This window comes from Serratia sp. 4542 (assembly GCF_016805595.1).
In the GTDB taxonomy this organism is placed as follows: domain Bacteria; phylum Pseudomonadota; class Gammaproteobacteria; order Enterobacterales; family Enterobacteriaceae; genus Serratia; species Serratia nevei.
Map to the genome: position 1 here is coordinate 1 of NZ_RXKV01000005.1, position 206870 is coordinate 206870.

At 60.1% G+C, this 206870-nt stretch carries 208 protein-coding genes; 128 read left to right on the forward strand and 80 right to left on the reverse strand.

The window, feature by feature from the left end:
• Together EKL15_RS06000 and EKL15_RS06005 are read left to right on the forward strand one after the other, a co-directional pair.
• A partial coding sequence (locus EKL15_RS06000) for an autotransporter outer membrane beta-barrel domain-containing protein (protein ID WP_203089109.1) occupies positions 1-535 on the forward strand: 535 nt, incomplete at its 5' end.
• Positions 536-991: 456 nt separating this feature from the next.
• A complete protein-coding gene (locus EKL15_RS06005; RefSeq protein ID WP_060441429.1) occupies positions 992-1843 on the forward strand; it encodes a helix-turn-helix domain-containing protein in 852 nt (283 codons plus the stop codon).
• Here EKL15_RS06005 and EKL15_RS06010 read toward each other — a convergent pair.
• From EKL15_RS06010 to EKL15_RS06025, 4 genes are all read right to left on the reverse strand, one after another.
• On the reverse strand, positions 1833-3617 hold the full coding sequence (locus tag EKL15_RS06010) for an ATP-binding protein (RefSeq protein WP_060441428.1): 1785 nt from the start codon (positions 3615-3617) through the stop codon (positions 1833-1835). The two genes, EKL15_RS06005 and EKL15_RS06010, sit on opposite strands and share 11 nt — an antisense overlap.
• Complete coding sequence (locus tag EKL15_RS06015; protein ID WP_033636391.1) at positions 3614-4108, reverse strand: molybdopterin-dependent oxidoreductase; 495 nt, start codon at positions 4106-4108, stop codon at positions 3614-3616. The genes EKL15_RS06010 and EKL15_RS06015 overlap by 4 nt, the downstream gene beginning before the upstream one ends.
• 156 nt (positions 4109-4264) lie before the next feature.
• Positions 4265-5617: a glutathione-disulfide reductase gene (gorA, locus tag EKL15_RS06020; RefSeq protein WP_100396789.1), complete on the reverse strand. Its 1353-nt coding sequence runs from the start codon at positions 5615-5617 to the stop codon at positions 4265-4267.
• 130 nt (positions 5618-5747) lie between these two features.
• On the reverse strand, positions 5748-6590 hold the full coding sequence (locus EKL15_RS06025) for a 23S rRNA (adenine(2030)-N(6))-methyltransferase RlmJ (RefSeq protein ID WP_004931012.1): 843 nt from the start codon (positions 6588-6590) through the stop codon (positions 5748-5750).
• A 135-nt stretch (positions 6591-6725) separates the two neighbouring features.
• Here EKL15_RS06025 and EKL15_RS06030 point away from each other — a divergent pair, with 135 nt between their 5' ends.
• The 4 genes from EKL15_RS06030 to rsmJ all read left to right on the forward strand — a co-directional run bounded on the left by EKL15_RS06030 (position 6726) and on the right by rsmJ (position 10524).
• A complete protein-coding gene (locus EKL15_RS06030) occupies positions 6726-7130 on the forward strand; it encodes an ASCH domain-containing protein (protein WP_060424412.1) in 405 nt (134 codons plus the stop codon).
• Between the two features lie 16 nt (positions 7131-7146).
• Positions 7147-7608, forward strand: coding sequence for an HIT family protein (locus EKL15_RS06035; RefSeq protein WP_038873854.1), 462 nt, complete (start codon positions 7147-7149; stop codon positions 7606-7608).
• Between the two features lie 118 nt (positions 7609-7726).
• Complete coding sequence (gene prlC / locus EKL15_RS06040; protein ID WP_049202892.1) at positions 7727-9769, forward strand: oligopeptidase A; 2043 nt, start codon at positions 7727-7729, stop codon at positions 9767-9769.
• Positions 9770-9777: 8 nt separating this feature from the next.
• Complete coding sequence (rsmJ, locus tag EKL15_RS06045) at positions 9778-10524, forward strand: 16S rRNA (guanine(1516)-N(2))-methyltransferase RsmJ (protein ID WP_060441426.1); 747 nt, start codon at positions 9778-9780, stop codon at positions 10522-10524.
• Positions 10525-10552: 28 nt separating this feature from the next.
• On the opposite strand, the gene EKL15_RS06050 is transcribed toward rsmJ, so the two are convergent.
• The 10 genes from EKL15_RS06050 to EKL15_RS06095 form a co-directional block, all read right to left on the reverse strand.
• Positions 10553-11152 carry an SIS domain-containing protein gene (locus EKL15_RS06050; RefSeq protein ID WP_203089110.1) on the reverse strand — a complete coding sequence of 200 codons (600 nt, stop codon included), beginning with the start codon at positions 11150-11152 and terminating at the stop codon, positions 10553-10555.
• Positions 11152-12789: an FGGY-family carbohydrate kinase gene (locus tag EKL15_RS06055; RefSeq protein ID WP_087762443.1), complete on the reverse strand. Its 1638-nt coding sequence runs from the start codon at positions 12787-12789 to the stop codon at positions 11152-11154. Before EKL15_RS06055 ends, EKL15_RS06050 begins: the two co-directional genes overlap by 1 nt.
• A gap of 10 nt (positions 12790-12799) precedes the next feature.
• The gene (locus tag EKL15_RS06060) at positions 12800-13753 is read right to left on the reverse strand and encodes an ABC transporter permease (protein WP_060424425.1); all 954 of its coding nucleotides are present in this window, start codon (positions 13751-13753) and stop codon (positions 12800-12802) included.
• Between the two features lies 1 nt (position 13754).
• A complete protein-coding gene (locus tag EKL15_RS06065; protein WP_047729644.1) occupies positions 13755-14744 on the reverse strand; it encodes an ABC transporter permease in 990 nt (329 codons plus the stop codon).
• Positions 14737-16236, reverse strand: a complete 1500-nt coding sequence (locus EKL15_RS06070) for a sugar ABC transporter ATP-binding protein (protein ID WP_060441425.1) — start codon at positions 16234-16236, stop codon at positions 14737-14739. Before EKL15_RS06070 ends, EKL15_RS06065 begins: the two co-directional genes overlap by 8 nt.
• A gap of 105 nt (positions 16237-16341) precedes the next feature.
• On the reverse strand, positions 16342-17328 hold the full coding sequence (locus tag EKL15_RS06075) for an autoinducer 2 ABC transporter substrate-binding protein (protein ID WP_033636379.1): 987 nt from the start codon (positions 17326-17328) through the stop codon (positions 16342-16344).
• Positions 17329-17657: 329 nt separating this feature from the next.
• Positions 17658-19001 (reverse strand): NADP-specific glutamate dehydrogenase, encoded by a 1344-nt coding sequence (gdhA, locus tag EKL15_RS06080; protein WP_033649380.1) that lies wholly within the window; start codon positions 18999-19001, stop codon positions 17658-17660.
• Between the two features lie 199 nt (positions 19002-19200).
• Positions 19201-19638: a universal stress protein UspA gene (gene uspA / locus EKL15_RS06085; protein WP_004930988.1), complete on the reverse strand. Its 438-nt coding sequence runs from the start codon at positions 19636-19638 to the stop codon at positions 19201-19203.
• A gap of 267 nt (positions 19639-19905) precedes the next feature.
• The gene (locus EKL15_RS06090; protein WP_197779545.1) at positions 19906-20814 is read right to left on the reverse strand and encodes a LysR family transcriptional regulator; all 909 of its coding nucleotides are present in this window, start codon (positions 20812-20814) and stop codon (positions 19906-19908) included.
• A gap of 103 nt (positions 20815-20917) precedes the next feature.
• Positions 20918-21691 carry an SDR family oxidoreductase gene (locus EKL15_RS06095; RefSeq protein WP_049202881.1) on the reverse strand — a complete coding sequence of 258 codons (774 nt, stop codon included), beginning with the start codon at positions 21689-21691 and terminating at the stop codon, positions 20918-20920.
• Between the two features lie 421 nt (positions 21692-22112).
• On the opposite strand from EKL15_RS06095, the gene uspB reads away from it, so the two are divergent.
• Positions 22113-22448 carry a universal stress protein UspB gene (gene uspB / locus EKL15_RS06100; protein WP_016930435.1) on the forward strand — a complete coding sequence of 112 codons (336 nt, stop codon included), beginning with the start codon at positions 22113-22115 and terminating at the stop codon, positions 22446-22448.
• A 72-nt stretch (positions 22449-22520) separates the two neighbouring features.
• Here uspB and pitA read toward each other — a convergent pair whose 3' ends face one another.
• Entirely contained in the window at positions 22521-24023 is a 1503-nt protein-coding gene (gene pitA / locus EKL15_RS06105; RefSeq protein ID WP_033636373.1) for an inorganic phosphate transporter PitA, read from the reverse strand.
• 300 nt (positions 24024-24323) lie between these two features.
• Here pitA and EKL15_RS06110 point away from each other — a divergent pair, with 300 nt between their 5' ends.
• Positions 24324-25523, forward strand: a complete 1200-nt coding sequence (locus EKL15_RS06110) for an NAD(P)/FAD-dependent oxidoreductase (protein WP_060441423.1) — start codon at positions 24324-24326, stop codon at positions 25521-25523.
• Positions 25524-25551: 28 nt separating this feature from the next.
• Here EKL15_RS06110 and add read toward each other — a convergent pair whose 3' ends face one another.
• Together add and EKL15_RS06120 are read right to left on the reverse strand one after the other, a co-directional pair.
• Complete coding sequence (gene add, locus EKL15_RS06115; protein ID WP_197847983.1) at positions 25552-26544, reverse strand: adenosine deaminase; 993 nt, start codon at positions 26542-26544, stop codon at positions 25552-25554.
• A 9-nt stretch (positions 26545-26553) separates the two neighbouring features.
• Entirely contained in the window at positions 26554-27495 is a 942-nt protein-coding gene (locus tag EKL15_RS06120; RefSeq protein ID WP_197847984.1) for a nucleoside hydrolase, read from the reverse strand.
• A 161-nt stretch (positions 27496-27656) separates the two neighbouring features.
• Between EKL15_RS06120 and EKL15_RS06125 the strand changes: the two genes are divergently transcribed.
• Positions 27657-28340 carry a Crp/Fnr family transcriptional regulator gene (locus tag EKL15_RS06125; protein ID WP_203089111.1) on the forward strand — a complete coding sequence of 228 codons (684 nt, stop codon included), beginning with the start codon at positions 27657-27659 and terminating at the stop codon, positions 28338-28340.
• Here EKL15_RS06125 and EKL15_RS06130 read toward each other — a convergent pair.
• The 4 genes from EKL15_RS06130 to EKL15_RS06145 all read right to left on the reverse strand — a co-directional run bounded on the left by EKL15_RS06130 (position 28337) and on the right by EKL15_RS06145 (position 35214).
• On the reverse strand, positions 28337-28750 hold the full coding sequence (locus EKL15_RS06130; protein ID WP_060424441.1) for a VOC family protein: 414 nt from the start codon (positions 28748-28750) through the stop codon (positions 28337-28339). The genes EKL15_RS06125 and EKL15_RS06130 overlap by 4 nt on opposite strands.
• 94 nt (positions 28751-28844) lie before the next feature.
• Positions 28845-31025 (reverse strand): virulence factor SrfC family protein, encoded by a 2181-nt coding sequence (locus EKL15_RS06135; protein WP_203089112.1) that lies wholly within the window; start codon positions 31023-31025, stop codon positions 28845-28847.
• Positions 31022-33967, reverse strand: coding sequence for a virulence factor SrfB (locus tag EKL15_RS06140; RefSeq protein WP_203089113.1), 2946 nt, complete (start codon positions 33965-33967; stop codon positions 31022-31024). The genes EKL15_RS06135 and EKL15_RS06140 overlap by 4 nt, the downstream gene beginning before the upstream one ends.
• Positions 33967-35214, reverse strand: coding sequence for an SrfA family protein (locus EKL15_RS06145; protein ID WP_100396778.1), 1248 nt, complete (start codon positions 35212-35214; stop codon positions 33967-33969). Before EKL15_RS06145 ends, EKL15_RS06140 begins: the two co-directional genes overlap by 1 nt.
• A 297-nt stretch (positions 35215-35511) precedes the next feature.
• On the opposite strand from EKL15_RS06145, the gene EKL15_RS06150 reads away from it, so the two are divergent.
• A complete protein-coding gene (locus tag EKL15_RS06150) occupies positions 35512-36426 on the forward strand; it encodes a DMT family transporter (RefSeq protein ID WP_089186908.1) in 915 nt (304 codons plus the stop codon).
• Here the strand turns inward: EKL15_RS06150 and EKL15_RS06155 are convergent.
• The 9 genes from EKL15_RS06155 to EKL15_RS06195 form a co-directional block, all read right to left on the reverse strand.
• Positions 36423-37916, reverse strand: coding sequence for a PLP-dependent aminotransferase family protein (locus EKL15_RS06155; protein WP_203089122.1), 1494 nt, complete (start codon positions 37914-37916; stop codon positions 36423-36425). The genes EKL15_RS06150 and EKL15_RS06155 overlap by 4 nt on opposite strands.
• A gap of 79 nt (positions 37917-37995) precedes the next feature.
• On the reverse strand, positions 37996-38619 hold the full coding sequence (locus EKL15_RS06160) for a LuxR family transcriptional regulator (protein ID WP_060424452.1): 624 nt from the start codon (positions 38617-38619) through the stop codon (positions 37996-37998).
• Positions 38620-38727: 108 nt separating this feature from the next.
• Positions 38728-39267 carry a fimbrial protein gene (locus tag EKL15_RS06165; RefSeq protein WP_038871490.1) on the reverse strand — a complete coding sequence of 180 codons (540 nt, stop codon included), beginning with the start codon at positions 39265-39267 and terminating at the stop codon, positions 38728-38730.
• Positions 39268-39284: 17 nt separating this feature from the next.
• Positions 39285-40289 (reverse strand): fimbrial protein, encoded by a 1005-nt coding sequence (locus EKL15_RS06170; RefSeq protein ID WP_033651772.1) that lies wholly within the window; start codon positions 40287-40289, stop codon positions 39285-39287.
• A gap of 14 nt (positions 40290-40303) precedes the next feature.
• On the reverse strand, positions 40304-40915 hold the full coding sequence (locus EKL15_RS06175; protein WP_047729654.1) for a fimbrial protein: 612 nt from the start codon (positions 40913-40915) through the stop codon (positions 40304-40306).
• Between the two features lie 11 nt (positions 40916-40926).
• The gene (locus EKL15_RS06180) at positions 40927-41673 is read right to left on the reverse strand and encodes a molecular chaperone (protein ID WP_070913855.1); all 747 of its coding nucleotides are present in this window, start codon (positions 41671-41673) and stop codon (positions 40927-40929) included.
• A 24-nt stretch (positions 41674-41697) separates the two neighbouring features.
• Complete coding sequence (locus EKL15_RS06185; RefSeq protein WP_038871477.1) at positions 41698-44199, reverse strand: fimbria/pilus outer membrane usher protein; 2502 nt, start codon at positions 44197-44199, stop codon at positions 41698-41700.
• 71 nt (positions 44200-44270) lie between these two features.
• Positions 44271-44822: a fimbrial protein gene (locus tag EKL15_RS06190; protein ID WP_203089124.1), complete on the reverse strand. Its 552-nt coding sequence runs from the start codon at positions 44820-44822 to the stop codon at positions 44271-44273.
• A gap of 91 nt (positions 44823-44913) precedes the next feature.
• Positions 44914-45444 carry a fimbrial protein gene (locus EKL15_RS06195; protein ID WP_147840522.1) on the reverse strand — a complete coding sequence of 177 codons (531 nt, stop codon included), beginning with the start codon at positions 45442-45444 and terminating at the stop codon, positions 44914-44916.
• A 757-nt stretch (positions 45445-46201) separates the two neighbouring features.
• Here EKL15_RS06195 and EKL15_RS06200 point away from each other — a divergent pair.
• The 5 genes from EKL15_RS06200 to fetB all read left to right on the forward strand — a co-directional run bounded on the left by EKL15_RS06200 (position 46202) and on the right by fetB (position 49705).
• Positions 46202-46615, forward strand: a complete 414-nt coding sequence (locus EKL15_RS06200; protein ID WP_038871468.1) for a hypothetical protein — start codon at positions 46202-46204, stop codon at positions 46613-46615.
• A 29-nt stretch (positions 46616-46644) separates the two neighbouring features.
• Entirely contained in the window at positions 46645-47751 is a 1107-nt protein-coding gene (locus EKL15_RS06205; protein ID WP_172906352.1) for an FKBP-type peptidyl-prolyl cis-trans isomerase N-terminal domain-containing protein, read from the forward strand.
• Positions 47752-47789: 38 nt separating this feature from the next.
• Positions 47790-48077: a FaeA/PapI family transcriptional regulator gene (locus EKL15_RS06210; protein ID WP_070913853.1), complete on the forward strand. Its 288-nt coding sequence runs from the start codon at positions 47790-47792 to the stop codon at positions 48075-48077.
• A 190-nt stretch (positions 48078-48267) separates the two neighbouring features.
• Positions 48268-48945: an iron ABC transporter ATP-binding protein FetA gene (fetA, locus tag EKL15_RS06215; protein WP_047729658.1), complete on the forward strand. Its 678-nt coding sequence runs from the start codon at positions 48268-48270 to the stop codon at positions 48943-48945.
• Positions 48932-49705: an iron export ABC transporter permease subunit FetB gene (gene fetB, locus EKL15_RS06220; protein WP_060441406.1), complete on the forward strand. Its 774-nt coding sequence runs from the start codon at positions 48932-48934 to the stop codon at positions 49703-49705. The genes fetA and fetB overlap by 14 nt, the downstream gene beginning before the upstream one ends.
• Before the next feature lie 36 nt (positions 49706-49741).
• Here fetB and EKL15_RS06225 read toward each other — a convergent pair whose 3' ends face one another.
• Together EKL15_RS06225 and EKL15_RS06230 are read right to left on the reverse strand one after the other, a co-directional pair.
• On the reverse strand, positions 49742-50578 hold the full coding sequence (locus EKL15_RS06225) for a TIM barrel protein (protein ID WP_060424467.1): 837 nt from the start codon (positions 50576-50578) through the stop codon (positions 49742-49744).
• Between the two features lie 32 nt (positions 50579-50610).
• On the reverse strand, positions 50611-52053 hold the full coding sequence (locus tag EKL15_RS06230) for a sugar porter family MFS transporter (protein ID WP_102985400.1): 1443 nt from the start codon (positions 52051-52053) through the stop codon (positions 50611-50613).
• A 555-nt stretch (positions 52054-52608) separates the two neighbouring features.
• Between EKL15_RS06230 and EKL15_RS06235 the strand changes: the two genes are divergently transcribed.
• The 4 genes from EKL15_RS06235 to EKL15_RS06250 all read left to right on the forward strand — a co-directional run bounded on the left by EKL15_RS06235 (position 52609) and on the right by EKL15_RS06250 (position 55810).
• A complete protein-coding gene (locus tag EKL15_RS06235) occupies positions 52609-54114 on the forward strand; it encodes a CoA-acylating methylmalonate-semialdehyde dehydrogenase (RefSeq protein ID WP_049202852.1) in 1506 nt (501 codons plus the stop codon).
• A gap of 77 nt (positions 54115-54191) precedes the next feature.
• Positions 54192-55013: a 5-deoxy-glucuronate isomerase gene (iolB, locus tag EKL15_RS06240; protein ID WP_089186549.1), complete on the forward strand. Its 822-nt coding sequence runs from the start codon at positions 54192-54194 to the stop codon at positions 55011-55013.
• 174 nt (positions 55014-55187) lie between these two features.
• Complete coding sequence (locus EKL15_RS06245; RefSeq protein ID WP_004930864.1) at positions 55188-55457, forward strand: hypothetical protein; 270 nt, start codon at positions 55188-55190, stop codon at positions 55455-55457.
• Positions 55458-55471: 14 nt separating this feature from the next.
• Positions 55472-55810: a type II toxin-antitoxin system RelE/ParE family toxin gene (locus tag EKL15_RS06250; protein ID WP_049202849.1), complete on the forward strand. Its 339-nt coding sequence runs from the start codon at positions 55472-55474 to the stop codon at positions 55808-55810.
• A gap of 41 nt (positions 55811-55851) precedes the next feature.
• Here the strand turns inward: EKL15_RS06250 and EKL15_RS06255 are convergent, their stop codons facing one another.
• Positions 55852-56688, reverse strand: a complete 837-nt coding sequence (locus EKL15_RS06255) for a MurR/RpiR family transcriptional regulator (RefSeq protein ID WP_004930856.1) — start codon at positions 56686-56688, stop codon at positions 55852-55854.
• 203 nt (positions 56689-56891) lie between these two features.
• Positions 56892-58823, reverse strand: a complete 1932-nt coding sequence (iolC, locus tag EKL15_RS06260; protein ID WP_100396770.1) for a 5-dehydro-2-deoxygluconokinase — start codon at positions 58821-58823, stop codon at positions 56892-56894.
• A gap of 545 nt (positions 58824-59368) precedes the next feature.
• On the opposite strand from iolC, the gene iolD reads away from it, so the two are divergent.
• Genes iolD through iolE form a run of 4 tightly spaced genes read left to right on the forward strand, consistent with a single transcriptional unit; the run spans position 59369 to position 64239 of the window.
• Positions 59369-61309: a 3D-(3,5/4)-trihydroxycyclohexane-1,2-dione acylhydrolase (decyclizing) gene (gene iolD, locus EKL15_RS06265; RefSeq protein WP_203089134.1), complete on the forward strand. Its 1941-nt coding sequence runs from the start codon at positions 59369-59371 to the stop codon at positions 61307-61309.
• A 35-nt stretch (positions 61310-61344) separates the two neighbouring features.
• Positions 61345-62358, forward strand: a complete 1014-nt coding sequence (locus EKL15_RS06270; RefSeq protein WP_038871433.1) for a Gfo/Idh/MocA family protein — start codon at positions 61345-61347, stop codon at positions 62356-62358.
• 40 nt (positions 62359-62398) lie between these two features.
• Positions 62399-63283 (forward strand): sugar phosphate isomerase/epimerase family protein, encoded by an 885-nt coding sequence (locus EKL15_RS06275; RefSeq protein ID WP_004930845.1) that lies wholly within the window; start codon positions 62399-62401, stop codon positions 63281-63283.
• A 59-nt stretch (positions 63284-63342) separates the two neighbouring features.
• Positions 63343-64239, forward strand: coding sequence for a myo-inosose-2 dehydratase (gene iolE / locus EKL15_RS06280; protein WP_019455194.1), 897 nt, complete (start codon positions 63343-63345; stop codon positions 64237-64239).
• A 58-nt stretch (positions 64240-64297) separates the two neighbouring features.
• On the opposite strand, the gene EKL15_RS06285 is transcribed toward iolE, so the two are convergent.
• Positions 64298-65479, reverse strand: coding sequence for a P1 family peptidase (locus tag EKL15_RS06285; RefSeq protein ID WP_100396767.1), 1182 nt, complete (start codon positions 65477-65479; stop codon positions 64298-64300).
• A complete protein-coding gene (locus EKL15_RS06290; RefSeq protein WP_100396766.1) occupies positions 65472-65987 on the reverse strand; it encodes a GNAT family N-acetyltransferase in 516 nt (171 codons plus the stop codon). Before EKL15_RS06290 ends, EKL15_RS06285 begins: the two co-directional genes overlap by 8 nt.
• A gap of 389 nt (positions 65988-66376) precedes the next feature.
• Between EKL15_RS06290 and EKL15_RS06295 the strand changes: the two genes are divergently transcribed.
• The 4 genes from EKL15_RS06295 to gntK all read left to right on the forward strand — a co-directional run bounded on the left by EKL15_RS06295 (position 66377) and on the right by gntK (position 70644).
• Positions 66377-67072 (forward strand): pirin family protein, encoded by a 696-nt coding sequence (locus EKL15_RS06295; RefSeq protein WP_100396765.1) that lies wholly within the window; start codon positions 66377-66379, stop codon positions 67070-67072.
• A gap of 290 nt (positions 67073-67362) precedes the next feature.
• A complete protein-coding gene (gntR, locus tag EKL15_RS06300) occupies positions 67363-68358 on the forward strand; it encodes a gluconate operon transcriptional repressor GntR (protein WP_060424481.1) in 996 nt (331 codons plus the stop codon).
• 340 nt (positions 68359-68698) lie between these two features.
• Positions 68699-70015 (forward strand): gluconate transporter, encoded by a 1317-nt coding sequence (gntT, locus tag EKL15_RS06305; protein ID WP_033636339.1) that lies wholly within the window; start codon positions 68699-68701, stop codon positions 70013-70015.
• A gap of 101 nt (positions 70016-70116) precedes the next feature.
• The gene (gene gntK / locus EKL15_RS06310) at positions 70117-70644 is read left to right on the forward strand and encodes a gluconokinase (RefSeq protein WP_033649350.1); all 528 of its coding nucleotides are present in this window, start codon (positions 70117-70119) and stop codon (positions 70642-70644) included.
• Positions 70645-70674: 30 nt separating this feature from the next.
• On the opposite strand, the gene EKL15_RS06315 is transcribed toward gntK, so the two are convergent.
• Complete coding sequence (locus EKL15_RS06315) at positions 70675-71268, reverse strand: YhgN family NAAT transporter (RefSeq protein ID WP_025159894.1); 594 nt, start codon at positions 71266-71268, stop codon at positions 70675-70677.
• A gap of 192 nt (positions 71269-71460) precedes the next feature.
• On the opposite strand from EKL15_RS06315, the gene asd reads away from it, so the two are divergent.
• The 6 genes from asd (at position 71461) to glgP (ending at position 82622) form a co-directional block, all read left to right on the forward strand.
• Positions 71461-72564: an aspartate-semialdehyde dehydrogenase gene (gene asd, locus EKL15_RS06320; RefSeq protein WP_016930397.1), complete on the forward strand. Its 1104-nt coding sequence runs from the start codon at positions 71461-71463 to the stop codon at positions 72562-72564.
• A gap of 444 nt (positions 72565-73008) precedes the next feature.
• The gene (gene glgB / locus EKL15_RS06325; RefSeq protein WP_060441400.1) at positions 73009-75195 is read left to right on the forward strand and encodes a 1,4-alpha-glucan branching protein GlgB; all 2187 of its coding nucleotides are present in this window, start codon (positions 73009-73011) and stop codon (positions 75193-75195) included.
• Positions 75192-77174: a glycogen debranching protein GlgX gene (gene glgX, locus EKL15_RS06330; RefSeq protein WP_100396764.1), complete on the forward strand. Its 1983-nt coding sequence runs from the start codon at positions 75192-75194 to the stop codon at positions 77172-77174. Before glgB ends, glgX begins: the two co-directional genes overlap by 4 nt.
• Before the next feature lie 15 nt (positions 77175-77189).
• The gene (glgC, locus tag EKL15_RS06335) at positions 77190-78467 is read left to right on the forward strand and encodes a glucose-1-phosphate adenylyltransferase (protein ID WP_004930810.1); all 1278 of its coding nucleotides are present in this window, start codon (positions 77190-77192) and stop codon (positions 78465-78467) included.
• 135 nt (positions 78468-78602) lie between these two features.
• Positions 78603-80033 (forward strand): glycogen synthase GlgA, encoded by a 1431-nt coding sequence (gene glgA, locus EKL15_RS06340; RefSeq protein ID WP_049202834.1) that lies wholly within the window; start codon positions 78603-78605, stop codon positions 80031-80033.
• A 141-nt stretch (positions 80034-80174) separates the two neighbouring features.
• Positions 80175-82622 carry a glycogen phosphorylase gene (glgP, locus tag EKL15_RS06345; protein ID WP_055311829.1) on the forward strand — a complete coding sequence of 816 codons (2448 nt, stop codon included), beginning with the start codon at positions 80175-80177 and terminating at the stop codon, positions 82620-82622.
• Between the two features lie 62 nt (positions 82623-82684).
• On the opposite strand, the gene glpD is transcribed toward glgP, so the two are convergent.
• The 6 genes from glpD to ulaG all read right to left on the reverse strand — a co-directional run bounded on the left by glpD (position 82685) and on the right by ulaG (position 88598).
• Complete coding sequence (gene glpD, locus EKL15_RS06350; protein WP_100396763.1) at positions 82685-84193, reverse strand: glycerol-3-phosphate dehydrogenase; 1509 nt, start codon at positions 84191-84193, stop codon at positions 82685-82687.
• A 246-nt stretch (positions 84194-84439) separates the two neighbouring features.
• Positions 84440-85198: a DeoR/GlpR family transcriptional regulator gene (locus tag EKL15_RS06355; protein WP_004930797.1), complete on the reverse strand. Its 759-nt coding sequence runs from the start codon at positions 85196-85198 to the stop codon at positions 84440-84442.
• Between the two features lie 50 nt (positions 85199-85248).
• Positions 85249-86085, reverse strand: coding sequence for a rhomboid family intramembrane serine protease GlpG (gene glpG / locus EKL15_RS06360; protein ID WP_100396762.1), 837 nt, complete (start codon positions 86083-86085; stop codon positions 85249-85251).
• Between the two features lie 171 nt (positions 86086-86256).
• Positions 86257-86583 carry a thiosulfate sulfurtransferase GlpE gene (gene glpE, locus EKL15_RS06365; protein ID WP_004930790.1) on the reverse strand — a complete coding sequence of 109 codons (327 nt, stop codon included), beginning with the start codon at positions 86581-86583 and terminating at the stop codon, positions 86257-86259.
• Between the two features lie 84 nt (positions 86584-86667).
• Positions 86668-87423 (reverse strand): HTH-type transcriptional regulator UlaR, encoded by a 756-nt coding sequence (ulaR, locus tag EKL15_RS06370; RefSeq protein ID WP_060424494.1) that lies wholly within the window; start codon positions 87421-87423, stop codon positions 86668-86670.
• A gap of 110 nt (positions 87424-87533) precedes the next feature.
• Entirely contained in the window at positions 87534-88598 is a 1065-nt protein-coding gene (gene ulaG / locus EKL15_RS06375) for an L-ascorbate 6-phosphate lactonase (RefSeq protein WP_060424495.1), read from the reverse strand.
• 354 nt (positions 88599-88952) lie between these two features.
• Between ulaG and ulaA the strand changes: the two genes are divergently transcribed.
• Genes ulaA through EKL15_RS06405 form a run of 6 tightly spaced genes read left to right on the forward strand, consistent with a single transcriptional unit; the run spans position 88953 to position 93378 of the window.
• Positions 88953-90350 (forward strand): PTS ascorbate transporter subunit IIC, encoded by a 1398-nt coding sequence (gene ulaA, locus EKL15_RS06380; RefSeq protein WP_060424498.1) that lies wholly within the window; start codon positions 88953-88955, stop codon positions 90348-90350.
• Between the two features lie 14 nt (positions 90351-90364).
• Entirely contained in the window at positions 90365-90673 is a 309-nt protein-coding gene (gene ulaB, locus EKL15_RS06385) for a PTS ascorbate transporter subunit IIB (protein ID WP_060441396.1), read from the forward strand.
• Positions 90674-90683: 10 nt separating this feature from the next.
• Positions 90684-91154, forward strand: a complete 471-nt coding sequence (ulaC, locus tag EKL15_RS06390) for a PTS ascorbate transporter subunit IIA (RefSeq protein WP_047729674.1) — start codon at positions 90684-90686, stop codon at positions 91152-91154.
• Positions 91155-91166: 12 nt separating this feature from the next.
• Positions 91167-91823, forward strand: coding sequence for a 3-keto-L-gulonate-6-phosphate decarboxylase UlaD (locus EKL15_RS06395; protein ID WP_060441395.1), 657 nt, complete (start codon positions 91167-91169; stop codon positions 91821-91823).
• 9 nt (positions 91824-91832) lie between these two features.
• Positions 91833-92687, forward strand: coding sequence for an L-ribulose-5-phosphate 3-epimerase (locus EKL15_RS06400; protein WP_100396761.1), 855 nt, complete (start codon positions 91833-91835; stop codon positions 92685-92687).
• Positions 92688-92691: 4 nt separating this feature from the next.
• Entirely contained in the window at positions 92692-93378 is a 687-nt protein-coding gene (locus EKL15_RS06405; RefSeq protein WP_100396800.1) for an L-ribulose-5-phosphate 4-epimerase, read from the forward strand.
• Positions 93379-93381: 3 nt separating this feature from the next.
• Here EKL15_RS06405 and malT read toward each other — a convergent pair whose 3' ends face one another.
• Entirely contained in the window at positions 93382-96096 is a 2715-nt protein-coding gene (gene malT, locus EKL15_RS06410; protein ID WP_060424501.1) for an HTH-type transcriptional regulator MalT, read from the reverse strand.
• Between the two features lie 460 nt (positions 96097-96556).
• On the opposite strand from malT, the gene malP reads away from it, so the two are divergent.
• A complete protein-coding gene (gene malP / locus EKL15_RS06415; RefSeq protein ID WP_055311831.1) occupies positions 96557-98962 on the forward strand; it encodes a maltodextrin phosphorylase in 2406 nt (801 codons plus the stop codon).
• 9 nt (positions 98963-98971) lie between these two features.
• Complete coding sequence (gene malQ, locus EKL15_RS06420; protein ID WP_100396760.1) at positions 98972-101062, forward strand: 4-alpha-glucanotransferase; 2091 nt, start codon at positions 98972-98974, stop codon at positions 101060-101062.
• Between the two features lie 69 nt (positions 101063-101131).
• On the opposite strand, the gene nfuA is transcribed toward malQ, so the two are convergent.
• Together nfuA and gntX are read right to left on the reverse strand one after the other, a co-directional pair.
• Positions 101132-101707, reverse strand: coding sequence for a Fe-S biogenesis protein NfuA (nfuA, locus tag EKL15_RS06425; RefSeq protein ID WP_033631902.1), 576 nt, complete (start codon positions 101705-101707; stop codon positions 101132-101134).
• A 58-nt stretch (positions 101708-101765) separates the two neighbouring features.
• Positions 101766-102449 (reverse strand): DNA utilization protein GntX, encoded by a 684-nt coding sequence (gntX, locus tag EKL15_RS06430; protein WP_100396759.1) that lies wholly within the window; start codon positions 102447-102449, stop codon positions 101766-101768.
• Between the two features lie 40 nt (positions 102450-102489).
• On the opposite strand from gntX, the gene bioH reads away from it, so the two are divergent.
• Both bioH and EKL15_RS06440 read left to right on the forward strand, forming a co-directional pair.
• Positions 102490-103260: a pimeloyl-ACP methyl ester esterase BioH gene (gene bioH, locus EKL15_RS06435; protein WP_064290858.1), complete on the forward strand. Its 771-nt coding sequence runs from the start codon at positions 102490-102492 to the stop codon at positions 103258-103260.
• Positions 103261-103530: 270 nt separating this feature from the next.
• Entirely contained in the window at positions 103531-103815 is a 285-nt protein-coding gene (locus tag EKL15_RS06440; protein ID WP_049202818.1) for a YdgH/BhsA/McbA-like domain containing protein, read from the forward strand.
• Between the two features lie 41 nt (positions 103816-103856).
• On the opposite strand, the gene EKL15_RS06445 is transcribed toward EKL15_RS06440, so the two are convergent.
• The 5 genes from EKL15_RS06445 to greB form a co-directional block, all read right to left on the reverse strand.
• On the reverse strand, positions 103857-104096 hold the full coding sequence (locus EKL15_RS06445; RefSeq protein WP_048232091.1) for a FeoC-like transcriptional regulator: 240 nt from the start codon (positions 104094-104096) through the stop codon (positions 103857-103859).
• Positions 104096-106411: a Fe(2+) transporter permease subunit FeoB gene (feoB, locus tag EKL15_RS06450; RefSeq protein ID WP_100396757.1), complete on the reverse strand. Its 2316-nt coding sequence runs from the start codon at positions 106409-106411 to the stop codon at positions 104096-104098. The genes EKL15_RS06445 and feoB overlap by 1 nt, the downstream gene beginning before the upstream one ends.
• A gap of 72 nt (positions 106412-106483) precedes the next feature.
• Positions 106484-106708 carry a ferrous iron transporter A gene (gene feoA, locus EKL15_RS06455; protein WP_038878234.1) on the reverse strand — a complete coding sequence of 75 codons (225 nt, stop codon included), beginning with the start codon at positions 106706-106708 and terminating at the stop codon, positions 106484-106486.
• A gap of 606 nt (positions 106709-107314) precedes the next feature.
• Complete coding sequence (locus tag EKL15_RS06460; RefSeq protein WP_060424511.1) at positions 107315-109648, reverse strand: Tex family protein; 2334 nt, start codon at positions 109646-109648, stop codon at positions 107315-107317.
• A 157-nt stretch (positions 109649-109805) separates the two neighbouring features.
• Positions 109806-110279 carry a transcription elongation factor GreB gene (gene greB / locus EKL15_RS06465; RefSeq protein ID WP_038878177.1) on the reverse strand — a complete coding sequence of 158 codons (474 nt, stop codon included), beginning with the start codon at positions 110277-110279 and terminating at the stop codon, positions 109806-109808.
• Between the two features lie 230 nt (positions 110280-110509).
• Here greB and cbpA point away from each other — a divergent pair, with 230 nt between their 5' ends.
• The 4 genes from cbpA (at position 110510) to envZ (ending at position 114127) form a co-directional block, all read left to right on the forward strand.
• Entirely contained in the window at positions 110510-111472 is a 963-nt protein-coding gene (cbpA, locus tag EKL15_RS06470; RefSeq protein ID WP_033636314.1) for a curved DNA-binding protein, read from the forward strand.
• A gap of 5 nt (positions 111473-111477) precedes the next feature.
• The gene (locus tag EKL15_RS06475) at positions 111478-111783 is read left to right on the forward strand and encodes a chaperone modulator CbpM (RefSeq protein WP_049202813.1); all 306 of its coding nucleotides are present in this window, start codon (positions 111478-111480) and stop codon (positions 111781-111783) included.
• 257 nt (positions 111784-112040) lie between these two features.
• Positions 112041-112760 carry a two-component system response regulator OmpR gene (ompR, locus tag EKL15_RS06480; protein WP_004709363.1) on the forward strand — a complete coding sequence of 240 codons (720 nt, stop codon included), beginning with the start codon at positions 112041-112043 and terminating at the stop codon, positions 112758-112760.
• The gene (gene envZ, locus EKL15_RS06485; RefSeq protein WP_038881686.1) at positions 112757-114127 is read left to right on the forward strand and encodes a two-component system sensor histidine kinase EnvZ; all 1371 of its coding nucleotides are present in this window, start codon (positions 112757-112759) and stop codon (positions 114125-114127) included. Before ompR ends, envZ begins: the two co-directional genes overlap by 4 nt.
• 34 nt (positions 114128-114161) lie before the next feature.
• On the opposite strand, the gene EKL15_RS06490 is transcribed toward envZ, so the two are convergent.
• From EKL15_RS06490 to EKL15_RS06520, 7 genes are all read right to left on the reverse strand, one after another.
• Entirely contained in the window at positions 114162-114641 is a 480-nt protein-coding gene (locus EKL15_RS06490) for a type II toxin-antitoxin system VapC family toxin (protein ID WP_015379310.1), read from the reverse strand.
• Positions 114638-114898, reverse strand: coding sequence for a plasmid stability-like protein (locus tag EKL15_RS06495; protein WP_015379309.1), 261 nt, complete (start codon positions 114896-114898; stop codon positions 114638-114640). The genes EKL15_RS06490 and EKL15_RS06495 overlap by 4 nt, the downstream gene beginning before the upstream one ends.
• A 126-nt stretch (positions 114899-115024) precedes the next feature.
• A complete protein-coding gene (gene pckA / locus EKL15_RS06500; RefSeq protein WP_015379308.1) occupies positions 115025-116644 on the reverse strand; it encodes a phosphoenolpyruvate carboxykinase (ATP) in 1620 nt (539 codons plus the stop codon).
• A gap of 194 nt (positions 116645-116838) precedes the next feature.
• On the reverse strand, positions 116839-117717 hold the full coding sequence (gene hslO / locus EKL15_RS06505) for an Hsp33 family molecular chaperone HslO (RefSeq protein WP_015379307.1): 879 nt from the start codon (positions 117715-117717) through the stop codon (positions 116839-116841).
• A 25-nt stretch (positions 117718-117742) separates the two neighbouring features.
• Entirely contained in the window at positions 117743-118150 is a 408-nt protein-coding gene (hslR, locus tag EKL15_RS06510) for a ribosome-associated heat shock protein Hsp15 (RefSeq protein ID WP_015379306.1), read from the reverse strand.
• On the reverse strand, positions 118147-118827 hold the full coding sequence (gene yrfG, locus EKL15_RS06515; RefSeq protein ID WP_025304546.1) for a GMP/IMP nucleotidase: 681 nt from the start codon (positions 118825-118827) through the stop codon (positions 118147-118149). The genes hslR and yrfG overlap by 4 nt, the downstream gene beginning before the upstream one ends.
• Before the next feature lie 98 nt (positions 118828-118925).
• On the reverse strand, positions 118926-121061 hold the full coding sequence (locus EKL15_RS06520; RefSeq protein WP_070913841.1) for an intracellular growth attenuator family protein: 2136 nt from the start codon (positions 121059-121061) through the stop codon (positions 118926-118928).
• 445 nt (positions 121062-121506) lie between these two features.
• On the opposite strand from EKL15_RS06520, the gene nudE reads away from it, so the two are divergent.
• Positions 121507-122061 carry an ADP compounds hydrolase NudE gene (gene nudE, locus EKL15_RS06525; protein WP_038878156.1) on the forward strand — a complete coding sequence of 185 codons (555 nt, stop codon included), beginning with the start codon at positions 121507-121509 and terminating at the stop codon, positions 122059-122061.
• 51 nt (positions 122062-122112) lie between these two features.
• On the opposite strand, the gene mrcA is transcribed toward nudE, so the two are convergent.
• Entirely contained in the window at positions 122113-124671 is a 2559-nt protein-coding gene (mrcA, locus tag EKL15_RS06530; RefSeq protein WP_100396755.1) for a peptidoglycan glycosyltransferase/peptidoglycan DD-transpeptidase MrcA, read from the reverse strand.
• A gap of 121 nt (positions 124672-124792) precedes the next feature.
• Between mrcA and pilM the strand changes: the two genes are divergently transcribed.
• The 12 genes from pilM (at position 124793) to trpS (ending at position 134825) form a co-directional block, all read left to right on the forward strand.
• On the forward strand, positions 124793-125626 hold the full coding sequence (gene pilM, locus EKL15_RS06535) for a pilus assembly protein PilM (protein ID WP_060424519.1): 834 nt from the start codon (positions 124793-124795) through the stop codon (positions 125624-125626).
• Positions 125626-126165, forward strand: a complete 540-nt coding sequence (locus EKL15_RS06540; RefSeq protein ID WP_203089136.1) for a PilN domain-containing protein — start codon at positions 125626-125628, stop codon at positions 126163-126165. Before pilM ends, EKL15_RS06540 begins: the two co-directional genes overlap by 1 nt.
• On the forward strand, positions 126158-126652 hold the full coding sequence (locus tag EKL15_RS06545; protein WP_060424523.1) for a hypothetical protein: 495 nt from the start codon (positions 126158-126160) through the stop codon (positions 126650-126652). The genes EKL15_RS06540 and EKL15_RS06545 overlap by 8 nt, the downstream gene beginning before the upstream one ends.
• Positions 126645-127007, forward strand: coding sequence for a HofP DNA utilization family protein (locus EKL15_RS06550; protein ID WP_203089138.1), 363 nt, complete (start codon positions 126645-126647; stop codon positions 127005-127007). Before EKL15_RS06545 ends, EKL15_RS06550 begins: the two co-directional genes overlap by 8 nt.
• Positions 127004-128248: a DNA uptake porin HofQ gene (hofQ, locus tag EKL15_RS06555; protein WP_203089140.1), complete on the forward strand. Its 1245-nt coding sequence runs from the start codon at positions 127004-127006 to the stop codon at positions 128246-128248. Before EKL15_RS06550 ends, hofQ begins: the two co-directional genes overlap by 4 nt.
• A 349-nt stretch (positions 128249-128597) precedes the next feature.
• Complete coding sequence (gene aroK / locus EKL15_RS06560) at positions 128598-129119, forward strand: shikimate kinase AroK (protein WP_004391482.1); 522 nt, start codon at positions 128598-128600, stop codon at positions 129117-129119.
• Between the two features lie 106 nt (positions 129120-129225).
• Positions 129226-130326, forward strand: a complete 1101-nt coding sequence (aroB, locus tag EKL15_RS06565) for a 3-dehydroquinate synthase (RefSeq protein WP_149571537.1) — start codon at positions 129226-129228, stop codon at positions 130324-130326.
• A gap of 156 nt (positions 130327-130482) precedes the next feature.
• A complete protein-coding gene (locus EKL15_RS06570) occupies positions 130483-131499 on the forward strand; it encodes an SPOR domain-containing protein (protein WP_149571536.1) in 1017 nt (338 codons plus the stop codon).
• An 84-nt stretch (positions 131500-131583) separates the two neighbouring features.
• A complete protein-coding gene (gene dam / locus EKL15_RS06575) occupies positions 131584-132396 on the forward strand; it encodes an adenine-specific DNA-methyltransferase (RefSeq protein ID WP_038878140.1) in 813 nt (270 codons plus the stop codon).
• Between the two features lie 50 nt (positions 132397-132446).
• On the forward strand, positions 132447-133124 hold the full coding sequence (gene rpe / locus EKL15_RS06580; RefSeq protein ID WP_019456160.1) for a ribulose-phosphate 3-epimerase: 678 nt from the start codon (positions 132447-132449) through the stop codon (positions 133122-133124).
• A complete protein-coding gene (locus tag EKL15_RS06585) occupies positions 133117-133815 on the forward strand; it encodes a phosphoglycolate phosphatase (RefSeq protein ID WP_038878137.1) in 699 nt (232 codons plus the stop codon). The genes rpe and EKL15_RS06585 overlap by 8 nt, the downstream gene beginning before the upstream one ends.
• Positions 133816-133817: 2 nt before the next feature.
• Positions 133818-134825 (forward strand): tryptophan--tRNA ligase, encoded by a 1008-nt coding sequence (gene trpS / locus EKL15_RS06590; RefSeq protein WP_025304534.1) that lies wholly within the window; start codon positions 133818-133820, stop codon positions 134823-134825.
• 51 nt (positions 134826-134876) lie between these two features.
• On the opposite strand, the gene cysG is transcribed toward trpS, so the two are convergent.
• The 4 genes from cysG to nirB are packed head-to-tail and all read right to left on the reverse strand — an operon-like array spanning position 134877 to position 140020.
• A complete protein-coding gene (gene cysG / locus EKL15_RS06595) occupies positions 134877-136280 on the reverse strand; it encodes a siroheme synthase CysG (protein WP_203089142.1) in 1404 nt (467 codons plus the stop codon).
• A gap of 50 nt (positions 136281-136330) precedes the next feature.
• Positions 136331-137131, reverse strand: coding sequence for a nitrite transporter NirC (gene nirC / locus EKL15_RS06600; protein ID WP_087762469.1), 801 nt, complete (start codon positions 137129-137131; stop codon positions 136331-136333).
• Between the two features lie 16 nt (positions 137132-137147).
• A complete protein-coding gene (nirD, locus tag EKL15_RS06605; RefSeq protein ID WP_038878129.1) occupies positions 137148-137474 on the reverse strand; it encodes a nitrite reductase small subunit NirD in 327 nt (108 codons plus the stop codon).
• Entirely contained in the window at positions 137471-140020 is a 2550-nt protein-coding gene (gene nirB, locus EKL15_RS06610; RefSeq protein WP_147840504.1) for a nitrite reductase large subunit NirB, read from the reverse strand. The genes nirD and nirB overlap by 4 nt, the downstream gene beginning before the upstream one ends.
• Before the next feature lie 303 nt (positions 140021-140323).
• On the opposite strand from nirB, the gene EKL15_RS06615 reads away from it, so the two are divergent.
• The gene (locus EKL15_RS06615) at positions 140324-141592 is read left to right on the forward strand and encodes a cytosine deaminase (protein ID WP_207188402.1); all 1269 of its coding nucleotides are present in this window, start codon (positions 140324-140326) and stop codon (positions 141590-141592) included.
• Positions 141593-141646: 54 nt separating this feature from the next.
• Here the strand turns inward: EKL15_RS06615 and tsgA are convergent, their stop codons facing one another.
• The 4 genes from tsgA to EKL15_RS06635 form a co-directional block, all read right to left on the reverse strand.
• A complete protein-coding gene (gene tsgA / locus EKL15_RS06620) occupies positions 141647-142831 on the reverse strand; it encodes an MFS transporter TsgA (RefSeq protein WP_033636290.1) in 1185 nt (394 codons plus the stop codon).
• Positions 142832-143022: 191 nt separating this feature from the next.
• On the reverse strand, positions 143023-144003 hold the full coding sequence (locus EKL15_RS06625) for a LacI family DNA-binding transcriptional regulator (RefSeq protein WP_070914492.1): 981 nt from the start codon (positions 144001-144003) through the stop codon (positions 143023-143025).
• 73 nt (positions 144004-144076) lie between these two features.
• Entirely contained in the window at positions 144077-145384 is a 1308-nt protein-coding gene (locus EKL15_RS06630; protein WP_203089144.1) for a 6-phospho-beta-glucosidase, read from the reverse strand.
• Entirely contained in the window at positions 145381-145719 is a 339-nt protein-coding gene (locus EKL15_RS06635; RefSeq protein ID WP_038878111.1) for a PTS lactose/cellobiose transporter subunit IIA, read from the reverse strand. The genes EKL15_RS06630 and EKL15_RS06635 overlap by 4 nt, the downstream gene beginning before the upstream one ends.
• 353 nt (positions 145720-146072) lie before the next feature.
• On the opposite strand from EKL15_RS06635, the gene ppiA reads away from it, so the two are divergent.
• From ppiA to EKL15_RS06665, 6 genes are all read left to right on the forward strand, one after another.
• Positions 146073-146642 carry a peptidylprolyl isomerase A gene (gene ppiA, locus EKL15_RS06640; RefSeq protein WP_038878108.1) on the forward strand — a complete coding sequence of 190 codons (570 nt, stop codon included), beginning with the start codon at positions 146073-146075 and terminating at the stop codon, positions 146640-146642.
• 156 nt (positions 146643-146798) lie between these two features.
• Entirely contained in the window at positions 146799-148484 is a 1686-nt protein-coding gene (locus tag EKL15_RS06645; RefSeq protein ID WP_033636285.1) for a sensor histidine kinase, read from the forward strand.
• Positions 148484-149209, forward strand: a complete 726-nt coding sequence (btsR, locus tag EKL15_RS06650) for a two-component system response regulator BtsR (protein ID WP_100396747.1) — start codon at positions 148484-148486, stop codon at positions 149207-149209. The genes EKL15_RS06645 and btsR overlap by 1 nt, the downstream gene beginning before the upstream one ends.
• A gap of 151 nt (positions 149210-149360) precedes the next feature.
• Positions 149361-150887 carry a helicase HerA-like domain-containing protein gene (locus EKL15_RS06655; protein ID WP_033649312.1) on the forward strand — a complete coding sequence of 509 codons (1527 nt, stop codon included), beginning with the start codon at positions 149361-149363 and terminating at the stop codon, positions 150885-150887.
• A 72-nt stretch (positions 150888-150959) separates the two neighbouring features.
• Positions 150960-151535 (forward strand): aminodeoxychorismate synthase component II, encoded by a 576-nt coding sequence (locus tag EKL15_RS06660; protein WP_049198366.1) that lies wholly within the window; start codon positions 150960-150962, stop codon positions 151533-151535.
• Positions 151536-151666: 131 nt separating this feature from the next.
• Positions 151667-152884: an aspartate aminotransferase family protein gene (locus EKL15_RS06665; RefSeq protein ID WP_033649310.1), complete on the forward strand. Its 1218-nt coding sequence runs from the start codon at positions 151667-151669 to the stop codon at positions 152882-152884.
• Between the two features lie 40 nt (positions 152885-152924).
• On the opposite strand, the gene EKL15_RS06670 is transcribed toward EKL15_RS06665, so the two are convergent.
• Together EKL15_RS06670 and crp are read right to left on the reverse strand one after the other, a co-directional pair.
• Positions 152925-155000, reverse strand: coding sequence for a YccS/YhfK family putative transporter (locus tag EKL15_RS06670; protein WP_203089146.1), 2076 nt, complete (start codon positions 154998-155000; stop codon positions 152925-152927).
• A 50-nt stretch (positions 155001-155050) separates the two neighbouring features.
• Positions 155051-155683, reverse strand: coding sequence for a cAMP-activated global transcriptional regulator CRP (crp, locus tag EKL15_RS06675; RefSeq protein ID WP_004090925.1), 633 nt, complete (start codon positions 155681-155683; stop codon positions 155051-155053).
• A 382-nt stretch (positions 155684-156065) separates the two neighbouring features.
• On the opposite strand from crp, the gene EKL15_RS06680 reads away from it, so the two are divergent.
• Positions 156066-156473, forward strand: coding sequence for an OsmC family protein (locus tag EKL15_RS06680; protein ID WP_004930372.1), 408 nt, complete (start codon positions 156066-156068; stop codon positions 156471-156473).
• Positions 156474-156511: 38 nt separating this feature from the next.
• Here EKL15_RS06680 and EKL15_RS06685 read toward each other — a convergent pair whose 3' ends face one another.
• The 3 genes from EKL15_RS06685 to EKL15_RS06695 form a co-directional block, all read right to left on the reverse strand.
• Positions 156512-157381, reverse strand: coding sequence for a phosphoribulokinase (locus EKL15_RS06685; RefSeq protein ID WP_004930374.1), 870 nt, complete (start codon positions 157379-157381; stop codon positions 156512-156514).
• Between the two features lie 151 nt (positions 157382-157532).
• Positions 157533-157766, reverse strand: a complete 234-nt coding sequence (locus EKL15_RS06690) for a YheU family protein (RefSeq protein WP_004930376.1) — start codon at positions 157764-157766, stop codon at positions 157533-157535.
• Positions 157763-158743 (reverse strand): hydrolase, encoded by a 981-nt coding sequence (locus EKL15_RS06695; RefSeq protein ID WP_047729705.1) that lies wholly within the window; start codon positions 158741-158743, stop codon positions 157763-157765. Before EKL15_RS06695 ends, EKL15_RS06690 begins: the two co-directional genes overlap by 4 nt.
• Positions 158744-158862: 119 nt before the next feature.
• On the opposite strand from EKL15_RS06695, the gene EKL15_RS06700 reads away from it, so the two are divergent.
• From EKL15_RS06700 to tauD, 6 genes are all read left to right on the forward strand, one after another.
• Positions 158863-159465, forward strand: a complete 603-nt coding sequence (locus EKL15_RS06700) for a LysE family translocator (RefSeq protein WP_100396743.1) — start codon at positions 158863-158865, stop codon at positions 159463-159465.
• Positions 159466-159475: 10 nt separating this feature from the next.
• Positions 159476-160258, forward strand: a complete 783-nt coding sequence (locus tag EKL15_RS06705) for a PhzF family phenazine biosynthesis protein (protein WP_100396742.1) — start codon at positions 159476-159478, stop codon at positions 160256-160258.
• A gap of 114 nt (positions 160259-160372) precedes the next feature.
• Complete coding sequence (tauA, locus tag EKL15_RS06710; protein ID WP_060424564.1) at positions 160373-161368, forward strand: taurine ABC transporter substrate-binding protein; 996 nt, start codon at positions 160373-160375, stop codon at positions 161366-161368.
• 9 nt (positions 161369-161377) lie between these two features.
• Positions 161378-162145, forward strand: coding sequence for a taurine ABC transporter ATP-binding subunit (gene tauB / locus EKL15_RS06715; RefSeq protein ID WP_038878069.1), 768 nt, complete (start codon positions 161378-161380; stop codon positions 162143-162145).
• The gene (gene tauC, locus EKL15_RS06720) at positions 162142-162978 is read left to right on the forward strand and encodes a taurine ABC transporter permease TauC (RefSeq protein ID WP_100396741.1); all 837 of its coding nucleotides are present in this window, start codon (positions 162142-162144) and stop codon (positions 162976-162978) included. Before tauB ends, tauC begins: the two co-directional genes overlap by 4 nt.
• The gene (gene tauD, locus EKL15_RS06725; protein WP_203089153.1) at positions 162975-163823 is read left to right on the forward strand and encodes a taurine dioxygenase; all 849 of its coding nucleotides are present in this window, start codon (positions 162975-162977) and stop codon (positions 163821-163823) included. The genes tauC and tauD overlap by 4 nt, the downstream gene beginning before the upstream one ends.
• Positions 163824-163826: 3 nt before the next feature.
• Here tauD and EKL15_RS06730 read toward each other — a convergent pair whose 3' ends face one another.
• Entirely contained in the window at positions 163827-165740 is a 1914-nt protein-coding gene (locus EKL15_RS06730) for an ABC transporter ATP-binding protein (protein ID WP_100396740.1), read from the reverse strand.
• 129 nt (positions 165741-165869) lie between these two features.
• On the opposite strand from EKL15_RS06730, the gene kefG reads away from it, so the two are divergent.
• The 7 genes from kefG to EKL15_RS06765 all read left to right on the forward strand — a co-directional run bounded on the left by kefG (position 165870) and on the right by EKL15_RS06765 (position 173007).
• Complete coding sequence (gene kefG / locus EKL15_RS06735; protein ID WP_033645385.1) at positions 165870-166421, forward strand: glutathione-regulated potassium-efflux system ancillary protein KefG; 552 nt, start codon at positions 165870-165872, stop codon at positions 166419-166421.
• Positions 166422-166423: 2 nt separating this feature from the next.
• Complete coding sequence (kefB, locus tag EKL15_RS06740) at positions 166424-168232, forward strand: glutathione-regulated potassium-efflux system protein KefB (protein ID WP_100396739.1); 1809 nt, start codon at positions 166424-166426, stop codon at positions 168230-168232.
• A gap of 14 nt (positions 168233-168246) precedes the next feature.
• Positions 168247-168450 carry a YheV family putative zinc ribbon protein gene (locus EKL15_RS06745; RefSeq protein ID WP_015379274.1) on the forward strand — a complete coding sequence of 68 codons (204 nt, stop codon included), beginning with the start codon at positions 168247-168249 and terminating at the stop codon, positions 168448-168450.
• Positions 168451-168562: 112 nt separating this feature from the next.
• Positions 168563-169150 (forward strand): peptidylprolyl isomerase, encoded by a 588-nt coding sequence (gene slyD / locus EKL15_RS06750; RefSeq protein ID WP_038878063.1) that lies wholly within the window; start codon positions 168563-168565, stop codon positions 169148-169150.
• A 92-nt stretch (positions 169151-169242) separates the two neighbouring features.
• Positions 169243-170271, forward strand: coding sequence for a LacI family DNA-binding transcriptional regulator (locus tag EKL15_RS06755; RefSeq protein WP_203089155.1), 1029 nt, complete (start codon positions 169243-169245; stop codon positions 170269-170271).
• A gap of 122 nt (positions 170272-170393) precedes the next feature.
• A complete protein-coding gene (gene nhaC / locus EKL15_RS06760) occupies positions 170394-171833 on the forward strand; it encodes a Na+/H+ antiporter NhaC (protein ID WP_070914498.1) in 1440 nt (479 codons plus the stop codon).
• A gap of 1 nt (position 171834) precedes the next feature.
• A complete protein-coding gene (locus EKL15_RS06765) occupies positions 171835-173007 on the forward strand; it encodes a MalY/PatB family protein (RefSeq protein ID WP_203089157.1) in 1173 nt (390 codons plus the stop codon).
• Positions 173008-173022: 15 nt separating this feature from the next.
• Here EKL15_RS06765 and EKL15_RS06770 read toward each other — a convergent pair whose 3' ends face one another.
• Positions 173023-173250 carry a SlyX family protein gene (locus EKL15_RS06770; protein WP_033649297.1) on the reverse strand — a complete coding sequence of 76 codons (228 nt, stop codon included), beginning with the start codon at positions 173248-173250 and terminating at the stop codon, positions 173023-173025.
• Between the two features lie 356 nt (positions 173251-173606).
• Between EKL15_RS06770 and fkpA the strand changes: the two genes are divergently transcribed.
• The 42 genes from fkpA (at position 173607) to EKL15_RS06980 (ending at position 197303) form a co-directional block, all read left to right on the forward strand.
• Complete coding sequence (gene fkpA, locus EKL15_RS06775) at positions 173607-174446, forward strand: FKBP-type peptidyl-prolyl cis-trans isomerase (protein ID WP_038878056.1); 840 nt, start codon at positions 173607-173609, stop codon at positions 174444-174446.
• A 373-nt stretch (positions 174447-174819) separates the two neighbouring features.
• Positions 174820-175542, forward strand: a complete 723-nt coding sequence (locus EKL15_RS06780) for a transcriptional regulator (RefSeq protein ID WP_004930418.1) — start codon at positions 174820-174822, stop codon at positions 175540-175542.
• A complete protein-coding gene (tusD, locus tag EKL15_RS06785; protein ID WP_015379269.1) occupies positions 175542-175931 on the forward strand; it encodes a sulfurtransferase complex subunit TusD in 390 nt (129 codons plus the stop codon). Before EKL15_RS06780 ends, tusD begins: the two co-directional genes overlap by 1 nt.
• A gap of 7 nt (positions 175932-175938) precedes the next feature.
• On the forward strand, positions 175939-176298 hold the full coding sequence (gene tusC, locus EKL15_RS06790; RefSeq protein ID WP_033636258.1) for a sulfurtransferase complex subunit TusC: 360 nt from the start codon (positions 175939-175941) through the stop codon (positions 176296-176298).
• A 9-nt stretch (positions 176299-176307) separates the two neighbouring features.
• The gene (gene tusB / locus EKL15_RS06795; protein ID WP_019456119.1) at positions 176308-176595 is read left to right on the forward strand and encodes a sulfurtransferase complex subunit TusB; all 288 of its coding nucleotides are present in this window, start codon (positions 176308-176310) and stop codon (positions 176593-176595) included.
• A gap of 143 nt (positions 176596-176738) precedes the next feature.
• Positions 176739-177113, forward strand: coding sequence for a 30S ribosomal protein S12 (gene rpsL, locus EKL15_RS06800; RefSeq protein ID WP_004930426.1), 375 nt, complete (start codon positions 176739-176741; stop codon positions 177111-177113).
• 96 nt (positions 177114-177209) lie between these two features.
• Positions 177210-177680, forward strand: coding sequence for a 30S ribosomal protein S7 (gene rpsG / locus EKL15_RS06805; RefSeq protein ID WP_004956203.1), 471 nt, complete (start codon positions 177210-177212; stop codon positions 177678-177680).
• Positions 177681-177773: 93 nt separating this feature from the next.
• Positions 177774-179888 (forward strand): elongation factor G, encoded by a 2115-nt coding sequence (fusA, locus tag EKL15_RS06810; RefSeq protein WP_060428649.1) that lies wholly within the window; start codon positions 177774-177776, stop codon positions 179886-179888.
• Between the two features lie 70 nt (positions 179889-179958).
• A complete protein-coding gene (gene tuf, locus EKL15_RS06815) occupies positions 179959-181143 on the forward strand; it encodes an elongation factor Tu (RefSeq protein WP_015376315.1) in 1185 nt (394 codons plus the stop codon).
• Between the two features lie 130 nt (positions 181144-181273).
• Positions 181274-181468, forward strand: a complete 195-nt coding sequence (gene bfd / locus EKL15_RS06820) for a bacterioferritin-associated ferredoxin (RefSeq protein WP_015379266.1) — start codon at positions 181274-181276, stop codon at positions 181466-181468.
• Positions 181469-181541: 73 nt separating this feature from the next.
• On the forward strand, positions 181542-182021 hold the full coding sequence (gene bfr, locus EKL15_RS06825; protein WP_060424586.1) for a bacterioferritin: 480 nt from the start codon (positions 181542-181544) through the stop codon (positions 182019-182021).
• A gap of 379 nt (positions 182022-182400) precedes the next feature.
• Complete coding sequence (gene rpsJ / locus EKL15_RS06830; RefSeq protein WP_001181005.1) at positions 182401-182712, forward strand: 30S ribosomal protein S10; 312 nt, start codon at positions 182401-182403, stop codon at positions 182710-182712.
• Between the two features lie 32 nt (positions 182713-182744).
• On the forward strand, positions 182745-183374 hold the full coding sequence (rplC, locus tag EKL15_RS06835; protein WP_015379265.1) for a 50S ribosomal protein L3: 630 nt from the start codon (positions 182745-182747) through the stop codon (positions 183372-183374).
• Positions 183375-183384: 10 nt separating this feature from the next.
• Entirely contained in the window at positions 183385-183990 is a 606-nt protein-coding gene (rplD, locus tag EKL15_RS06840) for a 50S ribosomal protein L4 (protein ID WP_004929779.1), read from the forward strand.
• Complete coding sequence (gene rplW / locus EKL15_RS06845; RefSeq protein ID WP_004929776.1) at positions 183987-184289, forward strand: 50S ribosomal protein L23; 303 nt, start codon at positions 183987-183989, stop codon at positions 184287-184289. The genes rplD and rplW overlap by 4 nt, the downstream gene beginning before the upstream one ends.
• 18 nt (positions 184290-184307) lie before the next feature.
• Entirely contained in the window at positions 184308-185132 is an 825-nt protein-coding gene (gene rplB / locus EKL15_RS06850) for a 50S ribosomal protein L2 (protein WP_004929775.1), read from the forward strand.
• A 14-nt stretch (positions 185133-185146) separates the two neighbouring features.
• Positions 185147-185425: a 30S ribosomal protein S19 gene (rpsS, locus tag EKL15_RS06855; RefSeq protein ID WP_004929772.1), complete on the forward strand. Its 279-nt coding sequence runs from the start codon at positions 185147-185149 to the stop codon at positions 185423-185425.
• Positions 185426-185439: 14 nt separating this feature from the next.
• Positions 185440-185772 carry a 50S ribosomal protein L22 gene (gene rplV / locus EKL15_RS06860; protein WP_002223844.1) on the forward strand — a complete coding sequence of 111 codons (333 nt, stop codon included), beginning with the start codon at positions 185440-185442 and terminating at the stop codon, positions 185770-185772.
• A 17-nt stretch (positions 185773-185789) separates the two neighbouring features.
• A complete protein-coding gene (gene rpsC / locus EKL15_RS06865) occupies positions 185790-186488 on the forward strand; it encodes a 30S ribosomal protein S3 (protein ID WP_004929766.1) in 699 nt (232 codons plus the stop codon).
• Between the two features lie 12 nt (positions 186489-186500).
• Entirely contained in the window at positions 186501-186911 is a 411-nt protein-coding gene (gene rplP / locus EKL15_RS06870) for a 50S ribosomal protein L16 (RefSeq protein ID WP_004929764.1), read from the forward strand.
• Entirely contained in the window at positions 186911-187102 is a 192-nt protein-coding gene (gene rpmC, locus EKL15_RS06875) for a 50S ribosomal protein L29 (protein ID WP_004929762.1), read from the forward strand. The genes rplP and rpmC overlap by 1 nt, the downstream gene beginning before the upstream one ends.
• Positions 187103-187357 (forward strand): 30S ribosomal protein S17, encoded by a 255-nt coding sequence (gene rpsQ, locus EKL15_RS06880; protein WP_004929760.1) that lies wholly within the window; start codon positions 187103-187105, stop codon positions 187355-187357.
• A 172-nt stretch (positions 187358-187529) separates the two neighbouring features.
• Complete coding sequence (rplN, locus tag EKL15_RS06885) at positions 187530-187901, forward strand: 50S ribosomal protein L14 (protein ID WP_000613954.1); 372 nt, start codon at positions 187530-187532, stop codon at positions 187899-187901.
• Positions 187902-187910: 9 nt separating this feature from the next.
• On the forward strand, positions 187911-188225 hold the full coding sequence (gene rplX / locus EKL15_RS06890) for a 50S ribosomal protein L24 (protein WP_019456185.1): 315 nt from the start codon (positions 187911-187913) through the stop codon (positions 188223-188225).
• A gap of 14 nt (positions 188226-188239) precedes the next feature.
• Positions 188240-188779, forward strand: a complete 540-nt coding sequence (gene rplE / locus EKL15_RS06895; RefSeq protein WP_004929756.1) for a 50S ribosomal protein L5 — start codon at positions 188240-188242, stop codon at positions 188777-188779.
• A gap of 13 nt (positions 188780-188792) precedes the next feature.
• A complete protein-coding gene (gene rpsN / locus EKL15_RS06900; RefSeq protein WP_019456186.1) occupies positions 188793-189098 on the forward strand; it encodes a 30S ribosomal protein S14 in 306 nt (101 codons plus the stop codon).
• A gap of 30 nt (positions 189099-189128) precedes the next feature.
• Complete coding sequence (gene rpsH / locus EKL15_RS06905; RefSeq protein WP_004929753.1) at positions 189129-189521, forward strand: 30S ribosomal protein S8; 393 nt, start codon at positions 189129-189131, stop codon at positions 189519-189521.
• Between the two features lie 14 nt (positions 189522-189535).
• A complete protein-coding gene (gene rplF / locus EKL15_RS06910) occupies positions 189536-190069 on the forward strand; it encodes a 50S ribosomal protein L6 (protein WP_004929751.1) in 534 nt (177 codons plus the stop codon).
• A 9-nt stretch (positions 190070-190078) separates the two neighbouring features.
• Positions 190079-190432 carry a 50S ribosomal protein L18 gene (gene rplR, locus EKL15_RS06915; RefSeq protein ID WP_004929748.1) on the forward strand — a complete coding sequence of 118 codons (354 nt, stop codon included), beginning with the start codon at positions 190079-190081 and terminating at the stop codon, positions 190430-190432.
• A gap of 14 nt (positions 190433-190446) precedes the next feature.
• The gene (gene rpsE, locus EKL15_RS06920) at positions 190447-190947 is read left to right on the forward strand and encodes a 30S ribosomal protein S5 (protein ID WP_004929747.1); all 501 of its coding nucleotides are present in this window, start codon (positions 190447-190449) and stop codon (positions 190945-190947) included.
• Between the two features lie 6 nt (positions 190948-190953).
• Positions 190954-191133 carry a 50S ribosomal protein L30 gene (gene rpmD / locus EKL15_RS06925; protein WP_048232028.1) on the forward strand — a complete coding sequence of 60 codons (180 nt, stop codon included), beginning with the start codon at positions 190954-190956 and terminating at the stop codon, positions 191131-191133.
• Positions 191134-191136: 3 nt separating this feature from the next.
• Positions 191137-191571 (forward strand): 50S ribosomal protein L15, encoded by a 435-nt coding sequence (gene rplO / locus EKL15_RS06930; protein ID WP_004929742.1) that lies wholly within the window; start codon positions 191137-191139, stop codon positions 191569-191571.
• Between the two features lie 7 nt (positions 191572-191578).
• Entirely contained in the window at positions 191579-192910 is a 1332-nt protein-coding gene (secY, locus tag EKL15_RS06935; protein WP_004929740.1) for a preprotein translocase subunit SecY, read from the forward strand.
• A 33-nt stretch (positions 192911-192943) separates the two neighbouring features.
• Positions 192944-193060: a 50S ribosomal protein L36 gene (rpmJ, locus tag EKL15_RS06940; protein WP_002227352.1), complete on the forward strand. Its 117-nt coding sequence runs from the start codon at positions 192944-192946 to the stop codon at positions 193058-193060.
• 148 nt (positions 193061-193208) lie between these two features.
• Positions 193209-193565, forward strand: coding sequence for a 30S ribosomal protein S13 (gene rpsM, locus EKL15_RS06945; RefSeq protein ID WP_004929734.1), 357 nt, complete (start codon positions 193209-193211; stop codon positions 193563-193565).
• Positions 193566-193581: 16 nt separating this feature from the next.
• Entirely contained in the window at positions 193582-193971 is a 390-nt protein-coding gene (gene rpsK / locus EKL15_RS06950) for a 30S ribosomal protein S11 (RefSeq protein ID WP_004929731.1), read from the forward strand.
• Positions 193972-194001: 30 nt separating this feature from the next.
• The gene (rpsD, locus tag EKL15_RS06955) at positions 194002-194622 is read left to right on the forward strand and encodes a 30S ribosomal protein S4 (RefSeq protein ID WP_025304496.1); all 621 of its coding nucleotides are present in this window, start codon (positions 194002-194004) and stop codon (positions 194620-194622) included.
• A gap of 25 nt (positions 194623-194647) precedes the next feature.
• Positions 194648-195637, forward strand: coding sequence for a DNA-directed RNA polymerase subunit alpha (rpoA, locus tag EKL15_RS06960; protein ID WP_002919219.1), 990 nt, complete (start codon positions 194648-194650; stop codon positions 195635-195637).
• A 40-nt stretch (positions 195638-195677) separates the two neighbouring features.
• Positions 195678-196067 carry a 50S ribosomal protein L17 gene (rplQ, locus tag EKL15_RS06965; protein ID WP_004929726.1) on the forward strand — a complete coding sequence of 130 codons (390 nt, stop codon included), beginning with the start codon at positions 195678-195680 and terminating at the stop codon, positions 196065-196067.
• Between the two features lie 148 nt (positions 196068-196215).
• Positions 196216-196590: a DUF1992 domain-containing protein gene (locus EKL15_RS06970; protein ID WP_047729714.1), complete on the forward strand. Its 375-nt coding sequence runs from the start codon at positions 196216-196218 to the stop codon at positions 196588-196590.
• Positions 196590-197021, forward strand: a complete 432-nt coding sequence (zntR, locus tag EKL15_RS06975; protein WP_033636251.1) for a Zn(2+)-responsive transcriptional regulator — start codon at positions 196590-196592, stop codon at positions 197019-197021. The genes EKL15_RS06970 and zntR overlap by 1 nt, the downstream gene beginning before the upstream one ends.
• Before the next feature lie 75 nt (positions 197022-197096).
• Positions 197097-197303, forward strand: coding sequence for an alternative ribosome-rescue factor A (locus EKL15_RS06980; RefSeq protein WP_100396735.1), 207 nt, complete (start codon positions 197097-197099; stop codon positions 197301-197303).
• Positions 197304-197361: 58 nt separating this feature from the next.
• Here the strand turns inward: EKL15_RS06980 and mscL are convergent, their stop codons facing one another.
• From mscL to def, 5 genes are all read right to left on the reverse strand, one after another.
• Positions 197362-197778, reverse strand: coding sequence for a large-conductance mechanosensitive channel protein MscL (mscL, locus tag EKL15_RS06985; protein WP_025304493.1), 417 nt, complete (start codon positions 197776-197778; stop codon positions 197362-197364).
• Positions 197779-197914: 136 nt separating this feature from the next.
• Positions 197915-199291: a Trk system potassium transporter TrkA gene (gene trkA, locus EKL15_RS06990; RefSeq protein ID WP_004929716.1), complete on the reverse strand. Its 1377-nt coding sequence runs from the start codon at positions 199289-199291 to the stop codon at positions 197915-197917.
• Positions 199292-199346: 55 nt separating this feature from the next.
• Positions 199347-200636, reverse strand: a complete 1290-nt coding sequence (gene rsmB / locus EKL15_RS06995) for a 16S rRNA (cytosine(967)-C(5))-methyltransferase RsmB (RefSeq protein WP_100396734.1) — start codon at positions 200634-200636, stop codon at positions 199347-199349.
• A gap of 72 nt (positions 200637-200708) precedes the next feature.
• Positions 200709-201653 (reverse strand): methionyl-tRNA formyltransferase, encoded by a 945-nt coding sequence (fmt, locus tag EKL15_RS07000; protein ID WP_087762904.1) that lies wholly within the window; start codon positions 201651-201653, stop codon positions 200709-200711.
• Positions 201654-201670: 17 nt separating this feature from the next.
• On the reverse strand, positions 201671-202180 hold the full coding sequence (gene def / locus EKL15_RS07005) for a peptide deformylase (RefSeq protein ID WP_015379260.1): 510 nt from the start codon (positions 202178-202180) through the stop codon (positions 201671-201673).
• A gap of 133 nt (positions 202181-202313) precedes the next feature.
• Between def and dprA the strand changes: the two genes are divergently transcribed.
• The 5 genes from dprA to aroE are packed head-to-tail and all read left to right on the forward strand — an operon-like array spanning position 202314 to position 205858.
• Positions 202314-203435, forward strand: coding sequence for a DNA-protecting protein DprA (dprA, locus tag EKL15_RS07010; protein ID WP_100396733.1), 1122 nt, complete (start codon positions 202314-202316; stop codon positions 203433-203435).
• Complete coding sequence (smg, locus tag EKL15_RS07015) at positions 203407-203880, forward strand: DUF494 family protein Smg (protein WP_033650013.1); 474 nt, start codon at positions 203407-203409, stop codon at positions 203878-203880. The genes dprA and smg overlap by 29 nt, the downstream gene beginning before the upstream one ends.
• Before the next feature lie 25 nt (positions 203881-203905).
• Positions 203906-204451 carry a type I DNA topoisomerase gene (locus EKL15_RS07020; RefSeq protein WP_019456195.1) on the forward strand — a complete coding sequence of 182 codons (546 nt, stop codon included), beginning with the start codon at positions 203906-203908 and terminating at the stop codon, positions 204449-204451.
• A 7-nt stretch (positions 204452-204458) separates the two neighbouring features.
• Entirely contained in the window at positions 204459-205028 is a 570-nt protein-coding gene (gene tsaC, locus EKL15_RS07025) for an L-threonylcarbamoyladenylate synthase type 1 TsaC (protein WP_047729720.1), read from the forward strand.
• An 11-nt stretch (positions 205029-205039) separates the two neighbouring features.
• Complete coding sequence (gene aroE / locus EKL15_RS07030; RefSeq protein ID WP_100396799.1) at positions 205040-205858, forward strand: shikimate dehydrogenase; 819 nt, start codon at positions 205040-205042, stop codon at positions 205856-205858.
• 38 nt (positions 205859-205896) lie between these two features.
• Here aroE and EKL15_RS07035 read toward each other — a convergent pair whose 3' ends face one another.
• Complete coding sequence (locus EKL15_RS07035; RefSeq protein WP_004929699.1) at positions 205897-206439, reverse strand: gamma carbonic anhydrase family protein; 543 nt, start codon at positions 206437-206439, stop codon at positions 205897-205899.
• Positions 206440-206870: the final 431 nt, after the last annotated feature.

Sequence of the window (206870 nt, forward strand, 5' to 3'; positions counted from 1 at the left end):
CAAGCGGTCGGTGAACTACGGGATGCAGTCGGACCGCGACACGGCGAAGTACAGCGCGCGCACCGAGCAGCTGTTCGCGGAAGCGGGTTACAGCGTGCAGGGTGAGTGGCTGAACCTGGAGCCGTTCGTGAACCTGGCGTACGTGAACTTCGAGAACAACGGCATCGCGGAAAGCGGCGGCGCGGCGGCCTTGCGCGGGGATAAACAGCACACGGATGCGACGGTGTCGACGCTGGGCCTGCGTGCGGATACCGCCTGGCAGGTGAGCGCGGGCACGACGGTGGCGCTGCGCAGCGAGCTGGGGTGGCAACACCAGTACGGCGGGCTGGAGCGAGGCACCGGGCTGCGGTTCAACGGCGGTAACGCGCCGTTCGTGGTGGACAGCGTGCCGGTCTCGCGCGACGGGATGGTGCTGAAGGCGGGGGCGGAAGTGGCGGTGAACGAAAACGCCACGCTGTCGCTGGGCTACGGCGGGCTGCTGTCGCAGCACCACCAGGACAACAGCGTCAACGCCGGCTTCACCTGGCGCTTCTGACCTTCAACGGCGATCTCAAGGACAACGGAGCCGGCATGCCGGCTCCGTTTTTATTTGCGGCTGCGGGGTGAGTCCGTATGATGGCGCGGCGCCAGGGGCAATAAAAAACCGGGACCCTGACGGATCCCGGCTCAAAAGTGGGTAAAACAGATTAGCGCTAAAGGCTCAAGCCCCGTTTTGCTTGTGCAGTCCGAGCGATGTGCTCATCGTCTCAGTAGCGGCAACGGAACAAATTTTCCCTGGTGTTACTATGGTTATTATTAAAAAACGTGCTGGTGTTATTTTTTATAGTGTATTGCTGTATGTCTCTTTTGATACCATGTTTGACGATGCAACATGGTATGTCAAGCAACGTTTTTAACGCATAATTGCATGAGATGCTAGTTTTAGATGTGGCTTTTTCAGCAGAAATAATCAAAACGACTGATAAATCAGTAAAAAAAATCGAAGGAACAAATGGATAACAATCACCAAAAATTCGATTCACAGTCGATTGCCAATCGGGTCAGGGAGCTGTTTTTACATTACGGGATTGGAAAACGTCAGCATGCCCGAGAGCTCAGCCGCATCTTGGATCTGAGTTTTTCACATGCGCACCGCAAACTGAAAGGGCAAAGCCCTTGGACGCTGGAGCAGATCAACAGCGTCGCGGCCGCGCTGGGAGAAACGCCGGCGGCGATCGCCGATTTGAGCGCCGAACACGAGACGCCCGAGCCAAACATGGCGCGCGATGCCATCTTTGTCGTGGCGGGGGTGGCGATACCTTGCGTCGGGCACATCGGCGACGAGCTTGTTGCCGGGCGGCCGGCGGAGTTTGTGGCGCTGCGCGTGGAAGGGCAGTGGCATATCTATCGCGCCGATGAGGCGCCGGCAGGCCCGCGTTACGGTGTCGATCTGATCGAAATCCGGCCCGGCTTCGGCGACGACGAGCGGCTGAGCATCGCGGTATTGGACGATTCGCATCAGGCGGCCGATGAGCTGGCCAAGTATCTCGGCGGCTGCGGTTTCAACGCGGTGGCGTTTTACGACGTCGACAGCTTCTGTCAGGCATTGCAGCAAAGTCTGTTCGACGGCTACGTGGTGGACTGGCTGATCGGTGAGGAAACGGCGGATCGCTGTATCGCCACTATCCGCGCCTCCGACAACCCGGATGCGCCGGTACTGGTGCTGACCGGCGAGCTGGGGACCGACCGACGCGAGTCGGAAATCGCTCAGGCGATGCGCGAGTACGACGTGCTCGGCCCTTATGAAAAGCCGGTGCGGCTCCATGTGATCGAAGCCGCACTGCAACGCTGTTTTAATCTTTAGCGGGGAACACCTCGGCCAGCGCGCTCGACAGCGCATCCAGCCGGACCGGCTTCATCAGGTAGTTGTCGAACAGGGCGCGCTGGTCCGCCGTCAGCTGCTCCGGCGTGTAGGCGCTGATGCCGATGATCGGCACATGGCGGTTGGGGCCGCGACGGTTGCGCAGCTGCCTGGCCAGGGCGGCCCCGTCGATGCCCGGCATCTGCAGATCCAGCAACAGCGCGTCGTAAGGGCGTCTGAGCAGCTTCTGCAGCGCGCGCTCCGGCGAGTCGCACAGTTCGTGCTGATAGCCCAGCTTGTCCAATAGCGCCGCAAAGGCGTCACCCACCGACTTGTTGTCATCCACCACCAGGACCTGCTGCGGCTTCTGCTGCAGAGAAGCATTGGCGGCGGCGGGCTCGTCGGCACGTTCGTCTTCACTGATCTGCACCGGAATGCTGACGATAAAGGTGCTGCCCTTCTTGATTTCGCTGTACACCGTGATGGTGCCGTCGAGCAACGTCACCAGGCCGTGCACGATCGCCAGCCCCATCCCTACGCCGGCATACTGCTTGGTATGCGACTGATCCAACTGGGTAAAGGGTTTGAAGATCTGATCGAGCTGGTCTTTTTCGATACCGATGCCGGTGTCGGTCACTTCGATGATCAACGAACTGCCGCCCGGTTGGCGGCGCAGGCAGCTGTGCAGCGTGATGCTGCCGCTTTCGGTGTATTTGTAGGCGTTGGTCAGCAGGTTGACGATAATCTGCCGGATGCGCAGCGGATCGGAGTGCACCAGCAGGTGGCTGCACTCCACCTCGCAGCTGAGTTTGACCTGCTCTTTGCGGGTCAGGGTGGCGATTTCGTTGGCGGTCTCCGCGATCAGCTTCTGCGCGTCGAACGGCACGATGCGCAATTCCATCATGCCGCTGTCGAGGTGCGCATAGTCGGTCAGATCTTTCATCTGGCTTTCGATTTGCTGCGCGGCGGTCTCCAGCCGCTGGAAAGTGTCCGCATGCTCCACCGACACCCGGGTGTTCACCAGTACGTCGATGGCCGACATCACGCTCTGCAACGAGGTGCGCAGCTCGTGGCCGATGGCGCCGAGGAAGGCGTTCTTGGTGCGAGTCGCTTTCTCCGCCTCGATCGCCTTGGCCTGCTGGCGAATGGTCAGCCGCTGCTGGCGGAACACGATCAGGGTGATGGCGATCAGCGCAATCACCGAGAACATGACGATCACCAGCCCATAGAAAATGATGTGCCGTTTCTCGATGTAGTCCTCATAGGCGGCGGTGCGCTGCTTCACCTCGGCGTGGTCGGTCAGGTTGGCCATTTCGATGGCGTAAGGCTTGATGGCCTTCATGGCCGCGAAAACCTGGTCGAAGTCGATTTTCGGGCTGTCCAACAGCTTATCGATGCGATCCATCTGCAGGCGCATCTGTTTGACCACTTCCGGGTAGCCCGGCTCGGCGTACAGCGGCTGGGTCGATTCGGAGACGGTTTCCAGCACGTAAAAGCGCGAATAGAGGATTTCGAACCGCAGCCGAAGATTGTCGTTGTCGACCTGCGGAGCGTGGCTCTGCTGCTCGACGAAGGTGTCGAATTCCGCCAGCTTGATGGAGAACTTGGCGATCGACCACGAGTAGTTCTCCTGCGTGCCGGCGATGGCATACAGCCCTTTCTTCGACAGGGTGGCGCTGTAGTAATAGAGCGTGACGGTCGACGCCACCAGAAACAGCGCGGCGAAGATCGCCGGGATCGCCAGCCTGCTGCCGTTCTTAAAGGTCGTCAGCTTCATTTGATCACGATCCTGTCGACTTGCCAGATAAAGCGCGAGTTGTACAACGGCGAGTTCAGTTCAGGCCCGGCGGCGTCGCGCGGGTAAACCAGGAACAGCGGGCCGAAGTTTCTGAGCTTCAGCATTTCCCCGTCCATCTTGTAGGCCAGGATCATGTTGTACTTTTTGACGTCGGACAGCGGCACGTCGATGTAATAATCGTTCAGCGCGTAGAAGGTCAGCGTCTCGCCCTTGGCGCCGACGCGCTCCAGGATATCGGCCACCGAAATTCCTTCGAATTTTCTCTGCGGCGTCCAGGACGTGGAGGTGGTGATGCTGCGCACCGGCATCGCCAACAGCTGCTTATCGGTGAACAGATAGCTTTTGTTGACCGGGTCGGTCACGTTGTCGATCTTGCCCGCCACTTCCAGGGTAAAGCTGAGCGCGCTGCTCTGGGCGATAATCAGGGCCACGCAGGCCATCGCAAGGGTTTTGCATAGTTTGAACAGCATCGGTGTTCTCCAGAGGCGCGGGGAGGTTGTATCAGTCCCGCTAATTTATCAGGCAGAATAATGGCAGAAAAAGCAGGCGGGTGCGAAGGGAATAGTAAACCGCACAAAAAGAACAGGCCGGTGTTTACCGGCCTGAGAATGGGCTAACCGCAGCGGTTAGCGCATGGTAACGAACTCTTCCGCCGCGGTCGGGTGGATCGCCACGGTGTTGTCGAAGTCCTTCTTGGTGGCGCCCATCTTCACCGCTACCGCGAAGCCCTGCAGGATTTCATCCATGCCGAAGCCGATGCCGTGCAGGCCGACGATCTTCTCTTCTTTACCCGCGCACACCAGCTTCATGCGGCACGGCTGGCGGTGCTGCGTCACGGCGCTGTACATGGCGGTGAAGGAGGATTTGTATACCTTCACGTTGTCCGCCCCGAACTTCTCGATGGCTTCCGGCTCGGTCAGGCCGACGGTGCCGATCGGCGGGTGGCTGAACACCACGGTGGCGATGTTGCTGTAATCCAGGTGCTCGTCCGGCTTGTTGTTGAACAGGCGCTCGGACAGGCGGCGGCCGGCGGCCACGGCGACCGGGGTCAGCTCTACCGCGCCGGTGTTGTCGCCCACCGCGTAGATGCCTTTGACGTTGGTATTCTGGAACTTATCGACGTCAATGTAGCCTTGATCGTTGGTCTTCACCCCGGTAACGCCGAGGTTCAGGTTGTCGGTCGCCGGTTCGCGGCCGATGGCCCAGATCAGGCTGTCGACGGTGAATGCCTTGCCGTTTTCCAGCTGCAGCGTCAGGCTGCCGTCGGCGTTCTTGACGATCGCTTTCGGCACCGATTCGGTGTGCAGGCTCGGCCCTTCGGTGTTCATCACTTCCACCAGGGTTTCGACGATCATCGGATCGAAGCTGCGCAGCGGCGCGTGCTTGCGCACGAACAGGTGCGTTTCCGCGCCCAGCGCGTTCAGCACGCCGGCGATCTCCACGGCGATATAGCCGGCGCCGACTACGGCGACGCGCTTCGGCATGGCGTCCAGCTCAAAGAAGCCGTCGGAGTCGATGCCGTATTCCGCACCCGGAATCGCCGGGTGGCTCGGGCGGCCGCCGGTGGCGATCAGGATGTGGTCGGCGGTGATGGTCTCGCCGTTCACTTCCACGGTGTGCGCATCCACGAAGCGCGCGAAGCCTTTGATCACGTCGACCTTGTTCTTGCCCAGCACGTTGTCGTAGGAGTTGTGGATGCGGTCGATATAGGCGGTGCGGTTGGCGACCAGCTTCTTCCAGTCGAAGGCGTTGACGGTGGTGTCGAAGCCGTAGTCCGGGCCGTACTGATGGATGGCCTCGGCGATCTGCGCCGCGTGCCACATGACTTTTTTCGGTACACAACCCACGTTTACACAGGTGCCGCCCAGCTCTTTGGCTTCAATCAGCGCACACTTTTGGCCGTACATGGCTGCCCGGTTGATCGATGCGATACCGCCGCTGCCGCCGCCAATTGCTAGATAATCGTAATGTTTCGTCATCTGGGATTTCCATGAGTTGTGAATTTGAAGAGGGTAAGAGTTTAACGCCTGACCGGGGTTTGTCGCAAAGATTGCGTCGATGGCTGCGATAGGTGGACGCAGGGCGCGGCGAACCGCGCCCTGCCGGGGATTATTCCGGTACCACCCAGTTCACCAGATGGTGGCCGATGCCCGACGGCACCAGCACCTTGTGCAGCCACGGCAGCACGTTTTTCATCTGCTGTTCCAGTTTCCACGGCGGGTTGATGACGATCATGCCGGAGGCGGTCATGCCGCGCTGATCGCTGTCGGGTTTCACCGCCAGTTCGATCTGCAGAATACGGCGAATGCCGGTGGCTTCCAGATCGCGCAGCATGCGTTTGATCTGCTGGCGCATCACCACCGGGTACCACAGCGCGTAAGTGCCGGTGGCGAAACGCTTGTAGCCTTCCTGAATGCCTTTGACCACGTCCTGGTAATCGGTCTTCATTTCATACGGCGGGTCCATCAGGATCAGGCCGCGGCGCGACAGGGGCGGCAGCTGGGATTTCAGCTGCTGATAGCCGTCGGCGCGCTGCACTTTGGCGCGTTCGTCTTTCTGGAACTCGCTGCGCAGCAGCGGGTAGTCGCTCGGGTGCAGCTCGGTCAGGTGAATTTTGTCCTGCGGGCGCAGCAGCTGGCGGGCGATCAGCGGCGAGCCGGGATAGTAGCGCAGCGTGCCGGAACGGTTGAAGTTGTGTACCACGCTCATGTAGGCCGCCAGCTCTTCCGGCAGATCGTCGCGCTGCCACAGCAAGCCGATGCCTTCCAGGTATTCGCCGGTGCGCTCGGCGTGTTCGCCGCTGAGCTGATAACGGCCTGCGCCCGAGTGGGTATCCAGATACAGGAACGGCTTCTCTTTTTCCTTCAGCGACTCGATGATCAGGCTCTGAACGGTGTGTTTGAGCACGTCGGCGTGGTTGCCGGCGTGGAAACTGTGGCGATAACTTAACATGACGGGTGGCGATTCCTTGTGCTCCGCAGACGGAGCATTCAATGCAATAAGGCTTATAATCTGCACAGTATAAACTGTCTGGCCGGGAAAAACTGGACTCCGTTGCCGCAGACGTTCACAGAAAGGGACAGGACGATGAGCAAACAGGCGATTTTGGCGAACTACCCCGACGCGGCGCGCTGGGCGTTCGGCGACGGCCCCGAGTTGGCCGATGAACTGCTGCAGTTGGTGCTGAGCGGGGAAAAGACCGCCACCTGCAGCTCCTATGCGAGCTATCGCCGGGAGCAAACGCCGATGATCGGCGACGATAACATTATTCTCGACGGCCGCGGCGAACCGGCCTGCGTGATCAAAACCCTGGCGTTGCGCCTGGTGCGCTACGACCAGGTGACCGCCGAGATGGCGGCCAAAGAGGGTGAAGGCGACAAAAGTCTGGCGTTTTGGCGCGAGGGGCATCAGGCGTTCTTTACCCGCGAGGGCACTTTTGCGCCGGACATGTGGCTGGTGTTCGAAGAGTTCGAACGCGTTGAAACGCTGTGAATCACAAGGAGAAAGGATGAGCTGCATTTTTTGCGACATCGTGGCAGGCAAGGCGCCGTGCCATAAAATCTGGGAAGACGACGACCATCTGGCCTTCCTGTCCATCTTTCCCAACACCGACGGCTTCAGCGTGGTGATCCCCAAGGCGCACCACCCGAGCTACGCCTTTGACCTGCCGGACGAGGTGTTGAGCGCGCTGATGCTGGCGACCAAGCGGGTGGCGAAGCAGCTGGACCGCGCGTTCGACGACGTCGGCCGCTGCGGCATGGTGTTCGAGGGCTACGGCGTCGACCATGTGCATGCCAAACTGATCCCGCTGCACGGCACCGCGTCGCTGGATCAGTGGCGGCCGATCGAATCGACCTCGCCGAAGTTTTTCGAACGTTACGAGGGCTATATCTCCTCCCACGACGCCGCGCGCGCCGACGACGATCGGCTGGCGGCGCTGGCCGCCCGCATCCGCCAAAGCGCCGTTTAAGGCACGAACGATCAACGCCGGGCATTGATTTTCCTGTTGTCTGGCTCCATGTTAGAGATTCATACGCATTTTAAGGCTCGCCCCCGCGGCGGGCCCCAACGCTAATCAGGACTGCCCTATGACAAATCCGTTGCTGACCCCGTTTTCCCTGCCGCCGTTCTCGGCGATCCGCCCTGAAGATATCGTGCCTGCGGTGCAATCCGCGCTGGCGGACTGCCGCGCCGCGGTAGAGCGCGTGGTCGCGCAGCCGGGGCCGTTCACCTGGGATAATCTGTGTCAGCCGCTGGCGGAGTCGGACGATCGCCTGTCGCGCATCTGGTCGCCGATCGGGCACCTGAACTCGGTGAAAAACAGCCCGGAGCTGCGCGCCGCCTATGAGCAGGCGCTGCCGCTGCTGTCTGAATACGGCACCTGGGTTGGCCAGCACGAAGGGCTGTACCAGGCCTACCGCAGCCTGAAAGAAGGCGCGGCGTTCGAGGCGCTGAGCGTGCCGCAGCGCAAGGCGGTGGACAACGCGCTGCGCGATTTCGAACTGTCGGGCATCGGCCTGTCGGCGGATAAACAGCAGCGCTACGGCGAGATCGTCGCGCGCCTGTCCGAACTGGGTTCCACCTACAGCAACAACGTGCTCGACGCCACCATGGGCTGGAGCAAACTGATTACCGACGAAGCCGAGCTGAGCGGCCTGCCGGAGAGCGCTCTGGCGCAGGCACAGGCGATGGCGCAGGCCAAAGAGCAGGACGGCTGGCTGCTGACGCTGGACATGCCGAGCTACCTGCCGGTGTTGACCTACGCCGACAACCGCGCGCTGCGCGAAGAGATGTACCGCGCCTTCGCCACCCGCGCCTCCGATCAGGGGCCGAACGCCGGCAAATGGGACAACAGCGAAGTGATGGCGGAAACGCTGGCGCTGCGCCACGAGCTGGCTCAGCTGCTGGGCTTCGATACCTACGCCGATAAGTCGCTGGCGACCAAAATGGCGGAGAGCCCGGAGCAGGTGATCGGCTTCCTGAGCGATCTGGCCAAGCGCGCCCGCCCGCAGGCCGAGCAGGAGCTGGCGCAGCTGCGCGCCTTCGCCAAACAGCACTATGGCGTGGACGAGCTCGAAGCCTGGGACATCACCTATTACGGCGAAAAACAGAAGCAGCACCTGTTCTCCATCAGCGACGAGCAGCTGCGCCCGTACTTCCCGGAACAGCGGGTGGTGGAAGGGCTGTTCGAAGTGGTGAAACGCATCTACGGCATCACCGCCAAAGAGCGTAAAGACGTGGAGACCTGGCATCCGGACGTGCGTTTCTTCGATCTGTTCGACGCTAACGGCGAGCTGCGCGGCAGCTTCTACCTCGATCTGTACGCCCGCGAAAACAAACGCGGCGGCGCCTGGATGGACGACTGCGTCGGCAGCCTGCGCAAGGCCGACGGCACGCTGCAAAAACCGGTCGCTTACCTGACCTGCAACTTCAACCGCCCGCTGGGCGACCAGCCGGCGCTGTTCACCCATAACGAAGTGACCACGCTGTTCCACGAGTTCGGCCACGGTCTGCACCACATGCTGACGCAGATCGATACCGCCGGCGTCTCCGGCATCAACGGGGTGCCGTGGGATGCGGTCGAACTGCCGAGCCAGTTTATGGAAAACTGGTGCTGGGAGCCGGAAGCGCTGGCGTTTATCTCGGGCCATTACCAGAGCGGCGAGCCGCTGCCGAAGGCCATGCTCGACAAGCTGCTGGCGGCCAAGAATTACCAGGCGGCGCTGTTCATCCTGCGCCAGCTGGAGTTCGGCCTGTTCGATTTCCGCATGCACTTCGAATACAGCCCGGAAAAAGGCGCGCAGATCCTGCCGACGCTGGCGGAAGTGAAGAAAATGGTGGCGGTGGTGCCTTCGCCAAGCTGGGGCCGCTTCCCGCACGCCTTCAGCCACATCTTCGCCGGCGGCTACGCGGCGGGTTACTACAGCTACCTGTGGGCGGAAGTGCTGTCGGCCGACGCTTACTCGCGCTTCGAAGAAGAGGGGATTTTCAACGCCGAAACCGGCAAATCCTTCCTCGACAACATCCTGTCGCGCGGCGGGTCGGAAGAGCCGATGGCGCTGTTCAAACGCTTCCGTGGCCGCGAGCCGCAGCTGGATGCTATGCTGCGCCATTACGGCATTAAAGGATAACCCGACACGTGAGCGTGTGTTTATTGTGTGAAGCAGGCGCCGATCCCGGCGCCTTGTCTGTTTTGGCGCAGCGCTGGCAGCTGGTGTCCGACGACGACGCGCCGATGGCGCTGGTACTGACCCCGCAGCGGCTGGAGCTGCGCAAGCGCGACGAGCCGAAACTCGGCGGGATCTACGTTGATTTCGTCTCCGGCGCCATGGCGCACCGGCGCCGCTTCGGCGGCGGCCGCGGCGAGGCGGTGGCCAAAGCGGTCGGCATCAAGGGCAGCTATCTGCCGGACGTGGTGGACGCTACCGCCGGGCTGGGGCGCGACGCCTTCGTGCTGGCGGCGCTGGGCTGCCGGGTACGGATGCTGGAGCGCAATCCGGTGGTGGCGGCGTTGCTGGACGACGGTCTGCAGCGTGGCTATCAGGATGCGGAAATCGGCCCGTGGCTGCGCGAGCGTCTGACGCTGCTGCACGCCTCCAGCCTGACGGCGCTGGCGGATCTCAGCCCGCGCCCCGAGGTGGTGTATCTCGATCCGATGTTCCCGCACAAGCAAAAAAGCGCGCTGGTGAAAAAAGAGATGCGGGTGTTTCAATCGCTGGTGGGCAGCGACGATGACGCCGACGGCCTGCTGGAGCCGGCGCGCCGCCTGGCGACCAAGCGCGTGGTGGTGAAACGTCCGGACTACGCGCCGCCGCTGGCCGACGTGCCGGCGCACGCCGCCACGCTGACCAAAAGCCACCGTTTCGATATCTACATGCCGCTGTAATGTCTGACGGGCCCGCGGTGTCGGGCCCTCAGTTTTCCTCCCGCAAACTTTTCCCCACGTCGCCGCCCGGATGCACCGCCAGCAAGGCCTCCTTGTCGTAACCGCTGCGCGCCATCAGGCAGGCGCAGGCGGCGTCGAAGATCGCCAGCACCAGCACAATTGAGGTGGTGGCCAGCATGTTCAGCGGATCTATCTCCTTTTGCACCCCGGTGGCGATCGTCAGCTGCGCCGCCTGCGCGATGGCGGAATGCGGGTTTTCCGTCACCGCGATCAGCGGCACCCCCTTGGCCTGCAGCGTCGGCAGCAGGCAGGTCAGCTCGTCGGAATTGCCGCCGCGCGAGATCAGGATCAGCAGATCGTCGGCGCGCAGAAAACCCAGATCGCCGTGCGCCGCGCCGGTGGCGTCGAGGTAGACCGCCGGCCGTTCCACGCAGGCCAGCATGTGGGCTATCTTGCGCGCCGCAATCCCCGAGGTGCCGACGCCGGTGACGGCGATTTTACCGCGGCAGTCGGCCAGCAGCGCCAGCAGCCGTTGCCAGGTGCGCGCGTCGAGGCGCTCGCCCAGCTGCGCCAGCTCCTGGCTGTAGGTTTGCCAACCCTGCACGGCCTGCCGCCATTCCTGCTGCATCACGCCTCCTCCTGCATCAACCGGCGGTATTTCATGTGGTCGTTGTACAGCTCGTGGAATACCCGGTATTTGCGGTCGTAGTAGCTTTTTATCTGGTTGGTCTGCGGCGTGACCGTCTTGCCGATGCGGCTCATGGCGCTCATCGCCTCCGGCAGGGTGTCGAACACGCCCGCCGCCACGGTGCCCATCATGGCGCCGCCCAGCAGCATCGCTTCGCTCTCCTCCGGCAGCAGCATGGCGCAGCCGGTGGCGTTGGCGTGCTCCTGCACGAAGATCGGGTTCTTGGTGCCGCCGCCGCTGGCCATGATGGTGTCGATGCTGTAGCCGCTGTGGTTCATGGTTTCGATGATGTGGCGGGTGCCGAGCGCGATGGCCTGAATGGTGGCCAGGTAGTGCAGCGCCATGTCCTCCGGCGTGCGCGACAGCTTCAGCCCGGTCAGGATGCCGGTCAGCGTCGGGTTGGCGCGCGGCGAGCGGTTGCCGTGGAAGTACGGCAGCATATGGATGTCCTGCGTCAGGAAGGCGATATTCTCCGGCTCGCCGGCCATGCGGCGCAGAATGGCGTTCAGCACTTCATAGATGGTCTGTCCCTGGGTTTTCGCCTGCGCCAGCAGCTCCGGGTAGCACGGGTGCGACTGGATGACGTGGTCGATCAGCGCGCCGGTGGCGGACTGGCCGCCCTCGTTCAGCCAGTATTCCGGCAGGATCGCCGAGTAATACGGCCCCCAGACGCCGCCGATAAAGCGCGCGGTGCGCGACATCGCCATGTGGCCGGTGGAGGTGCCGCCGATCAGCGCGACGCGGCGGTTGAAGTCGGCCACCTCGCCGGAGACGCCGGTGGCGCCCAGCGTGCCGAGGGTGCCGGCGTGGGCGTCGATGATCGACACGCTCACCGCCGTGCCTGCGATCAGCCCCATCTCGCTGGCGGCGCGCTGGGTCAGGCCGTGGCCCAGCGGCTCGCCCATCATTTTGACGTCGCTGCCGATCTTGGCCGCGTCATGTTCCAGCACGTCTTCCAGCCCGATCTGCTGGAAGTAGCTCTTGTCCCAGCGCTGTTCGTGGCCGAGATAGGTCCACTTGCACACCGTCGAGCACAGCGAACGGGTGGCGTCCTGGGTGGCGCGCCAGGTGAGGAAGTCCGGCAGATCGAACAGGTAACCGGCGTTGGCCCAGGTGGTGGGCATGTGCTGTTTCAGCCACAGCAGTTTCGGCGTCTGCATCTCCGGCGAAATGATGCCGCCGACGAAGTCCAGCACCCGGTGTTTGGTGGCGTTGATGCGCTCGGCCTGGGCGATCGCCCGGTGATCCATCCACACGATGATGTTCTGTTCGGTGCGGCCGGAGGGGCTGACGGTCAGCGGCTTGCCCTCTTTATCCAGCACCACCAGCGAACAGGTGGCGTCGAAGCCCAGCCCCTTGACCTGGATCGGGTTGATGTCGGCCTGGTTGACCGCGTCGCGCACCGCATTGCACACCGCCTGCCAGATGTTATCCGATGACTGCTCGACGAAATCCGCCTTCGGCCGGTACAGATCGATGGCCCGGCTGGCCTGACCGACCATGTGGCCATTGAGATCGAATACGCCCGCGCGCGCGCTTCCGGTGCCCACATCTACGCCAATAAAATAGCTCGCCATTATTTTCTCCTCAGGCTTTTCGATTCTGTAACGCGATAAACAGGATCAGCACGCCGCCCCACAGGGCCATGGTCAGGTAGCTGCTGACCCCCAGCAGATTGAGGCCGCTTTCCAACATTTGCAGCACGATCAGCGCCAGCACCAGCCCCAGAATACGGCCGAAACCGCCGTCCGGGTTAATGCCGCCCAGCACCGAGGCCAGAATGGTCACCAGCAGATAAGATTCGCCGTAGCCGGCCTTGGCCGAGTTGAACTTGGCCATCATCAGCAGGGCGGCGCCCCAGCCGAGCAGCGCCGACAGGATATACACCGCGATCTGCACCCGTGCGGTGTTCACGCCGCTGAAGCGGGTGGCCTGTTCGTTAGAGCCGATCAGGTACAGGCTGCGGCCCAGCGTGGTGTGCTCCAGCAGCAGCCACAGCCCGGCCGCCACCAGCAGGAACAGGATCAGCGCCACCGGCACGCCGAGCACGGCGCCGTTGCCGAGAAATTGAATCGCCGCCGGGAAGCCGGAGATCACCGCGCCGTTGGACAGCAGGATATTCAGGCCGGTGATCAGCGTCATGGTGCCAAGCGAGGCGAGGATTGGCGAGACGCCGATCCAGGCCACCAGCGCGCCGTTCAGCGCGCCGATCGCCACCGCTACCAGCAGGCCGGCCAGCAGCGCCAGCGCCAGGAACAGCGGCTGGTCGGGATGGCTGACGATGATCGCCGCCATCACCAGCGAACAGGCGTTGGCGCCGGCGATGATCGACAGGTTGATGCCGCCGGTCAGCATGGTGATACCCATGCCGAGCGCCAGCAGGCCGAGGATCGGCAGCTGCGAGGCGATCGACTGGAAGTTGCCGAGGCTGAAGAAGCGCGATCCGAGCAGCCCGGCGAAGAGCAGCGCCACCGCGATGATGATCGCGCCCTGCAGGCGAATGATCCGATCGCTTGGGATCAACCGAGTTAACTGCGTCATGTCAGATCTCCTTGAGCAGCTTGCGTTTTTCGTTCCAGGCGGTGGTGCTGATGCTGATCAAAATGATCGCGCCGCTGAATACCTGGTGCCAATAGGCCGAGACGCTGAGCAGCGTCAGTCCGTTTTGCAGGAAGGCCAGCAGCACCACGCCGAGCAGGGTGCCGGTCAACGAGCCGCGGCCGCCGCTCATGCTGGTGCCGCCCAGCACCACCGCCGCCAATACCGTCAGCTCGAAGCCAAGCAGCGAGTTGGGGGCCACCGACTGGGTGATCTGCGCCTGCACTACCGCCGCGACGCCAGCCAGAATGCCCATGTAGCCGTAGACGCAAAAATGCAGCCGCAGCAGGTTCAACCCCAGGCGCGACGCCGCGTCGCGGTTGCCGCCCATGGCGTAGATCTGGCGCCCCAGCCGGGTGCGGTTCATCAGCACCCCGGTGACGACGATGGTCCCCAGCAGGCACAGCAGCGGCAGCGTCAGGCCGTAGTCGTAGCCGTCGGCGCCCTGGAACGAGAACCAGTTGATGCCGTTCATGAACCAGTCCGGGAAGCCGTACAGCCAGGTGCCGTTAGTGGCGTACACCAGCAGGCCGTAGAACAGGTTAAGGGTGGCGATGGTGATGATGATCGCCGGCACTTTCAGCCAGTACACCAGGAAACCGTTCACCAGCCCGAGCAGCAGGCCGACGCCAATCGCCAGGGCGAACGCCAGCGGGAAGCTGCCGCCGTGCTGGATCACCCAGCTGGCCATCACATACTGGGCGATGGCGGTGACCGCCGGGAACGAAATGTCGATGCCGCCGGCGATCAGCACCACGAACAGCCCGCAGGCCAGGATGCCGAGAATGGCGTAGCTGGTGGCGACGTCGGTCAGGTTGCCGAGCGTCAGGAATTCGTCGGTGCCGGCGCTCAGGCCGATCGCCAGCAGCAGCACCAACAGGCCGAGATAAAACTCGTGCCGCCCGGCCAGGCGGGCCAATAATGACTTATCCATTCACCACCTCGGCGATCTGTTGCTCGGTACTCTGGTGCGGCGCGAATTCGGCGATCAGTTCGCCCTTGCGCATCACCATCACCCGATGGCTGTTGTAATAGGCTTCCGGGATCTCGTCGCAGATCATCAGCACCGCCATGCCCAGCTGCGCCAGATCGCGGGCGATCTGGTAGATCCCCTCTTTGTTGGCGATGTCCACGCCGACGGTGGGCGAGTCGAGGATCAGGATCTTCGGCTGGGTCGCCACCCATTTGGCGATGGCGATGCGCTGGGCGTTGCCGCCGGACAGGGTTTTCACCGGCAACGCGCTGTCGGACACCTTGATGTTCAGATCGCGGATCAGCCGGTTGACCAGCTCGGTCGCCTTGGCGTGATCCAACAGCCCGAGCGAGGTATGCAGCCGATCGAAGACGGTGACGATGGTGTTGTCGTAGATGGATTGTTCCATGATCAACCCCTGCGTCAGGCGATCCTCCGACACATAGCCGATGCCGTGGCGCACCGCTTCGCGGTTGTTGTGCAGCTGCACCGCCTGGCCCTCGATGCGGATCTCGCCGCTGTCCGGCCGCGTCATGCCGAACAGGCTGAGGCACAGTTCGGTGCGGCCGGCGCCGAGCAGGCCGACGATCGAGACGATCTCGCCGCCGCGCAGTGCCAGATTGACGTTGCGGTATTTCTCGCCGCGGCTGAGGTTGCGCACCTCGAGCAGCGGCGCCTGTTCGGCCGGCGGCAGCGGCGGCAGCGGGCTGTAGTGGAAGCGTTGGCCGGTCATCAGGAACGCCAGTTCATGGCTGTCCAGTTCGCTGGCCGGCCAGGTGCCCACCAGCTTGCCGTCGCGCATCACGCTGATGCGATCGGCGACTTCCATTACTTCATCCAATCTGTGGCTGACGAATACCACGCAGATGCCGGCCGCCTTCAGCTCGTTGACCACCCGCAGCAGGCCGTCGACCTCCTGGCGGGTCAGCGAGGCGGTCGGTTCGTCCATGATAACCAACCGCGCCTCGGCGGCGATGGCGCGGCAAATCGCCACCAGTTGCCGATCGGCGATCGACAGTTTTTCCACCTTTTTATCGGGGTCGATGCGTATGCCGACCCGCGCCATGGCGTCGAGCGCCGTCTGGCGCATCACCCGCTTGCGCACCCAGAAGCGGCCGCCGGGCAGGTAACGGTGAATGGCGATGTTCTCCGCCACCGTCAGGTTGGGGAACAGCGACAGGTCCTGGTAGATCACCTGTATGCCGTAATAACCGGACAGCTGCGGCGTCAGGGCGTGGAAGAGTTTGCCTTCCAGCGAAATGTTGGCGCCTTTTTCCGGCTGATAAACGCCGGAGATGATTTTAATGATGGTGCTTTTGCCGCAGCCGTTTTGCCCGGCCAGGCAGTGCACTTCGCCTTTATTCAGCGTCAGGTTGATCTGGTCTAATGCCAGCACGCCTGGGAATCGCTTGCTGATATTCTCCAGGGTGATAAATGCGGGGGAGGCTGTCATAACGTTAACCTGTGCTTGCGTAGCGGCCGAAGCCCTGGGCGCAGCAATGCTGCGCCCCTACGAGGGTTTAACTACTTTCCCGGTGTGGCGAAATTACGCGAAAAATCAGAATCCAAGCGATTGGGCGTTGTCTTTGGTGACTTCCAAAATCTTATTAAACCGAATCACTTTGTGTTCCATATCGACGTCAGCCTTGCCGAGGCCCTCGATCGACAGGTCTTTGTTCACTTCCTTGCCCTGCAGCAGCTGGTCGGCCACCGTCACCAGCGCATAACCGGCGTCTTTCGGATCCCACAGCAGCGCTTTTTTGATGTCGCCGCGCATCAGGTAAGGGGCGGCCTGCGCCGGCATGGCGATGCCCACCACCGCGATTTTGTCCTTGGCGCGTTTCTTGGCCACCGCCTGGCCGGCGCCGATCGGGCCGAGCGAGCCGAAGCCGATGATGCCCTTCATCTGCGGATAGGTTTTCATCAGATCCAGCGTGGTGGCGTAGGATTTGTCGATGCTTTCCGCCACCGGCAGGCGCGAGGTGACTTCAAACATGTCCGGGTATTTTTCTTTCTGGTATTTGATGGCGGAGTCGGCCCAGGCGTTGTGCAGCGGCACGGTCAGCGAGCCGACGTAGATCGCATAGCCGCCTTTGCCGCCCATGTCTTTCGCCAGCTCATCGACGTTGGCCTGCGCGTATTTCTCGCTGTCGATGGTCTCGATGTCCCACTGGCCGATCTGCTGGTCCGGGGATTCATGGGTCAGCACCACGATGCCTTTGTCGCGCGCTTTTTTCAGCACCGGCTCCAGCACCTTGGCGTCGTTCGGCACCACGATGATGGCGTTGACGTTCTTGGCGATCAGATCCTCAATCACCTTGACCTGCGCGGCCGGATCCGGCGTAGAAGGGCCGGTCTGGTAGGCGTTGACGTCGAGTTTTTTCGCCGCTTCGTTGACGCCCACTTCCATGCGGTTGAACCACGGAATGCCGGTCACTTTAGCGACCACGGCAATCTCATACTTATCAGCGGCGAACACAGGTGTTGTCGATAACATGCACGCAGAAACCACACATGCATTTAATAATGCGAGGTTAAATTTCATTAGCTGTACCTTTTTTTATCTGTAGGGGTGGCGGTTTTTCCACCGCTGCAGATTACAAAGGAATGGAAGAGGGGGCGTAGCTGAAGTTAATGAAATGTGATCTGCGCACATTTAAGTAAAATAATGGCGTATTTAATGTTAAATAAATGTTTAATTATTTGGTGGTGGTAAATTTACTACCGATTAAGAAGCAATAAATAACCTATTATTAACTTTTATTTAACGTATCGGCATCATTTGGATGGCGTGAAAGCATAAAAAAATGCCGGCGCAGAGGCCGGCATTGAAGCACTTAATCGATGTGTGAACAAGATCACCTTTAAGGCGGATTACAGTACGCCCTGCGCCAGCATGGCGTCCGCGACCTTGACGAAACCGGCGATATTCGCGCCGTGCACGTAGTGGGTTTGCTTGCCTTCGCCGCCGTATTCCACGCAGGCGTGGTGAATATCGGCCATGATATGTTGTAAACGTACATCCACTTTCTCTGCCCGCCAGCCGATGCGCGCGGCGTTTTGCGCCATCTCCAGCCCCGAGGTGGCGACGCCGCCGGCGTTGGCCGCCTTGCCCGGCGCGAACAGCACGCCGGCGTCGAGGAAGGCGTCGGTGGCCTGGATGGTGGTCGGCATGTTGGCGCCTTCCGCCACCGCCTTCACCCCGTTGCGGATCAGCGTCTGCGCCGCCTCGAGATCCAGTTCGTTCTGGGTGGCGCACGGCAGGGCGATATCCACCGGCACGTTCCACGGCTGCTGGCCCGCCAGATACGTCAGGCCGCGTTCGCGGGCATAGTCCGCCACCCGGCCATAGCGTTGGTTTTTGATCTCCGCCAGGTGCGCCAGCTTCTCGGTGGTGAAGCCGTCTTCGTCCACCAGGGTGCCGCCGGAATCCGACACGGTGATCACGCGCGCGTCCAGCTCCAGCGCTTTCTCGATGGTGTACTGCGCCACGTTGCCGGAGCCGGACACCGCCACCCGCATGCCCTCAAAGCCCAGGCCGTGGCGCTGCAGCATGGCGTCGGTGAAGTACACCAGGCCATAGCCGGTCGCCTCGGGGCGGATCAGGCTGCCGCCGAAGGAGAGGCCCTTGCCGGTAAATACGCAGGCGGTATTGTTGGACAGTTTTTTCATCATGCCGGCCATAAAGCCGACTTCGCGGCCGCCGACGCCGATATCGCCGGCCGGCACGTCGGTGTCCGGGCCCAGATGGCGATACAGCTCGGTCATCAGTGCCTGGCAGAAGCGCATGATCTCGCCCTGGCTTTTGCCCTTCGGATCGAAATCGGAGCCGCCTTTGCCGCCGCCCATCGGCAGGGTGGTCAACGCGTTCTTGAAGGTCTGCTCAAAACCGAGGAACTTCAGGATCGACAGGTTTACCGACGGGTGGAAGCGCATGCCGCCCTTGTAGGGGCCGATGGCCGAGTTGAACTGCACGCGGAAGGCGCGGTTGACCTGCACCTGGCCGCGATCGTCCACCCAGCTGACGCGGAACTGAATGACGCGCTCGGGCTCTACCAGGCGCTCCAGCAGCGCCTGTTCGCGATAGCGCGGATTACGTTCGATAAACGGCCACAGCGAGGTGAACACTTCGCGTACCGCCTGCAGATATTCCGGCTGGTGGGGGTTATGGCGTTGTAACGAGGACAGGAAAGACTCTACCGATACGGCATATTCCATGGATAACTCCTTTTCGCATTAAATTTCCCCCGCTATTTCTTATAGATATGGGTATAGGCGATGCCCGGGGGAGGATGTTGTGTCTTTAGCGACTATATCATCGGAGGGCGGTTGATTATCAAGCGATTAATCGGCGTGGCGGCATGAAAAACGCCCGCAGGGCGCGGGCGTTGGGCAGTTAAGTTAGCAAGTGCTTACTTTATTCGTCTTCTTCATCGCGCAGCGGCACGATCAGCATATCGATGTGCACGGTATTGATCAGCTGGCGAGCGGAAGACATCAGCTTGCTCCAGAAGTCCTGGTGGTGGCCGCACAACACCAGGTCCATGTCGTATTTCTTGATGGCATCGACCAATACCTGCGCCAGATCGCCGCTGCCGCTCAGGGTCTCGGTGATCGGGTAGCCGGCGTTCTGCGACAGCTCGGTCAGCGCCTGATGGGTTTCCTCGGAGATGCGTTTTTGCATGTCGCCGAGATTGACGTCGATAAGGCCGGTATAAAGGTCGGAATAGTTGACATCGACGTGGATCAGAGAAACTTTAGCGTTGTACGGCCGCGCCATCGAGACGGCTTTTTCTACCAGGATCTTGCTTTCCGGGGATAGGTCCACCGCGATCAGTATGTGTTTGTAAGCCATAAGAATACTCCTTCCATAAACATGCCGATTAAAAAGGGTTAGCAGGCGTTCCGTTTACCCGCCTGGCGCTTTTGGTTCCATAGTATCATTCGGATAACGCAATGATATGTTGGGGCGATCACACTGCGCCGCATCGAAAATCTCTCCGCCCGATACCTTTCGTTGTACACCCGCGCGGCGCAAAAGCCTATGGATTATGCGGATGCTGACGGTCTGACCGCTTGAATTATAAGCGTTATTAAACAAAGTATAGCGCTAAATGTGCAATCAGCGCTCCAGATGCGGCTGCAGCAGGCTTTCAAACCACTCATGAAACACCGCCAGGCGGCGCGATCGCTGGCGGCGGTGGGGGTAGATCAGGGCGATCGGCATGGAGGCGGCGCGGTAACCGGGCAGGACTTCCAGCAGTTCACCGGCGTCGAGCAGGTGTTGCACGTCGTAGCGCGGGATCTGCATCAGCCCCAGCCCGGCGCGGCAGCAGGCGATATAGCTTTCGGCGTTGTTGACCACCACCCGGCTGGGCAGTTCGAGCCGTTGCGTATGGCCGTCGTCGGCCAGGTATTCCCAGTGGGATTCGCGGCCGGTTTTGGGCGAGGCGTAGCCGATGCTCCAGTGTCCCTCGACGAGATCGCCGGGCTGGCGCGGATGGCCGAATTCGCCCAGGTAAGCGGGGCTGGCGCAGTTGATCAGCGCGATATGGCCGAGCGGGCGCATTACCAGGCTGCTGTCGTGCAGATCGCCGACGCGCACTGCGCAGTCGACCCCTTCCTGCACCAGATCGATGGCGCGATCGGCGGAGCCGAGCACCAGCTGCAGGTGGGGATGGCGCCGCAGCAGGCCGGGCAGCGCAGGCGCGATCAGCCGGCGGGCGATGCGGCTCGGCACGTCGACGCTGAGCCGGCCGGAGGCCTGGCGCTGGCTGGCCTGAAACGACTGATCGATGTCTTCCACCTCGGCCAGCAGCGGGCGCAGCCGCTCGAGCAGCTGTTCGCCGTCGGCGGTCAGCCGCACCTGCCGCGTGGTGCGGTGCAGCAGGCGCACGCCCAGCTGCGTTTCCAGCTGTTGCACGGCGGCGGACACCGAGGCGCGCGGCACCTCCAGCGTATGGGCCGCCCGGATAAAGCTGCCCATTTCCGCCACCTGTACGAATACGCGGTATTGATTGAATCTGTCCATCTCGTTGACCTGCTGTTCCTTGGCGCCGTTTCTGACAGAGAGTGTAGCCGCATGGTGCGGTTGCGCGCGAGCAGGTGCGGGGGCATTTCCGCCCCCGTCGAACTTATTTGGTGGTGTAGCCGCCGTTGATCAGGATGGTTTGGCCGGTTACCCACCAGCCGTCGCTGACCAGGTGGCGGATGAACGGCACCACGTCTTCGATATCGGTCAGGCCGGTTTTGCTGAACGGCGACAGCGCCGCTGCCGTCTTGTGGTAGGCCACGGCGTCCGCGCCCTCCGCCGGGTAGAAGAACGGGGTGTCCATCGGGCCGGGGCCGACCGCCGTCACGGAGATACCGCGTTCGCCAAACTCCTTGGCGGCGGCGCGGGTGAAGTGTTCCACCGGCGCTTTGGTGCCGGCGTAAGCGGCGTAAAACGGCGTGAAGGCGCCGAGCAGCGAGGTGACCAGCGTGCAGATTTTACCGTTGTCGTTGAGGTGCTTGCCCGCCTCTTTCAGGAAGAAGAACGCGGTTTTGGCGTTGACCGCCGTCATCTCGTCGTACTCGGCTTCGCTGATGTCGACCATCGGTTTTTTCAGCACTTTGCCAACGGTATTGATGGCGATATCCGGCTTGCCGACGGCGGCGACCGCATCGGCGAACAGCTTTTCGACCGCGCCCGCGGTGGTGAGATCGGCCTGCAGCGCGACGCCTTGCGCCCCGGCGGCCTGAATGGCGGCGACGGTTTTTTCCGCTTCGGCTTGGGAAGCGGCGCTGTTGTAGTGGATCACCACCGCTTTGGCGCCTTGTTCAGCCAAATCGCGTGCGATCAGCCCGCCGAGGTTTTTGGCGCCGCCGGCGATGAGGACGGTTTTTCCCTTGATTGAATGGTTTGCCATAACAGTTTCCTTGGATGAACGTAACGGAAACCTGAGTCTAGCCAGCGTGGGGGGAAAGATCAGCGGCGTGGAGCGGGATAGACTATCCAGAAAAACCGACCAATCACAGCCGTTAGCCCGCCCCGGCGGAGGGCGTTTCGGCGCGGGGCGGTAAATTTTATCCACTGATCAGGCCAGTTTGCGTTTCATTAACCTACAATGATGGATATGGGCCTCATCATTTCCCCTCTGAGTGGAACCACGCTGTGCAAATCTCTCTGTGCGGTGCGGTAACGTCTCCGGAGGCGGTGGGTTATGGGCGTGGCCCGTGCAGGCAAAAAAGGGGATGAGAGCGGTAAGCTCCAGCAGAGTATCGGGTAATGAGGTAGGGCGGTTGGACCCGGCGGATGGCCGCGGATAACAACGCCTTGAGGGGGCAATCATGATCAGTACCGTCGCGCTGTTTTGGGCCTTATGTGTGGTGTGTGTGGTAAACATGGTGCGGTATTACTCTTCTCTGCGCGCGCTGCTGGTGGTATTGCGCGGCTGTGACCCGCTGCTGTACCAATACGTTGACGGCGGCGGTTTCTTCACCGCCCACGGGCAACCCAGCAAGCAGCTGAGGCTGGTGCGCTATATCTTTGCGCAACGCTATGTCGAGCACCACGATCCGGAGTTTATTCGCCGCTGCGAGCGGGTGCGCGGGCAGTTTATGCTGACCTCGGCCCTGTGCGGTCTGGTGGTCATCAGCCTGATAGCGCTGATGATTTGGTATTAATGCCTTCCTGTTTCCCTTGATGCAGGCAAAAAAAGGCGGCCTTTCGGCCGCCTTTCTCATGATGCTTATCGCTTAGATCAGCTTCAACGCGACCCAATACAGCGCACCGGAAAGCAGAATCGAGATTGGCAGGGTCAGTACCCAGGCCAACAGGATGTTCTTCACGGTTTTGCTCTGCACGCCGCCGCCGTCCACGATCATCGTCCCGGCAACCGCCGAAGAGAGGACGTGGGTGGTGGAGACCGGCATGCCGGTATAGCTCGCCACGCCGATCGACAGCGCTGCGGTCATCTGGGCCGACACGCCCTGGGCGTAGGTCATGCCTTTCTTGCCGATCTTCTCGCCGATGGTGGTGGCCACGCGTTTCCAGCCCACCATGGTGCCGAGCGACAGCGCCAGCGCGACGGCGACGATGATCCACATCGGCGCGTACTCGACGGTCTGCAGCAGATCCTGACGCAGGTTCTTCAGGAAGCGCTGGTCGGCGGATGAGGTTTCCGGCAGCTTGGCGACTTTATCCGCCGTGTCGGTCACGCACATCAGCAGGCGGCGCAGGTGGCTGCGCTGCTCAACCGTCAGCTGATCGTAGCTTTGCAGGTTGGTCAGCATGCCCTGAGCCAGCTCGATCGCCGGCATGGCGCGCGAACTGTCGCAGTGGAACTCAGCTGGCTTGTTCGGCGCAGCTTCATCATCCGGGCTTGGCACCAGCGGCGTCAGCGACACCGCATGCGACAGCGCGTCGCCGTGCTGCTGGTAATATTGCTGCAGGTGGGTCACGGCATCACGCGTACGGGTGATGTCATAGCCGGTTGCATTCATATTGACCACGAAGCCGGCCGGCGCAACGCCGATCAGCACCAGCATGATAAGGCCGATGCCTTTCTGGCCGTCGTTGGCGCCGTGCGAGAAGCTGACGCCAATCGCCGACAGGATCAGCGCGATACGGGTCCAGAACGGCGGCTTGCGTTTGCCGTCGACCTTTTCACGTTCCGCAGGGGTCATGTGGATACGCTGGCGTTTCTTGGTGCCACTCCAATAGCGGCGCAAGGCGAACACCATCACTCCCGCCACCATCATGCCGACCAGCGGCGAGAACAGCAGAGAAAGGAAAATACCAATCATTTTCGGGACGTTAAGCGCATCCACCACCGAAGTGTGGGTCATCAGGGCGTTGGTTAAACCGACACCGATGATTGCGCCTATCAGCGTATGGGAACTGGAGGCCGGCAGACCGAAATACCAGGTGCCGAGGTTCCAGATGATTGCCGCCAACAGCATGGAGAAGACCATGGCTAATCCGTGTGCTGAACTGACGTTCAACAACAGATCGGTAGGCAGCAAATGGACGATGGCGTAAGCAACACTCAAACCGCCGAGCATTACGCCAAGAAAGTTGAACAAACCTGCCATCACGACCGCAAGTTGCGAGCGCATGGCGCGGGTATAAATAACTGTAGCGACCGCATTGGCCGTATCATGAAAACCGTTGATGGCTTCATAAAACAACACGAACAACAATGCGAGAATTAACATCAGGCCGGTATGGAAATCCAGGCCAGCGAACAAATGCAGCATAAGCGTTACGCCAGTTTGTGGACATGAACGCCGCGCATTATCAGTGACAACCGGGGCCGGGGAAAAGGAAAATATGACGTTTTTTTGATTTGGACATGACGAAATGAGGGCGTGTCTATAACAAAAATATGGAATATCAACGCGTTATTCTCCTCTGACCTCTGTAATATTTTCTTACTATGGCGTTGGCGGCGCCGGGGCTTTACAATCTGCCGCCGTGAATTTGGCGGTGACCGGCGGCGAAACGGCGTAATATGGCGCTCTTTTGTCGCGATTGTGGTTTTGATAAGTGAGGCTCAGGTGGAACAGTTTGATGTCGTAGTGATTGGGGCGGGCGCCGCCGGCATGTTTTGCGCCGCGCAGGCGGGGCAACTCGGTTGCCGCGTGTTGCTGCTCGACAACGGCAAAAAACCGGGCCGCAAGATCCTGATGTCCGGCGGCGGGCGCTGCAACTTTACCAATATGTATGCCGAGCCGGCGGCCTATCTGTCGAACAACCCGCACTTCTGCAAGTCGGCGTTGGCGCGCTACACCCAGTGGGACTTCATCGATCTGATCAACCGCTACGGCATCGCCTACCATGAAAAAACGCTGGGGCAGCTGTTCTGCGACGACTCGGCGCAGCAGGTGGTGGATCTGCTGGTCAAAGAGTGCGAACTGGGCCAGGTGACGATGCGCCTGCGCAGCGAAGTGCTGGGCGTGGAGAAAACCGAACATGGCTACGCGCTGGCGCTGAATGGTGAAAAAGTAAGTGCTCGCTCACTTGTGGTGGCCAGCGGCGGTTTGTCCATGCCGGGGCTGGGCGCTTCGCCGTTCGGTTACAAGCTGGCGGAGCAGTTCGGCCTCAAGGTGCTGCCGACGCGCGCCGGGCTGGTGCCTTTTACCCTGCATAAGCCGCTGCTGGAGCATGTGCAGACGCTGTCCGGCGTCTCGGTGCCGGCAGTGATCACCGCCGAGAACGGCGTCAGCTTCCGTGAAAGCATCCTGTTCACCCATCGCGGCCTGTCCGGCCCGGCGGTGTTGCAGCTGTCCAGCTACTGGCAGCCGGGTGAGTATGTGAGCGTTAACTTACTTCCTGAGCTGGATCTGGCGGCCTTCCTGGATGACCAGCGCCGCCAGCATCCGAATCAAAGCCTGAAAAACACCCTGGCGTTGCACTTGCCGAAGCGGCTGGTGGAATGCTTGCAAACGTTGGGACAACTGCCGGAGGCCACGCTGAAGCAGCTGAATGCGCCGCAGCAGGCGGCGCTGGTGGATCTGTTGCAGAACTGGCGCGTGCAGCCGAACGGCACCGAAGGCTATCGCACGGCGGAAGTAACGCTCGGCGGCGTCGACACCAACGAACTTTCCTCCAAGACGATGGAAGCCCACAAGGCGCCGGGGCTCTATTTTATCGGTGAAGTGGTGGACGTGACCGGGTGGTTGGGCGGCTACAACTTCCAGTGGGCCTGGAGCTCGGCCTGGGCCTGCGCCCAGGCGTTGGCGGCGCAGGGGCGTTAAAACCCGCTCAGCCTTGAAACGTACCGGGTCACATTGGCCCGGCCTTGAGCTGATTTATTAATTTAATTTTAGTATCGCCGTCGAGAAAACTCGCTTCCAACGCCTGTCGGTTGCTGCGGTTAAAATCGTCATCCTGCCAGCCGAAGGCGTCATGCAACAGCTGGTACTCTTTGTTCAGCGTGGTATCGGCGACGGTGCGCGCATCGGTATTCACGTTCAGCCGCACTCCCATCCTTTTCAGCCGGTCTATCGGGTGACTGTCGATGCTGTCGAACAGATTGCAGACGAGATTGCAGCTGGGGCAGATCTCGAGCAGGACGCCGGTGGCTACCAGGCGCTCGATAAGCGCAGCATCCTCGATGCTCCTGACGCCGTGGCCGATGCGCGACACCTGCAGCCTATCCAGCGTTTCCCGTACGCTGTCGGCGCCCTTCGCCTCACCGGCGTGGGCGATGACGTTGCCGCCGGCTTCGCGCACCGCCCGAAAGGCCGCTATGTGATTGGCCAGCGGGTAACGCGCTTCGTCGGCGGCCAAATCCAGCGCGACCACGCCGCGGCCCAGAAAGTTAACCACGAGCCCGGCGGTTTGCAGGCTGGCGGCCGCATCGAAATGCCGCAGCGTGCACAGGATCAGCCCGGCGGCGACGCCGTAAGTTTGCGCGGCGTCACGCATCGCGGCGAGCACCGTCTCGACCACCGCTTCACCGCTCAACCCCATCCGGGTATGCAGCAGCGGGGCAAAGCGCACTTCCGCATAGATGACGTTATCCGCCGCCAGCTGCGCGAACAAGTCATCGACGGCCAGCGCTATCGCCTGGCGCGTCTGCAGGAGGTCTATTTGCGGTGCGATCTTGTTTAAAAAGTCTCCGAGATCGGCGCATCGTTTCGGCGCGATAAATTGCCGATTAAAGGCCGTTCTGGTTATTTGCGGGTCGATCTTTTTGACATAGTGGTAGCTTAAACAGGTATCCAAATGGACGTGTAATTCCACTTTCTTCAATTTTCTTGGATCTAATTTCATACGGGCCACTTATTTCATTAACGGCTGAGATAACAACGAAAACAGTTTTTCTTTAAACCGGCCGGGTTTAATGCGGGTGATCACGCGGGCATTGGCCGGTTCGCCGGTCAGATGGGTGGAATCAATGACGTAATGGCCGTAAGACCTTTCACTTTTATATTCTACCCAGGAATACGCCTCCAGACTGGTCTCGACGATGTCCGGGTAGAGCGCCACCGCCATGGTGGTCGGATCGGGCAAATCAAAGCCTTTACGCTCTGTGCGCCTGGCGTTGAACGCCATCAGCGTGCGATTACAGCGCACGGCAAAGCGCCCCAGTTCGCCGAGATGATGCAATCGTTCAATATCGTCCTCGCCAATAAACGCTTCCCCCATCCCGATCTCCCAACCGACGAGGGTGAGGGGCAGCCCGGCATTCAGCACCAGATGGGCGGCCTCGGCGTCGGCGTAGAAGTTAAATTCGGCCAGCGGGGTAATATTGCCCGGCGTCAGCCCGGAACCGCCCATGACATAAACCCTTTTCACTTGTTCGGCCAGCGCGGGCGCTTTTAGCACCGCCATCGCGAGATTGGTCAGCGGCCCGAGAGTGACGATCTCCAACTCGCCAGGGCGTCGTGCGGCGCAGTCGATGATGGCGTCCACGGCATGCATGGGGTCGGCGGTCAGCTGCGGATCGGGCAAGGCCATGTCGCCCATGCCGTCTTCGCCGTGAATGTGGTGCGAGTGATAGCGCGTGCGGAACAGCGGTTTCGCCATGCCGGCGTATACCGGAGGGGCATAGGTTCCCGCTTTTTCCACGCAGATAAGCGCATTTTTGACGCATTGTTCAAGCGGGCAGTTGCCTGCGACCGTGGTGATCGCTTCCACCCTCACGTCAGGCTCGCGCAACGCCATCAGCAGGGCGACAGCATCGTCGGAGGCGGTATCGGTATCTATCAAAATATGTCGCATGGCACTCTCCTTGGGTGGGGTCTGCGGAGAAAATACCCAGACGGCCCGAGGCAAAAAAGGTCAGATGTCCTGTTTCGTTCTGAAGTGCGCCGGCTATTCTGGGCGCAGCCGAAAAGATAGGATGCAAAACGTTAACGGATAAACCCTGGGAGTGAATCGCCGTGAAAACTGTCGGTGACAGCAAGCTGAAAGAAGCGTTTATCGAAGCTCACGATCTGCGAACGGCGCTTTCGCCCCCGCTGCTGGCCGCCCTGCGCCTGGTCAGGGTCGAGGCCGGTGAATACCTGGTGACGCAAAGCGATCGGTTGACCCACCTGTTTTTTCTCGTGCAGGGAAAATTGCAGGTTGAGAATTACGATGTGAACGGCATGCACATCGTCTTTTCCTTCGAAACGGATTTCTCCGTGATAGGCGATCTGGAGCTGTTCTCCCAGGCGCAGCGGGCGGTGTTCAGCACCGTACAGGCGGTTACGGACGCGCTGATCTTCACGCTGCCTATCGAGGCCATCAAAGAGCGGGCCATGCACGATCCTGTTTTCCTCGCCTTTATGTGCCGGCAGTTAAGCGACAAGCTGCTTAACGCTTCATTGCTGCATGCGAGCGGCGGCTTAACGGCAGAATATAAGCTGCGCAAATTTTTGTTATTTAAAATAAAGCAGGAAGGCTTGCAGATTCAGCTCGAAAACAGGGAGTTGCTGGCGGGCAGATTGGGGATCTCCGTCAGGCAGCTGAGCCGCGCGCTGGCGCAGCTCGCGGCGGACGGTATTATTCAGTTTAAAAACAAATCGCTGCGGGTGGTGGATAGCCAACGGCTGGCCGACATCCACGGGAGCGCCAGGATCTAGCCGATCGCCGGCCCCTTAAGCTCGATGCGATTGCCGTCCGGATCGCTGAAATAAATCGACGGCCCGTCGCCTTCCGCGCCGTAGCGCGTTTCAGCGGGATCGACGGCGATCCCTTGCGATCGCAGATAGGCCAGCAGTTCGTCTTCGTTGAAAGGATCGATGCGCAGGCAGAGGTGATCGACATTTTGCCGGTGAGGATCGGGCGCATCGCCGCCTTTTTTTCCAAGCTGGCCGTTAACGTCGACCAGATCAATCATGGCCGCCCCGGCGCGCAGGTGCATCAGCCCCAAATCCGGCCGCCGTTTGGCGATATCACAGCCGACGATCTGGGTATAAAAATGCAGGCTTTTCTGCATATCGCGCACGCGCAGAACCACATGGTCGATAGTCTTCAGGCTGAAAGGGGGCATGATTTTCTCCCAGAATCGCGGCGTTACTCATCAGCATAATCGGCAACGCCCGATTTATCCTGTTTTCTCCCCCTATTGCAGCCAGAGCCGCCGCTTAGCGCAGAGTCGCCACGATCTCTTCCAACGCCGCGCGCTGCGCCTCGCCGAGTGCGCTCTCCGTCGCCGCATTCTCCGCCAGCAGGGTTTGCAGGCCGATCAGCCAGTCATAGATATAAAACGCGGTGTTTTTGGTCGGCGTCGGCGCCAGCCGGGTTAACCGCTGCTGGCGGCTCCAGTCCACCGCCGGCTGCGGCGGTGGGGTAAAGATCGGCTGGCCGGGATTGACGCGGCTCTCGGGGCGCGTTGCCGCATCGCGCCGCTGGAAACCGAGCCAGGCGACAAAGTCGCCCAGTATCGCCAGCGCCTGGCTGATTTGCCGATCTTCGCTCTGTTCCGGCAGGCCCCCGGCGCACAGCGCGTTCTCCAGCTCATCATCGAGCCGCAGGCGGCAGGCGGCGCCGATCAGCGCATCAACCAGCAGTTCCAGGTGCGGCTTTTCGACGCCGAGCAGCTCCAGCAACCGACGGCTGTCCGGCAGGCTGCGCAGATGGTTGATCCAATCCGCGAATACCCGCGCGGCAAAGGATGACGCGGGGGGCTCGCCGGGCGCCGGGGTTTCCGGTGCGCCGAACAGATCGATATCGAGCCCGAACGGCGCTGGCGTCGCCGTCGGGGCCGGCGCGGCGTGCTGCTGTTGCTGATAAAGCTGGCGCAACGTATCGCGCTGCGGTAACAGCCGTTCCAGCAGTTCGCCGTGGCGGCCGGCCTGCGCCTGCAGCGCTCGCAGCAGCTGCTGGCCGCGTTGCTGCGCCGCGTGTGGATCGGCGGCGGTGAGCCAGTTGCCGAGCAGGCTTTCCGTCAGCTCGCGCTGCAATTCTTCGCGCTGTTCGAGCAGGCGCGCTTGCTTCTGGGCCGGGCGCGCCTGAGCGGTCAGGTAGCTCACCATACGGCGGCAATCCTGTTCATCCAGCGCCAGCAGCGTGGCCCAGCTGTCGCCGGGCTCGCCGACCTGGCGCTGTACGGCGTCGTCGGGGCGCGTTTTGCCTTCCCCGCGTTGATCAAACGGCGTGATCGCCCAGATCAGGCCGGGTTTGCGGCGTTGGCGCAGCGCCGGGGTTTCCCCTTGAGTCTGGTTGACCCAGTTGGAGAGCGCCTGGCCGATGCGGGCGGCGTCCTGTGGCGTGGCGGCCGCATCGGCTACCAGCAACAGGTTGGCGTGCAGGCCGTCTGCACAGCGGGTCAGCAAATGGGCGCGTTTCGCCTGTTGCAGCCGCTGCGTCGGTTCCGCCTGCGGGCAAGCGCGGCTGCCGGGCAGGTCGATCAGCGCCACGTCGGCGGGCAGGCCCGTCTGCGCCGTTTGCGGCAGAACGGTGGTGACTTCGGCGGTCAGCCAGGTCAGATCGCTCAGCGCGATCTCCCGTTCCCCGCCGTGTTCGGCCATCACGACGATCGTCGCGTTTTCCGCTGTGGCGCTCGCAGCCAGCAGCGGCAAGGCGCGGTGCGGAGCATGAACCTGTCGGCTGCCGCCGAGGGCATGCAGCGTGTGTGCCAGCTGGCGATAACGCGCCGTCAGCGTTGTTTCCTCTCCCCACAGCGGCGCAAACAGGCGCGCACGATCGTCAATGCTCAACTGCGGCGCCAGCGCCACGGCCTGCGGCCAGAAATGCCTGTCCAGCGTCTGTTGCCCCTTGTCGCCGTGGCGGCGTTGGCTATCCCACAGCGTCAGCACATCGCTGTCGCTGAGGCCGTCGAGGGCGACGGTTTGGCGGTGGCGCGCCAACGCTTGCAGATGGCCGGCGATCGCGCGGGCGTCCCAGTCCAGCCGGAAGCCGCCCATCGCGGCGGCATCGAGCGTGATGGCCAGCCATTGCGCTTCATCGAGCAGCGCGAGGGCGAGAGGATACTCGGCGCACGGCGACGGCGCGGCGGCGCCGTAACGCACCGCCAGCGCGGCGTCTGCGTGCAGCCTTTCTGCGCCGGGGGCCAGCGCCGCCAGCAGGTGGGCCTTGGCGGCGGCGTTGTGGCCGTACAGGCCGATAGCGACCTGCTCAGGTTGCGCATTCGCCAATTGCAGCGCGCGGTTATGGCAACGGCGCAGGCGCAGCGTCAGGCGATCCGCTTCCTGTTCCAAACGGGTGGACTGCCGGCGCGCGGCGTCCACCCAGGCGATCGCCTGCAGAATGCCGGTGCTGAGTGCGTGGTTCGGGGCCGATTGGGCGGTAGTGGTAGCTTTCATCGTGGGTAAATGCTCCCGCTGTCTATCCAGTAGTGGGTCGCGCCGGAGGCGCTGGCAGCCAGGGTATTGAGTTTCAGTTGCAGGTGGTGCGCCGGGACGGGGCTGCCGTCGGCCAGCAACGCCTGCGCGATCTTGACGCTTTCTGCGCCCTGTTCGGCGCTGGCGGTAATGGCCAGCCGCAGGGTGATCACCGCATCGCCGGCCAGTTTGCGCGCCAGCTGGGCGTCATTAATGGTCAGCGTATAGAGCGGCGAGGCCGGCCAGCGTTCGTTGTCCAGTTGGCGGAAGCCCAGGCGCAGCGGGCCGCGCAGCTGGAAGCTGCCGGCGGGGTCGAGCACGAAGTCGGCGCGATCCAGATCGATGTCGCGGTAATAGACGTTATCGTCCGCCAGCATGTTGTTGCCGTCCAGCATGCCCAGATGGCGAATGGTGGAGTAGGGCTGGAAATCGCCGACGTTGAAGTAAAAGCTCTCCAGGCGCAGGTCGATCGCCAACAGGCACAGCATGGCACCTACCGCGGCGGTGGATTTCGGGTTGTCGATGCGGCCGCGTTTGTTGAACGGGTACCAGCTGCGGGTGTGGTAGCCCTCGAGCGGCAGAATGCGGCTGGCGGGCAGCGGCTGCAGATGGCGCAGCAGCGCCTGCACGCCGGGGAAACGCGCCGGGCGGCCGGTCAACAGCAGCACGTCGCAGGTATACAGCGCCACCACCTCGGCCAGCAGGCGCAGGCAGCGGCCGATGCCGATGCGATCGGACAAGAAGGCGGTGTGCAGATCGGCCAGGCGGATCACCAGCGGGGTGTGCAGAATATCGAAGGCGTCGCTGTCGGCTTCGCGCTGCACCTCGCCGTTGATAAACGCCAGCACCTGCGGCGTCGGCGGCTGCGGCAGCAGATCGCCCAGGCTGGCGGCGATTTCCGCCCGGCTGTCCAGCGGATCGTATTCTTCATAGGCGCCGAGCAGCGCGCGTCCGGCGGGCATGAAAATCTGCAGCGCCGCCTGCTGACGCAGGGTAGAAAGCCCGTCCATGCGCCCTTCGTTGCCGAACAGCCTGTCCATCAACGCCGGGGCGGCGCTCACGCCGGCGGCTTCGAACGCCTGCTGCACGGCGGGCAGGATAAACTGCTGGATGGCGTCCAGCAGGATATCGTCGCCGGCGACTTTAAAGCCCTCGCGGAACAGCAGGCGCGGGTTGATTTTGATGTTGTTGCCCACGCCGTCGTCGAGCGAATAGTGCGTGATCGCCAGATCCGTGGTGCCGCCGCCGATGTCGATGGAGGCGATGCGCAGCGTTTTTCCCGCCTGCTCACCCGGCGCCAGCGGCCGGTCGGGCCGGGCCATGGCGGCGAAAAAGGCGTCGGTGCGGCCGGCGAAGTTCACCTGGGTTTCATTGTACAGATAGACCATCTGGCCGCAGGTGGCCTCGTCCCACTCCATCTGCACCTGAGGCACCGGGAAGCGGACGTGCGCGCCGTCGAACGGCGCATCCTGCGGGTGCCAGCCGAGGGACTTCCACACCAGCCCGATCGCTTCCTGCATGCGGCGGCGGAAGATCTCGCGCTCCGGCTTCGGCATGGCCGAAGGCAGCGTCAGAATGATGGCGCGCAAACGGCGCGGCGCGGCGGCGTTCGGCATGCGGCTGCGCTGGGCGATGCTGTTGATCTGCATCAGCGCCTGCGCCAGCAGCTCGCTCAGCATCAGCGTCATCACCGCGCTGCGGCTGTAATGGGCGGCGAACACTGGCAGCCGTTGCGCCGTCGGCAGGGCGGACAGCGGCACGCCTTCGTCGTTGATGAGGGTGGTCAACGGCGCGGCGGCGGCCATCGGCTCGTGCCGCTCGTTGAAGCGCCAGCCGGGCGCATAGCGCTCCTCGTCCCACAGGTAGCGGCGCGGGCTGGAAATGCCGGTAGTGCCTTCATGGCCCGTTCGCCGCTGCGCCAGCTGCGCGGCTTCGCGGCCGACGCGGGTGATGGAGGGCCACTGGAAGGCGTCGTCGCGCCCGCTCTGGAACGACAGATGCGGCTTGCCGAAGCTGGCCTGAGAAAACTCCACCCGGCTCTCGAACAGTTCGTTGTAGACGCGGTGCGGTTCGGACAGCGAACGCAGCTGCAGCTCGTAGGTTTGCTTCAGGCCGTTGCTCTCTTCCGGGTGGTCTTCGACCAGCACGCCGCAGGTGTGCGAGTTGCCGACGTCCAGCACCAGATCGACGTCGATCGCCGGTTGCTGCAGCGTCGCCGCCACCATCTTTATCTGCGGTACCGCCAGCTGATGGCCGAGCATGTGCAGCAGATTGAGGTAGTGCGCCTGATACTCGAAGGTTTTCAGCCCGGCGTTGATCTCCACTTCGGCACGCTGCTCCCGCTCGGCGGCGCGCTGGCTGAACGCTTCGCGCAGCCAGCCGTCTACCCAGGTCAGATCGAGAAACTCGCCCAGTTCGTGGTTGCGGTGCGCCAGCGCGAAGTTGAGCCCGGTGCCGAGATCGCTTTCGCCCGGCGCCAGCGTCTCCTGGCCGGGCGCGGCGGCGCGGGTGTCGAAGGCCAGCACCACGCGCAGCAGGTTGCCGTCCTGATCCGGTTCATCCAGCTGCACCACCTGCAGGCGCGCCCAGTTGTCCGGGCCCGACAAAAACAGGCCCGCCGGGGTGTGGCGCAAGAAGGGCAGCGGCAGCCAGAGCTTATCCAGCAGGCGCAGCGACTGCTGCAGCGGATAGCTGAACTCCGGCCGCACCACTTCGGCGGCCTGGTCGCCCACGGCCGGCAGCTGGTATTTGCCGCTCTCGGCCTCCCATTGCAGGCGCAGCAGCGGGCCGCTGGCGGTCTTGCGCACGAATTTGCCGGGAAACTCGGCGTCCAGCAGCGGCGTCAGGGCAAAGTCCAGAAACTGAATGCCGCTGTCCTGAATCAGCGTAATGCCGTGTTTGTAGTCCGTAAGGGGTGCCAGCATCATTTACTCTCGCGCTTGAACGTCATGGGATAGGTGGTGTCCGCATCGTAGCGGCCGGTGCACTCCGCCGCGCCGGTTTCGCCCTGGCGGCAAACGATCTCCGGGATCTGGTAGCGGCTACCGTCGCTGCAGCGCGCCTTGGTGCGGCTGTTGATCACCAGATTGCCGGACTGCATCAGCCCGGCTTCGACCGCCACCCGGCAGCTGACGCCGTCGCCGTAGGCGATGATGGCGTTGCCTTTGCCGCCGTTCAGACGGTATTGCAGGCCGGGGCGTTTGCCGGTGATCGGGTCTTTCAGCGCCACCGTGGCGCGCCATTTGCCGTTAAGGAAACGGGTGGAGCCGGCCTTCACCGCCTCGGGCGGCAGCACCAGCGCATTTTTGTCCGCCGGCTGCGGGATGACCGGCGCCGGTGGCGGCGGCATCAGCGTCGCGTGCGCCAGCGGCAAGCGCAGCTTGGGCAACGGCGCGGCGGTTTTTTCCGGCGGCGCCGGATGCTGCACCTCAGTCGGCATCGCCGGTTGCGGCGGCGAGCGATGCAGCCAGGCGGCCAGCGCCGCACTGCCTAGCAGCAGTACGGGCAACAGCCACAGCGCGTGGCGCCGGCGCGGGCGAACGGCGGCAGGGGGGGCGATAGGCGCTGCCGGGGCAGGCACCGGTTCGGGCTCGGCGGCCGGGGCCGGTTTTACCGGTTCGACAACGGCCGGTTTACGCGGTGCGGCGGCGATCGGCGCCGGTTTTTCCACTTCGACTTTCACCTCTGCTTCGATCGGGCGCAGGCAGGCCAACGGATCGTCCGGGCTCTGCGCCTGCGGCTTGATAAAGCCCCAGAAGGTCAGCACCGGCCGGTCGTCCACCAGATAAACGTGGTTGGGATCGGGCATGTGCATCGCTTTGGCCAGCAGCGCGCCGAACAGGCGATGGCTGGGGTGATCGGTCGCCTGGGCCTGTTCCGTCAGGCTGCGGAAGGTCGTCAGGCAGTGTTCCAGGTGGCGCACCGCCTGCGTGCGCTGGGCGTCGCTCGCCGCCAGCCAGGAGGTGACCTTGCCGGGGAAGGGCGCATACCAGTCGATGCGGGTGCCGCTTTCGTTCGGCTGGGGGATCGCCAGACAGTCGGCGGCCTGCTGCTGCCGGCGAAGACGCAGGGTTTCCCGCAGCTGCTGCGCGCAGGCGTAGACCGGTTGCCCGTTTTCGCCTAAAGCCAGCACATCATCCAAACTGCCACTGCGTAAGAAGGGTTTCACCACGGCACCGCACCTTGTCCTGTTCTGCAAAAACGCATAAAAGTCCATGATACCCCGCAGGCAGAGCCGCCAAACGGCCAAGGACAGCCCGAAAAACGCCCTTCTTTGGCGTTAGCGGCGCGCTTTGCTAACCGGCACAGTGAAAATTTCGCTATCTGGACCTGTCTGTGAACCGCTTTATCTGAAAAATAGAACCTGGCCCCGGCAAGCGACGCCGGGGAACGATGTTCTCTTTCACTATGACATCGCCTCGCGGGTTGCCGATTTCGGTATGCCTCAGGCGTGCGGAGCGTTCACATGATGGACAGTCAGTCTGAAAAAACTCTCGTTGTTTCCCCTGCACATCCCGCCGCCGGGCATTCGGCCCAGGGCTGGATGAACGGCTTCCTCGGCATGATGATCTTCAGCGGCTCGCTGCCCGCCACGCGAGTGGCGGTGCTGGAGCTCGATCCGCTGTTTCTGACGGCGGTCAGGGCGGCGATCGCCGCCTTGCTGGCCCTGTGTGCGTTGCTGATCACCCGGCAGGCGCGGCCGACGCGGGCCGATTTGCCGCCGCTGCTGTTTGTGGCGCTCGGCGTGGTCATCGGTTTTCCGCTGCTGACGGCGCTGGCGCTGCAGCACACCACGTCGGCGCATTCGCTGGTGTACATCGGCCTGCTGCCGCTGGCGACCGCCGGTTTTGGCGTTTTGCGCGGCGGAGAACGGCCCAAGCCCGCTTTTTGGGCTTTTTCAGGCGTCGGCGCCGTGTTGGTGGGCGCTTTCGCGTTGAGCCAGGGGAGCGGCGGTGCCTGGCAAGGGGATGCGCTGATGGTCGGGGCGGTGTTGCTGTGCGGCCTGGGCTATGCCGAAGGGGCGGTGCTGTCGCGCCGGATCGGCGGCTGGCAGGTGATCTCCTGGGCGCTGGTGGTGGCGTTGCCGTTGACGCTGGCGGCCACCTGGCTGGCGGCGCCGGCCGGTTGGCCTGCGATCAGCGGCGCCGCCTGGCTGTCGCTGGTTTACGTCTCGGTGTTCAGCATGTGGATTGGGTTTATTTTCTGGTATCGCGGCCTGGCGCAGGGCGGCATCGCCGCCGTCGGACAGTTGCAGCTGCTGCAGCCGTTCTTCGGCCTGGCGCTGGCGGGCTGGCTGCTGCATGAGACCGTCCAGCCGATGATGATCGCCGTGATGGCCGGCGTGGTGGTTTGCGTGTTCGGCGCCAAACGTTTTTCCCGCTAGGCGCCGCTACCGGCGCAGGCCAGGATCACCTGTTCGAGCCGTTCCACCGCCTGTTGAACCTGGCGGTCGGCGTAACCGCCCAATCCCAGCACCAGACCCGGCTCACCGTGGCCGGGCGCATACATCGGCGACACCGCCCGCAGCGCCAATCCGGCTTCGTTGGCGCATTGGGCGACCCGCACGTCATCGAGATCTTTCCTCAGCCACAGCACCATGTGCATGCCCTGATCGCAGGGCTGCACTACCGCCAGCTCCGCGGGGATATGCGTGTTGATCGCCTCGATCAGCACCCGGCGTTTCTCGGCGTAGACGCCGCGCATTTTGCGGATATGGCGGTCGAGATACCCTTCGGCGATAAAGGCGGCCAGCACGTGTTGATCCGCGCTGGGTGGATGGCGATCCATCAGGATCCTGGCGCCGCAAAAGGCGTCGACCAGCGACGGCGGCACGACGGCGTAACCCAGCCGCAGCGAAGGGAACAGCACCTTGCTGAAGGTGCCGAGATAGAGCGTCCGTTCGGGCGCCAGTCCCTGCAGCGAAGGGAACGGGTGACCGGCGTAGCGCATCTCGCTGTCGTAGTCGTCTTCCACGATCCAGGCCTGCCGCTCTTTGGCCCAGGCCAGCAGGGCGCTTCTTTTCGCCATGCTCATCGGCATGCCCAGCGGATATTGATGCGACGGCGTGACAAAGGCGGCGCGGGCGTCGGCGGCCAGACGCACGCCGGCGGCAACGTCGATGCCGTCGTCGGCGACGGGCACCCTAATCATGTGCCGATCGCGAAACAGGCTGTCGAAAATGGCGGTAATGCCGGCGTAGGCGGGATCTTCGACCCAGGCGCTGTCGCCGGCATCCAGCAGGATCTGGGCGGCCAAATAGAGCCCTTGTTGCGTGCCGGAGGTGATGAGGATTTGCTGCGGCGTGCAGTTTACCGAGCGGGAACGGCGCACATAGTCGCAGATGGCTTCGCGCAGCGGCAACGCGCCCAGCGGATCGCCGTAGCCCGACGGGGCGCCGGGGCCGCGCGCCCGGATGCGGTTGCCGAGCCGCCGCCAGACATCGTCGGGCGCGGTATCACCGATCGGCACCGAGACGGTGAACGGCACCGGCGGCAGCGCCCGTGCCTGGGCGGCGAAGCGCGCCAGATGCTGCGCCTGTGAAGAAAGCGGCACCGCTACCGCCGAGCTCGCCTGCACGATGGCGTGCGGCGTGCGGCGCGGCGCCTGATAGTGAGCGACCCGGGTGCCGGAGCCGGGCTGCGGTTCGAGAAAGCCTTCCGCCGTTAGCTGAGCGAATGCTTCCAAGACCGTGCCGCGTGCCAGATTCAGCGCCGCCGACAGCCGGCGCGTCGAGGGCAGCAGATCGCCCGCTTTCAGATCGCCCCGATGGATGGCCTGGCGCAGGGCCTGCGCCAGCTGGTGGCTAAGCTGGCCCGCCAGGCGATCGAGCTCGCCGATGGCGGGGATGTCAACGACTTTGGCTGTTCTGGGCATGTATTCCGGCTCGCTTGATAGAGTGAAAATGAGCATTCAGAGTAAACCACTCTGGCGTCACTCGCGAGCCTGTTGTCGCTCAGCCAAGCCCCCGCTGATTCAGCAGCACCTTATTCAACTCGCTGTTTTTGCGCACGTTCAGCTTGCGCATCGCCGAACGCTTGTGGGCGCTGATGGTTTTCTGGCTGCGCTGCAGCAGGCCGGCGATGCTGCAGGCGGACATGCCGCTGCTCATCAATCCCAGCACCTTTTTCTCGCAGTGGCTGAGCGCGGCGATGCGGCAGGCCTGGCATTTCCACATGCCGGCGGCATGCACCGCCATCCACGGATGCTGGATGAATTTTTCCAACGCCATTTGCAGCTTGAGGCGGATGGCGTAGGCCGAATCGCGCCGATGGATGCTGAACAGCGGCGGCAGGTTTTTCACCTGTTGCTGGGTCGTGTCGTCGAGGATCAGCAGGGTCAGCTGCCGCTGGCGCGGGATGCCGTAGGGGCTCTGATAACAGCAGGCGCAGCCCCAGCGCTCTTCCGGCGTACGGAACACGATTTCGATGTTATCCAACGCCTGCAGCGCCAGCGGTGAGAACTGCGGATACCGGCGTTGGCATTCGTTCAGGGAGTGCAGATAGTCCTGCAGCAGCAGACGCAGCCCCTGCTGGTAGAAGTTATCGCTGTCGAACAGCGTGAAGCGAATATCTGGCATGGGTGGCTCCTTAAAAGGCCGCGTCACCGCGCCGGAGCGAACGGTGACGGCCAATCGCCGGCGTTCGCGCGCCGGTCGTTTTCCTGATTTCCCTGGGGCGGTGCGGGCTTATTGGTACGCCAGCACAAAATTGGCGACGGACGTGAATTCGCCTTCGGTAATGCTTTGGTTCTGAATTGCACTTGGCCGCCCCTGCACATAGGCGGTGAAGTTCAGGCTGTTGGGGCCGTTTTGCAGCGCGACGGCGCTGGTGGCCTTATTCAGATCGATATCTGCACCCTGATGATCGAACAGGGCGATGGCGGCGCCGTTCGCGCCGTTGTTGATCGCCAGCTTGCCCGGCAGCTCTCCGTCTTCGGTGCCGCTGAAGGTCACGCTGACGGATTTGAACACCGTGGTCTTGCAGTCGGTCAGCTTGATGCTGAACGGCACCGGCGTGGTGTGGCCGTAGCGGTACAGGGTTTTGACGATCACCGTGCCCATCTCCACCAGTTGATCGGCGGACTGCGGTTCGATATTGCACGGGCGGCTCACCACGGTGCCGTGGAACTGCACCGGCGCGCCGATAAGCTCGGTGTTCGCCGTCGCCGGCATGGCGGTAAACCACCAGGGCACGCAGCTCAGCAGCGCTAAAGCGCGTAGACGCATTTTCGTTCCTCCCTCGGTTACTGGAATGCCGCCACGATGGTGGCCGATGCGTTGAATTCCCCTTCGCCGATCTCTGCGCCGCCGTTGGCGAACGGTGCCGCCACCAGGTTCCAGGAGCCGCCGTTGCCGATGTTCGGCACCGGGTAAAACTCATTCGGGATAACCAGCTGGCCGTTGTGCGTCAGCCGGATACCGAGATCGTTCTTGTCGGTTTTGAACACCTCGTTGCTGAAGGCGGCCGCCGTGCCCGACACCGCCAGCTTGATGTTTAGCGTACCGTCCTCGAAGCTGCCGCCCTCGCACTGGAAGCGCACCGGAATGCTTTGCGGGTAGTTCGAGCCGTTGAGATCGCTGCCGCCGATCTCGCCGAACTCCACGTTGATCAACTGGCCTTCGTTCACCACGCATTTATCCGGCACGTAGAGGATCGCGGACTGGATAAACACCTGCGCCATCGGATTGGGGCCGAAACCGCCGTCGGTTGAGCCGAGGCGGCCGAACATCTCGATGATCTGCCGATCGTTAATCTCGACGCCGTTGATGATCTTTTTGCGTACCCGGAAGGTGATGCGGCCTTTTGAACCGCTTTCATAGTTGTTGACCTGCACATAGGGCGGTGAGCAACTGTGATTGGGATACTCGTTGGATTCGTTGTAAAAAGGCACCGTGACATAGGCCTTCTTATTACCTGCAATCCACACTTCGGCTTTTAAATCCAGGAAGTCGTTCAACTGCAAGAAGCCGTTGCCGTAGTCCGAGGGGGGCAGCGCCGAATCCGACTTGTAAAAGTGCGGGCTTCGGGGGATCGGCGTATCGCAGTAGGCCTTGCCGGTATAGGTACCGCCTAAGGAATAGGGAAACTGTTTGGTAAACCCCACCTGGTTGGTGATGTTGCTTTGATTCAGATCGATATAGAACTGTTTCGGCCCGCCGTCCGGCGTGACGTAGCCGTTGGCCCAGGCGGCGGGGGCCGCCAGGGCGATCGCCAGCGGCAGGCAGAGTTTGGTCAGTTGAGTTTTCATCGCGTTCTCGAGCCTCACAGGTAAATCACCTGAATGTGCGCCACGGCGGCGAACCCGGCCGCCATCACCGCCCGCTGGGTGGACTCCACGCTGGCGCTGAACCACAGGGTGTTGCTGCCGGGTTGCAGAATGTAGGGGCGGCTGCGCTGATTCAGCTCCAGCGCCTGGCCCTGCTGGTCTTGCAGCCGCAGGCCGATGCCCTGCACGCCGCCGTTCAACTTCAGCAGCGACGGGTTGTCGACGTCGCTTTCGCCGAGAAACACCAGCGTCGCGGCCTGCTCTCCCTGCAGATAGAGGCGGCCGGCGTCGCCGTTGCGCGGGCCGGCCGGGTTATCCGCCAACGCGCGCGCGCCCAGCAGGCAGTTGCGGAACGAGAGGCGAAAACGCACCGGCGCGCTGCGATCGCCGGCGTTGCGGAAGTCGCGTGCGCTGACGTCGCCCAGATCGACGGACTGATCCCGGCTGTCCGGCGTCAGGCTGCAGGGGGAGCTGAGCAGGCCGCCGTGAAAGCTGACGGTGCCGGTGGTGCCTTCGATCACGCCCAGCGGCGTTGCCGCCAGCGCACTGCCGCCGCACAGCAGCGCGCCGAGCAGCAGCGGGCGCAGTCGATCGGTGAATTCAGCCATGCTGGACCTCCTTATTTTTTCTCGGGCACGGCGGTGCAAACGTTGCCGTTGCAGGCGAAGCGCAGTTCGGGGTGGCCGCCGTAGTCGTTGATGTAGGTGATGACGAAGCTGTTCATGCCCGTGTCGTGCAGCTTGAGGCTTTCGCTGGATTTCGGCTTCAGCATCAGCGGCTGAAAACCGCCGATCGCGCCACCGCCCTGTTTTTGCGTCTGCCGCGTCATGCCGGTCAGGGTGATATAAAACGGCGTCGGGTTGTCGACGGTGATGGCGCCGCCGCTTTTACGGAACACCAGCTTTTCCTGCCACACCTGGCCCTTGGGCGCGACGATGGCCTTCGGCCGGTAGAACAGTTTGATCTGCGTTTGCAGCGCCAGCTGCATCACGTTGGTTTTGGTGCTTTTCGGCGGAATTTCGCGCAGGTTGAAGTAGAACACCGACTCGCGATCCTGCGGCAGGCGATCCGCCTCCGGCGTCTTGGTGATGCGCACTACGCTGCGTTCGCTCGGCTCCACGCGCTGCAACGGCGGCAGCACCACCAGCGGCGAGGTGATTTTCTGGTGCTGCTCGTTCTCCAGCCAGGACTGCGCCAGGAAAGGCAGCTCTTTGTTTTCGTTGACGATATTCAGGCTGATCGATTTGGCGTCGCTCACATAGACGGCGCGCGTGCGATCCAGCGATATCGCCGCGTCGGCGGTGGGCAGTACGGCGCTCAGGGCCAGGCCGGCGGCGGTCAGTAGCGTTATCGGGTGTTTGTTCATGTCATTATTTCTCAGCGTTACGGATTACAGGGTGGCGCACGGCAGCAGCAGCTGGTCCAGCGGCTTGGCGGCGCCCGGGATCACGATGCGGCAGCGGCGTTGGCCTTCCCAGGCGACGTCCAGTTTTTCCTCCGGCTGCACGCCGGTCAGGTAGACCGAACCGCCGTCGTTGACCACCGCGACCTCGCGGCCTTTCTCGCTCAGCACTGCGGCGCCGAACGGCGGTTCGCTGCCGTCCGCGAGGCGAATGGTGGCCAGCAGCTTGCTGCCTTTCACCACCTCGAAGTGGCGGTAGCCGATCGCGCCTTCGGTCAGCGTGCCTTGCACCACGGCGCGAGTGGCCTCAACGTCGTCCGCCAGCTTGTTGACGTCGATGCGAGTGTCGGTGTTGTAGTAGCTGGTGATGTCGGAAATCACCGCCAGCCCGAAACGGTTGCTGTAGGCGCGGCCGTTGTTGATCGGCACGCCGGCGATGCCGTCGGTGTCGAGCATCATGCGGCTGCCGCCGTTGCTCGAGTTCTGGTGCGCCGCGATACCGTGCCGGGTGGCGGTGAGGCCGCCGCGGAACGAGCCGCCGATCGACGAGTAGCTGTCCTGCTGGTAAGAGGCGCTGGCGTTCAGCGAGCCGAACGAAGCGTTATGGGTGTAGTACCCGCGCGCCAGCGATTTGCCGGACTGATTAAAGCCGCCGCTGACCTGCCAGGTATTGTCCGGATCGCTGTAGTCGTTGTACGACGCGGTCTGCGTGACATCGCCATTGTTGGTTTGCAGCGCATAACCGACGCGCCGGCGATCGCCGATCGGCACGGTGAAGTTGAGCATCACGCTGTCGTCGGTGCGGCCCTGGTAATAGGTGCGGTAAGCCGACAGCGAGGCGGTGATGTTGCTGATATCGCCGACGCTGAACAGCTTGCTGGCCGACAGCCCGTAACGATCCTGAGTTCGCGCATCCCAATAGGTCTGGTGCGAGTAGGTCAGGTAGGCGGTGATCGCCTTGGCGCTGTCTTCCGCCATAAAGGTTTTGCTGGCGGTGATGGTGTACAGCTCTTTCTGACGGCCGTTGTAATTCTTGTCGTAATCGCCGTAACGCTCCTGCAGGTACTGCGACATGTTCATGAACTTGCGCTGTGAGAAGCGGTAGCCGGCGAAGGTGATCTGGCTGTTCAGCTCGTCGAAGCGTTTGGCGTAGTTGAGCTTGAACGACATGCCGCTGGCGGTCGGTTCGCCGGGCAGGCGGGCGATCGACTGGGTGACGTCCAGCGACATGGCGCCGAACACGTTCAGATCGCGGCCGAGGCCGAGCGCCCAGGCGTTATAGTCGCCGCCGAGCAGCGCGCCGCCGTACAGCGACCAGGCGTTGCTCAGGCCCCAGGAGAAGTCGCTGGCGGAAAACAGCGGCCCCTGGGTGCGGTGGTCGTAGGCCGAGGTTTTGCCCAGCGCCACGTTGTAGCGCACGTAGCCCGGTCGGGTCAGGTACGGAATGGTGGCGGTATCCACCTGGAAGGTCGAGACGGTGCCGTCTTGCTCTTCCACCTTGACGTCCAGCTTGCCGCGCACCGAGCTGTTGAGATCCTGAATGGCGAACGGCCCGGCGGGCACGGTGGTTTCGTACAGCGTGCGGCCTTCCTGCGAGACGGTGATCTTGGCGTTGCTCTTGGCGATGCCGCGCACTTCCGGCGCGTAGCCCTGCAGGTTGGGCGGCAGCATGCGCTCGTCGCTGGCCAGGTTGAGGCCGGTGAAGCGATAGGCGTCGAACACCCCGGAGTCGAGGTAGATCTCGCCCAGCGTCAGCTTGGCGGCCTGCATCGGCAGCGCGCGATAGGCGTAGATCTGGTTCCAGTCGAAACCGGTGCTGCGATCGCCGGCCTGCTGATTGTAATTGGCCTGGTAGTCCGCGCGCAGGCGCCAGGCGCCCATATTGGCGCCCAGCGTGCCGTAGCTGCTCAGGTTCTGGGCGGTGTTGTTGTTGTGGTTCTGCTTGCCTAACTGGCCGCTCAGGTTGTAGTCCAGCAGCAGGCCGGGGATGCCGTCGTCCCACTGCTCGGGCGGCGTCCAGTCGGGATCGGAGTATTTCATCCACGCCTGCGGGATGGTGATCGCCAGCACGCCGCCGCCGATGCGATCGGAGACGGTCGCGCCTTTGATGCCGCGAATGTCGGCGCACTGGTTGTCGTGCCATAGGGTGACTTTTTTGGCCGCTTCTTCTTTCAGCGCCATTTTTTCCACCAGGTCAGGCGGCAGGCACACCTGGCTGCCGCTTTTGTTATCCGGCGACGGGAAATACTGAATGCTGCGCTGGGGCAGCGTTTTCTGGTTGATCTTGATGTCCAGCAAATAAGCGCCGGGCATGACGTAGTCGGCATCGGAGAAACGCGAAAGATCCACTTTGCTGCGCTCGCCGATGTCCAGAACGTCGGTATTGAACTCCGTGGCGGAAAATGCCGGACGCACCCAGAGGAAAGATAGAATGACGAGGAGAGGTAGGTGTTTCCGTGTCAGTAATGACGTCATAGCATAATCACTCATGGCAAGTCCGCGCCCAATAGCAGGTCATCCGTACGACCTGAATACGTAATGCTGTGCAGCGCCCGCCGGCGCTAGAGATAAGACAGGGTGAATTTGGCCAGAGAGCTGAAGCTGCCCGCCCGCGCCTTGTCGGGATGCAGGCGCAACTGCGCGCCGAAGCGCAGCGTGTTGTCGCCGGCGACAATCTGGTAATCCGCCGTCGTGCTGCCGAGCGGGATCGGGGTGCCGGCATCGGTCAACAGCTCGATAGCCACCCCTTTCGCCTCGCCGTAAACGCCCAGCAGAGAAGGATCCCGGCTGTCGGCGGTGCCGTCGAACGTGACGTTGGCCGCGCGATAGATGAAGTCAGGCTTCACCTGGCTGGCCAGCTCGCAGTTCACCAGTTTGATCGTGAAATGGCGGCGGCTGCCGATCAGCACCGACTGCCCGTCCTGCGAGGCGTCGCTCATGGAGATCAGCCCGAAATCGACGGTTTGATCCAGGCTGTCGCTGGCGATGCCGCACGGCGTTTCGACGATGGTGCCGCCCAGGCTGACTTTGCCGTGGCCCTGATTTTTCGCTGCCGCCGCCGCGTTGCCAACGCTGAGCGCGATGAGCAACAGGCCGCAAAGGCGGATAGTCATACTGGCGTCTCCCTGTCTTTCCCTGTTCCCTTGCCGGTATCCTCGGCATGCAATAAAGCGGGGGATGCCCTGAGACATCCCCTGTGGGGTATTACAGGTAAGCCAGGGTGAAGTTCGCCACGCTGGTGAAGTCGCCCGGTACCACGGTGCTTGAGGCGCTGCTGCCCTGCAGGTAAGCGGCGAATTTCAGCGAGTTGTCGCCGTCGTTCAGGCCCTGGCCGTCGGTCGCGGTGCCCAGTTCCACTTCTTTGGAGTGCAGGTTGTCGTAGATCACGATGCCGGCGCCGGTTGCGGTGCCGCTCAGGGCCAGCAGTTTGCTGTTGATCGGATCAGGCGTGCCGGTAAAGGTCACTTTGACGTTTTTCATGGTGGAGATGGAGCAATCTTTCAGTTCGATGTTGAAAGGCTGCATGCTGGATTTACCCTGATTGGCCAGGATGCGGCTGCTGATCTGGCCCATTGGCACGGTCTGATCAACGGATTCCGGCGCGACGCTGCATGGCGCATCGATAATTTCGCCGGTAAAGGTGACTTTACCGCTGCCCTGATTTGGTGCTGCATGCGCAACAGATGCGGAAGCGAAAGCAATCACGGTTGCCAGCATTAATTTATTCAGTTTCATTTCTCAGGTTCCTGTAGAGAGTTTTTAAATAAAAAGAACAGCACATCTAAATCCCCCGCAGCGGCGGCAACGCCATGTCGCCGGCCGTGCGGTTGGAGCCAGATCCTTTTGCTCTGGGCAATACGCCAACATCCGTTATTTATGAGAAATAACGAGATTTGGAAAATCGACAATGGATTTTCTGGTAAATAAAATACGAGTTTTATGTGTGGCGTGTTGCTGGGAATATTCTTGCAAATAATAGTATTGCTTGGAAATAGATTTTATTAAATTAAGTCAAATTCAGAATATAAAACCAAAAGGAAAAAGAAATATATTTGCTTTAAAATCAATAGATCGTATACAAATATTATCCAGTATAAATCACTATATAAATAACGATATGCGAGATATTAGATCGGGGGAAATAGGGGTGCACCTACAATTCACAATATTGTTTTGCTAATATCGCCCTTAGGCAGCAGATGATGCATTTCTCTTTAGAAACAAAATATAAAACATAATTCATTGTTTTTATTGTTGTTTCGTGGTTTTCTGTTCGCGAGTGATTGGGTTTCTTATTCGCGTTTAACCTGCGTTTAGATCTGATTAATTAACAATTGAATAACAATTACACCGGTAGTGAATTATTCTATCGCATTGCGGTATAGGGATTTTTCGCTGTCTAACCCCTTTTGATTAATCAAATTAAGGCATGTGCCGCTGCCGTTCGCCACATAATGATGACCTAAGTGACAATTAAAGGATTATAAACGGAATGATAACGATGATTAATGCTTGCGGCGGACGCCGCAAGGTGGGATTGGCTATATTTTTGCTGTCTTTTATGGTGCTATCTGGCTGTGCGGACGGTAGCAAGACAAAACTGAATTCTGTGAAAAAACTTTCACAGAACAATCCTAATGATAAATCCGATGAACAACGCATCGCGCTTTGCCAACAACGGGTTAATTCGTTAAAGAATATTAATCCGCAAAGTTACCAAAAGCGCATTGCCTATTTTAACGGCCTGCTTTCCAACGCCTCGGGATATGCCGGGGTGCGCGGCAACGTGGATGAGAGTACCCGTAAAGCGATTGATGCTCTTTATCAATATAAAACCGAGAAATTCTGCGCCGACGTCGAGCATGAGCTGATGTCCGATCTGTCCAGCCGGGTTGAGAATCTGTAGCCATGAAGCGATGCGCGCAAGGATGGGCGATGGGCTTTTTGCTGTTGGCGGCGAACGGGGCCGCTTGCGCCGCCGACGACGGCATTCCCGCCCTGTTGAAGTTCGCTGAACAACGGCAGGCGCCGCCGGCCGCGCTCGGGGAAGACGCCGCGCGTAAACCGGCACCCGCACCGGCCGCCAAATCGGCTGCCATCGCCGGGGCAGACGGCGTTCGTTTAACTTCACTGAAGCAGTCTTTGCAACAGCAGGCGGAGAAAATTCGTCAGTTGGAGCGGCAGTTAGCGGCGGCTCAGGCCGCGGCGGCGCCGAAACGGGAGCGGGCCGTCGTCGACATTCGGCCGCTGGCCGATGCCCTGAAGGGATTGCGGCAAGCCGTTGCGCCGGTGCCTGAGGTGGGCGCACTGGCCGCTTCGCTCACGCAGGCCGAACAGCGCAGCGCAAGGTTGGCGGCGCAGTTGGCGCAGCAGCAGCAGCGGATCGACACCTTGCTGGCCGAGCGGCAGCAGGCCACCGAACCGCCCTTGCTGGCCAGCGAGGCGGACCAACAGGCGTATGCCGCCGGCGTGTCTCTGGGGCGCGACATTGTGCATTTGCAGCAGGAGAACCGGCGCGCGGGGCTGGAGGCGGACAGCCGGCTGCTGCTGGCCGGCATCGCCGATACTCTGGCCGGGCGGTTGCGGCTGGATGAGGCCGCCATCGACAGCGCGTTGCGCACGGCGCAGCAGCGGTTGCAGCAGACGCAGGCGCCACCGCCACCGCGGGACGACAAAGCCTATCTGGCCGATTTCGCCCGTCAGGAGGGCGTCAAGCAGGATGCGCTCGGTTTCTACTACCGGGTGGACTATGCCGGCAATGGGGCGATTGGTGCCGACGATCGGGTGGATATCGTGGTGCGCGAAAGCCTGGTCGACGGCCGGGTGGTCAAAGATATGGAGTTGGCAGGGACGGTGATCTCTCAGCCGTTGACGCGCTATCCGCCGCTGTTTCGCGCCGCTATCGAGAAGCTGCAGCGCCACGGCTCGATCACGCTGGTGGTGCCGCCGGCGCTGGCGTACGGCAAGCAGGGCAGCCCGCCGGCAATCCCCCCGGATGCCACCATGATTTATACCCTGCGCATCGCTGACGTGCAGCCGTGAGCGGGGGAGCTCAGCAGTAACCACTCAGGAGGAATGCTATGGCCAAGGCGCCGAAAACGTTTGAAAGCAGAAAATCGCTGATGCTGAATGTGTTGCAAGGATTGTGCAGAGAGCGTGTCGAAGGGTCAGGGGGCCATCATCCCCCGCCGGAGCAGTGGCCGAAGACGCGCGAGCTGGCGGATAAATGCGGTGAAAACATTTATACCACCCGAACCCTGCTGCTGGCGCTGGAAAAGGAGGGCAAGGTCCACTGCACCCACCGCAGCATCAACAATTCTCTACGCTGGTACAGCGGCGACGAACAGGCAGCGATAAAAAAAGAGTGATTCGACCCTGGCGGTCGCTTTTGACTATCTCTACAGCTAATCATTAATTAATCTTATCATTTGGCGGGGCGTTTTGCTCCGCCAATCCTCCTCTCTGCTCTCTGCCATCCGCGCAGGCATTGCTAAGATGTTTTTTGCGGCCATATACTTATCGCTCAGACGGGAACAGGTGTAGGGAGCCGGCATCGTAATGAAGGAAAAGAAAGACATACTGAGATTGGATGATATTCATTATCAAATAGACAACCAGGTGATCCTGGACTCCGTCTCTTTCACGCTGGGTGAGGGCGAGTTCAAACTGATCACCGGGCCTTCCGGCTGCGGGAAAAGCACGCTGCTGAAAATCATCTCTTCCTTAATGGATCCGACCCGCGGGAGCCTCTATTTCGACGGCCAGGCGATCGCCGAGATGTCGCCGGAGGCGTATCGCAAGCAGGTTTCTTACTGCTTCCAGACGCCGGCGCTGTTCGGCAATACGGTTTACGACAATCTGGCGCTGCCCTATCAGATCCGTCAACAGTCGCCGGATGAACGAAAAATGAAGGCCGATCTAACGCGTTTCGGGCTGCCGGAGGCGATGCTGACCAAAAGCATCAATGAGCTGTCCGGCGGGGAGAAGCAGCGCGTGTCCCTGATCCGCAACCTGCAGTTTATGCCCCGGGTGCTGCTGCTCGATGAGATCACCAGCGCGCTGGACGAGGAAAACAAACGCAACGTCAATGAGATAGTGCATCAGCTGGTGGCGGAGCACCGGCTGGCGGTGCTGTGGGTGACGCACGATACCGAAGAGATAGCGCATGCGGATGAGGTGATCACCCTGCGCGCGCACGGCGCCGAGCAACAGGAGCAACAGCATGAATCAGCATAACATCACCAACGAATCCTTAGGCTTGTCGATGATCCTGGTGGTGGTCGCCATCCTGATCAGCCACCGGGAAAAGCTGGCGCTGGAAAAGGACATTATCTGGAGCATCTGCCGCGCGGTGGTGCAGCTGATCATCGTCGGCTACGTGCTGAAGTACATTTTCGACCTGGATAACGCGCTGCTTACCGTGTTGATGGTGCTGTTCATCTGCTTTAACGCGGCCTACAACGCCAAGAAACGCAGCAAGTACGTCGAACACGCGTTCGTGACGTCGTTTATCGCCATCACCACCGGCGCGGTGCTGACGCTGGCGGTGCTGGTCTTGACCGGCTCCATCGAATTTACGCCGATGCAGGTGATCCCCATCTCCGGGATGATCGCCGGTAACGCCATGGTGGCGGTGGGGCTGTGCTACACCAACCTCGGCCAGCGTTTCAAAAGCGAACAGCAGAAGATTCAGGAGATGCTCAGCCTGGGGGCGACGCCCAAGTTCGCTTCGGCGGCGCTGATCCGCGACAGCATCCGCGCTTCGCTGATCCCGACCGTGGACTCGGCGAAAACCGTTGGGCTGGTTAGCCTGCCGGGCATGATGTCCGGGCTGATCTTCGCCGGCATCGACCCGGTGAAAGCGATCAAATACCAGATTATGGTGACCTTCATGCTGCTGTCTACCGCCAGCCTGTCGACCATCATCGCCTGCTATCTGGCCTACCGTAAGTTTTACAACGAGCGCCACCAGCTGGTGGTCGGCAACCTGAAGTAACGCCATGAAAAACGGCCTCCGCGGAGGCCGTTTTTTTTACCCTTGCAGCAGGGCAATGCTGTGGCGGATTTCCCGTTCGATATCCGCCTCGCTCCAGCTGTCCAGCTGCGAAGAGAAGGGCTCGAAGGCATAGACGCCGGTGTAGCCCAGGCGTTCCAGGTTCTGCACCTGGCGGCGGCTCTCCAGCCGATCGCCCTCGCTCAGCATGATGCGCTCTTCGTCGCTCAGCGCACCTTTATCCCGCCCGTCTTCCACGCCGGACAGATGCACCAGGCCGATCTGCGCCACCTGGATTTGCGCATCGAAGTCGGCCTGCGTCACATCGCTCAGGTAGTGGTGGAAAGTATCGAGCACGATGCGGTACGGCGCGCCCGAATCGCGGATGAGCGCCTGAGTCAGCAGCGACGATCGCAGCGAACTGATGCCGAAGCCCAGTGGCTCGACGTACCCCTGCACGCCATAGCGCGCAAACAGCGGCGCCAGCAACCGCAATGCCGCGAGGGTGTCGTCGCGTTTTTGCTGCTCGCTGCGTTTGTCATCAGCGCTGCAGTGCGGGCACAGCACCAGCGCCCGGCTGTGGATGGCCTGCGCCTGCGCCAGCAACGCTTCGGCGCGCTGCAGCAGCGCCGCCGGGTCGTCTACCCGATTGAACATGCCAAGGGCGTTGATCGTGACGATCTCGATGCCGTATTGCGCGGCGAGCGCGTTGAGCTGCGCGTCGCTCAGATCGTCAGTTACCTTGCCGCTGGGCATGTCGTTGCGTAGCTCAACTTTGCTGAGCCCGCAGCGTTTCACCAGGCGGAAAAAACTGTCCAGATCGAGATTCGGCGCGATCTTGCGGTTAATGCAGAAGCGGTCCAGCGCAAGTGTCATGAGGCATTACTCCAGCGGTCAGGGTTGAGAGATCAGGATTTGCCGTTTTCCAGCGGCAGCGGCTTGCCGTCGGGCAGGGGGTGACGGTGGCGTTTGGCCAGCACCACCTGCTCCATTTTTTCCAGCGAGACGCCTTTGGTTTCCGGAATGTAGCGGCCGATGAACCAGTAGCTGAACAGGCAGCAGGCGGCGAAGATCCACATCGGGAAGGCGCCGTGGAAATGCGAGAACAGATACGGGTGGTCGTTGATCATCGGGAACGACTGCGACACCGCGAAGTTGGCGACCCACATGCAGCCGACGGCGATGCTCATCCCCTGCGCGCGCATGCGGTTCGGGAAGATTTCCGACACCAGCACCCAGGCGCCGACGCCCCAGGACAGCGCATAAAACACCATGAAGAACAGCATGCCGAACAGCGCGAAATAGCCGGTGGCCTGGGTGTAGAGCGCGTACGAGGTGAGCAGCAGGCCGGCGATGGCGCCCAGCGTGCCATAACGCATCAAGGGAATGCGGCCCATGCGATCCATCAGCATGGCGCCGATGACCGAACCGATCAGCTGCAGCACGCCGATCCAGATGGTCTGAAACAGCGCTTCCTGCGCGTTTTCGGTCACGGTTTTCAGCACCACCGGCGCGTAATACATCATTACGTTGACGCCGGTCACCTGCTGCAACATGGCGATCATGCAGCCGACGAACAGGATGAAACGTACCCGCACATCGCCGTAGTTCAGCTTCCGGTGCTGCTGCTGTTGATCCTGCTGCAGCGAGTCTTTGATTTCTTTCAGCAGATTCTGCGCGTGGGCGGCGTTGGAGACCTTGGTCAACATCGCCAGCGCCTGATCGTCGCGCCCCATCATTACGTTCCAGCGCGGGGATTCAGGAATGACGAACACCAGGATGCAGAACAGAATGCAGGGGATTACGCCCGAGGCGAACATCCAGCGCCAGCCCATTTCCACCAGCCAGGCTTCGCTGGCGAGGCTGGCGATTTTGAAGTTGACGTAGAAAATCACGATCTGACCGAAGACGATGGCGAACTGCTGCATGCTGAGCGCGCGCCCGCGCATGTCTTTTGGCGACACTTCCGACATGTACATCGGCGACACGGTGGCGGCAATGCCGACCGCCAGCCCGCCGATGATGCGGTAGATGACGAACCAGGTGAAGGTCGGGGCCAAGGCCGCGCCCACGGCGGACACGGTGAACAGCAGCGCCGCCAGCATCAGCGCCTTTTTACGGCCCCAGCGCGCCGCCAGCGGCCCGGCGGCGAAGGCGCCGACCACGCAGCCGATCACCACGTTGGAGACCGCCCAACCGGTTTCGGCCGGGCTGAGACTGAAATAGGTTTTTAACGCTTCGATCGCGCCGGAGATCACGGCGGTATCGTAGCCGAACAGAATGCCGCCCAGGGCGGCGATGCCGCAAATTCGCAATATGTAGCCGGTATTGTGCTTACGCTGATATGACATGTGTTGCTCCGATTTTTATCCTGGCTTCCGTCCGCACGGTTGGGGTGTCGGGAAGAGGGCGAGCGGAAGGGTGTGAACCGTGCCTGTCATCAAGGCGATGTCGTCGATAAATGCTGGAACAAACAAGAACATTTATTTCATAATTAGTGAATAATGGAATATTGATTTTTAGATCCAGTTCAAAAAAAACCGTCGCGAGCGATTCGGGCACCTTGGGCGAACGGGGCTGGCGGTAACGACGACAGGGCAGACACAGTGTGGGTTTTCTGTAGCAAAGTCAGTGTGCATTACCCCGGATTTCTTCTCCGCCGTTGCGCTTTCCCTGGCACGCCAATGAAAGCGCCAACCGGATCGACACCGCAAAATTGCGACCTCACGCACTAAAAATAAATTTTCCAAAACAATTTATTTGAAACTTTTTTTTCAATGAAATAGAGTTTGCTGCATCCGGTCAGGATTTAGCCGGCTTGCCGACGGGGTTTGGCGAGCGGGATGATTAACGCCGCGCCGCCGGCGAGTGGCCAGGCGACAGCGGACTTGAAAAGAGGGCGTGACATGAAAACCGTGGGTAACTTTATTGGCGGGCAGGTGTGCCTGAGCAGCAGTAATCAAACCGTTGACGTGCACAACCCGGCCAGCGGGCAGGTTGAGCGGCGCGTCACGCAGAGCACCGCTGCCGAAGTCAAACAGGCCATCGATGTGGCCCATCGGGCGTTTGCCGACTGGTCGCGCACCACGCCGCTGCGCCGCGCGCGCATCATGTTCAATTTCAAGGCGCTGCTGGAACAGCACCGCGACGAGCTGGCCGAGCTTATCGTCAGCGAGCACGGCAAAGTGTACTCGGATGCGCTGGGCGAACTGACGCGCGGCATGGAAGTGGTCGAATTCGCCTGCGGTATCCCGCATCTGATCAAGGGCGAGTATTCGCCGGACGTCGGCAGCGGCGTCGACAGCTTCTCGCTGATGCAGCCGCTGGGCGTAGTGGCGGGCATTACCCCGTTCAACTTCCCGGCGATGGTGCCGATGTGGATGTTCCCTATCGCGCTGGCCTGCGGCAACACCTTCATCCTCAAGCCGCCGGCGCTGGTGCCTTCCGCCTCGGTGCGCCTGGCGGAGCTGCTGAAAGAAGCCGGCCTGCCGGACGGCGTGTTCAACGTGGTGCACTGCGCCAATGAAGACGCGGCGCAGCTGTGCACCGATCCGCGCATTCAGGCGGTGAGCTTCGTCGGCTCCTCCACCGTGGCGGAACATATCTACACCACCGCCAGTGCGCACGGCAAGCGGGTGCAGGCCTTCGGCGCGGCGAAGAACCAGGCGATCGTCATGCCGGACGCCGATCTGGACGCCACGGTCAACGCGCTGATGGGCGGCGCGTTCGGCTCCGCCGGCGAGCGCTGCATGGCGTTGCCGATCGCCGTGGTGGTCGGTGACGATACCGCCGACAAACTGATCGCCAAATTGAAGCCGCTGATCGCGCAGCTGCGCGTCGGGCCGGGCTTGCAGCAGGGCGGCGAAGAGAATGAAATGGGGCCGCTGGTGTCGTCCGCCCACCAGAAGAAGGTGCTGGGCTACATCGATCTGGGCGTGGAAGAAGGCGCGACCCTGGTGGCCGACGGCCGCAATTATCAGGTGCCGGGCTATCCTGAAGGCTACTACGTCGGCGGCACGCTGTTCGACCATGTGAAACCGAACATGCGCATCTACCGTGAAGAGATCTTCGGGCCGGTGCTGGGCATCGTGCGGGTGCCGGACTACCGTACCGCCATCGACACGGTGAACGGCCACGAGTTCGGCAACGGCAGCGCCATCTTTACCGGCAGCGGCCACTACGCGCGCCAGTTCGTGCAAGAAGTGCAGGCCGGGATGGTCGGCGTCAACGTGCCGGTACCGGTGCCGATGGCGTTCCACAGCTTCGGCGGCTGGAAGCGCTCGGTGTTCGGCGCGCTGAACGTACACGGCACCGACGGCGTGCGCTTCTACACGCGCATGAAGACCGCCACCGCGCGCTGGCCGGCCGGGCAGCAGACGGTGTCCGAATTCAGCATGCCGACGCTGGGTTAAGCGCTGTCATATTCAGGCCAGGCCGTTGCTCCTTCGGGGCAGCGGCCTTTGCACGAATCATTAACAGGAGAATCGAGATGTCTTCACTGCTTGCCAAATGTCAGACGCCGAACGCCGAAGGGCGCATCCAGCACGTGACGCCGGAAAATGCCGGTTGGCGCTATGTCGGCTTTGACGTTTATCGCCTGGCCGCCGGGCAGTCGCTTCAGCTTGAGTGCGGCGATAAGGAGCTGTGCCTGGTGCTGGTGGCCGGTATCGCCTCCGTCGCCACGCTGCGCGCCGAGTACCCGCATATCGGCAAGCGCATGAGCCCGTTCGAGCGCACGCCGCCTTACGCGGTGTATGTGCCGCATCACGATCGCATCGACGTGCGGGCAGAAACCGATCTGGAACTGGCGGTGTGCAGCGCGCCCGGCAGCGGCCACCTGCCCTCACGGCTGATCACGCCGGCGGATATCGGCGTGGAGCGGCGCGGCAAGGGGCGTAACCAGCGGTTGGTGCACAACATTCTGCCGGACAGCGAGCCGGCCGACAGCCTGCTGGTGGTGGAGGTTTACACCGACGAGGGCAACACCAGTTCCTACCCGAGCCACAAGCACGATCGGGAAGACTCGCCGGACGAAACCTATCTCGAAGAGACGTATTATCACCGCATTCAGCCGGAGCAGGGGTTCTGCATGCAGCGTGTCTATACCGACGATCGCACGCTCGACGAGTGCATGCCGGTCTACAATCGCGACGTGGTGAAAGTGCCGCGCGGTTATCACCCGGTGGCGGCCCTGGCAGGCTACGACAACTATTATCTCAACGTGATGGCCGGGCCGGTGCGGCAGTGGAAATTCACCTGGGAAAAAGACCACGCCTGGATTAACGGCGACGCCTATCCCGCCGCGCAATAAGCGCTTGAGGCCCGGCTTGCCGGGCTTTCTTTTTATCAGGGTATAAATTTGACCTAAATTTGCCCTCCATCTTGTTCAAATGATAACCTGTCCGCACACGATCGCTCCCCGGCTGAGTGAATCCAAAGAACCGCTGTGATACAGCGTGATTGCCTATGCGCAGGAGGAAAAACCATGACGACTACCATGTCCCAAAAAGCGGCGCGAGAAGGATTAGGTTCGCCCGATCTGTTTGAAGGCGGGGTTTACGTCACAAAAAATGGTGTTGCCGAGCTGTTTGTGCAAACGGCGGCTGAGAGAGAGGCCGAAATTCGGGAACGCAATCTGGAGCGCCAGTCCAACGCGTTGCTGAAACTGACTATGATGGCGAAGCAAGAGATTAAAAATCAGCGCGGTCTGTCGCCCGAAGAAACGTTGCAGCGGCTGCGCGACGCGCGGAAATAGGCCCGAGGTGCAGGATGCCCAAGGAAATACGTTTTACCGTCGCGCCGGCGGCGGAATGGAGCCTGAAAGACATCGAGTCTTACAAGAGCGGAACGATAGGGGCCGCCGCAGCCGGGGTGTTCGTGGACAATCTGTTGTTATCGTCTCTTGCGGCAATTGCCGACGATCCTGCCCGCTACCGCTTCAACGCCGTGCTGGCGGGCATGGGGGTACGGTTGCACGAGCGATTGGATCCCGATAGCGAATACCGCGTCATCTATGACTACGACGGCCAGACGGTGGAGATTCTGCTTTTCATCAGCATGAAGCAGGATCTGGAAAGCGCGCTCTACCGCTATTTGTTGCTGCAATAATCCCGCCGCGCCCGAGCCTGTCGGGCGCGTTCACCCCAGCCTTACTCGTCCCGGGCGTTATTCAGCGCCAGCGAGACCGCCAGCGTCTGCGCCAGGCACATCGAAGCCACCTGCGAGCGGAACCCATCCACCTGCGCTTCGCGCACCACGAAACAGACGTCGCTGAAGGCGGCCAGCGGGCTGACCTGGCTGTCGGTGATGGCGATCTGCTGCGCACCGCGCTTGGCACCCAGTTCCACCAGTTCCACCGCTTCGCGGGCGTACGGCGAATAGCTGATAGCGATCACCACGTCCTTCGGTTTCACCATGCTCAGCTGTTCGGTGAACATGCCGCCCAGGCCGTCGATCAGAAACGCGCGGCGCTCCAGATGGCGCAGCGCATAGGTGAGATAGGAGGCGACGCTGAACGAACGGCGCAGGCCGATCACGTAGATATTTTCGGCGTTGTTGAGCAACTCGACGGCGCGATCCAGCTGCTCGGGGGCGATCTGCATCGCCAGCTGCTGCAGCGCCTGCGCGTTGACCATGGTGAATACGTTGAGAATTTCCGCCGGTTTCTCCGGCGCGACGTTGTCGTCGGTGGAGGTTTGGCGGAACAGGCGCGCGCGTTCGGTATAGTTCACCGTCTCTTCCATCAGATGCTGACGGAATACCTGCTTCATTTCGTTGAAGCCGCTGAAGCCGAAGGCGTTGGCGAAACGGATCAGGGTAGACGGGGGGACGCTGGCCTGTGCGGCGATGGAGGCAACGGTATCGAAAGCGATGCTGTTACTGTTATCCAAAATATAGCGCGCCACCTGCTTCAAACGCTTGCTCAGCGTTTCATAACGGTGGCGAATCTCGTCCTGTAACAGCGAAAGTTGAGTTGGGTTGTTCATCCATTCGGCTCGCAGTGGGGTGAAGGCGCATTGGCCTGACGCCTGAAATATTGACAGGGTATTTTAACAGACGGAGCGGAAATTTCATTTCCTCAAAAAGCGATTTATTCGATCGCACATTGCGCGACTTCACAGAAAAGGGGCAAAAAAATCCCCTTAAAGCGGCGAAATGGCCTTAAGGGGACGTGAACTCGCGCTTGCTGTCAGTGCGCGCCGCTCGCCTGCGGACGGTACTGGCGCCAGAAACCGATCAGCGTCAGGTATTTTTGTTTCACCTGCTCGATCAGGGCCGCGTCGTCGATTTCATCCTGCAGCCAGCGGCGCGAAGGCTGGCCGAAGATGGTGCGGCCGACGGCGAAACCCTTCACCCAGCGCGCATCCGCGGCGGCGGCAAAGCCCGCCTTCAGCACCGCTTCCGGGGAGTCGAGCCCCAGGATCAGCACGCCGCGGCAGAAGGGATCGTAGGTGTCGATCAGCGCACCGACCCGCCGCCAGTTCTCTGCGCTCAGCGGCGGCAGTTTCCACCAGTCCGGCTGAATGCCCAACCGGTAGAAGTGTTCAATCATCTCCAGGTAATGGCGTTCGTCCTTGTCGGGGTTGTTGTCCGGCAGAATCACTTCCAGCAGCAGCTCATGGCCGGATTTGCAGCAGCCGCGGTAGACGTCGGCGATCAGTTCATCCTGCTCGTGGCGCAGTTCCGCCGCGTCGTGCGGGTGATAAAACACCAGGCACTTCACCACGTGCTCCTGCGGCCAGTCGATCAATTGCGAGCCGATATTGCCGTGCTCCAGGCGCAGCGGGCGCGAGCTGGGCAGCTCCACCGGCCGGCCGATCCACCATCCCTGGCCGGTGATCTCGTTCAACGCCGCCTGCCCGTAAGTGGTGTCGGCCAGAATGCCGCTGTTGCCGTTGAGCCCGGCCTGTGCGGCCGCCTGTTGCGCCGCGGTGAGCAGCAAGGTTTTCAGGCGCGGAATGCGTTCCTCGCCGACGCCGGCTTCGCGCGCCATGTCCGCCAGCTGCTTGCGGTGATCGAAGGCGAACACGCACAGCTCTGGCCATTGCTGCTTGCGGGTGGTCACCCGGTGCAGGTGGTTCAGGCGTGCGTCGCGGTCCGGGCGCGTAACCTGCCGTTCGCGCAGCAGGTAGTCGTCCAGCTCCCGTTTGGTCGGCATGGCCGGCGCGCAGCCGTGGCGCGACACCACCAATGCGCCGCAGGCGTTGGCGTAGCGGCAGGCCTGATCCCAGCCCTCATCGTTCAGGTAGCCGCGCAGCAGGCCGGACATAAAGGCATCGCCGGCTCCCAGTACGTTCAGCACCTCAACCCGCACGCCGGCGTGCAGCTTCACCTGCGCCCAGTCGTCGGCGATTTCGCCTTCGAACACCGAGCAACCCTGCGCGCCGCGCTTGCACACCAGCGTGGCCGCCGTGGCCCGCCGCACGTTTTTTAGCGCCGTCAGCGTGTCGGTGCTGCCGCCGGCGATGTGAAACTCCTCTTCGGTGCCGACGATCAGATCGAAATGGTGCAGCACCTCCTGTAGCTCGCGCGTGACCTGGTCCGATTCCACAAAGCGGGTTTCGCCGTCGCCCAGCGACGTCAGCCCCCACAGCACCGGGCGGTAATCGATGTCCAGGGCGGTGCGCAGACCGTGGCGGCGCGCGTATTCCAGCGCCTTCAGCACCGCGGCGCGGGTGTTCGGGTGCGACAGGTGCGTGCCGGTGATGGCCAGCGCGCGCGAGGAAGCGATGTAGGCCTCGTCGATGTCGTCCGGCGTCAGCGCCATGTCCGCGCAGTTTTCGCGGTAGAAGATCAGCGGGAAAGTTTCCTGATCCTTGATGCCGAGGATCACCAGGCCGGTTAATCGTTGCTTGTCGGTGATGAGGCAGCGGGTATCGGCCCCGACGCGCTGCAGCTCTTCACGCAGAAAGCGGCCCATGTGCTCGTCGCCGACCCGCGCCAGCATGCCGGATTTTAACCCCTGAATGGCGGTGCCGTAGGCCACGTTGCCGGAAGAGCCGCCGAGGTACTTGGCGAATGTGCCGGCGTCTTCCAGCCGCGCGCCGATCTGCTGAGCATAGAAATCGACGGCGATGCGCCCGAGACAAATGACATCAAGCTGTTTTTCTTGTGTAGCCATACCCGTTTCCTTCTGTTTAAGCAAAACTCCGGCGGCGGCCCGAGCGTGGCGCCCTGCAGGAAGCATGTGGATAGTATGGGGAATGAAAATTTCAATTTCAATATGGAATGAAATTTACACCCCAAAAATGTGATGCATTTAAAACATCGGCAAGGGGGTGGAAAAGGCGGTGAAACGGCCACGGAAGGGCGGCCAGGCGCGCGCTGAAAAGGAGTGCGAGGACAGGATAAAAGGCTGTCATCCTGAGTGCTGACGGTGGTCACCCGCCATTGCGCGGCGCGAAGTCAGCGAAGGTTGAAGCACGAGATGAAACGGGCTTTTCATGCAATATGCGATCTTTATCGCAAAATGAAATGTTTCTTCTGTAATGTGATTTTATGAAAAATATATTTGTTTATAATCGCTTCACGTTTCAGGTTGTCGACTTCGTGAGCAGCGGGCATCGCCTGCTCAAGATAATAGCTGCCGCCGCGTAACACAAACACGGGATTGTCGGCTCGGCGCGAGCCCTTTCCGGGGCGGCCCTCAATCTAAAGGGTGAGTAAATGGGCAAGATCAGGCTAACCATGGCGCAGGCGCTCGTCAGATTTCTCGATAACCAGTATCTGCTGGCCGACGGCGTGGAGACCAAATTCGTCGCGGGCATTTTCGCGATTTTCGGCCACGGCAACGTGCTGGGGCTGGGGCAAGCGCTGGAACAGGATAGCGGTGAGCTGCGGGTACATCAGGGCCGCAACGAGCAGGGCATGGCCCACGCGGCGATCGGCTTCGCCAAACAGAAGCTGCGTCGGCAGATCTACGCCTGCACCTCATCGGTCGGCCCCGGCGCCGCCAACATGATCACCGCCGCGGCCACCGCCACCGCCAACCGCATTCCTTTATTGCTGCTGCCGGGCGACGTTTACGCCTCCCGCCAGCCGGATCCGGTGCTGCAGCAAATCGAGCAGCCTTACGATCTCAGCATCAGCACCAACGACGCGTTCCGCGCGGTGAGCAAATACTGGGATCGCATCGTGCGGCCGGAGCAGGTGATGAGCGCCTGCATCAACGCGATGCGCGTGCTGACCGATCCGGCGGATACCGGTGCGGTGACGCTGTGCCTGCCGCAGGACGTGCAGGGTGAAGCCTACGACTATCCCGACTATTTCTTCCAGAAACGCGTGCATCGGCTCGATCGTCGCCCGGCGACCGACGGCATGTTGGCGGACGCGCTGGCGCTGCTGACCGCCAAGCGCAAACCGCTGCTGGTGTGCGGCGGCGGCGTGAAATACTCGCAGGCCGGGCGGGCGCTGCGCGAATTTGCCGAGCGCTTCGGCATTCCGTTTGCCGAAACCCAGGCCGGCAAAGGCACGGTGCCGAGCGACCATGAATTCAACCTCGGTGGCATCGGGGAAACCGGCTGCCTGGCGGCCAACACGTTGGCCCGGCAGGCCGATCTGGTGATCGGCGTCGGTACCCGTTACACCGATTTCACCACCTCGTCCAAATGGCTGTTCCAACACCCGGACGTTAACTTCCTCAATATCAACGTCAGCGCCTTTGACGCCGGCAAGCTCGACGGCGTGCAGGTGTTGGCGGACGCCCGCGAGGCCCTGAACGCATTGGGCGCGCTGCTGGCGCAGGCTGACTACCGCGCCGGCTGGGGCGACGCCATCGCCGCGGCGCGCGCTGCTCAGCGTGAAGAGACCGAGCGGGTTTACGCGGTGGAATACGGCGGCGCGGGTTTTGTACCGGAGATCGACGATCACCTCGATCGCGAGCGGGTGTTCGCCGAATTTATCGCCCAGACCGATTCCGCGCTGACCCAGAGCCGCGTGCTGGGGGTGTTGAACCGCGAGCTGCCGGCGGACAGCGTGATCGTCGCCGCCGCCGGCAGCCTGCCGGGCGATCTGCAGCGGGTGTGGCACAACCGCAGCGAGCACGGCTACCACGTGGAATACGGCTACTCCTGCATGGGGTACGAGGTGAACGCCGCGCTGGGGGTCAAGCTGGCCGAGCCGCAGCGCGAGGTGTACGCAATGGTGGGCGACGGCGCATTCATGATGCTGCATTCCGAACTGGTCACCTCGATTCAGGAAGGCTGCAAGATCAACGTGGTGCTGTTCGACAACATGACCAACGGCTGCATCAACAACCTGCAGATGGAACACGGCATGGACAGCTACACCACCGAATTCCGCTTCCGCAATCCAGAGGGCGGCAAGCTCGACGGCAAGCTGGTGCCGGTCGATTTCGCCATGCTGGCGGCGGCTTACGGCTGTAAAACCTATCGCGTCACCACCGAGCAGCAGCTGCTCGACGCGCTGGCCGACGCCCGCAGGCAAACCGTGTCCACGCTGCTGGACATCAAGGTGCTGCCGAAGACCATGGTGCACAAGTATCTCAGCTGGTGGCGCGTGGGCGGCGCTCAGGTGGCCGACAGCGAGAAAATCGTCGAAGTGGCGCGCAAGCTGCAGGAAAACATCGATAAGGCGCGCGATTACTGATTCGTTTTCATACATAAATCTCGAGGGTAGCGAAAATGACATTGAACATTGGGGTTATCGGCACCGGCGCCATCGGCCGCGATCATATCCGTCGCTGCAGCAAAGTGTTGCAGGGTGCCCGCGTGGTGGCGGTAAACGACATCAACCGCGACAACGCCGCCAAGGTGGTGAGCGATCTGCAGCTGGATGCGCGGGTGTATGACAACGGCCACGATCTGATCAAGGCCGCCGACGTGCAGGCGGTGCTGGTCACGTCCTGGGGGCCGAGCCACGAAGAGTTCGTGTTGGCGGCCATCGCCGCCGGCAAACCGGTGTTCTGCGAGAAGCCGCTGGCGGTGACCGCGCAGGGCTGCAAAAACATCGTCGATGCCGAAGCGAAACACGGCAAGCGGCTGGTGCAGGTCGGCTTTATGCGCCCTTATGACCAGGGCTATCGCGCGTTGAAACAGGTGCTGACCAGCGGCCAGATCGGCGAACCGCTGATGCTGCACTGCGCGCACCGCAACCCGACGGTCGGCGAGGCCTACACCACCGATATGGCGATCACCGACACCCTGATCCACGAAATCGACGTGCTGCGCTGGCTGCTCGATGATGACTACGTGTCGGTGCAGGTGGTGTTTCCGCGTAAGAGCCCGAAGGCGTTCCCGCACCTGAAAGATCCGCAGATTGTGCTGTTTGAAACCGCCAAGGGTACGCGCATCGACGTCGAAATCTTCGTCAACTGCCAGTACGGCTACGACATTCAGTGCGAAGTGGTGGGGGAAACCGGCATCGCCAAACTGCCGGAGCCGTCCTCGGTGCAGATGCGCAGCGGCGCCCGCCTGTCGACCGAAATCCTGACCGACTGGAAAGATCGCTTTATCGACGCCTATGACGTCGAGCTGCAGGGTTTCATCAACGACGTGGCTGCGGGCAAGCTGACCGGGCCTTCCGCCTGGGACGGCTACGCCGCCGCGGTGACCGCCGACGCCTGCGTGGCGGCCCAGCTCAGCGGCGAGATTGTGCCGGTGACCTTGCCGGCGCGCCCGGTGTTCTACAACAAATAATCGGCCTGTCCCCCATACCTACGATTGCAGAGGAGTGACCATGAAGATCGCTTTTGATGTCGACGTTATACGGGATTTGGGCGTGACCAAGATGGTGCAGCAGGTGGCGGACTGGGGCTACAAATACATCGAACAGTCGCCGCACCCGCAGATCAACCCGTTTTACAAGCATCCGAAGGCCAGCCGCGAAATCATGGCGGAGTATAAAAACGCCCTGAAAGCGACCGGCGTGGAGATCTCCTCATTTATCGTGGTGTATCGCTGGTCCGGGCCAGGGGAAGATCGCCGCCAGGCGGCGGTCAAAAACTGGCGGCGGATGATCGAAATCGCGGTGGAAATGGGCGTGCAGGTGATTAACACCGAACTGGCGGGTAACCCCAACGAACCGGAGATCTGCGAGGAGCTGTGGTATCGCTCGATGGAGGAGCTGCTGCCGATCGTCGAGCGCGAGGGTATCCGTATGGAGATCCAGTCGCACCCGTGGGACTTCTGCGAGCTGAGCAACGAAACCGCCGATCTGGTGAAGTCGCTGCGCAGCGACCACGTCAAATACCTCTACAGCGTGCCGCACACCTTCTACTACGACAAGGGGCAGGGCGACGTGGCCGGCATGCTGCAGTACGCCGGGGACGATCTTTCCCACGTGCTGATCGCCGACACCATGAATCACACCAAGCATTGCCGTTATATCGTCAACCCGCCGGGCGTTGACGCCGCGGTGCATCAGCACGTCGGCATCGGCGAAGGCGAGGTGAATTTCGACGCCCTGTTCCAGACGCTGCGCGACATGGAATTTGCCAACCGCAGCTTCAAGGTCGGCGGCGAATCGATCATCTGCACCTCGCTGTTCGGCTACCCGGAAAAGATGCCGAGCCAGGCGGTGGCGACCAGAGAGCGCATCGAAAGAGAGCTGTTGGGCAAATAATCTTATTCGGCTCGCCGGCGGCGTTTGCACCGGCGGCCCTCCAAGGACCGAGGCAGACCATGAATAAAGACAACGTGAAATTGGCCATTGCGCCGATCGGCTGGACCAACGACGACATGCCCGATCTGGGCAAGGAAAACACCTTCCAGCAGTGCGTCAGCGAAATGGCGCTGGCCGGCTTCACCGGCAGCGAAGTGGGCAGCAAATACCCGCGCGATCCGGCGGTGCTGAAGCCGATGCTGGATATTCGCGGCATCCAGATCTGCAACGCCTGGTTCAGCACCTTTTTCGCCGACGGCCAGAAAGACAAAACCATCGATGAATTTATCAACCACATGAATTTCCTGCATGCCATGGGCGCCAGGGTGATCGGCTGCTCCGAGCAGAGCAAGAGCATTCAGGGCACCACCAAAGGCGTGTTCGAAGAGAAGCCGTACTTCAGCGATGAAGAGTGGCAGCGCGTGGCCGACGGTTACAACGAGCTGGCGAAGATCGCCGCCGGCAAAGGCATGCAGGTTTGTCTGCACCACCACATGGGCACCGGCATTCAGACCACGGCCGAAATCGATCGCTACATGAGCATGGTCAACGACGACGTCTACCTGCTGTTCGATACCGGCCATGCCTACTATTCGGAAGGCAGCCAGCAGGCGATGATGGCGATCCTGGAGAAGTATCTGCCGCGCATCAACCACGTCCATCTGAAGGACGTGCGCGATGAGGTGGTGGCGGAAGTGAAGGCCAACAAGCTGAGCTTCCTCGACGGCGTGAAGAAGGGCACCTTCACCGTGCCGGGTGATGGCGTGATCGACTTCAGGCCGGTGTTCAAGCTACTGGACGAGCGCGGTTACAAAGGGTGGATGGTGGTGGAGGCCGAGCAGGATCCGGCGCTGGCCAATCCGTTCGAGTATGCGGTAAAAGCGCGCCGTTATATTCGGGAAACCGCCGGCATTTAAGCGACGAGGGTTAATCATGATTAAGGGGCGCCAGCGCCCCTTTTTTGGTGGCGGCGTGTTAGCCGCCGAGCGTTTGCCAGGTTGCGACCTGGCTGCCGGGCCACGGCGTGGCGGCATGTACGCCACGGGCGATCGCCCGGGCCAGGGTGTCCGCCGCCAGCGCGCCGATCTGCAGCACCGCCAGTTCGCGGCTGCCCTGAACCTCGCGCTGCCCGGTGGACAGGGCGAACACTACGTCGCCGTCAAACGGGCTGTGCAGCGGGCGGATGGCGCGCGCCATGCCGTCTTGCGCCATGATGGCCACCCGTTTCAACTCCACCCGCGTCAGCGCCAGGTCGGTGGCGATGCAGGCCAGGGTCGTGTTCTTTCTGCCGCCCTGCGGCTCTTGTTCCATCCAATCTTCGCCCTGCGCGCGCAGTTGCGCCAGCGCCGCTGCGCCGCCGTTGCCGAATTCACCGTCAATTTCATAGGGGGTCGCCCAGAAGGCGCGGGTGCCGGGTGCGACCACCGCACCCAAACTGTTGACCGCCACCAGTGCGCCGACGGTAGCGCCATTGGCGGCAATGATAGATGCCGAGCCGAGGCCGCCTTTCAGCTTACCCATGCCGGTCATGGCACCGTAGCCGGCGCCGACGGTGCCCAGCGGAAAGTCCAATCCGGCCTTGCCGACCGCATCGATGCCCAGTTGGCGATACGGCGGCGTGAGCTGCCAGTTTTTGTCGCCGCCGTTGGCCAGATCGTACAGGCAGGCGGTGGGCACGATAGGGGAGACCGGCACGCCGGGGGCCGGGCGCAGCGCGTAGCCTCGGCCCTGTTGCCCCAGCCAGGCTGCGACGCCATCCGCCGCCGCCAGGCCGTAAACCGAGCCGCCGCTGAACGTCAGCGCATCGACGGTCTGTACCAAATTGTCTTCACCCAGCGCGTCGGTTTCCCGGGTGGCGGGGCCGCCGCCGCGCACGTCCACGGCGGCGATCGCCGGGCTGTCCGGCAGGATAACCGTCGTGCCGGTACGCACCCGGCTGTTTTGCGCCACGCCGACCTTCAGGCCTGGCACATCGGTAATCAGGTTGCGGGCGCCTGGGCGCCCGGCGGCGGAAGTTGGCATAGAGGCACCTAACGAGGTGAGAGGAGAGAATATGCCGGCGGCGGCGGTCAGGCCGGCCAGCGCTTGTAAAAAGGTTCGGCGGTTGATGTACAGGGGCCGGCGCAGCGGCCCCTGTGGGTGAGGACGATTACGCATCGCCGTGCGGCTGCCCGGAGCGCAAACGCGCCATATGGTAGGCGTCGACCAATACGCCGTCGCGCATGGCATAGGCGCGACTGGTGCCCTCTATCTCGAAACCGAATTTGCGGTACAGCGCAATGGCCGCCGGGTTGTCGGTGAACACCGTCAGCTCGATGCGCTCGATGGCCGCCCAGTTGTCGCACAGGTCTATCATCGCCTGCATCAGGCGGCTGCCAACGCCTTTGCCGTGGTAGCGAGGATCGACGCCGATGCCGAAGGTGGCCACGTGGCGGCGGCGCACGCGCTGATTCAGAATGACGGCCAGCTGGCCGGCAAGCTGCCCGTCGATGAAGGCCGCCAGGTTATGCGTGCCCGGCTCGGGATTGGCGAGGCGCTTCTGCCAGGACTCGACGGACGGTAGCGGGAGCTGCAGCGTATCGCGGTAGACGGGCGTCTGCGAATAAAGATGATGCAGGGCTTGCGCATCCGTCGTTTCCACGTGGCGTATCACGATCTCGCTCATCTCGCTGCTCCTGTTGCTTACCGGTTGAATAACCTCTGAATTTATCCGTTTACTGCCTTGAGTCAATATTATTTGAACGGGTCAAAAAAAACGCTTTACAGGTGCGAATGATAATGATTATTATTGCGATGCGTTCCGGGGAGGGCATCAACCCTTGATACTCTCGCTGCGAAGGCACGACATTGCTCACATTGCTTCCAGTGTTTACTTAGCCAGCTCGGGTGCTGGCTTTTTTTTTGCCCTTTTTCAACCGCTTCCGCCTTCAACAAATCCGTTGCCCATCTGCCGCTTCATTCCATCGAAATTTTTGAACAGAGGCATGAGTTTTTTACGCTTTCTTATTCTGCCCGCAGGACTAGACTGTAAAAAAACATTGAGGAGAGTTGAATATGATTTATGTACGTAAAGCGGAAGACCGCGGCCACGCCAATCATGGCTGGCTGGATAGCTGGCACACCTTCTCTTTTGCCGACTACTACGATCCGAACTTTATGGGGTTCTCGGCGCTGCGTGTGATCAACGAAGACGTGATCGACGCGGGGCAGGGTTTCGGTACCCATCCGCATAAAGATATGGAAATCCTGACCTACGTGCTGAGCGGCACGGTGGAACACCAGGACAGCATGGGCAACAAGGAGCAGATCCAGGCCGGCGAATTCCAGATCATGAGCGCAGGCACCGGGGTGCGTCACTCCGAGTACAACGCCAATCAGGATCGTCCGTTGCACCTGTACCAGATTTGGATCATTCCGGATCAGGTCGGGCTGGAGCCGCGCTACGAGCAGCGCATGTTCGACGCGCCGCAGGGCCGTCAGCTGGTGCTGTCGCCGGATGCGCGCGACGGTTCGCTGAAGGTGTTCCAGGATATGACGCTGTCGCGTTGGGCGCTGAATAAAGGCGAACAGGGTGAGTACCCGATCGCCGCCGGCCGTCGCATTTGGATCCAGGTGGTGCGCGGCAAGGTCTCGGTCAACGGCCAGGCCGCCGGCATCAGCGACGCATTCGCGGTGTGGGATGAATCGGCGTTGACGATCCAGGCCGACGAAGAGAGCGAAATCCTGCTGTTCGATCTGCCGGCGGTGTGATTAAGCGGTAAATTTCAAGGGCTCACGCTGTGAGCCCTTGAGGTTAACGACAAGCCTGATGACGTTACCCGCCTGAAAGCCGGCAGCATATAAAAACAAGGAAAATCAATTTATTGATTTTCGGCTGACAATCACAAAGGGGAAAAACCACGCTTTTTCCCCTTTGTCACCGTATGAAGGGCTCACGCTGTGAGCCCTTTTTGCGTTGGCCGTCGCATAACCGACAATATCGGCCCGCCGTTTTTTTTGCTAAAATGACTGCCCATTCACGGTTAGTCAGTTCATTGATAATGAAGAAAAAACGGCCGGTACTCCAGGATGTGGCGGACAAGGTGGGCGTGACCAAGATGACGGTGAGCCGTTATCTGCGCAATCCCGACCAGGTTTCTGCCGCCCTGCAGCAAAAAATCGCCGTCGCGCTGGATGAGCTGGGCTACATCCCCAACCGCGCGCCGGACATCCTCTCCAACGCCACCAGCCGGGCGATTGGCGTGCTGTTGCCGTCGCTGACCAACCAGGTGTTCGCCGAAGTGCTGCGCGGCATCGAAAGCGTCACCGACGCGCACAACTACCAGACCATGCTGGCGCACTATGGCTACCTGCCGGAGCGTGAAGAAGAGCGTCTGACCTCGCTGCTGTCTTACAATATCGACGGCCTGATCCTGTCTGAGCGCCATCACACGGCGCGCACCCTGAAAATGATCGAGGTGGCGGGCATTCCGGTGGTGGAGCTGATGGACTGCGTCTCGCCGTGCATCGATCTGGCGGTGGGCTTCAACAACTTCGAGGCGGCGCGCCAGATGACCCAGCAGATCATCGCGCACGGCCACCGTCACGTGGTCTATTTCGGTGCCCGTCAGGATGAACGTACCCTCATCAAGCAGCAGGGGTATGAGCAGGCGATGCGCGAATCCGGCCTGGAGCCTTACAGCATCATGACCGCGCGTTCTTCCTCCTATTCCGCCGGCGGCGAGCTGCTGCGCCTGGCGCAGCGCGACTATCCGCAGATCGACAGTATCTTCTGCACCAACGATGACCTGGCGATCGGCGCGGCCTTCGAGTGCCAGCGGCAGGGGCTGTCGATCCCGCAGGACATGGCGATCGCCGGTTTCCACGGCCATGATATCGGCCAGGTGATGGTGCCTAAGCTGGCCAGCGTGCTGACGCCGCGCGAACGCATGGGGCAGATCGGTGCCGAGCGTTTGCTGGCCCGGCTGCGCGGCGAAACGGTGTGCCCGCGCATGGTGGACGTCGGTTTCACCGTGATCCCCGGCGGCAGTATCTGAGCCATTTTAACGTTCTGTTTTAACACCCTTTCTTTTTGCAGCGCGCCCTGAGGCGCGCGGGTTATCCCGCCTGTAAGCCCGCCGGTCGTTGCCGGCATAAGTTTGATCTCTGTCCCAGAACGCGAATTTTAGCCGCTTACCCGGTTCCGGCGCTCATGTTGTTACCGGTATCATGATACCGGTAACAACGAGCGTGCGGTCATCTTGCTGCAAGACTGAACCTCTGAATCAACAACACCTACAGCTCTTCTTAAACACCGGGAAAGAGCCTAAAAATAAAACAACCGCACGCTTTACGCCTATCGTAAAGAGAGTCGCGATAAAAGGTTGGAGAAAAATTATGCCATTAGTGATTGTTGCAGGCGGCGTAGCGCTGCTGCTGCTGCTGATGATCCGCTTCAAGCTGAACGGCTTTATCTCTTTGGTGCTGGTTGCTCTGGCGGTCGGGATCGCACAGGGTATGCCGGTCGATAAGGTCATCGGCTCCATCAAGGCCGGCGTGGGCGGCACGTTGGGCAGCCTGGCGCTGATCATGGGCTTCGGCGCCATGCTCGGCAAACTGCTGGCGGACTGCGGCGGCGCACAGCGCATCGCCACCACGCTGATCGACAAGTTCGGCAGAAAACATATTCAATGGGCGGTGGTGCTGACCGGCTTCACCGTCGGCTTCGCGCTGTTCTACGAAGTGGGCTTCGTGCTGCTGCTGCCGCTGGTGTTCACCATCGCCGCCTCCGCGCGCATCCCGCTGCTGTACGTCGGCGTGCCGATGGCCGCCGCGCTGTCGGTGACCCACGGCTTCCTGCCGCCGCACCCGGGCCCGACGGCCATCGCCACCATCTTCCATGCCGACATGGGTAAAACCCTGTTGTACGGCACGCTGCTGGCGATCCCGACGGTGATCCTGGCCGGCCCGGTTTATGCCCGCTTCCTGAAAGGCATCGACAAGCCGGTGCCGGAAGGCCTGTACAACCCGAAAACTTTTACCGAAGCAGAGATGCCGAGCTTTGGCGTCAGCGTCGCCACGTCGCTGGTGCCGGTGATCCTGATGGCGCTGCGCGCGGTGGCTGAAATGGTGTTGCCGAAGGGCCACAGCCTGCTGCGCTTCGCCGAGTTCTTCGGCGACCCGGTGATGGCGACCCTGATCGCCGTGCTGATCGCTATCTTCACCTTCGGCCTGAACCGCGGCCGCACCATGGATGAAGTGATGGGCACCATCACCGACTCGATTAAAATCATCGCCATGATGCTGTTGATCATCGGCGGCGGCGGCGCCTTCAAACAGGTGCTGGTGGACAGCGGCGTCGAGCAGTACATCGCCGGCCTGATGGAAGGCAGCAACGTTTCGCCGATCCTGATGGCCTGGTCGATCGCCGCCGCGCTGCGTCTGGCGCTGGGTTCCGCCACCGTGGCGGCGATCACCGCCGGCGGCATCGTCGCCCCGCTGATCGCCACCACCGGCGTCAGCCCTGAGCTGATGGTGATTGCGGTCGGTTCCGGCAGCGTTATCTTCTCGCACGTTAACGATCCGGGCTTCTGGTTGTTCAAGGAGTACTTCAACCTGAGCATCATGGAAACCATCAAATCCTGGTCGGTGCTGGAAACCATCATCTCGGTGTGCGGCCTGGTGGGCTGCCTGCTGCTGGCGACGGTCGTATAATCGTTATCCGACGCCCTGCGGGGCGTCGGCGTTCCAGAGTATCTTTATCAGTTGGGACGCATTTGGCGCGCTCGCGCCAGTTCCCATAAGGGCATGACACAATGAGTAATCCGCAGAATCACGTATTTATCCTGATGGGGGTGTCCGGCAGCGGTAAATCCGCCGTGGCCAGCGCCGTCGCCCGGGAAGCCGATGCCGCCATGCTGGACGGCGATTACCTGCACCCGCGCGCCAACATCAACAAAATGGCCGCCGGGCATGCACTGGACGACAACGATCGCGCTCCGTGGCTGGCTGCGCTCAACGACGCCATCTTCGCCATGCAACGTACCAATCCGGTGTCGCTGCTGGTGTGTTCGGCGCTGAAAAAAAGCTATCGCGACCGCCTGCGCGAAGGCAATCGCAACCTGCATTTCCTCTACCTGAAAGGGGATAAAACGGTGATTGAGGAGCGCCTGAAGCAGCGCAAAGGCCACTTCTTCAAACCGCAGATGCTGGTTTCGCAGTTCGCCACGCTGGAAGAGCCGGGCGAGCAGGAGCCGGATGTGCAGGCGATCGACATCAACCAGCCGCTGGACGGCGTGGTCGCCGACACGCTCGCCTGCATCAACCGTATCACCGCCCGCTAAGCGCGGGCCGTCGTCGGCGCCGTCAGGCGCCTACAGCTTCATGTAAGCCCGCACGCCGTCCAGGAACATCTGGGTCGACAGCATCACCAGAATCAGCCCCATCAACCGCTCCAGCGCGCTGACGCCTTTGCTGCCCAGCAGGCGCAGGAACAGGTTCGACATCAGCAAAATGGCCGCAGAGAGACCCCAGGCGATCAACAGCGCCGCCACCAGATGGGGCAGCTGATGCGGATACTGGTGCGACAGCAGCATCAGCGCTGCCAGAATCGACGGCCCGGCCACCAGCGGGATCGCCAGCGGCACCAGGAAAGGCTCTTCGCCGGCGGACAGCCCCGAACTGTTGCCCTCCTGAGACGGGAAAATCATCTTGATGGCGATCAGAAACAGAATGATGCCGCCGGAAATGGAGACGGTTTCGGTGCGCAGGTTGAGGAACGCCAGAATTTTCTCGCCGGCGAACAGGAAAATCAGCATCAGCAGCAGGGCGATCAGCAGCTCGCGGATCAGCACCACCCGGCGCCTGCGCGGCTCCAGGTGCTTGAGCACCGACATGAAAATCGGCAGATTGCCCAGCGGATCCATAATTAAAAACAGCAATACCGTAGCGGAAATCATCTCTGTCATGGTGACCTCGTGATCGGGAAAACGCCTCGGCCTTTCCGGCCGCGTCCTTGCCTATAAGAAGGATTGCTGAGAAATCCTCAGCCATCGAATAAATTCACTTTGCGCCCGCGCCGACATTTTGTAAGGTGAGGAGATATTGCACACAACTCGTTATCACCTACATAGCCCTTATCCGGGCGGGAAACAGATATTATGAAAAACGTTGGTTTCATCGGTTGGCGCGGAATGGTCGGCTCGGTTCTCATGCAACGCATGACGGAAGAGCGCGATTTCGACGCCATTCGCCCGGTCTTTTTCTCCACCTCGCAGCACGGTTCTGCCGCGCCGGCCTTCGGCGGCCAGCAGGGCACGCTGCAGGATGCGTATGACATCGACGCGCTGAGCGCGCTCGATATCATTATTACCTGTCAGGGCGGCGATTATACCAACGAAGTGTATCCTAAGCTGCGCGCCAGCGGTTGGCAGGGTTATTGGATCGACGCGGCCTCTTCGCTGCGCATGCAGGACGATGCCATCATCATCCTGGATCCGGTCAACCACGCGGTGATTCAGCAGGGCCTGGACAAAGGCATCAAAACCTTCGTCGGCGGCAACTGCACCGTCAGCCTGATGCTGATGTCGCTCGGCGGTCTGTTCGCCAACGATCTGGTGGAGTGGGCGTCGGTCGCCACCTACCAGGCGGCCTCCGGCGGCGGCGCGCGCCACATGCGCGAACTGCTGACCCAGATGGGCATGCTGCACGCCGACGTGGCGAAGGAACTGCAGGACCCGGCCTCCGCCATTCTGGATATCGAGCGCAAGGTGACCGAGGCCACTCGCAGCGGCAAACTGCCGACCGATAACTTCGGCGTGCCGTTGGCCGGCAGCCTGATCCCGTGGATCGACAAGCAGCTCGACAACGGCCAGAGCCGTGAAGAGTGGAAAGGTCAGGCGGAAACCAACAAGATTCTGAACACCGGCAGCGTGATCCCGGTCGATGGTTTGTGCGTGCGCGTCGGCGCGCTGCGCTGCCACAGCCAGGCGTTCACCCTGAAGCTGAAAAAAGACGTGTCGCTGCCGGAAATCGAGCAGATGCTGGCGACGCACAACGACTGGGTGCGCGTGATCCCGAACGACCGTGAGCTGACCATGCGCGAACTGACGCCGGCGGCGGTGACCGGTACGCTGAATACGCCGGTCGGCCGTCTGCGCAAGCTGAATATGGGGCCGGAGTACCTGTCGGCGTTCACCGTGGGCGACCAGCTGCTGTGGGGCGCGGCCGAGCCGCTGCGCCGCATGCTGCGTATCCTGTTGTAAACCCGCACTTCCTGGGGGGCTGGCTGATTTCAGCCCCCTAAAGCCTCATTTTCCGCTTTTTTGTTCGCCGCGCACCGCGCCGGGCAACGTCACCGCAAGCCTCGTTTCACCGGGCTCCACCCCGCATATCTCCTCGTCGGCCGCCGCATGCAGAAGCCGGCGGGCTGGCAGTTTTCTTAATGAAGAATTTTCCTGAGCAATGCTGAGCAGTTTTTAACAGACATTGGCTATGCTTAACGCATGGGCGAACAATTTTTCACCATGACTGAAATATTTCAAAAAATAAGCATAAAGAGCGAAATTCAGGTCGGCAGAGTAAAGATTGGTCAATAACCGACCGCAATCACGCTTTAGAGTCCGAATGCATTGCATGATGACCAAAACGGCCAAGGAATAACCAACAAGCCGTGCTTAGATCATGCTGTTAATCTAAGGAAGAAGACTATGCCTGTACTTCCCGATCGTGACGTGATTGATCAGATCATCTCCGGCCATTACGCCGATCCCTTTGCTCTGCTTGGCATGCATGCGACCGATAACGGTCTGCAGGTGCGTGCGCTGCTGCCGGACGCCACCGAGGTTTGGCTGATTGAGCAGCAAACCGGCCGGCGGTTGGCGCAGCTGAACTGCGACGATCCGCGCGGCTTCTTCAGCGCCGTGGTGCCGCGGCGCAAAAATCCTTTCCGCTATCAGCTGCAGGTCAGCTGGCGCGATCACCAACAGACTGTCGACGATCCCTACCGGTTCGGCCCGCTGCTGCAGGACATCGACAGCTGGCTGCTGGCCGAGGGCACGCACCTGCGCCCCTATGAACGCCTGGGGGCTCACCTCGCCACGCTGGATGGCGTCGACGGCGTCAGCTTTGCCGTTTGGGCGCCTAACGCCCAGCGCGTCTCGGTGGTGGGGGAGTTCAACTTCTGGGACGGCCGCCGCCATCCGATGCGTTTGCGGCGTGAAAACGGCATCTGGGAGCTGTTCCTGCCCGGCGTGCGGGCCGGCCAGCTGTACAAATATGAAATCGTCGATTGCTACGGCAATACCCAGCTGAAAGCCGATCCTTACGCCTTCGAGGCGCAGATGCGCCCGGACACCGCCTCGCTGGTGGCGCCGCTGCCGGAGGTGGTGCCGTCGACGCAGGCGCGCCGCCGCGCCAACGATTTTGACCAGCCGATCGCTATCTACGAGGTGCATCTCGGCTCATGGCGTCGCCACACCGACAACCACTTCTGGCTCAGCTACGGCGAGCTGGCGGTGCAGCTTATCGACTATGTGAAGGACATGGGATTCACCCATATCGAGCTGCTGCCGATCAACGAGCACCCGTTCGACGGCAGCTGGGGCTACCAGCCGCTGGGGCTGTATGCGCCGACCCGGCGCTTCGGCACGCCGGCCGATTTCAGGGCGTTCGTGGCGGCGGCGCATGAGGCGGGCATCAACGTGATCCTCGACTGGGTGCCGGGGCACTTCCCGAGCGACGCCTACGGCCTGGCAAACTTCGACGGCACGGCGCTGTACGAATACGCCGATCCGCGCGAGGGCTTCCATCAGGACTGGAATACGCTGATCTACAACTACGGCCGCCACGAGGTGCGCAACTACCTGGCGGGCAACGCGCTGTATTGGCTGGAGCGCTTCGGCATCGACGCGCTGCGGGTCGATGCGGTAGCGTCGATGATCTATCGCGACTACAGCCGCGCCGACGGCGAGTGGGTGCCGAATTACTACGGCGGCAACGAGAACCTGGAGGCGATCGCCTTCCTGCGTTATACCAACCAGACTATCGGCCAGGCGCAGCCGGGCGCGGTGACGTTGGCGGAGGAGTCCACCGACTACCCCGGCGTCACCCTGCCGCCGGACGCCAACGGTCTGGGGTTCCACTACAAATGGAACCTCGGCTGGATGCACGACACGCTCAATTACATGAAGTGCGATCCGGTGCACCGTAAGTATCACCACAACCAGATGACCTTCGGCATGCTGTATGCCTATACCGAGAACTTCGTGCTGCCGATCTCGCACGATGAAGTGGTGCACGGCAAAAAATCGATCCTCGACCGCATGCCGGGCGACGCCTGGCAAAAGTTCGCCAACCTGCGCGCCTACTACGGGTTTATGTGGGCGCATCCGGGCAAAAAGCTGCTGTTTATGGGCTGCGAGTTTGCGCAGGGGCGCGAGTGGAATTTCGATACCAGCCTCGATTGGCATTTGTTGGAAGGGCTGGATAACTGGCACAACGGCGTGCAGCGGCTGGTGCGCGATCTGAACCACTGCTACCGGCAGCAGGCGCCGCTGTATGAGCGTGACTATCGCCCGGACGGCTTCGAGTGGCTGGTGGTCGACGATCACGACAACTCGGTGTTCGCGTTCGCGCGCTACGATTCGCAGGGCAATGAGCTGATCGCCATCAGCAACTTTACCCCGGTGCCGCGCTACCGCTACCGCATCGGCCTCTCCCGCGCCGGCGACTATCGCGAGATCCTCAATACCGATTCGCACCACTATCACGGCAGCAACGCCGGCAATCAGGGGCGGGTCTCTTCCGAAGCGGTCGGCAGCCACGGCCGCGACTTTTCCATCTGCGTGACGCTGCCGCCGCTGGCGACCATTTATCTGCTGCGGGAGGCGCCATGACGGAGCTGACGGCCGGCCTCGCCGCGCCGCTGGGCGCGCATTACGACGGCGAAGGCATCAATTTTACCCTGTACTCGGCGCACGCCGAGCGGGTGGAGCTGTGCCTGTTCGACGGCCAGCAGCGTGAGGTGCGCCTGCCGCTGCCGGCGCGCAGCGGCGATATCTGGCATGGCTATTTGCCGGGCGGCAAGCCGGGACAACGTTACGGTTACCGGGTCTACGGCCCGTTCGACCCGGCGAACGGACAGCGGTTCAACCCCAACAAGCTGGCGCTCGATCCGGCCGCGCGCGCGGTGGAAGGGCCGGTGGCGGACCACCCGCACCTGCACGGCGGTTACGATCGGCCGGATCCGCACGACAGCGCCGAGCTGATGCCGAAATGCGTGGTGGTGGACCAATGCTATGACTGGCAGGACGATCGCCCGCCCGCCACGCCCTGGGGGCAGACGGTGATTTACGAAGCGCACGTACGCGGCCTGACGCTGCTGCACCCGAAGATCCCGCCGGCGCTGCGCGGCAGCTTCGCCGCGCTGGGGCACCCGGTGATGATCGCCCACTTCAAACGCCTCGGCATCACCGCGCTGGAACTGCTGCCGGTGCAGCAACATACCTCCGAACCGCGTCTGCAGCGGCTGGGGCTGATCAACTACTGGGGCTATAACGTGCTGGCGCCCTATGCGCCGGACAACCGCTACGCCAGCCTGAGCACCGACGGCACGCCGCTGAACGAATTTCGCGATGCGGTCAAGGCGCTGCATCAAGCCGGCATCGAGGTGATCCTCGACGTGGTGTTCAACCACAGCGCCGAGCTGGATATGGACGGGCCGATGCTGTCGCTGAGCGGCATCGACAACCAGAACTACTACTGGCTGACGCCGGAAGGGGACTACGTCAACGACACCGGCTGCGGCAATACCCTGCGGCTCGATCAGCCGCAGGGCGTGGCCTGGGTGATGGACTGCCTGCATTTTTGGGTGCGGGAGTGCCACGTCGACGGCTTCCGCTTCGATCTGGGCAGCGTGCTCGGCCGCACGCCGGGGTTCGATCGCGATGCGCCGCTGTTCCAGGCGATGCTGGCGGACGATGTGCTGTCGCGCTGCAAGCTGATAGCCGAACCCTGGGACGTTGGCCCCGGCGGCTATCAGGTGGGGGCGTTTCCCGGCCGCTTCGCCGAATGGAACGACCATTACCGCGACGACATGCGCCGTTTCTGGCTGCAGAGCGGCGTGTCGCTCGGCCAGTTCGCCCGGCGTTTTGCCGCCTCCAGCGATGTGTACAACCAGCGCGGGCGAACGCCTTACGCCACCGTCAACATGCTGACCGCCCATGACGGTTTTACCCTGCAGGACGTGGTCAGCTTCAACGAGAAACACAATCAGCCGAACGGCGAAGGCAACCGCGACGGCAGCGATCGTAATTTCAGCAACAACCACGGCGTGGAAGGCCTGGTCGCCGACGACGCCATTGTGCAACGCCGCAGGGCCAGCCAGCGGGCGATGCTCGCCACGCTGTTGCTGTCCCAGGGAACGCCGATGCTGCTGGCCGGCGATGAACAGGGACACAGCCAGCAGGGGAACAACAACGCCTATTGTCAGGACAACGCCACCACCTGGCTCGACTGGTCCACGGCGGATGACGCGCTGACCGATTACGTCGCGGCGCTGATCGCGCTGCGCCGCCGGATCCCCGCGTTGCAACAGGACCGCTGGTGGCAGCAGGACGACGGCAGCGTGCAGTGGCTGAACGCACAAGGGCAGGCGCTCGACGCGCAGCAGTGGGAGCAAGGCGATCTGCTTATGCAGATCCTGCTGTCGCAGCGCTGGCTGCTGCTGGTTAACGCCACGCCGCAAACGGTGGAGATGAGGTTGCCGGAAGGCGATTGGCAGGTTGTCGCTCCGTTCACTCAGGAAGACTCACGGGCGGTGTTACCCGCCTGGCACCAGGACGCGCGCTCGCTTTGCGTTCTGGTACGGAAATAATAAAAGGAGTCCGCTATGGTTAGGTTTGAAAATAAAGACCCCCTGATGTTGGCGCGCCAGCTGCCGATTAAATCCGTAGCGCTGATCCTGGCCGGCGGCCGCGGCTCGCGCCTGAAAGATTTGACCTCCACCCGCGCCAAGCCCGCCGTCCACTTTGGCGGCAAATTCCGCATCATCGATTTCGCCCTGTCGAACTGCCTGAACTCCGGCATCCGCCGCATCGGCGTGATCACCCAATACCAGTCGCACACGCTGGTGCAGCACATTCAGCGCGGCTGGTCGTTCCTCAACGAAGAGATGAACGAGTTCGTCGACCTGCTGCCGGCCCAGCAACGCCTCAGCACCGAACATTGGTACAAAGGCACCGCCGACGCGGTCTACCAGAACCTGGACATCATCCGCCGCTATGAGGCCGAATACGTGGTGATCCTGGCGGGCGACCATATCTACAAGATGGATTACTCGCGCATGCTGATCGACCACGTCGAGAAGGGGGCCCAGTGCACCGTGGCCTGCCTGCCGGTGCCGCGCAGCGAAGCCGGCGAATTCGGCGTGATGAAGGTGGATGAAAGCGACCGCATTATCGAGTTCCTGGAGAAACCCGCCGATCCGCCGGCGATGCCGGGCAACCCGGATATGTCGCTGGCCAGCATGGGCATCTATATTTTTAATGCCGCCTACCTGTTCCAGCTGCTGGAAGAGGATATGTCGACCCCCGGCTCCAGCCACGATTTCGGCAAGGATCTGATCCCGAAAATCACCGCGCAACAGGCGGCGTGGGCGCATCCGTTTACCTTGTCCTGCGTGACCTCCAACCCCGATCTGCCGCCGTACTGGCGCGACGTGGGCACGCTGGACGCCTACTGGCGCGCCAACCTCGATCTGGCGTCGGTAACGCCGGAGCTGGACATGTACGACCGCGCCTGGCCGATCCGCACCCACATGGAGCCGCTGCCGCCGGCCAAGTTCGTGCAGGATCGCTCCGGCAGCCACGGCATGACCATGAACTCGCTGGTGTCCGGCGGTTGCATCGTGTCCGGGTCGGTGGTGGTGCATTCGGTGCTGTTCCCGCGCGTGCGAGTGAACTCGTTCTGTACCATCGACTCTACCGTATTGTTGCCGGACGTGAACGTCGGCCGTTCCTGCCGCCTGCGGCGCTGCATCATCGACCGCGCCTGCCACATTCCGGAGGGCATGGTGATCGGGGAAAACGCCGATGAGGACAGCAAGCGCTTTTATCGCTCGGAAGGCGGCATCGTGCTGGTGACGCGCGAAATGTTGTCAAAATTGTGAGTTAACGTGGGCGGCAGAACGATAGCCTGCCGCCTGATGAACGGTTCGATGGCTTGCGCAACGCGGCAAACATAACAGCGGCAAGCCTGCTTTATTTCTTATCCAGAGGCCTTCGGCCGACTTTCAGGAGTGATAATGCAGGTCTTACACGTATGTTCTGAAATGTTCCCCCTGCTGAAAACGGGCGGACTCGCAGACGTGGTTGGCGCACTGCCGGCGGCGCAAATCGCCGAAGGCGCCGATGTTCGGGTGCTATTGCCCGCTTTCCCTGACGTACGCAACGGCATTCCGGACACCGTGCTGGTGGCGGAAATCGACTCGTTCGCCGGCCGGGTGGGCCTGCGTTACGGCACCTACCATGGCGTGGGCATCTATCTCATCGATGCGCCCTGGCTGTATGACCGGCCGGGCAGCCCGTACCACGACCAATCCATGTACGCCTACCCCGACAACCATCGCCGCTTTGCGCTGCTGGGCTGGATGGCCTGCGAGCTGGCCAAGGGGCTGGATCGCTACTGGCGCCCGCAGCTGGTGCACGCCCACGACTGGCACGCCGGCCTGAGCTGCGCCTATCTGGCCGCCAACGGCCACCCGGCGCGCTCGGTGTTCACGGTGCACAACCTGGCCTATCAGGGGCTGTTCTCCGCCCATCATGTGACCGAGCTGTGGCTGCCGGCGTCGTTTTATGACGTTTATGGCCTGGAGTTCTACGGCCAGATGTCGTTCCTCAAGGCCGGGCTGTTTTATGCCGACCACGTGACCGCCGTCAGCCCGACCTATGCGCGCGAGATCACCCGGCCGGAGTTCGGCTATGGCATGGAGGGGCTGCTGCAGGAACGGCAGCGGCAGGGCAGACTGAGCGGCATCCTCAACGGGGTGGACGACAAGATTTGGGATCCGGCCCACGACCCGCGGCTGAGTACCCGCTACGACGCCGACGATCTGAAAAGCAAGGTCAAAAACAAGCTGCATCTGCAAAAGGCCATGGGGCTGAAGGTGGACGAATCGCTGCCGGTGTTCGCGGTAGTGAGCCGCTTGACCAGCCAAAAAGGTCTGGACCTGGTGCTGCAGGCATTGCCTGAGCTGCTGGCGCAGGGCGGGCAGCTGGCGCTGCTGGGCGCCGGCGACGCGGTGCTGCAACAGGCGTTTCTGGCCGCCGCCGCCGACTATCCCGAGCAGGTTGGGGTGCAGATCGGCTATCACGAGTCCTTCTCCCACCGCATCATCGGCGGCGCCGACGTGATTCTGGTGCCGAGCCGCTTCGAGCCCTGCGGCCTGACGCAGCTCTACGGCCTGAAATACGGCACGCTGCCGCTGGTGCGCCGCACCGGCGGGCTGGCAGACACGGTGGTGGACTGCGCGCTGGAAAATCTGGCCGACGGCACCGCCAGCGGCTTCGTGTTCGACGATTGCGATGCCGTCGCGCTGGGCAACGCCATCCGCCGCGCCATGGTGCTGTGGAGCCGGCCGAAACACTGGCGCCACGTTCAGCGTCACGCCATGAGCGTGGACTTCGGCTGGCCGGTGGCGGCGAAAGAGTATCTGTCGCTTTATCAACGTTTGTAGCCCGCGTTTCGCGTCTTGGGTTGACGCGCGGCGGGCAGCCGTTTGGGTTGATTGTCGGGGCGCGGCGTACCGCGTCCATGTTCAGCGGGGCCAGCTATTCCGCGGCGAATGGCTGGGCTCCCTAAAAGGGATCAAAAAGCCATGACTTCACCGTTTAGTTACACCTCACCTACGGTCAGTGTGGAAGCGCTGAAACACTCCATCGCCTATAAGCTGATGTTTATCGTCGGCAAGGATCCGGCCATCGCCAACCGGCACGACTGGCTGAACGCCGTGCTGTTCGCGGTGCGCGATCGCATGGTTGAACGCTGGCTGCGCTCCAACCGCGCCCAGCTGTCGCAGGACGTGCGGCAGGTGTATTACCTGTCGATGGAGTTCCTGATCGGCCGCACCCTGTCGAACGCGCTGCTGTCGATGGGCATCTATCAGGACATCGACAACGCACTGAACGAAATGGGGTTGAGCCTGGGTGAACTGCTGGAAGAAGAGAACGACCCTGGCCTCGGCAACGGCGGTCTGGGGCGCCTGGCGGCCTGCTTCCTCGATTCGCTGGCGACGCTGGCGCTGCCGGGGCGCGGCTACGGCATTCGCTACGAGTACGGCATGTTCAAGCAAAACATCGTCAACGGCCAGCAGATGGAATCGCCGGACTATTGGCTGGAGTACGGCAATCCGTGGGAGTTTCCGCGCCACAACACCCGCTACAAGGTGCGCTTCGGCGGCCGCGTGCAGCAGGAGGGCGCCAAGGCGCGCTGGCTGGAAACCGAAGAGATCGTGGCCATCGCCTACGATCAGGTGATCCCCGGCTTCGACACCGACGCCACCAACACCCTGCGGCTGTGGAGCGCGCAGGCCAGTAACGAGATCAACCTCGGCAAGTTCAACCAGGGCGATTATTTCGCCGCGGTGGAGGATAAAAACCACTCGGAGAACGTGTCGCGCGTGCTGTATCCGGACGACTCGACCTCCTCCGGGCGCGAGCTGCGGCTGCGGCAGGAGTATTTCCTGGTGTCGGCCACGGTGCAGGACATCCTCAACCGCCATTGGCTGATGCACAAAACCTTCGACAACCTGGCGGACAAGATCGCCATTCACCTTAACGACACTCACCCGGTGCTGTCGATTCCCGAACTGATGCACCGGCTGATCGACGAGCACAAATTCAAGTGGCTCGACGCCTGGGAAGTGGTGGAGCAGGTGTTTTCCTACACCAACCACACGCTGATGAGCGAGGCGCTGGAAACCTGGCCGTTGGACATGATAGGGCGCATCTTGCCGCGCCATCTGCAGCTGATTTTCGAAATCAACGATCACTTCCTCAAGATGGTGCAGGAAGTGGCGCCGGGCGACAACGACCTGCTGGCGCGGGTCTCGATCATCGATGAAACCAACGGCCGCCGGGTGCGCATGGCGTGGCTGGCAGTGGTGGCCAGCCACAAGGTCAACGGCGTTTCCGCCCTGCATTCCGAGCTGATGGTGCAGTCGCTGTTCGCCGACTTCGCCCGGCTGTTCCCCAATCGCTTCTGCAACAAAACCAACGGGGTGACGCCGCGCCGTTGGCTGGCGCTGGCCAACCCGCCGCTGGCGGCGGTGCTGGACGACTGCATCGGGCAAACCTGGCGCACCGATCTCAGCCAGCTGAGCGAGATCAAAGCCAACGTCGATTACCCGAGTTTCCTGCAGGCGGTGCAGCGCGCCAAGCGGCAGAACAAGGAGCGACTGGCGCTGTACATCGCCAAAACGCTCAACGTGGTGGTTAACCCGGATGCGCTGTTCGACGTGCAGATCAAGCGCATCCACGAGTACAAACGGCAGCTGCTCAACGTGTTGCACGTCATCACGCTGTATAACCGCCTGCTGGACGATCCGGAGATCGAGCGTGTGCCGCGGGTGGTGATCTTCGCCGGCAAGGCGGCCTCGGCCTACTATGCCGCCAAGCAGATCATCCGCTTGATCAACGACGTGGCCAAAGTGATCAACAACGATCCGCGCGTGCATACCCAGCTGAAGGTGGTGTTCATTCCGAACTACGGCGTCAGCCTGGCGCAGATCATTATCCCGGCGGCGGATCTGTCGGAACAGATCTCGCTGGCGGGCACCGAAGCCTCAGGCACCAGCAACATGAAGTTTGCGCTGAACGGCGCGCTTACCATCGGTACGCTGGACGGCGCCAACGTCGAGATGCGCGAGCACGTGGGGGAGGAGAACATCTTTATCTTCGGCAATACCGCCGAACAGGTGGAGGAACTGCGCCGCAACGGTTACAACCCGCATCAATACTACGAGCAGGATCCCGAGCTGCATCAGGCGCTGACGCAGATCGCCACCGGCGTGTTCAGCCCGGACGAACCGAAGCGCTACAGCAACCTGTTCGACTCGTTGGTGAACCTGGGGGATCACTACCAGCTGCTGGCGGATTATCGCAGCTACGTGGATACGCAGGACAAGGTGGACGAGGTGTATCTCAATCAGGACGAGTGGACGCGGCGCGCGGTGCTGAATATCGCCAACATGGGCTACTTCTCCTCCGATCGCACCATCCAGGAATACGCGGACGAAATCTGGCACATTCAGCCGGTGAAACTGTAAGACGGAAGAGAAAGCGCAAAGAAAAGGGCCGGATAACCGGCCCTTTTTCGTTACGCTGCGGCTCAGGAAGCCAGAGACAGCGCTTTCGTTTTCGCGTGTTCCGCCAGCCAGGCTTTCACCCGCGCCTGCTGCGCGTCGTCCAGCCACATACCCAGCTTGGTGCGGCGCCAGATGGCGTCGTCCAGCTCTACGACCCACTCTTTGTCGGTCAGGTAGCGCAGTTCGGCTTCATACAGACCGTGGCCGAAATCTTCGCCCAGATCGCCGAGGCCGTTGGCGCCGGCCAGGATCAGCTCGCTCTGGCTGCCGTAGGTGCGGGCATAGCGGCGCGCCAGGGCTTCCGGCAGCCAGCCGTGTGCACGGCGCAGTTTGGCTGCGTAGTCGTCGCGATCGCCGCCGATGTCACCGCCCGGCAGCGTGGCGTTTTTGGTCCACGCCGGGCCGCAGCTTGGGTAGTAGTGGGCCAGTTTTTCCATCGCGTGCTCGGCCAGCTTGCGGTAGGTGGTCAGCTTGCCGCCGAAGACCGACAGCAGCGGCGCCTTGCCTTGCTCGTCGTGCACGTCCAGCGTGTAATCGCGGGTGATCGCCTGCGGCGAATCGGATTCGTCGTCGCACAGCGGACGCACGCCGGAGTATGTCCAGACGATGTCGTCGCGGCCCAGCTGCTTCTTGAAGTGATCGTTGTACACTTTCAGCAGATAAGCGATTTCGTTCTCGTCGATCTTCACGTCCTTCGGATCGCCTTTGTACTCCACGTCGGTGGTGCCGATGATGGAGAACTCGTCATTCCACGGGATCACGAACACGATGCGGTGGTCTTCGTTCTGCAGAATGTAAGACTGCGGCTGATCGTGCACGCGCGGCACCACGATGTGGCTGCCTTTGATCAGGCGGATGCCGTAAGGCGATTTCAGCTTCAGGCCGTCGTCGAAGAAGTTTTTCACCCACGGGCCGGTGGCGTTCACCAGGCCTTTGGCGCGCCAGGTGAAGGTTTTGCCGCTGTCGATATCGACCGCTTCCACCATCCACAGGCCATTTTCACGCCATGCGCGGGTCACTTTGGTGCGGGTGCGCACTTCGCCGCCGCGTTTTTCCACTTCCTGCGCGTTCAGCACCACCAGGCGAGCATCGTCGACCCAGCAGTCGGAATATTCGAAACCGCGCTTCAGTTCAGGCTTCAGCACCGACTCTGGTCCAAAGCGCAAGCCCTTGCTGCCCGGCAGGCTGGTGCGTTTGCCCAGGTGATCGTACAGGAACAGGCCGATACGGATCATCCAGGCCGGACGCAGGTGCGGCTGGTGCGGCAGGCGGAAACGCATCGGAAACGCGATGTGCGGCGCCAGCTTCAGCAGCACTTCACGCTCGGCCAGCGCTTCGCTCACCAGACGGAATTCGTAGTGTTCCAGGTAGCGCAGGCCACCGTGGATCAGTTTGGAACTGGCGGAAGACGTAGCACAGGCCAAGTCTTGCGCTTCCAGTAGCAGTACCGACAGCCCGCGCCCGGCAGCATCCGCCGCGATGCCGGCACCGTTGATGCCGCCACCGATAACGATCAAGTCTTTGGTTTCCACGTCATCTTCCTCCAGATGTTCGAAATAGCTCTTTCATGTTCGTTTTCGCTCATGATTGTAATCAAAAACCAACAAGCAAGCCAAGACTTAACCAAACAAAAACATTTAGGCGTGATAGAGGTAACAGTTTGGTGATGATAGTCACATAAATGATGTGGATATGGCGCGAGCGCGCAAACGGCTGTCGATGAAGAGGGCGGGGGGGAGGAAACGGGGCGGCGGCGCGCCCCGCAGGTTAACAGCGGATCAGCACAGCTCCAGCTGCACGTCGTACTGCTCGATGATTTTCATCACGCTCGGCGGCGGCAACTGGTCGGTAAACAGGTAGTCGATCAGATTCATGTTACCCAGGTTGACCATGGCGTTGCGGCCGAATTTGGAGTGGTCGGTGACCAGCATCACGCAGCGGGAATTTTCGATAATCGCGCGTTTGGTGCGCACTTCGTGATAGTCGAATTCGAGCAGCGAGCCGTCCATATCGATGCCGCTGATGCCGAGAATGCCGTAATCGAGGCGGAATTGAGAGATAAAGTCCAGGGTGGCTTCGCCCATGATGCCGCCGTCGCGGGTGCGCACTTCGCCGCCGGCCAGGATCAGGCGGAAGTCTTCCTTGGCGGTCAGCAGGGTGGCGACGTTGAGGTTGTTGGTGACCACGCGCAGGTTCTTGTGGTTCATCAGCGCATGGGCCACCGCTTCCGGCGTGGTGCCGATATCGATGAACAGCGTGGCGCCGTCCGGGATCTGGCTGGCGACGCGCTGCGCGATGCGGGCTTTCTCTTCCGACCACATCACCTTGCGATCGTTATAGGCAGCGTTGACCGAGCTGGAAGGCAGCGCCGCGCCGCCGTGGTGACGCTGGATCTTGTTCTGGTCGGCCAGGTCATTCAAATCGCGGCGAATCGTTTGCGGGCTGACGTCAAAATGTTCCACCAGCTCTTCCGTGCTGACGTAACCCTGCAGGCGCACCAGCTCGATAATTGCGTCATGACGCTGTGTTTGCTTCACGATAATCCCCTAAAACGCCCGCTGTGCCCGCTGGGCACAGCTCCCGGCTGTTATTGTTCGTTGTGTGCGCGATGACGCGTATCCCAAAATGCCATCAATAACCCTAACACTAAACCGGCTACGTGTGCCGCGTTGGCGATCGACATTCCTAAAATATCGAAATATCCGGCCACCAGCCACAGCACCGAGAACACCATCAGCCCGCGCGGCAGCATCATGCCGCGCTCCGGCGCCCGTTCGCCCGTCAGCCACACATAGCCCATCAGCGCATAGACCACGCCCGACAGCCCGCCGAACAGCGCGCCGCTGAACAGCGATTGCGCCCAGCCGCTGAAGAAGGCCGACACCACCGCCAGCACGAACAGCTTGCCGGCGCCGAGGCGTTTTTCCATCTGGCCGCCGAGATACCACCACCACATCAGGTTAAACAGGATATGCAGCAGGGAGAAATGCAGGAACGCATGGCTGACCCAGCGCCACAGCTGCGTGTATTGGCTGCTGTCCTGCGGCCAGGAGAGCCAGTACATCACGGTGTTGTCGCCCAGCACCTGCATCAGGATGTAGACCGCGATGCACAGCACCATCACGCCGAGCGTCAGCGGCCCGGCCTTGCTGCGCAGGGTGTGCAGGTAGGATTCGCTCTGATAGTGCAGGCCGGCGTCGGTATGGCCGGTCTGCCAGCTGGCGGCCTGATAACGGCGGTTGAGCGGATCGACCAGAAACTGCTGCAGCTCGTGTTGCACCTGTTCGAGGTGGCCGTCGTCGGCCAGCCAGATTTCTGCCGCCTCGCCGCTGTTGCGCAGCTCAAGCCGGATGCCCTGGGTCGCCATATAGTCGACAAAGGCCAGCGCCAGGCGCGGGTTGGATATGGCGATTACTCTAACCATTGCTCTTCCGTCGTAAGTGAATGATTTTGGCCGCGGCTTGCTCGCCGGCGACCCTGACGGCCGATTATAACGTCGAAATCCTGAGCGCTGGCAAACGGATCTGCGAAAAACCAGCGAAAACGCGCACAAAAATGAAGGGGAAGCCCGCCGACGCATGGCGGGCGGCGGGGATCAGGCAGAGGTTTCCACGTCTTGCGGATACTGGCGGGCCCAGGCCTCGAAGCCGCCGTCGATGCTGTAGACCGCGTCGAACCCCTGGTGCAGCAGGTACTGCGCCGCGCTGCGGCTGCTGTTGCCGTGGTAGCACATCACCATCACCGGCCGCTCGAAGTCGTTTTGTTGCATAAAGGCCGACAGGGTGGCGTTGGTGAGGTGAAAGGCGCCCGGCGTATGCCCGGCTTCAAAACTTTGCGGATCGCGGATGTCGACCAGGGCGGCGCTGCCCTCTTTCCAGCGGGTGTACGCCTGCTCAACGTTGATCGCTTCGAACTGTTCCATACTGCTGACTGCCTCGTAATTGGGGGACGCCGCTATTGTAACCAACTCTGCGGCGTTTAAGACCAGAGTAAGGTTGTGGTTTTGTCACACCAGCAGCACTTCAACGCCTTGCTGACGCAGTTGCTCAACGATGGCGGGATCGGCGGCCCGGCCAGTGATCACCATGGCAATTTGCTCGGTGCGGCTGAACAGCATGCCGGCGCGTTGGCCGACTTTGCTGCTGTCGACCAGCACCACCAGTTTACCGACATAGTTGAGCATCTTCTGTTCTGCCATCGCGGTCAGCATATCGGTTTTATACAAACCGTCAGCGGTGAGGCCGATACCGCTGGTGAACATCCAGTGCCCGGCGTACAGGGTTGCGTCGCCTTCCTGAGGCGCCAGAGTAATCGACTGGGTTTTGTTGTACTGGCCTCCCATGATCACCACGCTGTCGTGTTCCTGATCGATCAGGTAATTGGCCAGCGGTAGATAATTGGTGATCACCTGAACCGGCTTGCCGCAAATTTCACGGCCCAACAGAAATGCGGTGGAGCCGCAGTTGATCACCACGCTTTCACCCGGCTGACAGAGCTGTGCCGCCGCTGCCGCGATGCGCATTTTTTCATCGAGGTGCTGGGTTTGGTGGATATTGAGCGGCGTCCAGGCCGGGCGCGGAGTTTGCGTGGCTTCGGCGCCGTTGCGTACTTTGCGCAATTTGCCGATTTCATTCAGCTTGTTGATGTCCCGGCGCGCGGTGGCCGGAGAGATGTCAAACGCCGCGATGACGTCCGCCACGGAGATTTGCCCCTTGCGCTGCAAGAGATCGAGAATAGCGTTGTGGCGTTGGGACTCTGTCATGCGGGCTCCGTGGAGAGAAAAAACGTCGTTGCCTTCGATTATATGCGCGCCGTTTGACGATTTGAATCATTGCCGTTCAAAAGCGCGCATCCGTATGCAACACCGATTGATTACAAGAAAGACTTGAAGGGCAGGTCGGGTTCCTGGATGAAACAATCATCGAACCCGCGCGGGTAGTGATATTCCAGATTGTCTTTGTCCTGCGGCCAGATGAACTTGCCGCCAACCTGCCAGATAAACGGTTTGAAACCGTACTTGAGCCGGTCCTTTTTCATATCCCACAACACGCGGATCTCCTGCGGATCTGCCTGGAAATTAGACCAAATATCGTGGTGGAAGGGGATAACGACCTTGGCGTTCAGCGATTCCGCCATGCGCAAGATGTCTGCGCTGGTCATCTTGTCAGTAATGCCGCGCGGGTTCTCGCCGTAGGAACCGAGGGCGACATCGATCTGATGATCGTTGCCGTGCTTGGCGTAATAGTTGGAGTAGTGGGAATCGCCGCTGTGATAAAGGTTGCCGCCCGGCGTTTTGAACAGGTAGTTGACCGCCCGCAGGTCCATGCCGTCCGGCAGAACGCCCGCCGCTTTTTGTTCCACCGGCAATGTGATGAGTGCCGTGCGATCGAAGGCGTCCAGCGCATGAATTTCAATGTCTTTGATTTTTATCACGTCGCCAGGTTTGACGGTGATGCAGCGCTCCGGCGGCACGCCCCAGCCGATCCAGATATCTACGCAGCTTTGCGGCCCGATAAACGGGACGGTGGGGGCGCAGTTCTGCAACACTGCCGCCGCGACGTTCACATCGATATGATCGTTGTGATCGTGCGTGGCCAACACGGCGTCGAGCTGGGTAATGGCGAACGGATCGAGCACGAATGGGGTGGTGCGCAGGTTCGGTTGCAGTTTACGCACCCCGGCCATGCGTTGCATTTGGTGGCCGGTTTTCATCAGCGGGTTGCCGTGACTCTGCTTGCCGGTGCCGCACCAGAAATCGACGCACAGGTTGGCGCCTTCTTCGGACTTGAGCCAGATGCCGGTGCAGCCCAGCCACCACATGGCGAAAGTACCGGGCGCGACGTTCTCCTGCTCTATCTCTTCGTTCAGCCAGGTGCCCCATTCGGGAAAGGTGTTCAATATCCAGGACTCGCGGGTGATGTCGTTGACTTTACTCATGGGTCTTTCCTCGTTGGTGGTGATAATAAAATCACAAATAATCATTTAAAGATTTTATGTGATTTGTTTTGATCGAATCTAGCACCGTTTTTTTCAACTGACAACGATCGAAATACACGTAAACGCCGCAGAATTTACGCGCTGCGCCGGCGTTTTCTCTCCTTTTCGTTTGATTAACTGCTATTAAATTCAATAGGTAATAAAGTGTGAGTCGTCTAATTCATTGAATGTTAGTGGAATTGATTTTTAACTTGCGAGGTTGTTCACAAATAATCATTTATGATCTTTTTGTGATTTATTGTGATTGGTATGGTGAAGGCGTTACCTGCATGCCAACCTTTTCGGGAGAGCCGTATGGAAACTCTTTACACCATATTCACCGTCTTTTTTAACCAGGTGATGACCAATGCACCGCTGCTGTTGGGGTTGGTTACGCTGTTGGGTTACACGTTGCTGCGCAAAAGCGCGGCGGTCATTATCAAAGGCACGATCAAAACCATTATCGGTTTCATGTTATTGCAGGCCGGCTCCGGCATCCTGACCGGCACGTTCAAACCCGTTGTGGCGAAGTTGTCCGAGGTATACGGCATCAACGGGGCGATTTCGGACACCTATGCCTCGATGATGGCCACCATCGAACGTATGGGGGACGCCTATAGTTGGGTCGGCTACGCGGTCTTGCTGGCATTGGCGCTGAACATACTCTACGTGTTGTTGAGGCGCATCACCGGCATCCGCACCATTATGCTCACTGGCCACATCATGTTTCAGCAGGTTGGGCTGATCGCGGTATTTTTCTACATTCTGGGTTACGGCATGTGGACGACGGTATTGTGCAGTGCGCTCTTGGCTTCACTGTACTGGGGCATCACCTCCAACATGATGTTCAAACCGACGCAGGCGGTAACGGAAAACAGCGGTTTCTCCATTGGGCACCAACAGCAGTTCGCTTCGTGGCTGGCATACAAGGCCGCACCGTATCTCGGTAAAAAAGAGGACAGCGTAGAAGATCTGAAGCTGCCCGGATGGCTGAACATTTTCCATGACAACATCGTGTCCACCGCCATCGTGATGACGCTGTTTTTCGGCATCATTCTGTGCTCGTTCGGCTTGGACACTCTGCAGGCGATGGCCGGTAAAACTCACTGGAGCATCTATATCCTGCAAACCGGGCTGATGTTCGCGGTGGCGATTTTCATCATCGTGCAGGGCGTGCGCATGTTCGTCGCCGAATTGACCGAGGCCTTTAACGGCATTTCCCAACGTCTGATCCCCGGCGCGGTACTGGCCATCGACTGTGCCGCCATTTATAGCTTCGCGCCCAACGCCGTGGTGTGGGGTTTTATGTGGGGCACCATCGGTCAACTGATCGCCGTCGGCATACTGTTAGCGCTTGGCTCTTCCATCATGATTATTCCCGGTTTCATTCCCATGTTCTTTTCTAACGCCACCATCGGCGTATTCGCTAACCACTTTGGTGGCTGGCGCGCGGCGATGAAGATCTGTCTGGTGATGGGAATGATAGAGATCTTCGGCTGCGTGTGGGCCATCAAACTGACTGGGCTAAGTGCCTGGATGGGCATGGCGGACTGGTCGATTCTGGCGCCGCCACTGATGCAAGGGCTGAGTCTGGGCCTGTGGTTTATGGGCGTGGTGATCGTTATCGCCCTGCTGTACATGTTCTTCGCCGGACGCACCCTGCGTGCGGAAGAAGATGCTGAAAAACAATCGGTTGAATCGGCGTCACGTTAATAGGAGTGCAGATTATGACGGTACGAATCCTGGCGGTATGCGGTTGCGGACAAGGCAGTTCCATGATCATGAAAATGAAAGTCGACCAATTTTTAACGCAGCAAGGCGTGGATCATTCGGTCAACAGCTGTGCGGTGGGGGAATACAAATCCGAGTTGAATGGGGCTGACATCATCATTGCTTCCACCCATGTCGCGGATGAAATCGTCGTCAGCGGCAACAAATACGTGGTCGGGGTGCGCAATATGCTCTCGGCGGCGGACTTCGGCCCGAAGCTGATGGACGTCATCGGCGCGCATTTTCCGCAAGATTTGAAGCTGTGAGGAGCGAGTCATGAAGCTGAGCGATTCGTTGGCGCAGAATAACGCTATCCAACTGCAGGCGGAGGCTGCCGACTGGCGCCAGGCGGTGCGGCTGGGAGTCGATCTGCTGGTGGCCGCCGGCGTGGTGGAACCCCGCTATTTCGACGCCATTTTGGCCGGCGTCGAACGGCACGGCCCTTACTTCGTGCTGGCGCCGGGCCTGGCGATGCCGCACGGCCGGCCGGAGGAAGGGGTGCTGAAAACCGGCTTCGCCTTAGTCACCCTGAAGACGCCGGTGTGTTTCGGCGATGAGGACAACGATCCGATAGACATCTTGATCACCATGGCGGCGGTGGACGCCAAAACGCATCAGGAGGTGGGGATCATGCAAGTGGTGAACCTGTTTGAAGATGAGGCGAATTTCGATCGCTTGCGGGCCTGTCGCCACGCGAGCGAGGTATTGGCGTTGATCGACAAAACGTCTACGGCGGCGGCGAATTGAAGGAGACAACCAATGAACACGCATTTACCGATGTTGCAGGTGGCGCTGGATAATCTGTCCATGGCTGCGGCTTATGACACGACTCGCCTGATCGCGGCCGAAGTCGACATCATCGAAGTCGGCACTATTTTGTGCGTGGCGGAAGGCGTGCGAGCCGTACGCGATTTAAAAGCGCTGTATCCGGATCGCATCGTGTTGGCGGACGCAAAAATCGCCGATGCGGGTCAGATTTTGGCGCGAATGTGCTTCGAGGCGCATGCCGATTGGATCACGGTGATCTGCTGCGCCGATATCAATACGGCCAAGGGCGCGCTGCAGGTGGCACATGAGTTCGGTGGTGACGTGCAGATAGAACTGACGGGATTCTGGACCTGGGAACAGGCGCAGGCGTGGCGTGAAGCGGGAATTGGTCAGGTGGTGTATCACCGCAGCCGTGACGCGCAGGCGGCGGGGGTATCCTGGAGCGATGACGATATCCGCGCGGTTCGTCGCCTGAGCGAGATGGGTTTTAAGGTGACGGTCACCGGCGGACTGGCGCTGGAGGATTTGCCTCTGTTCCAAGGTATTCCCATCCATGTCTTTATCGCCGGGCGCAGCATTCGTGATGCCGCCGATCCGGTCGCGGCGGCGCGGGAATTTAAACGTGTCATCGCCCAGCGGTGGGGCTGAGGAGCGGTTATGTTGCACAAATCCGTGCCGTTGGGCATCTATGAGAAAGCGTTGCCGCCGGGCGAGGATTGGCTGACGCGCCTGCAACTGGCGGGTGAGTTGGGATTCGATTTCGTTGAAATGTCGATCGATGAAAGCGACGGCCGCCTGGCGCGGCTGGACTGGAGCGTTGAACAGCGGCTCGCGTTGGTTAGCGCCGTTGCGGCGAGCGGTGTGCGCGTGCCTTCTTTATGCCTCAGCGCCCACCGGCGTTTTCCGTTGGGCAGTGAAGACGACACGACGCGCGACCGGGGACTGGAGATCGTGCGAAAAGCTATTCGGCTGGCGCAGGATACCGGCATCCGGGTGATCCAACTGGCCGGGTATGACGTTTATTACCAGCAGTCTACTGCGCAGACCCGCACCCGTTTCCGCGCCGGATTGGTGCAGGCGGTAGAGATGGCTAGTCGTGCACAGGTCATGCTGGCGATGGAAATCATGGACTATCCGCTGATGAACTCGATCAGCAAGGCGCTGGGCTATGCCCACTACCTGAATAACCCGTGGTTTCAGCTGTACCCGGATATCGGCAACTTGTCTGCCTGGGACAACGATGTGCCGATGGAGCTCATGGCCGGGCGCGGACATATCGTGGCGGTACACGTTAAGGATACGCGGCCGGGGGAGTTTAAGAATGTACCGTTTGGCGAGGGCGTAGTGGATTTCGTACGCTGTTTCGAAACGTTGCTTGCGAGCGGCTATCGTGGTCCCTATCTGCTCGAGATGTGGAGCGAGAAAGCGAACGATCCGCTGCGGGCGGTGCGGGAGGCGCGTGCCTGGGTGGTTGAACGCATGGTCGAGGCCGGGTTGGAAATAAGGAGGTAGCATGCTGGAGCAACTGAAAAGTCAGGTGTACCGAGCCAATATGGCCTTGCCTGAGCACGGGCTGGTGACCTATACCTGGGGCAATGTCAGCGGCATCGATCGGGCCAGTGGGCTGGTGGTGATCAAACCCAGCGGCGTACCTTATGAAACGATGCGGGCTGAGGATATGGTGGTGGTGAATGCGCGAGGTGAGGTTGTTGAGGGGCAACTGCGGCCTTCGTCCGATACGCCGACGCATTTGGCGCTGTACCGGGCATTCCCTCAACTCGGCGGTGTGGTGCATACGCACTCCACCCATGCCACCGCCTGGGCGCAGGCAGGGGAAGCGATACCGGTGCTCGGCACCACCCACGCCGACTATTTTTCCGGCGATATTCCTTGTACCCGCGGGCTGACGGCAGAAGAGGTGGCGCGGGAATATGAGCTGAACACCGGTCGGGTTATTATCGAAACCCTGAAAGGGCGTGAACCGTTGCACATTCCCGGTATCCTGGCGTATCAGCATGGCCCGTTTAGTTGGGGAAGGACGCCGGATGAGGCGGTGCATAACGCCGTGGTGTTGGAGGCGGTGGCGAAAATGGCGTGGATCAGCCGGGGTATTAACCCCGGCCTAAGGCGGATCGATGACTATCTGCTGGAAAAGCATTTCAGCCGCAAACATGGCGCCGGCGCCTATTACGGCCAGCGCTGACTCTCAGGCGCCGTACCCCATCATCTTCAACAGCTGCTGCGCCTGCTGCACCGCTTCCTGGCGATGGGCCACGCCGAGCTTCTGGTACAGGTTGCGGATGTGCGTCTTGATGGTGGTGGCCGCCACGTCCAGCTCGCCGGCGATCTGGTCGTTGCTGTAGCCGGAATAGATCAGCCCCAGCACCTGCCATTCGCGCTGGGTGAGCGGGCTGGTGCGGATCAGCTCCGGCACCTGCGGATGGGTCAGCAGCTTATCGACGAAGTTTTCGTCAAAATGCGCGAACTTGTGCCGATGATGCTGGTTAATGTCGCGCAGGATGCGCTGGGCACGATGCTGTTCCAGCTCCGGCAGCGTGTTGAGTTGGATCAGCTGGCGCAGCTGCTGCGCCATCGCTTCGCCCTCGATGACGAAATGGCTGATAAAGCCGGTGCGGTTGGCCAGCGACAGCGCTTCGATCAACGCCTGCTGTGCTTCGCCCTTGCGCTCTTGCAGCCAGTACAGCTGGTTGCTGAGCAGCAGGTTGCGGTTGAGATCGCTCACCAGCCGCAGCCGGCGGGCGTTCTCGTTCAGTTCATCCAGCACCACGCCGGCCTCGTCATACTGGCCGAGCAGAATCTGCACCCGCGCGATGTTGCGCCACTGGCCCTGCGTGAAGTGGTTATCCGCCATACCGGGTTTTTCGGTGTGGCGCAGCCACTGGGCGGCGGCGGCGGTGTCGCCGGTCATCTGCCAGTGGATCACCCGAGACTTGTCGGTGTTGGTCAGCCAGTCGCGATGATAGTGGGCGCCGTGCAGCAGGGTTTCGCAGCGCTGCAGATGGGTATTGGCGTTGTCCAGATCGCCGCGCGCCAGCGAGCATTTGGCCAACATGGCGATGCACTGCAGCTGCTGCTGCGGTTGGTAGTTCGCCAGGATTTTCAGCCCGGTGCGCGCCGCGTCTTCCGCCTCGTCCAGCCGCGACCACGACCACAGGATCTGCGCGCGAATGCGCAGCAGGAATTCGTGCATTGGCAGCTGTTCCAGATGCTGTTCGCGGATCAGTTCGAACGCCTTGTCCTGGGTTTCGTAAGCGGCCTGCAGGAAGCCCTGGGCGATGAGGATTTCGCTCTGCTGCAGCAGCGCCCAGAGCGCGTAATGGTTGGCCTGATGGCGACGCGCCATCTGCTCGGTTTGCTGCATCATCGGCAGCGCGCGCGCCAGCTCGCCCTTGCAGTGGTGCACTTCGCCGGTCACCGAGGTGGCGACGATGCGGCTGTAATAGCTGGACAGCGGCAGGAATTTCAACGCTTCGGTCGCCAACCGTTCGGCCTCTTCCGGTTTGCCGGCGTTGATCGCCACCTGGGCGCGCAGGGCGTCGAACTCAGCGTGCAGCGTTTGGTCTATCTCGATTTTCTGTTCGCGCATGGTGCGCTCGGCACGCTCCAGCAGGGTGTTGACCTCGCCGTAGCGGTGCTGGCTCTGCGCCAGCCAGGCCTGCAGCAGCGCCAGCTTGGGATTCTGGATCAGGCGCTCATAGGGCAGCGCGTTGAGGCACTCTTCCAGCAAGGCCAGTTCGCTGTGGTGGAACAGCGACCAGGCGTGTTGCAGCAGGATATCGCGCAGCATGCTGACGTCGCTGGCCGCCAGCGCATGGTGAATGGCCTCTGCCGGATATCCCAGCGCCAGCCAGCCTTCGGCGGCGGCGCGGTGCAACCCCGGCAGCTCCAGCGCCAGTTCCCACTGGCAACGCTGGCGCAGGAAAGAGGCGAACAGCGGGTGGAAGTTGAACCATTCGCCGGTGTCGTCCATGCGGTGGATAAACAGCCCCTGACGCTCCAGCTCCTCCAGCCGCTGCTGGCCGTTGTCTTCACCGGTCAGCCGCACGATCAGCGCGTCGTTCATCGAGCGCAGCACCGAACAGCGCAGCAGGAAGGCGCGCGCATCGGCATCGACGTGATCCAGCACTTCGTCCACCAGGTAGTCGGACAGGTGACTGGCGTTCAGCCCCGCCAGGCGCTTGGCCGACAGCTGGGCCGACGAGGCGGACTGGCGGGCCGACAGCGCGATCAGCTGCAGCGCGGTGGCCCAGCCTTCGACTTCGTCGCACAGGCGGCTGCTGTCCTGCTGCTCCATCGGCGCCGCCAGGCGGCAGTCGAAGAACTGTTTGGCTTCCTGATGGGTAAACGCCAGCTGCTGCGTACCCATTTCCAGCAGCTGATCGCGCACCCGCAGATTGGCGATGCCGAGCGGCGGCAGGGTGCGCGAGAGCAGGATCAGCGTCAGGTTTTCCGGCTGATGGCGCAGGAAAAAGCGCATGGCTTCGTGGATGGCGTCGTTGGTGATCAGGTGGTAGTCGTCGATCACCAGGTACAGCGGCTGGTGCCAGTCGGCCAGCTCGATAAACAGCTGGGCGAACAGCGCCGACAGGCTGGCGTACTGATGCTTCTGGCTCAGTGCCTCGCTCTTGACGCAGCGGCCGCCGCTGGCCTGCTGCAGCGCGGCGATCAGGTAGCTGGCGAAGCGCTCCGGCTGGTTGTCGCTCTCATCCAGGGAATACCAGCCCAGATCGGCCTTGCCGGCCGCCCATTGGGCGATCAGCGTGGTTTTCCCGTATCCCGCCGGGCAATTGACCAGTGTCAGGCGATAGTTGCCCGCGCTGGCCAGTTTGGCCAGCAGGCGATCGCGGATCACGGTATTTTGCAGCCGTACCGGGCGGCTCAGTTTTGATGGGATCAGCATAGTATTCCAGGGTATAAATCGCGGTTCCCGCCGGGATTGGAGTGGCGCTAATTATTTTATGGTTCGTAATTAATAGCTCCCCCTAACTTCTGCCAACCCTAAACGTATTGCAACAAGCTTCCGCATCGGCTTGGAGTTAAGTTGCTATCGATCACACTTTTTTACGTTTGGCGCCGGCGCGCGGCGATGCGGTTGCAGATCGCATTTCCGGCCATGGACAAAACTTCAGCAGTGCGAATACTTGTGCTAACGTCATGGTTAACGTTCTCAGTGCTCGCCGCACGCGTTGGCGGGCTTTTTTGCATCGTTGCAAGGGAGTCAAAAAGTGCCTGAGATCACAATTCCAGCTACGCCCCAATCCTCCTCCCCAGCTAATCCCCAGGCGGGATGATGCCGTCAGGCTTTCTCACCGGCACGATAGCGGCAATTTGACCCACTTACTGGATAGAGAGTTTTCCTTATGTCACAGCCTACGCTCAAGAAGGATGCTTTTCTGGCGGCGCTTGCCCGCCAGTGGCAACGGTTCGGCCTCAGTTCCGCACAGCAGATGACGCAGCATCAATGGTGGGAAGCCGTCAGTGCGGCGCTGGCCGAGCAGTTGGCCGCGCAGCCGGCGCCGCGCAAAAGCGCCAAACCGCTGCGCCACGTGAACTACATCTCGATGGAGTTTCTGATCGGCCGGCTGACGGCGAACAACCTGATCAACCTGGGCTGGTACGACACCGTCGAGCAGGCGCTGGCGGAGCAGAACGTCAAGCTGGCGGATTTGCTGGAGCAGGAAACCGATCCGGCGCTGGGCAACGGCGGGCTGGGGCGCCTGGCGGCCTGTTTCCTCGACTCGATGGCGACGGTGGAGCAACCGGCCACCGGCTATGGGCTGAACTACCAGTACGGGCTGTTCCGCCAGTCGTTCCAGGGCGGGCAGCAGCAAGAGGCGCCGGATAACTGGCAGCGCGAGAGCTACCCGTGGTTCCGCCACAACGCCGCGCTGGCGGTGGACGTGGGCATCGGCGGCAAGCTGGAAAAGCAGGCCGACGGCCGCGAACTGTGGCGCCCGGCCTTCACCCTGCGCGGCGAAGCCTGGGATCTGCCGGTGCTGGGGTATCGCAACGGCGTGGCGCAGCCGCTGCGCCTGTGGCAGGCGACCCATCAGCATCCGTTCAACCTGAGCGATTTCAACGACGGCAAATTCCTGCAGGCGGAGAAGCAGGGCGTAGAAGCCGACAAGCTGACCAAGGTGCTCTACCCGAACGACAACCATCAGGCCGGCAAGCGCCTGCGCCTGATGCAGCAGTATTTCCAGTGCGCCTGCTCGGTGGCGGACATTTTGCGCAAGCACCATCAGGCCGGCCGCAAGATTGAAGAGCTGCCGAAGTACGAAGTGATCCAGCTGAACGACACCCACCCGACCATCGCCATTCCGGAAATGCTGCGCATTCTGCTGGACGAACACCAGCTGGAGTGGGAGGCGGCCTGGGCGATCACCAGCAACACCTTCGCCTATACCAACCACACCCTGATGCCGGAAGCGCTGGAGTGCTGGGATGAAAAACTGGTGCGCAGCCTGCTGCCGCGCCATTTCTCCATCATCAAACAGATCAACGCCAGGTTCAAAAAGCAGGTGGATAAGCACTGGCCGGGCGACGAGGCGGTGTGGGCCAAACTGGCGGTGCATCACAACAAGCAGGTGCGCATGGCCAACCTGTGCGTGGTCAGCGGCTTTGCAGTCAACGGCGTGGCTCAGCTGCACTCGGATCTGGTGGTGAAGGATCTGTTCCCGGAATATCACCAGCTGTGGCCGAACAAATTCCATAACGTCACCAACGGCATCACGCCGCGTCGCTGGTTGAAACAGTGCAACCCGGCGCTGTCGGGCCTGATCGACGAGACGCTGAAGGTGGAATGGGCGAACGATCTCGACGCGTTGCGCGGGCTGGAAAAATTCGCCGACGACGCGGCGTTCCGCCAGCGTTATCAGCAGATCAAACGCGACAACAAGGTGGCGCTAGCCCATTACGTGCACGGCGTGATGGGGTTGACGCTCGATCCGGACGCGATTTTCGACGTGCAGATCAAGCGTCTGCACGAGTACAAACGCCAGCACCTGAACCTGCTACACATCCTGTCGCTGTATCGCCAGCTGCGCGACAACCCGAATCTGGACATCGTGCCGCGCGTCTTCCTGTTCGGCGCCAAGGCGGCGCCGGGCTACTACCTGGCGAAAAACATCATTTACGCGATCAACCAGGCGGCCGAGAAGATCAATAACGATCCGTTGGTGAAAGATCGCCTGAAAGTGGCGTTCATTCCCGACTACCGCGTGTCGGTGGCCGAACTGATGATCCCGGCGGCGGATATCTCCGAGCAGATCTCCACCGCCGGTAAAGAGGCCTCCGGCACCGGCAACATGAAGCTGGCGCTGAACGGCGCGCTGACGGTCGGCACGCTGGACGGCGCCAACGTCGAAATCGCCGAGCAGGTGGGCGAAGACAATATCTTTATCTTCGGCAATACCGTGGAGCAGGTGAAGGCGATACTGGCGAAGGGCTACGATCCGCTCAGCTACCGCAAGAAAGACAAGCACCTGAAGGCGATTTTGGACGAGCTGGCGAGCGGCGCGTTCAGCCACGGCGACAAGCACGCGTTCGACATGATGCTGCACAGCCTGCTGGAAGGCGGCGATCCCTATCTGGTGCTGGCGGACTTCGCCTCGTACTGCCAGGCGCAGCGCCGGGTCGACGAACTGTACCGCGACCGGGACGAATGGACGCGGCGGACTATCCTTAACACTGCGCGCGTCGGCATGTTCAGCTCGGATCGCTCGATTCGCGATTACCAGCAGCGCATCTGGCAAGCCAAACGTTAAGGAGAGCGAATGGATCGTAAGCGTATCGATCAGGCGGCAGCGCAGGCGGGGATCGCTGCCGATTTCATCAATGCCCACGGCAAGCGGCAGGCGATTGAGCCGGAGACCAAGCGCAAGCTGCTGGCGGCCATGAACCGGGCCGATGCCGCGCAGGAAGGGGCGGCATCGCCGTTGCCGGCGGTTAAGGTGTTCTATCAGGGCGCGCCGCTGGCGCTGACCCCGGCGGGCGAAGGCGACTACCTGTGGGTGCTGCAGCGTGAAGACGGCGAATGCCTGCAGGGGCGCGTCGGCGCGCGCAAGACCCTGACGCTGCCCGGCGACCTGCCGGCGGGGTATCACCAATTGACGCTGAGCCAGGGCGCACGGCAGTGGCCATGCCGAGTGATCGTCGCGCCGAGGCGCTGCTTCGAGCCGGACGCCTTGCTGACCGGCAAGAAACTGTGGGGCGCCTGCGTTCAGCTGTATACGCTGCGTTCCGATCGCAACTGGGGCATCGGCGATTTCGGCGATCTGCGTCTGATGGTGGAGCAGGTGGGGGAGCGCGGCGGTGCCTTCGTCGGTCTCAATCCGATCCATGCGCTGTATCCGGCCAACCCGGAGAGCGCCAGCCCTTACAGCCCCTCGTCGCGCCGCTGGCTGAATCTGGCGTATATCGACGTCAACGCGGTGGAGGATTTCCAGCGCAGCGACGCAGCGCAGCGCTGGTGGCAGAAGCCGGCGACGCAGAAGCAGCTGGCCAAGGCGCGCGCCGCGGAGTGGGTGGATTACACCGCCGTGATGCAGCTGAAGCTGGCGGCGCTGAAGCTGACGTTCCCGCTGTTTCAGGCGCGCAAGCCGAACGACGCGCAGCGTCAGGCGTTCGAACGGTTCGTGACTGAGGGCGGCGACAGCCTGTATCAGCAGGCGGCGTTCGACGCACTGCATGCCCACCTGGCGGCCAAAGACGCCAGCCAGTGGGGATGGCCGGCCTGGCCCGAGGGCTATCGGCGGGGGCAGAGCGAAGCGGTGCGGCAGTTCTGCGACGAACATCAGGACGCGGTCCGCTTTTACCTGTGGCTGCAATGGCTGGCGGCCACGCAGTTTGCGCAGTGTTTTGAGCAGAGCCGGCAGCAGCAGATGCCGATTGGTCTGTATCGCGATCTGGCGGTCGGGGTGGCGGAAGGCGGGGCGGAAACCTGGTGCGACCGCGAGCTGTACTGCCTGAAAGCGTCGGTCGGCGCACCGCCGGACATCCTGGGGCCGCTGGGGCAAAACTGGGGCCTGCCGCCGATGGATCCGCACGTGATGGCGGCGCGCGGTTATCAGCCGTTCATCGATCTTTTGCGCGCCAACATGAGCAGCTGCGGCGCGCTGCGTATCGATCACGTCATGGCGCTGCTGCGGCTGTGGTGGATCCCTTATGGCGAAACCGCCGATCGCGGCGCCTACGTCAAATACCCGGTGGACGATCTGCTGGCGGTGCTGGCGCTGGAAAGCCAGCGCCACCGTTGCATGGTGATCGGCGAGGATCTCGGCACCGTGCCGGTAGAGATCGTCGGCAAGCTGCGCGACAGCGGCGTCTATTCCTACAAAGTGCTGTATTTCGAAAGCGACGGTGAACACCATTTCCGCGCGCCGCAGGCCTATCCGGTGCAGGCGATGGCGACCATCACTACCCACGATCTGCCGACGTTGCGCGGCTATTGGCAAAGCGGCGATCTGACGCTGGGCAACCGACTGGGGCTCTATCCGGACGCGGAGATCCTGCGGGCGCTGTTCGCCGATCGGGAACGCGCCAAGCAAGGGCTGCTGGACGGGTTGCATCGCTATGGCTGCGTGCCGCAGAAGGTGGGCAAGAGGGCGGCGCTGCTCGGCATGAGCCCGCTGCTTAACCGCGGCCTGCAGCGTTATGTCGCCGACAGCGCCAGCGCCCTGCTCGGCCTGCAGCCGGAAGACTGGCTGGACATGGCCAATCCGGTCAATATTCCCGGCACCAGTGACCAGTACCCTAACTGGCGGCGCAAGCTGACCCAAACGCTGGAGGAGATGTTCGCCGATCCGCGGATAAACCGGCTGCTGAAGGATTTGGACAAACGGCGGCGCAAGGTGTCGGTGGGCTAAAAACGACAATGCCGGAACGGGTTCCCCCTTCCGGCATTGTGTTATCTACCGTGGCGCGAGCGCCGGGTATCAGTAGTAAGAGTGCTCGCCGCGCTGGTGCTCGGTCAAATCACGCACGCCCTTCAGCTCCGGGAACTTCTGCAGCAGCTCTTTCTCGATGCCTTCTTTCAGCGTGACGTCGACCATCGAACAGCCGTTGCAACCGCCGCCGAACTGCAGGATCGCCATGTTGTCGTCGGTGATCTCCATCAGCGTCACGCGGCCGCCGTGGCCCGCCAGCTGTGGGTTGATCTGCGACTGCAGCACGTATTCCACGCGCTCCATCAGCGGCGCGTTGTCATCGACCTTGCGCATTTTGGCGTTCGGCGCCTTCAGCGTCAGCTGAGAACCCAGCTGGTCGGTCACGAAGTCGATTTCGGCGTCTTCCAGATACGGCGCGCTCAGCTCATCGACATAGGCGGACAGTTTGTCGAACTTCAGTTCGGTATCCGTCGCTTCTACCGCGTCCGGCGGGCAATAAGAGACACCGCATTCGGCCGTCGGCGTGCCCGGGTTGATCACGAATACGCGGATTTGGGTGCCTTCTTCTTGATTTGCCAGCAGTTTGGCAAAGTGTTCCTGTGCAGCATCTGTTATACGGATCATAGCATTAGCTCAATAGTTGACTTCTATAGTCGGTTATAATACGCCCATTGCCGTGGCACTACAACGTGCGGCAAACGCACCAGATCTGCACCGAGGCGGCGCCTTGCCGCCGCAGCAGCGCCGCGATCTCCGCGACGGTGCTGCCGGTGGTCACCACGTCATCCACCAGGGCGATATGCCGGCCGGCGACCGAGACGGTGCAGACGAACGCGCGCTGCAGATTGCGCCTGCGTGCTCCGGCGCTCAGCCGCTGTTGCAGGGCGGTCTTGCGTACCCGGCGCAAGGCGGCGGGCCGATAGGGGCAGCCCAGCCAGCGCGCCAGCGGCCGGGCCAGCAGATCGCTCTGGTTATAGCCGCGGCGCCAGCAGCGTGATGCATGCAAGGGTACCGCTAAAATCAGGTCGGGTCTGTTCAGATACTGCTCTCTGCGCGCCTGCTGCCAGCGCAACAGCATCATGCGCGCCAACGCCGGGGCCAGCTCGGGCGCGCGGTGAAACTTGAACCTCTTTACCAGTTGGCTGAGGGGCGCAACGTAGTCGCCGACGAACACCAGCCGTTGCCAGGGCGGCGGCCGTTGCAGGCAGCGGCCGCAGGGCGTTTGCGTCTCCCCGGCGGGCAACCCGCAGCGCGGGCAACACGGGGGGCTGGCCGGCAGATGGCGCAGGCAGCAGCTGCAGATGCCATGACGCATCAGGCTCAACGGCTGTCGGCATAGCCAACAGCGGCTGCGGATTGATAGCATAGAGCCTCCGAGACGGATAAGCATGAAAGGACAATAACCAATGACAGCGCTGTACTGGCAAACAATAGGTGAAGGCGAACGCGATCTTGTGCTGCTGCACGGCTGGGGATTGAACGCCGAAGTGTGGAGTTGCATTCAGGCGCGACTGGCGCCGCATTTTCGCCTGCACCTGGTCGATCTGCCGGGATACGGCCGCAGCCAGGGGTTCGGCGCCCTGTCGCTGGAGCAGATGACGGAAATTGTGCTGGCGGCCGCCCCGTCGCAGGCCTGGTGGCTAGGCTGGTCGCTCGGCGGGCTGGTGGCCAGCCAGGCGGCGTTGATGCAACCTGAGCGGCTCAAGGGCTTGATCACCGTGGCCTCTTCGCCTTGCTTTGCCGCCCGCGATGAGTGGCCGGGGATCCGCCCGGACGTGCTGAGCGGTTTTCAGCACCAGCTGAGCCTGGATTTCCAGCGCACCGTCGAGCGTTTTCTGGCGTTGCAGACGCTGGGCACCGAGAGCGCGCGTCAGGATGCGCGCCAGCTGAAAGCGGTGGTGCTCAACCAGCCGACGCCGAGCGTCGAGGTGTTGAACGGCGGGCTGGAGATCCTGCGCACCGCCGATCTGCGTGCGCCGTTGGCCGCGCTGGAGCTGCCGCTACTGCGTATTTACGGCTATCTGGACGGTCTGGTGCCGCGCAAGGTCGCCGAGCTGCTCGACGCGGCCTGGCCGAATTCTACGTCGCAGGTCGTGGCCAAAGCCGCCCATGCGCCGTTTATCTCTCATCCCGACGAATTTGTGACGATGATCGAAGCGTTTATTGCAGCACATTGAATGCGGCGGTAAAACGCACGATAGGGCGCGAAAAAAAACGCCGCTGGGTGGATAAAAGACAAAGCTGTTCGATACTTAGTGAGTCAATGCGTTGGCTGCAAAATGAAAAGACCGCGTGCGGCGCTTTTCATTTTGGCGTTTCGTCTCTGGGAAACAGGCCCCGTCAGGGAAAGCAACGAGGCCTGAGGATGTCGCGGCAGCCTGCTGTACTACGCATGGATTCTTGACGGCTTTCATAACAGATAAATTATCCATTGAGAGGTTAGTGTCATGAAATCATTGAAGATGATTATTGCAGCGGCAGTGCTGGGTTCGGTGTCTTTCGGCTCCATGGCGGCAACCCTGCTGACCAAGGAAGATCTGGATAAGAACCCGGGTAAATACGAGAAGATCGGCACCGTGACCACCACGGCGCAGACCACCTCGCCGATGGATGCCAAGGATGAGCTGTCCAAACTGGCGGACGAAAAGGGCGGTCAATACTACGTGATCCTGGCAGGCCGCGAGCACGGTAAATTCAGCGCCATCGCTGAAGTTTACAAAGACAAGCAATAAGCCTTCAACGGCAAGGGGCGCCGCTGCGGCGCCCCTGATCGTTAGGCCTTCAGCCGGTAGAAAACCGTGCTGCACCCCTGGCCCTGCGGGCAGCCTTTGCAACTGCCGCTCAGACAGGCGCCGTCATCCTGTTCGATACGCTCTACTTTTCCCATCGCCGCCAAACGGTCCAGCATCGCCTGCACCAACGGCAGCGGCGTCGCCAGCGATTGGCTGAGCTGCTGTGCCTGAGCGCTGCCAAGCAGCGCCAGCGCATCGCGCACCTGCAGCAGCCCGGCCATCAGTGACAGCTCCCCTTGGCGCCCTGGCAACAGGCCGCCGGCGTAGCGTTGCCCAGGCGCACCGTAACGCGGCTGCGCGCCCGGCGCAGGCCGAACAGCACCAGCAGGTTCACCGCCAACACCACCAGGATCGCCGTCAGGCTGTACTGTGGGTGTTGGTTGAAGGTGGCCACCTGGTAGAACAGCGTCGCCAGCGAGTAGGCTACGTTCAGCCCCCACAGAATAGAGAAGGTCATCCAGCCGCGGCTCGATTCACGAGCGATGGCGCCCATCACCGAGACGCAAGGCACATACAGCAGCACGAAGATCAGGTAGCTGTAAGCGGAGATACCGGAGCCGAATTTGCTGCTCATTACGCCCATCGAGCCGACACCCATCTCGCCGTCGCCCTTGCTGGCTTCGATTGGGTTGGAGAGCACGCTCAGGCTGAAGGTGTTTTTCAGGCCGTCCCAGGTTTCGTTCAGCGCGCCGCCCAGCTCATTGAGCAGGTTGAAGTTGGCGGCGTCGAACGCCTCTTTGTTGATGTGCTCGGCGGTGTACAGCGTGTTCAGCGTGCCGACCACCACTTCTTTCGCCATCGCGCCGGTCACCAGACCGACGGTGGCCTGCCAGTTATCGCTGTGGACGCCCATCGGCTGCAGCAGCGGCGTCAACACCTTGGAGACCGAGGCCAGCGCGGAGTCGTTGATATTGTCGACCGTCTTGCCGCTGAACGAGAAGCTGTTCAGGCCGCCGATGAACATGCTGGCCACCACGATCACCTTACCGGCGCGCAGCACGAAGCCTTTCAGCCGCTGCCAGGTTTGCAGCAGCAGGCTTTTCAGGTGCGGCACGTGGTAGACCGGCAGCTCCATCACGAACGGCGAGGCCTCGCCACGCATGATGGTGTATTTGAGCACCAGACCGGTGAGGATCGCCACCGCAATGCCGAGCATGTACAGCGAGAACACCACCCCGGCGCCGTCCTGGCCGAAGAAGGCGGCGGCGAACACCGCAAAGATCGCCAGACGGGCACCGCATGACATGAACGGCGCCATCATGATGGTGATCAAGCGCTCACGCTGGGCGTCCAGCGTCCGGGCACCCATGATGGACGGCACGTTACAGCCGAAGCCGACGATCAGCGGCACGAAGGATTTGCCCGGCAGCCCGAGCGCCTGCATCAGACGGTCCATCACGAACGCCGCGCGCGCCATGTAGCCGGAATCCTCCAGGAAGGACAGGAACAGGTACATCATGCCGATCTGTGGCACCAGCGGCAGCACGGTGTTGATACCACCGCCGATGCCCTGCGCCAGGAAAACGGTCAGCCAGTCGGGGAAGTGCAGGGTGTAGCCGAGCCACTGAATGCCCTGAATGAAGATCGCCGCCGAGCCGATATCGAAGATCGGCTGCAGCGCGCCACCGATGTTGATCGCCAGCAGGAACATCAGGTACATCACCAGCAGGAAGATCGGCACGCCCAGCCAGCGGTTGAGGATCACTTTATCCAGCATCTCGGTCAGGCGGTTGGGCATCGCCTGCTGCGAGTTGCTGACCGCGTCGCACAGGGCGGCGATAGACTGGTAGCGCGCGTCGGCGATCACCAGCGCCGGGTCTTCTTGCTGCTGCTGTTGCAACGCCTGGGTGGCTGCAGGCAGCAGTGCGACGGCGGGGCCGGCCAGCCGGTGGCTGTAGATGTCGCCTTCCAGCATCTGCAGCGCCAGCCAGCGGCGCTGTACTGCCGGCAGCGTTTGCGGCATGGCGTCGCTCAGCGTGGCGACCTCTTTCAGCAACCGCGGCGGATAGTTCACCAGCGCCTGCTGTTCGTTGATGTGGTGATTGTCGATCATCTGTTTCAGCACGCCGATGCCGTCGGCGCGGGTGGAGACCATCGGCACCACCGGGCAGCCGAGGCGCGCCGACAGCGCGGCGACGTCGATATCGATATGCTGGCTTGTGGCGATGTCGAGCATGTTCAGCGCCACGATGCAGGGAATGCCCAGCTCCAGCAGCTGCAGCGTCAGATAGAGGTTGCGCTCCAGGTTGGAGGCGTCGACCACGTTGATCAGCAGATCGGCGTCGCCGCTCAAAATGTAGTGGCAGGCGATCTGCTCATCGAGCGAGGTTTGCTCTGAAATGGTGGTCAGGGAATAGGTGCCCGGCAAATCGACCAGCCGCACGTCGGACTGCGGGGTCGTGAAATGGCCTTCTTTGCGTTCGACCGTCACGCCCGCCCAGTTGCCGACCCGTTGGCGTGCGCCGGTCAGCTGGTTGAACAGCGTGGTTTTGCCGGAGTTCGGGTTACCGATTAAGCCGATGGTGAGTTTTTTCATAGTTCAGCGTGTCGTCTTCAAGGAGAACAGCGCCGGCGCAAGGGCGCGTCGGCAAACGGAGGGCGTGCCGGCTCAGGACTGGCCGTCGAGCTGCAGCAGCGCCAGATCCTTCCTGCGCAGCACCAGGCTGACGCGGCGAGTTTTAATTTCTATCGGATCGCCCAGCGGCGCGACGCGCACCACGTCGAACGAAGAGCCGGGCAGCATGCCGAGCGATAACAGTTTCTGGCGGTAGGCCGGCGCAATTTCACCGGAAAAGCCGACAATCTTATACGTGCGTTTAGGTTGAAGCTGCATGTGATTAACCTTCCGGGTGCCGATGAACATCGGGCTGATGATAATTGGACGTTGCCGGCGAAAATGCCACGCCGTCGGCGGTATTCATCCATAAGGTCATGCAATAAAGTGAGCGCAAATAATAGTAATTATCATTATCGCGTTCAATACAAAAAGTAAGGGTATTGTAACCAATTATTATGGCGACGACAGTTTTTGATGGCGTTGCCTTTATTAATGACGTTTTACCACCGCTGGCGAGCGGGAACAAATGAGAATGGCGAGTTAAATCAGTTACGTATTTGTAGCCGAGTTTTCTCGTTTGCAAACTTCGAGGGCTTTTTCCCTTTATTTATTTCCGTCGAAAGGCAATTCAATAACATTATTCCGGCGTAATGCGAGCGGTAACCATTTGTGTTTCGTTCACAATTCGCGAGATGAAACAGGCGTGTTAACGAAGTTGTTAATAAATGGCTGCGGAGAGGATTTTTATTGCCTGAATAATGGGAGGACGGTCACGCAGGAACGGGACATAAAAAGATGACGGTTTATTGAGACGGGTCAAAAAATGCCGCAGGTTTTATTCATCAGAAAGGGCGGAGCAGGCTCCGCCCTGTCGGTTCCGACTTAGCGTTTCTTGCCGAATGCCGCCGCCAGCGCGTCGCCCATGGCGCTGTTGCCGGCCGGCGCCGCGTTGCGCGGTTTGGCCTTGTTGGCACCCGCCGAACGGCTGGCGTTGTCGCGTGTCTGCGCTGGCGCGTTGCCGCCGCGGCGCGGTGAACCTTCGCCCGGCTGTTCATCCAGGCGCATGCTCAGCGCGATGCGTTTACGCTGCAGATCGACTTCCATCACCTTCACTTTGACGATGTCGCCGGCCTTCACCACGGTGTGCGGATCTTCAACGAACTTGTCCGCCAGCGAGGAGATGTGCACCAGGCCGTCCTGATGCACGCCGATATCCACGAAGGCCCCGAAGTTGGTGACGTTGGTGACCGACCCTTCCAGGATCATGCCCACCTGCAGATCGTTGAGGGTTTCCACCCCTTCGGCAAAGGTCGCGGTTTTGAACTCCGGGCGCGGATCGCGGCCCGGTTTCTCCAGCTCTTTCAGGATATCGGTGACCGTCGGTACGCCGAACTTGTCGTCGGTGAAATCGACCGCTTTCAGGCTGCGCACCGCCGAAGCGTTGCCCATCAGGTCCTGCAGCGCCTGCTCGGTGGCGACCAGAATGCGCTGCACCACCGGGTAGGCTTCCGGGTGAACGGTGGAAGCGTCCAGCGGGTTGTCGCCGTGGTTGATGCGCAGGAAGCCGGCGCACTGTTCGAAGGCCTTTGGCCCCAGGCGGCTGACCTTCAGCAGCTGTTCACGGTTGCTGAAGCGGCCGTTCTCGTCGCGCCAGTTGACGATATTTTGCGCCATCATGCGCGTCAGGCCGGCCACGCGTGTCAGCAACGGCACCGACGCGGTGTTCAGATCGACGCCGACGGCGTTCACGCAGTCTTCCACCACCGAGTCCAGCTTCTTCGCCAGCTGGCTCTGGCTGACGTCGTGCTGATACTGGCCGACGCCGATGGATTTCGGGTCGATCTTCACCAGCTCCGCCAGCGGATCCTGCAGGCGACGAGCGATGGACACCGCGCCGCGCAGCGACACGTCGAGATCCGGGAATTCCAGCGCCGCCAGTTCGGACGCGGAATACACCGATGCGCCCGCTTCGCTGACGATCACTTTCTGCGCCCGGACCTCGGCGAACTGCTTTTGCAGGTCGAGATAAAAGCGCTCGGTTTCACGCGAGGCGGTGCCGTTGCCGATGGCCACCAGCTCCACGTTATGTTTGATACACAGTGCCGCGACGATGGCGGCGGCTTTGGCCGCTTGCCCGGTGTGTGGGTAGACGGTGTCGGTGGCGACCAGCTTGCCGGTCGCGTCGACCACAGCGACTTTCACCCCGGTGCGCAGGCCCGGATCGAGGCCCATGGTGGCGCGCATGCCGGCCGGCGCGGCCATCAGCAGATCGTGCATGTTGCGGGCGAACACGTTGATCGCTTCGTCTTCCGCGCGTTCGCGCACCGTGCCCATCAGCTCGGTTTCCAGGTGCAGCAGCACCTTGATGCGCCAGGTCCAGTTGACCACTGCCTTGCGCCAGGCGTCGGCCGGGGCGTTGTTCAGGCGCAGGTTGAGGTGATTAATGATGATCAGCTCCGCCTGGCTTTCGCGCGGCGCTTCCTCAAACTGCGGATCGGCGTTCAGCGCCAGCTGCAGCACGCCTTCGTTGCGGCCGCGGAACATCGCCAGCGCGCGGTGCGAAGGCACCTGAGAAATCGGTTCGTGATGATCGAAATAGTCGCGGAACTTGGCGCCTTCTTCTTCCTTGCCCTCGACCACTTTGGACACCAGATGGGCATTTTTCCACAGGTAGTCGCGCACCTTGGCCAGCAGCGTGGCGTCTTCGGCGAAGCGCTCCATCAGGATATAGCGCGCGCCGTCGAGGGCGGCTTTGACGTCCGCCACGCCCTTGTCGGCATCGACGTAGCGTTCAGCCAGCTGTTCCGGCTGCTGTTGCGGATCCTGCCACAGCGCGTCCGCCAGCGGTTCCAGACCGGCCTCGATGGCGATCTGGCCGCGGGTGCGGCGCTTCGGTTTGTACGGCAGGTAGAGGTCTTCGAGTTCGGTCTTGCTCAGCGTGGCGTTGATCGCCCCCGCCAGTTGTTCGGTCAGTTTGCCCTGTTCATCGATCGACTTCAGGATGGTCTGGCGACGATCTTCCAGTTCACGCAGATAACCCAGGCGGGTTTCCAGCTGGCGCAGTTGGGTGTCGTCCAGGCCCCCGGTGACTTCCTTACGATAGCGTGCAATAAAGGGCACGGTATTACCTTCATCCAGCAGACGGATGGCGGAGTCGACTTGCTCCGGCCGGGCCTGCAGTTCTGTTGCAATAATGCGGCTCAGTGGGTCATTCATAGGTCTGGTATCTGTATTGAGAACGGTGAATAAACAGGGGACAGTTATACGGATTGATCGCGGAAAATGCCAGCGGAGCGGGCCGCCGCCGCGCGGCCGCGGCGTGGAGAACAGCTCAGGCGGCGGCGTTGGCGGCGGTTCGGAAAAAGCTGAAAGCTTACTTCGGGTAGTCTATCTCGTTCACGTACCACTGCGCCTCGCCCAGCGGCGTATTGACGGTGGCGACGTCCCCGACCTCTTTTTTCAGCAGGGCGCGCGCCATCGGCGCGTCGATGGAGATGTAATCCTTGCGGCCGAAGATCTCGTCGTAACCGACGATGCGAAAGCGTTTGGTCTCGCCGTCTTCGTTCTCTACTTCCACCCAGGCGCCGAAGAACACTTTGCCTTCCTGCTGCGGGGAGTAATCGACGATCTTCAGCTGCTCCAGGCATTTGGTCAGATAGCGGACGCGGCGGTCAATTTCGCGCAGCCGCTTCTTGTTGTACTGATAGTCGGCGTTTTCGCTTCTGTCGCCCAGGCTGGCGGCCCAGGTCACTTTCTTGGTCACCTCGGGGCGTTCTTCGCGCCAGAGGTAATCCAGCTCTTGTTTGAGCTTGTCATACCCTTCACGGGTTATCAGTTGAGTTCTCATCGTGATTTATCTTTATGGGGCCACCGCCACAGTGTACGTGAATGCGCAGGGCTTTAGAAATGGCGTGGGGGCCTGCGTGTTGTCGCACGGTTTTTATTCAGTTTGCGCAGCTTTTAACAATCGGGAGTATGCTTAGCGATAGCGGAAAAGGAATGTGACGAAAGGAGGATATCTGGCGAGAGAGACAAGGAATTTTGGCGCACAACCCAACACATTGAAGGTATTACCGCATGGAATTTAAAGATTACTACGCAACGATGGGCGTTGAGCCCAACGCCGATCTGAAAACCATCAAAACGGCCTACCGCCGGCTGGCGCGTAAATATCACCCTGACGTGAGCACCGAAGAAGACGCCGAGAGCAAATTCAAGGAGCTGGCCGAAGCCTATGAGGTGCTGAAGGACGAAGAGCGCCGCGCCGAGTACGATCAGATCCGGCTGCACCGCAACGATCCGAACTTTGGCCGCCAGGCGCGCGGCGATCGCGGCGGCTATCAGCAGAGCGCTTCATGGCATGGCGGCGGTGCCGACGCACAAGACTTCTCCGATTTCTTCGAAAGCATGTTCGGCGGGCGTGCGGCAGGCGGGCACCGCTCCGCTTCGCACTCGCACGGCGGGCATGGCTTCCGCGGCCAGGATCTCGAGATGGAGGTGCCGCTGTTCCTCGAGGAAACGCTGCATGGCCAAAGCCGCGAGATCTCCTACAAGCTGCCGGTGTACGACGAGCTGGGGCGGCAGGTGAGCGAAGCCAGCAAAACGCTGAACGTGAAAATCCCGGCCGGCGTGGGCGACGGCGAGCGCATTCGCCTCAAGGGGCAGGGCGTTGCCGGCGTGGGCGGCGGCCAGAACGGCGACCTGTATCTTGTCATCCGCCTCGCGCCGCATCCGCTGTTCGAGATTGACGGCCACAACCTGAGCATCGTGGCGCCGCTCGCCCCGTGGGAAGCGGCGCTGGGGGCCAGCATCGAGGTGCCGACGCTGACCGGCAAAATCGCGCTGACCGTGCCGGCCGGCAGCCAGAGCGGCAAACGGCTGCGGGTCAAGGGCAAGGGGCTGGCGGGCAAGAAAGAGCCCGGCGATCTGTATGTCATTCTCAAGGTGGTGATGCCGCCGAAGCCGAACGAGAAGGCCAGCGCCCTGTGGCGAGAACTGGCTGAACAGGCGGCGTTCAACCCGCGCGCGGAATGGGAGTAAAGCACATGATGAAAAAAGAGATCACATTCACCGTGGTGGAACTGTGTCAGAGGGTGGAGATTTCAGAGGATGAGCTGGTCGAGATCGTCGGCCTGGGCGTGATCGTGCCGCTGGAGCCGGCGCAGCCGAGCTGGGAGTTCGATTACCCGGCGCTGAGCCATCTGCAGCGTGCGCGCAGGCTGCGGGCCGAACTGGATCTGGATTGGCCGGGGATCGCCATGGCGCTGACGCTGCTCGACCGGGTTGATGCACTGCAGCAAGAGAACCGGCAGCTGCGCCGGCAGCTGGCGCGTTTCCTGCAGACTTCCTGACTCGTCGTCAAAACGCCACCGTGCGGTTTGCCGGTGGCGAAATTGCGTAAAATTGGGCCACTGCCCCACATTGCGCCGATAAAGGGCGAAATTTTGACGAACCCCCGTCGACATTCGATGAAAATTGTTGATAAATGGGGAAAAGAATAAGCTTTGTAACAATTTCGTCTAGAATACATACCATTAAACGCTGTCTCAAATGGCAAGGTTTTCTAACAATATTCGAGTCAGGCAATAAAGCCTTTGGGAGTAATACCATGCAAGAGAATCATAAGATCCTGGTTGTCGATGATGACATGCGCCTGCGCGCGCTTTTAGAACGTTATTTAACCGAGCAGGGCTTCCAGGTTCGCAGCGTTGCCAACGCTGAGCAAATGGATCGCTTGCTGACCCGTGAATCCTTCCATCTGATGGTGCTCGATCTGATGTTGCCGGGCGAAGATGGGCTGTCCATCTGCCGCCGCCTGCGCAGCCAGAGCAACCCTATGCCGATCATTATGGTCACCGCCAAAGGCGAAGAGGTCGATCGCATCGTGGGGCTGGAAATCGGCGCCGACGACTACATTCCTAAGCCGTTCAACCCGCGTGAGCTGTTGGCTCGCATCCGCGCGGTGCTGCGCCGCCAGGCTAACGAACTGCCGGGCGCGCCTTCGCAGGAAGAAGCGGTGATCGCGTTCGGCAAATTCAAACTGAACCTCGGCACCCGCGAGATGTTCCGCGAAGATGAACCGATGCCGTTGACCAGCGGCGAGTTCGCGGTCCTGAAGGCGCTGGTCAGCCACCCGCGTGAACCGCTGTCGCGCGATAAGCTGATGAACCTGGCGCGTGGCCGCGAATACAGCGCCATGGAGCGCTCCATCGACGTGCAGATCTCGCGCCTGCGCCGCATGGTGGAAGAAGATCCGGCGCATCCGCGTTATATCCAGACCGTTTGGGGTCTCGGCTACGTGTTCGTCCCGGACGGCAGTAAGGCATGAGGCGATTGCGCTTTTCACCGCGTAGCTCGTTTGCCCGAACCCTGTTGTTGATCGTCACCTTGCTGTTCGTCAGCCTGGTGACGACCTATCTGGTGGTGCTGAACTTCGCCATCCTGCCCAGTCTGCAGCAGTTCAACAAGGTATTGGCGTACGAAGTGCGTATGCTGATGACCGATCGGCTGCAGCTGGAGGACGGCACGCTGCTGGAAGTGCCGCCGGCGTTCCGCCGTGAGATCTACCGCGAACTGGGCATCTCTCTCTACACCAACTCGGCGGCGGAGGAGAGCGGCCTGCGCTGGGCGCAGCACTACCAGTTCCTCAGCCAGCAGATGGCACAGCAGCTTGGCGGGCCGACCGATGTGCGGGTGGAGGTGAACAAGAACTCCCCGGTGGTGTGGCTGAAAACCTGGTTGCAGCCCGATATCTGGGTGCGCGTACCGCTGACGGAAATCCACCAGGGCGACTTCTCTCCGCTGTTCCGCTATACGCTGGCGATCATGCTACTGGCGATCGGCGGCGCCTGGCTATTTATCCGCATTCAAAACCGCCCGCTGGTGGAGCTGGAACATGCGGCGCTGCAGGTGGGCAAGGGCATCATTCCGCCGCCGCTGCGCGAGTATGGCGCTTCCGAAGTGCGGTCGGTGACTCGCGCATTCAATCAGATGGCGTCGGGCGTCAAGCAGCTGGCGGACGACCGCACCTTGCTGATGGCCGGGGTCAGCCATGACCTGCGCACGCCGTTGACGCGCATCCGGCTGGCGACGGAGATGATGAGCGCCGAAGACGGCTATCTGGCCGAGTCGATCAATAAAGACATCGAAGAGTGCAACGCCATCATCGAGCAGTTCATCGATTACCTGCGCACCGGGCAGGAGATGCCGACCGAAAGCAGCGATCTGAACGCCATTTTGGGCGAGGTGGTCGCGGCGGAGAGCGGCTATGAGCGGGTGATTGAAACCGCGCTGTCGCCGGGCGAGCTGATGATGAACGTGCATCCGCTGTCGATTAAGCGGGCGGCGGTGAACATGGTGGTGAACGCGGCACGTTACGGCAACGGCTGGATCAAGGTCAGCAGCGGCCGTGAGCTGCAGCGCGGCTGGTTCCAGGTGGAGGATGACGGCCCGGGCATCAAACCGGAAGAATTGAAGCATCTGTTGCAGCCGTTCGTACGCGGTGACAGCGCGCGCAGCACCAGCGGCACCGGTCTGGGGCTGGCGATCGTGCAGCGCATTATCGACGCGCACGACGGCGAACTGGATATCGGCACCAGCGAACGCGGCGGGCTATTGATCCGCGCGTATATTCCGTTGCCGATGGAGAAAAAAGAGTCGGCCAACGGCCATCAAACCGCCAGGGAAAACGCCTGACGCTCTTGGCGCGGGCCGCGTTGCTGCGGCCCCGTCAGGACTTCCTGCTCATCACGTAGTATTCCGCCGCATCCTCATGCAACCGACGGCCGGTCGGCGCCTGCCACGGATCGATTAACTCGATGCCGCAGTGGAGGAAGTCTTTGGTGTTGCGGGTGGCCAGGGCGGCACCGTAATGCAGGCAGGTGGCGGCGATTTGGGTATCCGGCATGCTGACGCCAATGCCTCGGCGGCGATTGGCGCCCATTAATTCCGCATGCTGCATCGCACAGCCGACGTCAAAGGGTAAGATTCTGTCTGAAAACTCTTCCTGCAGCATGTCGCCGAGGTTAGTTTGCAGTTCGAGCTGTTTCTTGCCGTGAGGCATGCAGGCGATGCCCGTATACAGCTCCGCAACCACGATGGCGCTCAAATAGAACCGATACGTATCCTGCTCATCTAACCAGCGCAATACATTGTAGTGAGGCGCCGGCCGCAGCAATTCCGAAACGACGTTGGTATCCAGCACAATCATTTTTCATCGTCTTCATCAAAGTTGACAATACGATGAGGGGCTTCATCACGTGGGGGGATCTCCAACTCAACGCCGCCGAATTCGGCGAAGTACTGATGCATGCGTGTTCCTAACCCATAGCGCGGCGGTTTTTTCACCAGCGCCTGTTTCAGGATCATGCGCGCTTCCTCTTCCATAGAATGGCCGTTTTTCGCCGCTGAAATACGCAGCAGCTCTTTGATTTCGTCGTCCAGATTTCTGACGGTGATAGTAGCCATTGAAACCTCCTTTGCTATCAATGATTGCATTGACTTATTTTCTCGCCTTGCTGGTTAAAAAGCAATCGCTGAAAATAAAAAAAGGCGCGGGATCCGCGCCTTAGCTGAAGAGGTAACGCTACCGAATTACAGCTTAGGGCCGGCGCTGACCAGCGCGGCGCCCGCAGGCGTGTCGGTGTATTTATCGAAGTTGGTGATGAAGCGTTCGGCCAGATCCTGCGCTTTTTCCTGCCACTGCTCGAGGCTGGCATAGGTATTGCGCGGATCGAGGATCTCCGGGTTCACGCCCGGCAGCGCGGTCGGCATCGCCAGATCGAAGATCGGCAGGGTAACGGTTTCCGCCTTGTCGATTTCACCGCTCAGGATGGCGTCAATGATGCCGCGCGTATCTTTGATCGAGATGCGCTTGCCGGTACCGTTCCAGCCGGTGTTGACCAGGTAAGCCTGGGCGCCGGCGGCCTGCATGCGTTTCACCAGCACTTCGGCGTACTGCGTCGGGTGCAGCGACAGGAATGCGGCGCCGAAGCAGGCGGAAAAGGTTGGCGTCGGTTCGGTTACGCCGCGCTCGGTGCCGGCCAGCTTGGCGGTGAAGCCGGACAGGAAGTGGTACTGAGTCTGGTTGGCGGTCAGACGCGATACCGGCGGCAGCACGCCGAAGGCATCGGCGGTCAGGAAGATCACCTTGGTGGCGTGACCCGCCTTGGACACCGGCTTGACGATGTTCTGGATATGGTAGATCGGGTAAGAAACGCGGGTGTTCTCGGTTTTCGAACCGTCGTTGAAGTCGATGCTGCCGTCGGCCAGCACGGTAACGTTTTCCAGCAGCGCGTCGCGTTTGATGGCGTGATAGATGTCCGGCTCGGCTTCTTCAGACAGCTTGATGGTCTTGGCGTAGCAGCCGCCTTCGAAGTTGAACACGCCGTCGTCGTCCCAGCCGTGCTCGTCATCGCCGATCAGCTGACGCTTCGGATCGGTGGAGAGGGTGGTCTTGCCGGTACCGGACAGGCCGAAGAACACCGCCACGTCGCCTTTCTCGCCCACGTTGGCCGAGCAGTGCATCGAGGCGATGCCTTTCAGCGGCAGCAGGTAGTTCATCATCGAGAACATGCCTTTCTTCATTTCGCCGCCGTACCAGGTGCCGCCGATCAACTGCATGCGCTCGGTCAGGTTGAAGGCGACGAAGTTCTCCGAGTTCAGGCCTTGCTGCTGCCAGTTCGGGTTGGTGCATTTGGCGCCGTTCATCACCACGAAGTCCGGCTCGAAGTCAGCCAGTTCTTCATCGCTCGGGCGGATGAACATGTTTTTCACGAAGTGCGCCTGCCAGGCCACCTCGGTGATGAAGCGCACTTTCAGGCGCGAGTCGGCGTTGGCGCCGCAGAAGGTATCCACCACGAACAGGCGTTTGCCGGACAGTTGTTCGGTGACCAGGTGTTTCAGATCGGCCCACACTTCCGGGCTGAGGGGTTTGTTGTCGTTTTTGCCTTTGCCCTGATCGGCCCACCACACGGTATCGCGGGTGATGTCGTCGCGGACGATGTATTTGTCTTTCGGCGAGCGGCCGGTGAAGATGCCGGTATCGACGGAGACGGCACCCAGCTTGGTGACTACCCCACGCTCAAAACCTTCCAGAGATGGGTCTGTTTCTTCCTTAAACAGCAGTTCATAGCTCGGGTTGTGAACGATTTCGCTAACGTCGTGAATGCCGTAAGCGGCCAGATCCTGAGGGGTTATACCTTTAACGCGCATGTTACTACTCCTTGGTCACAGAATTTCTGGCGGCAATTGTAGGGATCTAACGGTGCGTAACCGCGATGGGTATCAAATATTTAACGTTTTAGGCGGTATTTCGTTACGATCTGAGAGATAGCACACGGAAAAAAGCAAACGTGCAAACGGCGGGCGTTGGCGGGCGCCGAGCGCGCCCGCCGAGGAGGTGTGACTTAGTGCAACTGGTCGCTTTCGCCGGTGTTACCCGCATACAAAGCGGCAACATCAACCGGGTCAAAGACATAGTGGCTGCCACAGTAGTCGCAGTGCATGTCGATATTGCCGTCCTGCTCCAGCATGTCCGCCACTTCGTCGGTCGGCAGGGTCAGCAGCGCGTCGGCGCAACGCTGGCGCGAACAGGTGCAACGGAACTGCACGTCCTGCGGTTCGTACAGGGTGACCTCTTCCTGGTGATACAGGCGGTACAACACTTCGTTGGCCGGCAGGCCGAACAGCTCTTCGCTTTTTACCGTGTTGGTCAGTTGCACCAGATGATCGAAATCATCGAGGTTGCCGTCCTGCGCCGGCAGCACCTGCAGCAGCATACCGGCCGCCGCGGCGTTGCCTTCCGCTTCGCCGGTGCGGATGAACAGGCGGGTTGGCAGCTGCTCGGACTGGCGGAAGTAGGCTTCCAGGCATTCGGCCAGGGTTTCACCTTCCAGACCGACCACGCCCTGATAGCGCTCGCCTTCCGTCGGCGAAATGGTGATGACCATGACGCCGTTGCCGATCATCTGATGCAAGGTGCTGTCGTCGGCGATAGGCGCCTGGGTGCGCGCAACGCCGCGCATCTCCTGACGGTTGTTGCCGTTGATCACCGCCAGCTTCAGCGGGCCGTCGCCTTGCAGCTGCACGGTGATGTCGCCGTCGAACTTCAGGGTCGCGGTCAGCAGACTGGTGGCGACCAGCAGTTCGCCCAGCAGCTTCTGTACCGGCGCCGGGTAGTCGTGGTTGTTCAGGATCTGCTGATAGGTTTCGCTGACGGTAACCAGCTCGCCGCGCACCGCGTAGTTTTCAAACAGGTAACGGTGCAATTGGTCATGGTTGGACATAATCTTCTCTCATTGCGGTGAGGGGTTATTCCGGCTCACCAAATTTAAATTTCATCAGGTCTCGCCGCTCCTTTTTGTCCGGACGACGGTCCGGATGCGGCATGGTCAACGCGTTCATCTTGCGCGCCAGCGCCATCTTTTCGCGGTTGGCGATGCTGGCTTCGGTTTCCTGATACATTTGCTGCGCCTCGCCGGCGCCGCGGCGTTGGCTGGTCAGCGCCAGCACGATCACCGTACGTTCTTCGTTGCCTTGCCGCAGCTTGAGCTCGGCGTTGAGTTCGACAATCTTGCTCGGCTTGCCGCGCTGGCCGTTGTAATGCACCTTGCCGCCGTCGATCATTTCGCGTGCCAGCGCACGGGTCTTATAGAAGCGAGCGGCCCAGAGCCACTTATCCAGCCGTACCGCGTCGTCGCGCGTCGCTTTTTCCTTCATGCTTCCCCCTTGGCCAGCGCCGGTATCAGCAGGCGGTAGTCACGCATCGACGGATGGCGCTGGAAGCTTTTCTCCGCCGTACTGGAGTCCGGGTTTTGCACGCCCAGGCAGTAACGAATGCCGAAAGTGCGCGCCGCGTCGAGGATCGGCTCGCCGTCGTCGACGAACAGCGTGCGCTGCGGATTGAATCCGGTGTGCTGTTGCACCGCCTGCCACAGACGCTGATCTTCTTTCGGATAACCAAATGTGTGGGTGGAAAACAATAAATCAAGGTGCCGATCGAGGCCGGTATGCTCGATTTTCACCGCCAGGCTGTGCGGATGGGCGTTGGTCAGCAAAATGGTTTGCAGACCGGCGTCGCGCAGCGCCCGTAAAAACGGCTCGGTGTCTTCGCGCAGCCGGGCGCGGCTGCCGACTTCGCTGGTCATGCGGTAGATATCCAGATCCAACCGCTCGCTCCAGTAATCGAAGCAATACCAGTTCATGGTGTGCTGCACCGCCTGATACTCCCGTTCAATGATATGACGGGCTTCGTCGAAAGGAATGGCGCGCCTTTCGCTCAGCGCCTGCGGCACCAGGCTGAGCCAAAAGTGGCTGTCGAACTCCAGATCCAGCAAGGTGCCGTCCATATCCAGCAGCACGGTATCGATCTGCGGCCAATCAAACTCGGGAACCATAAAAACTCCACGGGCGGACCGACGGGCGGTCCGCAGATGAGAATAATAGCGTTAGCGTAGCATAAGCAGATGACAGGGCGGAGGCCCCGGCGTCAGGTTCAGGCCATCGGCCGCATCGACATCGGATTGAGCTGCGGATTGAAGCAGCTGTCGTAGTAACGCTGGATATCGGCGACGCGGTGCTGATTGATGCGCCGACGCTGCACCAGCCGCCAGGCGTTATAGCCCAGGCTGATGACGACCGCCAGCAACAGCAGACTGGTACCGAGGTAGCGCCACAGGGTGATCATGTCCGGTTCGCTGTGCAGCGCCACATGACGGGTGCCGTTGGCGTCGACGCTGAGGCTGGTGATCACGCCCTGTGCCTGGAAGGGGGTGTGCAGCAGCAGAGTGGAAAGGCGCTGCAACTCATTCCACTGGTCGAGGGCGTTGTATTCGCTCTGCGGCGCCGACGGCTGCGGATGGCTGACCAGCTGGCGGCCTTCGTCGCTGCTGATCAGGAAACCGCCCGGCGGCGGGCTGTTGAGCGCTGCGGCGGCCAAACGCGTTTCATTGAAGATGAACGACGATGTGGCCACTTTGGTCAGGCTTTCCAGCGACTCGGCGCTCACCGGGCGCAGCAGGACGTTGACGCCTTGCAGCGCGCCGGACCTGGCGCGTTTCACCAGGCCGCTCCAGTTTTTGGCGTTGCCCAGGTTGACCAGGGCGTTCTTCAACCGCACGCAGTCGCTTTCTGCCTGGCACAAATCCTGTGTTTTCAAAACGATATCAGAGAAGTCGTCCAACAGGATCATGCCGGATTTCTCGATGGCGCTGGCCAACTGCGGGTTGACCTTCTGATCGGCGCCGCTCGGATGCAGCTGGCTGTTGACCGTAGCCAGCAGGGCCGTCGCTTTGTCTATGACTTCCGATTCCGGCTGTGGCAGTGGGGCGGCGTTGTTCCAGTAGATGCCGGAACAGTCGAACGGCGCAAAATTGACGGCGCTGCCCCCATTGGCCGGCGGGGGCACATAGCACATGCCACTGCCGCGCACTTTCAGCGTGTCGCCGATGCGCAGCGGCGTGGCTTCCAGTGCCTGAACGCTGGTCACTTCCACTTTTTGCGCACCCTGCAGCCAGGCCATGCTGAGGGTCAGCGGCAGGTTGAGCGGGATATAGATCAGCAGCAACAGCAGCACCAGTGCCGAGCTGGCGACCAGCACCGCGTTGCGGCCCCACTGCTGCAGCGGGAAGTTTTTCACTTCGTCATGCAGCGAGAGGAAGCGCCCCTGGCGCACCACCTGCCGATTGAGGTAGACGTCCACATCGGTGGTCTTGCCCAGGTCCTGCGTCAGGTAAGGCTGCCAATGCGGCGGGTAGATAAGATCGATGATGCCGAGTGAAATGTTGCTGATCTGCCCCTGGCCGGATTCGCCGAACAGGCCCCAGCGCTTCGGCGTACCGCGCAGACAGTGGATCTCTTTCAGCTCGCGTGACGCCGGACGGCGGAACAGGTTCCAGCATCCCCAGGCGATCATCAGCACCGCCACGAAAATCATCCAGGGGATCACCAGCACCGGGCTTATCAGGCTGAAGAACAGCAGCAGCAGCGCGGCGGAGATGATGACGGCTTCACGGATGCCATTCGGCCGGTTCAGCGCATGCTCTTCCGGCGTTTCCTTGCGAATATTGACCAGCTCGACATGCTCGCTCTCTTCCTTGCGGATAGAGGCGTTTTTGGTCGGCGCGGCGCTCACCACCGGCGGTTGCGGCCGGTCGTGAATATGATCTTTCAGCGAGTGCCCGTTGAGCGAAATCACCAGCGGCAGCGTCTGGGTACGGATCACTTCCACATGGTTGTCGGCGGTGATATAGGGTTCCCAAAACGGCGGCAGGTGCACCTCTTCGGCATCGAGGTAATAGCGCCATTTATTGGGATCGTCGCTGGCCAGCCCATAGCGGGTGATGGCGTGCGTGACGGGATAAACGTTATCGCTTTGCGGGGTGAGCGCCAGTTTGGCTGCGGGCAAGGTAGCGCCGCCGCCGGGCAACAGCTTGTTGCTCAGCTTGTTTTGCTGATTGAGATAGAACTCGACCGCAGCACGCTCTTCGTCGGTCAGCTTGCGGTGGGCAGGTTTGATAAACGGCAGCGCGTGCGCCAGCGCCGACGGGTTGCGCGCCTTGAACCACAGGTACAGGCCGGCGGCAATCAGGCAGACAAGCACTAAGGCCAATATCAACACTATTGTGCTCATGCAATCCCCATCTCACACCCGTGAATTTCGCCAACCTGATGAAAAGGTGAATATTATACGGAGTAAACCGCCAGGAGGCACCCAGAACTAATGAGGGAACAAACAGATTCTCGCTCTGGATCTCATTCCTTCATGACGCAAGGCCATTTTATCACTGATTCTTGCCTGCGTGATACTAGCAACCGGCCTCTGCCGTCGATATCGGTATTATCCTATTTTCATGCGTGCTGTTTGCTGAATCAGTACGGAAAATCGCCCGCCGCTGGCTACGCTTGTTAAAAGAAAGTAAATTACTGCTCATGCTCGTTGCGGCGGAGCTTACCCTTAACGCACAATGTGATCAGGATCGAATTTGGTCAGCGTTTGAGCGCCAACGAGCCGTGCGTTACGCCAATCATTATTTCGGTTGCCCCGTCCGCGCCTGGGTAACCTCTTTGAGGCAATCATGGATAAACACCTGCAAAAACCTAAAATTCTGAAAGTGGAAACCGTTGCGCGTTCGCGTTTGTTCAACGTCGAGTCGGTCGATTTGGAATTCAGCAACGGTGTGCGGCGGGTGTATGAGCGCATGCGTCCTTCGGATCGCGAAGCGGTGATGATCGTGCCGGTGATTGGCGATGACCTGCTGCTGATCCGCGAATATGCGGTAGGCACCGAATCCTATGAGCTGGGGTTCCCGAAAGGGCTGATCGATCCCGGTGAGGGGGTGCTGGAGGCCGCCAACCGCGAGCTGATGGAAGAGGTGGGATACGGCGCGAAGCGCTTCGATTTTCTCAGCAAGCTGACGATGGCGCCCTCTTACTTTTCCAGCAAAATGAATATCGTGCTGGCGCACGATCTCTATCCGCAGAGTCTGGAAGGGGATGAGCCGGAGCCCCTGCCGCAGGTGCGTTGGCCGATCGCCGACATGATGGCGCTGCTGGCGGAACCGGATTTTCGTGAGGCGCGCAACGTCAGCGCGCTGTTCCTCTCAGAGGCATTTTTGCGCGCTTCGCGCTGATACGCTTCGCGCCAAACAAAAAAAGGGCCAGATTTCTCTGGCCCTTTTCGATCAGAACAGCTCGTGGCTTTCACCGCCCGGATCGGTCAACGTAGTGCCGGTATCGCGCGATGGGTAGTCCGTCGGCTGAGTGCCTTCGATGAAGTACTCGGAACGGCTACCGCCGCCACCGCCAGAGAGCTTGCCGCTGCTCTTGTCGATGGTGACGCTGATGATGCCCGGCGGCGGCGTGACTTTCTGCTCCGGGATGCCTTCCAGCGCGGTCTTCATGAAGTCGTCCCACGCCGGCTGGGCGCTCTTGGCTCCGCCTTCACCGCCGGAAATCTGATCCGGGATGGCGCCGGATACCGTCGAACGGCCCAGGTCGCGGCGGTGATCGTCGAAACCGATCCACACCGACGTCACGGTATCCGGACCATAGCCGGAGAACCAGGCGTCTTTGGAACTGTTGGTGGTACCGGTTTTGCCGCCGATGTCATGACGCTTCAGATCGCGCCCGGCGCGCCAGGCCGTGCCCATCCAACCCGGTTCACCGAAGATGTTGCTGTTCAGCGCGTCGTGGATGAGGAAGGCCAGCGGCGTGCTGATCACGTGCGGCGCATACTGTTGGTCGCCGTCCTGCTGCACCTGAGCCGGGGTAACCTGCTCCAGCTGCGGCATCGGCACCGTGCTGTTGCTGCCTTCCTGCGAGGTGGCGACGTTTTCGATGTTGTCGTCGGACAGCACCGCCGAACGGTGGGTGTCGCCGTAGATCACCGGCAGGTTGCAGCTGCTGCACACCACTTTCGGTTTGGCTTCGAACACCGTATTGCCGTTGTCGTCTTCAATTTTGGTGATGAAGTACGGGTCAACCAGGTAACCGCCGTTCGCCAGCACCGCGTAGCCGCGTACCAGCTGCATCGGGGTGAAGGAGGCGGAGCCCAGCGCCAGCGATTCGGTATGCACGATGTTCTGCGCCGGGAAGCCGAAGCGCTGCAGATATTCCGCCGCGTAGTCGACGCCCATCGCACGCATCGCGCGCACCATCACCACGTTCTTCGATTGCCCCAGCCCCTGCCGCAGGCGAATCGGGCCGTCGTAGGTCGGCGGCGAGTTCTTCGGCCGCCAGTCGGTGCCGGCGCCGGCATCCCAACGGGTAATCGGCAAGTCGTTCAGAATGGTGGCCAGCGTCAGGCCTTTATCCATCGCGGCAGTGTACAGGAACGGTTTGATGTTCGACCCTACCTGGCGCAGAGCCTGCGTGACGCGGTTGAACTTGCTCTGGTTGAAATCGAAGCCGCCAACCAGCGCTTTCACCGCGCCGTCGTTCGGGTTGATTGAGACCAGCGCCGAGTTGACGTCCGGCACCTGCGACAGCCACCAGGCCTCGTTCACTTTACGCACCCACACCTGCTGGCCGGCCTGCACCACGTCGGTGACGCGTTTCGGCGTTGGGCCTTGCTGCGTGTCTGAACGGTATGGGCGCGCCCAGCGCATGGTCGCCATCGGCAGGGCAATGCTGCTGCCGTCGGCCAGCATCGCCGTCGCTTCCTGCGGGTTGGCGGCGGTGATCACCGCCGGCGCCAGCGGGCCGTAGTTCGGCAGGTTTTTCAGCGAATCAACAATCTGTTTGCGATCCCAGGCCGCTTCGCCGACTTTCCACAACACGTTGGACGGGCCGCGGTAGCCGTGGCGCATGTCATAGGCCAGCACGTTGTTGCGTACCGACTCCTGCGCCGCCAGCTGCAGCCGCTTGGTGACGGTGGTGTAAACCTTGTAACCGTCGGTATAGGCATTTTCACCGTAGCGCTTGATCATCTCCTGACGCACCATCTCGGAGAGATACGGCGCGGAGAAGCTGATTTCCGGCGTATGGTAGTTGGCGACCAGATCTTCGGCGCGCGCCTGATCGTACTGCGCCTGCGTGATGTAGTGTTCGTCCAGCATGCGCGACAGCACCACGTTGCGACGGGCAACGGCGCGATCGTGCGAATAGAGCGGGTTGAAGGTGGACGGCGCTTTCGGCAGGCCGGCGATGGTCGCCATTTCGCTCAGGGTCAGCTGGCTGACGTCTTTGCCGAAATAGACCTGCGCGGCGGCGCCCACGCCGTAGGCGCGGTAACCCAGATAGATCTTGTTCAGATACAGCTCAAGGATTTCATCCTTGGTGAGCATCTGCTCGATGCGCACCGCCAGGAAGGCTTCCTTGATTTTACGCATCAGGGTGCGTTCCGGGCTTAAGAAGAAGTTACGCGCCAGCTGTTGGGTAATGGTACTGGCCCCCTGCGAAGCGTGGCCGGAGACCAGCGCGATGGAGGCGGCGCGGAAGATGCCGACCGGATCGACGCCGTGGTGATCGTAGAAGCGGCTGTCTTCGGTGGCGATGAATGCGTGCACCATCACCGGTGGAATTTGATCCAGCTTCAGCGGAATGCGGCGCTTCTCGCCGTATTGGGCGATCAGTTCGCCATCGGCGCTGTAAACCTGCATCGGTATTTGCAGCCGCACATCTTTCAGCGTTGCGACGTCGGGCAGCTGTGGCTCGACATATTTGTACAAGCCGAAAATCGAGGCTGCTCCCAGCACGATGCAACATACTGCAAGGATTAGTAAATACTTTACGAACTTCACCTGAGATTTCCCATTTCTAAGTCATTTGGGCAGTTTATAAACAACCGCGCGGTAGTATAAAGGCAAGCCTGCGACATGGATATGTTCTTTTATCATCTGATGTTATGGAGGCTTGCGAAACATGTTCCCTCAAGCATGGCAGGTGGGGCTGGATATACAAATCGACTGCGTGCGGGCGGTGGCGGCCCAACGCCGCCGCAACGGCTGGCAGTTGCGCCACTGGTGGCAGCAGGCGCTGCCGCAGGCAGTTTTACGCGACGGCTGCCTGGAACCTTCCGAGTTCCTGATCCGGGCGCTGCGGCAATGGCGCGTCCAGCTGCCGCGACATATTTCCTTACGCATTGCCCTGCCGGCGCAGCGTGTGTTGCAGCAGCGTATGGCACGGCCTGATGCGCGGCTGCGCGAGCCGGAACGCAGCGACTATATCGGCGGCCACGGTTTGAAGCAGTTTCCGCTCGACGGCCAGACGCTGGCGCTCGACTATCGCGCCGCACCGGGGGATGAGGCGGCGCTGCTGTTGACCGCTGCGCGGCGGCAGGAACTGCAGCAGTGGCTGCTTTGTCTGCGTCAGGCTGGCCTGCATCCGCAGGCGGTCGATATCACCCCCTGCGCGCTGCGGATGATGGCGACGGCGGCAGGCGTGCCGCCCGCCGCGGGGCTGATGCATCGCCTCGAACGAGAATGGCTGTGGGTGGCGCCGGCCGATGGCGCCTTCGCCTTTGGTCTGGCGCCGGGCGACGATGGCGCCCAGGCGCTGCGGGCGCTGCAAGCCCAGACGCCGGCGGGCGACGATCGGCCTGTCTATGCCGGCAGCGTGCTGGCGGGAGCCCTGCCCGCCGGCTGCCTGGCTTGGTCGCCGCTCAGCGCCTTCACGCAGCTGCGTCCGCCGTTGCCCGTGCATCCCTCGGCGTTCGCGTTGGCCGGTGGTCTGGCGCTGCGCGAGGAGGATCGTTGATGTATCAGGTCAACTTTCTGCCCTGGCGCCAGCGCCGCGATCGGCGACGCGCCTATTTCTGGCTGGGCGTGCTGCTGTTGCAGGTAACGGCGCTGCTGTTGGCTCTGTTCCTGGTCGCTGGCCAGCTGCGTCACCAACAGGCGCAGCGGCAGGCGCGGCTGGCGATGCTGGGTGAGGAGCTGGCGGCATTGACGTCGCTCGCCCGCCATCAGCAACAAGAGCGGGCGAAGCAAGCGATGCACAGTGCCCGCGCCGAACGGCAGGCAAATAACGCCCAACATAACCGGCGTTATTTGCAGCTGCTGCAGCAATTGTCCTCCAGCATTCCTCCGCCGCTGTGGCTCACGGCGTTGGACTGCAATGCGGCGAACGGCCTGCGGCTGCGTGGATTGAGCCGCTCTCCTGCGGCCATCACGCAGTTCGAACGGCGGCTGGCGGGGATACCTGCGTTGCCACGGCTGCATTTGGCGGAGATGGCGCAACGCGAAGACGGCCTGTACTCCTTTCATCTGGCGGCGCAGTGGGGGCGTGATGGATAGCCGTTTGTCCTCCGGGCTGCGCCTCTGGCTGAGCTTACCGGGCTGGCTATTGCTGCTGTCGCAAGGGTTGGGCATCGGCACGCTGGCGCTGTTGGGCGGCGGTTGGCTGCTGCAAGACGAATGGCGTCAGCGGGAAAATGCGGCGGAGCGGCAACAGCGCCTGCTGCAACAGATCGCTATGGTGCAGAGCCAGTTGGAAGAGACGCCGCAAACCATTATCCCGGCGGCGGTGCTTGCGCCGACCACCACCGGCGATTTGGCGAGCGTGCTGCAACGGGCGGGGGGCGCTTTGCTGCGCTGGCAGCGGCAGGAAAAACCGCTGCGGCAAACGCTGAGTTTGCGCATTGACTACGCCGGTTTGTTGGCGCTGCTGGAGGCGCTGCCCGCCGATTTGCGCCTCGAGCAGCTGAGCGTGGAGACGCCGCCCCTTGGCATGACGGCGCGGTTGGTTTTGCAGGATGCCACCGAGGAGCAGGCAGATGAGTAAAAGACCCGGCCGTGGGTGGTGGTGGCTGCTATGGCCGTGGGCCCTATGTGCTGAGCCGCGCGACCCGTTTGCGCCGCCTCCGCTGCCTGCTTGTGCCCAAACGGCGGCATCGCCGGCGGGCTGGCGACTGAAAGGCGTCATCGGGCAACCGACGCTGCGCTATGGCTGGGTGGTGACGCCGGCGGGGCAGTGGCTGCGCCTGCGGCCGCAGCAGCGGGTGCTGGCCGAGCGTTGGCTGGTGACGCAGGTGCAGGCGCGCAGCCTGACGTTAACGGCGCTGGCGGCCGAACCGGATTGCCCGGCGAGCCAGGGCGACATCTCGCTGATAATGGACAACAAGGATGGGAAACCATGAAAGGACGCGCTGGACTGGGCATGGCGCTGTGGTGTCTGACGCTCGGCGCCGCACAGGCGCAGGATAAACAGGTTATTTCGCTGGAGTTTCAGGATGCGCCGGTCACGGTCATCCTGCAGGCGCTGGCGGATTATCGGCAGATGAACCTGATCGCCGCGCCCGGCGTGAGCGGCAACCTGACGCTGCGGCTGGAGAATGTGCCCTGGCCTCAGGCGCTGGCGCTGACCCTGCGCATGGGCAAATTGGCGATGACGCGTGAGGGTAACGTGATGCTGATTGCGCCGGAGCCGGACGCGCAGGAAAAAAGGCAGCAGCGAGAGGCGCTGGCGCAGCGGCAACCGCTGCACAGCCTGAGCCTGACGTTACAGAACGGCGATGCGGCGGAGATTGCCGAAAGCCTCAATGCTCAACGCGGCGCCTTGCTCAGCGAGCGGGGCAGCGTGCTGGCGGATAAGCGCACCAATACGCTGCTGCTGCGCGACACCGCGCCGATCCTGGCGCAGTTGAAAAAGCGGGTAACGGAAATGGACGCGCCGCTGGCACAGGTCCAGCTGGCGGCGCATATCGTGACCATCAACAGCGAAAGCCTGCGCGAACTCGGCGTGCGTTGGGGATTGGCGCCTGACGACAGGCCGGCGCAGCCGCTGCGGCCGGGCAATCTCGGCGTCAACCTGCCCCTGGAGCGCAGCGCGGTGAACGCCGGTTTCCATCTGGCGCGCATCAGCGGGCGTTTGCTGAGCCTCGAGCTGACGGCGCTGGAACAGGAGAATCAGGTGGAGATCATCGCCAGCCCGCGCCTGCTGACGGCGCACCTGCAAACCGCCAGCATCAAGCAGGGAACCGAGATCCCTTACGAAGTGTCAAGCGGCGCCAGCGGTGCGACCGCCATCGAGTTCAAAGAGGCGGTGCTGGGCATGGAGGTGACGCCGAAAGTGTTGCCGGACGGGCGCATCACGCTGACGTTGCACATCAGCCAAAATATGCCGGGGCGCGCCATCAGCCGGGGCGCGGGGGAAGCGCTGACCATCGATAAACAGGAGATTAAAACGCAGATCACGGTGAGAAACGGTGAAACCCTGGTGCTCGGCGGTATTTTTCAACGGCATAGCGGCAAGACGGCGGACAAGGTGCCGGGATTGGCGAATGCGCCGTTATTGGGAGGCTTGTTCCGACAAAGCGGCGCACAACAGAAAAAACGCGAGCTGGTGATCTTCATTACGCCGACCCTGATTAAGGGATAAGCGGCTACCTGTCAGCCGGACGGCAAATCTCCTAAAGTTGATGAGCAGATACACTTTTTTATCTCCTTGGGGGGATCTGCGTTTGACGCTGCGGCCGATTTAGCTTACAAGGGTTACCGAATTGAGCACCGAGGTTTTTTGTTAGCGTCAAGACGCCGTTAAAAACATATGGTTTCCCTCCCGCGGCGTGGATTGCGATTTATTCGGTTGCCAAACTACCAAGAGTGTTGAGATAATTTTTCGTCTGATCTCGCACTATCGCTCATGAGGTTTCAGTTTAGGTCCCGCCGCTGATTTGATTGGCGGGGCGGGTTAACATTAACGAATTGTCTTAGTAATACCGAAAAACATGGCAGAGAAACGCAATATCTTTCTGGTTGGGCCTATGGGTGCCGGCAAAAGCACTATTGGCCGTCAGTTAGCTCAGCAACTCAATATGGAGTTCTTCGACTCCGATCAAGAAATTGAGCGACGTACCGGAGCTGACGTGGGCTGGGTATTCGACGTGGAAGGGGAAGAAGGTTTCCGCGATCGTGAAGAAAAAGTCATTAATGAACTGACGGAAAAACAAGGGATTGTGTTGGCGACCGGCGGCGGTTCGGTGAAGTCGCGCGAAACGCGCAACCGTCTGTCCGCGCGCGGCGTGGTGGTCTATCTGGAAACCACGATCGAGAAGCAGCTGGCTCGCACCCAGCGTGATAAAAAACGCCCGCTGCTGCAGGTCGATTCTCCGCCGCGTGAAGTGCTGGAAGCCTTGGCGAAAGAGCGCAATCCGTTGTATGAAGAGATTGCCGATGTCACCATCCGCACCGACGATCAGAGCGCTAAAGTGGTTGCTAACCAGATCATCAACATGCTGGAAAGCAACTGATTGCCGATTTTCGCGTTCGCCGTCGGCCAATGCGGAAAACTGATTTGTGTTCCCCGCCGCTGCGGGGATCAACCACCGCCGCACCATACAGAGAACTGAGCGCGACATGGAGAGAATTACTGTAACGCTTGGGGAGCGCAGCTACCCGATTACCATCGCCGCCGGATTGTTTAACGATCCGGCTTCTTTTATGCCGTTGAAGGCGGGTGAGCAAGCGATGTTGGTCACCAACCAGACCCTGGCGCCGCTCTATCTGGAGCGCGTCCGGCAGGTGCTGGAGCGGGGCGGCATCGTGGTGGATCAGGTGATCCTTCCCGATGGTGAGCAGTACAAATCTCTGGCGGTGTTGGAGCAGGTGTTTTCGGCGCTGCTGGAAAAACCGCACGGGCGCGACACGACGCTGATCGCGCTCGGTGGCGGCGTTGTCGGCGATCTGACCGGCTTTGCCGCCGCGTGCTATCAACGCGGCGTGCGCTTCATTCAGGTTCCCACCACGCTGTTGTCGCAGGTGGATTCTTCCGTGGGCGGCAAGACCGCCGTCAACCACCCGCTCGGCAAAAACATGATCGGCGCTTTCTATCAACCCGCTTCGGTGGTGGTTGATCTGGATTGCCTGAAAACGTTGCCGACGCGTGAACTCTCTTCCGGTCTGGCTGAAGTCATCAAATACGGGATCATCCTCGATCGCGAGTTCTTCGTCTGGCTGGAAAACAACATCGATGCGCTGATGGCGTTGGATATGCAGGCGTTGGCCTACTGTATCCGCCGCTGCTGCGAGCTGAAGGCTGAGGTCGTGGCCGCCGACGAACGCGAAAGCGGCCTGCGCGCCTTGCTGAATCTGGGCCATACTTACGGCCACGCCATCGAAGCCGAAATGGGCTACGGCGTATGGCTGCACGGCGAAGCGGTGGCTGCGGGCATGGTGATGGCGGCGGAAACCGCGCACCGTCTCGGCCAGTTCTCCGTTGAAGATATCGAACGCATCAAAGCGCTGCTGCTGCGCGCCGGCTTGCCGGTCTGCGGGCCGCAGGAAATGACGCCGGAATCCTATCTGCCGCACATGTTGCGCGACAAGAAAGTGCTGGCGGGTGAACTGCGTCTGGTGCTGCCGACCGCGATCGGTGCGGCGGAAGTGCGCGGCGGCGTAGGGCATGAGCTGGTGCTGGCGTCGATCGCCGCCTGCCTGCCTGAGCAGCAGCGTAATTAAATCGGACCAAGTAACAGTGGCTTAGCCGCCATTTGCATCTATATTAATACAGTGAGCAGAGCACGACGGGTGTCGCTTTGCCATCATCGGGTTAATCTGCCCGTGCCACGGTAGGTCTACGGTGGTGGGCTTTTGCCTCTAGTTGGAGGGTTTCAGATGGACGAGTTTAAACCGGAAGACGATCTCAGACCTGATAGCAGCGATCGTCGTCCTACGCGTTCGCGCAAGCCGGCCGCCGCGCCGCGCTTCGCCGTTTCGCGCCAGCATTTGATGATCGGCATCGGCATTTTGGTGCTGTTGCTGCTGATTATCGGTATCGGTTCCGCCTTGAAGGCGCCGACCAAGCATGAGGCGGCTCAGGATAGCGGCGCGCAAAACGGCGCGGCTCGCGATATCAACCTGTCTGGTTCTTCATCGCTGACCACCGCCAACAACGGCGTGCCGGGCGGCACGACGGATACCCACGACAACAACGGCGTGAGTGTGACTCAGCCGCAGCAACCGCAGAACGTCAGCGTTCCGCCGATCTCCGGCACGCCGACCGAAGCGCAAACTCAGCCTCAGCAGGGCGGTGCGCAGCAGCGCGTCGATCTGCCGGGCAACATGGCGGATGCACTGTCGCAGCAGCAGGGGCAAGTGGATGCCGCGACCCAGGGCATGACCGGCGCAGCCTCGACGCTGCCGACCGCACCGGCGACGGTGATGAGCGGCGCTGCAGCGCGCGAGGCGACTCGCCCTGTGCAAGGTACCGCGCAGCAACAGCATAAAACGCCGGCGAAAACCGCCGCCACCAAACCGACCGCGACGCAGCATAAATCACCGACCACGGTGTATACGCCGCCAACCAAGCCGTCTTCCACCGCGAAAGCGGGAGCGGTCAGCAGCAGCAGCGGCAGTTCGCTGCAGTCTGCACCGGGCAGCCATTACACGCTGCAGCTGAGCAGCGCTTCGCGTTCCGATACGCTGAACGCCTACGCCAAACAGCAGAAGCTGCAGAACTACCTGGTGTACGCCACCAAGCGTGACGGCAAGCCGTGGTATGTGCTGGTAAGCGGCAACTACGCGTCTTCCGCGGAAGCGAAGCGCGCCATTGCTTCGTTGCCGGCGGATGTACAGGCGAAAAAACCATGGGTCCGACCTGTACATCAGGTACAGCAAGATCTTAAAAAATAAATCATTTAAATTTGTGCGCTGATGTGCTGTCTGAAACAGAGTACAATCCGCCGCTCTGAATTGTATAAGTAGCTAATTGACGGCATGAAGAAAAACCGCGCTTTTTTAAAATGGGCTGGTGGAAAATACCCGCTGGTAGACGAGATTCGTCGCCATCTGCCGGCGGGAGACTGCTTAATCGAGCCCTTCGTGGGTGCGGGATCCGTCTTCCTGAATACGGATTACGACGCCTACATTCTCGCCGACATCAATAGCGATCTTATCAACCTGTATAACATCGTTAAGCTGCGCACGGATGACTTCGTGCGCGATGCCCGCACGCTTTTCGCCGATGAATTCAATAACTCGGATCAGTTTTACCTGCTGCGAGAAGAGTTCAATACTAGCACCGAGCCTTACCGCCGGGCGCTGCTGTTCCTGTACCTGAATCGCCACTGCTATAACGGCCTGTGCCGCTATAACCTGCGCGGCGAGTTCAACGTACCGTTCGGCCGCTACAAGAAACCGTACTTCCCGGAAGAAGAGCTCTACTGGTTTGCCGAAAAATCGCGCAATGCCACTTTTGTCTGCGAGCATTACCGCGATACCATGGCGAAGGCCGTGGCCGGCGCCGTGGTGTATTGCGATCCGCCTTATGCGCCGCTGTCGGCGACGGCGAATTTCACCGCTTACCACACCAACAGCTTCAGCATCGCCGATCAGCAGAGCCTGGCGCAATTGGCGCATCAGCTCTCGGTAGAGAGCCGGGTACCGGTATTGATCTCCAATCACGATACCGAGCTGACGCGCGACTGGTACCAGAATGCTGCGCTGTATGTGGTGAAAGCGCGCCGCACGATCAGCCGCAACATTCTCGGCCGCAGCAAAGTGAACGAGCTTTTGGCGCTGTATCGCTAAGCCGGGGCACCCCGGCGCATAACAACTCGACCCTACGTTTGGAGAAGCGGATGAAAAAGTTTTTGATTGCCCCGTCCATTCTGTCGGCAGATTTTGCCCGGTTAGGTGAAGATACCGCCAACGTGCTGGCCGCAGGCGGCGACGTGGTGCACTTCGACGTGATGGACAACCACTACGTGCCCAATCTGACCATCGGTCCGATGGTGTGCGAAGCGCTGCGCAACTACGGCATTACCGCGCCGATTGACGTACACCTGATGGTCAAGCCGGTGGACCGCATCGTGCCTGATTTCGCCAAGGCCGGCGCGTCTTATATCTCTTTCCACCCCGAAGCTTCCGAGCATGTCGATCGCACCATTCAGCTGATCAAAGAGCACGGCTGTAAAGCCGGCCTGGTGTTCAACCCGGCCACGCCGCTGAGCTACCTCGACTACGTGATGGATAAAATCGACGTGATCCTGCTGATGTCGGTTAACCCGGGCTTCGGCGGCCAGTCGTTCATCCACGGCACCCTGGACAAGCTGCGCCAGGTGCGCAAGCTGATCGACGACAGCGGTCGCGACATCCGCCTGGAAGTCGACGGCGGGGTGAAGGTGGATAACATCGCCGAAATCGCCGCCGCGGGCGCCGATATGTTCGTCGCCGGTTCCGCCATCTTTGGCCAGCCGGACTACCGCAAGGTGATCGACGAGATGCGCAGCGAGCTGGCGAAGGTTTCCCATGGCTGATTTCGGCGCGATCCGCGCATTGGCCTTCGATCTGGACGGCACGCTGGTCGACAGCGCGCCGGGCCTGGCGGCCGCCATCGATATGGCGCTGGAAGAAGCGGGCCTGCCGCAAGCGGGTGAGGAGCGGGTTGGCACCTGGATCGGCAACGGCGCCGACGTGCTGGTGCAGCGCGCGCTGCGCTGGGCGGAAGCGGAAGGCACGCCGGAACAGTGCGGCCGGCTGCGTGAACGCTTCGACCATTTCTATGCGCAGACCGTCGACAGCGGTAGCCGCCTGTTCCCGCAGGTGCAAGAGACGCTGGCCCGACTGGCCGCGCACGGCTACCCGATGGCGCTGGTGACCAACAAGCCGACGCCGTTCGTGGCGCCGCTGCTGGCATCGTTGGGGATTGGCGACTATTTCTCGCTGGTGATCGGCGGCGACGACGTGACGGAAAAGAAACCGCACCCGGCGCCGTTGTATCTGGTGCTCGGCAAGCTTGGGCTGCGCGCGCATGAACTGCTGTTCGTCGGCGATTCACGCAACGATATTCAAGCCGCGCAGGGCGCCGGTTGCCCAAGCGTCGGCTTTACCTACGGTTATAACTACGGTGAATCGATAGCCCTGAGCCACCCCGATCGGGTGTTGGAGCGCTTCGCCGATTTGTTGCCCGCTCTTGGGCTGTCATCTTTAGAGAATCAGGAAATTTAAACATGAGTAAGCCCATCGTATTTAGCGGCGCGCAACCGTCCGGCGAACTGACCATCGGCAACTACATGGGTGCGCTGCGTCAGTGGGTGCAGATGCAGGACGACTACGACTGCATCTACTGCATCGTCGATCTGCATGCCATCACCGTGCGCCAGGACGCCGAGAAACTGCGCAAAGCCACGCTGGATACGCTGGCGCTGTACCTGGCCTGCGGTATCGATCCGGAAAAAAGCACCATCTTCGTGCAGTCGCACGTGCCTGAGCACACGCAGCTGAGCTGGGTGCTGAACTGCTACACCTATTTCGGCGAACTGAGCCGCATGACGCAGTTCAAAGACAAATCCGCGCGCTACGCGGAGAACATCAACGCCGGGCTGTTCAGCTATCCGGTGCTGATGGCGGCGGATATCCTGCTGTATCAAACCAACCAGGTGCCGGTGGGCGAAGACCAGAAGCAGCACCTGGAACTGAGCCGCGACGTAGGGCAGCGTTTCAACGCGCTGTACGGCGACGTGTTCAAAGTGCCGGAGCCGTTTATTCCTAAATCCGGCGCGCGCGTGATGTCGCTGCAGGAACCGACCAAGAAGATGTCCAAGTCGGACGATAACCGCAACAACGTGATCGGCCTGCTGGAAGATCCGAAAGCGGTGACCAAGAAGATTAAGCGCGCAATGACCGACTCGGAAGAGCCGCCTGTCGTGCGTTACGACGTGGTCAACAAGGCGGGCGTCTCCAACCTGCTGGATATTCTCGCTGGCGTGACCGGCAAGAGCATCGCGCAGCTGGAAGCCGAGTTCGAAGGCCAGATGTACGGCCACCTGAAAGGCGCGGTGGCGGAAGCCGTCTCCGGCATGCTGGGTGAGCTGCAGGAGCGCTATCACCGCTTCCGTAACGACGAAGCCTATCTGCAGCAGGTGATGCGCGACGGCGCCGCCAAGGCCCGCGCACGCGCGCAGGAAACCCTGGCGAAGGTCTATCAGGCCGTTGGTTTCGTACCGCCGCAGGCGTAACGCCGGCGAAAATAAAAAAAGCGGCCACGGGCCGCTTTTTTTATGTCGGTATCACGCCATTTGCGCCAGGCCGGCAGGCGGTACCTCGCTGGCGAACCAGTTGAGTTTGCTGCGCAGGCTGACCACGCTGCCGACGATGATCAGACTGGGGCTGGCGGCCTGCAGTGACAGGGCGCCCAGTTGGCCGAGTTCGCCTTCGATCACCCGCTGGTGGCAGGAAGTGCCGTTTTCTACCAGCGCCACCGGCGTGGTGGCCGCCAATCCATTCGCTATCAGCTGGCGTTGGATCTCCGCCGCCTGCGACAGCCCCATATAGAACACCAGCGTCTGTTGCCCGGCGGCCAGCGTCGCCCAGTCCAATCCGCCGTCGGCCTTGGCGTGGCCGGTCACCAGGCGCACGCTCTGCGCATGGTCGCGGTGGGTAAGCGGGATACCGCTGTAGGCGGAACAGCCGGAGGCGGCGGTGATGCCCGGAACCACCGAGAACGGCACGTTGGCGTCCGCCAGCGTCTCCAGCTCTTCGCCGCCGCGGCCGAAGATAAAGGGGTCGCCGCCTTTCAGACGCACCACGCGTTTGCCTTGCTGCGCCTGCTGCAGCAGGATTTGGTTGATTTGCTCTTGCGGCACGCAGTGGTGGCCGGCGCGTTTGCCGACGAAGATACGCTCGGCGTCGCGGCGCACCAGCGTCATGATCTCTTCGGAGACCAGCCGGTCGTAAACCACCACGTCGGCCTGCTGGATCTGCTGCAGCCCTTTCAGCGTCAGCAAGCCGGCATCGCCCGGCCCGGCGCCCACCAGCACCACTTCACCGCGATCTTCCGGCTGTTCGCTGAACAGCTGCTCGAGCTGGCGTTCGGCCAGCGTGGCGTCGTCGTTGGCCAGCGACTGCGCCAGCCGATCGTGGGCGAATAACCGTTCCCAGAAGCGACGGCGCACGCCGAGGCTGCTGAAGCGTTGTTTTACCCGCTGCCGCAGCGAGCCGCCCAGCTGGGCCAGCTTGCCTAGGTGCTGCGGCAGCATCGCTTCCAGCTTCTCGCGCAGCAGCCGCGCCAGCACCGGCGCTTTGCCGCCGGAGGACACCGCCACCATGATCGGCGAACGATCGATGATTGACGGCATGATAAAGCTGGCGCGTTTCGGATCGTCCACCACGTTGCAGAACACCCGCTGCCGGTTGGCGCACTGATACACCAGTGCGTTGACCTCCAGCCGGTCGGTGGCGGCGATCACCAGCCATTTTTCCGCCAGCAGGGCCGGGCTGAATTCGCCTTCGGCCAGCGTCAACCGGCCTTCTTCCGCCCACAGGCGGAACTGCGGGGTGAAGTCCACGGCGTTGACGGTCAGCGCTGCGCCGGCGTCCAGCAGCAGGCGCGCCTTGCGTTCGGCGATCTCGCCGCCGCCCACCAGCAGGCAGGCTTTATGTTGCAGTTGGCAGAAAATCGGCAGGTAGTCCATCGGCACTCCTCGGGGTAATCAGTGTGGGGGCGAAATGCGCCCCCGAAAACTCAGGCGGTCTGACGTGCGGCGGCTTTCGCCGCCTGCGGGCGTTCGGCGCGCGGCGTGGCGTACCAATACCCCAGGCCCATCAGCACCGAGCCGGACAGGATATTGCCCAGCGTCACCCACAGCAGGTTGTGGCCGATGCCGGTGAGGGTATAGGCCTCGCTGTGGTTGCCGAACCAGGAGAGGGCGAACAGCGTCATGTTGGCGACGGAGTGTTCGTAACCCGAGGCAATAAAGGCCAGCAGGCACCACCAAATGGCGATGAACTTGGCGGCGCCTTCAACGCGGATCGCCATCCAAATAGCCAGGCAAACCAGCCAGTTGCACAGCACCCCCTTGAAGAACAGGACTTCGGCCGGCGCGGTGGTTTTCGCCAGCGCGGCGCTGTGCACCAGGCTGGTATCCACCGGCAGCAGGCTGCCGCCGCCGTAGTAATACATCAGCGCCACCAGCACCGAGCCGAGCAGGTTGCCGAGCCAGGTTTGCGGCAGCACCGCCCACATCTGGCTTTGGCGGATGGTGCCGGCCTTGACGCCGAGCGTCAGGAACATCGTATGGCCGGTGAACAGCTCGGAACCGGCGATGATCACCAGCGTCAGCGCGATGCCGAAGGTGGCGCCCATCACCAGCGGTCGCACGCTTGGGTCGACCAGGTTGCCGAGGGTGAAGATCAGGATGATGCCGAGGCCGACGTAGGCGCCGGCCATCGCCGAGCTGATCCAGAAGCCGAGCGGGCTCTCCTTCGCCAGTCGGACGATGCGCGCCGCGTTGGCGGCGCATTTATTGATCGTGTCGGTAAACATGTTGCCTCCCGAAAGGTTATGCCGCGACTTGCACGATGCCGTCGACCACCCGGCTGGTGAAGCTGGCGACGGAACGGCTGTCGTCTTCCAGACAGTGGCCGTCGTACAGGCGGAAATGTTGTTTCTTCAGCGGGCTGGCGACCCACAGCTCGCCCTGATGCTCGGCGATGAGGCCGCGCGACAGCACGCTGGCCTGGGCGAACGGGTCGATATTGCTGATGGCGAACACCTGCTCGTCGGCATAGGGGCGGAACACCGCCACCTGCCGATCGCCGATCAGGGCGCACACGCCGGTGCCGGGCAGAATGTCGGCGACGGGACAAACGGTAATCCACTGGCTCATGCGTGGCTCTCCTCGGTATCGATCAGGGTGACGGGAATGCGCTCGTCCGGGCGCGCAGGGCGGTGCTGGTCGCGTTCGGCCACCACCTGCACATTCGGATCGCGCAGCGGGCTGTTGATGAAGTGGGCGAAGCGCAGCTGCGTTTCCGGATGCTCGACGGTCTCTTTCCACTCGCAAATTACCGCGTCGCGCAGGCGGGCGATCTCCGCTTCCAGTTGGTCGTTGATGCCGAGCTTGTCGTCGATGATCACCTTGCGCAGGTAGTCGATACCGCCTTCCAGGCTTTCCAGCCACACCGAGGTGCGCTGCAGTTTATCGGCGGTGCGGATATAGAACATCATGAAGCGGTCGAGATAGCGCACCAGCGTCTCGCGATCGAGGTCGGCGGCCAGCAGGTCGGCGTGGCGCGGTTTCATGCCGCCGTTGCCGCAGACGTACAGGTTCCAGCCGTTCTCGGTGGCGATGATGCCGACGTCCTTGCCCTGCGCTTCGGCGCATTCACGGGTGCAGCCCGAGACGCCGAACTTCATTTTGTGCGGGGTGCGGATGCCTTTGTAGCGATGTTCCAGCGTGACGCCGAAACCGACGCTGTCGCCGACGCCGTAGCGGCACCAGGTGCTGCCGACGCAGGTTTTCGCCATGCGCAGCGCCTTGGCATACGCGTGGCCGGTTTCAAAGCCGGCGGCGAGCAGCTTGCGCCAGATGGCCGGCAGATCGTCTTTCTGCGCGCCGAACATGCCGATGCGCTGCGAGCCGGTCATTTTGGTGTAGAGATTGTACTCCTTGGCGATCTGGCCAATGGCCAGCAGGCCGTCCGGGGTGATTTCGCCGCCGGCGGAGCGTGGGATCACCGAGTAGGTGCCGTCTTTCTGGATATTGCCGAGGAAGTTGTCGTTGGTATCCTGCAGCGGCGTATGCTGCGGCTTGAGGATGTATTCGTTCCAGCAAGAAGCCAGCAACGAGCCGACGGTGGGTTTACACACTTCGCAGCCGTAGCCTTTGCCGTATTTGGCCAGCAGCGCCTCGAACGACTTGATGCCTTCGACGCGGATCAGGTGGAACAGCTCCTGGCGCGAATAGGCGAAGTGTTCGCACAGGTGGTGGTTGACCTCGATGCCTTGCTTGCTCAGCTCGGCGTTCAGCACTTGGGTGAGCAGCGGGATGCAGCCGCCGCAGCCGGTGCCGGCCTTGGTTTCGGCCTTCAGCGCCGCTACGGTGTGGCAGCCTTTGTTGACTGCCTGGATGATGTCACCTTTGCTGACGTCGAAGCAGGAGCAGATCTGCGCGCTTTCCGGCAGCGAATCCACGCCGATGGCCGGTTTGCTGCCCGCGTGGGCCGGCAGGATCAGGCCGTCCGGGTTTTCCGGCAGTTCGATGTCGTTCAACGCCAGCTGCAGCAGGTTGCCATAATCGCTGGTGTCGCCCACCAGCACCGCGCCGAGCAGGGTTTTGTTGTCGGCGCTGACCACGATGCGTTTGTAGACTTCTTTGCTTTCATCCAGATAAACGTAGCTGCGGGCGCCCTCGGTGCGGCCGTGGGCATCGCCGATGCCGCCGACGTCTACGCCCAGCAGCTTCAGCTTGGCGCTCATGTCGGCGCCCTGGAAGCCGTTTTCGCGGCCCAGCAGGTGATCGACGGCCACCTGCGCCATTTTGTACCCCGGCGCCACCAGGCCGAAGGTGCGATCGCGCCAGGCGGCGCACTCACCGATGGCGTACACGTCCGGATCCGACGTCTGGCAGCTGTCGTTGATGGCGATGCCGCCGCGGCGGCCAATCTCCAGCCCGCACTGACGCGCCAGCTTGTCCTGGGCGCGGATGCCGGTGGAGAACACGATGAAATCCACTTCCAGCAGGCTACCGTCGGCGAAATGCATGGTTTTGCGCGCCGTGCCGCCGCCGTTGACGATCTCCTGGGTATTTTTGCCGGTGTGTACCTTGACGCCCATGCGCTCGATCTTACGGCGCAGCTGATCACCGCCCATCGGGTCGAGCTGTTCGGCCATCAGCACCGGAGCGAACTCGATCACGTGCGTTTCCACTCCCAGGCTTTTCAGCGCGCCGGCGGCTTCCAGCCCCAACAGTCCGCCGCCGACTACCGCACCGCGTTTGCTGCGGCGCGCGCAGGCTTCGATGGCGTTCAGGTCTTCGATGGTGCGGTAAACGAAGCAGTCCTGGCTATCCGAGCCTTTAATCGGCGGGATCCACGGATAGGAGCCGGTGGCCATGATCAGCTTGTCGTAATAGACGGTGCGGCCGGTGTTGGAGTGGATCACCTTCTCGTCGCGATTGATGGTGATAGCGCGCTCGCCGACCAGCACCTTCACGCCGTGTTTTTCGTAAAAGCCTTCGCGCACCAGCGACAGCTCTTCGGCGGTGTGGTGCGAGAAGTAGGAGGAAAGGTGCACGCGATCGTAAGCGATGCGTGGCTCTTCGCAAAATACGGTGATTTCGAACTGGTCTTTGTCTGCTTTATCCAACAGATCTTCGATGAACCGGTGGCCGACCATGCCATTGCCGACGACGGCAAGTTTGACTCTGCTCATTATTGCCTCAAAATTCTGGTTTCCTAGGCTTACCTTATCTCTCCCGATGGGCAATTTATTGATGCAAATCAATCACACCCTTATATACCTCTAACGTGGTATATGGATGATTTTTCACGTTTTTTGATAAGTTGCGGATTTTATTCACCTTTAGCTGAAGCGAGTCAGTTTGCATGCAAATTACCCCGCAGGGAGTAAACGCAGGGGGTAGGTAGGCAACGGCGACTTTGTCAGCGCGATCCGCTGCCAGTATGATGAAGAAAACCAGCGCAACGGCAGAGGTGAAGGGTGGCGAAACGTCCATTGAAGTTTATCGACAACCTGCGTTTAAGCGGGCATGAAGGGTTGTGGCAACTGGCGATCGAACAGGGGCGCATCGCGCATCTGGTGCCGCAGCCGGAAGGGCAGGAGTGGCGCAGCGACGTGTTGGATGCGCAGGGCGGGCTGGCGTTGCCGGCGTTCGTCGAACCGCATATTCACCTGGATACCACGCAAACCGCCGGTCAGCCGGCCTGGAACCAGTCCGGCACGCTGTTCGAGGGCATTGAGCGCTGGGCCGAACGTAAAGCGTTGCTGACCCATGAAGACGTCAAACAGCGCGCCTGGCAAACGCTCAAGTGGCAGATCGCCAACGGCGTGCAGTATGTGCGCACCCACGTCGACGTTTCCGATCCCACGCTGACCGCGCTGCGTGCCATGCTGGAGGTGAAGCAGGAGGTGGCGCCCTGGGTGACGCTGCAGATCGTCGCCTTCCCGCAGGAGGGGATCCTTTCCTATCCTAATGGCGAAGCGCTGCTTGAAGAGGCGCTGCGGCTGGGGGCCGACGTGGTGGGTGCCATTCCGCACTTCGAATTCACCCGCGAATACGGCGTGGAGTCGCTGCATAAGGCGTTCGCGCTGGCGCAAAAATACGATCGGCTGGTGGACGTGCACTGCGATGAAATCGACGACGAGCAATCGCGCTTCGTCGAGACCGTGGCGGCGCTGGCGCTGAAGCTGGAGATGGGGGCGAAAGTTACCGCCAGCCACACCACGGCGATGCACTCTTACAACGGCGCTTACGCCTCGCGGCTGTTCCGCCTGCTGAAAATGTCCGGCATCAACTTCGTCGCCAACCCGCTGGTGAATATTCACCTGCAGGGACGCTTCGACAGCTACCCGAAACGGCGTGGCGTGACGCGGGTGAAGGAGATGCTGGAGGCAGAGATCAACGTCTGCTTCGGCCATGACGACGTGTTCGATCCCTGGTACCCGCTCGGCACCGCCAACATGCTGCAGGTGCTGCATATGGGGCTGCACGTGTGCCAGCTGATGGGCTATGGCCAGATCGACGATGGGTTGAAGCTGATCACCCACCACAGCGCGCGCACCCTTAACCTGAGCGACTACGGCCTGGCGGCCGGCAACAGCGCCAACCTGGTGATCCTGCCGGCGGAAAGCGGCTTTGACGCGGTGCGCCGCCAGACGCCGGTGCGTTATTCGATTCGCCAGGGAGCGGTGATCGCCGAAACGCGGCCGGCGGAAACCACGCTGCATTTGCAGCAGGATGAGACGGTGGATTTTCGGCGCTAAGGCGCAAAAAAAGGGCGCCTTGCGGGCGCCCTTGATGTATTTGATGCGAAGACGTTAGTGCGTCACGTGACCGTGGCTGCGGTGCTTGGTCACGAAGCCCAGCAGCAGACACATCACGAACACCGCCAGGTACAGGCCGTTGGCGGTGGTCAGCGCTGCGTGCGCGCCGCCTTTCGCCACGATCGGGCCGGTGACCACGAAGGTCAGCATGGTGCCGATGGTGCCGCAGGTCAGGATAAAGTTGACCAGCTTCGGTGAGGAGACCTTGGTCTGCAGCGAGCCGAGGGTGATCAGCGTGGTGTAGATGGCGCTGGAAACGAAGCCCAGGGCCATGATGTAGTAGCCCAGGTGCTCCGGGTTGTCGGTGCTGACGAACAGGTACATCGCGCCGGTAGCCAGTGCGGCCAGCACGGTAACGATGCGCTGCAGATCGAAGAAGCGCAGGATGAAGCTGAACACCCACATGCCGACCATGTAAGAGGTCCAGAAGTCGCTCACCAGCTTACCGGCCTGGCCGATGTCCATGTTGAACGACTTGGTGGCGTACTCAGGCACCCACTGAATGAAGCCCAGCTGGCCGAGGATGTAGCACAGTGCGGCGATCGACAGGAACAGCACGCCGATGCCCCATTTTTCTTTTTCGACCGGCTGACCGGCGTCGGCGCCTTTCTTGCCCAGCACCGGGAATTCGGAGCACAGGGTCAGCACGAAGATCCCCACGTACAGCAGGCCGATGCAGGCATAAACCCAGTACCAGCCGATGTGGCGAGCCAGCAGCATCGCGGCGACGATCGGGAAGATCATCCCGGCCATGCTGAAGAAGGAGTCGGTGAACAACAGGCGTGAACCGCGCTGGCGGCCGGCATACATGTGCGTGATCAGGAAGGTGCCTATCGACATGGTGATACCGCTAACCACGCCGAGGATAAACATGCACAGCGAGAACATGGTCAGGCTCTTGCCGAGCATCAGCCCTGCGACCGCCAGCACCATCAGGACAAAGCCGAAGATCAGCTGACGCTTCAGCGGGATGATTTCCATCAGCCAGGCATTGAGGAAGATCGAAATCAAAATACCGGCGTTGAGGAAAGTAAAGGTGTTACTCATGCTGGAAACCGGCAGGTTAAAGTACTCTGCAATGTTTCCCATCACCATCCCTGTGACGATCACTAAAGCACCGGTCAGCGCGTACGAAAAGAAGCTGATCCAGGTAAGCCGTATGCGGTTACTGTCATTCATTGTATAGGCCTGAATATGTCTGTTAGAGGTTTTAAAGCTGGCATAAGGCCGCTGGCTTTTCCTGACAAACGCAGAAAAAAGTCCCGATCAGGCCACCAGGGGGCGGATCCTAGCACAGACAACGGGATTTTTTGTGATGGCTGTCGATTTTTTGATGTAACCCATGAAGGGGTGATGCGCATTATTGTGATCTATTTGCGTACCGTCACAATGGAATCACGGTTGACTATCGTCGGCTCAAACCGGTGCGCCGGGGTGGCGGGGTCGATCAGCCTGCGCGCCGCGTATTGGGCCATCTCGCTGATGGGAAAATGGACGCTGCTCAACGCCGGGCGCACGAAAGGCGCGCGTTCGCCGCTGTCGTAGCAGATCAAGGAGATATCCTGCGGTACCCGCAGGCGGTGCTCGTTGATCGCCAGCAGCGCGCCGATCGCCATCTCTTCGTTGCAGCAGTAGATGGCGCTGGGCCGCGAGGCTTGCTGCAGCAGCCGATCGGCGCAGCGGTAACCGCTTTCCAGATCGTAGACGCCCTCCAGGCAGGCCACCGGTTCGATATTCGCCGCCTGCATTGCCTCTTCAAACCCCTGCAGCCGCAGGCGGCTCGACGGGCGCTCACGCGGGCCGCTGATGCAGGCGATGCGCCGGTGCCCGGCATCGAGCAGTTGCTGCGTCGCCATGCGGCTGGCGAGCGGGTGATCGAAGGTGACACAGCGGGCTTCCAGCCCCGGTACCAGACGATCGAGCAACACGAAATCACGTTGTTCCGCCGCCAATTGGCGCAGCCGATCGTCGCTGAGAAAACGCACGTGCAGGATCACGCCGTCGCAGCGCAGGCTAAATAGCCGCTGTATCGCCTGCCATTCGTTTTCGGCGCTGTTGCGGCCCTGGGTCACCAGCAGCTGTTTGCCGTGGGATTCGGCCTCGGTCTGCACGAAGTCCATCAGCGCGCCGAAGAAGCCGCCGCGGTACGACGTGGTGACCAGTCCGAGAGTATTGCTGTGGCTGGAGGCGAGCGCGCGGGCCGCCGGGTTGGGGGTATAACCGAGCTGGGCGACGGCGCGTTCAACCTTCTCGCGGGTCGGCGCCTTGACGTTGCTGTCGCCGTTCACCACGCGCGATACGGTGGCGCGCGAAACGCCCGCCAGCGCCGCGACATCTTCCAGTGTCACCATCGTCCCACTCCTGAATTACGGCTAAAAAAATGGGTTCGGCGCGCCGAACCCCTGTCTGGCTGCGTATAGCCGCTTACCTGAACTGCGGCAAATACGGCGCGTTTATCGTCAACACCTCGTCCAGCAGCGGCTGCGCCAGGTTGGCGTTGCCCACTAACGGGTTGGCGATCAGCGCCAGCAACCCGCTGCGGCGATCGCCGTGCACCGCGGCTTCGATGGTTAGACGTTCGTAGGCTTTCACCTGCTGCGTCAGGGCCTGCATCGGCTCCGGCAGCGGGCCGAAGGTCAGCGGGTGTGCGCCCTGAGCATCGACGATACAGTTGATTTCTATCACAGCATCGTCCGGCAGGCCATGGATTGCGCCGCGGTTTGCGGTGTTGACCACTAATTGCGTGCTGAGATTATTATGGATAGCACGAATCAGCTCCAGCGCAACTTCGGAATAGAAAGAACCGCCGCGGAAGCTGAGCTGCTCCGGTTTCGTGTTTAACTGCGGATCGGCATACAGCTCGAACAGCTCTTTTTCTACCTGCATCACCTGCTCGGCGCGGGTACCGCGCTCGCCGGCGGCGGCCATCTCTTCCGCCAGCATCTCGCGGGTCTGGTAAAAATAGCGGTGGTACGGGCAGGGGATCGCGCCGAGCGCGCGCAGGAAGTCCGGCTGCCAGGGCTCTTCCTTGATGTTGTTCATGGTCAGCGCCGCACCGTCGCACAGCATGTCGATCACCTTGGCGGTGACGTCGCGCCCCAGGTGCGTGACCTGATGCACCCAGACCATGTGGTTCAGGCCGGCGAACTGCAGCTGTACGTCGGCGTAAGGCGCCTGCAGCATGTTGGCGATCATGTGATGCATGCTGATCGGCACGTTGCACAGGCCGATGATCTTCGCTTTGGTAAAGCGAGACACCGCCTCGGTGACGATGCCGGCCGGGTTGGTGAAGTTGATGATCCAGGCGTCGGGTGCCAGCTTTTCCACCCGGCGAGCGATATCCAGCATCACCGGGATGGTGCGCAGCGCTTTGGCGAAGCCGCCGACGCCGGTGGTCTCCTGGCCGAGCAGCTGATATTTCAGGCCCAGCTGTTCATCGGCGGCGCGCGCCGGCAGTTGCCCGACGCGGAACTGGGTCAGCACGAAAGCGGCGTCGCGAATGGCGTCGTCCAGCGCGAAGTGCACGCTGACCTTCACCTGCTCCAGCCCGTGGCGCGCCAGCATGCGGCGGGTCAGGGCGGCGATGGTTTCCACTTTTTGCCGGCCCGGTTCGACGTCCACCAGTGCCAGTTCGGTGACCGGCAGCTCCTCGATGCGCTGGATCAGCCCGTCCACCAGTTCGGGGGTGTAGCTGCTGCCGCCGCCGATCACGGCGATTTTGAGCGTGCTCATGGGCGGCCCTCCGTCTGCGACTGACGGCGATAGAGCTCGATCATGTCGTCGGCCAGATCCTGGATCACCATGGCGTTCATCAGATGGTCCTGCGCATGCACGGTGATCAGGTTGATCGCCAGCTTGCCGCAGCCTTCGTCCAGGCCGATCAGCTCGGTCTGGATCAGGTGCGCCTTCTTCACCCACTCTTTGGATTCGGCCATGTGCTTGGCCGCGGCGGCGAAGTCGCCGGCGCGCGCTTGCCGCAGCGCCATCAACGCATTGCTGCGCGCGCTGCCGGAGAACACCAGCAGTTCCATGATGGTGCTTTCAAACTCGGGGCTGACTTCAGTCATCAATTCACTCACGTCATTTCTCCAGGGGTTGCGCGGCGACGCCGCCGTGGGATGCTTCAGTATCCGTTCTTTTTATAATGAGAGCGCTCTCATTTAAATAGAGTAACGACAATGCGTGTGCAAACTGGGAGGCAGATCGCAAAAACCGACCCAGGGTGGCGCGGGGCAAAAAATGCGTGATGCGGTTGGCAAAAAAGTCTTCTGCGCCCATACTTTCCGCAGCAAAATTCAGGGCCGCCTAGGATATGTCCCGTAATTGGGTAAATATAGGTAAATGGCTGGCACTTGCCGATACAGCTCTTTAGAATCAAAGCGCTTTTCCGTTGTTTGTCTCTCAGAGAAAGGACCCGTTAATGTTCAAACGTACTTTAGTGACCTTCGTCGCGCTGTGTTCCCTGACCGCAGTGGCGCCAGCCGCACTCGCCGCCGGTGAGACCCACGTCATGCTGACGACCTCGGCGGGGAATATCGAGTTGGCGCTCGACAGCCAGAAGGCACCGGTTTCCAGCCAGAACTTCGTCGACTACGTGAACAGCGGGTACTACAACAACACCATCTTCCACCGCGTGATCCCGGGTTTTATGATCCAGGGCGGCGGTTTCACCGCTGACATGCAGCAAAAATCCACCAAGGCGCCGATCAAGAACGAAGCCGACAACGGCTTGCGCAACCTGCGCGGCACCATCTCGATGGCGCGCACCGCCGACAAGGACAGCGCCACCAGCCAGTTCTTCCTGAACGTGGCGGATAACGCCTTCCTGGATCACGGCCAGCGTGACTTCGGCTACGCGGTGTTCGGCAAAGTGGTGAAAGGCATGGACGTGGTGGACAAAATTGCCCAGGTGCCGACCGGCAACGTCGGCCCTTACCAGAATGTGCCGACCAAACCGGTGGTGATTCTGTCGGCCAAGGTACTGCCGTAAGTTTTTTGGCCGATCCCGCCGGGATCGGCCGCTCCTTCCTCCCGAAGCCTTGCCTTCATCACTGTTTTCTCCTGCGCCCCATGCTCTAATCGGCAGACAATAATCAGACCGGAAATCCGGCGTTCGCCCTTTGTTGTCTCTGGATGAGTTGCTGCCATGTATGAATTTAACCAGGTGCTGTTGCTGCTGCAGCAGATGTGCGTCTATCTCGTTATCGCCTATCTGCTGAGCAAAACCCCGCTGTTCATCCCGCTGATGCAGGTGACCATCCGCCTGCCGCACAAGCTGCTGTGCTACGTGATCTTCTCGGTGTTCTGCATCATGGGCACCTATTTCGGGCTGCACATTCAGGATTCGATCGCCAACACTCGTGCGATAGGCGCGGTCCTGGGCGGGCTGCTGGGCGGGCCGTCGGTGGGCTTTCTGGTCGGGCTGACCGGCGGCCTGCACCGGTATACGCTCGGCGGCATGACCGACGTGGCCTGCGCGATCTCCACGGTGTCGGAAGGCCTGGTCGGCGGCATCGTGCACAGCATCGCCATGCGCCGAGGGCGTATCGAGCTGCTGTTCAATCCGCTGTTCGTCGGCGGCGTGGCGCTGGTGGCGGAAGTGCTGCAGATGGCGATCATCCTGGCGGTGGCGCGCCCCTACGACGAAGCGTTGCAGCTGGTGGAGCACATCGCGCTGCCGATGATGATCGCCAATACCGTCGGCGCGGCGATGTTCATGCAAATCCTGCTGGATAGGCGCGCGATGTTCGAAAAATACACCAGCGCCTTCTCTTCCAAGGCGCTGAAGATCGCCGAGCGCACCGAGGGTATCCTGCGGCAGGGCTTCGATCAGGAGAACAGCATGAAGGTCGCCCGGGTGATCTATCAGGAGCTGGGCATCGGCGCGGTGGCGATCACCGATCGCGACAAGCTGCTGGCGTTTATCGGCATCGGCGACGATCACCACCTGCCGGGCACGCCGATCGCTTCGGTGCATTCGCATCGCGCCATCGACAACAACGAGGTGGTGTACGCCGACGGCAATCAGCTCTCTTACTGTTGCTCGATCAATCCGGCCTGCAAGCTGGGATCGACGCTGGTGATCCCGCTGCGCGGCGAAAACCAGCGGGTGATCGGCACCATCAAACTGTACGAACCGAAAAGCCAGCTGTTCAGCACCATCAACCGTACGCTGGGCGAAGGCATCGCCAGCCTGTTGTCGGCGCAGATCATGGCCGGACAGTACGAGCGCCACAAGCAGCTGCTGGCGCAGTCGGAGATCAAGCTGCTGCATGCGCAGGTCAATCCGCATTTCCTGTTCAATGCCTTGAATACCCTGGTGGCGGTGATCCGCCGCGATGGCGAGCGCGCCTGCGATCTGGTGCAGTCCCTCTCGACCTTCTTTCGTAAAAACCTCAAACGCTCGGATGACGAAGTCAGCCTGGCGGATGAGATTGAACACGTGAACGCCTACCTGCAGATCGAGAAAGCGCGCTTCGCCGATCGGCTGGAGATCGCGGTATCGCTGCCGGAGGCGCTGTTGGCGGTGCGGCTGCCGGCGTTCTCGCTGCAGCCAATCGTCGAAAACGCCATCAAGCATGGCACCTCGCATCTGTTGGGCGTGGGTCGCATCGAAATCGGCGCCTGCTGCGAAGGCGAGCATCTGCTGCTGCAGGTGACGGACAACGCCGGGCTGTTCCAGCCGAAACCGAACTGCAGCGGGCTGGGGATGAATCTGGTGGATAAACGCATTCGCGTGCGCTACGGCGAAGGCTATGGCGTGCAGGTGGATTGCCGGCCGGACGCCTACACCCGCATTACGCTCAATGTCCCCATGGAGAGGGCCGCCTGATGTTAAACGCACTGATTGTTGACGATGAACCTTCCGCGCGCGACAACCTGCGCCATCTGCTGGAGGCCGAGGCGGAGATCGCGATTATCGGCGAATGCGCCAACGCCATCGAAGCCATCAGCCAGATCCACCGGCTGCAGCCGGACGTGGTGTTTCTCGATATCCAGATGCCGCGCATCAGCGGGCTGGAAATGGTCGGCATGCTGGATCCCAACCGCATGCCGCACATCGTGTTTCTGACCGCCTACGACGAATACGCGGTGCAGGCGTTCGAGGAGCATGCCTTCGACTATCTGCTGAAGCCGGCGGAGCCGAAGCGGCTGAGCAAGACGCTGCAACGCCTGCGGCAGCGCAGGGCACCGCAGGACGTGGCGGCGTTGGAAGAGAGCGCCGGTTACCTGAAATACATTCCCTGCACCGGCCACAGCCGCATCTACCTGCTGCGGTTCGATGAAGTGCTGGCGATCCGTTCCAAACTGAGCGGGGTCTTCGTGGTGCGCAGCGACGGCATGGAGTGTTTCACCGAGCTGACGCTGCGCACGCTGGAAAGCCGTACGCCGCTGGTGCGCTGCCATCGGCAGTATCTGGTCAACCTGGAGCAGGTGCGCGAGATCCGCTTCGAAGAGGGTGGCGCAGCGGAGATGATCATGTCGGCCGGCGATCCTGTACCGGTCAGCCGACGCTATTTGAAGGCGCTGAAAGAGCAACTGGGGCTGCGGGGGTGATGCAGGTCTTAGGGGGATTCTGAAAAGACAGGCATCATGGGCGTCCCGACGGTACCCATTTTGTTTGTCCTTGACGGGGTTACGCGGCGCTTATAGCTTTATTGCATCCACAGGCGCGTTTCGCGCCGCGTCAGCGTCAAAGGAACAGAAAATGAGTGAACCACGGATTATCGCCAAGGCGATGAAAGACGGAAAACCGGAGCAGGATCTGGTGATTTTGCCGGCGTTGGCCAACCGCCACGGGCTGATCACCGGGGCAACCGGCACCGGCAAGACGGTGACGCTGCAGAAAATGGCCGAACAGTTCTCGCGCATCGGCGTACCGGTGTTCTTGTCCGACGTGAAGGGCGATCTGTCAGGCATCGGCGCCGAGGGCGTGCCTTCCGAGAAACTGCAGGCGCGCCTGGCGGCGATCGGCGTCACCGACTGGCAGCCGCAGGCCTGCACCATTATCCCGTGGGATATTTACGGCGAAAAGGGCCACCCGATCCGCGCCACGATTTCCGATCTCGGGCCGCTGTTGCTGGGGCGCCTGTTGGATCTGAACGAGGTGCAAAGCGGCGTGCTGCAGCTGGTGTTCAAGATCGCCGATGACAACGCGCTGCTGTTGCTGGACATGAAGGACCTGCGCGCCATGGTGCAGTTCGTCGGCGACAACGCCAAACAATTCCAGACCCAGTACGGCAATATCTCTGCCGCGTCGATCGGCGCCATCCAGCGCGGATTGCTGACGCTGGAAGAGCAGGGCGCCAATCAGTTCTTCGGCGAGCCGATGCTGGACATCAACGATCTGATGAAAACCGACGCCAACGGTCACGGCGTGATCAACCTGCTGGCGGCGGACAAGCTGATCAATCAGCCGAAGCTGTATTCGGTATTCCTGCTGTGGCTGCTGGCCGAGCTGTTTGAGCACCTGCCGGAAGTGGGCGACCCTGAACAGCCGAAGCTGGTGTTCTTCTTCGATGAGGCGCACCTGCTGTTCAACGATGCGCCGGCGGCGCTGTTGACCAAGATCGAACAGGTGGTGCGTCTGATCCGCTCCAAAGGCGTCGGCATTTACTTCGTCACCCAGAACCCGCTGGACATTCCGGACAGCGTGCTGGGCCAGCTGGGCAACCGCGTACAGCATGCGCTGCGCGCCTTTACCCCGCGCGATCAGAAGGCGGTGAAGACGGCGGCGCAAACCCTGCGCGCCAATCCGGCCTTCGATGCCGAAACGGCGATCACCGAGCTGGGCGTGGGCGAAGCGCTGGTATCATTCCTCGACGAGAAGGGCCGGCCGAACGTGGTGGAGCGGGCGATGGTGATCGCGCCGGAATCCAAAATGGGCATGCTCGGTGCAGAAGGGCTGAACAGCGCGATCAACAAGTCGCCGCTGTATGGCCGCTATGAGGATATGATCGACCGCGAATCCGCCTACGAGAAGCTGTCGTCGGGTGGCTTCGCCACCGTCGGCACTCCGCAGCAGGGGCAGCAACCGCAGGCGCAACAGCAACAACAGCAGGCGGGCGGCGGCCTGATGGACGGCCTGAACGAGCTGCTGTTCGGTTCCACAGGCCCGCGCGGCGGCAAGCGCGACGGCATCGTCCAGACCGCCGCCAAGAGCATGGCGCGCGATCTCGGCCGCCAGATCCTGCGCGGCGTGCTGGGGTCGATCACCGGCGGCCGTAAAAAGTAAGCGGAAATTATCGTCGGCAGCGGCGGGTTAAATCAGTACACTGTGGCGGCATTTTTCTCTGCCGGACCTAACATGCTGCTGCTGATCGATAACTACGACTCCTTCACCTATAACCTTTACCAGTACTTCTGCGAATTGGGCGCCGAGGTGCTGGTGAAGCGCAACGATGAGCTGCAGCTGGCCGATATCGAGCGGCTGGCGCCGCAGCATCTGGTGATTTCCCCTGGCCCCTGTACCCCGAACGAAGCGGGTATCTCGCTGGCCGCCATTCGTCATTTTGCCGGCAAGCTGCCGATCCTCGGCGTGTGCCTGGGGCACCAGGCGCTGGGGCAGGCGTTCGGCGCCGAGGTGGTGCGCGCCCGCGCGGTGATGCACGGCAAAACCTCGGCGATTCGTCACCTGGGCGTCGGCGTGTTTCGTGGCCTGAGCGATCCGCTGACCGTGACCCGCTATCACTCGCTGGTGCTGAAAGCCGATACGCTGCCGGACTGCTTTGAAGTGACCGCCTGGAGCGAGCGCGACGGCGTGCGCGACGAGATCATGGGCATCCGCCACCGCACTTTGGCGCTGGAAGGCGTGCAGTTCCATCCGGAAAGCGTGCTCAGCGAGCAGGGCCACCAGCTGCTGGATAATTTCCTCAAGCGTTAATTACGGTGCGTTTTTTTCGCCCGTCAGGCGTTTTGCGTTTGCGCTTGATTGGTTTTTTATGCATATTTCGTGATTATGTTTTCAATATGACATTACGATAGCGCTGAAAAACTTTCAGGGTGGAGCCGAAAATGACTGAAAAATCCGCAGTGAGCCGCAGTACCTTTGACCAGGTGATCCTGCCTGTTTATGCGCCTGCCCAGTTTGTGCCGGTGCGCGGCCAAGGCAGCCGGGTCTGGGATCAGCAGGGAAAAGAGTACATCGATTTTTCCGGTGGCATCGCGGTGACGGCGCTGGGGCACTGCCATCCGGCGCTGGTCGAGGCGCTTAAACGCCAGGGCGAAACCCTGTGGCATACCAGCAACGTCTTCACCAATGAGCCCGCGCTGCGCCTGGCAAGCAAACTGATCGACGCCACCTTCGCCGATCGGGTGTTCTTCGCCAACTCCGGCGCTGAGGCCAACGAGGCGGCGTTCAAACTGGCGCGCCATTACGCCATCACCCGCCACAGCCCGTACAAAACTAAAATCATCGCTTTCTATAACGCGTTTCACGGCCGCACGCTATTCACCGTGTCGGTGGGCGGGCAGGCTAAATACTCCGACGGGTTCGGGCCGAAGCCGGCCGACATCGTGCACGTGCCGTTCAACGATTTGGCGGCGGTGAAAGCGGTGATGGACGACCACACCTGCGCGGTGGTGATGGAGCCGATTCAGGGCGAGGGCGGTATTACGCCGGTCGACGCCGGCTTTCTCAAAGGCGTGCGCGAGCTGTGCGACCAACATCAGGCGCTGCTGGTGTTCGACGAAGTGCAAAGCGGCATGGGGCGCAGCGGCAAACTGTTCGCCTATATGCATTATGGCGTGACGCCGGACATTCTCACCACCGCCAAGGCGCTGGGCGGCGGTTTCCCGGTCAGCGCCATGCTGACCACCGAAGACATTGCGTCGGTGATGCAGGTGGGCACCCACGGCACCACCTACGGCGGCAACCCGCTGGCCTGCGCGGTGGCGGAGGCGGCGCTGGACGTGATCAATACGCCGGAGGTGCTGAGCGGCATTGAGCAGCGTCATGCGCTGTATGTGCAGGCTTTGCAGCATATCGGCGATAAATACGGTATTTTCACCGCGATTCGCGGCATGGGGCTGCTGATTGGCGCCGAGCTGACGCCGCATTATCACGGCAGGGCGCGCGACTTCCTCACCGCCGCCGCCGCGCGTGGGTTGATGATCCTCAATGCCGGGCCGAACGTGATCCGCTTCGCGCCGTCGCTGGTGGTGGAGCTGCAGGATATCGAGGCCGGCATGGCGCTGTTCGAGCTGGCGGTGCAGGATGTGATCAACGCCTGAAGCCCGCGCGGCATATAACAGGGCGCGGCATGCCGCGCCCTTATTGATCGCGCAGTTTGCGCTTGAGCCAGATGCCGTGGTGCGGGCGCTGGCGCCAGGCCAGCGACGAAATGGTGTGCATCACGCTCAGGTGCGACAAAATGCGCCGCAGATGGCGCTCCATCTCGGTAACGGGCATGTCCGGATGCAGATCCGGCGGCTGCATGATGCCGCTGCTCGGGCCGTCGTATTCCAACCGCTGCTGGCAGCTTTGCAGCGCGATTTCACAGGTCTGCAGATACTCTTCCGCCAGTTTCGGCGTCAGCATGTAGTGCTCGCGTGCCAGAATGGTCATGGCGTTCAGGTGTTCGACGATGAACTGGCTGTGAGTGACCCACAGCCGCATGTCCGCCAGATAGTTTGACGCGAACCCCGGCTCTTGCATCGCCTGATTGAGCGAGGTGAACAGCGCGTTGTGTGCCTGGTTGACCTGCATGCGGGTATAGGCCAACGCGGTGGCGTCCGGTTCCGGTTGCTTCAGCATCAGCATCAGCCGCAGCGCGGCTTGATCGTTCTCCAGCGCCTGATGGGCATTCTTGCGCAGCAGCCCGCTTTGCCACTGCGGCCACAGCCAAATGGTGCCGCCGAACGCCAGCACGCAGCCGATCAGCGTATCGATCAGGCGCGGTACCAGAAAATGCGAGCCGTTCAGCGCCAGCAGCTGCAGGGTGTAAACCGCCGTGACCGTAAAGCCAATCACCGACAGCCCGTAGTTCTTGCGCGAAACCAGGTAGGCCAGCAGCGTGATCACCAGCATGATGCTCAGCGTTTCTCCTTCCGGCAACTGCAGCTGCAGCAGCCCGGCTGCCAGCAATAGCCCGGCAATCGTGCCCAGCGCACGGTGCTGAATACGCACCCGGGTGGCGTTATACCCGTTTTGGCTCACCAGCATGATGGTGAGCAGGATCCAGTAAGGCTTCGGCAGGTTGAATACCGCACCCAGGCTGCTGCCGACCGCCAGCGTTACGCCCAGCCGCGCGGCGTTGCGCAGGGCGGTGGATTTGAACGACAGATAGCTGACCAGCGCCGGCCAAAACGGCAGGCGGTGCTGGCCGGGCATCAGGTCGCGGCGGTACAGCGGATGCTGGGTGCGCAGCAGGCGGGCGATGCGGCTGAAGTGGTAATAACAAAACTGGCCGACCGGATTATCGGGATGCTGCGCCGCCATTTTTTCCAGCGCCGCCAGCTCGTGGGTCATGGAGAAGCGCTTCGAATGTTGATGATAGAGAATATCGTGCGCCACCACGCGCAGCCGGCCGGCGATCACCTGAGCATTGCGGCGAATGATCGCTTCGGCCTGGCTCTGCTCCACCAGTTTTTGCACCTCTTCCGGCAGATGCAGGCTGACGGTGATGTGCTCCTGCAGGTCCATCGCCACCTGAAAGGCGCGCTGCAGGCGCTTTTGCTCGAGATTGTTGGCGTGCGGCAGGAAATTAAGCTGTTGGTACAACAGGCTGATCAGGTCCATCACCTTTTGCTGGCGCACCAGCAGCGGCGGCAGCGCGGTCTGCGGATCGGTGTGCTGGGTCAGCAGCGAGTATTTGGCTTCGAAATAGTCCGCCAGTTCCAGGTAGAGCTGGCTCAGCGTCTCGCGCATCGGCTGCTCTTTCCACAGCTTGAACCAGAACCAGGTGAATAAGCCATACCAGGCGGTGCCGATCGCGTACAGCAGCGGCGCCTGCCAGATAGGCACCGTGCCGGCCGTGCTGAGGGCGAAGATGGCGGCCACCAGCGCCGCCGGCAACAGCCGGGCGTGCAGCGGGCTGATTTCGCCGGTGACGCCGAGCAGCAGCGCCAGGCCCAGCATCAGCGCCGGCAGCGGCACGTGCCACAGCAGGGCCTGTTGCAGCAGCACGCTGCTGAAGGCGAACAGCGAACCGCCGACGATCAGTCGTTTAAAGAAGCGCTTATGCGGCGTATCCAGCCCGGCGATATTGCAGCAGGCGGGCACGAGGGAGAACATCAGGCCGAGCTGCAGCTGGCCTATCAGCAGGCCGAACAGCACCGGCAGGCACAACACCAGCGTTTGTCGCAGTGCGTAGTTGATTTCCGGGTGGTAGATCAGGCGGCGCCACATGGCAGAGAGCAGACAAAAAAACGGCGCAGACTGCGCCGTTTTTTCAGGGATTAACGGGTGCCGTAGACGACAATGGTTTTGCCGTGGGCGGAAATCAGGTTTTGATCTTCCAGCATTTTCAGAATACGGCCAACGGTTTCACGCGAGCAGCCGACGATCTGGCCGATCTCCTGACGGGTGATCTTGATCTGCATGCCGTCCGGGTGAGTCATGGCGTCGGGTTGCTTCGCCAGATTCAGCAGGGTTTGCGCGATGCGGCCGGTAACGTCCAGGAAGGCGAGGTTGCCCACTTTTTCGGAGGTGACCTGCAGGCGGCTCGCCATTTGGGCGGACAGACGCATCAGGATGTCCGGGTTCACCTGGATCAGCTGGCGGAATTTCTTGTAGGAAATTTCGGCCACTTCACAGGCGGTTTTCGCGCGAACCCAGGCGCTGCGCTCCTGGCCTTCTTCGAACAATCCGAGCTCACCGATGAAATCCCCCTGGTTGAGGTAGGACAGGATCATCTCTTTACCTTCTTCATCCTTGATCAGCACCGCGACGGAGCCTTTCACGATGTAGTAAAGCGTTTCGGCCTTTTCACCTTGGTGAATCAGCGTACTCTTCGATGGATATTTGTGGATATGGCAATGAGACAGGAACCATTCGAGAGTAGGGTCTGTTTGCGGTTTGCCGAGAACCATTCGCTGTTATCCTCTGTTGTTATCGCTGCCTTGTGTCACAGGGGTCAGAGTTCCCTGTAAAACCCGCCTGTAGCCGCAGTCATGAGCGAGGGCTACCGGCAAGTTTTGAGGCGTGTCATAAAAATACGCTGTCGCTCTAGCATATTAACTTGCCGTAAGCGCTGCAAGCTACATTCTGTTAACATACCGGTAAAGGAGCCTTTCTCTGGGCGTTTCCCTGAAATTCAGTGTCCCGGAAAGATTTATTGCGGCTCTGTTTGTAACACAGAGTAAGGCGGGTGTCTCGTGTTGTCTCGCTTCAGCATGATTAGCATCAGGTTACGTTGCCTGTTTCTATGCGAAAGCGTACTCTGATTTTAAGAAATCAACCGGAGTGACCAGAATGCAGGCAAGAGTTAAATGGGTGGAAGGGTTAACGTTTTTGGGGGAATCGGCCTCCGGCCACCAGGTGCTGATGGACGGCAACGCCGGTGATAAAGCGCCCAGCCCGATGGAGATGGTGCTGATGTCGGTGGGCGGCTGCAGCGCGATCGACGTGGTGTCCATCCTGCAAAAAGGGCGCAACGACGTGCGCGACTGCGAGGTGAAGCTGACCTCCGAGCGCCGCGAAGAAGCCCCGCGGTTGTTCACCCATATCAACCTGCACTTCATCGTTACCGGCCAGGACCTGACCGACAAGATCGTCGAGCGTGCGGTGAACCTGTCGGCGGAGAAGTACTGCTCGGTGGCGCTGATGCTCAACAAGGCTGCCACGGTGACCCACAGCTTCGAGATCCGCCAACCGGCGTAATCGAAACGGAGCGCGGCCCGGCGCCGCGCTCAACGCATTTATTCGATCTTCTTGCCTTCCAGCAACCGCTGCACCAGCGGCGCCATGATCAGCTCCATCGCCAGCCCCATCTTGCCGCCCGGCACCACTAACGTATTGATGTGTGAGATAAACGAGCCCTGCAGCATCGCCAGCAAATAGGGGAAATCTATCTGATCCAGCCCGCGGAAGTGGATCACCACGAAGCTTTCGTCCAGTGAGGGAATCGCCTTGGCGGCGAACGGGTTGGAGGTGTCCACCGTCGGCACGCGCTGGAAGTTGATGTGGGTGCGCGAGAACTGCGGCGTGATGTAGTTGATGTAATCTTCCATCGAACGCACCACCGAATCCATCACCGCTTCGCGAGAGTGGCCGCGCTCGCCGGTATCGCGGATCAGTTTCTGAATCCACTCCAGGTTGACGATCGGCACCACGCCGACCAGCAGATCGACGTGCTTGGCCACGTCATGGTGCTCGGTGACCACGCCGCCGTGCAGCCCCTCGTAGAACAGCACGTCAGTCGGCGCCGGCAGCGGTTCCCACGGGGTGAAGGTACCCGGCACCTGATTGTAGGGCACCGCTTCGTCGTAGGTGTGCAGATACTTGCGTGAGCGCCCGGTGCCGTTCTTGCCGTAGTCGATAAAGCTCTGCTGCAGCAGGCCGAAGTCGTTGGCCTCGGGGCCGAAATAGCTGATGTGTCTGCCCAGATCGCGCGCCTTGCGGATCGCCGCATCCATTTCCGGCCGGGTGTAGCGATGGAAGCTGTCGCCCTCCAGCTCGGCGGCGCGGATGTTGAGCTGTTGGAAGATCTTACGGAACGCCACGCTGGTGGTGGTGGTGCCGGCGCCGCTGGAACCGGTCACCGCGATAACGGGATGTTTGGCAGACATGATGGTTGTCACTCCGTGTTGAATGCGCCGGCGTCAGGGGATTATTGTGGCTCTTGTTGACGCTCTCTATCTCAGGAAAAAATGGCGCGCGCTGGTTTGCAATGCCCCATTGTTACCTGATTTTTTCCGTCAGTCATAGAACCGAGCGCCACTAAATTTCTTCCTGCCCGGCGCGGAACTGGCCGCGCGGCATGATGTTGACGCTCTCGTGCAGTTCCGACCACACCAGCACCACTTCGCCGTTTTTCAGCTGGCGACGCACGTCTTCCACCTTCTGTTCCAGCGAGCGTTCGTGTTCGCCGTAATCGGTGCCTTCGCGCAGTACAAAGGATTCGATCAGGCTGTTCAGGGTGTCGGTTGCCAGTTCTTGCCAGGGAATGATCACGTCGGGATGTCCAGATAAGGGGAAAGCCAGGCCGGAATGCGATGTTCCAGCCACATATGCGGTTTTTTCAGCGTGCCGCCGACGAAGCCGACGTGGCCGCCGTACTCGGTCAGCTGATATTCGATATTGCGCGGCAGACCGGCGACGTCGGGGATCACCTCATGGGTCATGAAGGGATCGTCCTTCGCATGGATGATCAGCAGCGGCGTCTGAATAGCCGGCAACAGCGGCAGGGCGCTGCAGCGGCGATAGTAGTCGATAGCGTCGCTAAAGCCGTGAATGCGCGAGGTAATGGCGTCGTCGAATTCGCGGATGCGCCGCAACCCGTTCAGCTGTGACAGCTTGAGCGGCAGAGTGTCCGGGTAGTGCAACAGCTTGCGGGTGGCGTTTTGTTTCAGCTGCCCCAGCAGGTAGCGCTGATAAACGCGGGAGAAGCCTTGCTCCATGCGGTAGGCACAGGGCTCCAGCATCAGCGGCGCCGAGACCACCACCGCCGCCTGCAGCAGGCTGTCGGCGCCTTGCTGCGCCAGATAGCAGGCCAGCATGTTGCCGCCGAGCGAAACGCCTACCGCCGCGGTTGGCACCTCGCCGTAGCGGTCGCGCAGCCAGCGCAGGAAGAAGCGTGCATCTTCGGTTTCACCGGAGTGGTAGATGCGCTGCTTGCGGTTGGGCACGCCGCTGCAGCCGCGAAAGTGCATCACCACGCCGAGCCAGCCACGCTCACGCCAGGCGTTGAGCAGGCCATGTGCGTAGGGGCTGTAGAAGCTGCCTTCCAGGCCGTGGAACAGCACCGCGCGTGGTTTGTCGCGCGCCTGCGCCGGATCTTCGCTCCAGGCGAGATCGACGAAATCGCCGTCGGGCAATTCCAGCCGTTGCCAATGCGGTTTCAATAACACGCGGCGGCGCACCAACCGCGGCAACAGCGTTTGCAGGTGCGGGTTACTGGCCCCGGTCAGAGGGCGAAAGGTGTTAGGCATAGGCTGAGTAAAAATGTTGTGGGCGGCTATTGTGAGATCCCTAGCGCACTGTTAGCTTCAATACCAAGAACTAACAATGATACTGCAAAAAAGCGCCTTGGGTGAGGAGCACCCGTGCCATGGAACCGAGTTTATTCCTTTCGATGCTGGGCTTCCTGTGGGTCGCCGCCATCACGCCTGGCCCCAATAACCTGCTGTTGACCACCTCTGGCGCTAACTTCGGCTTTATGCGATCGCTGTGGCTGATGGTCGGTATCATGCTCGGCATGCAAAGCATTTTGCTGCTGGTGGCCTTCGGCGTCGGCAGCCTGATCCTGGTCTACCCGTCGCTGCACCTGATCCTGAAAATCCTCGGCAGTTTGTACCTGCTGTGGCTGGCGTGGAAAGTCGCCACCGCCGCCTATGAAAAGCTGGAAACCGACGTGGTGCCGCCGCAGCCGGTGCGGCTGTATCAGGGCTGGCTGCTGCAGTTCCTCAACCCGAAAGCCTGGCTGATGGCGCTGGGGGCGGTGGCCAGCTTCAGCCTGGCGGGCGATAAGTACAACGGATCCATTGCGGCGATCGCGCTGGGCATTTTGGTGGTCAACATTGTCGCCGGCATTATCTGGCTGGCGTTCGGCACCGTGATCGGCCGCCTGCTGCGCAGCAAAAAGGCCTGGGTTATCTTCAACGGTTCCATGGGGTTGTTGACCGCAGCCTGTGTGTTACTGATCTGGCATTAAGGAGCGAACGATGGCGGAAAATTATTATCACGTGGTTGCCTTTACCGGCAAAGGGCTGCGCGGCAACCCGGCCGGGGTTTGCCTGCTGACGCAGCCGCTGCCGGCGGAGCGGCTGCAGGCGATCGCCAACGAGATCGGCCTGCCGGAAACCAGCTTTGTCTGGGATGACGGCGACATGACCGCTATCCGCTGGTTTACCCCGGAACGCGAGGTCGATCTTTGCGGCCACGGCACCCTGGCGGCGGCGCATGTGATGTTCAGCGCGATCAATCCGGCGCTGCAGGATATCCGCTTCCGCTCGGCCGGCGGCGAGCTGTTCGTCAAGCGCGATGCGCAGGACGGGGAACGGCTGGTGCTCGACTTCCCCGCGCGGCCGCCGCAGAAGGTGGCTGAACCGGCGGGCCTCGCGGCGCTGCTGGGCGTGCAGCCGCTGGAGGTGTGGCAGGCGAAAGCGCTGATGGTGGTGCTGGAAAATGAGGCGCAGGTACGCGCGCTGCGGCCGGACATCCCGGCGCTGATCGCGCTGGCCGGGCGTGCGGTAATCGTTACCGCGCCGGGTGACACCGTGGACTTCGTGTCGCGCTATTTCACGCTCGACGGCGGTGAAGATCCGGTTACCGGCTCCGCGCACTGCACGCTGATGCCTTACTGGACGGCGCGTCTCGGCCGCCATCGGCTGCATGCGCAGCAGATCTCGGCACGCGGCGGCGAACTGTTCTGCGAACTGCAAGGGGATCGTACGCTGCTCGGCGGCTATGCTCATGTGTTCCTGCGCGGAAGTATCGCGCTGTAACCCGCGTTTATATTACTCACGGTAATAAAGAAGACTTTTTTATTCTTTTATAGCCCGTCATTGCTCAGATAAAACTGTCAGCAACTGAACAGATTTTTATCAACGGAGCGGAACATGGCGGGCAAACTCTTTTCCTTACGCAACGCGGCGCTGTTGGCGCTGTCGCTCAGCGCAACCAGCGCCTACGCGGTGGATGTGACCGTGGCGTACCAGACGTCGGCGGAACCGGCCAAGGTGGCGCAGGCGGAAAACAGCTTCGCCAAACGGTCCGGCGCGACCGTCGACTGGCGTAAGTTCGACAGCGGCTCCAGCGTGCTGCGTGCGCTGGCCTCCGGCGACGTGCAGATCGGCAATATCGGCTCCAGCCCGCTGGCGGTGGCCGCCAGCCAGAAACTCCCCATCGAAGTGTTCCTCATCGCCTCGCAGCTCGGCAGTTCCGAAGCGCTGGTGGTGAAAAATGACATCAAAAGCCCGCAGGATCTGATCGGCAAGCGCATTGCGGTGCCGTTTATCTCCACCACCCATTACAGCCTGCTGGCCTCGCTCAAGCATTGGGGCATCAAGCCTGAGCAGGTGAAGATCCTCAATCTGCAGCCGCCGGCCATCGCCGCCGCCTGGCAGCGCGGCGACATCGACGGCGCCTACGTCTGGGCGCCGGTGGTCAACGAACTGGCCAAACAGGGCAAGGTGTTGACCGACTCCGCGCAGGTGGGCGAATGGGGCTCGCCGACGCTGGACGTGTGGGTGGTGCGCAAAGATTTTGCCGAGAAACATCCCGACGTGGTGACCGCCTTTGCCGCCAGCGCCCTGCAGGCGCAAAAAGCCTACCTGGCGGCGCCGGAACAGTGGCTGAAAGATCCGAACCACCTCAGCACGCTGGCGCGCCTGAGCGGCGTGCCGGAAGCGCAGGTGCCGGAGCTGGTGAAGGGAAACCGTTATCTGCCGGTGGCGGATCAGGTTGCCCAGCTCGGCCAGCCGGTGGACAAGGCGATCCGCGATACCGCCGAATTCCTCAAGCAGCAGGGCAAGATCCCGCAGGTCGACAGCGACTACAGCGCTTACGTGACCGACCGCTTTGTGAAACAGGTGCAGGCTGCGCCGCAGTCGTAAGGAAGCAGGATGCTAAACGTCAATCATCTTTCAGCAGAGTATCAGGGGCGGCCCGCGCTGCGTGACGTGTCGTTCCAGATCGCCGCCGGGCAACTGGTGGTGGTGCTCGGCCCGTCGGGCTGCGGCAAGACCACGCTGCTGAATTTGATCGCCGGGTTTATCGAGCCTTCAGCTGGCAGCATCACGCTGGATGGAACGCCCGTTCACGGCCCGAGCGCCGAACGGGGCGTGGTGTTCCAGCATGAGGGCTTACTGCCGTGGCGCAATGTGGTGGACAACGTCGAGTTCGGCCTGCAGCTGGCCGGCGTCGGCAAGGCGCAGCGCCGCCAAGTGGCGGAGCAGATGCTGCAGCGCGTGGGGCTGGCGGGCTATGAACAGCACTTTATCTGGCAGCTTTCCGGCGGCATGCGCCAACGCGTCGGCATCGCCCGCGCTCTGGCCGCCGATCCGCGGCTGTTGCTGTTGGACGAGCCGTTCGGCGCCCTGGACGCGTTCACCCGCGAGCAGATGCAGGAGCTGTTGCTGACCATTTGGCGTGATACCGGCAAGCAGGTGCTGCTGATCACCCACGATATCGAAGAGGCGGTGTTCCTCGCCAGCGAACTGCTGCTGCTGTCGCCGGGGCCAGGGCAGGTGGTGGAGCGGCTGTCGCTGAACTTCGGCCAACGCTATGCCGACGGCGAAGCCTGCCGCGCCATCAAGTCAGATCCTGAATTTATCGCGCAGCGCGAATACGTGCTGGGCAAAGTTTTCCAACAGCGTGAGGCCTTGCTATGAGCCTGCATTCCACTCTGAAGGCCGCGGCGCAGCCGCAGGGCAAAGCGGCACGCCGTTTCAGCGTGCCGCGCAACGTTTGGCTGAGCGGCGCCACGCTGTTGACGGTGTTGATCGTCTGGTGGGGCGTAACGGCGCTGCAGCTGATCAGCCCGCTGTTTTTGCCGGCGCCGCAGCAGGTGCTGCACCAGTTGATCATCATCGCCAGCCCGCAAGGCTTTATGGACGCCACGCTGTGGCAACATCTGGCGGCCAGCCTGGGGCGTATTCTGGTAGCGCTGTTGGCGGCGGTGATCGTCGGCATTCCGGTGGGCATCGCCATGGGGCTGAACGACACGGTACGCGGCATCCTCGATCCGCTGATTGAAATCTACCGCCCGGTGCCGCCGCTGGCCTATCTGCCGCTGATGGTGATTTGGTTCGGCATCGGCGAAACCTCAAAGATCTTGCTGATTTATCTGGCGATCTTCGCGCCGGTGACGCTGTCTGCCGTGGCCGGCGTGCGCAGCGTGGCGCAGGTGAGGGTGCGTGCCGCCCGCGCGTTGGGCGCCACGCGTTGGCAGGTGCTGCGTTTCGTGGTGCTGCCGAGCGCGCTGCCGGAGATCCTGACCGGCATTCGCATCGGGCTGGGCGTCGGCTGGTCGACGCTGGTGGCCGCCGAACTGATCGCCGCCACGCGCGGCCTGGGATTTATGGTGCAATCCGCCGGTGAGTTTCTGGCGACCGACGTGGTGTTAGCCGGCATCGGCGTGATTGCGGTGATTGCATTTGGGCTGGAGCTGGGGCTGCGTGCCCTGCAGCGCCGATTGACCCCGTGGCATGGAGTACAGCAATGAACGAACGTCTGAATATCACCCCGCTGGGGCCTTACATCGGGGCGCTGGTGGAAAACGTCGAATTGGCCCGGCCGCTGGGCGACGGCCAGTTTGAACAGCTTTATCATGCCTTGCTGAAGCATCAGGTGCTGTTCTTCCGCAATCAGCCGATCACGCCGCTGCAGCAGCGCGATCTGTCCGGCCGCTTCGGCGATCTGCATATCCATCCGGTCTATCCGCACGCCACCGACGTGGAAGAGATCATCGTGCTCGATACCCACGACGACAACCCGCCGGACAACGATAACTGGCACACCGACGTGACCTTTATCGAGAACCCGCCGCTGGGGGCGATCCTGGCGGCCAAGACCTTGCCTTCCACCGGCGGCGATACGCTGTGGGCCAGCGGCATCGCGGCCTACGAGGCGCTGTCGGCGCCGTTCAGAACGCTGCTCGCAGGGCTGCGTGCGGAGCATGACTTCACCAAGTCGTTCCCGGAACACAAACATCGCGGCAGTGAAGAGGAGCATCAGCGCTGGCAGCTGGCGGTGCAGAAAAACCCGCCGCTGCTGCATCCGGTGGTGCGCACCCACCCGGTCAGCGGCCGGCAGGCGCTGTTCGTCAATGAAGGGTTTACCACGCGGATCGTCGATCTGGCGCCGAAAGAGAGCGACGCTTTGCTGAACTTCCTGTTTGCTCACATCACCAAACCGGAGTTTCAGGTGCGCTGGCGCTGGCAGGAAAATGACGTGGCGATCTGGGATAACCGTGTGACGCAGCACTACGCCAACGCGGATTATCTGCCGCAGCGGCGCATTATGCACCGCGCGACCATTCTGGGGGATAGGCCTTTTTACAAGGCCTGAGGCTTAGGCTTCGAACGCCTGCGTTAACTGTTCCAGCTGTTCCTGTGCATCCAGCCAGGTCATTTCCGTCTCTTCCAGCGCGGATTTGGCCTGGCTTTGCTTTTGCAGGCAGTCGGTCAACTCGGCCTTGCGGCTGATGTCGTACAGTGCGGAATCCGCCAGCTGTTCCTCCACCGCCGCCAGTTCGGCGCCCAGTTTTTCCATCTGCTGTTCCAGCTTGGCGATCTGCTTGCGCAGCGGCTGGGTCTGCGTACGGAACTCCGCCTCGCGGCGTTTTTGATCCTTGCGCGCCTGCGCGCTGTTGCCGCCGCTCTCTTTTTCCGGTGCGTCCTGCTGGCTTTCCTGGCGCTGCAGGTCGACAAGCCACTGCTGGTAGTCGTCGAGATCGCCCTCGAAAGGCTCGACCTGGCCGTCGTGCACCAGGTACAGATCGTCGGTGGTGGAACGCAGCAGGTGACGGTCGTGCGAGACCACCACCAACGCGCCTTCGAAATCGATCAGCGCTTCGGTCAGCGCCTGACGCATGTCGAGATCCAGGTGGTTGGTCGGTTCATCGAGCAGCAGCAGGTTAGGGCGCTGCCAGACGATCAGCGCCAGCACCAGCCGCGCCTTCTCGCCGCCGGAGAAACGTTCGGTCACTTCGCTGACCTTGTCGCCCTGGAAACCGAAACCGCCCAGATAGTCGCGCAGCTGCTGCTCCAGCACCCGTGGCGCGATGCGGCTCAGGTGCTGCAGCGGCGATTCGTCGGCGCGCAAGAATTCCAGCTGGTGCTGGGCGAAGTAACCCAGCTTGATGCCTTTCGCCAGGCCGATCTCGCCGCTCAGCGGTTCCAGAGTGCCGGCCAGCAGTTTGATCAGCGTCGATTTACCGGCGCCGTTGCGGCCGAGCAGGCCAATGCGCGAGCCGGGCACCAGGTTCAGCTTGATTGACTTCAGGATCACTTTGTCGCCATACCCGGCGCTGACTTTGTCCATGCGCAGCAGCGGATTCGGCAGGCTTTCCGGCGGACGGAAGCTGAAGGTGAACGGGTTGTCGACGTGCGCCGGGGCGATCAGCTCCATGCGCTCCAGCATCTTGATGCGGCTCTGCGCCTGCTTGGCCTTGGTGGCCTGCGCGCGGAAACGGTCGATATAGCTTTGCAGGTGCGCCACTTTTTCTTGCTGGTGCTGATACAGCGACTGCTGCTGCGCCAGTTTGGTGGCGCGTTGGCGTTCGAACGACGAATAGTTGCCGGTGTATTCATTCATCGTCTGCTGTTCGATATGCAGGATCTTGTCGACGATCGGATCGAGGAAGTCGCGGTCGTGCGAGATCAGCACCAGCGTGCCGGGATAGCTTTTCAGCCAGCGCTCCAGCCAGATCACCGCGTCGAGATCCAGGTGGTTGGTCGGTTCGTCGAGCAGCAGCAGGTCGGAACGGCACACCAGCGCCTGCGCCAGGTTGAGGCGCATGCGCCAGCCGCCGGAGAAGTCGCGCACCGGGCTTTGCAGCTGTTCGTTGGAGAAGCCGAGGCCGTGCAGCAGGCTGGCGGCGCGGGAGCGGATGGTCCAGGCGTCGATAGCGTCCAGCTTGCCGTGCAGGGTGGCGATGGCGTGGCCGTCGTTGCGATCGTTGGCCGCCTGCAATTCGGCTTCGAGTTGGCGAAACTCGCGGTCGCCGTCGATAACATACTCGATTGCCGGCACGTCCAGCGCCGGCGTCTCCTGGTTGACCCAGGCCAGCGCCCAGTTGCCGGGGAAGGTGAAGCTGCCGCCGTCCGCCGCGATCTCGCCCTTCAGCAGCGACAGCAGCGTGGATTTGCCGCAGCCGTTTTTGCCCACCAGGCCGACCTTCTGACCTGGATTAACCGTCGCCGTGGCGTTGTTCAGCAGGACGCGGATGCCGCGTCGGATTTGTAGCGAGGAGAATACAATCATAAAGCGCCGTATGTTCAGAGTATGTTAAATTATCATTAAGGTAACAGAACGCGCACCGCGCGCTGTTTTTGTCTTTGCGATGCATGGTAACGGAAAACCGCTACCCTGACGACGCTTTGGAGGGGAATGATGTCGCAGCCGCCCAAGGTCTTGCTGCTGTATGCCCATCCGGAATCCCATGACTCGGTGGCGAACCGGGTTTTGCTTCGACCGGCGCAGCAGTTGGAACATGTCACCGTGCACGATCTCTACGCGCACTACCCTGATTTTTTTATCGATATCCATCACGAACAACAGCTGCTGCGTGAGCATCAGGTCATCGTGTTTCAGCATCCCCTGTATACCTACAGCTGCCCGGCGCTGCTGAAGGAGTGGCTGGATCGCGTGCTGTCGCGTGGCTTTGCCAGCGGCGTGGGCGGCAATGCGCTGGCGGGCAAATACTGGCGTTCGGTGATCACCACCGGCGAACCGGAAGGCGCCTACCGCACCGGCGGTTATAACCACTACCCGATGGAAGATATTCTGCGGCCGTTCGAGCTGACCGCCGGGATGTGCCATATGCATTGGCTGACGCCGTTCGTGGTGTATTGGGCGCGGCGGCAAAAGCCGGAGGTGCTGCGCAGCCATGCGGACGCCTACGGCGAGTGGCTGAGCCACCCGCTGCCGCGCGGAGGGCGGTGAGCATGGAAGGATCGACCTTACTGACCGCCATTTTACTGTTCCTGTTCGCCGCGGTGGTGACGGTGCCGATCGCCCGTCGCCTGGGGATCGGCGCGGTGCTGGGCTATCTGATCGCCGGCATCGCCATCGGCCCCTGGGGATTGGGCTTCATTCGCGACGTCGACGAGATCCTGCACTTCTCCGAGCTGGGCGTGGTGTTCCTGATGTTCATCATCGGCCTGGAGCTGAACCCCAGCAAGCTGTGGGAGCTGCGGCGTTCGATCTTCGGCGCCGGCGCCGGCCAGGTGTTGATCACCGCGGCGGTGCTGGGCGCGTTGCTGTACCTGACGCACTTCGCCTGGCAGGCGGCGGTGATCGGCGGCGTCGGCCTGGCGATGTCTTCCACCGCCATGGCGCTGCAGCTGATGCGCGAGAAGGGCATGAACCGCAACGAAGGGGGGCAGCTCGGCTTCTCGGTGCTGCTGTTCCAGGATATGGCGGTGATCCCGGCGCTGGCGCTGATCCCGATTCTGGCCGGCGCCGGCGGCACCAGCGACGACTGGGCGAAGATCGCGCTTAAGGTGGCGGCGTTCGGCGGCATGCTGATCGGCGGCCGTTTCCTGCTGCGGCCGCTGTTCCGCTATATCGCCGCTTCCGGCGTGCGCGAGATCTTCACCGCCGCGGCGCTGTTGCTGGTGCTCGGCTCGGCGCTGTTTATGGAAGCGCTCGGCCTGTCGATGGCGCTCGGCACCTTCATTGCCGGGGTGCTGCTGGCGGAGAGCGAATACCGCCACGAACTGGAAATTTCCATCGAGCCGTTTAAAGGGCTGCTGCTGGGGTTGTTCTTTATCTCGGTGGGCATGGTGTTGAATATCGGCGTGCTCTACACCCATCTGGCCGAGGTGTTGATCGGCGTGCTGGTGCTGGTGACGGTCAAATCCGGCGTGCTCTACGGCGTGTCGCGCCTGTTCGGCCTGCGCAGTTCGGTGCGCCTGCAGTTCGCCGGGGTGCTCAGCCAGGGCGGTGAGTTCGCCTTCGTGCTGTTTTCGGCGGCGGGCGCCCAAAAGGTGCTGCGGCCGGATCAACTCTCTTTGCTGCTGGTGGTGGTGACGCTGTCGATGATGACCACGCCGCTGCTGATGCAGGCCATAGACCGCATTTTGGCGCGCCGCTATAACGCCAAAGACGAAGACGAGGAGACGCCGTACGTGGAAGATGACGATCCGCAGGTGATCATCGTCGGCTTCGGGCGTTTCGGCCAGGTGATCGGCCGCCTGTTGATGGCCAACAAAATGCGCATTACCGTTCTGGAGCGCGACGTCAGCGCCGTTGGCGTACTGCGGCGCTACGGCTACAAGGTTTATTACGGCGATGCCACCGAGCTGGAGCTGCTGCGCGCGGCGGGCGCCGAGAAGGCCAAGTCGATCGTGATCACCTGCAATGAGCCGGAAGACACCATGGAGATCGTGCGGTTGTGCCAGCAACACTTCCCGAACCTGAGCATTCTGGCGCGGGCGCGCGGCCGCGTGGAGGCGCATGAGTTGCTGCAGGCGGGGGTGAAACAGTTCAGCCGCGAAACCTTCTCCAGCGCGCTGGAACTGGGGCGCAAGGCGCTGATGGAGTTGGGGATGCACCCGCATCAGGCCTTCCGCGCCCAGCAGCATTTCCGCCGCCTGGATATGCGCATGCTGCGTGAACTGATGCCGCCGCATCAGGGCGACGTGGCGCAAATTTCCCGCGTGAAAGAGGCGCGGCGCGAGCTGGAAGAGCTGTTCCATCGCGAAATGCAAAAAGAAAGCCGCCAGTTCGACGGCTGGGACGAATACGAATAAGCGGGAGCATAACGATGTCTGCAACACGTAAAAGATTTATCGCCGGGGCAGTGTGCCCGAGCTGTAGCGCCATGGATACGCTGGCGGTATGGCGGGAGGATCAGGTGGAGGTGGTGGAGTGCGTCAAGTGCGGCCACCATCAGCGCCAGACCGAACAACAGGTGGAAAAACACGTTCGCCCGCAAGAGCAGGTGATCGGCATTTTCCAGCCGAAGTAGCGTTTTTTTATCCCGGAGGGTACAGCGAGGCAGATTTCCGTTACAATCTGTCCGGAAAAGGCGCGCATCCCGATAACGGTGTGCGTCCTAGTAGCCAACGGTAGGAGATATCATGAAAGTAGCAAAAGACTTGGTGGTCAGCCTGGCTTACCAAGTACGTACAGAAGACGGTGTTTTGGTTGATGAGTCTCCGGTGAGCGCACCGCTGGACTATCTGCACGGGCATGGTTCTCTGATCGCAGGTCTGGAAAAAGCACTCGAAGGCCACGACGTTGGCGATCGTTTTGACGTTCACGTCGGCGCGAACGACGCGTACGGCAACTACGACGAAAACCTGGTGCAACGCGTACCGAAAGACGTCTTCATGGGCGTTGACGAACTGCAGGTCGGCATGCGTTTCCTGGCTGACACCGATCAGGGCCCGGTACCGGTTGAAATCACCGAAGTTGACGGCGACCACGTGGTGGTTGACGGCAACCACATGCTGGCCGGCCAAAACCTGAACTTCAACGTGGAAGTTGTCGCGATCCGCGAAGCGACCGAAGAAGAACTGGCGCACGGCCACGTACACGGCGAGCACGACCATCACCACGAGCACGGTGAAGGCTGCTGCGGCGGTCACGGCCACAGCCACGATCACGACCATGGTCACGACCACGGTAAAGGTGGTTGCGGTAACGGCGGCTGCGGCTGCCACTAAGCAGAGCGCAGTGACGAGACAAGAGGGCGGCCATCGGCTGCCCTTTTTTATGCGCGGCGCACCGGGCGCCGAACGGCACAACAGGACATGCCATGGCCACCATGAAAGACGTTGCGCGCCGCGCCGGCGTTTCCACGGCCACCGTCAGCCGGGTGATCAATAATACCGCCTACGTTGAACCGGTGACCCGCGAACGCGTCGAGAAAGCGATGCGCGAGTTTAACTACCATCGCAACGCCGCCGCGCTAGCGCTGGCGAAAAGAAGCGGCAATATGCTGGGATTGCTGACCGGCAACCTCGACGATCCGTTTTTTTCACGCCTGGCGCGGGGCGTGGAAGACATCACGCGGCAGGCCGGCGTGCGGTTGATGTTGTGCAGCGGCGGGCATCAGGCCGAGCTGGAAAAAAGCGGCCTCGATTTTCTCATCAACCAGGGATGCGAAGCCATCGTGGCGCACGTCACGCGCATGGGGGAGGAGGAGCTGCTGCGCTACGCCGCCCACACGCCTGCGCTGGTGCTGATCAATCGTTATCTGCCCGCCATCGCCAACCGTTGCATCTGGCTCGACAACGCCAATGCGGCGCAGACGGCGACCGAGTTGCTCATACGCCAGGGGCATCGGAGAATTGCCTGCGTGACGGCGGATCTGCCGATCGACGACCGCGCGCAGCGGTTAGCGGGTTACCGCAAGGCCATGGCCGCCGCCGGCATTGAGGTACCCGGCAGCTGGATCATCAGCGTGCCCTTCAACGAGCGAGGGGGCGAACTGGCGGCCGAGCGCGTGCTGGCCAGCGACCCATGCTTCACCGCCGCAGTGACCTTCAACGACGTAATGGCCGCCGGCATGATGCGCACCTGCCACCAACGGCACATTCAGCTGCCTGAGGCGCTGTCGATCGTCGGTTTTGACGACATTGCCCTGGCGAAGTATCTCCACCCTGCGTTGACCACCGTGCATTATCCCATCGAGAAAATGGCTCGGCGTGCCGCGCGCCTGGCGCTACAGATCCACAGCGGCAGCGACGTCGCGCCACGGAACAACCGCTTTTCGGCCGAACTTGTCCTGCGAGACTCCGTAGCCGACGGCGAACCGCATGAGCAAAGCAAGCTCGGCGAATGAGAGACGGCTCACACAACGCCATCTCATGAAACCGATTACATGGCCGGTTGCCTGCGCTCACATCCTCCGATTACCAAAGCCATTACGCTGTTGCAGTACCCCATCTTCAACAGGAGCCGTATATGGATAATAAGAAAACGCTCAACCTTGGGCTGGCGACGCTGCCGATTGTGGCCATGCTGTTGCTGCTCATCATCGGCTATGGCCAGTTTGGCCTGCGCATTGAACCGCTGCTGCTGGTTTCCGCCGCCATCGCCGCCGCGTTAGCCTGGTGGCAAGGCTACCGCTGGGACGACATCATCGAGGCCATCGTGGCCAAGCTGGCGAAGGCGATGCCGGTTATCCTGATCCTGATCTGCGTGGGCGGCCTGATCGGCACCTGGATGATCAGCGGCACCATCCCTTACATGGTGTATTGGGGGCTGAAGCTGATCAGCCCGCAATACATTCTGATCGCCGCGTTCTTCATCACCAGCGTGATCTCGGTGTGCACCGGCACCTCGTGGGGGGCGGCCGGCACCGTGGGCGTGGCGCTGATGGGCGTGGCCGCCGGTCTGGACGTGCCGCTGGCCGCCGCGGCCGGGGCGGTGGTGTCCGGCGCTTACTTCGGCGACAAAATTTCGCCGTTGTCCGATTCGACGAACTTTGCGGCTATCGTTGCGGATACCGATCTCTACAGCCATATCCAGCATCTGATGTACACGACGCTGCCGAGTTTTATCCTGGCCGCCGTGGTGTACCTGATCGCCGGCCACACCGGTGCGGTGGGCAGTGTGGCAACGCCCGAGAAAGTGACCGAAATTGTCGGTGCGCTCGAGGGGCTGTACCACTTCAATCTGCTGCTGATCCTGCCGCCGGTGCTGGTGCTGTGGGGCGCGGTGACCAAACGGCCGGTGATCCCCGTCATGCTGGCCGCCTGCGCGCTGGCGATCGCCATCGGCGTCGCGCTGCAGGGCTTTAGCCTGCAGCAGGGGCTGAATGCGTTGATGGACGGCTTCAATCTGTCGATGTTCGCCACTCAGGGCCATAACGTCGAAGGGATCGTCGCCGATGTGCCGCGCCTGCTGAACCGCGGCGGCATGTTCTCGATGATGAGTACGATCCTGCTGGTGTTCTGCGCCTTTTCCTTCGCCGGCGCCCTGACGCTGACCGGCGCGCTGACGGTGATCATCAGCCGGCTGTTGAAAGTGGTGCACACCACCGGCCAGCTGATCGCCGCCACCGTTGCCACCACTATCCTGGTGACCGGCGCGACCAGCGACGGCAAGCTGGCGCTGCTGATCCCGGCGGAGCTGTTCAAAGGGGCCTATCGACGCATGGGGCTGGACAACAAAAATCTGTCGCGCACCGTCGAAGATGCGGGCACCGTCATCGAACCGCTGATCCCGTGGACGGCCGCCGGCATTTACATGGCCACCACGCTGGGGGTCAGCACCCTCGATCTGCTGCCGTGGGCGATCCAATGTTATGCCGCGGTGGTGTTCGCCCTGATTTATGGGTTTACCGGCTTCGGTATCGCCAAACTCCAACCTCAGAACGACTTGCAGCGTAAGGAAGCCTGACATGACGAGTCATTTCAACGCCATCATCGATCGCCACAACACCGGCTCCGTGAAGTGGGACTTCATCGACCGCTATCTGCAACTGGACGGCAGTGAACTGTTGCCGATGTGGGTGTCCGATTTCGACTTTCCGTGCCCGCCGGAGGTGCAGCAGGCGCTGCATCAGCGGGTGGACTACGGCGTCTTTGGCTACAGCGAACGCGACGACGCTTACTATGAGGCGGCGATCGACTGGTTTGCCAAGCGGCACGGCTTGCCGCTGCGGCGCGAATGGTTCACGTCGATTGAAGGGGTAGTGCCGGGGTTGGCGATGCTGATCCAACTGCTCAGCAAGCCGGGGGATGGCGTGGTGGTGCAGGGGCCGTATTATGGCTCGTTCGCCAAGATAGTCACCATGAACGGCAGAGAGGTGATTGAAAACCCGCTGCTGGAAACCCCGCAGGGATACCGGATCGATTTCGACCAGCTGGCCGCCTGTCTGGCGCAGCGTAAACCGCCGCTGTTGTTGCTGTGCAATCCGCACAACCCGACCGGCCGTTGCTGGCGCCGTGATGAACTGGAGCGGCTCATGGCGCTCTGCCACGCCCACGACGTCACGGTGATCTCCGATGAAATTTGGGCCGATCTGCTGCTGCCCGGCGAGACGTTTACGTCGGTGTTGCATCTGGGCGAGGAATATCGCGAGCGGGTCATTGCGGCGACGTCCGCCAGCAAAACGTTCGGCCTTTCCTCGCTGCGCATTTCGAATTTCCTGATCCCCAATGCCTGGCTTCGGCAGGCGTTTGTCGATCGGCTGAACGCCCACGGGCTGGATGTGTTCAACGCGTTGTCGATGACGGCGGCGACCGCGGCCTATCAACGGGGCGCGGCCTGGCTTGATGAGCTGCTCGACTACCTGGCGGAGAACCGGCGTTGGTTTAAGCAGGCGCTGGCGGACGCCGCGCCCTGGTGCACGATGACCCAGGCTGAAGGGACCTATCTCGCCTGGCTGGATTGCCGCTCGCTGGGTTTGAACGATGCTGACTTGCAGCAGGCGCTGGTGGCGGTGGCGAAGCTGGCGCCGTCGATGGGCAACGGTTTCGGCCCGCAGGGGAGCGGTTTTATCCGTATCAACCTGGGGTGCCCGCGCCGGTATCTCGAGCGTGCCGTCGCAGGGCTGGCACGCCTGAAATAACCGCATGGCGGGCCCTCAATAGTGCGGCGGAGGCGTTTCTTCCGATTGCGAGGCGATCATTGAGGTTTGGGTCGAGCGCAGCTTGTCGGTCAACATGCGCAGATGTTCGCGCATCTTCAGCATTTCCATTTGATGCTGGATGACGGTCTGGTTGAGCTCTTCGATGGTGAGCTCTTGGAAGGCCTGACGGCTCTCCAGTTCTTCAAGCCGCTGTAGCAGGCGTTGAGTGTCGGCGTTGTGCATGAGGCTACCTCTGACGCGATAAAATCCTGATTCGGCGCTATGGTAACAGCTGGCGCCGGGTTTGCTCGCGCTATTTCTCCAGACGGCGCGCAACGTTGCGATCGGCAGTGTAAAGTGCTGAAAAGTTGCGCGCCTGATACGCCGTTTTTTGCTAACCTCGCCGAATATTCTGCAAGAAAAATCTGATTTATCATGCGAGTAGCACGCGGTGGGAAACTTCTTGGCAAAGCGGGAGTCACACTTTGACTCGATTGGTTACCTGTGCGACTGTTTTGTTTTGTTTCAGGCAGCTATAGTAGCCCGGTTATCTTACCTAATGATTGTTTGGGGCATTGCTTCAGACACTGGAGAAATGGATGAAATCTTTGTTTAAAGTCACGCTTCTGGCAACCACCATGGCTTTTGCTCTGAATGCGACCCAGGTCATGGCAGCCGATGCCGCCAAACCGGCAGAAGCCGCTAAACCAGCGGACGCGGCAGCAGCACCGAGCACCGGCAAGTTCAAAAACGACGACGAGCAAGCGGCTTACGCACTGGGCGCCTCTCTCGGTCGTTACATGGACAACTCTCTGAAAGAGCAAGAGAAGCTGGGCATCAAGCTGGACAAAGATCAGCTGATCGCCGGCGTTCAGGACGCGTTCGCCAACAAGAGCAAGCTGAACGATGCCGACATCGAGAAGACCCTGCAGGGCTTCGAAGCGCGCGTGAAGGCTTCCGCTCAGGCGAAGATGGAACAGGACGCCAAGGACAACGAAACCAAAGGCGCCAAGTACCGCGACAGCTTCGCTAAAGAAAAAGGCGTGAAGAAAACCGAATCCGGCCTGCTGTACCAGGTAGAGAAACCGGGCGCGGGTGAAGCACCGAAAGACAGCGACACCGTGGTAGTGAACTACAAAGGCACCCTGACCGACGGTACCGAGTTCGATAACTCCTACACCCGCGGCGAGCCGCTGTCGTTCCGTCTGGACGGCGTGATCCCAGGCTGGACCGAAGGCCTGAAGCACATCAAGAAAGGCGGCAAAATCAAGCTGGTGATCCCACCGGCGCTGGCCTACGGTAAAACCGGCGTTCCGGGCATCCCGGCTAACTCCACGCTGGTCTTCGACGTTGAGCTGCTGGACGTGAAAGCGGCGCCGAAAGCCGACGCTAAAGCTGAAAAACCGGCTGACGCGAAAGCCGCTACCAAAGCGAAATAACATCGTCGCTCTGTTTGCCACCGCCGCGGATGCCCTCCGCGGCGGTTTTCATTTCGGCAGCCGCCGCCTCTCTCTCCATTGAACGCTTGACGCCTGCCGGGCATCGGGCTTAACGTCAATACCACGCGCAAACGCAAGGACTTTGCTCCGGCCGCTTTGCTAGACTAATAATTCTGATTTATCAGTCATGCGTCTGCCCCTTAGGGCGTGTACCTAAAATTGTTCCCGGCCGCCTCGCCCGCGGATGTCATCGTGCCGTTTGATGCCGCTCTCAGCCGGCCGCGCTGCGGCGTGCCGACGACGGCAGCGATCCGGTCCGAGCGGTTTTAGCTGCGCCCCCTGGCACAGGCGATCTATGAGGGTGGTATCTTCGATGTCGAATTCGCTTTTATCCAGCGAAGCCAGCGAACTTGATTTGCTGAATGAACGTCCGTTTACTCAAACGGATCATGAAATCCTGAAATCCTATGAAGCGGTGGTCGACGGGTTGGCGATGTTGATCGGCGGCCACTGCGAGATCGTACTGCACGCGCTGGAAGACCTGAACAGCTCTGCGGTACGCATCGCCAACGGTGAACATACCGGGCGTAAAATCGGCTCGCCGATCACCGATCTGGCGCTGCGCATGCTGCACGACATGGCCGGCGACGACAGCAGCGTGTCGAAAGCCTACTTTACCCGCGCCAAGAGCGGCGTGTTGATGAAGTCGGTGACCATCGCCATTCGCAATCGCGAGCAGCGGGTGATCGGCTTGCTGTGCATCAACATGAACCTCGACGTGCCGTTCTCGCAGATCATGCAGACCTTTATGCCGCCGGCCACGCAGGACGTGCCGTCGTCGGTGAATTTCGCTTCTTCCGTCGACGATCTGGTGGCGCAGACGCTGGAGTTCACCATCGAAGAGGTGAACGCCGACCGCTCGGTGTCCAATAATGCCAAGAATCGTCAGGTGGTGCTCAATCTCTATGAGAAAGGCATCTTCGACATCAAGGATGCGATCAACCAGGTGGCGGATCGCCTGAATATCTCCAAACACACCGTGTATCTGTATATCCGCCAGTTCAAGAGCGGCGATCTGTTGGGAAGCGACCGTTGATGCTCGATTATTGCCTGTTGGTCACCGGCCCGGCTTACGGCACGCAGCAGGCCAGCAGCGCCTATCAGTTCGCTCAGGCTTTGCTGGCGAAAGGGCACCGGCTTTCCAGCGTTTTTTTCTACCGTGAAGGGGTGTTGAACGCCAACCAGCTGACCGCGCCGGCCAGTGACGAGTTCGACCTGGTGCGCGGCTGGGCGCAGCTGGCGCAGCAACACGGCGTGGCGCTCAACGTCTGCGTTGCTGCTGCGCTGCGTCGTGGCGTCACCGACGAGCAGGAGGCGGCGCAGCAGGGGCTGGCAAGCGCCAACCTGCAGCCCGGTTTTACCCTGAGCGGGCTGGGTTCCCTGGCCGAAGCGTCGCTGAGTTGCGACCGTCTGGTGCAGTTCTGAGGATATGATGAAACGAGTCGCTTTTGTTTTCACCCACGGGCCGCACGGCGGCGCCGGCGGCAGGGAAGGGCTGGATGCGCTGCTCGCCACGTCGGCGCTCAGCGAAGACTTGGGGGTGTTTTTTGTCGGCGATGGCGTATTGCAGCTGTTGCCGGGCCAGCAACCGGAAAAGATTTTGGCGCGCAATTACATTGCCACCTTCGGCGTGCTGCCGCTGTATGACGTGGAGCGCTGCTATCTGTGCCAGGCTTCGCTGCAGGAGCGTGGGCTGAGCCAGGTGACCGATTGGGTGCTGGACGCCGAGGTGTTGGCGCCGGACGAACTGCGCCGCGAACTGGCCGGCTACGACGCCGTGATGACGTTTTAGGATCCTTTGATGCTGTATACCCTGAGCCATTCGCCAAACCAATGTGACTTACCTGCGCTGCTGCGCCTGACGGCAGAGGGCGACGCGCTGCTGCTGCTGCAGGACGGCGTGCTTGCCGGCCTTGCCGGCAGCGCCCATCTTGAATTGCTGCTCGCCGCCCCCATATCCCTTTACGCGCTGCAGGACGACCTGGAAGCCCGGGGATTGGTTGGTCATTTCTCGCACAAAATCACTGTCGTCGGCTATAATCACTTCGTTGAATTAACCGAACAACACCGCAGCCAAATGGCCTGGTGATGAGAGTGATGTTGTATATTTCTTGACACCCATACTGGTCAGCCCTAAAATTCTGCGTCCTCGTACTTTGCCAATAGTGCATACGAGGGGATTTATCACATGTTTACGAAGCTAGTACGAAGCAAAAACCAGGAGCTTTTTTAATGGCAACAATTAACCAGCTGGTTCGCAAACCACGCTCTGTGAAGGCTGCTAAAAGCAACGTTCCAGCGCTGGAAGCCTGCCCGCAGAAACGTGGCGTATGCACCCGCGTATACACCACTACCCCGAAAAAACCAAACTCCGCACTGCGTAAAGTTTGCCGTGTGCGTTTGACCAACGGTTTCGAAGTAACTTCCTACATCGGTGGCGAAGGCCACAACCTGCAGGAACACTCCGTAATCCTGATCCGTGGCGGTCGTGTAAAAGACCTGCCAGGTGTGCGTTACCACACCGTCCGTGGTGCACTTGACTGCTCCGGTGTTAAAGACCGTAAGCAAGCTCGTTCCAAGTACGGCGTGAAGAAGCCAAAGGCTTAATGGTTCTCCGTTAAGTAAGGCCAAACGTTTTAACTTTAATGTCAAAATAAACTCGTAGAGTTTTGGACAATCCTGAATTAACAACGGAGTATTTCCATGCCACGTCGTCGCGTAATCGGCCAACGTAAAATCCTGCCAGATCCTAAGTTCGGATCTGAGCTGCTGGCCAAATTTGTAAATATCCTGATGGTAGACGGTAAAAAATCTACTGCAGAAGCAATCGTCTATACCGCGCTGGAGACCCTGGCTCAGCGTTCTGGTAAAGATCACCTGGAAGCTTTCGAAGTCGCTCTCGACAACGTTCGCCCGACTGTAGAAGTTAAGTCGCGTCGCGTTGGCGGTTCTACTTATCAGGTACCAGTTGAAGTCCGCCCGGTTCGTCGTAATGCTCTGGCAATGCGTTGGATCGTTGATGCTGCACGTAAACGCGGTGATAAATCCATGGCTCTGCGCCTGGCGAACGAGCTGTCTGACGCAGCAGAGAACAAAGGTTCTGCTGTTAAGAAGCGTGAAGACGTTCACCGTATGGCCGAAGCCAACAAGGCGTTCGCCCACTACCGCTGGTAATCACCCGGCTGTAGTCATGCTAACCAAGCGGGCGCGTCAAATCGGCCCGCTTGGGTTAACTGAACTTGAACGCCCTAGGAATAGAGGAATCAAATGGCTCGTACAACACCCATTGCACGCTACCGCAACATCGGTATCAGTGCTCACATCGACGCCGGTAAAACCACCACTACCGAACGTATTCTGTTCTACACCGGTGTAAACCACAAAATCGGTGAAGTTCATGACGGCGCTGCCACCATGGACTGGATGGAACAGGAGCAGGAGCGTGGTATTACCATCACTTCTGCAGCGACTACTGCTTTCTGGTCTGGTATGGCCAAGCAGTTCGAACCGCATCGCGTAAACATCATCGACACCCCAGGGCACGTTGACTTCACCATCGAAGTAGAACGTTCCATGCGTGTGCTGGATGGCGCGGTAATGGTTTACTGTGCTGTTGGTGGTGTTCAGCCACAGTCTGAAACCGTATGGCGTCAGGCTAACAAATACAAAGTGCCACGTATCGCGTTCGTTAACAAAATGGACCGTATGGGTGCTAACTTCCTGAAAGTTGTTGGCCAGATCAAATCTCGTCTGGGCGCTAACCCTGTTCCTCTGCAGCTGGCTATCGGCGCAGAAGACAAATTCACCGGCGTTATCGACCTGGTGAAGATGAAGGCGATCAACTGGAACGAAGAAGACGCAGGCGTAACCTTCGAATACGAAGACGTGCCGGCTGACATGATGGATCTGGCTGAAGAATGGCGCCAGAACCTGATCGAGTCCGCTGCGGAAGCTTCCGAAGAGCTGATGGAAAAATACCTGGGCGGCGAAGAGCTGACCGAGGAAGAAATCAAATCCGCTCTGCGTCAGCGCGTACTGAACAACGAAATCATCCTGGTTACCTGTGGTTCTGCGTTCAAGAACAAGGGCGTGCAGGCGATGCTGGATGCGGTAATCGAATACCTGCCGGCACCAACTGACGTTCCTGCGATCAACGGTATCCTGGACGACGGTAAAGACACTCCGGCTGAGCGTCACGCAAGTGATGACGAGCCGTTCTCTGCTCTGGCGTTCAAAATCGCTACCGACCCGTTCGTAGGTAACTTGACCTTCTTCCGCGTGTACTCCGGCGTTGTTAACTCCGGCGACACCGTGCTGAACTCCGTTAAGTCTGCGCGCGAGCGTTTCGGCCGTATCGTTCAGATGCACGCTAACAAGCGTGAAGAGATCAAAGAAGTTCGCGCAGGCGACATCGCCGCTGCGATCGGTCTGAAAGACGTGACCACCGGGGACACCCTGTGTGACCCAGACTCTCCAATCATCCTGGAGCGTATGGAATTCCCTGAGCCGGTAATCTCTATCGCCGTTGAACCGAAAACCAAAGCTGACCAGGAAAAAATGGGTCTGGCTCTGGGCCGTCTGGCTAAAGAAGACCCGTCATTCCGCGTATGGACTGACGAAGAGTCTAACCAGACCATCATCGCCGGTATGGGTGAACTGCACCTCGACATCATCGTTGACCGCATGAAGCGTGAATTCAACGTTGAAGCTAACGTGGGCAAACCTCAGGTAGCTTACCGCGAAGCGATTCGCGCGAAGATTACCGATGTTGAAGGTAAGCACGCCAAGCAGTCTGGTGGTCGCGGTCAGTACGGTCACGTTGTGATCGACATGTACCCACTGGAGCCGGGCTCTAACCCGAAAGGTTACGAGTTCATCAACGACATCAAAGGTGGTGTAATTCCTGGCGAATACATCCCTGCCGTTGATAAAGGCATCCAGGAGCAGCTGAAGTCTGGTCCGTTGGCTGGTTACCCGGTAGTAGACATGGGTATTCGTCTGCACTTCGGTTCTTACCACGACGTTGACTCCTCTGAACTGGCGTTTAAACTGGCCGCGTCTATCGCCTTTAAAGAAGGCTTTAAGAAAGCGAAACCAGTTCTGCTTGAGCCTATCATGAAGGTTGAAGTTGAGACTCCAGAAGAGAACACCGGTGACGTTATCGGTGACTTGAGCCGTCGTCGCGGCATGCTGCGCGGTCAGGAATCTGAAGTGACTGGCGTTAAGATCCACGCTGAAGTACCGTTGTCCGAAATGTTCGGCTACGCAACTCAGCTGCGTTCTCTGACTAAAGGTCGCGCATCATACACCATGGAATTCCTGAAGTATGATGATGCACCGAACAACGTCGCTCAGGCCGTAATCGAAGCCCGTGGCAAATAAGCCGCAGGGTTAAAACCAAAGTCCCGTGCTCTCTCCAGAAGGGGAGAGCGCTATAGTAAGGAATATAGCCGTGTCTAAAGAAAAATTTGAACGTACAAAACCGCACGTTAACGTTGGTACTATCGGCCACGTTGACCACGGTAAAACTACCCTGACTGCAGCGATCACCACCGTACTGGCTAAAACCTACGGCGGTTCTGCACGTGCTTTCGACCAGATCGATAACGCGCCAGAAGAAAAAGCTCGTGGTATCACCATCAACACCTCTCACGTTGAATATGACACCCCGACTCGTCACTACGCGCACGTTGACTGCCCAGGGCACGCCGACTACGTGAAAAACATGATCACCGGTGCTGCTCAGATGGACGGCGCGATCCTGGTAGTAGCTGCGACTGACGGCCCAATGCCTCAGACTCGTGAGCACATCCTGCTGGGTCGTCAGGTTGGCGTTCCTTTCATCATCGTATTCATGAACAAATGCGACATGGTAGATGATGAAGAGCTGCTGGAACTGGTAGAAATGGAAGTTCGCGAACTGCTGTCCGCTTACGACTTCCCAGGCGACGACCTGCCGGTAATCCGCGGTTCCGCGCTGAAAGCGCTGGAAGGCGAAGCTGAGTGGGAAGCGAAAATCATCGAACTGGCCGAAGCCCTGGACAGCTACATTCCAGAGCCAGAGCGTGCTATCGACAAGCCGTTCCTGCTGCCAATCGAAGACGTATTCTCCATCTCCGGTCGTGGTACCGTTGTTACCGGTCGTGTTGAGCGCGGTATCATCAAAGTTGGCGAAGAAGTTGAAATCGTTGGTATCAAAGACACCGTTAAGTCTACCTGTACTGGCGTTGAAATGTTCCGCAAACTGCTGGACGAAGGCCGTGCTGGTGAGAACGTAGGTGTTCTGCTGCGTGGTATCAAACGTGAAGAAATCGAACGTGGTCAGGTACTGGCTAAGCCAGGCTCCATCAAGCCGCACACCCAGTTCGAATCTGAAGTGTACATCCTGAGCAAAGATGAAGGTGGTCGTCACACGCCATTCTTCAAAGGCTACCGTCCACAGTTCTACTTCCGTACTACTGACGTGACCGGTACCATCGAACTGCCAGAAGGCGTAGAGATGGTAATGCCAGGCGACAACGTGAACATGGTTGTAACCCTGATTCACCCAATCGCGATGGACGACGGTCTGCGTTTCGCAATCCGTGAAGGCGGCCGTACTGTAGGCGCTGGTGTTGTTGCTAAAGTTATCGCTTAATCGCGAATAATTTTTCGACACAAAAAGGGCACTTCGGTGCCCTTTTTTTATGCAATTTGTTCAAATCTTAATTGAAATAAAAACTATTCCTATTTAGACTCAATGCATTGGTTAAGAAGTGAGTCTCTCTATGTATGTATGTCTGTGTAATGCGGTGACTGACAAAGCGATCCGTAATGCGGTGCGTCAGCACAATCCTCATACCATGAAGCAGCTGCGTGAACTTGTGCCGATTGGTACCGATTGTGGAAAGTGCATTCGTCAGGCAAGACAGATTATGGTGGAGGAACGCGGAACTATCATCCCAATGCATGAAGTTGCCTAACAAAGGGTAAGGTTATTTTTGACTCTTGGCTTACAGGTTCTACACTTTTAGAACTGGCCAGGAGGAGTTACCTATGAAAGGCGATAAAAAGATCATTGCTCACCTCAACAAGCTGCTCGGCAACGAGCTGGTTGCCATCAATCAATATTTCCTGCACGCCCGCATGTTCAAGAATTGGGGCTTAATGCGCCTCAACGACAAGGAATACCACGAGTCGATCGACGAAATGAAGCATGCCGATCGCTACATCGAGCGTATCCTGTTCCTGGAAGGGCTCCCTAACCTGCAGGATCTCGGCAAGCTGAACATCGGCGAAGACATTGAAGAGATGCTGCGTTCCGATCTGGCGCTGGAGCTGGCAGGCGCTAAAAACCTGCGTGAAGGTATCGCCTATGCCGACTCGATTCATGATTACGTCAGCCGCGATTTGATGATCGATATCCTGGCTGATGAAGAAGAGCATATCGACTGGCTGGAAACCGAGCTGGATCTGATCGCTCGCCTCGGTATTCAAAACTATGCCCAGGCCCAGGTTCTAGAGCGCAAAGAGTAAGCCTGTCTTCCGTTCGTCATCGTCTCTCCTGCCGGCGACCGTTTTTACGGTGGGGCAGGGGAGCTTCCCCGCCAAGCATAATTCATACCCTGTTAGCCGTCCTCATCTCGCGACTGCCGCTGAACGCGCAAAAATGACGATTTCCTGAGCATATTTCCAACTGCGGCTTGCTTCCTGGGCCATTTTGCGTATAATGCGCGGGCTTACCTAATCTTGGTAAGCCTGATTTTAGCGAATCAGTCGATTGGCAGGCCTTTTTTGCCTTTCGAACAATACTCCCGATATGGGGGTTATATGTTGACGATTACACTCCCCCATCAATCGAAATGGGTGTGAGGAGTAATTATTTACGTTTATAAATAATTGGAGCTCTGGTCTCATGCAGAACCAAAGAATCCGTATCCGCCTGAAAGCGTTTGATCATCGTCTGATCGATCAATCAACCGCGGAAATCGTCGAGACTGCAAAGCGCACTGGTGCGCAAGTCCGTGGTCCGATCCCGCTGCCAACTCGCAAAGAGCGCTTTACCGTTCTGATCTCTCCGCACGTCAACAAAGACGCGCGCGATCAGTACGAGATTCGCACTCACAAGCGTCTGGTTGACATCGTTGAGCCAACCGAGAAAACCGTTGATGCTCTGATGCGTCTGGATCTGGCTGCCGGTGTAGACGTGCAGATCAGCCTGGGTTAATCAGGTCATTGAGCGATTGAGAGGTTGAAACAATGATTGGTTTAGTCGGTAAAAAAGTGGGTATGACCCGTATCTTCACTGAAGATGGCGTTTCTATCCCAGTAACCGTAATTGAAATTGAAGCGAACCGCGTGACTCAGGTTAAAAGCCTGGACACCGACGGTTACCGTGCCGTTCAGGTTACCACTGGTAGCAAAAAAGCTAACCGTGTAACCAAGCCGGAAGCGGGCCATTTCGCTAAAGCTGGCGTTGAAGCTGGCCGTGGTCTGTGGGAATTCCGCCTTGAAGAAGGTCAAGAGTTCGCTGCAGGTCAGGAAATTAGCGTAGAAATCTTCGCTGACGTTAAAAAAGTCGATGTTACCGGTACTTCTAAAGGTAAAGGTTTTGCTGGCACTGTTAAGCGCTGGAACTTCCGTACCCAAGACGCTACCCACGGTAACTCCTTGTCTCACCGCGTTCCGGGTTCTATCGGTCAGAACCAGACTCCGGGCAAAGTGTTCAAAGGCAAGAAAATGGCTGGCCACCTGGGTGATGAGCGCGTAACCGTTCAGAGCCTGGACGTAGTACGTGTTGACGCTGAGCGCAACCTGCTGCTGGTTAAGGGTGCTGTACCGGGCGCAACCGGTGGCAACCTGATCGTTAAACCAGCTGTGAAGGCGTAAGGGGATAGCAATGGAATTAGTATTGAAAGACGCGCAAAGCGCGCTGACTGTTTCCGAAACTACCTTCGGTCGTGATTTCAACGAAGCGCTGGTACACCAGGTTGTTGTTGCTTATGCAGCAGGTGCCCGTCAAGGTACTCGTGCTCAGAAGACCCGTGCTGAAGTAACTGGTTCCGGCAAAAAGCCATGGCGTCAGAAAGGCACCGGCCGTGCGCGTTCAGGTTCTGTAAAGAGCCCGATCTGGCGTTCAGGCGGCGTGACCTTTGCTGCTAAGCCACAGGACCACAGTCAGAAAGTAAACAAAAAGATGTACCGCGGCGCGCTGAAAAGCATCCTGTCCGAACTGGTACGTCAAGATCGTCTGATCGTTGTCGAGAAGTTCTCTGTAGAAGCGCCTAAAACTAAGCTGCTGGCACAGAAACTGAAAGATATGGCTCTGGAAGACGTGCTGATCGTGACCGGTGAACTGGATGAGAATCTGTTCCTGGCAGCTCGCAACCTGTACAAGGTTGACGTGCGCGATGTAGCAGGTATCGATCCGGTTAGCCTGATCGCCTTCGACAAAGTGGTTATGACTGCTGATGCTGTGAAGCAAGTTGAGGAGATGCTGGCATGATCCGTGAAGAACGTTTGCTGAAAGTGCTGCGTGCACCGCACGTATCTGAAAAAGCATCCGCTGCGATGGAAAAAAGCAACACCATCGTTCTCAAAGTTGCCAAAGACGCGACCAAAGCAGAAATCAAAGCTGCAGTGCAGAAACTGTTTGAAGTCGAAGTCAAAGACGTGAACACCCTGGTAGTTAAAGGGAAAGTGAAGCGTCACGGTCAGCGTGTTGGTCGTCGTAGCGACTGGAAAAAAGCTTACGTCACCCTGAAAGAAGGCCAGAATCTGGACTTCATCGGCGGCGCAGAGTAAGTCGGAGGAGTAAGAACAATGGCAATTGTTAAATGTAAACCTACATCTCCGGGTCGTCGCCACGTTGTTAAAGTGGTTAACCCTGAGCTGCACAAGGGTAAACCTTATGCCCCGCTGCTGGAAAAACTGAGCAAAAGCGGTGGTCGTAACAACAATGGCCGTATCACCACCCGTCATATCGGTGGTGGCCACAAGCAACATTATCGTCTGGTTGACTTCAAGCGCAACAAAGACGGTATCCCTGCTGTGGTTGAGCGTCTGGAGTACGATCCGAACCGTTCCGCGAACATCGCGCTGGTTCTGTACAAAGACGGCGAACGCCGTTACATCCTGGCGCCGAAAGGCCTGAAAGCTGGTGACCAGATTCAATCTGGCGTTGATGCTGCAATCAAAGCGGGTAACACCCTGCCGATGCGCAACATTCCAGTTGGTTCAACGGTTCACAACGTAGAAATGAAACCAGGTAAAGGCGGCCAGATGGCTCGCTCCGCTGGCGCCTACGTTCAGATCGTTGCTCGTGATGGTTCCTACGTAACTCTGCGTCTGCGCTCCGGCGAAATGCGTAAAGTTCCAGCTGATTGCCGCGCCACCCTGGGTGAAGTCGGTAACGCTGAACACATGCTTCGCGTTCTGGGTAAAGCAGGTGCTGCACGTTGGCGTGGTGTTCGTCCTACCGTTCGCGGTACGGCGATGAACCCGGTAGATCACCCGCACGGTGGTGGTGAAGGTCGTAACTTTGGTAAGCACCCGGTAACTCCGTGGGGCGTTCAGACCAAAGGTAAGAAGACCCGTAGCAACAAGCGTACTGATAAGTTCATCGTACGTCGCCGTAGCAAAAAATAATTAGAGGATAAGCCATGCCACGTTCTCTCAAGAAAGGTCCTTTTATTGACCTGCACTTGCTGAAGAAGGTAGAGAAAGCGGTGGAAAGCGGTGACAAGAAGCCTTTGCGCACTTGGTCCCGTCGTTCAACGATCTTTCCTAACATGATCGGTTTGACCATCGCTGTCCATAATGGTCGTCAGCACGTACCAGTGTTCGTTTCCGATGAAATGGTCGGTCACAAACTGGGTGAATTCGCGCCGACTCGTACTTATCGCGGCCATGCGGCTGATAAAAAAGCTAAAAAGCGCTAAGGTAGGAGGAAGAGATGGAAACTATCGCTAAACATCGCCACGCTCGTTCTTCTGCTCAGAAGGTTCGCCTTGTTGCTGACCTGATTCGCGGTAAGAAAGTGTCGCAAGCTCTGGAAACTCTGACCTACACCAACAAGAAAGCTGCTGGTCTGGTTAAGAAAGTGCTGGAGTCTGCCATTGCTAACGCAGAACACAACGATGGCGCTGACATCGATGATCTGAAAGTTACGAAAATCTTCGTAGACGAAGGCCCAAGCATGAAGCGCATTATGCCGCGTGCAAAAGGTCGTGCAGATCGCATCCTGAAGCGCACCAGCCACATTACTGTGGTTGTGTCCGATCGCTGAGACTCTGGAGACTAGCAATGGGTCAGAAAGTACATCCTAATGGTATTCGCCTGGGTATTGTCAAACCTTGGAACTCTACTTGGTATGCGAATACCAAAGAATTCGCTGACAACCTGGACAGCGACTTTAAAGTTCGTCAATTCCTGACTAAGGAACTGTCGAAAGCTTCCGTTTCTCGCATCGTTATCGAGCGTCCTGCGAAGAGCATCCGTGTGACCATTCACACTGCTCGTCCAGGCATCGTTATCGGCAAGAAAGGTGAAGACGTCGAAAAACTGCGCAAGGTCGTAGCGGACATCGCTGGCGTTCCTGCACAGATCAACATCGCCGAAGTCCGTAAACCGGAACTCGACGCTAAATTGGTTGCTGACAGCATCACTTCTCAGCTGGAACGTCGCGTTATGTTCCGTCGTGCTATGAAGCGTGCAGTACAGAACGCAATGCGTCTTGGCGCTAAAGGTATCAAAGTTGAAGTAAGCGGCCGTCTTGGCGGCGCTGAAATCGCACGTACCGAATGGTACCGCGAAGGTCGTGTTCCATTGCACACTCTGCGTGCGGACATCGACTACAACACATCTGAAGCGCACACCACTTATGGTGTAATCGGCGTTAAGGTATGGATCTTCAAAGGTGAGATCCTGGGTGGTATGGCTGCAGTTGAACAACCGGAACCGGCTGCTCAACCTAAAAAGCAGCAGCGTAAAGGCCGCAAGTAAGGAGAGTCGCTGATGTTACAACCAAAGCGTACAAAATTCCGTAAGGTGCACAAGGGCCGCAACCGTGGTCTGGCGCAAGGTACGGATGTTAGCTTCGGCACTTTCGGTCTGAAAGCTGTTGGCCGTGGCCGTCTGACTGCTCGTCAAATCGAAGCAGCTCGTCGTGCAATGACTCGTGCAGTTAAGCGTCAAGGCAAGATCTGGATCCGTGTATTCCCGGACAAACCGATCACCGAGAAGCCGCTGGAAGTGCGTATGGGTAAAGGTAAGGGTAACGTGGAGTATTGGGTTGCCCTGATCCAGCCTGGTAAGGTCCTGTACGAAATGGACGGCGTGCCAGAAGAGGTTGCCCGCGAGGCATTCAAACTGGCAGCAGCGAAACTGCCGATCAAAACCACCTTTGTAACTAAGACGGTGATGTAATGAAAGCACAAGAGCTGCGTGAAAAAAGCGTTGAAGAGCTGAATGCCGAGCTGCTCAACCTGCTGCGTGAGCAATTCAACTTGCGCATGCAGGCGGCCAGTGGCCAGCTGCAACAAACTCACCTGTTGAAACAAGTGCGTCGTGACGTCGCACGCGTTAAGACTTTACTGACTCAAAAGGCGGGTGTGTAAATGACTGAAGTTATCCGTACCCTGCAGGGTCGTGTTGTTAGCGATAAAATGGAGAAATCCATCGTTGTTGCTATCGAGCGTACTGTGAAGCACCCGATCTACGGGAAATTCATCAAACGTACGACCAAGCTGCACGTACATGACGAGAACAACGAATGTGGTACCGGCGACGTGGTGGAAATCCGCGAATGCCGCCCACTGTCCAAGACTAAGTCCTGGACGTTGGTTCGCGTTGTAGAGAAAGCGATTCTGTAATAGAGTAGCTGGCTCTCACTTAATAAACGGCTCAGAAAATGAGCCGTTTATTTTTTCTACCCATACCAAGTAAGCGGTGTTATAATGCTGCGCCCTCGGTTATGGGGCTTTTCAACGGCCTAATTTTTACTTGGGTCTTTAAAGTAGTAGTTGACATTAGCGGAGCACTAAAATGATCCAAGAACAGACTATGCTGAACGTCGCCGACAACTCCGGTGCACGTCGCGTAATGTGTATCAAGGTTCTAGGTGGCTCGCACCGTCGCTACGCAGGCGTCGGCGACATCATCAAAATTACCATCAAGGAAGCAATTCCTCGCGGTAAGGTGAAGAAAGGCGATGTTCTGAAGGCGGTAGTGGTGCGCACCAAGAAGGGTGTACGTCGCCCGGACGGTTCTGTCATTCGCTTCGATGGCAATGCATGCGTTATTTTGAACAATAACAGCGAGCAGCCAATCGGTACGCGTATTTTTGGGCCGGTAACTCGTGAACTGCGTAATGAGAAGTTCATGAAAATTATCTCTCTGGCACCAGAAGTACTCTAAGGAGCGAACATGGCAGCGAAGATCCGTCGTGATGACGAAGTTATCGTGATTACCGGGAAAGACAAAGGTAAGCGCGGTAAAGTAAAAAATGTCCTGTCTGCTGGCAAGGTCATTGTTGAAGGCATCAACCTGGTTAAGAAACACCAGAAGCCGGTTCCGGCTCTGAACCAACCAGGCGGCATTGTTGAAAAAGAAGCTGCAATTCAGGTTTCTAACATTGCTATCTTCAACGCGGCTACCGGCAAGGCTGACCGTGTAGGCTTTAGATTCGAAGAGGGCAAAAAAGTCCGTTTCTTCAAGTCTAACAGCGAAACTATCAAGTAATTTGGAGTAATACGATGGCGAAACTGCATGATTACTACAAAGACGAGGTAGTCAAACAACTGATGTCTCAGTTTGATTACAACTCTGTCATGCAAGTCCCTCGGGTCGAGAAGATCACCCTGAACATGGGTGTTGGTGAAGCGATTGCTGACAAGAAACTGCTGGATAACGCCGCAGCGGACCTGGCAGCCATCTCCGGTCAAAAACCGTTGATCACCAAAGCCCGCAAATCTGTTGCAGGCTTCAAAATCCGTCAGGGCTATCCGATCGGCTGTAAAGTAACTCTGCGTGGCGAACGCATGTGGGAGTTCTTTGAGCGTCTGATCTCCATTGCTGTTCCACGTATCCGTGACTTCCGTGGCCTGTCCGCCAAGTCATTCGATGGCCGTGGCAACTACAGCATGGGCGTGCGTGAGCAAATCATCTTCCCAGAAATCGACTACGACAAAGTCGATCGCGTTCGTGGTTTGGATATTACCATTACCACTACTGCGAAATCTGATGATGAAGGCCGCGCGCTGCTGGCTGCTTTTAACTTCCCGTTCCGCAAGTAAGGCAGGGTTACTGATGGCTAAGCAATCAATGAAAGCACGCGAAGTCAAACGCGTGAAATTAGCTGACAAGTTCTTTGCAAAACGCGTTGAACTGAAAGCTATTATCTCTGATGTGAACGCGTCCGATGAAGATCGTTGGGATGCCGTTCTCAAGCTGCAAACTCTGCCGCGTGATTCCAGCCCGTCTCGTCAGCGTAAACGCTGCCGCCAAACTGGCCGTCCACATGGTTATGTGGGCAAATTCGGGTTGAGCCGTATTAAGCTTCGTGAAGCCGCTATGCGCGGTGAAGTACCAGGCTTGAAAAAGGCTAGCTGGTAATTACCAATTGAATCACGGGAGTAAAGACAGATGAGCATGCAAGATCCGATCGCGGATATGCTGACCCGTATCCGTAACGGTCAAGCCGCGAACAAAGTTGCGGTCACCATGCCTTCCTCCAAGCTGAAAGTGGCAATTGCCAACGTGCTGAAGGAAGAAGGTTTTATTGAAGATTTCAAAATCGAAGGCGACGCCAAGCCTGTTCTGGAACTGGTACTGAAGTACTTCCAGGGCAAAGCTGTGGTAGAAAGCATTCAACGTATCAGCCGTCCAGGTCTGCGCATCTACAAGAAAAAAGATGAGCTGCCAAAAGTTATGGCCGGTTTGGGTATCGCTGTTGTTTCTACCTCTAAAGGTGTTATGACCGATCGTGCAGCTCGCCAGGCTGGTCTGGGTGGCGAGATTATCTGCTACGTAGCTTAATTCGGGAGGAAAGAATGTCTCGTGTTGCAAAAGCACCCGTCGTCATTCCTGCCGGCGTAGAGGTAAAACTCAACGGTCAGGTTATTTCGATTAAGGGTAAAAACGGCGAGTTGACTCGTACTATCCACGACGCCGTTGAAGTGAAGCAAGAAGCTAACGCACTGACTTTCGCTCCGCGCGAAGGTTTTGCTAACGCATGGGCTCAAGCGGGTACCACGCGCGCTCTGCTGAACGCAATGGTTGTTGGTGTTACCGAAGGCTTCACCAAAAAGCTTCAACTGGTAGGTGTTGGTTATCGTGCTGCCGTTAAAGGCAACGTGGTGAATTTGGCCCTGGGCTTCTCTCACCCTATCGATCACCAGCTGCCGGCAGGTATCACTGCTGAATGCCCAAGCCAAACTGAAATCGTGCTGAAAGGCGCTGATAAGCAGGTTATTGGCCAGGTAGCAGCAGATCTGCGCGCTTACCGTCGTCCTGAGCCTTACAAAGGTAAAGGTGTTCGTTACGCCGACGAAGTCGTGCGTACCAAAGAGGCTAAGAAGAAGTAAGGTAACACTATGGATAAGAAATCTGCTCGTATCCGTCGTGCGACCCGCGCACGCCGCAAGCTCCAAGAGCTGGGTGCAACCCGCCTGGTGGTACATCGTACCCCGCGTCACATTTACGCACAGGTGATTGCTCCAAACGGTTCTGAAGTACTGGTAGCCGCTTCTACTTTAGAAAAAGCTATCGCGGAGCAACTGAAGTATTCCGGTAACAAAGACGCAGCAGCAGCCGTAGGTAAAGCTCTGGCTGAGCGCGCGTTGGAAAAAGGGATTGCGAAAGTATCCTTTGACCGTTCCGGTTTCCAATATCATGGTCGAGTCCAGGCACTGGCAGATGCTGCCCGTGAAGCTGGCCTTCAGTTCTAAGGAAGAGGTTTAAGATGGCTCACATCGAAAAACAAGCTGGCGAACTGCAGGAAAAGCTGATCGCGGTAAACCGCGTATCTAAAACCGTAAAAGGTGGCCGTATTTTCAGCTTTACCGCACTGACTGTAGTTGGTGATGGTAACGGTCGCGTTGGTTTTGGCTACGGCAAAGCACGCGAAGTTCCAGCAGCGATCCAGAAAGCGATGGAAAAAGCCCGTCGCAACATGATGAACGTCGCGCTGAACAGCGGCACCCTGCAGCACCCTGTTAAGGGCGCTCACACGGGTTCTCGCGTGTTCATGCAGCCTGCTCATGAAGGTACCGGTATCATCGCGGGTGGTGCAATGCGCGCCGTTCTCGAAGTTGCTGGGGTGCACAACGTATTGGCTAAAGCTTATGGTTCCACTAACCCGATCAACGTGGTTCGTGCAACTATCGACGCTCTGGCGAATATGAAGTCTCCTGAAATGGTCGCTGCTAAGCGTGGTAAATCCGTTGCCGACATTCTGGGGTAATTGACCATGGCTAAGACTATTAAAGTTACACAAACTCGCAGCTCAATTGGCCGTCTGCCGAAGCATAAAGCTACTCTGCTCGGTCTGGGTCTGCGTCGTATTGGTCACACCGTAGAGCGCGAGGATACTCCTGCTGTTCGCGGTATGGTCAACCTGGTTTCCTACATGGTTAAAGTTGAGGAGTAACAGATGCGTTTAAATACTCTGTCTCCGGCTGAAGGTGCCAAGCATGCGCCTAAGCGTGTAGGTCGTGGTATTGGTTCTGGCCTGGGTAAAACCGGCGGCCGTGGTCACAAAGGTCAGAAGTCTCGTTCTGGCGGTGGCGTACGTCGTGGTTTCGAAGGTGGTCAGATGCCTCTGTACCGTCGTCTGCCGAAATTCGGCTTCACTTCACGCAAAGCGATGATCACGGCAGAAGTTCGTCTGTCTGAACTGGCTCTGGTTGAAGGCGATGTTATCGACCTGAACGCGCTGAAAGCCGCTAACGTAGTTGGTGTCCAGATCGAATTCGCGAAAGTTGTACTTTCTGGCGAAGTCGCTCGTCCGGTAACCCTGCGTGGTCTGCGTGTCACCAAAGGCGCTCGTGCTGCTATCGAGGCTGCTGGCGGTAAAATTGAGGAATAAGTAGCAGATGGCTAAGCAACCAGGATTAGATTTTCAAAGTGCTAAAGGCGGGCTCGGCGAGCTGAAGCGCAGACTTTTGTTTGTAATCGGCGCGCTGATTGTCTTCCGTATCGGCTCTTTCATTCCGATTCCTGGTATCGATGCCACTGTGCTTGCCAAATTGCTTGAGCAGCAGAGAGGCACTATCATTGAAATGTTTAACATGTTCTCTGGTGGTGCCCTCAGCCGTGCTTCTATCTTTGCTCTGGGGATCATGCCGTATATCTCGGCGTCGATCATTATCCAGCTGCTGACGGTGGTTCATCCAGCGTTGGCGGAAATCAAGAAAGAAGGGGAGGCTGGCCGTCGCAAGATTAGCCAGTACACCCGTTACGGTACGCTGGTATTGGCCATATTCCAGTCGATCGGTATTGCTACCGGTCTGCCGAATATGCCTGGTATGCAGGGCCTGGTGTTAAACCCAGGCTTTGCATTCTACTTTACTGCGGTTGTGAGCCTGGTGACCGGGACAATGTTCCTGATGTGGCTGGGTGAGCAGATTACTGAGCGCGGTATCGGCAACGGTATCTCGATCATTATCTTCGCGGGTATTGTAGCGGGGCTCCCGCCGGCAGTGGCCCATACTATCGAGCAAGCGCGGCAAGGCGACCTGCACTTCCTCCTGCTGCTGTTGGTTGCAGTATTGGTGTTTGCAGTAACCTTCTTCGTTGTTTTCATCGAGCGTGGTCAACGTCGTATCGTCGTTAACTATGCGAAGCGTCAACAAGGTCGTCGTGTTTATGCAGCACAGAGTACACACTTACCGTTGAAAGTGAATATGGCGGGTGTTATCCCGGCGATTTTCGCTTCCAGCATTATTCTGTTCCCGGCCACGATTGCATCATGGTTTGGGGGCGGTACCGGTTGGAACTGGCTGACTACGATTTCGCTGTATTTGCAGCCAGGGCAACCGCTTTATGTGTTACTCTATGCGTCTGCAATCATCTTCTTCTGTTTCTTCTACACGGCGTTGGTCTTCAACCCGCGTGAGACAGCAGATAACCTGAAGAAGTCCGGTGCCTTCGTACCAGGAATTCGTCCGGGAGAGCAAACGGCGAAGTATATCGATAAAGTAATGACGCGTTTAACCCTGGTGGGCGCGATGTACATTACTTTCATCTGCCTGATCCCGGAGTTCATGCGTGATGCAATGAAAGTACCATTCTACTTTGGTGGTACCTCGCTACTGATCGTGGTTGTCGTCATCATGGACTTTATGGCTCAAGTGCAAACTCTGATGATGTCAAGTCAGTACGAGTCTGCATTGAAGAAAGCAAATCTGAAAGGCTATAACCGCTAGTCAGATTCGTTTGAGAAGTTACGGAGAGTAAAAATGAAAGTTCGTGCTTCCGTCAAGAAATTATGTCGTAACTGCAAAATCGTTAAGCGTAACGGTGTCGTTCGTGTGATTTGCAGCGCCGAGCCGAAGCATAAACAGCGTCAAGGCTGATTATCTCGCATATTTTTCTTGCAAAGTTGGGTTGAGCTGGCTAGATTAGCCAGCCAATCTTTTGTATGTCGCACTGCAACATTATTTGAGTATCCTGAAAACGGGCTTTTCAGAATGGTGTTGCTGTATAAAATAGTAGGAGTGCATAGTGGCCCGTATAGCAGGCATTAACATTCCTGATCATAAACATACCGTTATCGCCTTAACGTCGATCTTCGGTATCGGTAAAACCCGTTCACAGGCTATCTGTGCATCCACGGGTATTGCTGAAAATGTTAAGATCAGTGAGCTGTCTGAAGAGCAAATCGAAAAGCTTCGTGATGCAGTTGCCAAATACACCGTTGAGGGTGATTTGCGTCGTGAAATTACCCTGAGCATCAAGCGTCTTATGGACCTTGGTTGCTATCGTGGTTTGCGTCATCGTCGTGGTCTGCCGGTACGCGGTCAGCGCACCAAGACCAACGCTCGTACCCGTAAGGGTCCGCGCAAGCCGATCAAGAAATAATCGGGGTTATTGAATAATGGCAAAGGCACCTGTTCGTACACGTAAGCGTGTAAGAAAGCAAGTCTCTGACGGCGTGGCTCATATCCATGCTTCTTTCAACAACACCATCGTTACCATCACTGATCGTCAGGGTAATGCTTTGGGTTGGGCAACAGCCGGTGGTTCCGGTTTCCGTGGTTCTCGTAAGTCCACTCCGTTCGCAGCACAGGTTGCAGCAGAACGTTGTGCTGACGCAGTAAAAGAATACGGTATCAAGAACCTGGAAGTTATGGTTAAAGGACCTGGTCCTGGTCGTGAGTCTACTATCCGCGCTCTGAACGCGGCTGGTTTCCGCATCACTAATATTACTGATGTGACTCCGATCCCTCATAACGGTTGTCGTCCGCCGAAAAAGCGCCGCGTGTAACGCAGCTTTTAGGATTGTTGGAGAAAGAAAATGGCAAGATATTTGGGTCCTAAGCTCAAGCTGAGCCGTCGTGAGGGCACAGACCTGTTCCTTAAGTCTGGCGTTCGCGCGATCGATTCCAAGTGTAAAATTGAACAAGCACCTGGTCAGCACGGTGCGCGTAAACCGCGTCTGTCTGATTACGGTGTTCAGTTGCGTGAGAAGCAGAAAGTTCGCCGTATGTACGGCATTCTGGAGCGTCAATTCCGTAACTATTACAAAGAAGCAACCCGCCTGAAGGGCAACACCGGTGAAAACCTGTTGCAGCTGCTGGAAGGTCGTCTGGACAACGTTGTTTACCGTATGGGCTTCGGCGCTACTCGTGCAGAGTCACGTCAGCTGGTTAGCCACAAAGCAGTTATGGTAAACGGTCACGTTGTTAACATCGCTTCTTATCAGGTATCTCCGAATGACGTAGTCAGCATCCGCGAGAAAGCTAAAAAGCAGTCTCGTGTTAAAGCTTCTCTGGAGCTGGCTGAGCAGCGTGAAAAGCCGACTTGGCTGGAAGTTGATGCTGCTAAGATGGAAGGCGTGTTCAAGCGTATGCCTGAACGTACCGATCTGTCTGCGGACATTAACGAACACCTGATCGTCGAGCTTTACTCCAAGTAAAGCTTAGTACCAAAGAGAGGACACAATGCAGGGTTCTGTGACAGAGTTTCTAAAACCGCGCCTGGTAGATATCGAGCAAGTCAGTTCGACGCACGCCAAGGTGACCCTTGAGCCTTTAGAGCGTGGCTTTGGCCATACTCTTGGCAACGCACTGCGCCGTATTCTGCTTTCATCTATGCCGGGTTGCGCGGTGACCGAGGTTGAGATTGATGGTGTACTGCATGAGTACAGCACCAAAGAAGGCGTACAGGAAGATATCCTGGAGATCCTGCTCAACCTGAAAGGGCTGGCGGTGAGAGTTCAAGGCAAAGACGAAGTTATTCTTACCCTGAATAAATCTGGCATTGGCCCTGTGACCGCTGCCGACATCACCCATGATGGTGATGTCGAAATCGTCAAGCCTCAGCACGTGATTTGCCACCTGACTGATGAGAACGCGGCTATCAGCATGCGTATCAAAGTTCAGCGCGGTCGCGGTTATGTGCCGGCTTCTGCCCGAATTCATTCGGAAGAAGATGAGCGCCCAATCGGTCGTCTGTTGGTTGACGCCTGCTACAGCCCTGTAGAGCGTATCGCCTACAATGTTGAAGCTGCGCGTGTAGAACAGCGTACTGACTTGGATAAGCTGGTCATCGAGATGGAGACCAATGGCACGATCGACCCTGAAGAGGCGATCCGCCGTGCGGCCACCATTCTGGCTGAACAACTTGAAGCTTTCGTTGACCTGCGTGATGTACGTCAGCCGGAAGTTAAAGAAGAGAAACCAGAGTTCGATCCGATCTTGCTGCGCCCTGTTGACGATCTGGAATTGACTGTCCGCTCTGCTAACTGCCTCAAGGCAGAAGCTATCCACTACATCGGTGATCTGGTACAGCGTACCGAGGTTGAGTTGCTGAAAACGCCAAACCTGGGTAAAAAATCTCTTACCGAGATTAAAGACGTGCTGGCCTCACGTGGTCTGTCTCTGGGCATGCGCCTGGAAAACTGGCCGCCGGCAAGCATTGCTGACGAGTAACCGGATCACAGGTTAAGGTTTTACTGAGAAGGATAAGGTCATGCGCCATCGTAAGAGTGGTCGTCAACTGAACCGTAACAGCAGCCATCGCCAGGCTATGTTCCGTAACATGGCCGGCTCTTTGGTTCGTCATGAGATCATCAAGACGACCCTGCCAAAAGCAAAAGAGCTGCGTCGCGTTGTTGAGCCGCTGATTACTCTTGCCAAGACCGACAGCGTAGCTAATCGTCGTCTGGCATTCGCCCGTACTCGTGATAACGAGATCGTGGCAAAACTGTTTAACGAGCTGGGCCCGCGTTTCGCGAGCCGTGCCGGTGGTTACACTCGCATTCTGAAGTGTGGCTTCCGCGCAGGCGACAACGCGCCGATGGCATACATCGAGCTGGTTGATCGTGCTGAGTCTCAAGCAGAAGTAGCAACTGCAGAGTAATCTGTAGACGCGTAAAAAAACCGGGCTTGCCCGGTTTTTTTACGTCCAAACCCAGCCAAATGTGCGTAATTCTCCCGCTGCGCTTAAGATCCCCGTCCCTATCCGCTATGCTAAGGCTTCATCATTAGGCTTACCGAGGCTGTCTGTCATGGGGTTGCTCGATCAATGGGCGGAACGTCATATCCTTGATGCCCAGGATAAAGGCGAGTTCGACAATCTGCCCGGCCAGGGCCAACCGTTGACGCTGGAAGATGACAGCGCGGTGCCGGCTGAGCTACGCGCCGGTTACCGTCTGCTGAAAAATGCCGGTTACCTGCCACCGGAGTTGGAAGATCGCAAAGAGGCGTTGACCGTTGCTCGCTTGCTGCAAGGGATTAGCAGTGAGCATCCGGACTATGTCGAACTCAGTAAACGCATGGCGCTGCTGGAGCATCGATTACGTCAGGCTGGGATGAGTACGGATTTCTTGCATGGCGAATATCAGCGTGCATTGGATGGCAAATTCACCCGGGAGGAGAAGTAATGTTCAAGATAGGTCAGTTGGCCAAGCTTGCCGAAGTGACGCCGGATACCGTGCGTTACTATGAAAAGCAGGGCATGATGGATCACAATGTCCGCACCGAGGGCGGTTATCGGCTCTACACCGAGCAGGATCTGCAGCGGCTGCGCTTTATTCGCTATGCAAAGCAGCTGGGGTTTACTCTGGAAACGATCGCCGAGCTGCTGTCGATCCGCGTCGATCCTGAGCATCATACCTGCCAAGAGTCGAAGTCGATCGTCGATGCGCGCCTGAGCGAAGTAGAAAGCAAGTTGGCGGAGCTGACTCGTATGCGCGAATCGCTGAAGCGGCTGAGTGATGCGTGCTGCGGCACTGCCCATACCAGCAATTATTGCTCTATTCTGGAAGCCTTGGAACAGGGTGCCAGCGATGAAAAAGGCAAAAAAGGTTGCTGACGGCACTTTAATTTTTATACCGCCGGCAGTATTATCGCCCCGTTTTATTACCCCACCTTTTACAGGAGCATTATCATGACGAAATATCGTCACACTAAAGGTCAGATTCAAGATAACGCCATTGAGGCGCTGCTGCATGATCCGCTATTCCGTCAACGAGTAGAAAAGAATGTGAAAGGCAAAGGCAGCTACCGGCGTAAAGAAAAACACAACAAAGGCGGTAACTGGGAGGCCAGTGGTAAACGATCAAACGATCAGTTACCACTGGCCTTCTGGTTTTAAGGCATTAAAAAAGCCACCTTCGTCAGGTGGCTTTTTATTGGCGTAACCAAACGCTGTTTTACAGTTTTGGCTGTTGTTGCTGGCTCAGCAGGTCACGGATTTCCGTCAGCAGTTTCTCTTCTGCGGTAGGTGCTGGCGGCGCTGCCGGGGCTTCTTCCTGCTTGCGGCGCATTTTGTTCATCAATTTAATCGCCAGGAAGATGGCGAAGGCGACAATCACGAAGTCGAATACGGTTTGAATGAATGAACCGTAGTTCATTACCACCGCCGGGACGGCGCCCTGAGCTTCACGTAAAACCAGATGGAACTGTTTAAAGTCGACGCCGCCGATCAGTAGGCCCAGAGGTGGCATGATGATATCGGCCACGAAGGACGAAACAATCTTGCCGAATGCAGCACCGATAATCACACCGACGGCCAAATCGACCACGTTGCCACGCATGGCAAATTCGCGAAACTCTTTCAACATACTCATAGAACGCACCCCTTGCAGAATTAATAACTCAAGTTTAACAAAGCAATTTCCCTTTGCCACAAAAGGAGAGAAGTTTTATCTCCCCCAAGGCAGAGAACAACTACGCGATTATAGACCATCGCCTAATAAATTCGTTCTACAAGAAGAACGGGCTCGGTTGGAACAAGCGTTCAACGTCCGGCACGAATTTCTTGTCGGTAATAAACATGATGACGTGATCGCCCTGTTCGATTTTGCTGTTGCCATTGGCGATGATAACGTCGTCGCCACGCACGATCGCACCGATGGTGGTACCTGGTGGCAGCTTGATGTCTTCGACGATGCGGCCGACCACTTTGGACGTGCTTTCATCGCCGTGGGCAATCGCTTCGATCGCTTCCGCCACGCCGCGGCGCAGTGACGAAACGCTGACGATATCCGCTTTGCGCACGTGCCCCAACAGGGCGGAGATGGTCGCCTGTTGGGGGGAAATGGCAATATCGATCACGCTGCCTTGCACCAGATCGACATAGGCGCGGCGCTGGATCAATACCATTACCTTCTTGGCGCCCATGCGCTTGGCCAGCATGGCGGACATGATGTTGGCCTCATCGTCGTTGGTGATAGCGATGAAGACATCCACTTGCTCGACGTGCTCTTCGGCCAGCAGCTCCTGGTCGGAGGCATCGCCGTAGAACACGATGGTATCGTGCAGCTGCTCGGCCAGTTCGGCGGCGCGTTGCTGGTTTCGCTCGATAAGTTTGACGTTGTAGTCTTTTTCCAGCTTGGCGGCCAGGCCGGCGCCGACGTTGCCGCCACCGACGATCATGATGCGCTTATACGGTTTTTCCAGCCGCTGCAGTTCGCTCATCACCGCGCGGATGTGTTGTGATGCGGCGACGAAGAAGACTTCATCACCGGCTTCGATAATGGTCGAGCCTTGCGGCCTGATCGGTCTGTCCTGGCGGAAAATTGCGGCGACGCGGGTGTCGATATGTGGCATGTGTTCGCGCATCGAAGAGAGCGCATTGCCGACCAGCGGGCCACCGTAATAGGCTTTAACCGCGGCGATGCTGACCTTGCCTTCGGCGAAATTGACCACCTGCAACGCGCCGGGGTACTCAATCAGCTTGTAGATATAGTCTATGACCAACTGTTCCGGTGAAATCAGATGGTCGATCGGCACCGCTTCCGGCAGGAACAGTTTCTCCGACTCGCGGATATATTCCGGCGCGCGGATACGGGCGATACGGTTGGGGGTATTAAACAGAGAATAGGCGATCTGGCAGGCGATCATGTTGGTTTCGTCGGAGTTGGTGACGGCGACCAGCATGTCGGCGTCTTCCGCGCCGGCTTCGCGCAGCACTCGAGGGTGAGAGCCGTGCCCCTGAACCACGCGCAGATCGAATTTATCCTGCAGCTGACGCAGACGACCGGAATCGGTATCGACGACGGTGATATCGTTGTTTTCACCCACCAGGTTTTCCGCCAGCGTCCCGCCAACCTGACCGGCACCAAGAATAATTATTTTCATCGTGTTCTCTGCTTCACACTGAAAGACTTAGGGCGCGCGTGCACGCCCCGAAGCATTACATTTTAATCAGCTTAGCGTAAAAGAAGCCATCGCCGTCCTCGGGATGCGGGATATTCTGCCGCCCTGGCCGCTGCGCATCGCCGGTTTCAACCAGTTTGGCATCGGCGTGGCGCTGCAAGAACGCGGCGATCTGGCTGCTGTTTTCATCCGGCAGGATGGAGCAGGTGGCGTAAACCATCACGCCGCCCGATTTCAGATGGGGCCAGACGGCTTCCAGGATGTCGGCCTGCAGCGCGGCGAGTTCGGCGATGTCGCGATCGCGGCGCAGCCATTTGATATCGGGGTGACGGCGGATCACGCCGGTGGCGGAACAAGGCGCGTCCAGCAGGATCCGGTCGAACTGCTTGTCACCGCACCATTGCTGCGGGGTGCGGCCATCACCCAGCTTAACTTCGGCATGCAAACGCAGGCGCTGCAGGTTTTCTTTCACCCGCGCCAGGCGCTGTTCGTCGATATCGACCGCCATGACGTGCGCTTTCGGTGCCGCTTCCAGAATATGCGTGGTTTTACCGCCAGGCGCGGCGCACAAATCGAGGATCTGTTCACCGTCTTGCGGATCCAATAGATCGACACAGCCCTGGGCTGAGGCATCTTGCACGGTGATCCAGCCGTCGGCGAACCCAGGCAGATCGGTCACGGCGCAAGGTGTCAGCAAACGCACTGCATCGGCATAGTCTGCGTGAGGTTCTGCGGCGATGCCGGCGTCGGTCAACAACTGCAGATAAGCTTCCCTAGTGTGATGCAGGCGGTTGACGCGCAGCCACATCGGTGGCTTCTGGTTATTGGCGTCGACGATCTGTTCCCAGTTGGCGGGATAGGCTTGTTGAAGGCGTTTCAGCAACCAGCTTGGGTGCAGATAGCGGCTGTCATTGTTGGCGGCGCGCTGCAGCAGCTCTTCCTGCTGGCGCTGGAATTGCCGCAAGACGCCGTTAATCAGGCCTTTCAACTGCGGGCGTTTCAGCGCTACCGCGCCCTCCACGGTTTCCGCCAATACGGCGTGCGCCGGGATACGGGTATACAGCAGCTGATACAGGCCGACCATCAGCAAATAGTGCAGCGTACGCTGCTTGCCGGTCAGCGGCTTGGCCATCAATTGCTGAATGCACCATTCGAGCTGCGGCAGCACGCGCAGCGTGCCGAAACACAGTTCCTGCAGCAACCCGCGATCTTTATCGCTGATGGTGGTTTGGAGCGCTGGCAGGACGGTGCTGAGCGACTGCCCTTGATCCAGCACCTGGCCGATGACTTTGGCAGCGATGCTGCGGAGATTGTAATTATTTTTCATAGGCTGAAGCTGATAACGATCGGCATTAAGAAAATAACGGCCCGGCGATGAACGGCCGGGCAGTGGGGTGACTTACAGCCGGTTACCCGGGGTAAACCATTCACGACGTGAATTTAAAAGGTCTTGCGCCGACATCGGTTTCTTGCCGGCGGGCTGCAGTTGGATCAGATTGAGGATGCCGTCGGCGGTCGCCACCTGAATGCCGTGTTTGTCGGCATGGACAACGGTGCCTGGCTCCGCGTTGGCGCTTTGCGCCAGTACGCTGGCTTGCCACACTTTCACCGGTTGATCGTCGATGGTGAAGTAGCTGACCGGCCAAGGGTTGAAGGCGCGGATACAACGTTCCAACTGAGCGGCGGACAGATTCCAGTCCAGACGGGCTTCTTCTTTGCTCAGCTTCTCTGCGTAGGTGACCAGCGCTTCGTCCTGCACTTCGCGGGTGGCGCTGCCGTCTGCCATTTGGCGCAGCGTAGTCAGCATGCCCTGCGGGCCGAGCTGTGCCAGCTTGTCGTAGAGACTGGCGCTGGTATCGCTGCTCTCAATCGGGCAGGCAATCTTGTGCATCATGTCGCCAGTATCGAGACCGACGTCCATCTGCATGATGGTGACGCCGGTTTCGCTGTCGCCGGCCCAGAGCGAACGCTGGATCGGTGCCGCGCCGCGCCAGCGAGGCAGCAGCGAGCCATGTACGTTGATGCAACCGAGACGCGGCATATCCAGCACCGCCTGCGGCAGGATCAGCCCGTAGGCAACCACCACCATCACGTCGGCGTGGAGATCGGCCACCAGGCGTTGGTTTTCTTCGGGGCGCAGCGATTTGGGCTGAAAGACCGGCAGTTGGTGTTGTTCAGCCAGTACTTTGACCGGGCTTGGCGTCAGCTTGTTGCCGCGGCCTGCCGGGCGGTCGGGCTGGGTAAAAACGCCGACAATCTGGTGCTCAGATGACAACAGCGCGTCAAGATGACGCGCTGCGAAGTCTGGTGTTCCGGCGAAAATAATCCGTAAAGAGTCAGACACGTTGATTTCCTGATCGGTTAGGCGCGGGCTTGAAGCTTGGCCATTTTTTCCAGTTTCTGACGAATGCGCTGACGCTTGAGCGGCGACAGGTAATCGACGAACAGTTTACCCATCAGGTGATCCATCTCGTGCTGGATGCAGATCGCCAACAGATCGTCCGCTTCCAGCTCGAAAGGTTTGCCTTCGCGATCCAGCGCGCGGATCTTCACCTGCGCGGCACGGGGTACCAACGCACGCTGTTCGGGAATGGAAAGACAGCCTTCCTCGATGCCGGTTTCGCCGCTTTTTTCCAGCAGTTCCGGGTTGATCAGCACCAGGCGCTGATCGCGATTCTCGGAGACGTCGATCACGATAATGCGCTGATGGATATCCACCTGAGTCGCAGCCAGGCCAATGCCTTCCTCTGCGTACATGGTTTCAAACATATCATCCACGATGCGCTGGATATCTGCATTGACTTCTTTTACCGGCGCTGCGACTTTGCGCAGACGCTCGTCTGGGAAATGTAATACCTGCAAGACTGACATATATCTTTAGATCTGTATCCGAGTAATGAACGAGGTTTAACCTCTATTCTAGACATTTCCCGGCCTGATTGACAGCATTGTGCACCAATTGCTCAGATTGGTAATACCACCGTTTTTGCTGAGGGAACAGACGATGCGGCCGGAAGAGATCGCTTTACGGATGCGAGGGGTAACGGGGCTGCAGACCGTTGTGGCCAGCCGGATCGTGCGGCAGCTATCGCAAATGGGGTGCGAGCCTCGCCGCGTGCTGCATGAGTTGGGGTTGAACGAACGGCAGCAGACGCAGTTCAACCAGGTGGATCCCGGTTATTTGGCCGCGACCCTGCGTTGGCTGGAGGAGCCGGCGCACCGTATGCTGAACTACGGTGCGGCCGGCTATCCGGAACGCCTGGCCCAGATCGACGATGCGCCGCTGTTTCTGCTGATCGAGGGCGATCCTCAGGCGTTGCTGCGCCCGCAGCTCGCCATGGTTGGCAGCCGGCAGTTCAGCCACTACGGCGAGCGTTGGGCCAATTATTTCACCGAGGAATTGGCGCGTTGCGGTTTCACCATCACCAGCGGTTTGGCGATCGGCATCGACGGCATTTGCCATCGCGCAGCGCTGGCGGCCGGGGGTTGCACGGTAGCGGTGCTGGGCAGCGGGCTGGCCAATGTTTATCCACGCCGGCACCGCAGGCTCGCGGAGCAGATTGTCGAGCAGGGTGGCGCGGTGATTTCAGATCATTTGGTCACTGATTTACCTCTGGCCGACCATTTTCCGCGCCGTAACCGTATTATCAGCGGGCTGAGCCAGGGCGTTCTGGTCATAGAAGCCTCGTTGCGCAGCGGTACTCTGGTGACGGCTCGCTATGCGCTGGAGCAGGGGCGTGAAGTGTTCGCCTTGCCGGGGCCGTTAGGGAACCCGATGAGCGAGGGGACACATTGGCTGATCCAACAGGGCGCGCACCTGGTCACCGGGCCTAAAGATATCGCAGAATTGCTGGGAAGCGGCCTTCACTGGCTGCCACTGAACGAAAATACAACTATTTGTGCGTCGCAGGCTGAAGTTGAATTGCCATTTGCCGATGTGTTGGCTAACGTAGGAGATGAGGTGACACCTGTTGACGTCGTCGCTGAACGTGCCGGCCAACCTGTGCCAGTGGTGGTAATCAAGTTACTCGAACTGGAGTTAGCAGGTTGGATCGCAGCTGTACCCGGCGGCTATGTCCGAATAAGGAGGGCAAGCCATGTTCGACGTACTCATGTACTTGTTTGAAACTTATATCCACAATGAACCAGAGATGCGCGTCGATCAGGATCAACTGACTGATGATCTCGCTCAGGCGGGGTTTCATCGGGATGATATCTACAACGCGTTGAATTGGCTTGAGAAGTTGGCTGACCTGCAAGAAGGTCAAAATGCGCCTTACTTTATGGATGCCGATCCGCTGGCGATGCGGATCTACACCGAAGAGGAAAGCGCGCGTTTGGACGCCGGCTGCCGTGGTTTTCTCCTGTTCCTGGAACAGATTCAGGTATTGAACCTCGAAACCCGTGAAATGGTTATCGACCGCGTTATGGCCTTGGATAATGCGGAATTCGATCTCGAAGATCTGAAATGGGTCGTGTTGATGGTGCTGTTTAATATCCCCGGATATGAAAGCGCCTATCAGCAAATGGAAGAACTGTTGTTTGAAGTGAACGAAGGTTATCTGCATTGAGCCGATAACGCGCATAGAAGACGTTATGACAAAAAACGCGATTTTTGCCGCCAGGCAAAATGAACCCTGTCCGGAATGCGGGGCCGAGTTGGTGATCCGTAGCGGTCGCCATGGCCCCTTCCTCGGTTGTTCCCAGTACCCTGAATGCCAATATATTCGCCCGCTGAAAGCGCAGGCCGACGGGCATATCGTCAAGGTGCTGGATGGGCAACAGTGCCCGAAGTGCCAGGCGACGTTGGTGCTGCGCCAGGGGCGCTATGGCATGTTTATCGGTTGCAGCGATTATCCGCAGTGCGATCACACTGAAGTGATCGATAAGCCTGACGAAACCGCCATTACCTGTCCGCAGTGCGGTCAGGGCAAACTGCTGCAGCGTAAATCGCGCTATGGCAAGGTTTTTCACTCCTGCGATCGTTACCCGGAATGCCAATTTGCCCTCAATGTTAAACCCGTCGCCGGTGAATGTGCCTATTGCCATTATCCGCTGCTGATGGAAAAGCGCACGGCAAAAGGCCCCGTCCTGTGCTGTGCCAGCAAGCTGTGCGGAAAACCCGTCGCGACTACAGAATAATCACATCATGAACTCAGAATTAAGCCCGAACCTTGTATCTATCATCGATGCTTTGCATCAACAGCAGGTGATTGCCTATCCTACCGAAGCGGTATTCGGCCTGGGGTGCGATCCCGACAGCGAACAGGCGGTCAATGCGCTGCTGGCGTTGAAACAGCGGCCGTGGGAAAAGGGGCTGATTCTGATCGCCGCCGACTATGCGCAGCTTAAGCCTTATATCGACGACAGTGCGCTCAGCGAACAGCAGCGCGCGACGATGTTCGCCAGCTGGCCTGGGCCGGTAACCTGGGTGTTGCCTGCTCGCCCGGAGACGCCACGTTTACTGACCGGGCGTTTCAGCTCGCTGGCGGTGCGCGTTAGCGATCACCCGTTGGTGCAGCGGCTGTGTCGGCAGTACGGTAAGCCACTGGTATCGACCAGTGCCAATCTCAGTGGGTTGGAGCCGTGCCGCAGTGCGGATGAAGTCACACGACAATTCGGCACTGCTTTCCCGGTATTGGCCGGCGAGGTGGGTGGCCGTCTTAATCCTTCCGAAATCAGAGATGCTCTGACCGGCGAACAGATCCGTCAGGGCTAGAGGTAATGGGCATGGAGAAGTTTGCGGTATTTGGCAACCCTATTGGTCACAGCAAGTCGCCGCGAATTCATGCGCTGTTCGCTGCCCAGACTGGCATTGAGCATCCTTATGGAGCGGTGTTGGCGCCGTTGGACAGTTTTGAAACCAGCCTGCAGGCGTTTATCCACGCCGGAGGGCTGGGGGCGAACGTCACGGTGCCTTTCAAAGAGCGTGCTTATGAGCTCGCCTCCGAGCTGAGCGAGCGTGCAGCGATGGCCGGGGCGGTCAATACCCTGAAGGTATTGCCGAATGGCGGTCTATTGGGGGATAACACCGACGGCGTCGGTTTGCTGACCGATCTGCAGCGTCAACAATTGATCCGGCCGCAGGATCGCATTCTGCTGGTGGGCGCCGGCGGCGCAGCGCGCGGTGTGATCCTACCGCTGCTGTCTTTCGGCTGCCGGCTCACGATCACTAACCGCACCTTCAGCCGGGCTCAAGAGTTGGCCCACGCTTTCCGGCATTTGGGGGAAATCTCGGCGGCGCCGATGGATCAACTGGATCAGCAAGCGTTCGATCTGGTGATCAATGCGACGGCGTCCGGCATCAGCGGGGAGATCCCGGCCTTGCCCGCGGGCGTAGTCAACGCGAAAACCCGTTGTTATGACATGTTCTATCAGCAGGGCGTCACGCCATTCCTGGCCTGGGCGCAGCAGCGGGGGGCAACGGAATATGCCGATGGGCTGGGTATGCTGGTGGGGCAGGCGGCGCATGCTTTCCTGCTTTGGCACGGAGTGATGCCAGAGATCGAGCCGGTATTGCGCCAGCTGCGCAGCGAGCTGGCGGCATAAATCCTACCCCGTTCTCTTTATAGGGAACGGGGCGCCCATCAGATATCTTCCGACAGGTATTCGTCTTTCCAGCGTACATAGTTGTTAGAAGAGTAAAGCAATCCCTCCAACTCGGCGGCGGTCAACGGCCGAACCTGGCGTGCCGGGCTGCCCATATAAAGATAGCCGCTCGCCAGGCGCTTGCCCGGCGCCACCAAACTGCCGGCACCAATCATTACGTCGTCTTCTACTACTACACCGTCCAACAGGATCGATCCCATACCGACCAGCACCCGGTTGCCGATGGCGCAGCCGTGCAGCATCGCTTTATGGCCCACGGTCACGTCTTCCCCAATCAGCAGGGGATAACCGTCTGGGTTGTGTTCGGAACGGTGAGTCACATGCAGTACGCTGCCGTCCTGAATATTGCTGCGCGCGCCGATCTTTACCGCATTGACGTCGCCGCGGATAGCGACCAGCGGCCAGATGCTGACGTCATCCGCCAGATCGACGTCGCCGATCACGACGCTGGAAGGATCGATCAAGACGCGCTGACCGAGTTTGGGGGTGTATTGAAGATAAGAACGTACTGCATCGGACATAATGCTGCCTCACGTCGGGATCATATTTACCGGCAATACTAGACTCTGGCGATGGAATTACAACCAACAGCAGCGCCGGATCCTGCGGAAAATGGCCCTGATCGCACAAGATCCACCCGGAAGGGCTGAAAAGTGTGCAAACAGAAAAAAAAGATCAAAAAAGGGGTTGTGCAAAAAACTCGGATCCCTATAATGCGCCTCCATCGACACGGCGCAAGTGATTCACTTCACACAGCGGCCGGGAAGAAAGAGAAAAAATCCTGAAAATTAGGGTTGACTCTGAAAGAGGAAAGCGTAGTATACGCCACCTCGAGTTAGCAAGCGAAAGCGCCTAACTCACTGCTCTTTAACAATTTATCAGACAATCTGTGTGGGCACTCCACAAGACGATATCCAGCATCTTCGGATGCAAAAAATATCAAGTCTTGAAG

What these genes read in the sequence shown, in the direction of transcription:
- EKL15_RS06005 (WP_060441429.1), top strand. Translation starts at nt 992, where the DNA reads ATGGATAACAATCACCAAAAATTCGATTCACAGTCGATTGCCAATCGG.
- EKL15_RS06010 (WP_060441428.1), bottom strand. Translation starts at nt 3,617, where the DNA reads ATGAAGCTGACGACCTTTAAGAACGGCAGCAGGCTGGCGATCCCGGCG.
- EKL15_RS06015 (WP_033636391.1), bottom strand. Translation starts at nt 4,108, where the DNA reads ATGCTGTTCAAACTATGCAAAACCCTTGCGATGGCCTGCGTGGCCCTG.
- gorA (WP_100396789.1), bottom strand. Translation starts at nt 5,617, where the DNA reads ATGACGAAACATTACGATTATCTAGCAATTGGCGGCGGCAGCGGCGGT.
- EKL15_RS06025 (WP_004931012.1), bottom strand. Translation starts at nt 6,590, where the DNA reads ATGTTAAGTTATCGCCACAGTTTCCACGCCGGCAACCACGCCGACGTG.
- EKL15_RS06030 (WP_060424412.1), top strand. Translation starts at nt 6,726, where the DNA reads ATGAGCAAACAGGCGATTTTGGCGAACTACCCCGACGCGGCGCGCTGG.
- EKL15_RS06035 (WP_038873854.1), top strand. Translation starts at nt 7,147, where the DNA reads ATGAGCTGCATTTTTTGCGACATCGTGGCAGGCAAGGCGCCGTGCCAT.
- prlC (WP_049202892.1), top strand. Translation starts at nt 7,727, where the DNA reads ATGACAAATCCGTTGCTGACCCCGTTTTCCCTGCCGCCGTTCTCGGCG.
- EKL15_RS06050 (WP_203089110.1), bottom strand. Translation starts at nt 11,152, where the DNA reads ATGCAGCAGGAATGGCGGCAGGCCGTGCAGGGTTGGCAAACCTACAGC.
- EKL15_RS06055 (WP_087762443.1), bottom strand. Translation starts at nt 12,789, where the DNA reads ATGGCGAGCTATTTTATTGGCGTAGATGTGGGCACCGGAAGCGCGCGC.
- EKL15_RS06060 (WP_060424425.1), bottom strand. Translation starts at nt 13,753, where the DNA reads ATGACGCAGTTAACTCGGTTGATCCCAAGCGATCGGATCATTCGCCTG.
- EKL15_RS06065 (WP_047729644.1), bottom strand. Translation starts at nt 14,744, where the DNA reads ATGGATAAGTCATTATTGGCCCGCCTGGCCGGGCGGCACGAGTTTTAT.
- EKL15_RS06070 (WP_060441425.1), bottom strand. Translation starts at nt 16,236, where the DNA reads ATGACAGCCTCCCCCGCATTTATCACCCTGGAGAATATCAGCAAGCGA.
- EKL15_RS06075 (WP_033636379.1), bottom strand. Translation starts at nt 17,328, where the DNA reads ATGAAATTTAACCTCGCATTATTAAATGCATGTGTGGTTTCTGCGTGC.
- gdhA (WP_033649380.1), bottom strand. Translation starts at nt 19,001, where the DNA reads ATGGAATATGCCGTATCGGTAGAGTCTTTCCTGTCCTCGTTACAACGC.
- uspA (WP_004930988.1), bottom strand. Translation starts at nt 19,638, where the DNA reads ATGGCTTACAAACACATACTGATCGCGGTGGACCTATCCCCGGAAAGC.
- EKL15_RS06090 (WP_197779545.1), bottom strand. Translation starts at nt 20,814, where the DNA reads ATGGACAGATTCAATCAATACCGCGTATTCGTACAGGTGGCGGAAATG.
- EKL15_RS06095 (WP_049202881.1), bottom strand. Translation starts at nt 21,691, where the DNA reads ATGGCAAACCATTCAATCAAGGGAAAAACCGTCCTCATCGCCGGCGGC.
- uspB (WP_016930435.1), top strand. Translation starts at nt 22,113, where the DNA reads ATGATCAGTACCGTCGCGCTGTTTTGGGCCTTATGTGTGGTGTGTGTG.
- pitA (WP_033636373.1), bottom strand. Translation starts at nt 24,023, where the DNA reads ATGCTGCATTTGTTCGCTGGCCTGGATTTCCATACCGGCCTGATGTTA.
- add (WP_197847983.1), bottom strand. Translation starts at nt 26,544, where the DNA reads ATGAAATTAGATCCAAGAAAATTGAAGAAAGTGGAATTACACGTCCAT.
- EKL15_RS06120 (WP_197847984.1), bottom strand. Translation starts at nt 27,495, where the DNA reads ATGCGACATATTTTGATAGATACCGATACCGCCTCCGACGATGCTGTC.
- EKL15_RS06130 (WP_060424441.1), bottom strand. Translation starts at nt 28,750, where the DNA reads ATGCCCCCTTTCAGCCTGAAGACTATCGACCATGTGGTTCTGCGCGTG.
- EKL15_RS06135 (WP_203089112.1), bottom strand. Translation starts at nt 31,025, where the DNA reads ATGAAAGCTACCACTACCGCCCAATCGGCCCCGAACCACGCACTCAGC.
- EKL15_RS06140 (WP_203089113.1), bottom strand. Translation starts at nt 33,967, where the DNA reads ATGCTGGCACCCCTTACGGACTACAAACACGGCATTACGCTGATTCAG.
- EKL15_RS06150 (WP_089186908.1), top strand. Translation starts at nt 35,512, where the DNA reads ATGGACAGTCAGTCTGAAAAAACTCTCGTTGTTTCCCCTGCACATCCC.
- EKL15_RS06155 (WP_203089122.1), bottom strand. Translation starts at nt 37,916, where the DNA reads ATGCCCAGAACAGCCAAAGTCGTTGACATCCCCGCCATCGGCGAGCTC.
- EKL15_RS06160 (WP_060424452.1), bottom strand. Translation starts at nt 38,619, where the DNA reads ATGCCAGATATTCGCTTCACGCTGTTCGACAGCGATAACTTCTACCAG.
- EKL15_RS06165 (WP_038871490.1), bottom strand. Translation starts at nt 39,267, where the DNA reads ATGCGTCTACGCGCTTTAGCGCTGCTGAGCTGCGTGCCCTGGTGGTTT.
- EKL15_RS06170 (WP_033651772.1), bottom strand. Translation starts at nt 40,289, where the DNA reads ATGAAAACTCAACTGACCAAACTCTGCCTGCCGCTGGCGATCGCCCTG.
- EKL15_RS06175 (WP_047729654.1), bottom strand. Translation starts at nt 40,915, where the DNA reads ATGGCTGAATTCACCGATCGACTGCGCCCGCTGCTGCTCGGCGCGCTG.
- EKL15_RS06180 (WP_070913855.1), bottom strand. Translation starts at nt 41,673, where the DNA reads ATGAACAAACACCCGATAACGCTACTGACCGCCGCCGGCCTGGCCCTG.
- EKL15_RS06185 (WP_038871477.1), bottom strand. Translation starts at nt 44,199, where the DNA reads ATGAGTGATTATGCTATGACGTCATTACTGACACGGAAACACCTACCT.
- EKL15_RS06190 (WP_203089124.1), bottom strand. Translation starts at nt 44,822, where the DNA reads ATGACTATCCGCCTTTGCGGCCTGTTGCTCATCGCGCTCAGCGTTGGC.
- EKL15_RS06195 (WP_147840522.1), bottom strand. Translation starts at nt 45,444, where the DNA reads ATGAAACTGAATAAATTAATGCTGGCAACCGTGATTGCTTTCGCTTCC.
- EKL15_RS06200 (WP_038871468.1), top strand. Translation starts at nt 46,202, where the DNA reads ATGATAACGATGATTAATGCTTGCGGCGGACGCCGCAAGGTGGGATTG.
- EKL15_RS06205 (WP_172906352.1), top strand. Translation starts at nt 46,645, where the DNA reads ATGGGCTTTTTGCTGTTGGCGGCGAACGGGGCCGCTTGCGCCGCCGAC.
- EKL15_RS06210 (WP_070913853.1), top strand. Translation starts at nt 47,790, where the DNA reads ATGGCCAAGGCGCCGAAAACGTTTGAAAGCAGAAAATCGCTGATGCTG.
- fetA (WP_047729658.1), top strand. Translation starts at nt 48,268, where the DNA reads ATGAAGGAAAAGAAAGACATACTGAGATTGGATGATATTCATTATCAA.
- fetB (WP_060441406.1), top strand. Translation starts at nt 48,932, where the DNA reads ATGAATCAGCATAACATCACCAACGAATCCTTAGGCTTGTCGATGATC.
- EKL15_RS06225 (WP_060424467.1), bottom strand. Translation starts at nt 50,578, where the DNA reads ATGACACTTGCGCTGGACCGCTTCTGCATTAACCGCAAGATCGCGCCG.
- EKL15_RS06230 (WP_102985400.1), bottom strand. Translation starts at nt 52,053, where the DNA reads ATGTCATATCAGCGTAAGCACAATACCGGCTACATATTGCGAATTTGC.
- EKL15_RS06235 (WP_049202852.1), top strand. Translation starts at nt 52,609, where the DNA reads ATGAAAACCGTGGGTAACTTTATTGGCGGGCAGGTGTGCCTGAGCAGC.
- iolB (WP_089186549.1), top strand. Translation starts at nt 54,192, where the DNA reads ATGTCTTCACTGCTTGCCAAATGTCAGACGCCGAACGCCGAAGGGCGC.
- EKL15_RS06245 (WP_004930864.1), top strand. Translation starts at nt 55,188, where the DNA reads ATGACGACTACCATGTCCCAAAAAGCGGCGCGAGAAGGATTAGGTTCG.
- EKL15_RS06250 (WP_049202849.1), top strand. Translation starts at nt 55,472, where the DNA reads ATGCCCAAGGAAATACGTTTTACCGTCGCGCCGGCGGCGGAATGGAGC.
- EKL15_RS06255 (WP_004930856.1), bottom strand. Translation starts at nt 56,688, where the DNA reads ATGAACAACCCAACTCAACTTTCGCTGTTACAGGACGAGATTCGCCAC.
- iolC (WP_100396770.1), bottom strand. Translation starts at nt 58,823, where the DNA reads ATGGCTACACAAGAAAAACAGCTTGATGTCATTTGTCTCGGGCGCATC.
- iolD (WP_203089134.1), top strand. Translation starts at nt 59,369, where the DNA reads ATGGGCAAGATCAGGCTAACCATGGCGCAGGCGCTCGTCAGATTTCTC.
- EKL15_RS06270 (WP_038871433.1), top strand. Translation starts at nt 61,345, where the DNA reads ATGACATTGAACATTGGGGTTATCGGCACCGGCGCCATCGGCCGCGAT.
- EKL15_RS06275 (WP_004930845.1), top strand. Translation starts at nt 62,399, where the DNA reads ATGAAGATCGCTTTTGATGTCGACGTTATACGGGATTTGGGCGTGACC.
- iolE (WP_019455194.1), top strand. Translation starts at nt 63,343, where the DNA reads ATGAATAAAGACAACGTGAAATTGGCCATTGCGCCGATCGGCTGGACC.
- EKL15_RS06285 (WP_100396767.1), bottom strand. Translation starts at nt 65,479, where the DNA reads ATGCGTAATCGTCCTCACCCACAGGGGCCGCTGCGCCGGCCCCTGTAC.
- EKL15_RS06290 (WP_100396766.1), bottom strand. Translation starts at nt 65,987, where the DNA reads ATGAGCGAGATCGTGATACGCCACGTGGAAACGACGGATGCGCAAGCC.
- EKL15_RS06295 (WP_100396765.1), top strand. Translation starts at nt 66,377, where the DNA reads ATGATTTATGTACGTAAAGCGGAAGACCGCGGCCACGCCAATCATGGC.
- gntR (WP_060424481.1), top strand. Translation starts at nt 67,363, where the DNA reads ATGAAGAAAAAACGGCCGGTACTCCAGGATGTGGCGGACAAGGTGGGC.
- gntT (WP_033636339.1), top strand. Translation starts at nt 68,699, where the DNA reads ATGCCATTAGTGATTGTTGCAGGCGGCGTAGCGCTGCTGCTGCTGCTG.
- gntK (WP_033649350.1), top strand. Translation starts at nt 70,117, where the DNA reads ATGAGTAATCCGCAGAATCACGTATTTATCCTGATGGGGGTGTCCGGC.
- EKL15_RS06315 (WP_025159894.1), bottom strand. Translation starts at nt 71,268, where the DNA reads ATGACAGAGATGATTTCCGCTACGGTATTGCTGTTTTTAATTATGGAT.
- asd (WP_016930397.1), top strand. Translation starts at nt 71,461, where the DNA reads ATGAAAAACGTTGGTTTCATCGGTTGGCGCGGAATGGTCGGCTCGGTT.
- glgB (WP_060441400.1), top strand. Translation starts at nt 73,009, where the DNA reads ATGCCTGTACTTCCCGATCGTGACGTGATTGATCAGATCATCTCCGGC.
- glgX (WP_100396764.1), top strand. Translation starts at nt 75,192, where the DNA reads ATGACGGAGCTGACGGCCGGCCTCGCCGCGCCGCTGGGCGCGCATTAC.
- glgC (WP_004930810.1), top strand. Translation starts at nt 77,190, where the DNA reads ATGGTTAGGTTTGAAAATAAAGACCCCCTGATGTTGGCGCGCCAGCTG.
- glgA (WP_049202834.1), top strand. Translation starts at nt 78,603, where the DNA reads ATGCAGGTCTTACACGTATGTTCTGAAATGTTCCCCCTGCTGAAAACG.
- glgP (WP_055311829.1), top strand. Translation starts at nt 80,175, where the DNA reads ATGACTTCACCGTTTAGTTACACCTCACCTACGGTCAGTGTGGAAGCG.
- glpG (WP_100396762.1), bottom strand. Translation starts at nt 86,085, where the DNA reads ATGGTTAGAGTAATCGCCATATCCAACCCGCGCCTGGCGCTGGCCTTT.
- glpE (WP_004930790.1), bottom strand. Translation starts at nt 86,583, where the DNA reads ATGGAACAGTTCGAAGCGATCAACGTTGAGCAGGCGTACACCCGCTGG.
- ulaR (WP_060424494.1), bottom strand. Translation starts at nt 87,423, where the DNA reads ATGACAGAGTCCCAACGCCACAACGCTATTCTCGATCTCTTGCAGCGC.
- ulaG (WP_060424495.1), bottom strand. Translation starts at nt 88,598, where the DNA reads ATGAGTAAAGTCAACGACATCACCCGCGAGTCCTGGATATTGAACACC.
- ulaA (WP_060424498.1), top strand. Translation starts at nt 88,953, where the DNA reads ATGGAAACTCTTTACACCATATTCACCGTCTTTTTTAACCAGGTGATG.
- ulaB (WP_060441396.1), top strand. Translation starts at nt 90,365, where the DNA reads ATGACGGTACGAATCCTGGCGGTATGCGGTTGCGGACAAGGCAGTTCC.
- ulaC (WP_047729674.1), top strand. Translation starts at nt 90,684, where the DNA reads ATGAAGCTGAGCGATTCGTTGGCGCAGAATAACGCTATCCAACTGCAG.
- EKL15_RS06395 (WP_060441395.1), top strand. Translation starts at nt 91,167, where the DNA reads ATGAACACGCATTTACCGATGTTGCAGGTGGCGCTGGATAATCTGTCC.
- EKL15_RS06400 (WP_100396761.1), top strand. Translation starts at nt 91,833, where the DNA reads ATGTTGCACAAATCCGTGCCGTTGGGCATCTATGAGAAAGCGTTGCCG.
- malT (WP_060424501.1), bottom strand. Translation starts at nt 96,096, where the DNA reads ATGCTGATCCCATCAAAACTGAGCCGCCCGGTACGGCTGCAAAATACC.
- malP (WP_055311831.1), top strand. Translation starts at nt 96,557, where the DNA reads ATGTCACAGCCTACGCTCAAGAAGGATGCTTTTCTGGCGGCGCTTGCC.
- malQ (WP_100396760.1), top strand. Translation starts at nt 98,972, where the DNA reads ATGGATCGTAAGCGTATCGATCAGGCGGCAGCGCAGGCGGGGATCGCT.
- nfuA (WP_033631902.1), bottom strand. Translation starts at nt 101,707, where the DNA reads ATGATCCGTATAACAGATGCTGCACAGGAACACTTTGCCAAACTGCTG.
- gntX (WP_100396759.1), bottom strand. Translation starts at nt 102,449, where the DNA reads ATGCTATCAATCCGCAGCCGCTGTTGGCTATGCCGACAGCCGTTGAGC.
- bioH (WP_064290858.1), top strand. Translation starts at nt 102,490, where the DNA reads ATGACAGCGCTGTACTGGCAAACAATAGGTGAAGGCGAACGCGATCTT.
- EKL15_RS06440 (WP_049202818.1), top strand. Translation starts at nt 103,531, where the DNA reads ATGAAATCATTGAAGATGATTATTGCAGCGGCAGTGCTGGGTTCGGTG.
- EKL15_RS06445 (WP_048232091.1), bottom strand. Translation starts at nt 104,096, where the DNA reads ATGGCCGGGCTGCTGCAGGTGCGCGATGCGCTGGCGCTGCTTGGCAGC.
- feoB (WP_100396757.1), bottom strand. Translation starts at nt 106,411, where the DNA reads ATGAAAAAACTCACCATCGGCTTAATCGGTAACCCGAACTCCGGCAAA.
- feoA (WP_038878234.1), bottom strand. Translation starts at nt 106,708, where the DNA reads ATGCAGCTTCAACCTAAACGCACGTATAAGATTGTCGGCTTTTCCGGT.
- EKL15_RS06460 (WP_060424511.1), bottom strand. Translation starts at nt 109,648, where the DNA reads ATGAATGACCCACTGAGCCGCATTATTGCAACAGAACTGCAGGCCCGG.
- greB (WP_038878177.1), bottom strand. Translation starts at nt 110,279, where the DNA reads ATGAGAACTCAACTGATAACCCGTGAAGGGTATGACAAGCTCAAACAA.
- cbpA (WP_033636314.1), top strand. Translation starts at nt 110,510, where the DNA reads ATGGAATTTAAAGATTACTACGCAACGATGGGCGTTGAGCCCAACGCC.
- EKL15_RS06475 (WP_049202813.1), top strand. Translation starts at nt 111,478, where the DNA reads ATGATGAAAAAAGAGATCACATTCACCGTGGTGGAACTGTGTCAGAGG.
- ompR (WP_004709363.1), top strand. Translation starts at nt 112,041, where the DNA reads ATGCAAGAGAATCATAAGATCCTGGTTGTCGATGATGACATGCGCCTG.
- envZ (WP_038881686.1), top strand. Translation starts at nt 112,757, where the DNA reads ATGAGGCGATTGCGCTTTTCACCGCGTAGCTCGTTTGCCCGAACCCTG.
- EKL15_RS06490 (WP_015379310.1), bottom strand. Translation starts at nt 114,641, where the DNA reads ATGATTGTGCTGGATACCAACGTCGTTTCGGAATTGCTGCGGCCGGCG.
- EKL15_RS06495 (WP_015379309.1), bottom strand. Translation starts at nt 114,898, where the DNA reads ATGGCTACTATCACCGTCAGAAATCTGGACGACGAAATCAAAGAGCTG.
- pckA (WP_015379308.1), bottom strand. Translation starts at nt 116,644, where the DNA reads ATGCGCGTTAAAGGTATAACCCCTCAGGATCTGGCCGCTTACGGCATT.
- hslO (WP_015379307.1), bottom strand. Translation starts at nt 117,717, where the DNA reads ATGTCCAACCATGACCAATTGCACCGTTACCTGTTTGAAAACTACGCG.
- hslR (WP_015379306.1), bottom strand. Translation starts at nt 118,150, where the DNA reads ATGAAGGAAAAAGCGACGCGCGACGACGCGGTACGGCTGGATAAGTGG.
- yrfG (WP_025304546.1), bottom strand. Translation starts at nt 118,827, where the DNA reads ATGGTTCCCGAGTTTGATTGGCCGCAGATCGATACCGTGCTGCTGGAT.
- EKL15_RS06520 (WP_070913841.1), bottom strand. Translation starts at nt 121,061, where the DNA reads ATGAGCACAATAGTGTTGATATTGGCCTTAGTGCTTGTCTGCCTGATT.
- nudE (WP_038878156.1), top strand. Translation starts at nt 121,507, where the DNA reads ATGGATAAACACCTGCAAAAACCTAAAATTCTGAAAGTGGAAACCGTT.
- pilM (WP_060424519.1), top strand. Translation starts at nt 124,793, where the DNA reads ATGTTCCCTCAAGCATGGCAGGTGGGGCTGGATATACAAATCGACTGC.
- EKL15_RS06540 (WP_203089136.1), top strand. Translation starts at nt 125,626, where the DNA reads ATGTATCAGGTCAACTTTCTGCCCTGGCGCCAGCGCCGCGATCGGCGA.
- EKL15_RS06545 (WP_060424523.1), top strand. Translation starts at nt 126,158, where the DNA reads ATGGATAGCCGTTTGTCCTCCGGGCTGCGCCTCTGGCTGAGCTTACCG.
- EKL15_RS06550 (WP_203089138.1), top strand. Translation starts at nt 126,645, where the DNA reads ATGAGTAAAAGACCCGGCCGTGGGTGGTGGTGGCTGCTATGGCCGTGG.
- hofQ (WP_203089140.1), top strand. Translation starts at nt 127,004, where the DNA reads ATGAAAGGACGCGCTGGACTGGGCATGGCGCTGTGGTGTCTGACGCTC.
- aroK (WP_004391482.1), top strand. Translation starts at nt 128,598, where the DNA reads ATGGCAGAGAAACGCAATATCTTTCTGGTTGGGCCTATGGGTGCCGGC.
- aroB (WP_149571537.1), top strand. Translation starts at nt 129,226, where the DNA reads ATGGAGAGAATTACTGTAACGCTTGGGGAGCGCAGCTACCCGATTACC.
- EKL15_RS06570 (WP_149571536.1), top strand. Translation starts at nt 130,483, where the DNA reads ATGGACGAGTTTAAACCGGAAGACGATCTCAGACCTGATAGCAGCGAT.
- dam (WP_038878140.1), top strand. Translation starts at nt 131,584, where the DNA reads ATGAAGAAAAACCGCGCTTTTTTAAAATGGGCTGGTGGAAAATACCCG.
- rpe (WP_019456160.1), top strand. Translation starts at nt 132,447, where the DNA reads ATGAAAAAGTTTTTGATTGCCCCGTCCATTCTGTCGGCAGATTTTGCC.
- EKL15_RS06585 (WP_038878137.1), top strand. Translation starts at nt 133,117, where the DNA reads ATGGCTGATTTCGGCGCGATCCGCGCATTGGCCTTCGATCTGGACGGC.
- trpS (WP_025304534.1), top strand. Translation starts at nt 133,818, where the DNA reads ATGAGTAAGCCCATCGTATTTAGCGGCGCGCAACCGTCCGGCGAACTG.
- cysG (WP_203089142.1), bottom strand. Translation starts at nt 136,280, where the DNA reads ATGGACTACCTGCCGATTTTCTGCCAACTGCAACATAAAGCCTGCCTG.
- nirC (WP_087762469.1), bottom strand. Translation starts at nt 137,131, where the DNA reads ATGTTTACCGACACGATCAATAAATGCGCCGCCAACGCGGCGCGCATC.
- nirD (WP_038878129.1), bottom strand. Translation starts at nt 137,474, where the DNA reads ATGAGCCAGTGGATTACCGTTTGTCCCGTCGCCGACATTCTGCCCGGC.
- nirB (WP_147840504.1), bottom strand. Translation starts at nt 140,020, where the DNA reads ATGAGCAGAGTCAAACTTGCCGTCGTCGGCAATGGCATGGTCGGCCAC.
- tsgA (WP_033636290.1), bottom strand. Translation starts at nt 142,831, where the DNA reads ATGAATGACAGTAACCGCATACGGCTTACCTGGATCAGCTTCTTTTCG.
- EKL15_RS06625 (WP_070914492.1), bottom strand. Translation starts at nt 144,003, where the DNA reads ATGGTGACACTGGAAGATGTCGCGGCGCTGGCGGGCGTTTCGCGCGCC.
- EKL15_RS06630 (WP_203089144.1), bottom strand. Translation starts at nt 145,384, where the DNA reads ATGAGCACGCTCAAAATCGCCGTGATCGGCGGCGGCAGCAGCTACACC.
- EKL15_RS06635 (WP_038878111.1), bottom strand. Translation starts at nt 145,719, where the DNA reads ATGACTGAAGTCAGCCCCGAGTTTGAAAGCACCATCATGGAACTGCTG.
- ppiA (WP_038878108.1), top strand. Translation starts at nt 146,073, where the DNA reads ATGTTCAAACGTACTTTAGTGACCTTCGTCGCGCTGTGTTCCCTGACC.
- EKL15_RS06645 (WP_033636285.1), top strand. Translation starts at nt 146,799, where the DNA reads ATGTATGAATTTAACCAGGTGCTGTTGCTGCTGCAGCAGATGTGCGTC.
- btsR (WP_100396747.1), top strand. Translation starts at nt 148,484, where the DNA reads ATGTTAAACGCACTGATTGTTGACGATGAACCTTCCGCGCGCGACAAC.
- EKL15_RS06655 (WP_033649312.1), top strand. Translation starts at nt 149,361, where the DNA reads ATGAGTGAACCACGGATTATCGCCAAGGCGATGAAAGACGGAAAACCG.
- EKL15_RS06660 (WP_049198366.1), top strand. Translation starts at nt 150,960, where the DNA reads ATGCTGCTGCTGATCGATAACTACGACTCCTTCACCTATAACCTTTAC.
- EKL15_RS06665 (WP_033649310.1), top strand. Translation starts at nt 151,667, where the DNA reads ATGACTGAAAAATCCGCAGTGAGCCGCAGTACCTTTGACCAGGTGATC.
- EKL15_RS06670 (WP_203089146.1), bottom strand. Translation starts at nt 155,000, where the DNA reads ATGTGGCGCCGCCTGATCTACCACCCGGAAATCAACTACGCACTGCGA.
- crp (WP_004090925.1), bottom strand. Translation starts at nt 155,683, where the DNA reads ATGGTTCTCGGCAAACCGCAAACAGACCCTACTCTCGAATGGTTCCTG.
- EKL15_RS06680 (WP_004930372.1), top strand. Translation starts at nt 156,066, where the DNA reads ATGCAGGCAAGAGTTAAATGGGTGGAAGGGTTAACGTTTTTGGGGGAA.
- EKL15_RS06685 (WP_004930374.1), bottom strand. Translation starts at nt 157,381, where the DNA reads ATGTCTGCCAAACATCCCGTTATCGCGGTGACCGGTTCCAGCGGCGCC.
- EKL15_RS06695 (WP_047729705.1), bottom strand. Translation starts at nt 158,743, where the DNA reads ATGCCTAACACCTTTCGCCCTCTGACCGGGGCCAGTAACCCGCACCTG.
- EKL15_RS06700 (WP_100396743.1), top strand. Translation starts at nt 158,863, where the DNA reads ATGGAACCGAGTTTATTCCTTTCGATGCTGGGCTTCCTGTGGGTCGCC.
- EKL15_RS06705 (WP_100396742.1), top strand. Translation starts at nt 159,476, where the DNA reads ATGGCGGAAAATTATTATCACGTGGTTGCCTTTACCGGCAAAGGGCTG.
- tauA (WP_060424564.1), top strand. Translation starts at nt 160,373, where the DNA reads ATGGCGGGCAAACTCTTTTCCTTACGCAACGCGGCGCTGTTGGCGCTG.
- tauB (WP_038878069.1), top strand. Translation starts at nt 161,378, where the DNA reads ATGCTAAACGTCAATCATCTTTCAGCAGAGTATCAGGGGCGGCCCGCG.
- tauC (WP_100396741.1), top strand. Translation starts at nt 162,142, where the DNA reads ATGAGCCTGCATTCCACTCTGAAGGCCGCGGCGCAGCCGCAGGGCAAA.
- tauD (WP_203089153.1), top strand. Translation starts at nt 162,975, where the DNA reads ATGAACGAACGTCTGAATATCACCCCGCTGGGGCCTTACATCGGGGCG.
- EKL15_RS06730 (WP_100396740.1), bottom strand. Translation starts at nt 165,740, where the DNA reads ATGATTGTATTCTCCTCGCTACAAATCCGACGCGGCATCCGCGTCCTG.
- kefG (WP_033645385.1), top strand. Translation starts at nt 165,870, where the DNA reads ATGTCGCAGCCGCCCAAGGTCTTGCTGCTGTATGCCCATCCGGAATCC.
- kefB (WP_100396739.1), top strand. Translation starts at nt 166,424, where the DNA reads ATGGAAGGATCGACCTTACTGACCGCCATTTTACTGTTCCTGTTCGCC.
- EKL15_RS06745 (WP_015379274.1), top strand. Translation starts at nt 168,247, where the DNA reads ATGTCTGCAACACGTAAAAGATTTATCGCCGGGGCAGTGTGCCCGAGC.
- slyD (WP_038878063.1), top strand. Translation starts at nt 168,563, where the DNA reads ATGAAAGTAGCAAAAGACTTGGTGGTCAGCCTGGCTTACCAAGTACGT.
- EKL15_RS06755 (WP_203089155.1), top strand. Translation starts at nt 169,243, where the DNA reads ATGGCCACCATGAAAGACGTTGCGCGCCGCGCCGGCGTTTCCACGGCC.
- nhaC (WP_070914498.1), top strand. Translation starts at nt 170,394, where the DNA reads ATGGATAATAAGAAAACGCTCAACCTTGGGCTGGCGACGCTGCCGATT.
- EKL15_RS06765 (WP_203089157.1), top strand. Translation starts at nt 171,835, where the DNA reads ATGACGAGTCATTTCAACGCCATCATCGATCGCCACAACACCGGCTCC.
- EKL15_RS06770 (WP_033649297.1), bottom strand. Translation starts at nt 173,250, where the DNA reads ATGCACAACGCCGACACTCAACGCCTGCTACAGCGGCTTGAAGAACTG.
- fkpA (WP_038878056.1), top strand. Translation starts at nt 173,607, where the DNA reads ATGAAATCTTTGTTTAAAGTCACGCTTCTGGCAACCACCATGGCTTTT.
- EKL15_RS06780 (WP_004930418.1), top strand. Translation starts at nt 174,820, where the DNA reads ATGTCGAATTCGCTTTTATCCAGCGAAGCCAGCGAACTTGATTTGCTG.
- tusD (WP_015379269.1), top strand. Translation starts at nt 175,542, where the DNA reads ATGCTCGATTATTGCCTGTTGGTCACCGGCCCGGCTTACGGCACGCAG.
- tusC (WP_033636258.1), top strand. Translation starts at nt 175,939, where the DNA reads ATGAAACGAGTCGCTTTTGTTTTCACCCACGGGCCGCACGGCGGCGCC.
- tusB (WP_019456119.1), top strand. Translation starts at nt 176,308, where the DNA reads ATGCTGTATACCCTGAGCCATTCGCCAAACCAATGTGACTTACCTGCG.
- rpsL (WP_004930426.1), top strand. Translation starts at nt 176,739, where the DNA reads ATGGCAACAATTAACCAGCTGGTTCGCAAACCACGCTCTGTGAAGGCT.
- rpsG (WP_004956203.1), top strand. Translation starts at nt 177,210, where the DNA reads ATGCCACGTCGTCGCGTAATCGGCCAACGTAAAATCCTGCCAGATCCT.
- fusA (WP_060428649.1), top strand. Translation starts at nt 177,774, where the DNA reads ATGGCTCGTACAACACCCATTGCACGCTACCGCAACATCGGTATCAGT.
- bfd (WP_015379266.1), top strand. Translation starts at nt 181,274, where the DNA reads ATGTATGTATGTCTGTGTAATGCGGTGACTGACAAAGCGATCCGTAAT.
- bfr (WP_060424586.1), top strand. Translation starts at nt 181,542, where the DNA reads ATGAAAGGCGATAAAAAGATCATTGCTCACCTCAACAAGCTGCTCGGC.
- rpsJ (WP_001181005.1), top strand. Translation starts at nt 182,401, where the DNA reads ATGCAGAACCAAAGAATCCGTATCCGCCTGAAAGCGTTTGATCATCGT.
- rplC (WP_015379265.1), top strand. Translation starts at nt 182,745, where the DNA reads ATGATTGGTTTAGTCGGTAAAAAAGTGGGTATGACCCGTATCTTCACT.
- rplD (WP_004929779.1), top strand. Translation starts at nt 183,385, where the DNA reads ATGGAATTAGTATTGAAAGACGCGCAAAGCGCGCTGACTGTTTCCGAA.
- rplW (WP_004929776.1), top strand. Translation starts at nt 183,987, where the DNA reads ATGATCCGTGAAGAACGTTTGCTGAAAGTGCTGCGTGCACCGCACGTA.
- rplB (WP_004929775.1), top strand. Translation starts at nt 184,308, where the DNA reads ATGGCAATTGTTAAATGTAAACCTACATCTCCGGGTCGTCGCCACGTT.
- rpsS (WP_004929772.1), top strand. Translation starts at nt 185,147, where the DNA reads ATGCCACGTTCTCTCAAGAAAGGTCCTTTTATTGACCTGCACTTGCTG.
- rplV (WP_002223844.1), top strand. Translation starts at nt 185,440, where the DNA reads ATGGAAACTATCGCTAAACATCGCCACGCTCGTTCTTCTGCTCAGAAG.
- rpsC (WP_004929766.1), top strand. Translation starts at nt 185,790, where the DNA reads ATGGGTCAGAAAGTACATCCTAATGGTATTCGCCTGGGTATTGTCAAA.
- rplP (WP_004929764.1), top strand. Translation starts at nt 186,501, where the DNA reads ATGTTACAACCAAAGCGTACAAAATTCCGTAAGGTGCACAAGGGCCGC.
- rpmC (WP_004929762.1), top strand. Translation starts at nt 186,911, where the DNA reads ATGAAAGCACAAGAGCTGCGTGAAAAAAGCGTTGAAGAGCTGAATGCC.
- rpsQ (WP_004929760.1), top strand. Translation starts at nt 187,103, where the DNA reads ATGACTGAAGTTATCCGTACCCTGCAGGGTCGTGTTGTTAGCGATAAA.
- rplN (WP_000613954.1), top strand. Translation starts at nt 187,530, where the DNA reads ATGATCCAAGAACAGACTATGCTGAACGTCGCCGACAACTCCGGTGCA.
- rplX (WP_019456185.1), top strand. Translation starts at nt 187,911, where the DNA reads ATGGCAGCGAAGATCCGTCGTGATGACGAAGTTATCGTGATTACCGGG.
- rplE (WP_004929756.1), top strand. Translation starts at nt 188,240, where the DNA reads ATGGCGAAACTGCATGATTACTACAAAGACGAGGTAGTCAAACAACTG.
- rpsN (WP_019456186.1), top strand. Translation starts at nt 188,793, where the DNA reads ATGGCTAAGCAATCAATGAAAGCACGCGAAGTCAAACGCGTGAAATTA.
- rpsH (WP_004929753.1), top strand. Translation starts at nt 189,129, where the DNA reads ATGAGCATGCAAGATCCGATCGCGGATATGCTGACCCGTATCCGTAAC.
- rplF (WP_004929751.1), top strand. Translation starts at nt 189,536, where the DNA reads ATGTCTCGTGTTGCAAAAGCACCCGTCGTCATTCCTGCCGGCGTAGAG.
- rplR (WP_004929748.1), top strand. Translation starts at nt 190,079, where the DNA reads ATGGATAAGAAATCTGCTCGTATCCGTCGTGCGACCCGCGCACGCCGC.
- rpsE (WP_004929747.1), top strand. Translation starts at nt 190,447, where the DNA reads ATGGCTCACATCGAAAAACAAGCTGGCGAACTGCAGGAAAAGCTGATC.
- rpmD (WP_048232028.1), top strand. Translation starts at nt 190,954, where the DNA reads ATGGCTAAGACTATTAAAGTTACACAAACTCGCAGCTCAATTGGCCGT.
- rplO (WP_004929742.1), top strand. Translation starts at nt 191,137, where the DNA reads ATGCGTTTAAATACTCTGTCTCCGGCTGAAGGTGCCAAGCATGCGCCT.
- secY (WP_004929740.1), top strand. Translation starts at nt 191,579, where the DNA reads ATGGCTAAGCAACCAGGATTAGATTTTCAAAGTGCTAAAGGCGGGCTC.
- rpmJ (WP_002227352.1), top strand. Translation starts at nt 192,944, where the DNA reads ATGAAAGTTCGTGCTTCCGTCAAGAAATTATGTCGTAACTGCAAAATC.
- rpsK (WP_004929731.1), top strand. Translation starts at nt 193,582, where the DNA reads ATGGCAAAGGCACCTGTTCGTACACGTAAGCGTGTAAGAAAGCAAGTC.
- rpsD (WP_025304496.1), top strand. Translation starts at nt 194,002, where the DNA reads ATGGCAAGATATTTGGGTCCTAAGCTCAAGCTGAGCCGTCGTGAGGGC.
- rpoA (WP_002919219.1), top strand. Translation starts at nt 194,648, where the DNA reads ATGCAGGGTTCTGTGACAGAGTTTCTAAAACCGCGCCTGGTAGATATC.
- rplQ (WP_004929726.1), top strand. Translation starts at nt 195,678, where the DNA reads ATGCGCCATCGTAAGAGTGGTCGTCAACTGAACCGTAACAGCAGCCAT.
- EKL15_RS06970 (WP_047729714.1), top strand. Translation starts at nt 196,216, where the DNA reads ATGGGGTTGCTCGATCAATGGGCGGAACGTCATATCCTTGATGCCCAG.
- zntR (WP_033636251.1), top strand. Translation starts at nt 196,590, where the DNA reads ATGTTCAAGATAGGTCAGTTGGCCAAGCTTGCCGAAGTGACGCCGGAT.
- EKL15_RS06980 (WP_100396735.1), top strand. Translation starts at nt 197,097, where the DNA reads ATGACGAAATATCGTCACACTAAAGGTCAGATTCAAGATAACGCCATT.
- mscL (WP_025304493.1), bottom strand. Translation starts at nt 197,778, where the DNA reads ATGAGTATGTTGAAAGAGTTTCGCGAATTTGCCATGCGTGGCAACGTG.
- trkA (WP_004929716.1), bottom strand. Translation starts at nt 199,291, where the DNA reads ATGAAAATAATTATTCTTGGTGCCGGTCAGGTTGGCGGGACGCTGGCG.
- rsmB (WP_100396734.1), bottom strand. Translation starts at nt 200,636, where the DNA reads ATGAAAAATAATTACAATCTCCGCAGCATCGCTGCCAAAGTCATCGGC.
- def (WP_015379260.1), bottom strand. Translation starts at nt 202,180, where the DNA reads ATGTCAGTCTTGCAGGTATTACATTTCCCAGACGAGCGTCTGCGCAAA.
- dprA (WP_100396733.1), top strand. Translation starts at nt 202,314, where the DNA reads ATGCGGCCGGAAGAGATCGCTTTACGGATGCGAGGGGTAACGGGGCTG.
- smg (WP_033650013.1), top strand. Translation starts at nt 203,407, where the DNA reads ATGTTCGACGTACTCATGTACTTGTTTGAAACTTATATCCACAATGAA.
- EKL15_RS07020 (WP_019456195.1), top strand. Translation starts at nt 203,906, where the DNA reads ATGACAAAAAACGCGATTTTTGCCGCCAGGCAAAATGAACCCTGTCCG.
- tsaC (WP_047729720.1), top strand. Translation starts at nt 204,459, where the DNA reads ATGAACTCAGAATTAAGCCCGAACCTTGTATCTATCATCGATGCTTTG.
- aroE (WP_100396799.1), top strand. Translation starts at nt 205,040, where the DNA reads ATGGAGAAGTTTGCGGTATTTGGCAACCCTATTGGTCACAGCAAGTCG.
- EKL15_RS07035 (WP_004929699.1), bottom strand. Translation starts at nt 206,439, where the DNA reads ATGTCCGATGCAGTACGTTCTTATCTTCAATACACCCCCAAACTCGGT.